At 69.6% G+C, this 230,686-nt stretch carries 182 protein-coding genes, 1 tRNA gene and 23 pseudogenes (2 of these 206 running past the window's edge); 107 read left to right on the plus strand and 99 right to left on the minus strand.

The window, feature by feature from the left end; translation table 11 throughout:
* Window positions 1–119 carry the final stretch of a cupin domain-containing protein gene (locus LNW71_RS33280; protein WP_250971577.1) on the plus strand. The gene continues 388 nt to the left of window position 1, outside the view, so the window shows 119 of its 507 coding nt (coding positions 389–507); its start codon lies beyond the left edge, outside the window; it ends in the stop codon at window positions 117–119.
* A gap of 130 nt (window positions 120–249) precedes the next feature.
* On the opposite strand, the gene LNW71_RS33285 is transcribed toward LNW71_RS33280, so the two are convergent.
* The 5 genes from LNW71_RS33285 to LNW71_RS33305 form a co-directional block, all read right to left on the minus strand.
* A complete protein-coding gene (locus LNW71_RS33285; protein ID WP_250971578.1) occupies window positions 250–1,185 on the minus strand; it encodes a GNAT family N-acetyltransferase in 936 nt (311 codons plus the stop codon).
* A gap of 201 nt (window positions 1,186–1,386) precedes the next feature.
* Entirely contained in the window at window positions 1,387–3,681 is a 2,295-nt protein-coding gene (locus LNW71_RS33290; protein WP_250971579.1) for a hypothetical protein, read from the minus strand.
* 3 nt (window positions 3,682–3,684) lie between these two features.
* Window positions 3,685–3,757 (minus strand) — tRNA-Pro (locus LNW71_RS33295).
* Window positions 3,758–3,803: 46 nt separating this feature from the next.
* The gene (locus LNW71_RS33300) at window positions 3,804–4,073 is read right to left on the minus strand and encodes a hypothetical protein (RefSeq protein ID WP_250971580.1); all 270 of its coding nucleotides are present in this window, start codon (window positions 4,071–4,073) and stop codon (window positions 3,804–3,806) included.
* Window positions 4,074–4,236: 163 nt separating this feature from the next.
* Window positions 4,237–4,992 (minus strand): dienelactone hydrolase family protein, encoded by a 756-nt coding sequence (locus LNW71_RS33305; protein WP_250971581.1) that lies wholly within the window; start codon window positions 4,990–4,992, stop codon window positions 4,237–4,239.
* Window positions 4,993–5,318: 326 nt separating this feature from the next.
* Between LNW71_RS33305 and LNW71_RS33310 the strand changes: the two genes are divergently transcribed.
* From LNW71_RS33310 to LNW71_RS33320, 3 genes are all read left to right on the plus strand, one after another.
* Complete coding sequence (locus LNW71_RS33310; protein WP_250971582.1) at window positions 5,319–5,948, plus strand: TetR/AcrR family transcriptional regulator; 630 nt, start codon at window positions 5,319–5,321, stop codon at window positions 5,946–5,948.
* A gap of 266 nt (window positions 5,949–6,214) precedes the next feature.
* A complete protein-coding gene (locus tag LNW71_RS33315; protein WP_250971583.1) occupies window positions 6,215–8,629 on the plus strand; it encodes a SpoIIE family protein phosphatase in 2,415 nt (804 codons plus the stop codon).
* 244 nt (window positions 8,630–8,873) lie between these two features.
* Window positions 8,874–10,127, plus strand: coding sequence for a PQQ-binding-like beta-propeller repeat protein (locus tag LNW71_RS33320; RefSeq protein ID WP_250971584.1), 1,254 nt, complete (start codon window positions 8,874–8,876; stop codon window positions 10,125–10,127).
* 152 nt (window positions 10,128–10,279) lie between these two features.
* On the opposite strand, the pseudogene LNW71_RS33325 reads toward LNW71_RS33320, so the two are convergent.
* Window positions 10,280–10,943 (minus strand): annotated as a pseudogene (locus LNW71_RS33325) (TetR/AcrR family transcriptional regulator).
* A 177-nt stretch (window positions 10,944–11,120) separates the two neighbouring features.
* Between LNW71_RS33325 and LNW71_RS33330 the strand changes: the two are divergent.
* Window positions 11,121–12,239, plus strand: a complete 1,119-nt coding sequence (locus LNW71_RS33330; RefSeq protein WP_250971585.1) for a serine hydrolase domain-containing protein — start codon at window positions 11,121–11,123, stop codon at window positions 12,237–12,239.
* Between the two features lie 123 nt (window positions 12,240–12,362).
* Here LNW71_RS33330 and LNW71_RS33335 read toward each other — a convergent pair whose 3' ends face one another.
* The 5 genes from LNW71_RS33335 to LNW71_RS33355 form a co-directional block, all read right to left on the minus strand.
* On the minus strand, window positions 12,363–13,232 hold the full coding sequence (locus LNW71_RS33335) for an alpha/beta fold hydrolase (protein WP_250971586.1): 870 nt from the start codon (window positions 13,230–13,232) through the stop codon (window positions 12,363–12,365).
* Window positions 13,229–13,822 carry a TetR/AcrR family transcriptional regulator gene (locus tag LNW71_RS33340; protein WP_250971587.1) on the minus strand — a complete coding sequence of 198 codons (594 nt, stop codon included), beginning with the start codon at window positions 13,820–13,822 and terminating at the stop codon, window positions 13,229–13,231. The genes LNW71_RS33335 and LNW71_RS33340 overlap by 4 nt, the downstream gene beginning before the upstream one ends.
* Window positions 13,823–13,995: 173 nt before the next feature.
* Window positions 13,996–15,228 carry a hypothetical protein gene (locus LNW71_RS33345; protein WP_250971588.1) on the minus strand — a complete coding sequence of 411 codons (1,233 nt, stop codon included), beginning with the start codon at window positions 15,226–15,228 and terminating at the stop codon, window positions 13,996–13,998.
* Complete coding sequence (locus tag LNW71_RS33350; protein ID WP_250971589.1) at window positions 15,216–15,458, minus strand: hypothetical protein; 243 nt, start codon at window positions 15,456–15,458, stop codon at window positions 15,216–15,218. Before LNW71_RS33350 ends, LNW71_RS33345 begins: the two co-directional genes overlap by 13 nt.
* A 123-nt stretch (window positions 15,459–15,581) precedes the next feature.
* Window positions 15,582–16,097 (minus strand): ankyrin repeat domain-containing protein, encoded by a 516-nt coding sequence (locus LNW71_RS33355; RefSeq protein ID WP_250971590.1) that lies wholly within the window; start codon window positions 16,095–16,097, stop codon window positions 15,582–15,584.
* A 261-nt stretch (window positions 16,098–16,358) separates the two neighbouring features.
* Between LNW71_RS33355 and asnB the strand changes: the two genes are divergently transcribed.
* Together asnB and LNW71_RS33365 are read left to right on the plus strand one after the other, a co-directional pair.
* Entirely contained in the window at window positions 16,359–18,182 is a 1,824-nt protein-coding gene (gene asnB, locus LNW71_RS33360) for an asparagine synthase (glutamine-hydrolyzing) (RefSeq protein ID WP_250971591.1), read from the plus strand.
* A gap of 71 nt (window positions 18,183–18,253) precedes the next feature.
* Entirely contained in the window at window positions 18,254–19,474 is a 1,221-nt protein-coding gene (locus LNW71_RS33365; protein ID WP_250971592.1) for an acetyl-CoA C-acyltransferase, read from the plus strand.
* Between the two features lie 394 nt (window positions 19,475–19,868).
* Here the strand turns inward: LNW71_RS33365 and LNW71_RS33370 are convergent, their stop codons facing one another.
* On the minus strand, window positions 19,869–21,398 hold the full coding sequence (locus LNW71_RS33370; RefSeq protein WP_250971593.1) for an FG-GAP repeat protein: 1,530 nt from the start codon (window positions 21,396–21,398) through the stop codon (window positions 19,869–19,871).
* A 175-nt stretch (window positions 21,399–21,573) separates the two neighbouring features.
* On the opposite strand from LNW71_RS33370, the gene LNW71_RS33375 reads away from it, so the two are divergent.
* The gene (locus LNW71_RS33375) at window positions 21,574–22,059 is read left to right on the plus strand and encodes a hypothetical protein (RefSeq protein WP_250971594.1); all 486 of its coding nucleotides are present in this window, start codon (window positions 21,574–21,576) and stop codon (window positions 22,057–22,059) included.
* Here the strand turns inward: LNW71_RS33375 and LNW71_RS33380 are convergent.
* Together LNW71_RS33380 and LNW71_RS33385 are read right to left on the minus strand one after the other, a co-directional pair.
* Window positions 22,045–22,224, minus strand: a complete 180-nt coding sequence (locus tag LNW71_RS33380) for a hypothetical protein (RefSeq protein ID WP_250971595.1) — start codon at window positions 22,222–22,224, stop codon at window positions 22,045–22,047. The two genes, LNW71_RS33375 and LNW71_RS33380, sit on opposite strands and share 15 nt — an antisense overlap.
* A gap of 318 nt (window positions 22,225–22,542) precedes the next feature.
* Complete coding sequence (locus LNW71_RS33385; protein ID WP_250971596.1) at window positions 22,543–24,450, minus strand: RICIN domain-containing protein; 1,908 nt, start codon at window positions 24,448–24,450, stop codon at window positions 22,543–22,545.
* A gap of 259 nt (window positions 24,451–24,709) precedes the next feature.
* Here LNW71_RS33385 and LNW71_RS33390 point away from each other — a divergent pair, with 259 nt between their 5' ends.
* Window positions 24,710–25,369: a TetR/AcrR family transcriptional regulator gene (locus LNW71_RS33390; protein WP_308294543.1), complete on the plus strand. Its 660-nt coding sequence runs from the start codon at window positions 24,710–24,712 to the stop codon at window positions 25,367–25,369.
* A gap of 163 nt (window positions 25,370–25,532) precedes the next feature.
* Here the strand turns inward: LNW71_RS33390 and LNW71_RS33395 are convergent, their stop codons facing one another.
* The 8 genes and pseudogenes from LNW71_RS33395 to yhfZ form a co-directional block, all read right to left on the minus strand.
* Complete coding sequence (locus LNW71_RS33395; RefSeq protein ID WP_250971597.1) at window positions 25,533–26,774, minus strand: phosphopentomutase; 1,242 nt, start codon at window positions 26,772–26,774, stop codon at window positions 25,533–25,535.
* A 10-nt stretch (window positions 26,775–26,784) separates the two neighbouring features.
* The gene (locus tag LNW71_RS33400) at window positions 26,785–27,948 is read right to left on the minus strand and encodes an alanine racemase (RefSeq protein ID WP_250971598.1); all 1,164 of its coding nucleotides are present in this window, start codon (window positions 27,946–27,948) and stop codon (window positions 26,785–26,787) included.
* A gap of 2 nt (window positions 27,949–27,950) precedes the next feature.
* Window positions 27,951–29,065 (minus strand): annotated as a pseudogene (locus tag LNW71_RS33405) (aminotransferase class V-fold PLP-dependent enzyme).
* A gap of 1 nt (window position 29,066) precedes the next feature.
* A complete protein-coding gene (locus LNW71_RS33410; RefSeq protein WP_250971599.1) occupies window positions 29,067–30,023 on the minus strand; it encodes a phosphotriesterase in 957 nt (318 codons plus the stop codon).
* Window positions 30,024–30,073: 50 nt separating this feature from the next.
* Complete coding sequence (locus LNW71_RS33415; RefSeq protein WP_250971600.1) at window positions 30,074–31,408, minus strand: YhfT family protein; 1,335 nt, start codon at window positions 31,406–31,408, stop codon at window positions 30,074–30,076.
* Between the two features lie 42 nt (window positions 31,409–31,450).
* Window positions 31,451–31,807 (minus strand): DUF2620 domain-containing protein, encoded by a 357-nt coding sequence (locus tag LNW71_RS33420; RefSeq protein WP_250971601.1) that lies wholly within the window; start codon window positions 31,805–31,807, stop codon window positions 31,451–31,453.
* A 72-nt stretch (window positions 31,808–31,879) separates the two neighbouring features.
* Window positions 31,880–32,266, minus strand: a complete 387-nt coding sequence (locus LNW71_RS33425; RefSeq protein ID WP_250971602.1) for a PRD domain-containing protein — start codon at window positions 32,264–32,266, stop codon at window positions 31,880–31,882.
* Between the two features lie 98 nt (window positions 32,267–32,364).
* On the minus strand, window positions 32,365–33,303 hold the full coding sequence (gene yhfZ, locus LNW71_RS33430; protein WP_250971603.1) for a GntR family transcriptional regulator YhfZ: 939 nt from the start codon (window positions 33,301–33,303) through the stop codon (window positions 32,365–32,367).
* Window positions 33,304–33,493: 190 nt separating this feature from the next.
* On the opposite strand from yhfZ, the gene LNW71_RS33435 reads away from it, so the two are divergent.
* Window positions 33,494–34,048, plus strand: a complete 555-nt coding sequence (locus LNW71_RS33435; RefSeq protein WP_250971604.1) for a DUF4262 domain-containing protein — start codon at window positions 33,494–33,496, stop codon at window positions 34,046–34,048.
* Window positions 34,049–34,437: 389 nt separating this feature from the next.
* On the opposite strand, the gene LNW71_RS33440 is transcribed toward LNW71_RS33435, so the two are convergent.
* Window positions 34,438–35,364, minus strand: a complete 927-nt coding sequence (locus tag LNW71_RS33440; protein ID WP_374119487.1) for an RNA polymerase sigma-70 factor — start codon at window positions 35,362–35,364, stop codon at window positions 34,438–34,440.
* 197 nt (window positions 35,365–35,561) lie between these two features.
* Between LNW71_RS33440 and LNW71_RS33445 the strand changes: the two genes are divergently transcribed.
* Window positions 35,562–36,047: a carboxymuconolactone decarboxylase family protein gene (locus LNW71_RS33445; protein WP_250971605.1), complete on the plus strand. Its 486-nt coding sequence runs from the start codon at window positions 35,562–35,564 to the stop codon at window positions 36,045–36,047.
* A 126-nt stretch (window positions 36,048–36,173) separates the two neighbouring features.
* Here LNW71_RS33445 and LNW71_RS33450 read toward each other — a convergent pair whose 3' ends face one another.
* Together LNW71_RS33450 and LNW71_RS33455 are read right to left on the minus strand one after the other, a co-directional pair.
* Complete coding sequence (locus LNW71_RS33450) at window positions 36,174–37,430, minus strand: phosphatase PAP2 family protein (RefSeq protein ID WP_250971606.1); 1,257 nt, start codon at window positions 37,428–37,430, stop codon at window positions 36,174–36,176.
* Window positions 37,431–37,792: 362 nt separating this feature from the next.
* Window positions 37,793–38,503 (minus strand): TetR/AcrR family transcriptional regulator, encoded by a 711-nt coding sequence (locus tag LNW71_RS33455; RefSeq protein ID WP_250971607.1) that lies wholly within the window; start codon window positions 38,501–38,503, stop codon window positions 37,793–37,795.
* 262 nt (window positions 38,504–38,765) lie between these two features.
* Here LNW71_RS33455 and LNW71_RS33460 point away from each other — a divergent pair, with 262 nt between their 5' ends.
* Window positions 38,766–41,009: an MMPL family transporter gene (locus LNW71_RS33460; protein ID WP_250971608.1), complete on the plus strand. Its 2,244-nt coding sequence runs from the start codon at window positions 38,766–38,768 to the stop codon at window positions 41,007–41,009.
* Between the two features lie 194 nt (window positions 41,010–41,203).
* Here LNW71_RS33460 and LNW71_RS33465 read toward each other — a convergent pair whose 3' ends face one another.
* A complete protein-coding gene (locus tag LNW71_RS33465; RefSeq protein ID WP_250971609.1) occupies window positions 41,204–41,617 on the minus strand; it encodes a DUF4190 domain-containing protein in 414 nt (137 codons plus the stop codon).
* Between the two features lie 906 nt (window positions 41,618–42,523).
* The gene (locus LNW71_RS33470; protein WP_250971610.1) at window positions 42,524–43,132 is read right to left on the minus strand and encodes a TetR/AcrR family transcriptional regulator; all 609 of its coding nucleotides are present in this window, start codon (window positions 43,130–43,132) and stop codon (window positions 42,524–42,526) included.
* 84 nt (window positions 43,133–43,216) lie between these two features.
* Between LNW71_RS33470 and LNW71_RS33475 the strand changes: the two genes are divergently transcribed.
* Window positions 43,217–43,627: a DUF4345 domain-containing protein gene (locus LNW71_RS33475; protein WP_250971611.1), complete on the plus strand. Its 411-nt coding sequence runs from the start codon at window positions 43,217–43,219 to the stop codon at window positions 43,625–43,627.
* Window positions 43,628–43,707: 80 nt separating this feature from the next.
* Here the strand turns inward: LNW71_RS33475 and LNW71_RS33480 are convergent, their stop codons facing one another.
* A complete protein-coding gene (locus LNW71_RS33480) occupies window positions 43,708–44,277 on the minus strand; it encodes a TetR/AcrR family transcriptional regulator (protein WP_250971612.1) in 570 nt (189 codons plus the stop codon).
* A gap of 103 nt (window positions 44,278–44,380) precedes the next feature.
* On the opposite strand from LNW71_RS33480, the gene LNW71_RS33485 reads away from it, so the two are divergent.
* Window positions 44,381–45,292, plus strand: coding sequence for an alpha/beta fold hydrolase (locus LNW71_RS33485; RefSeq protein ID WP_250971613.1), 912 nt, complete (start codon window positions 44,381–44,383; stop codon window positions 45,290–45,292).
* 90 nt (window positions 45,293–45,382) lie between these two features.
* Here the strand turns inward: LNW71_RS33485 and LNW71_RS33490 are convergent, their stop codons facing one another.
* Window positions 45,383–46,582: a serine hydrolase domain-containing protein gene (locus LNW71_RS33490; RefSeq protein WP_250971614.1), complete on the minus strand. Its 1,200-nt coding sequence runs from the start codon at window positions 46,580–46,582 to the stop codon at window positions 45,383–45,385.
* 173 nt (window positions 46,583–46,755) lie between these two features.
* Window positions 46,756–47,693: pseudogene (locus LNW71_RS33495) on the minus strand (GlxA family transcriptional regulator).
* Window positions 47,694–47,900: 207 nt separating this feature from the next.
* On the opposite strand from LNW71_RS33495, the gene LNW71_RS33500 reads away from it, so the two are divergent.
* The 4 genes from LNW71_RS33500 (at window position 47,901) to LNW71_RS33515 (ending at window position 49,829) form a co-directional block, all read left to right on the plus strand.
* Entirely contained in the window at window positions 47,901–48,590 is a 690-nt protein-coding gene (locus LNW71_RS33500) for a DJ-1/PfpI family protein (protein ID WP_250971615.1), read from the plus strand.
* 92 nt (window positions 48,591–48,682) lie between these two features.
* Window positions 48,683–49,003, plus strand: a complete 321-nt coding sequence (locus LNW71_RS33505; RefSeq protein WP_250971616.1) for a hypothetical protein — start codon at window positions 48,683–48,685, stop codon at window positions 49,001–49,003.
* A gap of 2 nt (window positions 49,004–49,005) precedes the next feature.
* Window positions 49,006–49,473: a hypothetical protein gene (locus tag LNW71_RS33510; protein WP_250971617.1), complete on the plus strand. Its 468-nt coding sequence runs from the start codon at window positions 49,006–49,008 to the stop codon at window positions 49,471–49,473.
* Between the two features lie 2 nt (window positions 49,474–49,475).
* Entirely contained in the window at window positions 49,476–49,829 is a 354-nt protein-coding gene (locus tag LNW71_RS33515; RefSeq protein ID WP_250971618.1) for a hypothetical protein, read from the plus strand.
* Here the strand turns inward: LNW71_RS33515 and LNW71_RS33520 are convergent.
* Window positions 49,811–50,407 (minus strand): dihydrofolate reductase family protein, encoded by a 597-nt coding sequence (locus LNW71_RS33520; RefSeq protein ID WP_250971619.1) that lies wholly within the window; start codon window positions 50,405–50,407, stop codon window positions 49,811–49,813. The genes LNW71_RS33515 and LNW71_RS33520 overlap by 19 nt on opposite strands.
* A 207-nt stretch (window positions 50,408–50,614) precedes the next feature.
* Window positions 50,615–50,758, minus strand: a pseudogene (locus LNW71_RS33525) (transposase); the annotation flags it as partial.
* Between the two features lie 58 nt (window positions 50,759–50,816).
* Here LNW71_RS33525 and LNW71_RS33530 point away from each other — a divergent pair.
* On the plus strand, window positions 50,817–51,080 hold the full coding sequence (locus LNW71_RS33530; RefSeq protein ID WP_374119545.1) for a zinc ribbon domain-containing protein: 264 nt from the start codon (window positions 50,817–50,819) through the stop codon (window positions 51,078–51,080).
* A gap of 55 nt (window positions 51,081–51,135) precedes the next feature.
* Here LNW71_RS33530 and LNW71_RS33535 read toward each other — a convergent pair whose 3' ends face one another.
* Complete coding sequence (locus LNW71_RS33535) at window positions 51,136–52,647, minus strand: FG-GAP-like repeat-containing protein (RefSeq protein WP_250971620.1); 1,512 nt, start codon at window positions 52,645–52,647, stop codon at window positions 51,136–51,138.
* Between the two features lie 439 nt (window positions 52,648–53,086).
* On the opposite strand from LNW71_RS33535, the gene LNW71_RS33540 reads away from it, so the two are divergent.
* Together LNW71_RS33540 and LNW71_RS33545 are read left to right on the plus strand one after the other, a co-directional pair.
* On the plus strand, window positions 53,087–53,563 hold the full coding sequence (locus tag LNW71_RS33540; RefSeq protein WP_250971621.1) for a hypothetical protein: 477 nt from the start codon (window positions 53,087–53,089) through the stop codon (window positions 53,561–53,563).
* A 182-nt stretch (window positions 53,564–53,745) separates the two neighbouring features.
* Window positions 53,746–54,258, plus strand: a complete 513-nt coding sequence (locus LNW71_RS33545; RefSeq protein WP_250971622.1) for a protein phosphatase — start codon at window positions 53,746–53,748, stop codon at window positions 54,256–54,258.
* A 94-nt stretch (window positions 54,259–54,352) separates the two neighbouring features.
* Here LNW71_RS33545 and LNW71_RS33550 read toward each other — a convergent pair whose 3' ends face one another.
* Window positions 54,353–55,378: a helix-turn-helix transcriptional regulator gene (locus LNW71_RS33550; RefSeq protein WP_250971623.1), complete on the minus strand. Its 1,026-nt coding sequence runs from the start codon at window positions 55,376–55,378 to the stop codon at window positions 54,353–54,355.
* A 148-nt stretch (window positions 55,379–55,526) separates the two neighbouring features.
* Here LNW71_RS33550 and LNW71_RS33555 point away from each other — a divergent pair, with 148 nt between their 5' ends.
* From LNW71_RS33555 to LNW71_RS33570, 4 genes are all read left to right on the plus strand, one after another.
* Window positions 55,527–56,441 (plus strand): SDR family NAD(P)-dependent oxidoreductase, encoded by a 915-nt coding sequence (locus LNW71_RS33555; RefSeq protein ID WP_250971624.1) that lies wholly within the window; start codon window positions 55,527–55,529, stop codon window positions 56,439–56,441.
* A 235-nt stretch (window positions 56,442–56,676) separates the two neighbouring features.
* The gene (locus LNW71_RS33560) at window positions 56,677–57,339 is read left to right on the plus strand and encodes a metalloregulator ArsR/SmtB family transcription factor (RefSeq protein ID WP_250971625.1); all 663 of its coding nucleotides are present in this window, start codon (window positions 56,677–56,679) and stop codon (window positions 57,337–57,339) included.
* 48 nt (window positions 57,340–57,387) lie between these two features.
* Window positions 57,388–57,906, plus strand: a complete 519-nt coding sequence (locus tag LNW71_RS33565; RefSeq protein ID WP_250971626.1) for a DUF3291 domain-containing protein — start codon at window positions 57,388–57,390, stop codon at window positions 57,904–57,906.
* A gap of 484 nt (window positions 57,907–58,390) precedes the next feature.
* Window positions 58,391–59,188 carry a helix-turn-helix transcriptional regulator gene (locus LNW71_RS33570; protein ID WP_250971627.1) on the plus strand — a complete coding sequence of 266 codons (798 nt, stop codon included), beginning with the start codon at window positions 58,391–58,393 and terminating at the stop codon, window positions 59,186–59,188.
* A 2-nt stretch (window positions 59,189–59,190) separates the two neighbouring features.
* On the opposite strand, the gene LNW71_RS33575 is transcribed toward LNW71_RS33570, so the two are convergent.
* The gene (locus LNW71_RS33575; protein ID WP_250971628.1) at window positions 59,191–60,462 is read right to left on the minus strand and encodes an alpha-L-fucosidase; all 1,272 of its coding nucleotides are present in this window, start codon (window positions 60,460–60,462) and stop codon (window positions 59,191–59,193) included.
* Between the two features lie 100 nt (window positions 60,463–60,562).
* Between LNW71_RS33575 and LNW71_RS33580 the strand changes: the two are divergent.
* Together LNW71_RS33580 and LNW71_RS33585 are read left to right on the plus strand one after the other, a co-directional pair.
* A pseudogene (locus tag LNW71_RS33580) lies at window positions 60,563–60,757 on the plus strand (GNAT family N-acetyltransferase); the annotation flags it as partial.
* A gap of 110 nt (window positions 60,758–60,867) precedes the next feature.
* The gene (locus tag LNW71_RS33585; protein ID WP_250971629.1) at window positions 60,868–61,128 is read left to right on the plus strand and encodes a hypothetical protein; all 261 of its coding nucleotides are present in this window, start codon (window positions 60,868–60,870) and stop codon (window positions 61,126–61,128) included.
* A 580-nt stretch (window positions 61,129–61,708) separates the two neighbouring features.
* Here LNW71_RS33585 and LNW71_RS33590 read toward each other — a convergent pair.
* From LNW71_RS33590 to LNW71_RS33605, 4 genes and pseudogenes are all read right to left on the minus strand, one after another.
* Complete coding sequence (locus tag LNW71_RS33590) at window positions 61,709–62,005, minus strand: HIT family protein (RefSeq protein ID WP_250971630.1); 297 nt, start codon at window positions 62,003–62,005, stop codon at window positions 61,709–61,711.
* A 273-nt stretch (window positions 62,006–62,278) separates the two neighbouring features.
* Window positions 62,279–62,506 (minus strand): annotated as a pseudogene (locus LNW71_RS33595) (helix-turn-helix domain-containing protein); the annotation flags it as partial.
* Window positions 62,507–62,522: 16 nt separating this feature from the next.
* Window positions 62,523–63,050, minus strand: a pseudogene (locus LNW71_RS33600) (alpha/beta fold hydrolase); the annotation flags it as partial.
* 74 nt (window positions 63,051–63,124) lie between these two features.
* A pseudogene (locus LNW71_RS33605) lies at window positions 63,125–63,258 on the minus strand (type III effector protein); the annotation flags it as partial.
* Between the two features lie 840 nt (window positions 63,259–64,098).
* Here LNW71_RS33605 and LNW71_RS33610 point away from each other — a divergent pair.
* From LNW71_RS33610 to LNW71_RS33625, 4 genes are read left to right on the plus strand one after another with little or no spacing between them, the layout of a single operon-like run.
* Window positions 64,099–65,238, plus strand: coding sequence for a polyprenyl synthetase family protein (locus LNW71_RS33610; protein WP_374119488.1), 1,140 nt, complete (start codon window positions 64,099–64,101; stop codon window positions 65,236–65,238).
* Window positions 65,235–66,758: a phytoene desaturase gene (locus LNW71_RS33615; RefSeq protein ID WP_250971631.1), complete on the plus strand. Its 1,524-nt coding sequence runs from the start codon at window positions 65,235–65,237 to the stop codon at window positions 66,756–66,758. Before LNW71_RS33610 ends, LNW71_RS33615 begins: the two co-directional genes overlap by 4 nt.
* Complete coding sequence (locus tag LNW71_RS33620) at window positions 66,755–67,792, plus strand: phytoene/squalene synthase family protein (RefSeq protein ID WP_250971632.1); 1,038 nt, start codon at window positions 66,755–66,757, stop codon at window positions 67,790–67,792. Before LNW71_RS33615 ends, LNW71_RS33620 begins: the two co-directional genes overlap by 4 nt.
* A complete protein-coding gene (locus tag LNW71_RS33625; protein WP_250971633.1) occupies window positions 67,789–68,805 on the plus strand; it encodes a DUF5914 domain-containing protein in 1,017 nt (338 codons plus the stop codon). Before LNW71_RS33620 ends, LNW71_RS33625 begins: the two co-directional genes overlap by 4 nt.
* 53 nt (window positions 68,806–68,858) lie before the next feature.
* On the opposite strand, the gene LNW71_RS33630 is transcribed toward LNW71_RS33625, so the two are convergent.
* From LNW71_RS33630 to LNW71_RS33640, 3 genes are read right to left on the minus strand one after another with little or no spacing between them, the layout of a single operon-like run.
* Window positions 68,859–70,358 carry an FAD-dependent oxidoreductase gene (locus LNW71_RS33630; RefSeq protein ID WP_250971634.1) on the minus strand — a complete coding sequence of 500 codons (1,500 nt, stop codon included), beginning with the start codon at window positions 70,356–70,358 and terminating at the stop codon, window positions 68,859–68,861.
* 56 nt (window positions 70,359–70,414) lie between these two features.
* Window positions 70,415–71,143 carry a class I SAM-dependent methyltransferase gene (locus LNW71_RS33635; protein ID WP_250971635.1) on the minus strand — a complete coding sequence of 243 codons (729 nt, stop codon included), beginning with the start codon at window positions 71,141–71,143 and terminating at the stop codon, window positions 70,415–70,417.
* Entirely contained in the window at window positions 71,140–72,399 is a 1,260-nt protein-coding gene (locus tag LNW71_RS33640; RefSeq protein WP_250971636.1) for a lycopene cyclase family protein, read from the minus strand. Before LNW71_RS33640 ends, LNW71_RS33635 begins: the two co-directional genes overlap by 4 nt.
* A 446-nt stretch (window positions 72,400–72,845) precedes the next feature.
* On the opposite strand from LNW71_RS33640, the gene LNW71_RS33645 reads away from it, so the two are divergent.
* The 4 genes from LNW71_RS33645 (at window position 72,846) to LNW71_RS33660 (ending at window position 75,968) form a co-directional block, all read left to right on the plus strand.
* Window positions 72,846–73,280, plus strand: a complete 435-nt coding sequence (locus tag LNW71_RS33645; protein WP_250971637.1) for a hypothetical protein — start codon at window positions 72,846–72,848, stop codon at window positions 73,278–73,280.
* A 59-nt stretch (window positions 73,281–73,339) separates the two neighbouring features.
* The gene (locus tag LNW71_RS33650; RefSeq protein WP_250972244.1) at window positions 73,340–74,221 is read left to right on the plus strand and encodes a SigB/SigF/SigG family RNA polymerase sigma factor; all 882 of its coding nucleotides are present in this window, start codon (window positions 73,340–73,342) and stop codon (window positions 74,219–74,221) included.
* Window positions 74,222–74,514: 293 nt separating this feature from the next.
* Window positions 74,515–75,234, plus strand: coding sequence for an ANTAR domain-containing protein (locus LNW71_RS33655; RefSeq protein WP_250971638.1), 720 nt, complete (start codon window positions 74,515–74,517; stop codon window positions 75,232–75,234).
* A complete protein-coding gene (locus tag LNW71_RS33660; RefSeq protein ID WP_250971639.1) occupies window positions 75,231–75,968 on the plus strand; it encodes a GAF and ANTAR domain-containing protein in 738 nt (245 codons plus the stop codon). Before LNW71_RS33655 ends, LNW71_RS33660 begins: the two co-directional genes overlap by 4 nt.
* Here the strand turns inward: LNW71_RS33660 and LNW71_RS33665 are convergent.
* The 3 genes and pseudogenes from LNW71_RS33665 to LNW71_RS33675 form a co-directional block, all read right to left on the minus strand.
* Window positions 75,925–76,209 (minus strand): annotated as a pseudogene (locus LNW71_RS33665) (hypothetical protein); the annotation flags it as partial. The gene LNW71_RS33660 and the pseudogene LNW71_RS33665 sit on opposite strands and share 44 nt — an antisense overlap.
* 139 nt (window positions 76,210–76,348) lie before the next feature.
* Window positions 76,349–76,516, minus strand: coding sequence for a hypothetical protein (locus LNW71_RS33670; RefSeq protein ID WP_250971640.1), 168 nt, complete (start codon window positions 76,514–76,516; stop codon window positions 76,349–76,351).
* 36 nt (window positions 76,517–76,552) lie between these two features.
* A complete protein-coding gene (locus LNW71_RS33675) occupies window positions 76,553–76,909 on the minus strand; it encodes a PRC-barrel domain-containing protein (RefSeq protein ID WP_250971641.1) in 357 nt (118 codons plus the stop codon).
* 281 nt (window positions 76,910–77,190) lie between these two features.
* Here LNW71_RS33675 and LNW71_RS33680 point away from each other — a divergent pair, with 281 nt between their 5' ends.
* A complete protein-coding gene (locus LNW71_RS33680) occupies window positions 77,191–78,039 on the plus strand; it encodes a hypothetical protein (RefSeq protein ID WP_250971642.1) in 849 nt (282 codons plus the stop codon).
* Between the two features lie 548 nt (window positions 78,040–78,587).
* Here the strand turns inward: LNW71_RS33680 and LNW71_RS33685 are convergent.
* Window positions 78,588–79,187 carry a GPP34 family phosphoprotein gene (locus tag LNW71_RS33685; RefSeq protein ID WP_250971643.1) on the minus strand — a complete coding sequence of 200 codons (600 nt, stop codon included), beginning with the start codon at window positions 79,185–79,187 and terminating at the stop codon, window positions 78,588–78,590.
* 497 nt (window positions 79,188–79,684) lie between these two features.
* On the opposite strand from LNW71_RS33685, the gene LNW71_RS33690 reads away from it, so the two are divergent.
* Window positions 79,685–80,044, plus strand: coding sequence for a hypothetical protein (locus LNW71_RS33690; protein ID WP_250971644.1), 360 nt, complete (start codon window positions 79,685–79,687; stop codon window positions 80,042–80,044).
* Window positions 80,045–80,367: 323 nt separating this feature from the next.
* Window positions 80,368–80,951, plus strand: a pseudogene (locus LNW71_RS33695) (flavodoxin family protein).
* Window positions 80,952–81,300: 349 nt separating this feature from the next.
* Here the strand turns inward: LNW71_RS33695 and tnpA are convergent.
* Window positions 81,301–81,727 (minus strand): annotated as a pseudogene (tnpA, locus tag LNW71_RS33700) (IS200/IS605 family transposase).
* A 23-nt stretch (window positions 81,728–81,750) separates the two neighbouring features.
* On the opposite strand from tnpA, the gene LNW71_RS33705 reads away from it, so the two are divergent.
* The gene (locus LNW71_RS33705; protein WP_250971645.1) at window positions 81,751–82,908 is read left to right on the plus strand and encodes a transposase; all 1,158 of its coding nucleotides are present in this window, start codon (window positions 81,751–81,753) and stop codon (window positions 82,906–82,908) included.
* Between the two features lie 253 nt (window positions 82,909–83,161).
* On the opposite strand, the gene LNW71_RS33710 is transcribed toward LNW71_RS33705, so the two are convergent.
* Both LNW71_RS33710 and LNW71_RS33715 read right to left on the minus strand, forming a co-directional pair.
* Window positions 83,162–83,806, minus strand: coding sequence for a LysE family translocator (locus LNW71_RS33710; RefSeq protein ID WP_250971646.1), 645 nt, complete (start codon window positions 83,804–83,806; stop codon window positions 83,162–83,164).
* A gap of 147 nt (window positions 83,807–83,953) precedes the next feature.
* Entirely contained in the window at window positions 83,954–84,103 is a 150-nt protein-coding gene (locus LNW71_RS33715) for a hypothetical protein (protein ID WP_250971647.1), read from the minus strand.
* 62 nt (window positions 84,104–84,165) lie between these two features.
* Between LNW71_RS33715 and LNW71_RS33720 the strand changes: the two genes are divergently transcribed.
* Window positions 84,166–84,783 (plus strand): dihydrofolate reductase family protein, encoded by a 618-nt coding sequence (locus LNW71_RS33720; protein WP_250971648.1) that lies wholly within the window; start codon window positions 84,166–84,168, stop codon window positions 84,781–84,783.
* A 55-nt stretch (window positions 84,784–84,838) separates the two neighbouring features.
* On the opposite strand, the gene LNW71_RS33725 is transcribed toward LNW71_RS33720, so the two are convergent.
* From LNW71_RS33725 to LNW71_RS33750, 6 genes and pseudogenes are all read right to left on the minus strand, one after another.
* Window positions 84,839–85,102, minus strand: a complete 264-nt coding sequence (locus LNW71_RS33725) for an MFS transporter (protein ID WP_250971649.1) — start codon at window positions 85,100–85,102, stop codon at window positions 84,839–84,841.
* Window positions 85,103–85,814: 712 nt separating this feature from the next.
* A complete protein-coding gene (locus tag LNW71_RS33730; RefSeq protein WP_250971650.1) occupies window positions 85,815–88,334 on the minus strand; it encodes a glycoside hydrolase family 2 protein in 2,520 nt (839 codons plus the stop codon).
* 68 nt (window positions 88,335–88,402) lie between these two features.
* Window positions 88,403–89,278, minus strand: a complete 876-nt coding sequence (locus LNW71_RS33735) for a carbohydrate ABC transporter permease (RefSeq protein WP_250971651.1) — start codon at window positions 89,276–89,278, stop codon at window positions 88,403–88,405.
* Window positions 89,275–90,246: a carbohydrate ABC transporter permease gene (locus tag LNW71_RS33740; protein WP_250971652.1), complete on the minus strand. Its 972-nt coding sequence runs from the start codon at window positions 90,244–90,246 to the stop codon at window positions 89,275–89,277. The genes LNW71_RS33735 and LNW71_RS33740 overlap by 4 nt, the downstream gene beginning before the upstream one ends.
* A 124-nt stretch (window positions 90,247–90,370) precedes the next feature.
* Window positions 90,371–91,686, minus strand: a pseudogene (locus tag LNW71_RS33745) (ABC transporter substrate-binding protein).
* Window positions 91,687–92,065: 379 nt separating this feature from the next.
* Window positions 92,066–93,394, minus strand: coding sequence for a ricin-type beta-trefoil lectin domain protein (locus LNW71_RS33750; RefSeq protein ID WP_250971653.1), 1,329 nt, complete (start codon window positions 93,392–93,394; stop codon window positions 92,066–92,068).
* 631 nt (window positions 93,395–94,025) lie between these two features.
* Here LNW71_RS33750 and LNW71_RS33755 point away from each other — a divergent pair.
* Both LNW71_RS33755 and LNW71_RS33760 read left to right on the plus strand, forming a co-directional pair.
* Window positions 94,026–95,441: a glycosyl hydrolase gene (locus LNW71_RS33755; protein ID WP_250971654.1), complete on the plus strand. Its 1,416-nt coding sequence runs from the start codon at window positions 94,026–94,028 to the stop codon at window positions 95,439–95,441.
* Between the two features lie 43 nt (window positions 95,442–95,484).
* Window positions 95,485–96,933, plus strand: a complete 1,449-nt coding sequence (locus LNW71_RS33760; RefSeq protein ID WP_250971655.1) for a glycosyl hydrolase — start codon at window positions 95,485–95,487, stop codon at window positions 96,931–96,933.
* A 231-nt stretch (window positions 96,934–97,164) separates the two neighbouring features.
* Here the strand turns inward: LNW71_RS33760 and LNW71_RS33765 are convergent.
* Window positions 97,165–98,052 (minus strand): annotated as a pseudogene (locus LNW71_RS33765) (ROK family protein); the annotation flags it as partial.
* Between the two features lie 695 nt (window positions 98,053–98,747).
* Between LNW71_RS33765 and LNW71_RS33770 the strand changes: the two are divergent.
* From LNW71_RS33770 to LNW71_RS33785, 4 genes are all read left to right on the plus strand, one after another.
* On the plus strand, window positions 98,748–99,383 hold the full coding sequence (locus LNW71_RS33770) for a hypothetical protein (RefSeq protein ID WP_250971656.1): 636 nt from the start codon (window positions 98,748–98,750) through the stop codon (window positions 99,381–99,383).
* Window positions 99,307–99,660, plus strand: coding sequence for a glycoside hydrolase family 30 beta sandwich domain-containing protein (locus LNW71_RS33775; RefSeq protein WP_250971657.1), 354 nt, complete (start codon window positions 99,307–99,309; stop codon window positions 99,658–99,660). Before LNW71_RS33770 ends, LNW71_RS33775 begins: the two co-directional genes overlap by 77 nt.
* 501 nt (window positions 99,661–100,161) lie before the next feature.
* A complete protein-coding gene (locus LNW71_RS33780) occupies window positions 100,162–101,223 on the plus strand; it encodes a LacI family DNA-binding transcriptional regulator (RefSeq protein WP_250971658.1) in 1,062 nt (353 codons plus the stop codon).
* A 116-nt stretch (window positions 101,224–101,339) separates the two neighbouring features.
* Window positions 101,340–101,516, plus strand: a complete 177-nt coding sequence (locus LNW71_RS33785) for a hypothetical protein (protein WP_250971659.1) — start codon at window positions 101,340–101,342, stop codon at window positions 101,514–101,516.
* 13 nt (window positions 101,517–101,529) lie between these two features.
* On the opposite strand, the gene LNW71_RS33790 is transcribed toward LNW71_RS33785, so the two are convergent.
* A complete protein-coding gene (locus LNW71_RS33790; protein WP_250971660.1) occupies window positions 101,530–101,901 on the minus strand; it encodes a cupin domain-containing protein in 372 nt (123 codons plus the stop codon).
* A gap of 111 nt (window positions 101,902–102,012) precedes the next feature.
* Between LNW71_RS33790 and LNW71_RS33795 the strand changes: the two genes are divergently transcribed.
* Window positions 102,013–102,825: an AraC family transcriptional regulator gene (locus LNW71_RS33795; RefSeq protein ID WP_250971661.1), complete on the plus strand. Its 813-nt coding sequence runs from the start codon at window positions 102,013–102,015 to the stop codon at window positions 102,823–102,825.
* 133 nt (window positions 102,826–102,958) lie between these two features.
* On the plus strand, window positions 102,959–103,342 hold the full coding sequence (locus LNW71_RS33800) for a VOC family protein (RefSeq protein WP_250971662.1): 384 nt from the start codon (window positions 102,959–102,961) through the stop codon (window positions 103,340–103,342).
* Between the two features lie 103 nt (window positions 103,343–103,445).
* On the opposite strand, the gene LNW71_RS33805 is transcribed toward LNW71_RS33800, so the two are convergent.
* From LNW71_RS33805 to LNW71_RS33825, 5 genes and pseudogenes are all read right to left on the minus strand, one after another.
* Entirely contained in the window at window positions 103,446–104,246 is an 801-nt protein-coding gene (locus LNW71_RS33805; RefSeq protein WP_250971663.1) for a class I SAM-dependent methyltransferase, read from the minus strand.
* A 94-nt stretch (window positions 104,247–104,340) separates the two neighbouring features.
* Window positions 104,341–104,832, minus strand: a complete 492-nt coding sequence (locus LNW71_RS33810; protein WP_250971664.1) for an AMP-binding protein — start codon at window positions 104,830–104,832, stop codon at window positions 104,341–104,343.
* The gene (locus LNW71_RS33815; protein ID WP_250971665.1) at window positions 104,772–105,716 is read right to left on the minus strand and encodes an AMP-binding protein; all 945 of its coding nucleotides are present in this window, start codon (window positions 105,714–105,716) and stop codon (window positions 104,772–104,774) included. The genes LNW71_RS33810 and LNW71_RS33815 overlap by 61 nt, the downstream gene beginning before the upstream one ends.
* 516 nt (window positions 105,717–106,232) lie before the next feature.
* On the minus strand, window positions 106,233–107,198 hold the full coding sequence (locus LNW71_RS33820; RefSeq protein ID WP_250971666.1) for an ATP-dependent DNA ligase: 966 nt from the start codon (window positions 107,196–107,198) through the stop codon (window positions 106,233–106,235).
* Between the two features lie 16 nt (window positions 107,199–107,214).
* Window positions 107,215–108,122: pseudogene (locus tag LNW71_RS33825) on the minus strand (Ku protein).
* A gap of 547 nt (window positions 108,123–108,669) precedes the next feature.
* Between LNW71_RS33825 and LNW71_RS33830 the strand changes: the two are divergent.
* The 5 genes and pseudogenes from LNW71_RS33830 to LNW71_RS33850 all read left to right on the plus strand — a co-directional run bounded on the left by LNW71_RS33830 (window position 108,670) and on the right by LNW71_RS33850 (window position 112,830).
* On the plus strand, window positions 108,670–109,248 hold the full coding sequence (locus tag LNW71_RS33830; protein WP_250971667.1) for a dihydrofolate reductase family protein: 579 nt from the start codon (window positions 108,670–108,672) through the stop codon (window positions 109,246–109,248).
* A gap of 160 nt (window positions 109,249–109,408) precedes the next feature.
* A pseudogene (locus LNW71_RS33835) lies at window positions 109,409–110,079 on the plus strand (HEAT repeat domain-containing protein).
* Between the two features lie 3 nt (window positions 110,080–110,082).
* Window positions 110,083–111,086, plus strand: a pseudogene (locus tag LNW71_RS33840) (MerR family transcriptional regulator).
* 287 nt (window positions 111,087–111,373) lie between these two features.
* Window positions 111,374–111,823 (plus strand): universal stress protein, encoded by a 450-nt coding sequence (locus tag LNW71_RS33845; RefSeq protein WP_250971668.1) that lies wholly within the window; start codon window positions 111,374–111,376, stop codon window positions 111,821–111,823.
* Entirely contained in the window at window positions 111,820–112,830 is a 1,011-nt protein-coding gene (locus tag LNW71_RS33850; protein ID WP_374119489.1) for an adenylate cyclase regulatory domain-containing protein, read from the plus strand. Before LNW71_RS33845 ends, LNW71_RS33850 begins: the two co-directional genes overlap by 4 nt.
* A gap of 387 nt (window positions 112,831–113,217) precedes the next feature.
* Here LNW71_RS33850 and LNW71_RS33855 read toward each other — a convergent pair whose 3' ends face one another.
* Window positions 113,218–114,438, minus strand: a complete 1,221-nt coding sequence (locus tag LNW71_RS33855; RefSeq protein WP_250971669.1) for an erythromycin esterase family protein — start codon at window positions 114,436–114,438, stop codon at window positions 113,218–113,220.
* Between the two features lie 58 nt (window positions 114,439–114,496).
* Here LNW71_RS33855 and LNW71_RS33860 point away from each other — a divergent pair, with 58 nt between their 5' ends.
* The 4 genes from LNW71_RS33860 to LNW71_RS33875 all read left to right on the plus strand — a co-directional run bounded on the left by LNW71_RS33860 (window position 114,497) and on the right by LNW71_RS33875 (window position 117,588).
* A complete protein-coding gene (locus LNW71_RS33860; RefSeq protein WP_250971670.1) occupies window positions 114,497–115,246 on the plus strand; it encodes a TioE family transcriptional regulator in 750 nt (249 codons plus the stop codon).
* A 142-nt stretch (window positions 115,247–115,388) separates the two neighbouring features.
* Window positions 115,389–116,294 carry an NADP-dependent oxidoreductase gene (locus LNW71_RS33865; RefSeq protein ID WP_250971671.1) on the plus strand — a complete coding sequence of 302 codons (906 nt, stop codon included), beginning with the start codon at window positions 115,389–115,391 and terminating at the stop codon, window positions 116,292–116,294.
* Window positions 116,295–116,650: 356 nt separating this feature from the next.
* Window positions 116,651–117,136: a polyketide cyclase gene (locus tag LNW71_RS33870; protein ID WP_250971672.1), complete on the plus strand. Its 486-nt coding sequence runs from the start codon at window positions 116,651–116,653 to the stop codon at window positions 117,134–117,136.
* A gap of 56 nt (window positions 117,137–117,192) precedes the next feature.
* On the plus strand, window positions 117,193–117,588 hold the full coding sequence (locus tag LNW71_RS33875) for a DUF6221 family protein (protein WP_250971673.1): 396 nt from the start codon (window positions 117,193–117,195) through the stop codon (window positions 117,586–117,588).
* A gap of 153 nt (window positions 117,589–117,741) precedes the next feature.
* Here the strand turns inward: LNW71_RS33875 and LNW71_RS33880 are convergent, their stop codons facing one another.
* From LNW71_RS33880 to LNW71_RS33890, 3 genes are all read right to left on the minus strand, one after another.
* Window positions 117,742–118,302 carry a DUF4383 domain-containing protein gene (locus LNW71_RS33880; protein WP_250971674.1) on the minus strand — a complete coding sequence of 187 codons (561 nt, stop codon included), beginning with the start codon at window positions 118,300–118,302 and terminating at the stop codon, window positions 117,742–117,744.
* Between the two features lie 125 nt (window positions 118,303–118,427).
* Window positions 118,428–118,673: a hypothetical protein gene (locus LNW71_RS33885; protein WP_250971675.1), complete on the minus strand. Its 246-nt coding sequence runs from the start codon at window positions 118,671–118,673 to the stop codon at window positions 118,428–118,430.
* Between the two features lie 442 nt (window positions 118,674–119,115).
* Complete coding sequence (locus LNW71_RS33890; RefSeq protein WP_250971676.1) at window positions 119,116–119,478, minus strand: DoxX family protein; 363 nt, start codon at window positions 119,476–119,478, stop codon at window positions 119,116–119,118.
* A 351-nt stretch (window positions 119,479–119,829) separates the two neighbouring features.
* Here LNW71_RS33890 and LNW71_RS33895 point away from each other — a divergent pair, with 351 nt between their 5' ends.
* Window positions 119,830–120,705 carry a LysR family transcriptional regulator gene (locus tag LNW71_RS33895; protein ID WP_250971677.1) on the plus strand — a complete coding sequence of 292 codons (876 nt, stop codon included), beginning with the start codon at window positions 119,830–119,832 and terminating at the stop codon, window positions 120,703–120,705.
* Window positions 120,706–120,808: 103 nt separating this feature from the next.
* Here the strand turns inward: LNW71_RS33895 and thpR are convergent, their stop codons facing one another.
* On the minus strand, window positions 120,809–121,405 hold the full coding sequence (gene thpR, locus LNW71_RS33900; RefSeq protein ID WP_250971678.1) for an RNA 2',3'-cyclic phosphodiesterase: 597 nt from the start codon (window positions 121,403–121,405) through the stop codon (window positions 120,809–120,811).
* Window positions 121,406–121,551: 146 nt separating this feature from the next.
* Between thpR and LNW71_RS33905 the strand changes: the two genes are divergently transcribed.
* Entirely contained in the window at window positions 121,552–122,082 is a 531-nt protein-coding gene (locus tag LNW71_RS33905) for a hypothetical protein (RefSeq protein WP_308294545.1), read from the plus strand.
* Between the two features lie 532 nt (window positions 122,083–122,614).
* Complete coding sequence (locus tag LNW71_RS33910) at window positions 122,615–123,055, plus strand: VOC family protein (protein ID WP_250971679.1); 441 nt, start codon at window positions 122,615–122,617, stop codon at window positions 123,053–123,055.
* A gap of 802 nt (window positions 123,056–123,857) precedes the next feature.
* On the opposite strand, the gene LNW71_RS33915 is transcribed toward LNW71_RS33910, so the two are convergent.
* On the minus strand, window positions 123,858–124,520 hold the full coding sequence (locus LNW71_RS33915) for a LysE family translocator (protein ID WP_250971680.1): 663 nt from the start codon (window positions 124,518–124,520) through the stop codon (window positions 123,858–123,860).
* 761 nt (window positions 124,521–125,281) lie between these two features.
* Between LNW71_RS33915 and LNW71_RS37115 the strand changes: the two genes are divergently transcribed.
* A complete protein-coding gene (locus LNW71_RS37115; RefSeq protein ID WP_374119490.1) occupies window positions 125,282–125,599 on the plus strand; it encodes a S1 RNA-binding domain-containing protein in 318 nt (105 codons plus the stop codon).
* A gap of 266 nt (window positions 125,600–125,865) precedes the next feature.
* Here the strand turns inward: LNW71_RS37115 and LNW71_RS33920 are convergent, their stop codons facing one another.
* On the minus strand, window positions 125,866–126,777 hold the full coding sequence (locus LNW71_RS33920; RefSeq protein WP_250971681.1) for a barstar family protein: 912 nt from the start codon (window positions 126,775–126,777) through the stop codon (window positions 125,866–125,868).
* 547 nt (window positions 126,778–127,324) lie between these two features.
* Here LNW71_RS33920 and LNW71_RS33925 point away from each other — a divergent pair.
* On the plus strand, window positions 127,325–127,525 hold the full coding sequence (locus LNW71_RS33925; RefSeq protein ID WP_250971682.1) for a hypothetical protein: 201 nt from the start codon (window positions 127,325–127,327) through the stop codon (window positions 127,523–127,525).
* Between the two features lie 277 nt (window positions 127,526–127,802).
* On the opposite strand, the pseudogene LNW71_RS33930 reads toward LNW71_RS33925, so the two are convergent.
* The 3 genes and pseudogenes from LNW71_RS33930 to LNW71_RS33940 form a co-directional block, all read right to left on the minus strand.
* A pseudogene (locus LNW71_RS33930) lies at window positions 127,803–128,191 on the minus strand (SRPBCC family protein).
* Window positions 128,192–128,587: 396 nt separating this feature from the next.
* Window positions 128,588–128,947 carry a hypothetical protein gene (locus LNW71_RS33935; RefSeq protein ID WP_250971683.1) on the minus strand — a complete coding sequence of 120 codons (360 nt, stop codon included), beginning with the start codon at window positions 128,945–128,947 and terminating at the stop codon, window positions 128,588–128,590.
* A 187-nt stretch (window positions 128,948–129,134) separates the two neighbouring features.
* Window positions 129,135–130,067, minus strand: a complete 933-nt coding sequence (locus LNW71_RS33940) for an aminoglycoside phosphotransferase family protein (RefSeq protein ID WP_250971684.1) — start codon at window positions 130,065–130,067, stop codon at window positions 129,135–129,137.
* Window positions 130,068–130,360: 293 nt separating this feature from the next.
* Here LNW71_RS33940 and LNW71_RS33945 point away from each other — a divergent pair.
* The 6 genes and pseudogenes from LNW71_RS33945 to LNW71_RS33985 all read left to right on the plus strand — a co-directional run bounded on the left by LNW71_RS33945 (window position 130,361) and on the right by LNW71_RS33985 (window position 157,531).
* Window positions 130,361–131,295 (plus strand): annotated as a pseudogene (locus LNW71_RS33945) (LysR family transcriptional regulator).
* 923 nt (window positions 131,296–132,218) lie between these two features.
* Window positions 132,219–132,437: an MbtH family protein gene (locus LNW71_RS33950; protein ID WP_250971685.1), complete on the plus strand. Its 219-nt coding sequence runs from the start codon at window positions 132,219–132,221 to the stop codon at window positions 132,435–132,437.
* Window positions 132,438–132,841: 404 nt separating this feature from the next.
* Window positions 132,842–147,403: pseudogene (locus LNW71_RS33955) on the plus strand (amino acid adenylation domain-containing protein).
* Window positions 147,400–154,976: pseudogene (locus LNW71_RS37120) on the plus strand (amino acid adenylation domain-containing protein). Before LNW71_RS33955 ends, LNW71_RS37120 begins: the two co-directional pseudogenes overlap by 4 nt.
* A 424-nt stretch (window positions 154,977–155,400) precedes the next feature.
* Window positions 155,401–156,789: a GAF domain-containing SpoIIE family protein phosphatase gene (locus LNW71_RS33980; RefSeq protein ID WP_250971688.1), complete on the plus strand. Its 1,389-nt coding sequence runs from the start codon at window positions 155,401–155,403 to the stop codon at window positions 156,787–156,789.
* Window positions 156,790–156,919: 130 nt separating this feature from the next.
* A complete protein-coding gene (locus LNW71_RS33985) occupies window positions 156,920–157,531 on the plus strand; it encodes a DUF6328 family protein (protein ID WP_250971689.1) in 612 nt (203 codons plus the stop codon).
* Window positions 157,532–157,688: 157 nt separating this feature from the next.
* Here LNW71_RS33985 and LNW71_RS33990 read toward each other — a convergent pair whose 3' ends face one another.
* Window positions 157,689–158,594 (minus strand): NAD-dependent protein deacetylase, encoded by a 906-nt coding sequence (locus LNW71_RS33990; protein WP_250971690.1) that lies wholly within the window; start codon window positions 158,592–158,594, stop codon window positions 157,689–157,691.
* 238 nt (window positions 158,595–158,832) lie between these two features.
* Here LNW71_RS33990 and LNW71_RS33995 point away from each other — a divergent pair, with 238 nt between their 5' ends.
* From LNW71_RS33995 to LNW71_RS34010, 4 genes are all read left to right on the plus strand, one after another.
* Window positions 158,833–159,192: an STAS domain-containing protein gene (locus LNW71_RS33995; protein ID WP_250971691.1), complete on the plus strand. Its 360-nt coding sequence runs from the start codon at window positions 158,833–158,835 to the stop codon at window positions 159,190–159,192.
* A gap of 31 nt (window positions 159,193–159,223) precedes the next feature.
* Window positions 159,224–159,733: an ATP-binding protein gene (locus tag LNW71_RS34000; RefSeq protein WP_250971692.1), complete on the plus strand. Its 510-nt coding sequence runs from the start codon at window positions 159,224–159,226 to the stop codon at window positions 159,731–159,733.
* 281 nt (window positions 159,734–160,014) lie between these two features.
* Window positions 160,015–160,884 (plus strand): RNA polymerase sigma factor SigF, encoded by an 870-nt coding sequence (locus tag LNW71_RS34005; RefSeq protein ID WP_250971693.1) that lies wholly within the window; start codon window positions 160,015–160,017, stop codon window positions 160,882–160,884.
* 285 nt (window positions 160,885–161,169) lie between these two features.
* Complete coding sequence (locus LNW71_RS34010; RefSeq protein WP_250972246.1) at window positions 161,170–161,325, plus strand: DUF6131 family protein; 156 nt, start codon at window positions 161,170–161,172, stop codon at window positions 161,323–161,325.
* Window positions 161,326–161,616: 291 nt separating this feature from the next.
* Here LNW71_RS34010 and LNW71_RS34015 read toward each other — a convergent pair whose 3' ends face one another.
* The 4 genes and pseudogenes from LNW71_RS34015 to LNW71_RS34025 form a co-directional block, all read right to left on the minus strand.
* A complete protein-coding gene (locus LNW71_RS34015; RefSeq protein WP_250971694.1) occupies window positions 161,617–162,486 on the minus strand; it encodes an SDR family oxidoreductase in 870 nt (289 codons plus the stop codon).
* Window positions 162,487–162,515: 29 nt separating this feature from the next.
* Window positions 162,516–162,863: a hypothetical protein gene (locus LNW71_RS37125; RefSeq protein ID WP_374119548.1), complete on the minus strand. Its 348-nt coding sequence runs from the start codon at window positions 162,861–162,863 to the stop codon at window positions 162,516–162,518.
* 326 nt (window positions 162,864–163,189) lie between these two features.
* A pseudogene (locus LNW71_RS37130) lies at window positions 163,190–164,143 on the minus strand (phytoene desaturase family protein); the annotation flags it as partial.
* Between the two features lie 33 nt (window positions 164,144–164,176).
* Window positions 164,177–164,656, minus strand: coding sequence for an SRPBCC family protein (locus tag LNW71_RS34025; RefSeq protein ID WP_250971695.1), 480 nt, complete (start codon window positions 164,654–164,656; stop codon window positions 164,177–164,179).
* A 530-nt stretch (window positions 164,657–165,186) separates the two neighbouring features.
* Here LNW71_RS34025 and LNW71_RS34030 point away from each other — a divergent pair.
* Together LNW71_RS34030 and LNW71_RS34035 are read left to right on the plus strand one after the other, a co-directional pair.
* Window positions 165,187–166,371 carry a zinc-dependent alcohol dehydrogenase gene (locus LNW71_RS34030; RefSeq protein ID WP_250971696.1) on the plus strand — a complete coding sequence of 395 codons (1,185 nt, stop codon included), beginning with the start codon at window positions 165,187–165,189 and terminating at the stop codon, window positions 166,369–166,371.
* Window positions 166,372–166,647: 276 nt separating this feature from the next.
* Window positions 166,648–168,381, plus strand: a complete 1,734-nt coding sequence (locus tag LNW71_RS34035; protein ID WP_250971697.1) for an FAD-dependent monooxygenase — start codon at window positions 166,648–166,650, stop codon at window positions 168,379–168,381.
* Window positions 168,382–168,412: 31 nt separating this feature from the next.
* Here the strand turns inward: LNW71_RS34035 and LNW71_RS34040 are convergent, their stop codons facing one another.
* Window positions 168,413–169,108 carry a ScbR family autoregulator-binding transcription factor gene (locus LNW71_RS34040; RefSeq protein ID WP_250971698.1) on the minus strand — a complete coding sequence of 232 codons (696 nt, stop codon included), beginning with the start codon at window positions 169,106–169,108 and terminating at the stop codon, window positions 168,413–168,415.
* 300 nt (window positions 169,109–169,408) lie between these two features.
* Between LNW71_RS34040 and LNW71_RS34045 the strand changes: the two genes are divergently transcribed.
* Window positions 169,409–170,266: an SDR family oxidoreductase gene (locus LNW71_RS34045; protein WP_250971699.1), complete on the plus strand. Its 858-nt coding sequence runs from the start codon at window positions 169,409–169,411 to the stop codon at window positions 170,264–170,266.
* A gap of 25 nt (window positions 170,267–170,291) precedes the next feature.
* On the opposite strand, the gene LNW71_RS34050 is transcribed toward LNW71_RS34045, so the two are convergent.
* Window positions 170,292–170,645, minus strand: coding sequence for an AfsA-related hotdog domain-containing protein (locus LNW71_RS34050; protein WP_250971700.1), 354 nt, complete (start codon window positions 170,643–170,645; stop codon window positions 170,292–170,294).
* Window positions 170,588–171,289 (minus strand): ScbA/BarX family gamma-butyrolactone biosynthesis protein, encoded by a 702-nt coding sequence (locus tag LNW71_RS34055; RefSeq protein WP_250971701.1) that lies wholly within the window; start codon window positions 171,287–171,289, stop codon window positions 170,588–170,590. Before LNW71_RS34055 ends, LNW71_RS34050 begins: the two co-directional genes overlap by 58 nt.
* An 872-nt stretch (window positions 171,290–172,161) precedes the next feature.
* Between LNW71_RS34055 and LNW71_RS34060 the strand changes: the two genes are divergently transcribed.
* Both LNW71_RS34060 and LNW71_RS34065 read left to right on the plus strand, forming a co-directional pair.
* Window positions 172,162–172,809 carry a ScbR family autoregulator-binding transcription factor gene (locus LNW71_RS34060; protein WP_250971702.1) on the plus strand — a complete coding sequence of 216 codons (648 nt, stop codon included), beginning with the start codon at window positions 172,162–172,164 and terminating at the stop codon, window positions 172,807–172,809.
* Between the two features lie 675 nt (window positions 172,810–173,484).
* Window positions 173,485–174,300 (plus strand): ScbR family autoregulator-binding transcription factor, encoded by an 816-nt coding sequence (locus tag LNW71_RS34065; RefSeq protein WP_250971703.1) that lies wholly within the window; start codon window positions 173,485–173,487, stop codon window positions 174,298–174,300.
* 448 nt (window positions 174,301–174,748) lie between these two features.
* Here the strand turns inward: LNW71_RS34065 and LNW71_RS34070 are convergent, their stop codons facing one another.
* Window positions 174,749–175,726 (minus strand): aldo/keto reductase, encoded by a 978-nt coding sequence (locus LNW71_RS34070; protein WP_250971704.1) that lies wholly within the window; start codon window positions 175,724–175,726, stop codon window positions 174,749–174,751.
* Window positions 175,727–176,138: 412 nt separating this feature from the next.
* Window positions 176,139–177,008: a helix-turn-helix transcriptional regulator gene (locus tag LNW71_RS34075; protein ID WP_250971705.1), complete on the minus strand. Its 870-nt coding sequence runs from the start codon at window positions 177,006–177,008 to the stop codon at window positions 176,139–176,141.
* Between the two features lie 160 nt (window positions 177,009–177,168).
* Here LNW71_RS34075 and LNW71_RS34080 point away from each other — a divergent pair, with 160 nt between their 5' ends.
* The 6 genes from LNW71_RS34080 (at window position 177,169) to LNW71_RS34105 (ending at window position 181,471) form a co-directional block, all read left to right on the plus strand.
* Complete coding sequence (locus tag LNW71_RS34080; RefSeq protein WP_250971706.1) at window positions 177,169–177,507, plus strand: carboxymuconolactone decarboxylase family protein; 339 nt, start codon at window positions 177,169–177,171, stop codon at window positions 177,505–177,507.
* Between the two features lie 35 nt (window positions 177,508–177,542).
* Window positions 177,543–178,385 carry an SDR family oxidoreductase gene (locus tag LNW71_RS34085; protein WP_250971707.1) on the plus strand — a complete coding sequence of 281 codons (843 nt, stop codon included), beginning with the start codon at window positions 177,543–177,545 and terminating at the stop codon, window positions 178,383–178,385.
* 33 nt (window positions 178,386–178,418) lie between these two features.
* Entirely contained in the window at window positions 178,419–178,841 is a 423-nt protein-coding gene (locus LNW71_RS34090) for a cupin domain-containing protein (RefSeq protein ID WP_250971708.1), read from the plus strand.
* A 147-nt stretch (window positions 178,842–178,988) separates the two neighbouring features.
* Window positions 178,989–179,333, plus strand: a complete 345-nt coding sequence (locus LNW71_RS34095) for an alcohol dehydrogenase catalytic domain-containing protein (protein ID WP_250972247.1) — start codon at window positions 178,989–178,991, stop codon at window positions 179,331–179,333.
* A gap of 303 nt (window positions 179,334–179,636) precedes the next feature.
* Complete coding sequence (locus LNW71_RS34100; RefSeq protein ID WP_250971709.1) at window positions 179,637–180,452, plus strand: RNA polymerase sigma factor SigF; 816 nt, start codon at window positions 179,637–179,639, stop codon at window positions 180,450–180,452.
* Window positions 180,453–180,616: 164 nt separating this feature from the next.
* Window positions 180,617–181,471 carry a VOC family protein gene (locus LNW71_RS34105; protein ID WP_374119491.1) on the plus strand — a complete coding sequence of 285 codons (855 nt, stop codon included), beginning with the start codon at window positions 180,617–180,619 and terminating at the stop codon, window positions 181,469–181,471.
* A gap of 97 nt (window positions 181,472–181,568) precedes the next feature.
* On the opposite strand, the gene LNW71_RS34110 is transcribed toward LNW71_RS34105, so the two are convergent.
* Window positions 181,569–182,423: an alpha/beta fold hydrolase gene (locus tag LNW71_RS34110; protein WP_250971710.1), complete on the minus strand. Its 855-nt coding sequence runs from the start codon at window positions 182,421–182,423 to the stop codon at window positions 181,569–181,571.
* 250 nt (window positions 182,424–182,673) lie between these two features.
* On the opposite strand from LNW71_RS34110, the gene LNW71_RS34115 reads away from it, so the two are divergent.
* Window positions 182,674–183,348, plus strand: coding sequence for an AIM24 family protein (locus LNW71_RS34115; RefSeq protein WP_250971711.1), 675 nt, complete (start codon window positions 182,674–182,676; stop codon window positions 183,346–183,348).
* Window positions 183,349–183,717: 369 nt separating this feature from the next.
* On the opposite strand, the gene LNW71_RS34120 is transcribed toward LNW71_RS34115, so the two are convergent.
* Window positions 183,718–185,271 carry a glycosyltransferase family 39 protein gene (locus tag LNW71_RS34120; protein WP_250971712.1) on the minus strand — a complete coding sequence of 518 codons (1,554 nt, stop codon included), beginning with the start codon at window positions 185,269–185,271 and terminating at the stop codon, window positions 183,718–183,720.
* A 1,001-nt stretch (window positions 185,272–186,272) separates the two neighbouring features.
* On the opposite strand from LNW71_RS34120, the gene LNW71_RS34125 reads away from it, so the two are divergent.
* Both LNW71_RS34125 and LNW71_RS34130 read left to right on the plus strand, forming a co-directional pair.
* The gene (locus LNW71_RS34125; RefSeq protein ID WP_250971713.1) at window positions 186,273–189,095 is read left to right on the plus strand and encodes a PQQ-dependent sugar dehydrogenase; all 2,823 of its coding nucleotides are present in this window, start codon (window positions 186,273–186,275) and stop codon (window positions 189,093–189,095) included.
* Complete coding sequence (locus tag LNW71_RS34130) at window positions 189,092–190,870, plus strand: ThuA domain-containing protein (protein WP_250971714.1); 1,779 nt, start codon at window positions 189,092–189,094, stop codon at window positions 190,868–190,870. The genes LNW71_RS34125 and LNW71_RS34130 overlap by 4 nt, the downstream gene beginning before the upstream one ends.
* 613 nt (window positions 190,871–191,483) lie before the next feature.
* Here the strand turns inward: LNW71_RS34130 and LNW71_RS34135 are convergent.
* Window positions 191,484–192,089 carry a hypothetical protein gene (locus tag LNW71_RS34135; protein WP_250971715.1) on the minus strand — a complete coding sequence of 202 codons (606 nt, stop codon included), beginning with the start codon at window positions 192,087–192,089 and terminating at the stop codon, window positions 191,484–191,486.
* 726 nt (window positions 192,090–192,815) lie between these two features.
* Window positions 192,816–194,087 carry an MFS transporter gene (locus tag LNW71_RS34140; protein ID WP_250971716.1) on the minus strand — a complete coding sequence of 424 codons (1,272 nt, stop codon included), beginning with the start codon at window positions 194,085–194,087 and terminating at the stop codon, window positions 192,816–192,818.
* Window positions 194,088–194,210: 123 nt separating this feature from the next.
* On the opposite strand from LNW71_RS34140, the gene LNW71_RS34145 reads away from it, so the two are divergent.
* Window positions 194,211–194,816: an ABATE domain-containing protein gene (locus tag LNW71_RS34145; protein ID WP_250971717.1), complete on the plus strand. Its 606-nt coding sequence runs from the start codon at window positions 194,211–194,213 to the stop codon at window positions 194,814–194,816.
* 210 nt (window positions 194,817–195,026) lie between these two features.
* Here the strand turns inward: LNW71_RS34145 and LNW71_RS34150 are convergent, their stop codons facing one another.
* A complete protein-coding gene (locus LNW71_RS34150) occupies window positions 195,027–195,875 on the minus strand; it encodes a helix-turn-helix transcriptional regulator (RefSeq protein ID WP_250971718.1) in 849 nt (282 codons plus the stop codon).
* 138 nt (window positions 195,876–196,013) lie between these two features.
* On the opposite strand from LNW71_RS34150, the gene LNW71_RS34155 reads away from it, so the two are divergent.
* The gene (locus LNW71_RS34155; protein ID WP_250971719.1) at window positions 196,014–196,793 is read left to right on the plus strand and encodes an NAD(P)H-dependent oxidoreductase; all 780 of its coding nucleotides are present in this window, start codon (window positions 196,014–196,016) and stop codon (window positions 196,791–196,793) included.
* 236 nt (window positions 196,794–197,029) lie between these two features.
* On the opposite strand, the gene LNW71_RS34160 is transcribed toward LNW71_RS34155, so the two are convergent.
* Window positions 197,030–197,509, minus strand: a complete 480-nt coding sequence (locus LNW71_RS34160; RefSeq protein WP_250972248.1) for a diadenosine tetraphosphate hydrolase — start codon at window positions 197,507–197,509, stop codon at window positions 197,030–197,032.
* 148 nt (window positions 197,510–197,657) lie between these two features.
* Window positions 197,658–198,341 (minus strand): ScbR family autoregulator-binding transcription factor, encoded by a 684-nt coding sequence (locus tag LNW71_RS34165; RefSeq protein ID WP_250971720.1) that lies wholly within the window; start codon window positions 198,339–198,341, stop codon window positions 197,658–197,660.
* A 141-nt stretch (window positions 198,342–198,482) separates the two neighbouring features.
* Between LNW71_RS34165 and LNW71_RS34170 the strand changes: the two genes are divergently transcribed.
* The 3 genes from LNW71_RS34170 to LNW71_RS34180 all read left to right on the plus strand — a co-directional run bounded on the left by LNW71_RS34170 (window position 198,483) and on the right by LNW71_RS34180 (window position 201,906).
* Window positions 198,483–199,607: a ScbA/BarX family gamma-butyrolactone biosynthesis protein gene (locus tag LNW71_RS34170; protein ID WP_250971721.1), complete on the plus strand. Its 1,125-nt coding sequence runs from the start codon at window positions 198,483–198,485 to the stop codon at window positions 199,605–199,607.
* Between the two features lie 491 nt (window positions 199,608–200,098).
* A complete protein-coding gene (locus tag LNW71_RS34175; protein ID WP_250971722.1) occupies window positions 200,099–201,235 on the plus strand; it encodes an acyl-CoA dehydrogenase family protein in 1,137 nt (378 codons plus the stop codon).
* A complete protein-coding gene (locus LNW71_RS34180; protein WP_250971723.1) occupies window positions 201,232–201,906 on the plus strand; it encodes an HAD-IB family hydrolase in 675 nt (224 codons plus the stop codon). The genes LNW71_RS34175 and LNW71_RS34180 overlap by 4 nt, the downstream gene beginning before the upstream one ends.
* On the opposite strand, the gene LNW71_RS34185 is transcribed toward LNW71_RS34180, so the two are convergent.
* A complete protein-coding gene (locus LNW71_RS34185; protein ID WP_374119492.1) occupies window positions 201,890–202,558 on the minus strand; it encodes a TetR family transcriptional regulator in 669 nt (222 codons plus the stop codon). The two genes, LNW71_RS34180 and LNW71_RS34185, sit on opposite strands and share 17 nt — an antisense overlap.
* Before the next feature lie 773 nt (window positions 202,559–203,331).
* On the opposite strand from LNW71_RS34185, the pseudogene LNW71_RS34190 reads away from it, so the two are divergent.
* From LNW71_RS34190 to LNW71_RS34245, 12 genes and pseudogenes are all read left to right on the plus strand, one after another.
* Window positions 203,332–204,251: pseudogene (locus LNW71_RS34190) on the plus strand (LLM class flavin-dependent oxidoreductase).
* 294 nt (window positions 204,252–204,545) lie between these two features.
* On the plus strand, window positions 204,546–205,712 hold the full coding sequence (locus tag LNW71_RS34195) for a transposase (RefSeq protein WP_250971725.1): 1,167 nt from the start codon (window positions 204,546–204,548) through the stop codon (window positions 205,710–205,712).
* Between the two features lie 62 nt (window positions 205,713–205,774).
* Window positions 205,775–206,905, plus strand: a complete 1,131-nt coding sequence (locus tag LNW71_RS34200; protein ID WP_250971726.1) for a ParB/RepB/Spo0J family partition protein — start codon at window positions 205,775–205,777, stop codon at window positions 206,903–206,905.
* A gap of 15 nt (window positions 206,906–206,920) precedes the next feature.
* Complete coding sequence (gene lxmK, locus LNW71_RS34205) at window positions 206,921–208,075, plus strand: class V lanthionine synthetase subunit LxmK (protein WP_250971727.1); 1,155 nt, start codon at window positions 206,921–206,923, stop codon at window positions 208,073–208,075.
* On the plus strand, window positions 208,072–209,028 hold the full coding sequence (locus LNW71_RS34210; RefSeq protein ID WP_250971728.1) for a T3SS effector HopA1 family protein: 957 nt from the start codon (window positions 208,072–208,074) through the stop codon (window positions 209,026–209,028). Before lxmK ends, LNW71_RS34210 begins: the two co-directional genes overlap by 4 nt.
* Window positions 209,029–209,215: 187 nt before the next feature.
* Entirely contained in the window at window positions 209,216–209,362 is a 147-nt protein-coding gene (locus tag LNW71_RS34215) for a hypothetical protein (protein WP_250971729.1), read from the plus strand.
* A 441-nt stretch (window positions 209,363–209,803) separates the two neighbouring features.
* Window positions 209,804–211,003 (plus strand): acyl-CoA dehydrogenase family protein, encoded by a 1,200-nt coding sequence (locus LNW71_RS36635; RefSeq protein ID WP_250971730.1) that lies wholly within the window; start codon window positions 209,804–209,806, stop codon window positions 211,001–211,003.
* A 92-nt stretch (window positions 211,004–211,095) separates the two neighbouring features.
* On the plus strand, window positions 211,096–212,184 hold the full coding sequence (locus LNW71_RS34225; RefSeq protein WP_250971731.1) for an alcohol dehydrogenase catalytic domain-containing protein: 1,089 nt from the start codon (window positions 211,096–211,098) through the stop codon (window positions 212,182–212,184).
* Window positions 212,185–212,550: 366 nt separating this feature from the next.
* Window positions 212,551–214,089, plus strand: coding sequence for a trehalose-6-phosphate synthase (locus tag LNW71_RS34230; protein WP_250971732.1), 1,539 nt, complete (start codon window positions 212,551–212,553; stop codon window positions 214,087–214,089).
* Window positions 214,086–215,012, plus strand: a complete 927-nt coding sequence (gene galU / locus LNW71_RS34235; RefSeq protein WP_250971733.1) for a UTP--glucose-1-phosphate uridylyltransferase GalU — start codon at window positions 214,086–214,088, stop codon at window positions 215,010–215,012. The genes LNW71_RS34230 and galU overlap by 4 nt, the downstream gene beginning before the upstream one ends.
* A gap of 89 nt (window positions 215,013–215,101) precedes the next feature.
* Window positions 215,102–215,605, plus strand: a complete 504-nt coding sequence (locus tag LNW71_RS34240; RefSeq protein WP_250971734.1) for a flavin reductase family protein — start codon at window positions 215,102–215,104, stop codon at window positions 215,603–215,605.
* Between the two features lie 74 nt (window positions 215,606–215,679).
* Window positions 215,680–216,639, plus strand: a complete 960-nt coding sequence (locus tag LNW71_RS34245; RefSeq protein WP_250971735.1) for a Gfo/Idh/MocA family oxidoreductase — start codon at window positions 215,680–215,682, stop codon at window positions 216,637–216,639.
* A gap of 89 nt (window positions 216,640–216,728) precedes the next feature.
* On the opposite strand, the gene LNW71_RS37135 is transcribed toward LNW71_RS34245, so the two are convergent.
* Window positions 216,729–217,202, minus strand: a complete 474-nt coding sequence (locus LNW71_RS37135; protein ID WP_374119493.1) for a MarR family winged helix-turn-helix transcriptional regulator — start codon at window positions 217,200–217,202, stop codon at window positions 216,729–216,731.
* Window positions 217,117–217,539: an ArsR/SmtB family transcription factor gene (locus LNW71_RS34250; RefSeq protein ID WP_374119494.1), complete on the minus strand. Its 423-nt coding sequence runs from the start codon at window positions 217,537–217,539 to the stop codon at window positions 217,117–217,119. The genes LNW71_RS37135 and LNW71_RS34250 overlap by 86 nt, the downstream gene beginning before the upstream one ends.
* 199 nt (window positions 217,540–217,738) lie before the next feature.
* Between LNW71_RS34250 and LNW71_RS34255 the strand changes: the two genes are divergently transcribed.
* Together LNW71_RS34255 and LNW71_RS34260 are read left to right on the plus strand one after the other, a co-directional pair.
* Window positions 217,739–219,208 (plus strand): MFS transporter, encoded by a 1,470-nt coding sequence (locus LNW71_RS34255; RefSeq protein WP_250971736.1) that lies wholly within the window; start codon window positions 217,739–217,741, stop codon window positions 219,206–219,208.
* Between the two features lie 367 nt (window positions 219,209–219,575).
* Window positions 219,576–221,158, plus strand: a pseudogene (locus LNW71_RS34260) (glycoside hydrolase family 43 protein).
* 442 nt (window positions 221,159–221,600) lie between these two features.
* On the opposite strand, the gene LNW71_RS34265 reads toward LNW71_RS34260, so the two are convergent.
* The gene (locus LNW71_RS34265) at window positions 221,601–222,113 is read right to left on the minus strand and encodes a DUF402 domain-containing protein (RefSeq protein ID WP_250971737.1); all 513 of its coding nucleotides are present in this window, start codon (window positions 222,111–222,113) and stop codon (window positions 221,601–221,603) included.
* Between the two features lie 533 nt (window positions 222,114–222,646).
* On the opposite strand from LNW71_RS34265, the gene LNW71_RS34270 reads away from it, so the two are divergent.
* The gene (locus LNW71_RS34270; RefSeq protein WP_250971738.1) at window positions 222,647–222,991 is read left to right on the plus strand and encodes a hypothetical protein; all 345 of its coding nucleotides are present in this window, start codon (window positions 222,647–222,649) and stop codon (window positions 222,989–222,991) included.
* 930 nt (window positions 222,992–223,921) lie between these two features.
* Here the strand turns inward: LNW71_RS34270 and LNW71_RS34275 are convergent.
* From LNW71_RS34275 to LNW71_RS34295, 5 genes are all read right to left on the minus strand, one after another.
* Window positions 223,922–225,388: an amino acid permease gene (locus LNW71_RS34275; protein ID WP_250972249.1), complete on the minus strand. Its 1,467-nt coding sequence runs from the start codon at window positions 225,386–225,388 to the stop codon at window positions 223,922–223,924.
* Window positions 225,389–225,917: 529 nt separating this feature from the next.
* The gene (locus LNW71_RS34280; protein ID WP_250972250.1) at window positions 225,918–227,129 is read right to left on the minus strand and encodes an epoxide hydrolase family protein; all 1,212 of its coding nucleotides are present in this window, start codon (window positions 227,127–227,129) and stop codon (window positions 225,918–225,920) included.
* A gap of 160 nt (window positions 227,130–227,289) precedes the next feature.
* Window positions 227,290–228,081: an SDR family oxidoreductase gene (locus LNW71_RS34285; protein ID WP_250971739.1), complete on the minus strand. Its 792-nt coding sequence runs from the start codon at window positions 228,079–228,081 to the stop codon at window positions 227,290–227,292.
* A complete protein-coding gene (locus LNW71_RS34290; RefSeq protein ID WP_250971740.1) occupies window positions 228,078–228,665 on the minus strand; it encodes an SgcJ/EcaC family oxidoreductase in 588 nt (195 codons plus the stop codon). Before LNW71_RS34290 ends, LNW71_RS34285 begins: the two co-directional genes overlap by 4 nt.
* Before the next feature lie 160 nt (window positions 228,666–228,825).
* Entirely contained in the window at window positions 228,826–229,275 is a 450-nt protein-coding gene (locus LNW71_RS34295) for an SgcJ/EcaC family oxidoreductase (RefSeq protein WP_250971741.1), read from the minus strand.
* 90 nt (window positions 229,276–229,365) lie between these two features.
* On the opposite strand from LNW71_RS34295, the gene LNW71_RS34300 reads away from it, so the two are divergent.
* Complete coding sequence (locus LNW71_RS34300; protein WP_250971742.1) at window positions 229,366–230,442, plus strand: MarR family transcriptional regulator; 1,077 nt, start codon at window positions 229,366–229,368, stop codon at window positions 230,440–230,442.
* On the opposite strand, the gene LNW71_RS34305 is transcribed toward LNW71_RS34300, so the two are convergent.
* Window positions 230,408–230,686, minus strand: partial view of a class I SAM-dependent methyltransferase gene (locus LNW71_RS34305; RefSeq protein WP_250972251.1) — the 3' end only. The gene runs 426 nt beyond the window's last position; 279 of the gene's 705 nt are visible here — the last part of the coding sequence; its start codon lies off the right edge, out of view — the gene reads right to left on this strand; it ends in the stop codon at window positions 230,408–230,410. The genes LNW71_RS34300 and LNW71_RS34305 overlap by 35 nt on opposite strands.

A 230,686-nucleotide genomic window follows, 5' to 3' on the forward strand; every position in this document is an offset into this window, starting at 1 on the left:
ACCGGGAGGAGAACCCCGATCCCACCCAGGAGGCCGTGGTCGTCATCGCCCGCAGCACCCAGGAGGCGATCGTCGTCAACCTCCCCCGGCTGTACGCCCTTCCGGCCGACGGATCCTGACCGTTTCACCGGCGGGCGGGGCTGACTGCGACATGCGCCCTCACCCGCCCCGTCGCCGAACCGTCCGACGCTCCCGCCCAGCGGCGGAGCGGCCATGAAGCCGCCCTCCGCGCACGGGAACGACCCGTTCTCAGCCCGCGGTTCCGAACCTGATGAGTGGCGCGTCCCGCGTGCACTCCCGGAACCCGACGCTGTAGTACAGCCCGCGCGCCTGGGGATGCCCCGGTGCACCCAGGCAGGCGACCGTCGTCTGAACGGCCCCGGCCGCACGCGCCAGACGCATCCCGTGCAGAAGCATTGCCCTTCCCAGCCCCAGACGGCGGTAGTCCGGATGCGTCCCGACCGGCTCGAACTCGGCTGTCCTGTTCGCTTCGTCGAGCCACATGATCGTCGAGGATGCCATCGTCCCGTCCGGCGCCTCCACAAGGACGTGCAGGTCGCCTCGGTACGTCGCCGTCCGCCGGACGCCCTCGTAGCTCTCGGCCGTGTAGGCCGAGGGAGCCCAGGCGTCCAGATGGGCCTGGACCGCGGCCTCCGGCCCGGCCTCATCCGCGGTGCGGAAGCGGAACCCGTCCGGCAGTAGCGGCTGTTCCAGGTGAGTGAGGTCCCGCTCGTTGAGCTGGGTCCAGGACCCGTCGTCGCCCAGCGAGGCGGAGTCGGTCTCGTAGCCGTGCGCCGCCCATCGCTTCAGGGCGAACAGATCGGCGGCACTCGGCATCACCGTACGGTCGACGCCCGCCGCCGCACCGTCGTACCAGTCGATCACCTCGTCGACCAGTCCGGCGTGGTCAGGGTGGACCTGGTACACCAGAGAGGCGCTCGTGACGTCCTTCACCGATCCGTCGTTCCGCGTCTCCTGACGCGGAAGTACCGCCCAGCCCCACGCCACCAGCCGGCCGCCGGAGAACCACAGCCGACGTGGTCGGCTCACGCCGTCGCGGGCATGCCCCTTGCCCCAGTTCCAGGCCAGCTCGCCAAACGTGGCGTCGCCGTTCACCAGGTCCGCACGGATGGCCGTGAGACGCTGCGCCAGACCTTGCATGAGCTGTAGGTCCGCGGCGGTCACACGCTCGAGTTTCGGCATAGTGCCCCACGGTGCCAGGGCCCCGCGAAGCCGTCGAACCATTTCCGGGCGAAGGCCGTCGTCGTGGAGGCGGACAGGGAGGTGGAGGCGGAGGCGGAGGTGGAGTCGGTGGAGGGTGGGGGAGACCTGCGTCGCCGACCACGCCGGCCGGCACCGTTCGGTGTGGCGGCGGGAAGGGACCCGTCAGGCCCGCGGGTCCGGGCGGAGCCAGTGCGCTTCGGTGGTCCAGCCGACGAGACGCCGCCCCCCGCCCGTGTCCGGAGTGCCGCCGGCTGCGGCCTGGCGCAGCCCGGTCAGCGCAGGGGCGAGGCGCGCCGCGACATGACCGGGACAGCGAGCCGTCTCCTCGTCCAGCCGGGCTATCACCCGGGCCTGCGCCGCGGGATCGCAGAGCGACAGGTGGAACACCATCTGGCGCCACGCGTACGCCGCGTCCTTGATCGTGGACAGGGGCCGTGGGTTGTTGTGTATGCGGGCCGTGGCCAGGCACACCGTGGCGAAGCACTGCCGGGCCAGTTCGTCCCAGCCGGGCCGAGGGGTGATGGCGACCCGACTGACCAGGGTGGCCAGATTGTGGGTGGTGAGGATCTGGGACTGCTCGATGACCTTGCCGTTGGCGGCCACCGACCCGCTCCCGCCGCCGGACTCACCGGCCCGCTCGGCGCACAGCTTCGCGAATCCGGGTGAGGTGCGTGCCCGGTAGGCGCGGGTCAGCGACTCGCTGGCCTCGGTGATCGCAAGGTTGCGGATCGCTGCGTAGTCGATGCCGTAGTAGCGCTCGTAAAGTGTGCCGCCGAGCAACTCGGCGGCGACCCGTGCCGCCGCGAGGAACTTCGGTGTGAAGGTGCCCATGAAGATGTCCGCGGCCAGCTCCTCGACGAGGGGTGCCCCGGCCTCGGCCTGTCGAGCGAGGACGCTGAGCTCACGGACCAGCGGGTTGGGCAGGAGGGTGCCGGGGAACGCCTGCACGGCCAGTTCGCCGAGTTGACGCAGCGCGATGCGCGCAGGCTCCTGCTCCTGGTGGCCGACGCGGTGTTCAGCCACCGCACGTACCCAGGGAAGTTCCTCGACCCGCACCTGCTGAGCCAGGTTGAGCAGGAGCAGCGAGCGGCGGGCGCGGAACGCCCGGTAGTTCGCGGCCATCAGAGTGCGCAGGGCCTCATCCCGATACGCCTGCGCACTGGTGGCGGCTACCAACTGCGGTACCAGTTCGGCGAGAACCTCGGCCGAAGGCACCGCGCCACGTTCCACGAGCGTGGCGAGCGGAGCGCTCAGTGCGGCTTCCACGACGTGGCGCACGGCGGCCGGGACCGCCGCCCCCACAGGCAGCCCGGCCGCCGCGGCCTCGCGGGCCGAGACGCCCGCAGTCAGCGGGCCCACCTCGGCCACGCCGGTCTCCTGCGGAAGTCCGGACAGGCGGTGCAGCACCAGTTGGGCGAACGCGTGGTGTGAGGGCTGGGCCGCCTGTGCCGCTTGCCGGTCGCGCAGCGCGCTGTGCCGCAGCGATCCTGGACGGCCGCGCCGGCGGACCATGGATTCGACCGCGAGCCGCAGCAGCCCGAGCCGGCGCGCGTCCAGTGGCCGGCCGGCGAGGGTCTCCTCAAGGGCGCCGCGCAGGATGCCCAGGTTCCCCTTCGGGTCGCGGTGCTTGGTGCAACGGGTGTGGGTGGCTGCGAGGTCCCGGTACCGGCGCAGGAGCACCTCCCCTCGCTCCTGCCGGACGTCGTCGGGCACCTGGCCCAGTACGCCGCTGTCGGCCGCCTCCAGCCAGTGGGCCAGCAACTCGTCGCCGAACGGCTGCCAGACGGTGAGAGCCTCGCGCTGGGTCTCCACCGCGGAGTTGGGCTGCCGACGGGACAGGGAAGCGCCGGCGTCGCCGACCGTGCGCCGGTGGATCGCCCGGACGTCGGGCGCAGGAAGATCGGACGAGCGCGGCATGAAGCGCAGCCGGTCGGCCCAGGGCTCCAGGGTGGCCACGAGTTCCAGCGCACCGGCCGTGTCCCCGGCCCGAACCAGCCACGCCACAGTCAGCAGGGCGGCTTCCTCAGGCACGACGATCTCGTAACGGCCGCTGTCGAGCAGCGCGTACAGCCGCTCCAGGCCCGGTTCGGTGAGGCAGTACGCGAACAGCGCGCGACGCTCGGCGGCCACCCCCGCCAGGGACGCCGCCTCCCGCTCGTACCGCTGGAGCGGACCCTCGGCGCTTGCTGCGGAGGTGGCGAAACCGCCCCGTACGACTTCCGGTGTCACCCATGCGGGCAGCCCCGCCACGGGGGTTCGTGATCCGACGGCCAGGCGGCCGTCGGCTATTCCGTGGAGCACGGCACGCCAGCGGGCGGCGCGGCTCGCGGCACGGGCCCGGGTGTCGGCCTCGCCGTGGGTGAGTGAGGTCAGGAAGGCCTGGGTCAGCATGGCCTGCGGATAGCTCGCGGACTCGCCTGACCCGAAGGGAAGCTGCTGCTCAGCGTCGTCTTTCATAAGCCGACGTGGCAGGTTCCGCCCCTGCGCCCTCCGGGTCCCGAGCCCGGCGCTCTGGCTACTGAGCTACACGTCGATGGAAAGCGATCCTAGGTACCTGCCTGGAGCCCGTACAAGCGCATTTACGAGGGGCGGGGAGTGGAGTGCCGCTCGGGCGGAGGCCAGGGGGTGCGGGCCGGCAGCAGCGGCACGATGTCGTACTGGTAGCAGGGCGTCGTGAAGCACTGCTTGGGCGACGGGACGCAGGCAGAGCCGAGAGGCACGACCACGTCGGCGCACGGCCCGGCCGGCGAACCGGCCGAAGCTTCCGCGCCGTATGACGGGCCGGTCAGGGCGAGAGGCAGCGCGGCGAACGCGGCCGCCATTCCCAGGTGCAGCAGTTTATTGGTCACGAACAACAGCAGTAGCCGCCCCGAGCCTCCGAGGGGAGCTCGAAGCGGCCCAAGTCACCCGCTCGGGCAGAGGAATTCACCGCAGGGGTGATCCCTCCATGGCGGCTGTTGCCTTGTCGTCCGGTGGGCGGACACCGCAGTGGTGCCTCTGCGAGCCGGAGCCTCAGCTGTGGGACAAGGTGCGGCCCAGGAGCGGGAGCAGCCGGTCCCAGTGATGCTGAAGTGCGGAGGGGTTGAAGGCCTCGGTGTCGGACATGGTGAAGCCGTGGACGGTGCCGGGGTAGACCTCGGAGGTGTAGCCGACACCGGTGGCGTCCAGGGCCTGGTTGAGCTCGCTGATGGCCTCGGGCGTCATGTCGTTCTCGGCGTGGCCGAGGTGGACCTGTGCGGTGATTGCCGGGATGAGGCGGTGCGGGCTCTCGGGCGCGTCGGTGACCAGTGAGCCGGGGTGGAACGCGGCGACCGCCGCCACCTGATCGGGGTGGTCCGCTGCGGTGCGCATGGCAAGGACGCCGCCCATGCAGTAGCCCATCGCGGCTACCGGGCCGGTGCCGACCTCTGGCTGGGTGGTGAGGAAACGGAGGTAGGCGTCGGCGTCGCGCCGGGCGCGTTCGGCGGTGTGTGCCTCGTACAAGGGCAGCAACTGGGCGAAGACCGCGGGGCGGATCTCCGCGGTGATGTGTTCGGGAAGCTCGATCACCGGCGCCGGGCCGTGCCGGTAGTAGAGGTTGGGCACGAGTACGTAGTACCCGTGCCCGGCCAGTTCCCGGGCCATCTCCTTGAGCACGGGCCGCAGCCCGAAGATGTCCGTGTACAGCAGTACACCCGGGTGCCGTTCACCGCGGTCGGGGAAGGCGGCGAAGGCGTCGGCCTGGCCGTCCGCCGTGGGGATCTGCAGTGTCTTGGTCTTGGTGGGCAAGTTCTGCCTTCCTCGGGCTGGTGCCAGGACGCAGCCTCTATCAGGGGTTTCTGCCAGGGGGAGGTCGATCGAGTCCGGTCCGACGGAGACCCGGGACCATTCGACAACCGGGACGGACCGCAACGCCGACGATCGGACCCCGCGTGGGAGTCTGTCGGCCGGCTCGTCCGGACAGGCGACCAGGCGGTTCGTCGGGTTCGCCATGTTGAGGTGTCGAGGTGACACGTAAAGTACAACGTGTATGGCAATGAATGCAATGAGCATTGCACTCTTCCTTCATATGGGTACCTTGACCAGGGCAGCAGCGGCAGAGAAGGACATCACCCATGAGGCAGGGCATGGCGGAGAAGCGGGAGGCCATCGTGGTGGGCGCCCGCAAGGTGTTCGGGCGTGACGGCTATACGCGCACGAGTGTCGAATCGATCGCCAAGGAAGCCGTGGTCTCCACCCGCACGATCTATAACCACTTCCCCGGGGGCAAGGCCCAGCTCTTCCGGGCCGTGGTGGTCGAGGGCTCGGAGCCGGTTGTCGAGGCGCGTCTCGACGCGATCGACCGAAGGCTGCACAAGGTGACCGCGGCCGACCTGGAGCAGGACCTCGTCGATTTCGTACGGGCCTGGGTCGCCCCGCTGCGCCGGTTCGCCGACCACTTCGCGGTCGTCCGCCAGATGCGGGTGGAGATTGCCCATGTCCCGGAGGAATTCCTCACGGCCTGGCGGCAGAGCGGACCGCAGCGGGCGTCGGACGCGGTGGCCGAGCGGTTCGCCCGGCTGGCAGCTGACGGGCTGCTCGCGACCGACGATCCGGCGCTGGCAGCGCGGCACTTGCTGCTGCTCACGGTGACCGAGATCGACGAGGTGAGCTTCCACGGAGCGGTGTCGCTCTCGGAGGCAGCCGAGATCGCGATCATCGAATCGGGTGTACGGGCCTTCCTGCGGGGATACGCGCCGCGCTGATCGCCCTTTGCGCGGGGTGCGTGCCGGACGTCGGTGTCCCACTCCCCGGCGGCCGTGGCACCTGTCGACGTCCGCACGTCCCCGCATGTCTGCGCGTCCCCGCACGCCGCAGCGCGGCCACGCCCGCTCCCGTCCTGCCGAAAGGCGGCCGGGCATCCCCTGGAGTTCAATGAGGGGGAGAGCCGGCACGGGAGCGCGCCCTGCACAGGCCCGTCGGGCGATGACTGCTGCGCCGCCGTCGGCCCGACCCCAGGAGTGATCATCGAGTGAGTGGAAGCGACCGGACTCCGGGCGCCGTCCCCGAGGGACCGGAGGACGCCGCCGTGGTCGTGGTCGACCACTCGGGCACGGTGCTGGGGTGCACCGCCGATGCGGCGGCCCTGATCGGGACGGCCGCGGAGGAGCTGAAGGGCGCGGACGTCGGCGAGCTGTTCACGGACGCGCCGGACTGGCAGGAGCTTCGGGAGCGGGTACCGGAGACCTCCTTCGTATCCGTGCAGGCCGACCTGCAGCGCCGGTCGGCGCAGCCGTTGGCCGTGCGGCTCGATCTGCTGCCGGTGAGGGCCGCCGCCGAGCCGCGCTTCCTGCTGCGGCTGATGCCGGCGAACGTCGCGGACCGGCGGGACGAGGACGAGGCGCTGTTGCGGGCGATGTTCAACCAGAGCGGAGTGGGGATCGCCATCCACGACACGGACCTGCGGCTCACCCGGGTCAACCCGTTCCCCGCCGACCCAGGGGCGCCACCGGCGGCGGAACGGTCCGCGGCCGAGGACCGGGAGGCGAGCCCCCTGGGATCGCGGCTGGGCGCCCTGCTCGTCATCGAGGACGGCGCCCACATCGAGGCCCGGCTCCGCCAGGTGGTGGAGACCGGCGAACCGCTGATCGACGTCGTGTGCCGTGCCAGGCTCGCCCGGAGCCCTGAGCGCGAGCGGACCGTCTCCCTGGCCGCCCTGCCGCTGCGCGGTCGCGACGGAACAGTGCACGGCGTCGCCGTCACCTTCACCGACGTGACGGAGCAGGAGAGCTCGCGGCGCCGCTCCGTGCTGGTCGCAGCCGCGGCGTCCGGGCTCGGCCGCTCGCTCGATGTCCGGCGCAATGCGGAGACGCTGATGGATCTGGTGGACCTGACCGAGACGACGCTGGTGGGGGAGGAGCCCACCGATTTCGCCGTCGGTACGCCGCTGCTGCGGGTCGCCGTGGCCGACCGGGAGGGCGGCTGGCCATCCGAGTTGTATCCCCTGGACTCGATGATCCGGGTCCAGGACACCGAGAGCGAGCTGCTGCGTACGGGGTCGGCGCGCATCGCCCGTGACCTCACCGAGCTCCGGGGCCGGATCGGGGACGACGAGCGGCGCAGCCGGCTTCTGCTGCCTGCGGACGCCGCCTCGTTCATGGTGCTGCCCCTGCACGCCCGGGGCCGGGTGCTGGGCGTGGTCGCCCTGTGGCGGACGGCCGGCCGCGCCCCTTTCGACGAGCAGGACGTCGCACTGGCCGAGGACATCGGTTCCCGTGCGGGCCTGGCCATCGCCAACGCCCGGCGCTACACGCGCGAGCGCCGCACGGCGGAGGCGCTTCAGCGCAGCCTGCTGCCCCAGCCGGCGCTTGACGTGACCGGCGCCGAGACGGCCGGCATCTATGTTCCCGGACGAACGGTCGCCGGCACCGGCGGAAGCTGGTTCGACGTCATCACCCTGTCCTCCACCCGGGTGGCCTTCGTCGTCGGCACTGTCGTCGGCCACGGACTCGATGCCGCCGCGGCGATGGGCCGCCTGCAGACCGCCGTACGCACACTCGCCGACCTGGACCCCGCCCCGGACGAACTGCTGACCCATCTCGACGACCTGGTCATGCAGCTCGCGCACCGGCAGCAGCCCGGCGCGACGAACGGCACCGTACGGGGTGCCACCTGTATCTACGCGGTCCACGATCCGGTGACCGGCCGCTGTTCGATGGCGAGCGCGGGGCACCCGCCGCCGCTGCTGGCCCGTGCGGACGGGAGCGCCGCCGACATCGTGAAGCTCACGGCAGGTGCGGCCCTGGGGTCCGGGGGTGCGCCTTTCGAGCCGGTGGAACTTGAGCCGGCGCCGGGCGATCTGTTCGTTTTCGCGGCGGGATCGCTGGCCGACGGAAGCGCGCAGGGGCTGGTCGCCGGACACCTCGCGCGGGAGGCAGGTGCGAGGGCCCACGGGCCGGAGTCCGCGCAGGAGTTGGGGCAGCGCATCCTCGCCCCCTTCCTCGCGCAGCCGCCCGATGACGATGCGGCTCTGCTGGTCGCCCGGGTGCGGCCTTCGCCGGAGGACTCGGTGGCCGCCTGGGAGTATCCGGCCGACGTCGAGCGGGTGGCCGATGCCCGGGAGGAAGCGGCCGCGCAGTTGACCCGGTGGGGGCTGGACGAGCTGGTGTTCACCACGGAACTGATCGTCAGTGAACTCGTCACCAACGCCATGCGCTACGCGGGCGGCCCGGTGCTTCTCCGGCTCATCAGGGACCAGCGGCTGATCTGTGAGGTATCCGATCCCAGCCAGACACAGCCGCATCTGCGCAGGGCCCGCCTGACCGACGAGGGCGGCCGCGGGCTGTACCTCGTCGCCCAGCTCACCCACCGCTGGGGCAGCCGCTACACGGCCTCGGGCAAGACGATCTGGACCGAACAGCTCATCGATGGCCCGGAGTCGGAGTGACGGGACTCCTGTATGTCGACACGGCGCCCGTGCCGGCCGGTGTCGCCTGCACCGACAGGGCGCGCCGCATGCCGCCCTTCCCGCCGGGACGGCGAAACGCTCCTCCAAGTACTGCACGCCCCACCCCAGTTGCCAGGTCCGAGCTCTCGCCGCGACTCACGTGTTCGGCATGCATGTGGAGTTCCTGTGGGGTAGTGGGTCGTAGTCATCCGGACCGGGTGACGTCCGACCAGGGGGTATCTCGTTGAGTACGACAACACGTCTCACGCGTAAGAGACTTGGGGTTGCCTGCATCGCAGCCGTCACGCTGCTGACCTTCACCGGTTCGACACAGGCGGCGGCTCCGGCGCCGGTGCGGACCGCCTCCGCGGCCCAGCCCACGGACGCGACGCTCGGCTACCGCGCCGATGGCCGGGCGGACAGCCTCGTCATAGGCGCGACAGCGGCCCCGCCGTACAAGAAGCTGTGGTCAAGGGACTTCGGGACCGTGGTCTCGGCGCCGGTCGCGGTCGGTGACAAGGTGTACGCCGTCGTCAACGCGGACGACGGCACCGAGGGCGGACCGCGGATGATGCTCGTCGGGGTCCAGGCGTCCACCGGCAAGGACCTGTGGCCGGCCGTCTCCCTGGAGCAGAACGAGCCCCAGGCCGGGGTCTCGTACGGAGGCGGCCTGCTCTACACGCAGACGGCGCGCGGCACGATCGCCGCGTGGGATCCGGCCACCGGAAAGCGGAAGTGGTCGGTATCCATCGGCTCGGCGTCCATGCAGTACCCGCCCGTCTGGTACGGCGGCCTGCTCTACCTCCAGGACGGCAGGGGCACGGCGCTGGCGCTGCGCGCGGACACCGGCGCCCAGGTGTGGACGGCATCCCTCTCGGAGTACTCCTGGGCCCCGACCGTCGTCGACGCGACCGGGGTATGGGTCGGTTTCGACAGCATCGCCTGGCACCACCTCGACCTCAGGACCGGTGCCGAACTGCACCGCTTCGAGGTACCCAACGTCTCGGGCGCCTACGGCAACCCGGTCGTGCTGGGCGCCGGCGCGGCCTGGATGCGCAGCAGCGACAGCGACGACGAGACGGTCACGGCCTACGACCAGAAGACCGGCAAGGCCGTGCGAAAGCTGCCCGCGGACGCGACTCCGGCCTTCGGTCCGGGGCGCGTCTATGTCGCGTACCGCGGCAAGGTCAGGGCTCTCAGCACCAGTACGTACAAGGCCTCCTGGACCTACACCAGTTCCGTACAGGCGGCCACCGTACGCCTGGTGGCCAATGGCTATGTGTACGTGGACGACGCCGACGGACGCCTCGTCGTGCTCGACCAGACGACCGGCAAGGTCGCGTGGTCGTACCGGCTTTCCCCCACGCCGCCCCCCACGTCGAACATCGTCGCCGAGGACGACTCGCGCGGTTTCGTCGTCCCTGGCATCGCCACGTCCAAGGCCCGGCTGTTCGTGCCCGGCGCCGAAGGCACCCTGATCGCCTTCGGCAAGGGATAGGACGGTGCGCTTCGGCGGCCGGCGCAGCATTGTCGTGACCGCGCTCCGCCGGCCGCCGCGGCGATGCGAATCCGAAGCCGACCAGGCGGCCAGTCCACTTGCTCAGGGATGGAGTGGCGGCCTGGCGGCTTCGGTCATCCACGCGTAGCCGTCTAGCGCGGGCCGACCTCGGCCTCGGCCTCGATGTGGGCAAGTTGGGCGGCGAGGATCTCTTCGAACGCGGTGCGGCGGTCCGCCCCGAGGGGCGGACGTCCCGGGCGAAGTGGGCCAGGGCCGGGAAGCGTTCGGGGTCGGCGCCGAGTACCGCGACGCGGAAGAGCTCTATGCCCTGTTCATGCTCTGCGGGGGTGACGGTGCTGACCCCGGCCTCGGAGGCGATCAACGCGGCGATGAGGACCGCGATCCGGTGGTAGCGCGCCGGGATCTCCTCGTCGGGCAGTCCCGAGGCGCGCAGGGCCTGCAGCACCTCTTCCATGATCAGCCGCGAGCCGGTGCCGCTTGACGCGTAGCGTCCCCAGATCGAGGCGAGCTGGGGCTGCCGGCCGAAGGCCTCTCTCACGCACAGGGCCAGGCCCATGATGCGCTGCTTCCAGTCGCCCTCGGGCGGTAGTCGTCCATGGCGGCCAGCAGGATCCGGTCGGCGACCGCGCGCAGCAGTTCGGTCTTGCTGCGGAAATGCCGGTAGAGACTGGAGGAGTCGGTCCCGAGCGCCGCGGCGAGCTTGCGCACACTGAACGAATCGGCGTCGCCCGTGCGCAGCAGCTCTGCCGCCGCATCAAGGATCTCCTCGGTCGACCAGCGCCTTCTGCCTGTCATCTCACCCCTGTCTTCCGACTCATTCTAACTTATGCACTTGGTGTTGCACGCACCGCGTGCATAATGGAGGCATGGGCATGCCGAAGGGTCCCGGCAACAGACGGGCCGGCGTGCCGCTCCTGCCCCGTTACCCGGGTCGGCGACCGACGCCCCGGGGGATACGAAAGGACGCCTGTCGTGAGAAACCCACTGGATCCCACGAAGCTGCACGCCGCCATCGAGAACGTCCACCGCGCCGGTGTGCCGGGCCTGTTCGCCGAGGTGCGGGACGGCGACCAGGTCTGGCGCGGCGCCGCAGGCGTCGCCGATGTGGCCACCGACCGCCCCGTCACCGCCGATATGCGCCACCGCATCGGCAGCGTCACCAAGACCTTCACCGCCGCTGCGGTGATGCAGCAGGTGGAGAGTGGCCGGATCGACCTCGACGCGCCGATAGCCAAGTACCTTCCGGAGCTGGTGCCCGGGGAACGCGGTGACGCGATCACGGTCCGGATGCTGATCAACCACACCAGCGGCCTCGCGGAGTACCTCCCCTACGCGTATCCCTCCCTCAGGGCGTTCCCCGTCCTCGCGGACACCGGGCCGCAGAGCCTGGACGACCACCGCTTCACACGGTTCCACCCCACCGAACTGATCGAAATGGGCGTCACCGCCCCTGCCTTCGCTGCCCCGGGCGGTACTCCGGGGCTGTACTCCAACACCAACTACCTGCTCCTCGGCCAACTCCTGGAACAGGTGACCGGCACCACGCCCGAGCGGTGCATCACCCAGAACGTCATCGAGCGCGCCGGGCTCCGGGACACCGGATTCCCCGCCGACCCGTACGTCCACGGGCCGCACTCGCAGATCTACGAGGCGTGGTTCGGGATGATCGACCCGCCACGCGACTACAGCGTCTACGACATGTCGTGGGTGGGGCCGGCAGCCTCGCTGATCTCGACCGTCGCCGATCTCAACCGCTTCTTCGGCAGGCTGGTCGCCGGTGAGATCGTCAGCCCGTCGTCGCTGGCGCAGATGCAACGAACCGTGCAGGTCGTCTCCCAAGAGGGAAGGACGATCGACTACGGCCTCGGCCTGCACCCGATGGAAGCTCCCGGGCAGGACACCTTCTGGGGCCACGGCGGCACGGTCTGGGGCGGCGGAACACTTTCCATGATCCGTGCCGACGGCGGGCGGCAGATGTCCGTCGCGGTGAACCTGCAGAGGTGGAACAGGCTCGACCCCTCGGGCAGGCCGCAGCCCCATCCCATCGACGCCGCGCTTGCGGCTCTCTATCAGGTGGCGATGTACGGCTGACCGGGTCGCAGGGAGCCGCCTGCATCAGGTCAGGCAGCCGGCCCGTCCTCGGCACCCCTGCGTCGACGCGGCCAACCGGGCCGGCAGGGACGCGCGTTCGCGAGGGGTCTCGGGGCCAAGGACTCAGCAGGGCTCAGGGGACTCGCGGGATGTCGCACGGACACGGAATGCCCTGCGAAGGTGCTCTGCGAACTCGGCGGGATGCGTGGTCAGGCCGATATGGCCGCCGGGGAAGTGCAGGAGCTCCGTGCCGAGCCGCTCGGCGACAAGAGCCGCCGGACGGTAGGCCAGCTCACCACGTGAGTCCTGGCCGCAGGCGAGCACGAGCCGGTCCGACAGCACCTCCAGCCGATCGAGGTCCGGGGCGTAGGACATGAAGCTCGGAACAACACTGCCGACGAAGTACGGCAGGTTGGCCATCGTCCGCTCGATCCGTGCCACCGCCTGCGGCGGCAGCTTCAACTCGCCCTTGGGCTCGGTGGCGTCGCCGCCCTTCTGCAGCCCGGCGGCGAAGACAGCCATCGCCGGCCTGAGCCCTTGGGTGCGCAGTGTCTCCTGCACACACGCGAGGAATGCGCGATGGTCGGAGGCGTCGGGCAGGACCATTACCGCCGGAGGCTCGTGTGCCACGACGCGTCGCATGCGTTCGGGATGGGTGGTGAGCAGATGCAGTGCAGCGATCGCGCCCGAACTGGCGCCGAACACCCGGGCGGGCTCACCGGGCGACAGCAGTTCCAGCAGTCGGAACGCGTCGTCGGCGTGTTCGGCCACGCTCTGTTCTGCCTCGGGGTCGTCCAGCACGCTTCGGGACATCCCGCGCGGATCGTAGGCGGCGACCGTGTATTCGGCGGCAAGGACGTCGGCGACGTCGTCGAAGGAGGCCGCGCCGCCCGTTCCGCCGGGGATCAGCAGCAGGAGCGGGCCGTGGCCGCGTACTTCGTAGTGCAGAGTTGCGCCGCTCACGCGAAGGCTGCCGATGGTCGGGGCGGTCATGCGGAGTCTCCTTCTCGGGACGCAGGCCAGTGCTCCAGGAGGGTGTGCAAGGCGTCGAGCGCGCGGACCCAGGAACGTTGCGGCGAACGCTGGTGGGCGAACCCGCCCGCGGCCTCCAAGGCGACGAACCCGTGGAACGTGCTGCGCAGCAGCCGGACCGCGTCGGTCAGGTCCGGCTCGGCCAGTCCGTAGCCGCGCAACATGCCGTAGGTCAGCTCGACCGCGCGCCGCGGTCCGGGTGCCTTCGCGGCCAGCTCCGGGTCGATCCGGATCGGGGTCTGGGTCGCCATGTAGCGGCCCGGATGCTCATGGGCGTACTCCCGCCAGGCGTCGGCAAAGGCGACGAGCGCGTCCCTGCCCGACCGCCCGGCGGTCGCCTCCGCGATGCGGATGGTCTTCTCGTCCGCAGCCAGCAACGCGATCCGGCCACGCAGATCCTCGAGACCGCGCACGTGCGTGTAGAGGCTCGCATCCTTCACACCGAGCTGCCGTGCCACCTGCGACATGGTCACCTGATCGAGCCCCACTTCGTCCGCCAGCTCGGCCCCCACGGCCGTCACCCGCTCCGCTGTCAGCCCTGCCCTCGCCATGCGTCCTCCGTAAGTACCTAGGACCCCTAGGTTTATCCTAGGGGTCCTAGGTACGGCAAACGGGAGGTAGCTCTGCGAAATGGCGGCGGGTATCGCCGAACGGCTCTCCACCGGGCGCCATGCCGCTACGACGAGCGGTGGAATCGGGAACGCCGGGCTGGCTGGACGGCCAATCAATCCTCGTCCTCGTCCAGTTCCGCGTTCTCCAGGTCTCTGACGCACTCCTCGGCGACCGCCGCGGCGAAGTTCGGGCAGGTCCACGCTTCCCTGCTGTGTGGTTCCCCGGCCGGTGAGAACTCCTCCGGGGCGTAGAAATGCGGCAGGCCGGAGCCGAAGTCCGCGTACTGCAACGTCGGGTGCTCGTCCTCGTGCGCGCACTCCAGGGGCCGGGGTGCGGCGGCGACGGCACGCATCGTGGCCAGGACACCGCGGACCACCGACGGCGGCGGGTCCGGGTACGAGATCTTCATCGCCTGGCAGGCGGTGAGCAGCAACACCGGACGCCCCCGCTCATCGGCCTGCTCGTACCGGCGGGCGGCCCACAGGCCCAGATCGTAGGCGTACTGCTCGTTCCAGCTCTTGTAGTCGAGTCGCTCCACGATCCTCTCGATCTCGAGCCGGCCGTCCGCGCGCAGATATTCGGCGTCGGCGTGGGAGGTGTCCCGAGCCCCGAAGAGCTCCTCGCGCCGCTCGCGCAGCACCCTCAGGGACTCCTCCGCAATCTCTGTCATGAAGACCGGGCACAGAACGCTCTCCAACGGGGGTGTGCGTCCAGCCCGTTGGTCCCGTGCGTAGACGGCCCGCCCTCCGGAGCTGCTCAGTACGACCCCGAGCTCCGCAGCGTCCGGACCGCTGTCGGGCAGCGTCGCATGCCGCTCATGTCCGCAGGACGCGTCGGCGTAGTGCGGAAGGGTCCTCTCCAGTGCGTCGACCAGGTCGTCGAGAACCGACTTGGCCCGGACCATGCCTGACACGGCGTACCAGGTGACCGCCCTGACGATCAGAAGGTGTCCGGCGCGGTCCTCGGGATCGGCGGTGGACAGATTCCATGCCTGGGAGGAGATCTCCTCGTCGATGTCGGTCCACGGTTTCGGGTATCCGTGCAGCAGCGCCGCGAGGGTGTCTATGGTGTTCGTCGCCTCCACCGGCAGCCGCGGTGGAACATCCCTGACCGATCCCGGTTCGACGATGTCCATCGCGATCCGGGCGAATCCGGCAGCATTGTGCGGGCAGCGCCACTCGCTCCGGGCCCGGTCATCCTCACCGTCCGCCGCGTCGTCGGCGAGCAGGGACAACTGTTCGGTGAGGTAGGTGTCGTCCGCGCCGTCATGGCTCGCGTACGGATGGGATTCGTGATCGCACGGCCGCTCGCGCAGCGCCGTGTCGGCGGCCTTCAGAGCTGCCATGGCCTTCGGCGTGACACCCTCGCCCGGCAGCCAGGTGAGGTAGGGGCCATCACGACCAGCCCGAGCGTCCACACGGGAGCCGACGCCCCGCCTGGGTCCGCGGCGAGTCGGGTGGCGCAGTCGAGAACCGCCTGGTCGTACTCGTCGTTGTGGGAGTCCTGGTAGTCCTCCCGGATCTCGTCCCAGGAGTCGGCGAGTTCATCAAGGCGTGTGGTGTCGATGTCCGTCATGATCCTTACGACGCGAGCGGGGCCGCCGGGAGTTCCGCCGGGCCGGGGCTGTCCTGACCTCCTGCCGGTACCCGCTCCTGTGCCGCCGCCGAGCTGTACTCGGACCTGGTCGGCGAGCTCGCGCTACGGTCGGAGCCTGGCCGTCAGGGTGGCACCGCGGCTGAGCAGCCGGCGCACCATCCGGTCCTGTCCGAACCCGGCGGCCCAGTCGACGGCGGACTTGTGCTTCATCACCGCGTCGACATCCGCGCCGCGGTCCAGCAACAGATCCACGGTCTCCGGGTACCCGGCGTTCCCCGCCGTGGCTGCCAGCACCAGCGGCACGAAGCCCATCCTGCCCTGTGCGCCGGTTCGGGCGCCGGCATCGAGCAGAGCCCCCACGACCGCGGTGTGGCCTCGGATGGCCGCCAGGCACAGCGGTGTCGACTCCTTGTACTCACCCGCCCGTTGCTCCGGATCTGCTCCCGCGTCAACGAGCAGGCGAACAACACCGGCATGCCCCTGACCCGCTGCCACATCCAGCGCCGTACGTCCGCGGCTGTCCGGCGCGTCCACCGCGGCACCCCGCTCCAACTGCCGCGCCACCGAGGTCACGTCGCCGGCGGCCGCCGCTCGCACCAGTTGATCTGCCACGTCCATACCCCGATCATTCCCTCTCCTGCACCGCCGGGCGTCGGTCGTCCCACTTCGATGGCTCGATGGAGACGGGCATCCGTTCGGGCGGTTCACTGTGAGAGGGGGTGACCAGGGCGCGTCTTGATCGTTTCCGTGGTGGTGGCCGGCGTACCGGGTCCGGCACCGGGCCTGCACCCGTCGCGCGCGGTATCCGCGGTGCGAGGGAGGGCTCCTGGATCCGGATCGTGCGACACGCCCCGCGCCGGGGCGCGGGGAGGTTCAACGATGTGCGGGCTGGTCGGCTATGCCGGTTTCACAGGACATGTGCCCAAGGACACCGAAGGCACTTCGCTCAAGGAGATGACCGAGACCCTGGCGTGCCGAGGACCGGACGCCGCTGCCATGTGGGCCGAGGGGGCGGCGGGACTGGGACACACCCGGCTGGCCATCGTGGATCTGGCCGGCGGCCGGCAGCCCATGGTCCTGGCTCGCGGCGAGCGCACAGTGCTCGCGGTCGCCTTCGCCGGCGAGGTCTACAACCACGCCCGCCTGCGGTCAGAACTCATCTCCCGCGGGCACCGGTTCACCACCCGGAGCGACAGCGAGGTCGTGCTCCACGCGATCGATGCCTGGGGCGAGGGAGCGCCCGCACGGCTGGAGGGAATGTTCGCCTACGCCGCGTGGGAGCCGGGACCGCGGCGGCTGACGCTGGCGCGGGACCGGTTCGGGATCAAGCCCATGTGTTACGCGCGAATTGGCGACGCGGTGGTGTTCGGCTCCGAGCCCAAGGCGGTGTTGGCGCACCCGGCGGTGACCGAGCGGCTGGACCTGGACGGTTTGCGGGAGCTGCTGTTGTCCGCCCATCCGATGATCAAGACACCCGGACGCAGTGCGTTCGCCGGACTGGAGGAGGTCGCTCCCGGCACCGTCGTCACCATGACGCCCGAGGGCGCGTGCGCACGTCGTTACTGGTCGCTGGGCCCGGCCGAGCACAGCGATGATCTGCCCACCACGGTGGCACGGGTACGGCAGCTGTTGGAGGAGGCTGTCACCGGGCAACTGGCAGCCGACGTGCCGGTGAGCGTCCTGTTGTCCGGCGGTCTGGACTCAAGCGCGATCGCCGCAGTGGCCCGCCCCGCGGCAGGGACGCTGCACACCCTGTCGGTGGACCTCGGCAATCAGGCATCCGACCGCGACGCCATGGGGCGTGACCCGGACGGTCCCTACGCCGAGCTGATGGTGCGCCACCTGGCCAGCTCACACCGCCAGGTCCAACTGGACGTCGATCTGCTCGCCGACCCGGCCCGGCGCGCCCGGGTCGGCTACTTGCGCGACGGGCTCACGCTCGGGGACTTCGATACCTCGCTGCTCCAGCTCTACAGTGCGGTCCGCGAGGACTTCCCGGTCACCCTGGCCGGGGACGGGGCGGATGAACTCTTCGGCGGCTACCGCTGGTTCACTCCCCGGGTCGCGGCAGCAGAATCCTTTCCCTGGGACAGTGTGCTGGATCGCGCAGACCTGACCCAGCTGCTCGACCCGTCCCTGGCCGCCGCCCTGGACCTGCCGGCACACCGAGCCGACCTCCACCAGGCAGCCTGCACCGAGATCGAGCACCCACCCGGCATCACCCCGGCAGAGACCGCGCTGCGCCGCGACAGCTATCTCAACCTGACCCGGTTCCTTCCCTGCCTGCTGGATCGCGCCGACCGCCTCAGCATGGGCGTCGGCCTGGAGGTCAGGGTGCCCTTCCTGGACCATCACCTGGTCGAGTACGTCTTCAACACCCCCTGGGACATGAAGACCTTCGACGGCCGCGAGAAGAGCCTGTTGCGCGCGGCCGTCACCGACCTGCTCCCCGAACCGGTCCTGACCCGCCGCAAGAGCCCCTATCCCATGATTCGCGATCCCGCCTACCGCGCGGCCCTCACCGCACAGGTCAGCCGCGTTGTGACCGAGGCCGGACCCGCCACCGACCTCCTGAACGTTGCCGTCGTACGCAGCCTGCTGCTGGAACCCACCGGCACGGATCGCTTCCCCCGCGAGGGACTGGAACTCGTCCTGGACCTGGACCAATGGCTGCGCACTCACCGCCCCACCCTCCACCTCTGAGTGCCCGCGACACCGCCCCACTTCCCGTTTCCCGCTGATTCCCCGTCGCCGAGACCACACAGGACGCCGCCATGCAGCACGCCGTGATCACCTCAGCCGTTCGCAGCCCCATCGGACGCGCCCACAAGGGCGTACTGGCCACCATGCGCCCCGACGACCTGCTCGCCCGCACCGTGGCGGAAGCCCTGGCCCGCACCCCCGGCCTGATGCCCGGGCACGTGGACGACCTGGTCGTGGGTTGCGCCCTGCCCGGTGGTGAACAGGGTTTCAACATCGCCCGGATCGCCGCCGTCCTGCTCGGCTGGGACCACGTACCCGGAGTGACCGTCAACCGCTTCTGCACCTCCTCTCTGCAAGCGATCCGCATCGCCGCGCAAGCCGTACGCTGCGGAGACGCCGATGTCGTCATCGCGGCCGGAGTCGAGTCGCAGTCCCGTCTCACCCACGGCAGTTCCGATACCTGGCCCGACACCGAGAACCCCGCCTTCCGCACCGCCGGCCGGCGCACGGTCCGGCGCTCACAGGCCAACGCGGGCCCCTGGAGCGACCCACGGGAACAGGGTGGCCACCCCGACCCCTACATCCCGGTGGGACTGGCCGCCGAGAACACCGCCGATCTGTACGGCATCACTCGCAGCGACATGGATGCCTACGCAGCGCGGTCCCATCAACTCACCCAGACTGCCCTCGACCAAGGCTTCCACTTCGGTGACATCGTCCCGATCAAGACCCCGGACGGCACCACCGCCACCGCTGACGACTGCCCGCGCACCGGCGTTACCCAGCAAACCCTGTCCGCCCTACCGCCACGGTTCCGCCCCGACGGCAGGGTCACCGCGGGCAACAGTGCCCCGCTGTCCGACGGGGCGGCCGCAGTCATCGTCATGTCCGAGACCTATGCTCAAAGCCACGGCTACACTCCTCTCGCCCGAATCCTGGCCACCGCCGTCAGCGCGGGCACTCCCGAGACCGAGGGCCCCGTCCCCGTCGGCGCGACCCGCACCGTCCTGAGCAGAGCCGGCCTGTCCCTGACGGACGTCGGCACCATCGCCGGCAACGAACCATTCGCCGCCCAGATCCTGGCCTACTGCACCGAACTCGGTCTGGATCCCGAGCGCATGAACCCGCACGGCGGCTCGATCGCCATCGGCGAGCCCTACGGCGCGGCCGGAGCCCGACTGACCACCACCGCCCTTGCCACCCTGCGCCACGACGACCTCTGCACAGCCCTGGTCAGCGTCGTCGCCGCAGGTGGCCAGGGCATGGCCCTCCTCCTGGAACGCACCTCGTAGCCCACCACCCCGGGACATCGACACCGCGCCTGCGGTCATTTCGGCCGGGCTCTGTGGATCGGCTGCGATGCCACCGGTACGGCGCCGGATCTCGGGCTGCCGCTCCGGCCGGCGTGTGGTCGGTACCCCGGGGTGCGCGATCTGCAGCGCTCGTCCGGGCAAGTTCAGCACTGATCAGGGAACGGGCGCCGGTGAACCGACTGCCCGGACGCTCACGAATCCCCCTGCGACTGAGGCCCACGCTGCTGAGGCCGGCTCCCGGCCCGTTCTTGTACAGCCGCGGCCCCCGCGAGGCCGGCGCCGGGAGTATCCGCGCCGCCGAGCGCGAGCCCCCGGCGACCGGCCGGACGGCAACGGAGCCGCCCGGCGGATCGCCGCAATCCATGCGGCGTCGTCAGCGCAGGAAGCTGCCGAACAGCGCCTTGGAGACCGGCCCCCCGACATCGCCGGGACCGAAGGCCGTCGAGCGTGTCGCGGTCAGGCCCTTGCCGGTGCCGTTCAGGGTCCACACCGCTCCGGCCGAGGCGTTCTCCCCAGTCGAGGAGACGGCGAGGTCGAGGTGGCCGTCGCCGTTGACGTCGAGGAGCGCGCAGGCCGCCCCGAACTTGTCGCCCTTCTCGGCCACACCCGGGACGCCGGAGGTGTTCTGCTGCATCACCTGGCTGCCCTCGCCCGTGACACCTGACGCGGTGCCGTGAAGCAGTGCGAACGAACCGGCATCGGTCAGCCCACCGAAGTCCTCGCCCCTGATGCCGAGTGCGATCTCCGCCCGGCCGTCTCCGGTCACGTCGGCGACCGAGACGCACGAGCCGACGTGGTCGCCCTCCTCCTGGGCACCGTAGAACCCGGGCAGGGTCTGGTCGAAGGTGCTCACGCGGCCGGTGGAGGGGCCGGAGGCCGACCCGTAGAGGACGGTGACCTTGCCGGTGTCGTCGTCGCTGCCTATCACCACGTCGCCGTAGCCGTCGCCGTCCACGTCGCCGATGTCGGTGGCCCCGTCGCCGCCCACGGAGCCGATGTCGCCGAGTGTGGCGGACACCCTGAAGCCATGCGCGCCGCCGAGCAGCACGTGGTTGCCCCAGACCCCGTCGCCCTCATAGGCCCAGACGGCGATGTCGTCGTGCCGGTCGCCGTTCACGTCGCCGACGGACTCGGCAGTGGTGGGCCCGCTCAGGGAGTGCGGACCGTCCACGCACGAGTCGTCGGTCGCGCAGCCCGCGTCGTCGTCGTTGTAGCCCCACCATTCGGACCTGTCCAGGAAGTCGAGCACCGCGGCCGGCTTGCCCGCGCGCGAGACCGGACCCTTCCACAGGTTCGCCGCCTGCTGCACGGGGTCGTCGCCTTCGACCTTCGCGTCACCGAACAGCGCCAGGTCCGCCTTGCCGTCCCCGTCGAAGTCGCCCACTTGCGGGGTCTGCCCGTAGCCGGCGACCGCGGTGCCGCCGGTCAGCCCCGAGGAGGACCCCCAGACGACGACGCTGCCCGCAGACGCAGGAGTGGAGCCGATCACGAGGTCGCTGTATCCGTCGCCGTCGAGGTCGCCCTTGCTGAAGGTGCTCCCGAACCGCTGCTTCGCGGCGGCAGACCCGGGCACTCCGCTCGTCGAGCGGCTCACGACCTTCCGGTTCGCGGGATCGAGTCCCTTCGCCGAGCCGTACGTCACCGCCACGTAGCCCGCCTGCCCCTTGCCGGACACAGTCGCGCCGGGTGCCGCAGTGACGAGGTCCGCATAGCCGTCGCCGTTGAAGTCCTCCGCCGACGCCGCTCGGCCCGCGGCCGCGTGGGCCTCCCCGGGAGTGAGCGACACGATGGTCAGACCGGCCGACACCAGCAGCGCGGCGGCAAGCGGCGCGGCCGCGCGTGCTCCGTGTGCTGCGCCGGCTCGTCGAACACCGCGGGTGTCAGGGCGTCGCATCCATGGCATGAAGTCTTCCTTCGGTCGTCTTTGCACGTCCATGTCGTAGGACGGGGTGACGACGAAGATGGTTGTACCGAGAAGGAATTGGCTCCTTCATGCAGTGAAGCCGTGGCCCTCTGCCAGGTGCGCCGGTACGTAGCAGGGCGCGGGGGGAGCCGGACGTGCCCGTAGGCTCGCGGCCATGGATCACGTCGACGCGAACCCCGAACGACTGGCCGGTACGTGGGACATCGTGTGCTCGTCGTTCCCCATGTGGCGAGGGGGAAGGCGCACCGACGCCACGTTCACGTACACCCCACTGCCCGGCGGGAGTTCGGGTGCACCCCGGATGCGGGACGAGGTCGCGTACCTGGTGGGCGGCCGGACGCGCCGCATCTCAGGTACGGACACCCGGCTGACCTCCCGCCCCGGAACGGTCTACCGCTGGCGGGGCAAGGGGCTGCTCGCGGTACTGACGAGCGTGTGGGAGGTGCGGGAGACCGGTGAGGACGATGCATGGGTCGTCATCGTCTTCAGCCGGTCCCTGCTCACGCCCTCCGGCGTCGACGTCGTCGTCCGTGCCGACCGCATCGGAGATCAGGCCGTGATGGCACAGGCGCTGGCGGCTGCCGGCCGGTACGACGCCGAGGCCCTCCCGCTCCCGGACCGCGGATCAGCGTCTGCGTGACCGGCCGCGACCCCAGCCGTCACCTATCCCGGCCACGTGCAGTGCCAGGGCCGTCAGGCCGAGCAGCATCACGTTCACTGAGGAGAAGGTGTCGTTGGTCGTGATGTCGGCGGCGTTGAGCAGGAATGCGATGAAGAAGAGGACGGCTGCGACAATTCCCAGCATGGGTGGAACTCCTTCTTGAGTAGGTGCAGCCCGTGTGCCCGCGTTCCCCCTGCTCATACTTCGGCGTGGCCGACCAAAAGGAGAGCGGGCCGACCGCGCGCGAACCCGGCCGGTGTCGTCGAGGGCGCAGCGTCCTCGCTTCCTCGCTCACCGCCTGTCCGACACGCGGCAACGGGAGCGGATTCCTGCAATGGCCCTCCCACGTTCTGTCCGAACGACGTCCGCCGGCCCGCGGTCCGAGGCCTGCAGCCGTGGGGGCCCGGTCCGACGGACCGGGCCCCCACACGATCCGCTACGGAAACGGATCGGTCGACCGCGTCAGTGACTCAGGGTGAACGCCTGAGCCGGGGACCCGTTGCATGCCTGCTGGGACAGCCTGGCCCCGTTCGCAGTGGAGGAACCGTCCACGGCCAGGCACTTACCGCTGTTGCGGGCGGTGAAACGGTACTGGCCGGCCGAGCCGACAGGTTCCGCCTTCCACTGCTGGTTCGTGCCGCTCACGTAGGTCCACAGATGGACCTTGGCCCCGGCAGCGGTGGCACCGGGCCCGCCGTCGACATCCCAGACCTTGGCGTTGTGCAGGTTGACGACCTGGTAGTTGCCGTCACCGGTAGGCCTGAACTGCCAGCTCTGGTTGGCTCCTGTGCCGCAGGCCCACTGCTGGAGGGCGGTGCCGTCGGCGGTGCCCCAGTCGGCGGCGTCGAGGCATGCGCCGCTGTTGCTGTTCCTGACCTGGTACCAGGTGCTCGGGTCGATGGAACCCTCGACGGGCGGCTCGGTGGTTCCGCCGTCGGTGCCGCTCCACACCAACGTGGCGACCGCACCGGCGGGCAGGGTGTAGACGAGGGACTTGCCGTTGTCGGTCAGGGAGAACCGCTGGGAGCCCGTGGCGGTGTTGACGACGTAGGCGGCGCGGCTGCCGTCGGGGTTCTGGAAGGCCACGTTCTCGACCCCTCCGTTGCCCTGGCTGGTCGAGCCGATGCGGGTGGCGCCGGGCTTGATGAACTTCGTTACGTGGCCGAGGACGTAGTACTCGGCGTTGCGCGTGACGTTGCCGTTCGCGATGTCGACGATGCCGTTGCAGCGATCGGTGCAGCCGCCCTGGTGCGGGCCACCGTTCTGGTCGAGCGCGAGGTTCCAGTTCACGACGGTCTCGCCGCCGTTGCGCATGTTCTGCACGACGAGGTTCTCCGCGTGCCACCGGAGGGTGTCGGCGAAGGTGGTGGCCCGGTCGGCGCTCTCCGTGCCGGAGCACTCGGTGAAGAAGACACGCTTGCCGGCGTTGATGACCTGCTGCTCCGCGGCGGGGGTCCCGCCGTAGCAGTGGAAGGCCGCGCCGATCACCCGGTTGATGCCCGGAGTGCCGTTGAAGACCTCGATCGGGTAGTTGGGATGGTCCCAGTTGTGGTCGAAGGCCAGGAGGTTCGTGGGCAGGCCGGCCGAGGTGAGGGTGCGGTCGAGCACCTTGAAGAAGTCGGCCTGCTGCGACGACGTCATGGTCATCGACGGGTAACTCGCGGCGAACTCCGGCTCGTTCTGCGCAGTCAGGTCGGTCAGCGTGATGCCCTGCTGCCCGTACGCCTTGATCGCGTTGACCAGGTAGTCGGCGTACGCCTGGTAGTTCTCGGGTTTGAGACTGCCGCCGTTGAGGGCGTTGTTGGTCTTCATCCAGGCGGGCGGAGACCAGGGGGAGCCCATGAAGCGGATGGCGGAGTTGATCGCGGTGGCCTGCTTCAGCACCGGGATGATCTCGGCCTTGTCCCGGTCGATGGAGAAGGACCCGGGGGTGTCCTCGTAGGTGTACAGGTCGCTGTTGGCGTTGAAGTCGCTGCTGCCGAGCGGCTGGCGCAGGTAGTTGAGCCCGATGCCGTCGCCGCCGGTGGAGAACAGCGACTTCATCAGCTCGGTGCGCTTGTCCTGCGCGAGGCCCTGGATGAGGTGCGCGGAGGCGCCGGTCACCGAAGCGCCCGCCCCGGTGAACCGCTGGCCCTTGCTGCTGCCGTCGATGCGTATGTCTACGGACTGCGGTGAGCCGGTGAACGGGACGGTGCCCTCGGACGACAGCTTCTTGCTCCCGTCCGGGGTGGTGAGCCATACCTGGGCCGTGGGGTCGGCGGCCTGGGCGGCCGTGCCGGTGCCGACGAGGCCCAGAGCGGCGACGGCCAGCGCGAGTGCGGCGCCCGCTGCGCGCGCGGCTCGTGGGCGGAGGGGATGCGGATAGGACATGTGCGGCTCTCCTTCGGTCGTACCTGACGGGTGGTGCGGCCGGTCTCCGTTGTGGTCGGGGTCCCGGACACGACGTGACCGATGGCTCACCTGAAGGCCATGAGGGCGCTGTTCCTTGAATGACGGCGATATAAAAGCACACTCACTAAGTGGTTAGTAAGTACTTGGTCCCAGTTTCCTTGCACGCTGGGGCCCGCCACCTGATCAGCGGGTGTGAGCTCAGGAATGGGCTCGGTTGCGGTCGGTCTAAGCTGTGCCGGTGAGTAACCAGTCAGCGGGCCGGCCGGCGCGTCCCGCCAAGCCCCGTACGCCGCGCAGCCCTGAAGCGCAGCAGCGGCAGCGGGACATTCTGCACATCGCGATGGACACCTTCGGCGCCCGCGGCTACAACAACGCTTCCCTCGCCGAAATCGCGGACCGGGCCGGTCTGACGCAGGCGGGCGTCCTGCACTACTTCCGTTCCAAGGCGCTCCTGCTCACCAGCGTTCTCGAACTCCGCGATCAGACGGACATCGAACAGCTGGGACCCGACCGTCCCCGTGGCCTGGAGTTCCTGCGCCACCTGATCGACACCGCGCTGCGCAACGCCGAGCGCGAAGGCATCGTCCGGCTCTACGCCGTGCTGTCGGCCGAGTCCGTCACCGAGAACCATCCGGCACAGGACTATTTCCGCGAGCGCTACAGCGGACTGCGGTCCTTCGTGACCGATGCCCTGCGCGAGGCGTGCGACCTTCCTGCCGAGGCTGCGGACAAGGCCGAGAACGCGGCCAACGCCATCATTGCGGTGATGGACGGTTTGCAGGTGCAGTGGCTGCTGGCGCCGGATTCGGTGGACATGGCGGCATCGACCGAGTTCGTGGTCACTTCCCTGCTGACAGCGCTCGCGCCCGAGAAGTTCGGCCCGCCCGCCGGAACCTGATCGCCGTCACCCGCACCGCCCTTGGCCCATGGGCCGGGAAGACAGGCGCACGGCGGCGGGATGGAAAGCCACGTCACCCGCGGGACAAGGCTGATGAAGCACGCGGCGGAACCGGTACCACGCAGGCGTCGGACCAACAGATCACCGGCGGGCGGACGCCGACTCAGGCCGCGCGTCGACCGGTGTGCAGCGGGGAACCGCCTGCCAGTTCCTCCGGGTCAAGTGCCAGCGACAGCGCCGCGGTGGCGCCGACGTCGGCCAGGCTGTGCGCGTCCGGCAGCAGCTCCACCCCGTCCGCACCGGGGCGGTGGATCAGCACCGGCACGTACTCACGGGTGTGGTTCGCGTGGCCGATCGTGGGGTCGTTGCCGTGGTCACCGGTGACGATCAGCCGGTCGCCGGGGTCTGCGAGCAGCGCCACGAGCCCGGCGAGCCCGGCATCCACCTGCTCCAGCAACTGCCCGTACCGACCGGTGTCCTGCTGGTGCCCCGCCAGGTCCGTCTCCTGGACGTTCGCGACCACGAGCGCATCGCCCTCGGCGCGCACCGCGTCCAGGGTGTGTGCCAGGACGTCGGCGGTGGCCACGGCCGGGTGCCGGATCGCGGCCTCGCACACCAGGATGTCGGCGGCCTTGCCCACCAGGGTGACCGGGATGCCGGCCCGTGCCGCCAGCTCGGGAAGCTGGCGGGTGTGGTCCAGCGGTGCGCCCAGGTGCTGCACCTGAAGGCCGCCGTTGCGGTAGAAGCCCGTTGCCGGGGTGTCCAGTCCGACCGTCCCCCCGTCGCCGGAACGGACGAAGGCGGGGAGCGGACCATCCGCATGACCGCCCACGGCGATGACGCGGGCGACCGGAGCTACGGCGCGCACGGTACGGGCGATGGCGAGGATCCCGCCGGGCCCGTCGAAGGAGACGTCGTCGAGGCGGCCCGAGGCATTCCAGTTGATCCCGGGGTCGGCCTCCAGGTTGTCGTGGACCAGGACCGTGCCGTCGACGACGAGCAGCGCCTTTCCGTCCAGCGGTTCGACCCGGTGGCCGGCGGCGGTGAGCGCGTCGGCCACCTCGTCGAGGTGGTCGCCGAGCCGCGCCACCGTCACCCGGCTGAAGTCCGCGCCCATCATGGTCTGGTGGCCCGCGAAGGTGTCCGCGCCCGGATAGCCGAGCGCGGCCCTGCCCGCGGCCACGGGCAGATGGGTACGGCGTGCAAGATCCGGATGCGGGTGCACCAGCCCGAGCCCGAGTGCCCCGAGCACCGGCAGGCGCAACGGCCGCCCGAATGCGGCGCGGCTGTGGTCGAGGACGTGTCCACAGGTGTCGGCGGTGAGGTCGCCCGGCCGCAGGGCGCCCGCGTCGGGCATGGCGCCGACGCCGAATCCGTCGATGACGACGATGACGGTCTTGGCCATGGAGTGCTCCTTAGAGGGCTCGGCCCTGGGCGTCGTACAGCCCGTTCAGCCGCGGGGTGCCGGAGGCGAGTCCGGACACGACCGCGACGGTCGAGCGGGTGACGAAGATCTGGGTGCGGAAGGCAAGCAGCGCGGTGTCCCCGATGCGGACGTCCGCCGCGGTGGTGGGGGCGTCGAGCAGCCGGTAGTAGTCGATGTTCTCCGCGGGTGCGTGCTGCACACCCAGGCGGGTGCCGGTACGGGGCAGGAGGGCGCTGCGGATGTGGGAGCGGGCGTAGAAGCCGCCGCCGTATATCGCCGGGCGGCCGTCGTCGAGGGTGTGTGCCACCTCGCTGACGTAGACGTAGGCGGGCTGCTCCGGCTGGGCCGGATCGAGGGCGTGCAGGGGGGTGGTGCCGGTGAGGGCGTGGCCCGGCTCGCCATGGGTGGCCCCGAGTTCGGCGAGCAGCGGGAGGGAGGCCATCGACGTGGCGCTCGGGGCGCTGAGCTTGAGGTCGTGGTGCCCCCGCGAGGCCAGCAGCTCTCGGGCCTTCAGCGCCAGGGCGAAGTTGGGCGTGGCGGCCGGCATGCCCGACGCCGGGTCGCACAGGACGCAGGGGAAGGCGGTGACGCCCGCGATCCGGACCCCGTCCAGTCCCTCGACGCCCTCGGCGAAGGCGTCCAGCCGATCCAGTGGGACTCCACCCTCCTGCCCGGGGTAGACGTCGCCGTCGGCGCCCGCGAGGCGGATCAGTACGTCCTGGACGAAGCCCAGTTCGCGTGCCGCTTCGGAGACGGCGCGGGCGTTGGCCAGGTCGAAGACGGTGACGGTCTCCGGACGCCAGGCCAGCATCTCGGGCAGTACGCGCCGGGGGATCTGGACGAGATGGCCGAGGTTGCCGGGCTCAGCTCCGGCGGTGTGCAGGGTGCGGGCCTCCGCGGGGTCGATGGCGGCGGAGCGCGGGATGTGCCGGGCGATGGCCCGGATCAGTTCGGGGTTGCGGCCGAGCTGCTTGACGACGAACCAGAGGCTGATGCCGAGGCGTTCGGCCTCCGCCGCCAGCAGCGCCGCGTTGGCCTCGACGGCATCCAGGTCCATGACGTAGGTGTCGGGCGGGATCTCGCCGTTCCGGTGCAGTGCTGCCGCGGCATCGACGAGCCCGGGATTGCGGGTGAGCACGGTGTCGAGGAACACGGTCAGTCGTCCTTCGGGTCGTCCAGGGCGGCGAGCGAGCGGCGCAGGATGTCGATGACGAGGTCCGCGCCCGCCCGCATCGGGTTGATGCGCACGGTCCAGTCGGCCAGTTCGGGGGAGTCGTCGAGGGCGGAGCTGGACATCCGGTAGAACAGCGGGGCGATCTCGTAGCGGGAGTTGGAGCCGACGGGGTAGGGGGCGGCGCCGAAGCGGGCGGCGACGGAGGGCAGCTCCGTGGCGACGGGCCGCTGCAGCTGGACCAGCAGGCAGCGGTCCTGGGCGTTGGCGATGCGTACCTCGGCCACACCGTCCACCTCACCGGCCGCCAGCCGCTCCGCGACCTCGGCACCCACCCGCGACTGCAGGGACCACATCACCGGGACGTGGGTGAGGGCACGCAGGGCGTCGAGTGCCTGATGGCCCTGGACCTGCCCGCCGCCGGAGTAGTTGTCGCGGCGGATCTGCGTGACCAGGTCGCCGGCACCGACGACGAGGCCGACGCCCTCGGGTCCGTGCAGTTTGAAGAGGGAGAAGCAGGAGGCGTCGGCGCCCAGTTCCACCCCGGCGGCCGGAGTACGCATGACGGCGTAGTTGTCGTCGACGATCGTGCGGACCCCGGCCGTCCGGCAGGCGGCGAGTACCTCGGCCGGATCGTAGGAGTCCGCGAGCCGTTGCCGGGTGTGCTGGACGTACGCCCACCGGAACTGCCCGGTTGCCAGGGCCTCGCGCAGCGCCGAGGAGTCGTTGAAGTCGACCTCGACGGTCCGTACGCCGATGCCTCTGAGCGTGACCTCGGTGGTGCGGTAGACCGGAGCCCGGTGGATGAGCAGCGGGTCGCCCGCCCGGACGGCCGCGTTGAGGGCGGCCCGGATGGCGCCGGTGCCCGCGCCCTGCACGAAGGCGGCGTCCTCGGCCCGAAGAAGTCCGCGAGCACGGCCTCGACGCGGGCGGTGGTGCGGGGCCGGCCGAGACCGGGGACGACTCCCGCGTCGGACGAGAAGAGCTGCTGTCCCTCGAAGTGCGCGGCGGTGGCCTCCAGCAGCCGGAACTGCTTCGCGACGGCGTCGTCCAGACCGACGGTCGCCAGCGGGAAGGTGGGGGGAAGTACGGGGCTCATGTCAGTTCTCCTCCACGCTCGCGCCGGTCAGGAAGCAGAGCGGGTTGCGGCGGGTCAGCAGGTCGATCAGGTCGTCGTCGGCGCCCGCCGCCCGGAGCTGGGGCAGGAAGCTCCGGAAGAGGTGCCCGTAGCCCTGGCCGCCTTCACTCCCGAGGTATCCGTGGCGGGAGATGTCGCAGCTGAGCAGCACCCGGTCGGCGTGGCCGGCCTCCAGCAGGGCGAGCAGCAGCCGCAGCCGGTTCCGGTCGCTCTGGTACGACGACTTGCCCACGGTGTCGAAGGCGACGTACGCCCCGCGCGCCGCGAGCTCCCGGTGGATACCGGGGTCGTCGAGCAGGTCCTGGTGGCCGATGCTGACGCGGTGGGCGGGCAGCCCCTCACCGGTGAGCAGGTCCAGCTGGGCGAGGCCGCCCCGGCCGAGCTGCGCGTGTGTGGCAAGGGAGAGGCCGGTGGCCAGTGCGGCCCGGGCACCGGCCCGCAGCACCTTGGCCTCGGGAGCCGTCGGCAGGTCGCCGTGGCTGCCGATCTCACCGAGGACGCCGGGCCGGATGCCGGTCGAGCCGATGCCGTCCTCGATCTCGCGGACCAGGACCGCGGTGAGCTGCTCCACGTCACCGGTCTCGATCTCCGGGGTGTGGAAGGGCTCGTAGTACCAGCCGGTCGCGGCGACGACGGCGACCCGTGCGTCCCGGGCGATCCTCGCCAGCGCGCGGACGTCGCGTCCCATGCCCCGGCAGGTCAGCTCGACGACGAGGCAGAGCCCGAACTCCTCACGCAGCGCGGCCAGCTCGGCGGTGACGGCCGCGGCGTGGCGCCCGGGGTCGAGAACGGCCGCGCCGTCGCCCAGCCGGTCCAGGTCCAGGACGAGGTGCTCGTGGGCGAGGGCAGGGCCGCGTACCGAAGAGACCGCGAGTTCTCCGGTGACGGTGCGCAGGGCCTGCGGTGCGGGATGGTTCATCGTGGGGGTTCCTTCTTCGCGTACGGGCTCGGTGCGATCCGCGTCGGGTGTCAGCCCTTGACCGGGGTGAACAGGTCGAGCCAGTACAGGACGTTGAGCAGAATGCCGCCGACGATCACGGCTGCGGGGGCGGCGGCCATCTTCACGACAGGCCGGCCCATCGCCTCGTTCAGCAGGTAGAGCCCGCCGACGACGAGGATGCCGAGTCCGCCGCCCATGGCGTTGGCGGCCATCAGCGATCCGAAGAGGATCGCGAGCTGGAGGGTGTCGCCGATGGCGCTGCGCAGGTGCTCCGAGGAGTCCCGGACGCTGGGCAGCTTGCCGAGGAGCCGGCCGATCCAGGAGAGGGCCAGCACCTCGGCGGCGAACACGATCGCCCCGACGACGGCCGCCAGGAACGGGTTCGGCATCAGGTAGCCGATGGGGTACACCAGCGTGAACCCGGCGATACCGTACGCGCCGGAGGCCAGCGCGGTGGTCGCGATCAGCGGGATGAAGCCGAACACCCGGTAGAAGTCGACCTGGGCGGCCTCGGAGTACTGCCCCTTGGCGATAAGGAAGCTCGTGGCCTCACCGCCGCCGAATATGTGCATCTGCGCAAGCACGCACACCCCGGCCCCGAGCACCATGAACAGCGGCAGGTACTTGCGCAGACGGGCCGCGCTGGCGCTGAACAGGGACGCCATCGGGTCGTCCTCCAGCACGATCTCCTCGACGCCCGCCGCCCGGTCGGCCCGGCGCTGCCGGACGTCCTTGGAGACGGCCAGCCCGATGAGCATCAGCACACCTACGGCCATGGCCAGTGCTCCGGCGAACATGTTCGGCCACAGCTTCATGGTCATGACGACGAGGGCCAGTTCGAGGACGCCCGCGACACCGCCCCACTTGCGGCCGAACTGCTTGGTGATGGCGAGCACCGGGAACAGCGAGAAGAGGAACAGGATCGGCGTCGACATCTGCTGCATCGCGGTCAGGAAGTCGACCGGCAGGTCATGGGCGACGTTGTTCGCGCCGTTCAGACCGAAGACGACCACCGCGCCCCAGGCGGCGCCGAGGATCGGCGCGAGCCACTTCTTCGGCGCCAGCATCCCGAGGATGTCCGTGGGCAGGAAGACCAGCCACGGGTTCAGCACCCCGGTGGACAGGGCCATCGGGGCACCCAGCCCGAAGATGAATCCGGCGGAGAGGCCGAAGGAGACAGCAGTCGTCGCGCTGCGGGTGGTGCGCCCCTGGATGAAGTCCAGCATGAAGGGACGTACCCCGTCGTTGAAGACGGCCAGGGCCATGTGCGAGATGTAGGCCGTCAGCGCACAGAGGGCTATCACGGTCAGTTGCTGGGCCAGCGTGAAGTCAAGGCTGGTACCGGCGGCGAGTGTGGTGCTCACGAGTCACTCCTTCGTGCCCGGGATGATGAGAGGGGGCTGTGATCAGCCGCGGGCGGCGATGGCGCGCGCCATGAGGGGAGCGACGGCGTCGATCTGGTCCATCGAGAAGCCGAAGACCTTCTTGCCGTCGGCGAGCAGGGCGGCGATCTGCTCCTCGGTCGGAACGCTCCGTCCGAAGGTGTGGCAGGCGGCGCTGCCCATGAGGCCGACGAGCACGCCCAGCGAGGCGCCGGCGCCGGTGTGGCAGGTGCCCAGGTAGTAGTCGGCCTGGCCGACCCGGAGCTTCATCGCGGCGTCCATGTCGCTGGAGGCGACGACGTCGAGGGAGTCGATGCCGAGCTGGCGGATGGCCGCGGTGACCTCGGCCTTGCCGACTCCACCGGTGAGGATCTTCGTCATGGCTGTTCTTCTCTTCTCTCTGTGTGGTTCGGGTACGGGCACCGGAGACGCGGAGCCGCCCCTCGTGTCCGGTCAGGACGTGGGGGCTGCGGGGGACTGCTGGGCCAGTACGGCCAGGTGCATGCCGAGGAAGTTGACCTCGGACTCGGGGAGCGCGGCGCCCAGCTCCCGTTCGGCGCGGGCCGAGACGGCGCGGGCACGGGCGACGGCGTCGGGATGTCCGGCCAGCTCCGCGGCGACCTGGTCGTCGGTGAGGAACTGCTCGATCGGCTCGCCGTCCAGGATCCGGCCGAGTGCCATCATCAGATGGCTGGTCAGCATGCCTGCCGTCGCCTCGGTGACCGTGCGGCCCTCGGACTCGAGAGAGGTCAGCTCGGCGGTGACGAAGTCGGCCACCTCGGGCCTGACCTGACCGCCTTCGCGGAAGAGCTCAATCCGCAGTGCGAGCTGGTCGTCCATGGTGATCCTCCTATAATCAACAGTAACCAGGATTCTGTATTTTGATGACGGCCGACACCCGGAGAATGTGAGATCCCGGTCACCGGAGCCGCCCGCGGTCAGTACGACGGGACGCGCTCCCCTCGCAGCACTTCGCTCTGCAGCCGGGTCACCAGCGACAGATCCAGCGAGTCGCGGACCGCGGCAAGCGCCTTCGCCCCGTCGGTCCGGCCGATCACCGCGGCGGTGGAGTTACGGAGAGCCAGCTCGCGGGTGACTTCGTCGCCGAGGGGGAGCACGTCGACCCCGACCCCGATCCGGTCCTGTGCCTCGTCAAGATTCCATACGGTCGCGTCGACCTCGTTCCGGGCGAACAGGTCCCGCAGCTGCATGTACGAGGCCTCCCGCCACTCGACGTCCTCGCGGCCTGCGAACACCCGCTCCACGAGCATCCGGAGATCCTCCGAGGCGTGGTCCACCGCCACCCGCAGCCCCGGGGCCGCCAGGTCGACGCCGTGCCGCACCAGCATGCCGTGCGCGCCGACGTAGGTGGCGGGACCGAGGTCGGCCACCAGCTCCACGGGGTGCTCGGCGATCAGCTGGTCGGCTGCGAACCGTGACAGGACGACCAGGTCGACCTTGCCCTCCAGTAGTGCGGCGGTCCGGGCTCCGGCACCACGCATGAACGTGATCGCGAACGGCGCGCCCGCCTCCTCGAAGGCGCCACGCAGTCCGGTCGCCAGGCCCTCGTACCGCCGCGAGTAGGGGAGCGGCATCGCGGCGAGCAGCGTCCCGAGGCCGGACAGGCGCCACAGGATGGTGCGGTCCGAGTGGACGAGGAACGTGCCGAGGTGGCCGCGCGCGGTGGTGGAGATCGCCCCGGACTCCTCCAGCAGCTGGAGGGCCGCCTGTACGGTGCCGTTTCCGCAGCTCAGCTCCTCCGCGAAGTCCCGCACACGGGGCAGGCGGGTGTCCGGCTCGTGATGCAGGAGCAGGACGGCGAGCTGCCGCGCGGCGAGGCCGTTACGGGTGAGGAAGCGGTCGTCGAAATCGTTCACGAATCAAACAGTAACCAGGATTCTGGATACTGACAAGAACCTCATCTGGGCTTCCGCGACTCTCGCAGAATCTGTCGGAGGGGTCTTGCGGACATGTCCACGCTGCCCAGCACGCGCTGCCTGAGCGGGGCTGCTGATGTGCATCGATTGGCCGGACAGCGTGTCAGGGAAGGACGGTACTGTCGCCGTCATGTCCAACGACCCTCCTCCTTGCCGCTGCGTGATCTGCCATGACTACGGCGACCGGGACGAGGACGATCGCACGAGCCGGCGGACAGTCGAGCAGGTACGGACATACGGCTGGAGCGTCGTGATGGTGCCGGCGGACGACGAAGGGCCCGCCTTCGCGTACACGATCGGGCTCTGGCACACGCACAGCGTGCCTGAGCTTGCCATGTTCGGGCTTGACGTTCAGCTGATGCAGGAACTGCTCAATGCCGTCGGGCACAGGGCCGTGGCAGGAACCTCACTGGAGAGCGGCCAGGAGCACCACGACATCATCGAGAAGTCACCTCTGGTCCTCAAGAGCGCCGATCTCCGCTGGTACCGGCCGTTCTTCGGGCAGGCGATCTCCTTCTACCGGCGGCCCCCGTTCCCCGTCCTGCAGTTGGTGTGGCCCGATGCGGAGGGCCGCTTCCTGTGGCAGCCGGGGACTGACGCGCGCTACCGGCGGTCCCAGCCCCAGCTTTGGCTGCAGCCTGCCCAGCATCCGGAAGGAGTCTGGGCCGACCTTGCGGCAGGCTGACGGCGTCGGGAGTCAGCGGAAGGCCGGCGCAGGTGAGTGGAGCAAGTGCCGCTCGCGGAGGAGAGCGAAGGGGCCCCGGCCGCCCCTCTGTCGACGGAGCGGCCTGACCCGATCGTCGTGTCGGGGCCTGATGCGTGCTTGGTGAGGAACTAAGGGCTGTCCCGTAATCCCTGGTGGATCAGCGCGCGGCGTCAGATGCGGTGCATCGCAAGGCGGAGGGACGTCCGCATACTGGATGTATTCGGGCGTTCCGACAACGCGGCGAGAGTGGGGCCTCCCCTGCTCGAGCGCAGCCGAGAGCTTGGGGAAGTAGCTGTCGTCGTGCGCCCGCCAGGGATTGCGGGACAGCCCTTAGCCGGCAGCCCGTCCCGCGGAATCCTCGCAGCGGGTCAGCGGCCCACCGCTGTCTCGCGGTTGACGCGGGACAGCTTCTCGGGGTTGCGCACGGCGTAGAGCCCCGTGACGAGGCCGCCGTCGATGCGTACCGCCATGACGGTGTCGATCTCGCCGTCCATCCGGAGGAGGAGCGCCGGGTACCCGTTGACCTGCGCCGGCTGGAGCACCATCTCGGTGTCGATCCTGCCCAGCACGCCGACCACCCTGTCGGCGCCCACGATCGGAGCCGTAGCGGCCTGCACGACACCGCCGCCGTCGGTCAGCAGGACGATGTCCGGGGCGATCATGTCGAGCAGTCGCTGCAGATCACCCGTCGCGATCGCCCGCCGGAAGGCCTCAAGCGCCTGGCGGGTCTCGGTCTGGGAGACGACGGCACGGGGCCGGCGCGCTCCGACGTGAGCGCGCGCCCGGTGCGCGATCTGGCGGACGGCGGCCGGGGTCTTCTCGACGGCTTCCGCGATCTCGTCGTAGGAGAGAGCGAATACCTCGCGCAGAACGAACACCGCTCGTTCGGTCGGCGCGAGAGTCTCCAGGACCAGCAGCATCGCCATCGAGAGACTGTCGGCGAGCTCGACGTCCTCGGCCACGTCGGGCGCGGTCAGCAACGGCTCGGGAAGCCAGGGGCCGACGTAGGACTCCTTGCGCCGGCGGAGCGTGCGCAGGCGGGTCAGCGCCTGGCGTGTGGTGATGCGGACCAGGTAGGCGCGCTGCTCCCGTACCGTGCCGAGGTCGACGCCTGCCCAGCGCAGCCAGGTCTCCTGCAGGACGTCCTCGGCATCGGCTGCCGAGCCGAGCATCTCGTAGGCGACGGTGAACAGCAGGTTGCGGTGGGCGACGAACGCCTCGGTGGCGGAGTCCAGCCGCCTGTCCCCAGGAAGGGGATCGGACGTGTCGGCCGTTGGCTCGCTGTACTTGTTCACTCCCGGCTCCCGCCTGTTCGTTCTTGACCGTGTCACGCACAGGACGCCGCTGCGCACCTTCTTGTGACGTTCAGGTGCAGTGGCCTACGTCACATTGCCGTGCTGTCACAGGGTGCGTACGGCCGGCATCTGGTGTTCGTCAGGATGCCGCGCAGACGATCCGCACGGCACGCAGCACCATCAGTGAGGACACAGTCATGGAACCCCGCATCAACCTGTTCGCCAATGAGGTCGGAACCAGGATCGGCAAGCGGATTTATGCCGTCAGCCAGGTGATCCAGGAGTCGCCGCTGCCCAAGGACACCCAGGAGCTCGTGCAGCTGCGGGCGAGTCAGATCAACGGCTGCGGCTTCTGTGCCGACATCCACGCCAAGGACGCCTCGGCTGCCGGCGAATCCTGGACCCGGCTGAACCTGGTCGCCGCCTGGCGCCATTCCACCGTGTTCAGCGAGGCCGAGCGGGCCGCCCTGGCGCTGACCGAGGAGGGCACCCGCATCGCCGACGCCCACCACGGTGTGTCCGACGAGACCTGGGCGCTGGTGCGCAAGCACTTCGACGAGACCCAGACCATCGCGCTGGTCTCCCTGATCGCGATGATCAACGCGACCAATCGGCTCGGCGTGATCCTGAACAACCAAGGCGGTTCGTACGAGCCGGGTGCCCTTGCCGACGTCGCGAGCTGACCGCCGATCGTCCTGCGCCCCGGCCCAGGGCATTCGGCCCAGGGCCGGGGAGGGCGGGGAAACCGTCCTCGCCGAAAAGCGGAAGTCGACCGAGCGCCGTGCTCAGCGGCCCCGATTCAGCTTGGCTCACACCATTTCGGGTTCCGGTTGCCGCGCCGGGGTCGCTTTTGGTTCCCACAGCTCGGTGGTCCGTACGTAGCCGTGGACCACAGACGTCATTGCCAGAATGATGAGTGGTCCGAACACCCATGGGTGGTTGGCCATCTCCATCGGCAGATAGCGATAGGAGACCAGGAGTGCGGTGAAGACGACTGCGCCATAGGCGACCAGCTGGATTCCCGACCGGTCCCAACCGCGAGCGAGTGAGCGCAGAGCCACCTCGATCGTCAATGTGAACACCACCCCGGCAACGATGTCCGCGCCGTAGTGGTAGCCGAATCCCAGCGTCGCGGCGAGAGTCGCGAGCAGCCAGAAGGTGCCTGCGTATCGCAGGACCCGGGGGCCCTTGCGCGAATGGATGAAGATCGCTGTGGCCCATGCGGTGTGCAGGCTGGGCATGCAGTTGCGCGGGGTGATCGCGTCGAATGACATGTGGTGCGGGACGCTGACGGGAGCCGACGTGTTCGGCCACAGATTGGCCACCGCCCAGGGTCCGCCGTCGGCGCCGTAGGCGAAGACCGGTCCGACCACCGGGAAGATCATGTAGATGGCGGGCCCGAGCAGGCCGATGACCAGGAAGGTGCGCACCAGGTGATGGCCCGGGAAGCGGCGTTCGACTGCCACGTGACGCAGCTGGTACATCGCGACGACGACTGCGGCCACCGGAAGCAGGGTGTAGACGGAGTCAAGGATGTGGGCCCCGACAGGGCCTGTGGCCGTGACGATCCGGCCGACCAGCCACGACGGGTTGCCCAGTGCGTGATCGGCGGTCGCCACGTACTGGTCGAGAACGATCGGGCGCGTCTTCGACGTGATGAGCAGCCAGGTGTCACCGGTCTTGCGGCCGGCCACCAGTAGCAGGCCCAGCCCGACACCCTTCAGCAGCAGAACGCGTTCCCGGCCTGTGCGACGGGTGACAGCGATGACCGCACAACCCAGAATTACCCACAACGCGCCATTACCGAATGGGTGGCCTTCGGTCACCGGGGCGTCGGCGACCCATCGCACCAGGAGAATAACGGCGTCGATGGCAATCGCCGTACCGGCCGCGATGAGCCGTTGCCGCCAGGTGAGCACCACCATCGTCAGGGCCATGCTGGCGTACAGCAGGAAGCCCGACTGGGGTGCGAATACCACCTCTTGCGCCTGGGCGACGATCGGCCCCGGCAGGCCGTAGTGGCGCGCGGCCATCTCCAGCGCGATGAGGAATCCGAGGGTCACCACACCCGCCGCGGCCCACAGTATCGTCCGCGTCCGACGCCAAGTGGCGAAAGAAACTCTGTGGTCTATTCGCGAAAACACCCGCGATACGATAGGTATCAATTGTCTGGCCGATTTGTTAGGGATTATTCGAATAGGTCGCTCTTCATGCCGGATGTACGGGTATCCGGTGAAGGGTGGGTAATTAGTCTCCGGTCGTCAGTTCGATCATCTTATCGGAGCGGTGCAGGCGGGTTCGCTGGGCACGAGCGACGCGCGGGGCAGTGGGTCCCGGCCCGACGGTCCCGAGCTGCGCCACTGGGTCATTGCACCTGCGCCCGGCCGGAGTTCAGTGCGTTCTCCGACGCCGACAGCGGTTTGTGTGCTCACGTGCGCGAGAGCCGGCGCTGGGTCTCCTCGAGCAAGTTCCGCATTGCCGTGCGGAAGAGCTCGGCCTGGTGGTCACCGAGGAAGGAGGTGTGGCCGAACACCTCCAGGACGACGAGGCCGTGCAGATGTCCCCACGCGCTCATCAGCAGAGCGGTCGCGGGGGGCGGGAGGTTCCCCAGACCGTAATGCGGCAGCTGTTCCAGGTAGGCGCGGAGCGCGGGCGACAGCGCGGGGGCGTCGGCTGCGGCAAGTTGCGCCGTGGTGAACCCGTCGAACATCTCGCGTTCGAAGATCGAGCTCATTCGCCGTGTCGCCTGGGTGGTAGGACCGTCGGCGGGGGCTGCGTAGTCGCGCAACGGCGTCCCGTAGAGGAGCTGGAAGCGCTCGGGGTGGGCGATGGCCCATCGGCGGTAGCCCTCGGCCGCGACCACCAGGCGCGGCAGGGACGCATCGTGGGCCGGGGCGTCCACGGCATCCTGCACGGCATCGGCCAGGTCGTCGTACGCCTTGGTGACCAGCGCCGTGACGAGTGTGTCCCGGCTCGGGAAGTAGTGGTAGAGCGCCTGCACGGTCATTCCGAGGCTCCGGGCGACCGCTCGCAGGGACAGGGCCGCGGGTCCGTGTTCGGTGATGTGGCGCTCGGCGGCGTCCAGGATCTCCTGGGTGGCGGCGGCCCGTCGTCGCTGGCGCAGGGAGGGCTGGGTCAATGCGTGTTCCTCTGCGGTAAGCGGCCACCGCACGACGGTCGCCGCTGTGGCACAGCGCCGGAATCGGCAGGCTGCCAGGAAAATCTAACACTGCCAAATTACCCGCCGCTTCACTAACGTCGCTCGCGGCGACGAAGAGTGCGAATCCGCATCTCCTTCTGACGGGGCGAAGAGACTCCGCGGTGCGTGGCACCGGCCCCTGGTGATCAACTCCGGCCGTTTCGCGCCGTTTTCGCCGTATGGACACCAAAGGAGAAAATGCGTGTTTGAACGCATAGCCGAACTGACGATTCGTCGGCCCCGGCTGGTACTCGTCGTCGCCGTCGTGGCGGTGGCCCTCATGGGCGCCTTGGGCGCCGGTGCGTTCGGCAAGTTGCTAGGAGGCGGCTACGACGATCCGGCCTCCCAGTCCAGCCGTGCCGGGGAGGTCATCGACGAGAAGTTCGGCGGGGAGACGAACCTGATACTGCTGGTCCGCGCCGGGCGGGGCAGCATCGACGATCCGGCCGCGGAGAAGTCCGGCCGGGCCCTGGTGGCCGACCTCGAGCGAGAGCGCAACCTGGACAACGTGATCTCGTACTGGGACACGGACAGCCCCGCCCTCCGCTCGAAGGACGGCAGCCAAGCCATGGTGCTCGCCCATGTGAAGGGTGACGACACCGAGCGGGACAAGCACGCCAAGAGCGTCATGGACACCTACACCGGATCGTACGAGGGAGCACTCACGGTCCGCGCAGGCGGTGGTGCCGCCGTGACCAGCGAGATGGGCACGCAGTCGGGCGAGGATCTCGTCCTGGCCGAGGCCATCGCCATACCGCTGACCCTCGTGCTGCTCCTGATCGTCTTCGGCAGTCTGGTCGCGGCCCTGCTGCCCCTGGTGATCGGAATCATCGCCATCGCGGGTACGTTCGCGGAGCTCTACGTCCTCGGCAGTGTCACCGACGTCTCCGTCTTCGCGATCAACCTCACCACGGCGCTGGGCCTCGGCCTCGGCATCGACTACGCCCTGCTGATGATCAGCCGGTTCCGGGAACAGCTCGCGACCGGCGCGAGCGTGGACGACGCCGTCCGGCGGACGATGAGCACCGCGGGCCGTACGGTGGCGTTCTCCGCCGCGACGGTGGCGGCCGCACTCGCGGCACTGCTGGTGTTCCCGCAGTACTTCCTGCGCTCGTTCGGCTACGCCGGGGTCGGTGTCGTCGCCATCGCGGCCTTCAGCACCCTGTTCGTCATGCCGGCCCTGTTCGTCGTGCTGGGGCACCGGGTCAACAGCGGGCGGCTGCCGTGGGCGAACCCGGGACGCTCCGGCAGCCGGGCACCCGTGTGGGGACGCCTGGCGGGCACGGTCATGCGGCGCCCCGCGCTCACCGCGCTGCCCGTACTGGCGGTCCTGCTCGTTGCGGCGAGCCCACTCCTTGGCATCACCTTCGGCACACCGGACGAACGGGTGCTGCCGGAGGGCGCCGCGAGTCGCCAGGTCTCGTCGGTGCTGCAGGCGGACTTCAACGGCAACGACGACGCGGCACTCCACATCGTCATCGACGAATCCGTGCGTGAGGCCCCACTGGCGTCGTACGCGGTCCAACTGTCCGGCCTCAAGGGCGTGGTCCGCGTCGAGACCAGTACAGGAACCTACGCGGACGAAAGGTCCACGGCAGCCGGCCCGGGCAACCGCGCGCTCGGCCGCCCCGACGCGCAGCGGATCAACGTGGTGAGCACTCTGGCGCCGAAGTCGGACCAGGCGCAGCGCCTGGTCGCACAGGTGAGAGCCGTCACCCCACCCACCGGATCGCACCCCCTGGTGGGCGGAGCCGACGCCGAACTGGTCGACTCCAAGGACTCCGTCGGTGGCCGGCTCCCGGTCGCGGTGGTCCTGGTGGCACTGACCACCTTCCTCCTGCTCTTCCTGTTCACCGGCAGCATCGTGCAGCCGCTGCGGGCGCTGGTGCTCAACGTGATCAGTCTGGGAGCCACCCTCGGCGTGATGACCTGGATCTTCCAGGACGGCAACCTCTCCTCGCTGCTCGGTTTCACGGAGCAGCCGATGGATGTGTCCATGACTGTGCTGATGTTCTGCATCGCCTTCGGCCTCTCCATGGACTACGAGGTGTTCGTCACCAGCCGCATCAAGGAACTCCACGACCTGGGCGAGGACAACGAGTCGGCCGTGACCAACGGCCTCGGGCACACCGGGCGCATCGTCAGCGCGGCGGCCTGTCTCCTCGCGGTGAGCTTCTTCGCGTTCGGGACGGCCAAGCTCAGCTTCATGCAGATGTTCGGCCTGGGCAGCGGCCTCGCCATCCTCATCGACGCCGTCGCCGTACGCGGTGTCCTCGTGCCCGCCGCGATGCGGCTGCTCGGCCGGTCCGCCTGGTACGCGCCCGGTTTCCTGCGGCGGATCCACGGGCGGTTCGGCCTCAGCGAGGGTGGCCCGGCGACCGGGCCCGCGACCGATCCGGAGCCCGAAGCCGCGTCGCCGTACGTGAAGAACTCGACGCGAGTCTGACCCCGCGCGAACGTGACGCACCGAGTGCCCGCCCCCACCGGACAGTTGGGGGGCGGGCACTCGGTGCGTCACGGTAGTCGGCGGCCCACGCATCCGGTCCGCTGCCGCCGGTCGGCCACGCCCGGCAGCGGAGTCGATCTGAAGTCTGCTGCGCGAAGAGGCCGAGATCCGGCCGGAGGCCGGACCTCAATGGATCAGTTGTCGGTGTCCTGCTTGAAGTCCCGGGAACACTGGTCCTTCTCGCTCTGCGAACTGGCGTGCTTGATGCAGTCGTTGAAGTCCTTGAACTCGTCGGAGTTGAGGATGGATGCCCCTATCGCAATGATCACGACCGAGCCGATCAGCCCGAGCGCTCCGAGCACCGCACCGACGATCGAAATCGTCCGGTGCGGAGCCCTGCCTCCGCGTGCCCGGCGCGCACCGATGATTCCGAGGACGACTGCGAGCAGGCCGAGCAGGATCCCGCCAAAAACCGTCCAGAAAAGCAGAATGGCCACGATTCCGAGGACGAGCGCGGCGACTGCGAGTCCGTTGGACTGCCTCGCACCGCTGCCCGGTTGGGGCTGGTTGTAGTCGCTGGGCGTGCCCGAGTGTTGGGGAAGAGACACGGCATTCCTCTCATCCTGCTTCGGTGCAGACGAGTTGTCGGCACGTCACTTGTGCCCGTCCAACGGTCACGAATGCCTGTGCCGCCCGCGTATTCGAGGCCGCTGAAGCCTTTACGGGAGCGGAACGTGGAAACGCCTTGCGGGCCGCTTGCCCAAACATCGGACCCGGCGTCGCGGAAGGTGGTCGTCCGGAAACACGCGCCGGTGGACATGCGAAGGGCAGCGTCGAGAATCAACGACAGCGACAAGGGAGGGCGTCGGCATGACGATGCCGGCTGCTGGTGGCAGCCCTGTTGGATTCCGTCCCACCCGGCACGCACGACCTGGCTCCCTCACCCGCGGGTCCTCGGCCGCAGAGGACCGCCGTACGGTCCGGGAGAACAAGCTGGCGGGGGCGCGTCAGACACGCCCCCGCCAGGGAGGTGAGGGGTGGTTCCACGCACCCTCACCCGTTGATTCGGAGCGGAGCGGGAGCCGGATTGGTCCAGGACGGCGCCGGATCTGCCGCACTCTCTTCGAGTCTCACTCCCTTCGAGGGGAAGCGGCCGGATGCGTCGCGCTCCTTCGTGCATCCAGCGCTCCCGGGCCAAGGGCTGTCCACACGGCGTGACATCAGGACTGCCGATCGGTGCGGGCCATGCCGGCGCAAAGTTCTTCGAGGTTTTCGTTAGATCTTCGCAACGGGGGCATTGGGATCTCACGGCACCTGGGGTGCCGCCCGTCCACGACACAAGGAGATTCCCGTGTACATAGGCCTCGGTACCGTTGTACTGATCATCGTCGTCGTTGCTGTCGTCCTGATGCTTCGCCGTCGCTGACCCCACTGCCGCCCCCGCGGCGCCGGCCCGGTGAGGCGTCCCGGGCCGGGGTGGCCGGTCACGACCGGCGGTCACCCGAGCTCGAATGTCAGCGTGGCCAGTCCGGGGCCGGGTCCTCGTCAAGAAGGGGGCGGATGGCACCCAGCACCGCCCCGATGCACACATCGCGCAGTTCGGCGCGGGTGCAGGTCTCGTTCGTGAGCCAGTCCACGCAGAGCGCCTGGACGAACACCAACCAGCTTTTCAGCACGCCCGACACGGCCTCCCGGGTCCCGTCGTCGGCGAGAGCGAGCACGCCGAGCAGCCGTTCACGCAAGGCGTCGAGCTCATCTGCGATGATCGTCTGCACCAGACGGTCGCCGGTCAGTACCCGGTTCGCCGCCAGAACGGTGTTGCGATTCTCCGCGAAGTAGTGGATATGCGCGTCCAGCCCCTCGGTCAGCTGCTCGACCAGGGTGTCTCCGGGCGCGAGCCGGGTCTTGGCGAGCAGTTGCTCGGCCACCTGCCCGTAAAGGGCGGCGAACAGGTCGCGTTTGCCCGGGAAGTGCCGGTAGAGCAGCGCCCGGGAGACCCCTGCGCGCGCGGCGACGTCCTCCATCAGTACCTCGTCGTACGGGACGGCGGCGAAGAGCTGCGCTGCAACGGCGAGGAGCTGCGCGCGGCGTTCGGCGGGGCTGAGTCGCTGGCGAGGAGGCACCTCCGCATGTTACTTGACACACGTCTACTACTTGGCCCTACCCTAGTTGACGCACGTCTACTAGGGGTGGAGTGGTGGTCGGTCATGTCGAAACGCAAGGTTCTGCGCGGTCTCGTACTGGCGATGGGGTACGCCTGCGTGGCGATCGGGCTCTTCCACGTACTGGGCGGGAACTCCGCAATCCCCGGCGCGAGCTCCGCCGGGCCGACGGTCGACAGCCTGGGCCGGTTCTTCGGTGCGATCTTCGCCGGTTACGGTCTTGCCTGGCTCTGGGCGGCCCGGCAGTCGCCGATCCCCGCGACCGCGGTGCGGTGGCTGGCCGCGGTCTTTCTGCTCGGCGCGCTCGGCCGGGTGCTCTCGCTCGCCGTGCACGGGTGGCCGCACTGGTTCCAGGTGGTGTTGGGCATCGTCGAACTCGTACTGTCGCCGCTGTTCTTCTGGCTGGCGAGTGCCGAGGAGGAGGTGCCCGAGGCTGTACAGCCCCGCAATTCGTAAGGGGTGTGCAGGCCTCGGCGTCCTCGCGACCACGGCCCCATGTCCCGGCGCGGATCGGCGTTCTCCGCCGGGGGCTGACGCTATTCCTTGCGACGGCATCCGGTGAGGAGGGTGGCGACCATGTGCTTGGCGTCGGCCTGGTCGTAGTCGGTGCCCGTGATGCAGAGGTTTCCGATGGCGCGCATGAGCGTGTAGGCCGTGATGCCGGGGCTGAGTTCGTCGTCGGCGTCGCAGGCGTCGAGCAGCGTGGCGCAGGCCGGGACAAGGGTGTCGAGCATGAGACTGTGGAGGTTCTCCAGTCCTGCGTCACCGGACCCCAGTGCGGCCCCGAGGCCGTGCTTGGTCACCAGGAACTCCACGAACGCGTCCACCCAACGGGACAGCGCGGTGAACGGCGAGGCCGATTCCGCCAGGAGCTGGGGTGCGAGGGCGGCGCACGTGTCGATCTGGTGCCGGTAGACGGCGGTGACGAGGTCCGCCCGGGTCGGGAAGTTCCGGTAGATCGTGCCGACGCCGACGCCCGCGCGTTCGGCGATGTCGCGGATAGGGGCTTGGACGCCCTGATCCACGAAGATCGACGCCGCGGCCGCCAGCACGCCGCTGCGGGTGCGTTGCGCCTGTGCTTGGCGTACTCCGACCACTTCTGGCACGAGACCCTCCTCTTGCTCGCGGAACAACGTTCCGCTAAATTGGCGGAACGACGCTCCGCCAAAGTATGGCAGAGCGGCCCCGTGCAGAAAGTGCAGGTCCCCCATGTCTTCCCACCACCTCGGCCGGCGGATCGTCGCGGTCAAGCCCGTCACCGTTCCCGCGCCCGGTCGCGGCGTCGACCTGCAGGTGAAGGTCACTGCCCCGCTGTCGGGCCAGAACCTGCCCGTCATCGTCTTCTCCCACGGCAACGCATGGTCCCTGGACGGATACGAACCGCTCGTCGACCGGTGGGCCGCAGCCGGGTTCGTCGTCGTGCAGCCCACTCACCTGGACTCCCGCCGCAACGGTCTCGGGTGGGACGACCCGCGCTTCGCCACCATCTGGCGCGTCCGGATCGCCGACCTCCACGCGGTGCTCGACGGCCTCGACGAGATCCTCATCCAAGCCGGCGGCCTGGAGGCCCGCGTCGACCGTGAGCGCATCGCGGTCGTCGGCCACTCATGGGGCGCCCAGGCCGCCGGCACGCTCCTCGGCGCGCGCGTGCTCGACGCCGACGGCACGCCCGGAGAAGACTTCTCCCACGCCGCGGTCTCGGCCGGCGCACTGATCGCCGCGGCCGGAACCGGTGACACCCTCACCCCGTTCGCCGTCGAACATCTGCCGTTCATGAGGCCGGACTTCTCCACCATGACCACCCCGGCCCTGGTCATCGCGGGCGGCAAGGACCGGTCCCAGCTCTCCACCCGGGGGCCGGAGTGGTTCACCGACGCCTACCACCTCGGCCCTGCCCCGAAGAGCCTGCTCACCATCGCCGACGGTGAGCACACCCTAGGCGGCCTCGCCGGCGAGATGGTCGCCGAGACCACCGACGAGGCCCCTGACCGCGTCGCCCTCGTCGCCGACGCGATCTCCGCCTACCTCCTCGACGCCTTCAAGCTCGACGACGCCGGGTGGACCGGCCTCAACGACGCCGCCGAGGCCGGCGACGCTACGTGGAGCATCTCGAGCAAGTGAACCCGCCCGGACCGCACGGACGTCCCTGCGCCTTGCGATGTACCGCATCCGGCGCCACGCGTTGCTCCACCAGGGATCGCGGGACAGCCCTCAGCGCGGGGCGACGCCGCCGTCGTAGACGTTGTCCGGGGTGACCACCTTGGTGACCGCCCTGGCGAGCACGGTGGACGGCTCCTGGCCCCCGCGGCTGATGTCCGTATTGATCATGATGACCATGGTGGCCTTCTGCGAGGGCAGGTACACGGTCACGGTCTCGAACCCCGGCAGGGAACCGTTGTGTCCGATCCAGCCGCCGGTCTCGAAGATGCCCAGGCCGTAGCCGGTGCCGGGGAACCCCGTCGGCAGCGTCCTGAGCCGCTGTGCCTGAGTCCTGGGGCTGAGCAGTTGTCCGGTGGCGACGTTCTTGGCCCAGCGGCGCAGGTCGTGCAGATCCGAGATCATCGCACCGGCGGCCCATCCCCAGCTGGGATTCCAGTCCGTGGCGTCCTCGACCTTGCCGCTCAGAGTCTGGTCGGTGTAGCCGTGCGGGTGCGGCTCGGGGAACCGGGGACCCAGCGGGAACAGCGTGTGGCGCAGGCCGGACGGGCGGAGGACCCGACTGCGGATGAACTCGTCGAGCCTCATGCCGCTGACCTTCTCGACCACCAGCCCCAGCAGGATCAGGTTGGAGTTGCTGTACTCGAACTCTGCGCCCGGTGCAAAGGTGTTCTTGTGCTTCATGCCGTACGCGAGCAGTTGCCGCGGGGTGAAGTAGCGATGCGGATTGCTCAGCAGATCGTGAGTGAAGTCCGCGTCGGAGGTGTACGGGAACAGGCCGCTGCGCATCTCCGCGAGGTGACGGAGTGTGATCCGGTTGCCGTTGCGCACGCCGGGGACGTAGGCGGAGATCGGGTCGTCCAGCCTGATCCGATGGGCATCGACGAGTTCGAGCAGAGCGGTGACCGTGAAGGTCTTGGTCTCGCTGCCGATCCGGAAGTTGACGTCGGCGGCCATCGGCTCGCGGGTGGCGGTGTTGGCGACGCCGGTCGCGCGTACGTAGCTCCCCTTCCCGGGCATCCACAGTCCGACGACGACGCCGGGAATGCCGGCCTGCTTACGGACGTCCTCGATGGTCTTGTCCAAGCGGGCCTTCACCTCGGGGTCGAGGCTGCCGGACGGGCGGATGCCGCTGTCGTGCCGGTCGACGCCCGCGGCATGGACAGCCGGCGCGGGAGCCACAGCCATCGGGGCCAGCACGGACGCCACGAGCAGCGCTGCGGCGAACAGACGTCGGGTGGGGGCGCGTCGCATGTCGGGCACCTCTTCCAGGTCGGGGAGCGGACGGCAACATCACCATCCGGAATCCGGGCGGAGTGCCCCGTCCGAACGCCGCTGCGGCGAGTCCACTCGTTCGGAGCCGCAGGCGAGGCCTGATGCCGTCAATGCTGTCGGTTCCCGCCGCGAGGGGGAGAGCGGTGCGGCAGTCAGCTGAAGGTGCGCCGGTAGGTGTGCGGGCTGACACCGGTCGTGCGTTTGAAGCGGTCGCGGAAGGCGGTGGGTGAGCCGAAGCCGACCTGGGTGCCGATGCGTTCGACGGAGTGCCGCGTGGTCTCCAGGAGGTGCTGGGCCTGGCGGATGCGCGCGCGATGGAGCCACTGGAGCGGAGTGGTGCCGGTCTGTTCGCGGAAACGCCGGATCAGGGTCCGGGTGCTGGTTCCCGCCCGGGCGGCGATGTCGACGAGCGCGAGGTCGCGACCCAGGTTTTCCTGCAGCCAGTCGAGCAACGGATCCAGCGTGGCGCCCTGAGGGGTGGGTGCGTAGTCGTGGACGATGAACTGCGCCTGCCCGCCCTCGCGTTCCAGGGGCATGACGGACAGCCGGGCGGCGTCCGCGGCGACCGCCGAACCGTAGTCGCGGCGGATCATGTGCAGGCACAGATCCAGGCCGGCGGCGGCGCCCGCCGACGTGAGGATTTGGCCGTTGTCGACGTACAGGACATCGGGGTCGACCTCGATGTCCGGATAGGTGGCAGCCAGCAGGTCGGCCGCGATCCAGTGGGTGGTGGCACGCAGGCCGTCGAGGAGCCCGGTGGCGGCCAGGGGGAAAGTGCCCGAGCAGATGGAAGCGATACGCGTGCCGTACTCGGCGGCCGTCCGCAGCGCATCGCGGACTGCGGGGGCGAGTGGGGCCAGGGGCGCGTCGGTGCCGGGAACGATGATCGTGTCGGCATCCTTGAGCCCTCCAGCCCCCAGGGCGCGCGCAGGGTGAACGCACCCGCGTCGACCTCCGGCTTCTCCGCACACACGCGGAGCTGGTAGCCGGAGCGGCCGTCCGGGAGGCGGGTGCGGGTGAAGACCTCGATCGGAGTGGACAGGTCGAACGGGATCACCCGGTCCAGTGCCAGTACCGCGACGGTGTGCATGGCCCGAAGATACCTGCCCGCCGATCCGCGATCGGCATCCAGATCCCCCTGATGTTCCCTGTTCAGCCAGGTCAAAGGCTCTTTCTCCGGGCATGGCGCTAATCCGTTGGAAGGTGTCACTAATGCCACTGGGGCACGAGGCGGAAGCCGGTTAGCGTCACAGCGAACCCGGCGCAGACCGGACCCGCCACCGCGAAGGAACCGCGCATGCACGCCCAGATCGTCCTGTTCGACGGCGTCGACCCGCTCGACGTCATCGCCCCTTACGAGGTGCTGTACGCCGGCGGCACCGTCTCCGGCGGCGCATTGACCGTGGAACTGGTCTCTGCCGAAGGACCGCGCGAGGTGGTCAGTGGCACGGGGGGCCTGGTGCTGCGCGCCACGGGCGCCCTGGACCCCGGTCGCGCGGGACTGGTTCTCGTGCCCGGCGCGTCCGGCCGTGTGGGCGCGCCCGGCGAGGTCCCTGACCATGACGCGGGGGAGGGGGAGTGGCAGCAGGACGAGTTCATCCCCGTCCTGCTGGGCCGCACCCTGAACACCGAGCTGCCCAGGCTGCTGAAGGCCGCGATGGACAACCCGCAGGTGACGGTCGGCGGTGTGTGCGGCGGCTCGCTCGTGCTGGCCATGGCCGGTCTGCTGGAGGGCCGCCATGCCACCACCCACCACCTGGGCCTGGACATGCTCGATGCCACCGGCGTCCACGCGGTGAGCGCCCGCGTCGTCGATGACGGCGACCTCGTCACCGGCGCCGGTGTCACCTCCGGCCTCGACCTGAGCCTGTACCTGCTGGAGCGCGAGGTGGGGCCCCGGATCGCCCAAGCCGTCGAGGAGTTGTTCGCTCACGAACGCCGCGGCACGGTCTGGCGCCCGAAGGGCCCGGTGCCCGTGGGCGTCTGAGCGCACGTCGTCCCCCGCACACCCAGCCGGCACATCCGGCCCGTGCCGCGCCCCGCCGCCCGCCCGCACCACCGTGAGGAAACCGCGCCAGCATGTCCGTTGAAGGCACCTGGGACCTGTCCATCGCCACCCCCATCGGCACGATCAAGGCCGTCGTCGAACTCCTACGCCAGGACGGTGTCCTGATCGGCCTCGCCCACGGGGCGGGTGAAGAAGTCCCACTGAGAGATGTCGTCCTCGACGGCGACCGGCTCGCCTGGAAGCAGACCGTCACCAAGCCCCTGCGACTGAACCTGGCCTTCGAAGTGACTGCCGCCGCCGACACCATGACCGGTACTTCCAGGGCCGGACGGCTCCCCGCATCCAAGGTCAGCGGTCGACGCCGTGCCGACCGAGCGGGTACGGAGCACTGACCATGACGAAGATGTTTCTCTCCCTGCACGTCCTGGCCGCAGTTCTGGCGATCGGGCCGGTCACCGTCGCCGCGAGCATGTTTCCCGGAGCGCTGCGCCGCACCGACGGGGACCACGCCGACCGCGACGCGCTGGTGACCCTGCGGACACTGCACCGCATCTGCCGGGTGTACGCGGCCATCGGCATCGCGGTTCCCGTCTTCGGGTTCGCCACTGCCGCCGGTCTCGGAGTCCTCGGAAACGGCTGGCTGATCACTTCGATCCTGCTGACCGCCGCAGCCGCCGCCAATCTGGCGCTGCTCATCCTGCCCGCCCAGGACGACGCCCTGGCTGCGGCCGGGACGACCGGCTCCGCCGCCGGCTCCATCTATGCCGGCCGCCTCGCGATGCTCACCGGCGTCTTCAACCTGCTGTGGGCCACGGTCACCGTCCTGATGATCATCCGCCCCGGTTCGACCACAGGAGCCTGACCGTGCACCTTCGCCCTTTGCGTATCGCGGCTCAGGTGGAGCTCATCTCGTTGGTCGCCATGCTGACGAACCTGGCCACCGTGCACCTGAACGCCGTCTCCTCCTTGTTGGGACCCACGCACGGCTGCGCCTATCTGTTCGTCGTGGCCGCGACCTGGCGCCTCCAGCCGGCCAGGGCCGCCGTCAGGGCCGTTGCCACCGTCCCCGGTGTCGGCGGCCTCCTGGCACTCCGCCGACTCTCCACTCCCGGCAGCACCCAGCAGTCCGGCGATGCCACGTACCGCCCCGACACGGGCGGCGAGGGCGCCGATCACGCCCAGACCGCCGGAGCACGAGGTCAGCGGACCACCTCATAGCGGAGGTAGGTCACACCGGGCGCGGGCACGACCTCCAGCAGGCTCAACCGGATGTGCTCGGGAAGCTCGTGGAAGTAGGGGCGGCCGGAGCCGAGCAGTACGGGCACCTGGTGCAGGATCAGCTCGTCGACGAGTCCCGCCTGCAGGGCTTCGGTCACCAGGACGCCTCCCATGAGGGCGATGTCCTTGCCCCCGGCGGCTTCGCGGGCGGCCGCGACGGCGTCCGCCGGCCCGGTCGTGATCAGCCGCTGCCGCCCTGCGATCCGCGGCGCCGGCCGGTGGCTGAGGACGAACAGCGGCGCCGTCGGGTGCGGGGCCCCGTCGTCGCCGAAACGGTCGGAGTCCTCATACGTGTTACGGCCGACGATGCTCGCACCGACACGACCGGCGACGGCGTCGAAGAACCGGGCACTGGGCTCGGAGAGCGTGAAGCTGTCGAACACCTGACTGGGGACGTCACCGTCGAAGTACCAGTCGAAGAGGCCGCCGCCGTCGCCGAGCCCGCGGCCCGGACCAGGGTCGCGACCGGTGATGTAGCCGTCGACCGAGACGGACAGAGCGCTGAACACCTTGCTCATCACCGGACTCCCTCCGAGATTCGTCCAATCCGGCGCAGGCGCCAGTGGGCCAGGACCAAGGCCACCAGGACCCGTTTCTGACTATGAGTCGACGACCGCGGACGATTCCTCGACCAACACGGCGTACTCGCCCGCGCATTCGCCGTCAGGCGCGTAGGTGAGGAGGAAACCTCGCTCGCCGCCCCACGGGCTCGCTCCAGCCCCTGTCCGACTGCTGCGCGAGGATACGCCCTTGAGGGAGTTGACCAGCTTGGACAGGGCGACCTTGGGTGGGAAGTTCACGAGCAGGTGGACATGGCTGTTCTCGCCGTTGAACTCGACCAGCTCGCATTGGAAGTCGGCGCGCACCGCCACCTTCGCGAAGGTGGACCGGTTCTTCCCGTCCTCGCAGCTCTGCTCCGCCTGCGGGGTGAAGGACGGACCCAAGCCGTTGGCCGTCCGTGAGTGGATCTGCGGGAACTGCGGGACCGTCCACGACCGCGACATCAACGCCGCACTCAATATCAGGACCGAAGGACGCAAGGTCGCCGCCGGACAGGCGGAGACCGTAAACGGCCGTGGAGCGCAGGTAAGCCCGGTACTCGTACCGGCATCGCGCGACGAAGCAGCAACCCACCCGAAGCAGCCCACCGCCCCCGCGCGGTGGGAGCAGACGGGAATCCCCGGCCTTTAGGCCGGGGAGGAAGTCAATGATCCCCGATGAATTCCCAGATCCCTGGAGGCCTCCGCTACTCGTCGACCGCCGCCCCGAACCGTGCGTCGGTGACCGGTGCCCCGAGGCGCGCCCCGTCGTACGTCCAGGTGCCCTTGGCGACCAGCCCGGAGGAGGACGCGGGGACGACCCACACGAAACCGTCGTTGCTGTTCTCGCCCGGCGCCGTCGCCAGCAGGCCGAAGAGGCCGTTCTTGTCGGCGTCGATCAGTCGGACCTGACCGCCCCAGCGGTCCGAGGTTTCTGCCACGCCGGGGATGTCGGCGAGTTGCTGGTCGAAGCTCTTCGCCCCCACGTGGGTGAAGCCGGTCGGATCGCCGCGCAGCACCCACACCGCGCCCGCGTCGGACACGCTGCCGATGTCCTCGCCGGGTGCGCCGATGGCGAGGTCCGGGTGGCCGTCGCCGTCGGTGTCCCCGGCCGACAGCTCGGCGCCCCACTGGTCGCCCGCCTCCGCGACGCCCGGGATGCCGTCGGAGTCCTGGGTCCAGTGCTGCACCGGCTCCGGCTCCAGGCCGGACAGGTCGCCGCGGCCCAGGTAGAGGGTGATCCCGCCGCCCGGCGGCGAGCCCATGCCTGTGTCGCCGATGACGAGGTCGTCCTGCCCGGTGCCGTCCCAGTCACCGGAGACGATGGCCGGGCCGCCGGGGAACGTGCCGCCGTCGCCGAGGCCGTCGACGTCCGGCGCGCCGTGCAGCACGTGTACCGACCCGACGCCCGGCTGGTCGCCGTTGGTGACGCCTGAGATGGCCAGGTCGGCCCAGGAGTCCTCGTTGTAGTTGCCGTGGCTGAGACTGCGGAACTCGAAGCCGGTGTCCCGCGGCGAGAGGTCTCGCGCCCGCACCGTGCGGTCCGACAATTGCAGCTGCTGCGGCTCCTTCACTGTCCCGCCCGGCGGGGTGGTGAAGAACAGCAGGGCGTCGTCCTCCAGGACCGCGATCGAGTCACGCGGGTTGGCGTCCGGATCCGCCGGGTCCGGGGCGAAGTACCGGGCCGCTTCGATCGCCCGGCCGAAGTTCGCGCCGGCCCGCAGCTGGTCGGAGTTCTCCAGCCAGGTGCTGTCGGCACCGTGCAGTCCGGTCGCGGAGCCCCAGAAGACGGTGGCGCCGCCGGCGTCGGACAGTCCGGCCAGGTCCTCTCCGGGGATACCGACAATGACGTCGTCGTAGCCGTCGTCGTCCAGGTCTCCGGAGGCCACCGACTGCCCGAAGCCGTCACCGGACTCGGCACCGCCCGGGACGCCCGAGGTGTTCTGGTGAAGGACGCTCTTCTTGGTGGTGCTGAGACCGCTTGACGAGCTGTACTGCACGGTGACGTAGCCGGCGCCCGTGGCACCGCTCACCGTGGCGCCGGGAGCGCCGATCAGCACGTCGTCGAAACCGTTGCCGTCGAAGTCGCAGTTGCGCTGCTGCCAGCCGATGGACGGAAAGGGAACGGTGGCCTGTGCAGCGGGGGCCGCGAACGCGGCGCCGCCACAGAGGGAGAGTAGTGCCGCGGCCGCGAGGGCCGCGCTTCTGATGTGACGCACAGGAGAACCTCCTTGGTCTCCGGGGCTGCCTACGCCGTCCTGCTCAGCCGCGGTGGATCGTGCGTGGGAGTGGTTGACGGAGATGCGGGGCCGGCCGCACGGCCGTTTCCCAGCGAGAGGCCGAAGCAGAGACCGGGTGCAGATGCCCGGGAACGCCGGTCAGCGCCGCCACGCCCACTGCAGGCCGGGCCCGGAATCGTGTGCGGCCTCCCTGGTGGGTAGTGAGTGCGGTGAGGGCGACGTACGTACTGCACTCACCGAGAAGACATCCGGAGTTCGCCGAAGGTTGTACGCCTCGCCCGGTGGCCCTCGTGATCGGCCGGCCCGGCCCATGGCGGCGCGCCGGTGCATCCGCCGAAGTACGTCGGAGATGAGGGGCGTTGGGGAAGCCACCGCAGGATCATCAGCGGAGTCTTCAGGAGATCGACACCGTGCAACGATGGCCATCATGTCTGGTCAAGTCTGGGTGTCACTCATATCGTTGGGCGGCGTCGCGCTTGGTGGCGCACTGTCCTTCCTCGTCCAGTTCTCGACCCAGCGGTCGGCTGAGCGGACGGAGCAGCGGAGGCATCAGACCGAACTGTCGGAGGCTCGGCGTGCGGAGCGGCTTGCGCTGCTGGAGCGGTTCGTCGAGCTGGGGGCCGAGGCTGAGCGGGCAGCCTTCAGCCAGCCGCAGGAGTGGGACGACACGACCCCTTGGTTCCTCACCACCCGAGACTCGATGCACAGACTCTGGGTCGCGGAACGGCTGATCCGCGTCCAGTTCCCGCTGCCCGTGTACGACGCGGCACGCAAGTACTTCCTCGACCTCAACCGGGTCGTCTGGGAAGGCTTGCCCGACGGTGAGAGCGTGCGCGACTACCTGGAGGACAACAGAATGGCCTTTCTCGACGCGGCCCGAGTGGTTATGGGATAGCCCGCTGCGGGCCTCCACCGTTGGTTACGGGATGGTCGTAAGTCCTCTCGGCGGAGCGGTATATGGCGGGTGAAGCCAACGCTGAGATTCCCTAGGAAGCTATGCTCGTCCGGAGCCTCGCTCTTCCTGGTGTGGGCAGCGCATTCTCCCTTGGGAAAGGGAATCCCTCGGGAAAGGGAGAAGTGAAGACACGCCAGAAGGACCGCGACGCTGCCGGGCCCGACGAGCCCTGGAGCGAGATCAGACCAGGGCTATGGATGGGCGGACACTTCTGGACCGACCACACCGGTGAAGTCCGGTCGGCGGTCGCCGGCGGTGAGTTCGACCTGGTCATCAGCCTGTTCACCCGTGCGGGCCACGGTCCGCATCCGGCAGTCCAGCACCTGATCACCGAGTTGCCGGACGGCCCGCTCACCGCGGACGAGATTCAATCCGTCCACCTGTTGGCCCACACCACCGCACACGCCCTGCGGGACAGCCGCACCGTGCTCGTTCGCTGCCATTCCGGCTACAACCGCTCGGGGCTGGTCATCGCGCAGACCCTCATCGAGATGGGCTACGAACCTGCCGCTGCCATCAGCCTCATACGGCAAAAGCGGTCCCCTCGAGCACTCAACAATGGCACCTTCGAGCGTTACCTCACGACGGGGCTTCAGGTGGCCCTTCTGCTGAACGGACTCGACACCCTCGGCTGAGCCATCCGCGCGAGAGGTGTGGCGGGCAAGATGCTGAGATGTCACCGCATTAGAGGTCTTGGACCAGGTCTTATGGCTGCGGCTGGGTGTATTGCTATTCTGCCCGCCGTTCAATCAAGATTCGGTCGAGCTCCGGAGAGCCAGGGCTGATGTGTTCTCGCATCCTTCGAGATTCAGCAGGTCGAGTGGGTGCTCTGACCGTCACCGATAGCGGCCATCGCGCCGGCGCTGAGGAGCGCCCAGAAGGCATGGCGGACCCGCCCAGCAGCCGCCGGTCAGGGGAGCGCGGTCGCGGTACGGCCACCTGTGGCGCGAAGCTGCTTCCCGTAGCCGCCGTGTAGGTGACCATGCGCAGGTTCGCGCCGGGGACGATGAGGACGTCGCAGTCGAGCAGGATGTCGCCGATCTCCGGATGGCGGATCGTCTTGCGGTCCGTCGTGTGCTGGGTGGCGGCCGTCTGTGTGGCCCAGTGACGGGCGAAGGCATCGGACACATCTCGCAGTTCCTGCACGAGACGATCGAGCTGGGCGTCCGCGGGATAGCGGGACACGGCGTCCTTGAGGTCGGCGACGATCGACTCCGCGAAGGCGTCCTGTCCGCGCTCGGATCGCACGGGAAGCATCGAGGCGTGTGCGGCGCCGTTGCCGAAGAGTGCACGGGCGAGGTTGCGTTCCGCGGTCGGCAGGGCGGCGGGGTCGCCGTGCAGGGCGCTCCACATGGTGTTCCACCGCACCAGGGTCCAGTCGGCGGTGAACACCCCGATCGGTACGTCGCCCAGGCGGGCGGCGAGCCGTTGGATGCCCGGGGGCACATGGGTGCTGATCGTCCCGTCCTGGGGCGGAAGGAGCCCGGCGCTTCGGTACAGCTGGTCGCGCTCGGCGCGGGAGAGCTGAAGGGCACGGGCGAGGGCGCCGACGACCTGGGCCGAAGGGTTCTTCGCGCGTCCCTGCTCCAGGCGCAGGACGTAGTCGACGGAGAGCCCGGCCAGCTGCGCCAGCTCCTCGCGGCGCAGTCCCGGGGCGCGACGGCCGTCCGTCGTCGTGAAGCCGGCGTCGACCGGGGACAGCCGGTCGCGCCAGGCGCGCAGGAGCGCGGCGAAATCGGAGCGGGAGGAAGCCATGGGTACATTCTCGCCGCTCGGCGCCGCATCAGCCTGGGTACTGCCGGTCCTAGTGACGGGGACGGCACTGGTTGACGGTCGCGCCACCGGCGAACGTGGAGATGCGCCTGAGCCGGGCGCCATCGGTTGACCAGTTGAGGAGCCATCCATGAAGCACACCATCGTGATGACGGGCGCGAGCCGCGGCATCGGCCGCGTCGCCGCGGAACACATCCTGCGCCGCTCTCCGGACGCGCACCTCCTGGTCGTGGCCCGTGGCTCCTCCGGCGCGCAGCTCGCTGCGGAGCTCGACGCAGGCGGACACACGGTCTCGCACGTCCTGGCGGACCTTGGATCCCTGGCCGACGTCCGCTCGGCCGCCGGCGAGACCTGTGACCGCCTTGACCGCGGTGACCTGCCGCCGCTGCGCGCCTTCGTGGGCAATGCGGGCACCCAGTACACGAACGCGCTGACCGAGGGGCCCGACGGGTTCGAGGCGACCTTCGCCGTCAACGTGCTCGCCAACCACCTGTTCGTCCGACTGCTCCAGGACCGCTTCACCGCTCCTGCCCGGATCGTGATCACCGCCAGCGACACCCACTTCGGCGACTTCAAGCACAACATGGGCATGGTCCCCGGCCCGGCCTGGAAGTCCCCGGGCGTCCTTGTCCGCACAGGCGCCTTCCGCGAGCCGGACACCGCGGCCGGCGGGCGCACCGCGTACTCGACGAGCAAGCTGGCCGTGATCCACCTGGTTCACGAGTACGCGCGCCGACTGCCGGCCGGGATCGACGCCGTCGCCTACAACCCGGGGTTCGTCCCCGGCACCGGCCTCGCCCGCAACGCAGGACCCTTCTCCCGGTTCGCGATGCGCCGCATCATGCCGGTGATGACCCTCACCCCGTTCGCTACCAGCCGCAGTGCCGCGGGCCGCTGCCTCGCCGACGTCGTCCTCGGCGCGACCCACGCGCCGACCGGTTCCTACGTGGACCGTAGCCGTGCGGACCGCTCGTCGCGGGAGTCCTACGACCCGCAGCGCGAAGGCGAGCTCTGGGAGGCCGCCGAGCGGTTCACTGCGGCGTAGCGGCCCGGGTGGACACGTTCCCGGGGCGACGTGGCGGGCGGCTCAACCCGGTAGACGGTAGACGGGGCAGCGGCCGAACGGCCCGGCCGGAAACAGTGAAGCGCGCCCCTGATGATCAAGGTTGTCGAAGTCATGGATCACGGACAGGAGGCGCGTCCGCGTGTCATCCGCCCTGCTCCGGTGGATGCGCTTGCCGCTCCTCTGGATCAATCGCTGTTAGTTATAGAATTGTCTCGTGAGCAGTAGCGAGGATTCCGCCCTTGAGGCGTTGGTCGTACTGGGTGACCCGGTGCGGCGCGGACTGTATCGGCACGTGACCGGGACGCCGGGGGAGGTGGGACGGGACGCGGCGGCTGAGGCTGCCGGGGTCTCCCGTTCGCTGGCTGCGTTCCACCTGGACAAGCTGGTCGAGGCAGGGCTGCTCGAGGTGTCCTTCCGGCGGCTCTCGGGGCGCAGCGGTCCGGGGGCGGGGCGGCCCTCGAAGATGTACCGGCGGGCCGAGGGTGAGCACGCGGTGTCGGTGCCGCCCCGTTCGTACGACACGGCGAGCAGGCTGCTCGCAGAGGTGGTGGAGCGGGCCGGGCTGGACGGGGAACTCCAGGCAGCGGCGAGGGTGGCGGGGGAGGCTGAGGGTGGGGCTTCGGGTGACGAGGCCGATCCGGTCGAGGTGTTGCGGGCGCGCGGTTACGAGCCGTTCTGGGACGGCGGGACGCTGCGGCTCAACAACTGCCCGTTCCATGCGCTGGCGGACCAGTTCCCTGCCCTGGTGTGCGGGATGAACCTGGCCGGGATCGAGGGTCTGCTCGCCGGGCTGCCGGGCGGCGAGGAGTGGAGCGCGGCGATGGATCCGCTCCCGCAGGGGTGCTGTGTCGCTCTCGGAACTGCCGAGGAGATCTAAAAAAGTATTCGTTGACTTTAGAAGGTTCACCCGGGCATGCTTGGCTCCGTGAACGACTTCCAGCTGGCCCAGGTCAATATCGGACGAATCCTCGCCCCGCTCGACAGTCCCCAACTTGCCGACTTCGTCGCGCATTTGCCGGAGATCAATGCCGCTGCCGATGGAGCTCCCGGCTTCGTGTGGCGCATGGTCGACGACGGCGGAGCCGACTCGACGGGGCTGCGCCCCAAGAACGACGACGACCTGTTCCTGATCAACTGCTCGGTCTGGGAATCGGTCGAAGTGTTGCGGGAGTACACCTACCGCAGTGAGCACCTCAAGGTGCTGGCTCGCCGCCGGGAATGGTTCGAGCGGCTCGCCGACTTCCACCACGCGCTGTGGTGGGTACCCGCCGGGCATCGCCCGAGCGTTGACGAGGCGATGGACCGCATCGCCCTGATCCGTGAAAACGGTGAAGGACCCGAGGCGTTCACCTTCCGGAAACCGCACCCGCCGCCCGCCGGCTCGCGGGCGAACGACGCGATCGGCGACCTCACCTCCACGGCCGCGCCGGTACCGAATCCCTGAGGCCGGGACACAACCACGGCCCGCAGCGCCTACCCACGTCCGCCTTCGGTGGACCGGGAAGTGCCCCGGCGCTCCGGCAGGGCGGGCCGTCCTCGGCCGGGGCGGTGTGGTGTGGTGGGTGCGAGTCCTGGTCGCCGTCTGCGCGGCGGAGGCCCCCCAGGCGGCGACCGGGCAGACGGCCACTCACGCGTAAAACCGGCGGCGCCGCCTTCGCGCCTGGACCGCAACGCCGCGCCGCAGGTGCCTATCTGTCACTACGGCTACGACTGGCTGACCCGCAGGAACGACGCACGGCGGGTCAGTCGGGACTCAACCCGGTGTCTCAGGTGCATGTTTGTCAGGGGGCGGGGAGCAGGTGGAACGCCCCCCATCGCTCGTACGGTTCACCCAGGCCGACCGCAGCTCCTTCCGGGCCTCCGGCGCCTGGAGCGCAACGTGCGTCGCTCCGGGAAGGGGGCCTCTCCAGCACTGGTAGATTTTCATGGTGAGTACGACCGAGCCGAACGGCCTCCACGTCCAGCTCCGTCTGGACCTGCCGCCCCGGGTGGCGAACCTGGGCGTCGGAGTGCACGGGACCAACGGCCTGCGCGACGTCTTCCGGCTTCCGGACCTGTGGCAGCTGCACCTGTACCGGTACGCCGCCGAGCTGACCGTCGACGGTGTGGTGCATACGATCCGGCCCGGCCGGGTGAGCCTCGTGCGGCCCGGCGCGGCCGTCGAGTTCCGCTACGGCGGACGGTCCGAGCACCTCTACGTGCACTTCGCGCTCCCGGAGTCCGGCAACCCGTTGACCGTTCCGGTGATGCAGGACGCAGGCGCCGAGACGCCGGTCCTTTCCGACCTGCTGCAGCAGGCCGTCGCGGCAGCCCCGCGCAGCCCCGCCCGGGCGGCGGCCGAGGTGTGGGCCGCGTTGTGGCGGGTCGCCGGCCTGGCTACGCCCGCGGGCCGGACGGGGGAGCGCGTGCACGCCGCGGCCGCCGCGGCCGTCGCGCACATCGAGGCGCATCTGGCGGGACCGCTGACCGTGCCCGAGGTGGCGGCGGCCGCCGGGATCTCGCACAACCACCTCATCCGGCTGTTCCGGGCCGAAACCGGTGGCACGGTGGTGGCCTACATCCGCCGGCGCAGGATGGAGCGGGCCCGGCATCTGCTCCGGGAGTCGACGCTGTCGATCCCCGCCGTGGCGGCACTGGTCGGCATCGGCGATCTGCAGGCCTTCAACAAGGCATGCCGACGCGAACTGGGCGGGTCCCCCCGCGCGATCCGCGGCGGCAGCAGCTGACCTCAGTCGCGGCCCGTACCCCGGTAGAGGTCGAGCTCACCGTCGAGTTCCACAGCGAGAACGGTCGCGTACGCGTCGATGTCGGTGCCCACCGGCGCGTCGATCCAGGTGACTCCGGGCACCTCGCCGAGGCCGCCGATGACCTGGTGGGGCAGCTCGGTGCCCGAACCGACCACGCTGACTCGCTTGACCGGCGTCCGCAGGCCGCGCAGCCCGATGGTTTCGCGCGGGGCGTCGAAGCAGATCAGATACAGGGTGCGGCGGTCGGCGGACAGCGTGCTCGGACCGTAGTGGTGGCCGGCGGGCAGTCCGGCCACCGTTCCGTACACGGCGCCGCAGTGCTTGTCGATCCAGCCACCAAGACCCTCGAGGCGCTCGATCTGGGCGGCCGGGATGGTGCCGTCCTCCTTCGGCCCCACGTCGAGCAGCAGATTGCCGCCCATGCCGATGGTCTCCGCGAAGTAGCGCACCAGCTGGCCGACCGACTTCTGATTGTCGTCCTGGTGCTGGTAGCCCCACGAGTCGTTGACCGTCAGGCACAGCTCCCACGGCCCGTCGGGAGCCCGGAGCGGTACGCCCTGTTCGGGGGTGGCGTAGTCGCCGTAGCTCAGCATGCGTGCGTTGAGGACCGTGTCGGGGTTGCCGGCGAGGATCTCCTCGGCCAGCTCCCGCATCTTCCACTGGTCCTCGCTGCGCTCCCATTCGCCGTCGAACCACAGCAGGTCGGGACGGAAGCGCGCGACTAGCTCGCCGACCTGGGCGTTGCGGTACGAGAGGTAGCGCCCCCAGGCCTCGGGGTCCTCGACCCCGTCCTTCGGTGTCACATAGCGGTTGGTACGCACGTCGTCGTTCGGCGCGTCGGGGTGCACCACGCTCGCGTAGTCGGGGTGGTTCCAGTCCGAGTGCGAGTAGTACAGGCCCACCTTGAGGCCCTGCTCCCGCAGCGCGTCCGCGTAGCCGGCTATCAGGTCACGCCCGGCCGGGGTGTGCTTCACGACGTTCAGATCGCCCTGCCCGGTGTCCCACAGCGCCACCCCGTCATGGTGCCGGGCGGTGAGCACCGCGTACTTCGCACCGGCCTTCGCGAACACCGTGGCCCACGCCGCCGGGTCGTAGTTCGAGGCGGTGAAACCGTCGAGCTGCTTCATGTACTGCATGTGCGGGACCTTGCCCGTGTAGAAGGACCAGGACTCGGGAACGCCGTCGACGGCGTAGATCCCGTAGTGGATGAAGATGCCCAACTTGGCATCGGAGAACCAGGGCTGCATCGGCATGTGCTCACGCTAGGCAGGGAGCGGGGTCCGGCGAGTGGGGCGTAGTCACCACTGGTGGTTCGTTTTCACCCTGTGGCCGGCTCGGTGCGAGGCCTCGAAGGGTGAACCGATCGGCATGGCGTACGGCCACCCGCTCGGGCCCGACACGGTGTGGTGGGACGAACTGACCGAGCCCGTGTCCGATGAGATGCGGCGCGAGGACGGGCAGCGCACCTTCGGGCTCATGGAACTCGCGGTACGCGGACCGTGGCGGGGACATGGGGTGGCCCGGCGTCTGCATGAGGAGCTGCTCGATCTGCGTGGAAACGACTCCGTGGACGTGGGGTGCGAAGCTGGCGTCGCGGTCGGCGGAGCCTGATCGGGACGGCACTGTTTTGAGCCCGTTCCCGGGGGCAACCGGCTGTCATGGAGACAACCGAAGGCGCCGGAGAGCTGATCGAGACCCAGGGTGAAGAGCACCACGTGGTGCTCAGTGCCGACACGAACGGTGACGGGAAGCCGGACGTATGGATGACCGACACCACGGGTGACGGGAAGGCCGATCTCTACCAGTTCGACACCACAGGTGACGGGGAGGTCGACGTGACCATGGTGGAGCGCGCTGAGGAGCCGGGCGCCGACCGGCTCGTGGTCGAGGGCGACGGCGGACACCCCCAGCAGGCATGACCCACACGGCACCTCCGGCCCGCTGAGCCGACGGACACTGCCGACGCCGCTCCGGATCACCATCAGATCGAGGCCGGGCGGACAGAGCGACGGAAGCACCTGCAGACAGGGGCTTCCGTCGCTCAGCCATGCCGGCGACTCCCGCATCGGCACTACGGCGGCATGAGGGCTACCTCGGGGAGCAGCCGTGCGCGCGGCCTTGAGGGCGTCGAGCGCGGGGGGTTCAGTTCACCCGGACCGCATCCACGACGGTCCGGTCGACGGTGCTGCCTGCCGCGAGGCCGGCATGATGCCCACCTCATGGTCGACGATCATCAGCATCAGCGGCAGCCTGTGCATGGCACGGGCCTCCTCACCCGCGGCGATGTGGCCGCGATCCGCGCGAGGCCGCCCACCTGCTCGATGGCGAGGCGGTGTCACACCGTCCCGTACCGCATCCGATGCCGCGCGCTGATCCACCAGGGGTTACGGGACGCCCTCTAGCAGGCAACTTCCCCGCTGTCGGCCAGTGCCGCGCGCAGGCGGTCACCTGTCGCGGCAGCCTCCTCGTCCGTGAGTGACAGCACGCCGTTCTCGGTCATCAACGCGTGGAACTGCTGCTGCCGGTACGGGTGCCCGCGGGTAGGCCGGCGATATGCCAGTGAAGATGTGAATTCCCTTGCTGACTACCGAGGGACAGGAGGTAGGTACGCTCGGGTTTCATCACCGCTTCCACCGCCACTGCCACCTTCCGGACCACCGACATCAGCCGCAGGTAGGCGAGTTCGTCCAGATCGCGCACGGCGTGCTCGATGTGGGCCTTGGGTGCAACGAGGACCTTGCCCGGCACGGTCGGGTATCGGTCGAGGAAGGCGACGTGCTCCTCGTCCTCGTACACCGTGACATGGGCGGAGTCAGGTGCACCCGCCACGAACTCACACACAAAGCATGGACCGCTACGCACTCTGGCCTCGTACGCCGCGAGGTCATGGGACCGTCGCTCCGGTGACATCCTGTCTCCACTCTTCCGGCCGACCTCAACATGGGCCGGGGTTGCCGTTGTTGCCTGCAGGTGTGGAGTCAGCCTCAGGAGACGCCACACCTGGCGGTGCCTATTTGTGAGCACCGGGTAATGGTCCACAGCCTCCGTCTCCTCGTCGCACGCACGGCGCCGTGCCGGTGATGAAGTCGGCCACGCGACGTCGTCGATCGCGAGCCACGGTACGACGGCCACAGCGGCGGGCGTGAGCCCGGCGAACGCCCGGACCTCGCGGTGGAGGTGGGGCTGGTCGGCATAGCCGCTCTCGGCCGCGACGCCGGCCGCGGGGTGGCCCGCCGCGAGCAGGTGGGCGGCGTGATCGAACCGCACCAGCCGGGCGACGCGCTTGGGTGAGATGCCGCGTGATGCCTCGTACCCCGGCGATCAGGTCGTCCGGGACGGCCACCGGACGGGCGGTCGTTGCCCTGATCCCGCTGCGGATCGACGCGTCCGGACGCACCGACCAGAGATTCGGGCCGAACGGTGGGCCCAACAGGACCCGAAGGATGGCCGGCTGCGGAAGAAGCGCGTCGAGACCCGGTCCGGTGCTGACCAGCGCGAGCGACCTCACCAGGTCGGGGCACTCTTCCGCAAGTGCGGTGGCGGCATAGCCGCCACTGGAGTGCCCGACCGCCGTGACATACCGAAGCCCGAGGTCGTCGAGCAACGCCGCCACCCGGCGCGCCTGCGCTGACACGTCGTACGACGGCGCGGGCGGGGACTGGCCGCAGCCGGGAAGATCGACCCGGATGACATGGTGGTGGCCGGCGAGCGCCGGGATCATCGGTGCCCAGGAGGCGGCTGGAGCCCCCGATCCGTGGATGAGCAACAGCGGCGGCCCCTGCCTCGGGCCGTCCTGGACCACGTGCATCCCGTGCGAGAGCTCAACGTCGTAATGACTCATGCCGGGAATGGTGCAGGGGTGGCCGACCGGCAGTCTTGTACGAAAGTCGTCCCGGACTCGACGACCGACGGACCCACGCGTTGTTCGCCGGTGGAGCCTGGGGCGCCGGGTCGAACGCGCAGATAGCGCCGCTCCGCAGCCTGGCGGCTGGCGACGCCCAGGGGGTGATGTCGGCCCAGCTGCTGCCGGCAGTACGGGCCGCTTCGAGCCTGGGGTGTCTGGGCTGGCGTACAGGCGTGGCCGCGTCGGCTACCAGAGCTACGGAACCTTGTCCTCCCAGCGGCGGGTGACCTCAGGACTTGTCCTCGGCGCACCCTGTCCCGCGGTGGTGCGCGGGTCCGGTTCGGGTGTTCTCGGAGCCGCGCTGCGCGCTCCGCTCAGTCGGCTTCCGGCCGGAGTGCGAGGCCGTGGCGCCTCGCTCTGTCCGCTCGGGGGCGGCCGCCTTCATCTCGTCATCCTTCACGGGCCCTGTCGCACCGGCGGTCTTCGCCCAGCCCCGGCTCGACCTGCCCTTGTCCTGGACGTCTCCCGACCGGCGTCGGCCCACATGCGGTGGTACGGGCTTGCCCTCGGTGTCGAGGTCAGCCGGCTGAATCAGGCTCAGAGCGTGTGCCCGTCGAACCGCGGAGCCCCGAGCGGTGCAGGGTCGGTCCGGACGCAGGCGCGGGTGCGCGGTCCGCAGCAGGTAGCGGGTCGGGCAGTCAACCGGACGGTCCAGTGATCGCAATGGATGGCGTGTTGCCGTCCCGGTCAGGCGCTTACCGGCCGCGCGCCGTGATCTTCTCGGACCAATCGGCCTTTCGTCTCATTGCGACGTTGCGCAGCAGCGCCTCCGAAGGGCACGCAGGTACGGAGAGGAGGGTCGGGGATGCCCCGGACACCGCGATCGGAGGAGGTTGCGATGTTGCGCAAGCGGGCCGAGGAACAGTCGCTCCCTCGTGCCGAGTCAGCGTCAGGAGAGGTCACCACGATCGGGGCTGCGCTGTCCGCAGGGCCCCCGGAGCGACTCCGCAGTCCTGCAGGGCAGCCGGGGGACTGTGTCCGGTCGGTGGACGAGGATGTGCCCGGAGCCGTCCTGTACAAGGCACGGGCCGTGCTGCGCGAAAGGATGGACCAGGCGCAGTCGATCGACGCGGTCTTCTCCCGGGACGTTGCCGAGCGGGTCGCCGATTTCACCGTGGGCGGTGGCAAACGCGTGCGCCCCCAGTTTCTGTGGTGGGGCATGCGTGCATGCGGGGCGGCCACGCAAGCGGCGGACGTCGATGCGGCGCTGCGCCTCGGGGTGGCCCTGGAACTCATCCAGACCTGTGCGTTGGTCCACGACGACGTGATGGACGGCTCACCGCTGCGCCGAGGTAACCCCGCCGTGCACGTCGACTTCGCGAGGAATTCTGGCCCTGTCTCCGGCTCGGTGCTGAGTGAATCGTTCGGCAGGTCCGCTGCCGTGCTGGTCGGAGACCTCGCCCTTGTCTGGGCCGACGACACCGTCGCGGAGACGACGATGGCCCCGGCCACCCTGCAGCGGGTACGGAGTGTATGGCGAGCGATGAGAACCGAAATGGTGGCCGGGCAGTATCTCGACCTGCACGGTCAGATCACCGGATCACGCTCCGCAGCCCGTGCCCTGCGAACCGCGTATCTGAAAAGCGCTCTGTACTCGGTCGCACGTCCGTTGACGCTGGGAGCCGCGCTGGCGAGCGCTGCGCAGGACACTACCCGTGCGCTGTCCTCGGCCGGCCGCTGTGCAGGCCTCGCCTTCCAGCTCCGTGATGACCTCCTCGGAGTCTTCGGCGACCCGGCGGTGACCGGTAAGCCGTCGGGGGGTGACATCAGGGAGGGGAAGCCGACCTACCTGATGGCCGTGGCCCGGTCACGAGCGGGCGCAGGGGGACACGGGACCGTCAGGGCCCTTCTCGATGCGGCAGTGGGTCGCACCGACCTCTCCGACGAAGCCCTGGCGAAGGTGCGCCAAGTGCTCGTGGACACCGGAGCGCGCGCCGAGGTGGAGAACCGTGCTGACCGGCTGATGCAGGATGCCGCCCGCCATCTGGCCGAGGCTGCCGTCGAGCCGTATGCCGGGCGCCGACTGCTCGGGCTGCTGAGTGACGTCGCCGGAGCGTGCTCGATGCCCTCGGCGTCCGCGGAACCCTTCGAGAGTGCCGCAGCTGAAGGAGGCACCACCGCGTGATGACCGTGAAGGGATCCGTTGACCACGTGGTGGTGGTCGGCGCCGGCCTGGCCGGCCTGTCCGCCACCCTGCACCTGCTCGGCGCGGGGCGCCGCGTCACGGTGGTGGAACGAGATCCCCGGCCCGGCGGGAGGGCCGGGCTGCTGGAGCGGGGCGGCTACCGGATGGACACCGGGCCGACCGTCCTGACCATGCCCGATCTGGTCGAGGAGGCCTTCGCCGCCGTCGGCCACAGCCTGTCCGGCCGGTTGGAGCTGATGCCTCTGCACCCCGCCTACCGGGCGCGGTTCGCCGATGGGACGCAATTGGACGTCCATACCGAGGCGGCGGCGATGGAAGCGGCGGTCGAGCGGTTCGCGGGCGCAAGGGAAGCGGTCGGCTACCGCAGACTTCGGGCCTGGCTGACGCACCTCTACGCCGTACAGATGCGCCGGTTCATCGATACGAACTTCGATTCCCCGCTCCGGCTCCTGCACCCCGACCTGGCCCGGCTCGCCGCCCTCGGAGGCTTCGGACGACTCGACGCGCGCGTCGGACACTTCATCAAGGACGAGCGGCTGCGCCGCGTCTTCACCTTCCAGGCCCTGTATGCCGGTGTACCCCCGGCCCGCGCGCTCGCCGCCTACGCAGTCATCGCCTACATGGACACCATCGCGGGGGTCTACTTCCCGCGGGGAGGCATGCACGCCCTGCCGAAGGCGATGGCGGACTCGGCCACCGAGGCAGGCGCCGAATTCCGCTACGGACACACCGTCACCCGTTTGGAGCGTTCCGGAGAACACATCACCGCCGTCGTCACCGATCAGCAGCGCATCCCCTGCGACGCGGTCGTCCTGACCCCGGACCTGCCGGTCAGCTACCGACTCCTCGGCCGCAGCCCACGCCGACCGCTTGCGCTGCGCCACTCGCCGTCCGCGGTGATCCTGCACGCGGGCACCGACCGCACCTGGCCCGGCCTCGCCCACCACACCATCTCCTTCGGCGCGGCCTGGAAAGAGACCTTCCGCGAACTCACTCACGGATCACTGATGTCGGATCCGTCCCTGCTCATCACCCGTCCCACCGCCACAGACCCGGACCTCGCACCGACCGGCAAGCACCTCCACTACATTCTGGCGCCCTGTCCGAACACCGAGGTCGGGCCCGCCACCCGTGAGTGGCGGCAACTGGCACCGCGCTATCGCGACGCCCTGCTCACCACGCTCGAACAGCGCGGAATGGCCGGGCTCGGCTCCGCGATCGAGGAGGAGGGACTGGTCACTCCTGCCGACTGGACCGCTCAGGGGCACGCGGCCGGCACACCCTTCTCCGTCGCCCACACCTTTTCCCAGACCGGGCCCTTCCGCCCGCGCAACCTCGTGCACGGCACGGACAACGCCGTGCTCGCCGGCTGCGGCACCACCCCGGGCGTCGGCGTGCCGACCGTACTCATCTCGGGAAAACTGGCCGCACAGAGAATCACCGGCCCACGCGTCAGACGCCGCTTTCCGCGCACCGTATCGAAAGGCAGCCTTGTATGAGCGCCCGTGAACTCGACGCGGCAGGCATCCAAGAGCCCGCCCTGCGCGCCGCATACAGGACGTGCCGTCGGCTCAACGCGCGGCACGGCAAGACGTACTTCCTCGCGACCCGGCTGCTCCCGGTCGAACGGCGCCCGGCTGTCCATGCCCTGTACGGTTTCGCCCGGTGGGCAGATGACATCGTGGACGATCTCGCCAGCGGTGCCACTGCTGAAGAACGCACCCGCGCGCTGCGGGGTCTTCAGGAACGCCTCGACGAGGGGCTGCGCCGGGGAACCTCCGCGGAGCCGGTCATCCGCGCGCTTGCCCACACAGGCGCGGTCTACGGCATCGACCACCGGTTCTTCGCCTCCTTCATGGCTTCCATGCGCAGCGACCTGACGGTGACCGGATACGCCTCCTACGAGGAACTGGGCCGCTACATGTACGGATCGGCCGCCGTGATCGGCCTGCAGATGCTGCCCGTGCTGGGGACCGTCGGTCCCCTGGAGGAGGCGGCACCGTACGCGGCCGCCCTCGGCATCGCCTTCCAGCTCTCCAACTTCCTGCGGGACGTGGGGGAGGACCTCGACCGAGGCCGGCTCTACCTGCCGGCCGATCTGCTTGCCGCGCATGGAGTGGACCGGGACTACCTCGAGTGGAGCAGGGCGACCGGACGGCGCGATGTCCGCATCACCCGCGTGCTCTGCGCAGCAGCCGCCCACAACCGCGGTGTCTACCGCGACGCGCTGCCCGGCCTTGCCCTGCTCGCACCCGTCTCCCGGCCCTGCATCCGCACGGCATTTGTCCTCTACAGCGGCATCCTCGACGCGATCGAGGAAGACGGCTACGCCGTCCTGCACCGGCGGGCGGTGGTCCCTCGCGTGCGCCGGGCGGCCGTCGCCCTCGACGGACTGGTACGAGCCCTGGCCGCCAGAGCCCTGGCCCCCCGCGCCGGAACGGGAAGCGTCCGCAACCCCCCGGACGGCGCCGCCACGACCCCTGCGTCGGCGCCTGGCGCTCTGGCCCCACCGGTTCGCGAGGAGGTGGCATGACCGGCGACGGCCGAACCGGACGGGACCGGATCCCCCTGCGGCTGCGCCGCGCTCCTGTCCCGTGGGAGAGGCAACCGCCGACGTGGCGCGACGCCAAGCCCAGCCTCATCGCCGACGCCCTGAAACGCGCGCTGGGACGCCCGTCCGGCAATTGGTACGTCCTGGGGGCGTCCCGTGCCGTCACGTCGGAGCGGTCACTCGGACGTACCGTCGCAGGCAGCGAAGTGGTGGCCTGGCGCGATGCCTCGGGCCGATTGCGTGCAGGTCCGGGCGCGTGTCCGCACCTCGGTGCACCCTTGCGCGTCAGCCCCGTCCGGTGCGGCACCCTGGTCTGCCATTGGCACGGACTGGCCTTGAACGGTGAGCCGTTCGCCGGGTGGGAGCCTTACCCGGCCTTCGACGACGGGGTCCTTGCCTGGGTGCGTCTCGACCACGTCGGCGGCGAGACACCGCTGGAGCGGCCGGTCGTCCCGCCACGCCCCCGAGTGCGGGACGCCGTCGACTCCGTTTACGAGGGCGTCGGCGTATGCGAGCCGGAGGACGTGGTGGCGAATCGGCTTGACCCGTGGCACGGCGCGTGGTTCCACCCGTACTCGTTCGTCGACCTGACGGTGACCGGCACGCCCTACGGTGAGGGAGACGGGAAGCAGGACGGATTCGCCGTCGACGTGTCCTTCAGGCTCGCGGGCCGCCTGGTGGTTCCGGTACGTGCGCTCTTCACCGCGCCGGAACCACGTACCGTCGTCATGCACATCACGGAGGGCGAGGGCCAGGGGTCCGTGGTCGAGTCCCATGCGACGCCGCTGGGACAGGACCGCACGGGCAGGCCCCGGACCGCGGTGACGGAGGCGCTCCTGGCCGTCTCCGACCGCCGCGGTTTCGCCGTCGCCCGCGCGGCCGCCCCGCTGCTGCGCCCCCTCATGAGGGCCTCCGCGGGCCGGCTGTGGCGGGACGATCTCGCGTACGCGGAGCGGCGCTGGGAACTGCGCAGCAGCGGCCGTTTCCCGGGCTGAACCGGTTTCCGCCCGGCTCAGGGCCGACGGACCCGGATTCGCTGTCGTGCTCCTCAGCGTGTGCCCAGCGCGGCCAGCCCACGCAGCACCGCCGAGCGCCCGGCGGGCGGCACCGTCCACAGCGTCTGACCGCGCACCCCCCACCTCTCCAACAGCGCGTTGGCCGCGAGGAATCCGCTCGTCGTGGCCCTTTCCATCAGTGCCACCGGAAGCTCGGTGCGGACCAGGTCCCCCGCCACCGTCACGGTGGGATCGGGCGTGCGGACCGTGGGCCGGTTCCGGTAACCGCCGACCGGGAAAAGGGGGCAGTCCGCGCGCCACTCGTGACGTACGTCCACGATCCGGGCGCTTCGCGTCTCCGGATAGACCCGATGAAGCTTCTCGACTGCCGCCGCCTGCACTGCGGTGCGGTCCGCGTCCGGCGCGACTGCGTAGGCGTGCAGTTCGAGCACCGACCCCCGGTGACGGCGCGCCCAACGGGCTGCCTCGCCCTCCCAGCGGTCCAGCACACTGACGTTGTCCAGCGGGGGGTAGCCGCTGGTGCCGAGGAAACCGGGACGGTCGCGCGCCACAGGTCGGTCCAGCCAAAGGCGCGTCACGAGGAAAGGCGGCGTGGTCCTGAGGCCGTCCACCTTCGCGCGCCATGCTGTGTCGCCCAGTCCTGGCGAGGCTGCGACGACATTCCGGAGCCCTTCGGTGTCCAGGGCCAGGACCAGTGCGTCATGGCGCCTCGGCCGGCCGCCGGCGGTGACTTCGTGCCCACCGCCCGCTACGGGTGTCACGCTCTCCACCGAGAATCCCGTGCGCACCTGCGCGCCGTGGCCCTCCAGATAGCTCTGCAACGGGTCCCACAGTGCTTGCGGGAACGGCTCGTCCGGCACGTCGAAGAGGAGTCCCTCACTGGAGCCAAGGAAGTAGATGTGAAACATCAGCACCAGTTCCGCAGCCGACAGTTCTCGCGGATCGGCGAAGAAGCTTCGCGAGAACACCTCGAAGGCCAGATGGTGGGCGGCCTCCGGGAACCGGATGCGCAGAAGGAAGTCATGCGCACTCACCCCGTCCAGTTGCTCGTACAGGCCGGGCACACGCACGTCCAGGAGCGGCAGCGCGGCCCGCGGCCTCATCCGGAGCATGTCACGCCAGCCGAAGGTGGGACTGAGCGCCACGAAACCCATGACGCTGAAGGGAGGAGTGCGCGGCACCCGGGCGAAGCTGTCGTGCAGACCGGAGCTGTGCCGCAGCGGATAGTCGGGAAGCCCGGTCAGCATGCGCAGTCCTGGGTCGACCCGGCGCAACAAGCCGCGCAGATTGTAGTACTGACGGAAGAAGGCGTGAAAGCCACGGCTCATGGTGACCGTGGTGCCGTCGGCGAGCTCGGTGGGCCAGCCCGTAAGCCGCCCGCCGAGGCCCGGCTCACGCTCGTACAGCGTCACCTGCGCACCGCGTTCGGCCAGCACCGTGGCCGCGGAGAGTCCGGCGATGCCACCGCCGATCACGGCCACCGAGGGCGCGTCCCCGGTGAAGTGGTCACGGCCGCCGGGTCCGTGGAGCACTGCGGCCCTTCGGTCCCGGCCCCGACGGTAGCCGTCGGTGCCGGATCCCGCGTACCTCACGCCTGCCCCCGCACGGCGCCCGGTGCCTGAGCGACGAACGTGTGGGTGATACCCGTCTGCCAGCCGGGCAGCGGCAGGACCCGCACGTGCCCGAACCCACCGCGCCGCACCCGGTCGGCGAAATCGGCGGCCGTGTCGAACTCCAGCACGCTGCGGCGCAGGTGACGGTAGAGGACCGCGTCACCGGTGAGCCGCCCGGCCGGTTCCACCACCGCGCCGCAGACCGCCGACCACACCGCCCGGTGCACACGGCGGGAGCCGAGCGTGTATTCGTGGACGGCCAGCCGCCCGGCCGGGACCAGCAGCTCACGGACCACGCCGAGAACCTGATCCGGATCGCTGACATTGCGGAAGAGGTACGCAGCGAACGCGGCGTCGAAGCGGCCGTGGACCTGCGACGGATCCATGGCCTCCACCGGTGCGTGCACGAAGGTGACGCTCGACGGCCAGCGCTTGGCCGTGGCACGCTCCAGCATGCCCGCGGACGCGTCCACGGCGACGATCTCCGCATCCGGTGCCGCTGCCAGGAGCGCGGTGGTGGACGCCCCCGTTCCGCAGCCGAGATCCAGCAGACGCAGGCCCCGGCCGCCGTCCGCAAGTCCGAGTCTGCGCGCCGAGCGCCTCAGGTCGCGACGGTAGCCGGGATTGACCGCGGTGAGCCGGTCGTAGGCGAGGGAGCCGTGGTCGAACGCGGCGGACAGGTCGTCGTCGCGCAGCAGGGTCATGAATCGCTCGTTTCCTGATCAGGAGCCGTCGGGGGAGGGGAGGTGTGGAGGCGAGGAGGAAGTTCTCCCGCGGGCGCCTGCCGCCTCGGCCTGAAGGGGAGTTCGGCGACCGTGCGAAGCATCGGGAAAGTCGGTGTGCACAGTCCGACGAGGACGTCCTCGTACCTGCGTGAAGTGCCGTCCAGGAAACGCAGCAGGCGCTCCCCCGGGACCGTGCGGAAGAGGCCGGAGAAGAACTCCGCGCCGTCGACCCGGCCGCTGTCCAGCGCCCGCAGCATCACGGCGTCCATGACGCGCTGCCACGCACCGTAGGCCGGTGCCACCCGTAGCCGGCCGCCGCCGCGTACCTGCGCGGCGATGGCCCGGCTCTGGCGCTGGACGGCGGCGAATGTGTAGCCGGTGGACGGACGGGTCGCCCCTCCCGCCGTTCCGATGCGGAACACCGACCGGCCGGCCCGCACCGGGAAGCGACCGTCGGTCATCGGAATGACGCCCCGCTCCACGGCCGTCACCCGATGGGCCCCGATGCCCCACACCGCCCCGGTGTAATGACGCAGGGCCCGCTCGTAGCCCTCCGCCTTCAGGACGGTCCGGGAGAACTCCGTGTACTCGACCAGGGCCTTGCGCGGACCCAGCGGGAGCACGTAGCCGAACGACAGGCCGTGCGGTGGCTGCGGAGTGCGGAAGTCCATCAGATCCGCCGTAGCGGGGTCGAACACCGGCCGGTCGGTCTCGACGAACCAGCCCGTGAAGTGCTGCAGCAGTGTGGTGCGCGCCGCCGGCAGCCGGGAGGGCGGCCGCGAATCGAAGACGTACCTCCCGTGCAGCAGGGCCCGCTCGCCCCGGGCGTCGCGGGCGACGACCCGGCCGCCGCCCCCGGGTGCGTCCCCGACCCCGGTCACCGTCGCCTCCACCCGGCGAAAGCCCGGAGCCCTCGACAGCCGCCGCTGGACCAGCGACTCGAAGACGTCCGAGCGGAGCATCTTGTAGCAGAACGGATCGGGGCGCATCACGGTCTCCACACCGTCAGGGCCCGTGACCCGCAACCGCTCCCAGGACGCGGACAGCACGTCGTCGTACGCACCGCCGGCGGGCTCCCAGAAGCACCACGTGCGAGGCGGCGGGCTCGATGGCCCCGGCGGAGCTTCGACGAGGACGACCGACACGGGGATGCCATCCGTCGGTGCGCACAGCTCGTGGGCCAGGGTCAGCCCAGCAGCCCCTGCGCCCACGATGACGACGTCCGGCTGAGGCACGGGGCACCTTTCTGCCGTGCAGGTGTCGGTACAGCTGTCCGGCGGTCCCGGAGAGCCGCCGCTCGCCTGAGGGTGATACTTCCGCAGAGGACGACCCCGCGGATGCGTGCGACGCGCGGACGGCGCGGAATTGTGCGCAGCCACCCGCGCGCCCCGGCGGGGAGTTCCTGACAGGCCCGGCCGGACAGAGCGAGGTCAGGTGCCTGATCCGCATCGTTTTTCGGACCCCGGCCCGGTACCCGGAGATCACTCCTGACCGCGGCCGATGTGCGGAGGTAGCCGTCCGGCGCGTCCAGGGTCTACGCTGCGGAACGCGCCCCTGCCCCCGGCGGTCCCTGACCGTACGGCCGAAACAGGTGAACATCGTGGCGCACAACACGCCTGATCACGTTCCCCGGAGTGCTGCCCTGACAGGTGCACGGACCAGTTTGCCGGATGTCGGGCGGGTGCGTGCGAGTACGGCGCTGGCTGTCTACGACCATCATGGTGATGCGCTGTTCTCCCTGGCGCTGCTGCTCTGCCGGGATGTCGACCGAGCCGTCGAGGCGGTGGTCGCGACCGTGACGCAGGCCTGCGCGACAGCCTCCGACCCGATGCCGGACACGAAGCGTCAGAGCCTCGCAGCAGACCTGTGGCGCAGGTACGCCGCGGATCCTTGCGCACAGCCCTCGCAGCCGGATCCGGCGCTGCGCTCCGAGCCGTACTCCGACGGGCCGTCCGGCGATCAGGATCAGGCACTGCTGGGGCTGGTCCTCTTCGGCTGCCACACCTACGGGCAGGCGGCCGCACTCGTCGGGGTGTCAGCTCCCTCGACAGCCGTGCACCTGCGCTCCGTTCTTCGTCGAGCCGCCGGCGACGTGCCCGCCGACCGGAGAGTTTGAAGCAGGGCAACCGCGAAACTCAGCGCGAAGGAAACGACATGACGGATCCGATGAAGTCCATGGAAGGGTCCCTGCCGACGAAACCCGCTCAACTGCCTCCGCAAGTAATCCACTTCACCGACGAACTGCCCTGGGTCGAGGACGCTCAGAAGGTGGCGCCGAGAGACGCGCGTGCGCTGTCCAGGCTGTTCTTCGCCCAGTTGCAGGTGCTGGACGAGGGGTCGCCCGAGTACCAGTACGTCCGCAACACCCTGATCGAGATGAACGTCACCCTGGTGCGCTTCGTCGCGAGCCGCTTCCGCGGCAGGGGCGGCGGCGACCTAGAGGACATCATCCAGGTCGGAACGATAGGGCTGATAAAAGCGATCGACCGGTTCGACCTCTCGCGCCAGGTCGAATTCACCAGCTTCGCCGTCCCCAGCATTCTCGGGGAGATCAAGCGGTACTTCCGCAACACCTCGTGGGCCGTCCACGTGCCCCGACGGCTCCAAGAACTGCGGGTCAGTCTGGCGCAGGCCAGGGAGGAGCTCGCCGGCGCTCTCGAACGCCTGCCCACGGTGAAGGAGCTCGCCGCACAGCTTGAGCTGAGCGAGGAAGAGATCATCGAGGGGCTCACAGCCGCCAACGGCTACGCCGCCGGATCTCTCGACGCCCCCACCGACAACCCGGGTGCCCGACACGTCAGTGACCGCAGCCACTCCTACGCGGACATCCTCGGCCGCTGCGATCCCGCACTGTCGCTTGTCGAGGACTTCCTGGCCCTCGCGCCCCTGCTGGCCGGCCTGCACGCGCGCGAGCGCCGTATCGTCCAGCTCCGCTTCGGCCAGGAAATGACTCAGTCGCAGATCGGTGCCGAGCTCGGGATCTCGCAGATGCACGTCTCGCGCCTGCTCACACGCGTCCTCACACAGCTCCGCGACGGCATGCTCACCGACCAATAGGCGAGTTGCCCGCTGTGGCCTTGGGGGGCCGCGGCGGGCAGCGAAGCACACGGCAGCGCCGTGGCACCTCGAATGCCACGGCGCTGCCACGGGTCCCGGGCCGCAGGCTTCACGCCGAGTCGCTCAGCCCGGCCGGCCCCTGACCGCCATGCCCTGCCGGAAGGAAGCGTCATGCTGCTCGGCCTGACCGGTGCCGCAGCCGCTCTTCCCGGCAGCTGGACCACGAGGAAGCGGCACGACGAGGGTCGGCCTCCTGCTCAGCCGGTACGCTGGGAAACGAAAGGTGGCGGCCGGTGCTCAGCCCCGAGATGACCGAGATCCTGCGGGCCCTGCACAGGGATGCCGGAGCAGGTCTCCACGAGGGCTGTGTGTCGGTCCTCGGGATGGATCACCTCGTGGTGTCCCTGGCCGTCGAAGGCCAGATCACCGAACAGCTCTGGTCCTCCGACGAAACCGGCGCATCCTTCGAGGACCTCCAGTTCACTCTGGGTGAAGGCCCTGGGCCGGACGCCTTGCGTACCGGCCACGCGGCGCTGGAGCATGACGTGACCGGTGCGAGCGTGGAGAGGTGGCCCGCCCTCATCCCGGCGATGGCTCATCTGCCGGTCCAGGCCGTGTTCTGCCTCCCGCTGGCCCTCGGCGGCATCACGGTCGGCGTTCTCACTGCGCTCCGCGCCTCCCCGGGTCACATGAGCGGCCAGGAAATGGACGACGCCGTCGGCCTCGCCGCGGCGCTGACCCTGCAGTTCCTCGGCGGGGCGGGCACCCGGCTCGACGCATGGGTGGACGAGCAGCCGGATGGCGAACTGCACCGTGCCGTCGTCCATCAGGCCACCGGCATGCTCAGCGTCCAGCTCGAACTCCCGCTCGGTAAGGCGCTGCTCCGGCTGCGCGCCTACGCCTACAGCCACGACCGGTCCATCATCCATGCCGCTGAGGACGTCGTCTCCCGGCGTCTGAGACTGGACGACGACAGTCCCGAACCCGAATCACCCAAGGAGACGAGGGGATGACACCCATGTCCCGCGAGCAGCAAGTATCCAGTGTCTTCGTGCAGGTCGCGGATTCCCTGATCGATGACTTCGACCTCATCGAGTTCCTCGAGGAGCTGTGCGCCCACTGCGTCAGCCTGCTCGACGTCTCCGCAGCAGGCATCCTCCTCGCCAATGAGAAGGGGCTTCTGCAGACGGTCGCCGCGTCCGACGAGAACACCCACCTGCTGGAGCTCTTCGCCATCCAGCACGACCAAGGCCCCTGCCTGGACTGCTACCGCACGCGTGACGCACGTTCCAACATCGACCTGAACGATCCCGTGGCCAACGGTGACTGGCCCGCCTTCGCCGACCGGGCGCGCAAGAGCGGCTTCCAGACCAGCCACGTCTTCCCGCTCCGTCTCCGTGACCGCGCTGTCGGGGCGTTGAACCTCTTCCACACCAGCCGGCAGTCGCTGAGTCCTCAGGACGCCTCACTCGCCCAGGCCCTCGCGGACGTCGCCACCATCGCCCTGCTGCAGCAACGCGACATCGGGCAGGAGCAGTTGGAGAAAAGCCAACTACAACGCGCCCTGTCAAGCCGCATCATCATCGAACAGGCCAAAGGCATCCTCGCCGAACGCTGGACCGTCAACACCGACACGGCATACAACGCCCTGCGCACGTACGCCCGAGGTCGCCATCTGCGGATCTCCGACTGCGCGCGCCAGATCATCGACCAGACCCTCGACACGGGCCGGATTCCCCACCCCTAGCTTCCGGGCGACCGAAGAGCAGCGCGTATCCGGACGGGAGCCGGGCGAGGACGCGGTCCAGGAGGCCGGGGCCGGACAGGTGGCCGACGGCGGCGAGGGCGGCTCCGGTGTCCGCCTTCGCCGCCGGGCGACACTCGGCCCTGACGGTGAGCATGTTCCGCTCGACATCGACATCGACATCGATCGCGTCCCTGGCGACGCCCGGCAGGTAGAGGGCGATCACGTATGCCAATGCGCTTCGTGCGCCACCGTTGCAGCATGTCATCCAAACGATGACAAGCGAAGCGTCACCCAAGAGGTGACGTCCCCGGGAGGGTGCATGAACGGATCCCACCCCTACCCAGGCGCCGCCTCCTCCTTCTTCTTCGCCCCAGAGCGCGTCACCGGAGGATGTGCCTGCGGCGGCGGCCCAGGCGCAGGCCGAGGAGTATCAAGTCGGCGACCAGAACCACGACACCGATGACCAACAGGTAGAACAGGCCCTTCGCCACCGCACCGATGATGCCGAGCACGAGGGCCACAACGAGCAGCAGGAGGAAGAGAACCATGGGTGTCACCTCACGTTGCGGGACGTGGTGGGGGCATCAGCGGCGGGCAAGCCGACGTTCGCCGCCCGCACCCGTTCGGTAGGCGAGTTCGTAGTGCGCGAAGACCGTCTTCTCGTCCTCCGCGAGCAGTTCACCGTCCATGCCGATCGAGGGGGCTTCCTTGACCTGCTTCTTGTCGTAGTCGACCTTCAGGTAGCCGGGACCGACCGTCGCGTCGCGCAGCGGCACGAACACCAGCCGGTGCCGGGTCGGCAGGCCGACCGTCACCGTCGCGAACGCGGGCTGGTCCGTGGCCGTGTCGACGTAGACCGCTTCCAGAACGCCGATTTTGTGACCCTCGTGGTCGACCACGTCGTGGCCTCGCCATTCCCTGATGTCTTGCGCCTCGAACACGAAGCCCCCTCTGTCGCAGGTCAGCTGAAGACCGCTGTCGCCTTCCTCTCGTTCCTCCCTCCTTACCTGCCTACGCAGCGTCACACCCTGCAAGAGCTGACAACTTGCAGGCAGGACGGCGGCCGAACTTCACACGGCGCGCAATGCCTCAGCGGCAACTTGCGGAACCAGGCCACCGCCGCGTGGCGTGGCGCACATGCCGGGCGTAGCGTCGAGTGGGGGCGAAATGCGGCACGTGGGGCTAACGCGTGCACCGATCCGACTTGCCGGGAGGTCGCGGCATGGTACGGGGTATCCGCAACATCATTGGACTCATTCTGGCAGTCCTCGGCGCTGCCGCGGCGCTCTGGGCACCTTTCCGCAGTTGGTACAGCGGCCGGCTCGGACACGACTTCAGGGTCTGGGAACTCTTCACGGGAGCCGGTGTGACGAACTCGGGCGCGGGACTGTTCGCGTCCATGTTCCTGCCCCTCCTCGTGGGTGCGGTCCTCACTCTTCTCGGCGTGGTGTTCCGCTCTCGGCTGCTGGTCTTCCTCGCCGGAATCATCACCCTCGGGTTCGCCATTCTGTGGATGGTCCGGCAGGGGCAGGCACAGGGCGGCCTGACGGTCACAGGAGACAGCAACGGGCTCGGCAGCGGAGTGGGACTTGCCCTGCTCGGCGGTCTCCTCATGCTGATCGGGTCGGCCGTCATGGGCGGACGAGAGAGCCGGGCCGTGCGCAAGGAGCGTCACGGGCAACAACAGCAGGAGCGCGACGCGGTACCTGACGAGGACCGGGATCACCGCGGCGCCGAGACCGACCGTCCGTACGGCATGGCTGCCCGAGAGCAGGACCGCCCAGCGGACTCCGCCGGCCGAAACAGCGCCTCGGACATGCGGCGCGCCGCCGAGACCCGTACCGCTCAACAAACCGCACCAGGAGGCGGTATGCCACAACGGTTTGTACGGGAGCCGCAGCGGCAGGCACCTCGCGGCCGGCCGGTCCCGGCCAGGGAGACGGACGTCGGCAACCGCGGGGACGGGGACTCTGACCGTACGCAGTACGAGCAGAGTGACGAGGCCGGCTCCCACACGTCGGACGAAGACCGCGGGAGCCGCGGGCGCATGCACCGCGGTGACCAGCCCTGAGCGCAGTGCCGGGCCGAGACCACCTCCGCTCCGGGTCAGTACCGACCTGGGCGTCTGGACGGCGCTGTCCGAGGGCTGTCACCTCAGTGAACGCATAGCCACCGCGTGGTTGCGGGGTTTGGGCGCCAACCGGCGGGCACCGGCGGAGGTCCTGGTCACGCGGTGTCACCGAGCCTGCGGATCCGCCGCAGCGTCGCCCGCGCCCGGCACCCTTCCTCAGCGAACAGAGCGCTGAGGAAGGGCTCGCCTCGGCCACCGCGTCCGCCCTGTCGAGCTCGACAGGTCCTCGTCACGGGTGTCTGGGCCTTTACCCAGACACTCCGTCCCCTGCCGGCAAACACGCCACCCTCGTCACCTCGAAGAGGGCTTCGGCATCCCTTCGTCGCAGAGCACAGCCACGACGGCTGCGCCCACACGAACTTCCACCGTGGTCGCGTCCTGGCGCCCGCAGCCCGTCGCTGGCCGCGCCGCGCATCCGCCGCCCGATGACCGGGTGACCCCGTACCCTCGCCGTCGGCGTTGACCGCGCCCCGGAACCCGGACTCGGCTCACGGCCCGCGCCAGAGGTTGGCGAAGGCCGCGTTCTCGATGGACCGCCTCTGACGTACGGCCTCCAGCTCCATCACCGCGTCGTGGACAATGGCCACCACGGTCGTCACCGCCTCGTCATCGAGGCCGGGCTCGTCCTCGGATTGCTCGCCGTCGATGCCCACGACCGAGGCGAGAGCGACCAGGACGGGTTCCTGCTCCGACCAACGGTCGGCTGCCCGGCGGCGCGCGGGCGTATCGACCGGTTCCACGCGTTCCGAGCCGAAGGACAACCGGCCGCTTCGCGCTCGCGTCAGCTCACCGTCCTCCTCCAGCGCGGCCTGGTACGCGGCCGACAGGTCTCGGCCCCGGCGCCACAGCCAGTCCTCGATCCGCTCGTGGGGTGTCTCCCGGGCGAGGTTTTTCGCCGCCTCGTCCAACAGCCGGTCGTCCAGCGCCGGCGCTCCACCCGGCACGACGCGGTCGCCGTCCACTGCGACCGCCTCCGCACCGATGAGATCGATCAGCTCGGCTCCGGCAAGTGCGAGCGACAGGTCGCCCTGCCCCACGGAATGCTTCGGGTCCATGGCGATGATGAACAGGTCTTTCGCCGTGGTCATGTACGGCTCCCCTCGGAGACATCGACAATGGTGCGTCCCTGCCGACCTGGCCCGCGTCAGAGGCCGACCAGGCGTCGGGGCGACTGTCACGATCAGTATCGCTCCCGTTCGCGCGGCCGAAGCCTGTTCAAGAGGTGGGAGTTTCTGCCGACGGCGCGTCGGAGGCGGTGGCTCTCGCTGACGGAATCCCGGAAGCCCGGGGAGGCTTCACCCGCCTGGCCGCCTGGCCGCCTGGCCGCCTGGCCTCCTGGCCACCTGGCGACTGACGACGACCGCTGGGGGCGCCCCCACGGCGTGTCGCCGTGCTCGCACCTGGGCTTGCCGCCAAGCAAGGCGAACTCGACGAGCGGCTCGGGGAGCTGGATGCGGCAGGGCCGCGTTCCGGGAACTGAACCGGGCGCTCCATCGGGCAGGCGGTGTGCGACTCAATGGCCCAACCATGGTGGGTGAGCTGGGGAGGGACGTTACCTCGCCCCTCCCCAGCCGTTATGCCGTTCATGATCACTCGACGCTTGACCACCGCGCTGGGCGCCTTCGCTGCGACCGCCCTCTTCGCACTCGCCGTGCCCACCTCCACCGCCCATGCCGCCGAGTGCGGGGTCCGCTCCGACGGCAGGCTGTACTGCAGCAACGTGGTGGGGGCGAAGGGTTACGCGGACCGCTCCTACCGCTCGGCCACCCGTGGCACGCTCACCACCGGGTTCAACTGGTTTGCGTGCTGGGGCCACGGCGATCCTCACCAGGGTCAGAACGACATCTGGTACTGGACGCAGCTCGACAACGGCCAGTGGGGCAACGTACCCGCCGTCTCCGTGGGCACCGGGGTGGACCCGGCCCCAGGCCTTCGCGAGTGCTGAAGCCGTAGCGTGATTCCGGGCGCGGCAGTGGGCCCGAGCAGCCGACTGCCGCGCCCGGGACCGGCCAACTGCCGCGCCCGGTCGCGTAGCTCGACCGGCCAGTGCCTGAACGATCAGGGTTGGACGGTCGGGGTTGCATGTCTTTGCCGACAGGCAGCAGGAGCTTCTGAACGAACGGTGACTGGTTCCCGGCGGGTCGGCGCGGCTCCGCTCCGCCGTCGGAATATCGGTAGGCGGACGGCGGTTGGAGGCGCAGAACGCATCCGCCAACCGGGGCGTCGGCAGATGCCGACAAGCGCCCCGGACTGACCCTGGAGCACACCATGGCCCGTTCGTTCCTCTTTCTGCTGAGCAGCGCCCGAACGGATGGCAACACCGAACTCCTGGCCCGTGCGGCGGCGGAGCAACTGCCCGGCGACACCGACCAGCGATGGCTGGACCTGACGCAGCTTCGCCTGCCGGACTACCGTGACTCACGTCATGCGCCGGATGAATGGCCGGGGGACGAGAGCGACGAAGCACTGCTCCTGGAAGCCACAGCTGGTGCGACCGATGTCGTGATCGTCTCGCCGCTCTACTGGTACTCGGTGTCGTCCTATGCGAAGCGCTATCTCGACTACTGGTCGAAGTGGCTGTCCAGCCCCGACCCGGCTTCAAGGCGAAGATGGCCGGCCGCACCCTGTGGGGCGTGACCACCATGGCGCACCGTGAGGAGATCGTTGCCGAGCCGCTGGTCCTGACTCTGCATCACACAGCGGCTTACATGGGAATGCGATTCGGCGGTGTACTGCTCGGCAACGGGTCCCAGCCGGGCCAGGTACTGACCGACGAAAGAGCCACCGTCCGGGCCAAGACGTTCTTCGCCCAAGAGGCACCGCTCGCGCGCTTTCCCTACGACGAGGAGTGACCGGCCGGCGGAAATGCACAGTGTTCCGTCCAGGCCGGTACTCGACGGCAGCTGAGTGAAGCCGTGTCGGCTCCGATGGCTCGGCGCCGAGGGACGCGGGTGGTGGCCACGGTGAGAAGTGCTGGGCCAGGGGTCGGCGAGACAGGACCGGGCGAACCACGGTGGTCGTGGTCTCCTGGGCGATCACGCCGCCAACGCCGAGGCTCTGGTGCCATCGCAGACGGGGCCAGAGCCTCGGCGGTGTTTCGGCATTGATCTAGCGCGGAACCCCGGGCGTTCACGCCCGGGAGGAAGCGCTTCTTAGCGCTGCTCTGACCCGCGCGGGTGCATGGGTCTGCGCTGTTGGGCCTCAGCTGGGATGTTTCTGGTTCTCGATGTACTCCGTGATGGCGGCGAGCGGGGCGCCCCCGCAGGAGGCGGCGAAGTAGGACGGCGACCAGAAGTGCTCACCCCACAGGTACTTACGGATGTGGCCGGGGAACTCCTGCCGCAGGCGCCGGGCGGAGACACCCTTGAGGGAGCCGATGAGTCGGGAGATGGCGACCTTGGGCGGGTAGTGCACGAGCAGGTGGACGTGATCGCGTTCGCCGTTGAACTCCCGCAGCTCCGCGCCGAAGTCGGTGCACACGTCGCGCATGACCTCTTCGCAGCGCTCAAGGATCTCGTCGGTGAAGGGGCCGCGCCGGTTCTTGGGGGTGAAGAGCAAGTGCGTGGAGGGTGTGGATGACGCTTCGGCCCCTGCGGATATCGGGGTTTGGCTCCCAGCGCGGTGACATAGAGCAATGTTACGATCACTCCCGTGAAGATCGTGACGCAGGTCAAACTCCTGCCGGACACCGTGCAGGTATCCGTGCTTGAGCGCACCCTGCGCACGGTCAACGACGCCGCGAACTGGGTGTCGGAGGTGGCGTTCGAGCACGGCGTGCCGCGTGAGTACGAGCTGCGCAAACACACCTACGCCGAACTCAAAGCCCGTGGGCTGGGAGCACAGGCCGCGCAACACGTCATCAAGAAGGTGCGCGACTCGTACGCCACGCTCAAGGCCAACATCCGTGCCGGGAATCTCGGCACGGAAGGCTCCAAGCGGCGCCGTAAGGCTGAGTCCAAGCCGGTCACGTTCCGGCCCCAGGCCGCGCAGCCGTATGACGACCGGTGTTTGAGCTGGCAGTACGACCAGCAGACCGTGTCCATCTGGACCGTCGACGGCCGGGTCAAAACCGTCTCATTCGCGTGCTCCCCGGACGCGCTCAAGATGCTCCAGGCGCAGCGGCAGGGCGAATCCGACCTGATCGAGCGCGACGGCGTGTTCTACCTCGTCGCCACCTGTGACGTACCCGAGGCCGAACAGTACGAGCCGGACGGCTTCATCGGCGTGGACCTCGGGATCGAGAACATCGCCACCGCCTCCACCGGCTACCTCGCCACCGGGCGGGGGCTCAACCGGTACCGCAAGCGACAGCTTGCCCTGCGTGCCAAGCTCCAGAAGAAGCGCACCAAGAGTGCCAAGCGGCGGCTCAAGGCCCGTGCCCGCAAAGAGGCGCGGCACGCCGCTAACCAGAACCACATCATCTCCAAGACGATCGTGACCGAGGCTGAACGCACCGGACGCGGCCTGTCCCTCGAAGAACTCAAGGGCATTCGCAACCGGGTACGGCTCCGCAAGCCCCAACGGGTCGCACTCCACTCCTGGGCATTCGCTCAGCTCGGAGACTTCATCGTCTACAAGGCCAAGTGGGCCGGGGTGCCCCTGGTCTTCGTTGATCCCGCGTACACGTCGCAGACGTGCGCCGAGTGCGGTCACGTCGACAAGCGAAACCGTGTCGACCAGGGGCTTTTCATCTGCCGGGGGTGCGGGGTCGTTGCCCACGCCGACCGGAATGCTTCCCACAACATCGCCATCCGTGGCGAGAACGTGTGGAATGCGGGGCGTGAGTCACGCGTCCCTGCCACCCCATAACCGGGGTGTCTGGACGGAGGAGTCCACCCCAGCAGCCAGCTGGGCACTACCTCCAAGCCCGGTCCTTCAGGGCCGGGTCAAGTTGACTGCCGGCGCTGAACCACCGGCCGACACGCGCCGCCTGCTCTGGCACCGGCGGGACGGCACGGCGTACGCAGAACTCGCGGGCCCTCTCGGCGTCGGGACAAGCACGGTCAGCCGATGCACCGTCGAGGCAGGTGTCTGTTCGCGGCGGTGGCGCGGGCCGCCTGGTTCAGGCGGAGGCGGGAGTGCGGGACAGGGCGGTGCGCAGCGCGAAGGCGCCGAGCAGGCCGCCTGCCGTGAGCCGTTGGGCGGTCATGGCGCGGGGCCGGGCGGCCAGAAACCCCGACACCCGCGCCGCGCACAGCATGATCAGAGCGTTCACCGAGATCCCCACGACGATCTGCACGCCACCGAGCTGGAGCAGCTGTCCCCAGGCCGGGCCTGCCTGCGGGTCCAGGAACTGGGGCAGCAGGGCGGCGTACATAAGAGCGATCTTGGGGTTGAGCAGGTTGGTCAGCAGCCCCATCGAGAACAGGCGCGCGTCGGAGACCGGAGGCAGGTCCTGGGCCGGGTCGAAGGGCGAGCGGCCACCGGGCTTGAGCATGCCCCAGGCGAGGTAGGCCAGATAGGCGGCCCCGCCAAGCTTGACCACCGTGAATGCCACCGGTACGGCGGCGAACAACGCGGACAGGCCCGCAGCCGCGGCCAGGAGATAGCACACGAATCCCACGGCGGTCCCACTGAGGCTGACCAGCCCTGCCCTGCGGCCCTGCGTGATCGCGCGGGAGGCGAGGTGGATCATGTTCGGTCCCGGCGTCAGCGCCATGCCCAGTTCGACCAGTGCCACGCCTCCGACTGCGGTCAGAGTGATCACCGGTCAACCTCCAGGTCGTTCGCGTACCGGATACGGAATGGGTCACCCGGCTGCAATGGACGGGTGCGACGCACGAGCAGCGCCTGCTCCGCCCGCTGCAGTTTACGGCCCACAACCAACGTGAACCTCCGATTCAGGTCGCCAGCGTCAGTCCGACGAACCACGGCTGGGCGGCCCCGAGAAGAAGGCCGGGGAGTGGACCGTTGGCGTCGCGTGCCTGCCGTGCGGCTCGTCGCAGTACGGACGCGGCTCGTCGGCGGGCCACAGGAGCGGCCCGCCGACGGAGCTGTCGTGCACGGTCGCCGCCCCCGGTGCGGCAATATCAGGGTGAATGCGCAAGGAACTCGAAGGAGAAACCTGTGGGCACGGTGATCATGCACAACGTGGTGTCGTTGGACGGCTTCATCGCCGACGAGAACGACGCTGTCGGGCCGCTGCACGATTGGTACTTCAGCGGGGACACCCCGATCATCGAAGGCGCCGATCAGCAGTACGACCATTCCGGAGCCGGCACCGGATTCAAGGTCTCACGCGCATCCGCGGAGTACGTGCGGCCGATGTGGGAGGCGATCGGCGTGATCGTGATGGGTCGCAGGCTGTTCGATCTGGTGGATGGCTGGGAGGGCCGGCCGCCCGCGGGTGACCACGTGGTCGTGGTGTCGCACCGGCCCAAGCCCGAGGGCTGGCACCCCGAGGCTTCGTACCACTTCGTCGATGACGTGCGGGCCGCGGTCGACAAGGCCCAGGAGCTCGCCGGGGAGCGAACAGTCGCTGTGAACGCCGGCGAGGTGGGCGCTCAGATTCTCGCGGCGGGCCTCGTGGACGAGGTGGCGATGGACATGGTGCCGGTGGTGTTCGGTTCGGGAAAGCGCTTCTTCGGCGACATCGAGGGTCAGCATCTGCTGGAGGACGCCCACGTGGTCATCCAGGGCGACCGGGTGCTGCACCTGAAGTTCAGAGTTCGGCGCAGGAGCTGACCGGGGTACGTTGTCGCGCCCCGGCCGATGTCGGGGGAGTCCGCGTGAGTCCGCGTCACCTCCTGCCTGACAGTGCAGGCCCCTCGGTGACGGCCGACGTCTGATCCTGTGTGCGGGCGGGCACCGGGACGACGCGGACTGCGAGGGCGCCGACGGCGGCCGCGAGCAGGAAACCCCAGGCGTACCCGGCGGCCGTGATGAGGCCGCCCAGCAACGGCGGTGTGAGCGAGGCCGCCAGGTTCTGGCCGGTGTTCTGGATGCCCATGGCGCGGCCCGACCACGAGCGGCCCGCGAGCTCCGCGGTCGCGGTGATTCTCATCGGCAGCTCCTGCTGGCTCACGAGACAGTTGTAAGTGCAGGTCGGTGCGGTGGTGGAGTTCCGGAGCCAGACGTTTGAAGGACGGTGACGGGACTGACGACCGGGCCGGGTGGCCGCAGTTCTCAGGGGCCGCCGCCAGTAGTGCCGCAGTACACGCAAGTGCAGTCCGCAGTACCGGTGGTCCCTCGGTAAAGGCGTAAGGCTGCAGGCGCGCTTACCGGGATGTTCGGCAGTGGGGTTCCAAGCCGGAGCAGATGCACGACGGGCAACGGGGCTGGCTGCCGAAGAGGGGTGACGCTGTGGGAGGTCGCCAGCAGGAAGGGCTGAGGGCTGCATCAGCAGCTCTGAGTTCCCACCAGTAGTTGATTCAGAGAGAAGAACGGAGGAGTTGAGGCGCCATCAGGATCGACCGGGACGGAAGCCTTGAGCCCGGGTACCGCAGGACATCGATAGGCAGGTGGTCTCCGGTCACGCAATTTGCGATCCCCGTACCCCGCCCGCATCCTGGGCGGCCAAGCGGACACAGAAGGCCGACGCGGCAACGGGGTCGGCAGATGGTGTGGCAGTTCCTTCGGGGCCCTGGTGCCGTACGGCACCAGGGCCCCTCCAGGTGCTCCACCCCCGGCAACGAGGCGGGCGAGGCCCGTTTCGTCAAGGCGGTGCCGTCACCCCCCCTGGGCTCCGAGGGCGGACACCGCGCCCGCGGCCGCGCTCACCCCAGCGAGTCTCCGGCGGAGCCCAGTGCGGCGGCGCCATTGACGCACCGCAGAGCCGCGGACAGGTGCTCAGGCGTTCCGCCGCCCCAGCCGTGGACGGACACCTCCACGCTCTCTCCGGGGAGCAGTGTCACAAGCCCCCGGTCCGCGTACGCGTCAGGGCTCAGGCGGTCGGCCTGGAGCAGGAGGTCGCGCACCAGGGTGTGCGCCGTGAGGGTGACACGGGTGATGTCCGCCTGGGTGGTGACCTGGGTGGTGAACTTCGCGGCCGGATAGTCGAAGAGGCGGTCGGGCACGGCGAAGTGCAGCGCGCGTAGCCGGTCGGCGTCGGCGACGACGAACTCACGGCTGGGGTCGCCCCATGCCGTGATGTCGTCCGGCAGGGGGATCAGGGCCACTTCGCGCGGCCCGACCGTGACGGGTTCGTGGTGTTCGGCGCGTACGCCGCCGTCGGCGTCCATGCGGCGGACAGCGGCCTGGCACGTCCATGTGGTACCGCTCTGGTTCACCGCGGCCAGAACCAGCTGTCCCTCGCGTTGCTGGATGGTCAGCAGCCGGTCGGCGTAGAGACGCTTGAGTTCGTGGTAGAGCGGCTTCTCGCGCTCGTCGCCGTCGATGGCCGCCCAACTGGTCACCGGCCAGCAGTCGTTGAGCTGCCACAGGATGGTGCCCGCGCACACGGGCCAGTGCGAGCGCCAGTGCTCGACACCCGTGGCGATGGCGCGTGCCTGATTGACCTGCGTCAGGTAGTGCCAGGTGTCGAAGTCCTGGGGCGCATCGAAATGGGTGCGGAGCCCCCGGTCGAGCTTGCCGTTGCCGTCCTCGGCCTTCTGGTGGTGGAGCATGGCCGGCGAGTCCGGGGTCAGCGGCTCATCGGTGATGGACCGCCGCACCGTGGCGTACGCGGGCGGCGCCTGCCAGCCGAATTCGGCGACGAAGCGCGGAACGTCGTCCCGGTACGCCGTGTAGTCGATGCGGTTCCAGACCTCCCAGGAGTGGGTCGTGCCGTGGTCCGGGTCGTTGGGGTGCAGGTCGCGGGAGCCGGACCAGGGGCTGCCCGCCCAGTAGGGCCGTGTGGGGTCGGTGTGCGTCACGACGCGCGGCAGCATGTCCAGGTAGTAGCCCTCGCCCCAGGTCCTGCCGTCGAGCTCCGGCTCCCAGTCCCAGTCGCGGAACCCCCACAGGTTCTCGTTGTTGCCGTTCCAGAGGATCAGCGAAGGGTGCGCCATCAGCCGCACCACGTTCTCGCGCGCTTCGGCCTCTACCTCCGAGCGCAGCGGCTCCTCCTCGGGATAGGCCGCGCAGGCGAACAGGAAGTCCTGCCAGACCAGCAGCCCCAGCTCGTCACAGGCGTCGTAGAACGCCTCGTCCTCGTAGATGCCGCCGCCCCAGACCCGCACCAGATCCACGCCGGCCGCGGCAGCCTGTTCGAGCCGGCGGCGGTAGCGGGGGGCGTCCACCCGGGTGATCAGCGCGTCGTCCGGGATCCAGTTGACGCCCCGTACGAACAGTCGCTCGCCGTTGATGACCAGGGTGTATCCGGATCCTGCGGTGTCGGCCGTGGTGTCGAGTTCGACGGTACGAAAGCCGATGCGGCGCTCCCACGTGTCCAGCGGCTCGGGGGCGGCGGACGTGGCGGACTCGCTGGCGTGGGTGGTGTCGGTGAGCGTGACGGTGCAGGCGTACAGCAGCTGTTCGCCGTAGCCGCGCGGCCACCACAACTCGGCATCGGCGACGTCGAGTTCGACGTCGGCGGTGGTGGCTCCCGCGGGCAGGTCCACATGCGCCCGGACACCGGCGACCTCGACGGCGACCCGCAGGGCGCGCCGGGCTCCGGCCGTGGTGCGCTCCACCTCCGCATGGACCAGGACGCGTCCCGTCCCGTCGGCGCCCACGGTGACCTCGGGGCGTACCTCCGCGAGCCGTGCGGTCGACCAGCGCTCAAGGCGGGCCTCTCGCCAGATGCCCGCTGTCACGAGGGTCGGGCCCCAGTCCCAGCCGAACGAACTCGCCATCTTGCGTACGAAGTTGAAGGGCTCCGGATACGCGTTTGGGCGCGGGCCCAGCTCGGCCCGGACGGCCTCCGCCTCGTGGTAGGCCGAGGTGAACGTGACCTCCAGGGGCAGCTCGGGCCCCTCCGCCAGTGCGTCGGTGACGTCGAAGCGGTAGGAGCGGTGCATGTTACGGGTCCTGCCGAGCGAGGCGTCACCCAGCCGCACCTCCGCGACCGTGTCGAGCCCGTCGAAGACCAGATCGGTGCGCTCGTGACCGCCGGCCGAGGGCAGAAGCGTGCGGTAGGTCCAGTCCGCGCGGCCGACCCAGGCCACCTCCGTCTCGTTCCGGTCCACGAAGGGGTCCGGGATCAGCCCGGCGGCCAGCAGGTCCGTGTGAACGCATCCCGGAACGGTGGCGGGGACATCGCCGCGCAACAGAGCCTGTGGCGCCTGGGCGGGGAGGTGCCGGGTGGGGTTCAGGCTCATGGTCCAGCCCCGGGTGAGAGGGGTGGTGACCTTCATGCGTTCTCCTTGGACCCGGAAGGGGCTCGTCGGTACGGACAGGTGCTGCGGCCAACGCCTGCGGTGGGTCATTTGGTGGCGCCTGAGGCGAAGCCGTTGTAGATGAAGCGCTGCAGGGCGAGGAAGACGGCGAGGCTGGGGACGATGACCAGGGCCGCGCCTGCGGAGATGACCTCCCAATGAGCGCCGTAGGGGCCCTTGAAGCGGAAGAGGGAGGTGGAGATCGTGCCGAGGTCGTCGCTGGGCATGTAGAGGAAGGGGATGTAGAAGTCGTTGTAGATCGCCACGCCCTTGACGATCACCACGGTGGCGATGGCCGGCTTGAGCAGCGGCACGATGATGCGCCAGTAGATGGTCAGGGAGTTCGCGCCGTCCAGGCGTGCCGCCTCGTCGAGCGATACCGGGATGGACCGGATGAACTGAAGGAAGATGTAGATGGACACGATGTCGGTGCCCATGTACAGCAGGACGGGCGCCCATCGGGTGTCCATCACGCCCAGTTCGTTGACGATCTGGTACGTGGCCACCTGCGTGGTGACGCTGGGGATGAGCGAGGCGACAAGGAACAGCGCCAGGACCAGCCGCTTGAAGCGGAAGTGGAAGCGGTCGATGGCGTAGGCGGTCATCGACCCGATCAGGACTGTGCCGAGTACGGAGAAGACCAGGATGAATGTGGTGTTGCCCAGGGCGCGCAGCATGTGGCCGTCGGTGAAGGCGACCGTGTAGTTGTGGAAGTTCAGCCAGTTGTTCGGCAGTGCCAGGGCGCTGTTCTGTCCCATCTCCTGGCTGGTCCGCAACGAGGTGAGCAGGACGGCGAGGAGCGGAACGAGGACCACGGCGCTGGCCGCCACCAGCGAGAGGTACTTGAGGAGGACCGCCAGCCGGCTGCGCAGGGGAGTGGCCCGGGCGCGGGAGGTCCCGGCAGGTCCGGTGATCGTGGTCATGCCTGTTCCACCCTCTCGTCCGGGAACAGCCTGCGCTGCAGCCAGGTCACCAGGAACACGAAGGCGAGCAGCACGAGCGCGGCAGCCGAGGCGAGCCCGGTCTTGTTGAAGTTGAAGGCGAGCTTGATGGTCTGGATGACGAACGTCTCGCTGTTGTTCGCGCCGCCGGTCATGATGAACGGGATCTCGAACACCGACAGTGCGCCGGAGACGGCCAGGATCACGCTCAACGAGATGATCGGCCGGATGCTCGGCGCGATGATGTGGCGGAACTGCTGCCACTTGCTCGCGCCGTCCAGCGCCGCCGCCTCGTACAGCTGTGGCGGGATCGACTGGATGGCACCGATGAACAGCACCATGTTGAGCCCCATGAAGCGCCAGACGGAGACGCCGGCGAGCGAGGTGTTGACCAGGTCCGGGTCACCGAGCCACAGGTGGGGCCCGGCGCCGAACCAGTTCAGCACCGTGTCCAGGGTGCCGCCGGGCTGGAAGAAGTACAGGAAGACGAACCCGATCGCCACACCGTTGATGAGGTAGGGGAAGAACAGGATCCCCTTGAACAGGTTCCGCAGCCGCGTGCTGAAGCTGAGGACGGTGGCGAAGTAGAGGGCCGCGCAGATCTGAACCGCGGAGGCAGCCAGATAGAAGAGGCTGACCCAGAACACCTGGAACAGCTGCGGCCTGCTGAACAGGTTCGTGTAGTTGTCCAGCCCGACGAAGTTCCGGGTGGGACTGATGCCGTCCCAGTCCGTGAAGCTGTAGCTGAGCAGGTCCGCCATGGGCAGGCCGGTGAACGTCACCAGCAGGGCCAGGGGAGCCAGCAGATACAGCCACGGGGTGAACCATCGGTTGCCGCGGCGGCCTCTGCGGCGGCGGCGCGGTCCGGTGCTGTCCGTGGAAGCCGTGGGCCTGTCCGGCGGCAGCGCGGGGGCGCGACGGGTGCGGCTCGCGATCCGCGGAGTGCTCATGCGGTCCTTCTTCCTGTCGCCGCTCGGGCGTAGCGGCAGGGTCGGTTTTCGGGGCGGGCCCCGCCCGGGAGGGAGGCGACGTGTCCCGGGCGGAGCCCCTGGAAGAGGGGCGGCGGTACGAAGGTCAGCCGATCGTTCCCTGGGCGTCCGACCACTTCTGGTTGAGGTCCTTGAAGACTCCGGCCAGGTCGCCGCCGCCCGTGCCGCGGGCCACATCGACGATGTGCTGCGGGTAGTCCTGGGCGTTCAGCCCGACCTCGGACGCCTTGTCGATCTCGTCGACCTGCGCGGTCCTGTCGTAGTCGAGGTGGATGAACTTGACGCCCTGGTCCTGGAACGGCTTGAGGATGGCGGGCAGCGGCTCGGCCTTGACCGCGGAGATCGACAGCGCCGCCTGTGCATCACCGGACTTGTTGATGTACCAGTCCAGCCAGGCCCGTGCGGCGGCCTTGTTCGGGGAGTGCGCGCTGACGGCGTACTGGTAGTCGGGGCGTACCACGGAGCAGAAGTGGCCGTCCTTCTGCGCAGGGAAGGGCATGAACCCGATGTCCTCGGGTTCTTGCCGGCCTTCTTCGCTGCGTCCCGCATCTGCACCACGGCCCAGGAGCCCAGCCACATGGTGGCGACCTTGCCGGTCCCGATCAGGGTCTTGGAGTTCTCCCAATTGGTGGTGGTCGGGTCCGTCTCGGCGAGCTTGTCGTGCACGATGTCGTGCAGCAGCGTGTCGGTGGTGTGCAGGTCCGTACCCGGCGCCCACGGCTCCTTGGTCCCGGCCAGCTTGTCGTTGGCGGCCGGGTCGCAGCTGGGTGAACCCAGGGCGTTGCCCCAGTTCGTGAGCGGCCAGCCGTCGTGGTAATTCGTGTAGTACGGCGTCGCGTCGGTCTTCGCCTTGACGGCCTTGAGGCCGGAGAGGAACTCCTGCGGAGTGGTGGGCCAGTCGGTTATCCCGGCCTGCTTCCACACGGCCTTGTTGTACACGAACCCGTTGGCGGTTCCGATGTTGGCGACGCCGTACACCTTGTCGCTGACGGTCGCCCGCTCGGTGAAGTCGTAGGTCTTGGACAGTTCACCCGCGCTGCCGAGCGAGGCGAAGAACGTCGGGTACTGCTTGAGCGGGACGGAGTTGGGGATCGACAGGACATCCCCGTAGTTCTTGCTGTTCAGGCGGATCTTGACGTCACCCTCGTAGTCGGTGAGGCCCTGGAACTTGACCTTGACCTTCGGGTAGACCTTGTTGAACTTCTCGGCGTACCGCTTCAGCGTGCCGTCCTGCACCTGGTCGGTTCGGTTGGTCAGGACCGTGATGCTGCCCGAGACCTTGGTGGGGTCGCCGGGTGCTGTCGCCGCATCCGACGACGAGCCGCTGCCGGATCCGCCGCCGCACGCCGTCAGCGTGAGGGCGAGCACAACTCCCGTTCCCGTTATGGCTGTTCTGCGCATGCCGGTCCTACTCCCTTGCACTCGAGGGGAAACGCCGCACTGCATGCCACGCAGCGACGGACGTCTCGTCGTCGGGCGAAGCGGCTTGATGGCTGCTTAACGTAGAGGGAACACGGAGCCGTGTCCATAGAACGGTCTAGTTACGTAGAAGACCGTGTGCGTAAGCAGTCTGCGGATGAGGAACCGTTGGTCTTACTGAACGATTGATGGGGGCATTTCGGGCAGGATGGCCGGGGGGCGTCCCCTGTGGGGACGTACCGCCCGGGGCTCGGGCAGCTGCTCGAAGGGCGCTCCGGCACGGCTGCGCCGGGCATGCCGACGTGCGCCGGCCGACGGCTGCTGTACCCCGTCGGCCGGCGCACGGTTGTGTTCCAGCGCGTCAGCGGGCTGGCGGCGGCATGGGGTGCTTCTTGAAGAACTCCCACATCAGGGCATTGGCGCTGATCTCGTGGGTGACGGTCCCGTTGCCGTTGTCGTGCGGGGTGTCCGGCCAGGTGTGGCCGCCGTCGGACACCGTGTACAGCTCGACATCGGCGCCGTCGCGGCAGTTGGCGTAGACGGTCCTGCGGACGTGAGTGGTGGTCTGCTCGCTGGTCGGCCCCGCGGTGCAGCCGTTCAGGGCGGCCCAACGCTGCTGCGCCACCGGTACGGAGTAGCGCCAGGCGTTGTTGTCACCCCCGCCGTCGTACGGATTGGTCGCGTCCTGCTGACCGTGGAAGGCGATCACCGGGACGGCGCGGGACGGGGCGCATGAGGCGGGGTCGGGCCGATCGGCACCGGAAGGGTCCGGCCGGCCGGACCTGATCCCGGCCACCGGTGCGATGGCGGCGATCCTGTCGGGCAGCATGCAGCCCAGGGCCGAGGTCATGCGCCCGCCGCCGGAGTAGCCGGTCGCGTAGATCCTCGTGGGGTCGAGGCAGGCGCTGACCGTGAGGGTGTCGATGACCTGGCGGATGAAGCCGACATCGTCACGCGTGCCGCTCGGCGTGACGTAGGGGACGTGCCAGATGTAGCCACTGCCGCTGGGGACCACGCCCGTGGGAGCCACCACGACGAATCCGTTCGAGTCCGCCGCGGTCGCCATGGCGCTGTAGGTCAGCTGTCCCTGCCCGGTGGACTGGCTGCCGTGGAGGTTCACGACCATGGGCAGGCGGGTGCCTGCCGGGCGGTCAGGGATGTGCACCAGGACCTGATAGGTCTTTCCCGCATAGGAGACCGGCGTGTTGTACTGGCCGCTGTCCAGGCCTGCGGCGCATGAGTCCGGGGGAGTGGTGCCGCCGTCGGGGAGGTGCCAGGTCTGCCAGGGGTTGGTGTTGCGGTCCCAGATCTGCAGACGGGTCCCGTTCACGGTGCTACCACCAGGGACGTCGAGATACCGGCCGGACTGCGGGTTCTTCAGATGCCCGTCCGCCTCCGCACTCCACTGCTGGGCCCCGGAACCATTGCAGTCCCACAACTGCGACTTCGTCCCGTTCACCGTCCCCTGCCCGGTCACGTCCAAGCACTTCCCCAACGCCCGGACCGTGCCGTCCGCACCCACCGTCCACTTCTGCGCACTGCCACCGTTGCAGTCCCACAACTGCACCGCAGTACCGTTCACCGTCCCCGCACCCGCCACATCCACACACTTACCACCCACCCCCGAAACCGCACCGGTGGCCTGACTGGCGGCGGATGCGGTGGGGACGACGCCGAGGGCGACCACCACTGCCGCGAGGGCGGTGCCTGCGGCAGCAGTGGTCGCACGGCGTCGGCCGGCTGGTCGTGGGGGTCGAGACCTTCTCAGGAGTAACAGTCCGGCGAGCATGGGTCACCTTTCGGGGGGCGGGCAGGGGGAGCGGCCGCCACAGTAGACCCGGCAACCATGCCTGTCCATATACCGTTGCAGTAGTTCTGGTGGCAGCGGCACTTCCCTGAAGATGCCGGCCGACTGCTCCGCTTCGACGCCCCTCACACGTGCGTGATCTGTCTCATCTACCTCTGGATCAGGTTGATTTGGCGTCGGCGGGTGTGTCCGACTGGTGCTGCTGCCGGATGTGACCGCCCGCCGGGATGCGCTGACGGACGAGCGCTCGTACCGGTCATTCCGGATGAATCCGCGACAGTAACTCGCACGTTTTATGTCGTGGCCGTCCAATCCATTGACACCGCCCTGGTCCAGTCCTAGCTTCCAGGCGTCGATTCGTCCTGTTGGCCGCAGCGCGCGACATCGATGTCACCCCGGCGCAGCCGACCCTCCCGTCGCCCTGTGCGCCGTACCCCCACTGACATTCATGAGAGGGACCTCCCCTGTGAGTCCGAGACGGAAGACATTCACGCGCAGGAGCACGGCCGCACTGGTGGCCGGCTCGGTTGCCGCCCTTGCTTGGCTGGCCGCGCCTACTTCGCACGCAGTCACCTCGCCCTCCCCGGAAGCGGCCGCGGCAGCTTCCACACCCGACGCAGTCGTCGACTATCTCCACGGGATCAGCGGCAACCATGTCGTCAGCGGAGTCCACAACAAGGAGCCGTTGAACAACCCCTCGCAGTACACCGCGCAGGCTCACACCCTGACCGGTAAATGGCCGGGGGTGTGGGGCGGCGAGCTGGGCTTCCGGTCGGACGACATCGCCAACAGGCAGACGCTGATCAACCAGGCGAAGACCGAGTGGAACAACGGCTCACTGGTGAGCCTGACCTGGCACATGTGCAAACCGAACGTGACCAGCTGCGAGTTCGACGGCGGTGTCAACGGCAGCAGCCTCTCCGACTCGGAGTGGCAGCAGCTCATCACTGACGGCAGCGCGCTGAACAGCGCCTACAAGTCCAAGCTCGACACCGCCGTGCCGTACTTCCAACAGCTCAAGGACGCCGGCATCCCGGTGCTGTTCAGGCCGCTGCACGAGATGAACGAGGGGTGGGCGTGGTGGGGCGGCCGGTCCGGTGCCAACGGCAGCGCCCGGCTGTTCCAGATCACCCACGACTACCTGGAGTCCAAGGGCCTCGACAACATCGTCTGGGTGTGGAACGTCAAGGACACCGACGCCAACAACGGCTCCGCGGGGGTCGCGGGCTTCTATCCGGGCGACAACTACGCCGACGTCGCCAGCCTTGACCCCTGGGTGCACAGCTGGCCGGGCAGCAACTGGTACCAGGCCCTGCTGGACGTCGCCCACGGCAAACCCATCTCGCTGGCGGAGGTCGGGGCCGTGCCCACTCCCGCCCAGCTGGCCTCCCAGCCCCAGTGGACCTGGTTCATGATCTGGTCCGAGTACCTCACCTCGGCCAACTCCTCCTCGCGACTGCAGACCACGTTCAACGATGCGCGGGTGCTGAGTCAGGGGCAGTTGACGATCCCGGGTGGTGGTCCGACGGATCCGCCTGCGGGCTCCGGTTCGGGTGCGGTTTCGGGGGTGGGTGGTAAGTGTGTGGATGTGGCGGGTGCGGGGACGGTGAACGGTACTGCGGTGCAGTTGTGGGACTGCAACGGTGGCAGTGCGCAGAAGTGGACGGTGGGTGCGGACGGCACGGTCCGGGCGTTGGGGAAGTGCTTGGACGTGACCGGGCAGGGGACGGTGAACGGGACGAAGTCGCAGTTGTGGGACTGCAATGGTTCCGGGGCTCAGCAGTGGAGTGCGGAGGCGGACGGGCATCTGAAGAACCCGCAGTCCGGCCGGTATCTCGACGTCCCTGGTGGTAGCACCGTGAACGGGACCCGTCTGCAGATCTGGGACCGCAACACCAACCCCTGGCAGACCTGGCACCTCCCCACCTGAACAGGCCCCGCAGAATCCTCCCCCGCACAAGAGAGGCACAGCCATGTCCACACGCTCCCGAACACGCGCACTGCTCGCAAGCACGGCGGCCGCGTCGTTCGCCACGCTCGCCCTGGCCACCAGCGGTGCGGCCTCCGCAGCCCCTCCCGCCCCAGCCGGTGTCACCCGGGCGGACGAGATCGCCTACCTCAAGGGCCTGACCGGCAACCACGTGCTCTCCGGCCAGCAGGGCGGCGCCAACAGCGACCCGGCCTACTGGACCCAGAAGGTCCGCGACATCACGGGCAAGTACCCGGGGATCTGGAACGGCGACTTCGGGTTCAGTCAGAACGACATCGACAACCGGCAGAAGGTCATCGACCAGGCGAAGACCGAGTGGAACAACGGCAGCCTGCCCGGACTGATGATGCACGCCTGCAGGCCCGACGTCGCCACCTGCGCCTTCGAAGGCGGCGCGGACCCGGTGAAGGGCAGCAAGCTCTCGGACTCCGAATGGCAGCAGGTGATCACCGACGGCGCCGCGCTCAACACCGCCTACAAGCACAAGCTCGACCAGTTCGTCCCCTACTTCCAGCAGCTCAAGGACGCCGGCATCCCGGTGCTGTTCCGGCCGCTGCACGAACTCAACGAGGGGTGGGCCTGGTGGGGCGGCCGGTCCGGTGCCAACGGCAGCGCCCGGCTGTTCCAGATCACCCACGACTACCTGGAGTCCAAGGGCCTCGACAACATCATCTGGGTGTGGGCTCCCAAGGACGTGCAGGGCGGTGCGGGCCAGGCCGCCGGATACTACCCCGGTGACGCCTACGTCGACGTGGTCGGCCTGGATGTGTGGTGGGGCAAGTTCCCCTCCACCGACTGGTACAACGCCCTGTCCGACATCGCCGGCGCCAAGCCCATGGCCCTGGCCGAGGTCGGCAGCGTCCCCCAGCCCGCGCAGCTGACCGCCCAGCCCAAATGGGTGTACTGGAACGTGTGGCTGGACTACCTGACCAACGCCTCCTACAACACGAACGCCTCGGTCCAGGCTGGATACTACGATGCGCGGGTGCTGAGTCAGGGGCAGTTGACGATCCCGGATGGTGGTCCGACGGATCCGCCTGCGGGCTCCGGTTCGGGTGCGGTTTCGGGGGTGGGTGGTAAGTGTGTGGATGTGGCGGGTGCGGGGACGGTGAACGGTACTGCGGTGCAGTTGTGGGACTGCAACGGTGGCAGTGCGCAGAAGTGGACGGTGGGTGCGGACGGCACGGTCCGGGCGTTGGGGAAGTGCTTGGACGTGACCGGGCAGGGGACGGTGAACGGGACGAAGGTGCAGTTGTGGGACTGCAATGGTTCCGGGGCCCAGCAGTGGAGTGCGGAGGCGGACGGGCATCTGAAGAACCCGCAGTCCGGCCGGTATCTCGACGTCCCCGGTGGTAGCACCGTGAACGGGACCCGTCTGCAGATCTGGGACCGCAACACCAACCCCTGGCAGACCTGGCACCTCCCCACCTGAACCGGTCCTCCCCGCCTCAGGGCCGTCCGTGTACGCCGGACGGCCCTGAGGCCTGGCCGCGCCTGACGGGGCACCATGGCGCCCTGGGCGACGGACGGGCTGAGGCGCAAGTGGTCCGGTCACCCCACAGCGGCGTTCCGCCCGCCGGCGTGGTGACCGGGATCCGTGGGTGAGGATCGGCAGCAAATCAGCCGACGCCGACGGGTTCCAGATCGGCGGCCAGGAACGCCGCCCCACCAGCCCGGCATCGGCCCGCAGGGCCGCTTGCTCGATCCGCACTCCCGACGCGAAAGGCAGCACGGCATACGCGGCAAGGTGACGGCGCAGCGGCGGGAACAGGACATCGTGTGCCTCGCCCACACCGCCCCCGATGACGGCCACTTCGATCTCGACCAGCGTGGCCACAGCCGCGACGGCCGCCGCCAGGGCGCGGGCCGCGGCGTCGAAGGCGGTCAGGGCAGCCGCGTCGCCCGCGCGGGCGTCGGCCGCCAGCCCCGGACCGTCGGCCCGCCCGGAGGGCTGCCACCCCTGACCCAGCGCGCGCCGGATCAGGGACGGGCCGCTCGCCAACTGCTCGACGCAGCCGCGGGAGCCGCAGGCGCAGGGGTCTCCCATCAGGTCCACGGTCACGTGGCCCAGATGGCCGGCGTTCCCGGTGGGGCCGGTACGCACGGCTCCGTCCATCACCAGGCCGGCACCCACTCCCGTGGAGACCACCATGCACAACGCGTCCCTGCACCCTCGGGCGGCACCGATCCGGTGCTCCGCCGCCGTCATCGCGACCGCGTCACCGCAGAGGGCCACCGGCAGCCCGGTAGCCGCCGGCAGAGCGCGCACCTGGTCGACTATCGGGAAGCCGCGCCACCCGGGGATGTTGACCGGACTGACCATCCCGCGGCCGATGTCCACGGGGCCGGCGCTGGCGATTCCCAGCGCACTCACCTGGTGCCACTCCGGAAGCACGGCAAGCTCCTCCAGGACGTCCGCGACAGCGCGGAAGACCCGGTGCGCCGGGGCCTGCCCCGGGGTGAGGCGCTGCGCCCGGTGGAGCACCCTGCCCTTCCTGTCCAGGACCGCCCCGGCGATCTTGGTGCCGCCGATGTCCAGAGCGGCCAGCAGTCCCTCGCGCCCCTGTCCGACGGGGCGGGCGACACCTCAGGGGCACGTGTGACCATGGCTGTTCTCCGTTTGAGTCAGGGGCCGGAACCGATGGCGCGGCGGCGTGTTGCGGGGTTTGCACAGAGTGCGCCGCCTGGAGAGAACCACTTCGCGGGGGCGGCGACGGCGGAAAACCAGGCTGAGTGTACTGCATCGTTTTATGTCGCGGGAGGCTTCGTTGTGAAGTGCTGTGAAGTCGCATCCGTGAGGTGGAACGGCAGTCAACAGTAGGTATACATAGGCTATTTAGCATGCATATTCCTACCGCTGCACGAGGTGGCCAGGAGAGGCTGCAGCCGACGAGTCCCACATCGATGGATCGGGCTCGATGCGGAATTACTGGACCGTTTTATAGACGTGGAACCCTTCTCGCGCTACGTTGAACTCGCTTGCCATGCACGAGAGTTGGCTGATCCCGGCTCGCCTGCAGCTCGCGCCTGCTCGGTGGCGTCCGAAGCGGCAGGTGTGCGTCAACGCGTTCTTCCGCACTGGCGCTTGACGAGGGTGCTTGGCGCCCGGCCCATGAGCATCCGTACGCATGCGTCGGAGGCGACGCCACTGCCTCGGCGCTCATCGCACGCGGCGCGGCCGCCCTGGCAGCTCGGCGCCGCAGACCGCAGGCGCAGACCCCGTATCGCCCGTCTCAAGAGAGCATCATGATTTTCAGATCGTTCACCGGCCGGTCCGGCACCACCGTCCACGTCGACCCCGCGCTCACGTTCCAGAAGCTCACCGGTTTCGGCGCCTCCCTCACCGACTCCTCGGCGGCCGTGCTCTACCGACTGGACGAGAAGCAACGCGACGCGCTGCTGGGGGAGTTGTTCAGCCCGCAAGACGGCAACGGCTTGAGCATGCTGCGCCAGCCCATCGGTGCGTCGGACTTCGCCACCTCCCTCTACAGCTTCGACGACGTTCCGGCGGGCAGGACCGACTACGGCCTCAGGCACTTCAGCGTCGCCCACGACACCAAGCAGATCCTGCCGCTGTTGCGGCAGGCCAGGGCTCTCAATCCCCGGCTGAAGGTCATCGCCAGCCCGTGGAGCCCGCCGGCCTGGATGAAGACCGGCGGCTCGATGATCGACGGCAAGCTCATCGACGACCCGCGGATCTACGATGCCTACGCCCGGTACCTGGTGAAGTTCGTCCAGGCCTACGCGGCACACGGCGTGCCGGTCGACTACCTCACCGTGCAGAACGAGCCGCAGGCCCAGTTGCGTGCCGACTACCCGGGCACGGACCTGCCCGTCGCGCAGCAGGCCGCGGTCATCGAGCGGCTCGGCCCGTACGGGTGACGTCACCTACACCGACAACTACTACACCCTGGCGCACTTCTCCCGCTTCACCCGCCCCGGGGCCACCCGCATCGCGGCGAGCGTGGCCGCGGCCGAGGGTGACACCGCGCCCGTGCAGGCGTCGGCCTTCACGAATCCCGACGGCAGCACCGCCCTCGTCCTCCACAACCCCAGTACGACGGTCGCGCACACCACGACCATCAGCGCGCCCGGCGTCCACGTGACCACCAAGGTCGCGCCCGACTCGACCGTCACCTACACCTGGGCCCGTCCCTGACGGATGTAGGCAGGCGGGCAGGGTGTGAGGCCCCGTGCGCTTGCCGGGTGCCGATCGCTGCCGCTCATCTCGTCGGGCGGCCACGACCGCACCCGGCAGGTCCCTGCGGGCAGCGCCACCGCTACCGGCGCGTGGGGACGGCCCGGCGTGCGTTACCTCGGCATCCCCCGGCGTCACCTCTCGGCATCGCCTGGCCGGCGGCCGGAGGGGGTATCCGTCGGGCGCGGCATGCTCTCCGGGGAGCGGCGTGGCGTGTCCTGTCGAGATAGAACGTTCGAGTAAATCAGCGGTTCAGCGAACCCGCGGGCCGCTTCCCGGCTGACCCGTCGCTCTCGTGCCCGGCAACGGCTGACAGCTCGCTTCCCATGGCAGGCAGGGGAAAAGCGTCTACTATGAGGCGGCTCGGTGCCTCGTGGCGGAGCAGGCTAACCTCGCTGTCCACGCTACTGGCACGCTCAAGCATCGCAGGCCCTCCGGGTCGGGCATGCGAGGACAACACGCATGAAGGCGGACACTTTGGTGGGTCGGACGGCATCTCCCTCAGGAAGCGGGCGCAAGACCACGATCAGGGACGTCGCCCAGCGGGCCGGCGTTTCGCCGTCAGCGGTGACCCTCGCCATGCACGGCAAGCCAGGCGTCTCGTCGACCACCAAGGAGCGGATCCTGCAGGCCGCGCGGGACCTCGGCTGGAGCCCGAACCAGGCAGCACAGTCCCTGAAGGGGCAGGCCCTGCATTCAGTGGGCCTCGCGATCGCCCGGCCTGCCCGGATGCTGGGGCTCGAACCGTTCTACATGGAGTTCATCTCCGGCATAGAGAGTGTGCTGACGCAGCACTCCTGCTCGCTGCTCCTGCGCCTGGTGGAACCGGACGAGGAGATCGAGGTCCATCGCGACTGGTGGCAGGGCAATCGGGCCAGCGGCAGCATCCTCGTCGACCTGCGCGTGGACGACCCGCGCATCGCCGCGTTGTCGGCCATCTCGCTGCCCGCCGTCGCGGTCGGACACCCTTCGCTGGCCGGCCCCTTCACCGCTGTGTGGACCGATGACGCAGCCGCCGTGGTGGAGGCCGTGCGCTACCTCGCAGCTCTCGGGCACCGGACGATCGGGCGGGTCAGCGGCCCGGCCGAACTGGGCCACAGCATGATCCGAACCAAGGCGTTCACGGACACGGCGCAGGAGCTCGGGCTGCAGGCGCGCACCGTGGTGGCCGATTTCTCCGCCGACCAGGGGAGCAGAGCGTGCCGCACCTTGCTGCTGTCGGCCGAGCGCCCCACCGCGATCATCTTCGACAACGACCTGATGGCCGTCACCGCTCTGGGGGTTGCCGCGGAGTTCGGGCTGTCCGTACCCCATGATCTGTCCCTGCTGGCCTGGGACGACTCCCAGCTGTGCCAGCTCACCCGTCCGACGCTGTCCGCGATGCAGCACGACGTCTTCTCCTTCGGAGCGGACGTGACCGAGACGCTCTTCGACGTCATGCTGGGCCGGGAGGCCTCCTCGCATGCGGCGCAGGTCCCCAGACTCGTGCCGCGGGCGTCCACCGCGCCCCCACCCCGGTCGTGACGGACCGGCCGGCGGCAGCGAACTCGCAGGGCGGGCATCACCCTCTCCGAGTCCCCAGGGCCCAGCGTTGTGCCGGCCGCTCGACATCATGCCGGCGGCGGGGACTCACGCCGGCCATGGAACAGGCCAGACTCGTCTTCGCCGCGCCTGTCGCTTCCGCCAGCCGGCAGTTGTTGCCCTCCGGCGGCGGAGTACACCCCGACGTGCTGGCCGCCCAGCGTAGCGAGCGCACCCGCATCCGCAGCGCGAAAGACATCCGGCGGGGCGGACGCCGCAGCGCCGAGGCGGCCTGACGCCGCTCCTGCGCTAGTTGAGGGCCTCCGCCACCCTGGTCATCGGCCCTCCTGCGTTACCGGTGTTGATCGTTCCTGCCGGTTCGAACAGCAGGATCGCGGTCTCTTCGTCCGCCACTGGGCAGTGTTCGACACCGCGGGGAACCACGAACAACTCACCTGGTCCCAGCACCACATCGTGCTCCCTGAGCTGGATGGTGAGCCGTCCGCTGATGACCAGGAACAGTTCGTCGGTGTTCTCGTGGCTGTGCCAGACGAACTCCCCCTTCAGCTTCGCCAGCTTCACCTCGTAGTCGTTGAGTTCTGCCACCTTCTTCTGCGTCCACAGCTCGCTGAACTGCGCGAGTTTGTCAGCGATGTTGACGGCAACAGGAAACGTGGACATGCGGCGTTCCTTCCTCGGGGCCAGTAGCTCCGGAGGCTTCGGCCTCCCGCTGTCCGGCTGGTGCCACGAGCCTGCCGCCCTCGGGCCGTGCTGGTCTTGTACGTTCCTGGCATGACCGCAGAACGCCCCCGTACGACCATCAGCGCCTGGCGGCCGTCGGTTCCGGGAATCGCAGAGGTCTTCCACGCGCACTTCACCGACCACGCGTATCCGGCCCACACTCACGACACGTGGGACCTGATGATCCTCGATGACGGTGCGGTCGACTTCGCACTCGACCGCCGCCGCCATGGAGCGACCGGTGCGGCGAGCGTCCTCCTGCTGCCTCCGGGCGTCCCCCACGACGGCCGGACGGTCACAGCCTCAGGCTTCCGCAAGCGCGTTCTCTACCTCGACGACTCGGTGCTTCCGCAGAGACTGGCCGACGGCGCGGTGGACGGCCCGGTCCTCGATGACGAGGTGCTGCGCGATCGGATCCACCGGCTGCACGTTTCCCTCGGCCACAGGGGAGACGAGTTCGAAGCCGAGTCCCGCCTCTCCTTCATCCGCGAACGGCTCCACTTCCACCTCGACGGGCTCCAGCCCCGCACGCCGAGCCGCGAGGCGAACCGACTGGCGGCAGGGCTGCGAGAACTACTGGACTCCCGGATAGCCGTCGGCATATCGCTGCACGAGGCTGCCGCCGCTCTGCATGCTCACCCCACCCACCTGATCCGCTGCTTCAAACAGACCTACGGCCTGCCACCGCACACCTACCTCACAGGCAAACGCATCGACCAAGCGCGCAAGCTCCTGCTCGACGGCCTTCGACCGGCCCAGGTCGCTACTACCGTCGGATTTCACGACCAAGCCCACCTGAATCGCCACTTCACACGCCACGTGGGCACCACGCCCGGACGCTACGCGGACACTCACCAACTCTGAGGCAGCAGCGGATGCCCCGACCCATCCGCCCGGCCCAGAAGCCCCGGACACGATCTCCGCCTTGCGGTGCACCGCATCTGACGCCGCGCGCTGATCCACCAGGGATTACGGGACAGCCCTTAGCCTCGGGACCATGGGACTTGAATGGGAACAGCTCGTCGTCGACGCCGTCGACCCGGTTGCCCTGGGCCGATGGTGGCGCGAGGCGCTGGGCTGGATCGTTGTGAACGACTCGCCCGAGGAGTACGAGATCAGGCCGGAGCCCGCCCGGCTGCCCGGCCTGCTCTTCGGGCCCGCTCCAAAGGGAAAGACCGTCAAGAACCGCCTCCATCTGGACTTCCGTCCCGACGACCGGGATGCGGAGGTCGAGCGCTTGCTGTCCCTCGGCGCCCGCCACGCGGACGTCGGGCAGCGGGGGGACGAGCCGTGGGTGGTGCTTGCGGACCCTGAGGGGAATGAGTTCTGCGTGCTGGGGGAGCGGTCTCGGAACAGCGGTGAGGCAGCTTCATTCGGATGAGAGGTTCTGAACACGCACCGGCTGGCGTAAACCCTCGCTGCCGTCGACCGCGATGATTCGGCGGGGCCGTTCGTCGAGGCTGCCATCCGAGCGACGAGGTGTACTACGGCTCGTAGCGCCGCCGCGCGAGATGGACCGTGAGGTCGGCGACGATTTCGACCGTCTCAGGCAGAACCTTCATGATCTGCCTCAATGCCTGCTCCCGCTCCGTGGCGGGCAGCACCAGGTAGGCCGAGATGGTCGAGAGCTGGCCGACGTAGTCGCGAGCGCTCATCGCCAAGCGACGTTCGATCTGACGCTGTTGAACGCCGGTGAACCATTCAGACCGTTGGAGTTCCGTGCCCGGCCACTGCATGTCGTGCTCCGGCGGTGTCCCGTCCGGGGACGGAACGTCGTCGTTCTCCAAGAACGGTGCACGTGCTGTACGAACCGCCGTGGCCACGGCCGGGTCTGCCAGCTGCATCGGCCCTCCGAACGAGGCGAACACGCCGCCTGGCTCCAGCAGTGCGGCCATGCGCGTCCACCGGCCCTCCGGGCTCGTCCAGTGCAGCGCAGCCGCCGCATAGACCAGTCCGTACCTCTCGCCCGGTCGCAGGTCGTCGAACGCCGCCTGCACGGTCCTGACACTGGTCGGCACGTGCTTGCGCAGTTCGGCGAGCATGGCTCCGTCAGGCTCGGTCGCGGTGACCGCGACGCCCCTTTCAGCGAACAGGCGGGTTGCCTTGCCGGTCCCGGAGCCGATCTCCAGGGCAGTCCGGACCGGCTGACCCGCGTACGCCGTCACCATGTCGAAGAGCTCCGCGGGATACCCCGGCCGGAAATGTTCGTATGCTTCCGCCACCGCTCCGAAGCTCAGCGCTCGACCAGACATGACGAGCATCCTGACACGATCTGCGTCGTCCATGCATGGTCTTTACGCCTGACCTGGCCGGCCGAGCGAGGCTACTGGATGAGCCGGTGCTGCGGCCGTGGGCATGCGGTGTCGGCCGGCACCCACGCTACGTGGGTTCCGGCGGAGCAGTGCTTCCAGTTGTGAGGCAGCCGGTCACCACCAGGTTGCCGTCCGGGGTGTGGCGCGCGAGCCTGCCGGTGCGGAGGTAGCCGTCGGGCGTGAAGGAGAGCACGTTGTGGCGGGGCGCCCGGTAGTAGCCGCGCAAGGTGTACGGGCCGCGGGCGAGGAGCTCGCCGGGTTGTCCGTCGGGCACATCCTCGCCGGTGATGTCGACAATGCGGACCTCGTCGTCGGGTGAGAGAGGCCGTCCCTGCGTGGTGAGCACGGTCTCGTCCGGATCGGCCGGCCTGGTGAGAATGAGCGGCCCCTCACCCGTACCGAATACCTGCTGCAGGCGGCAGCCCAGGTGGGTGCCCATGCGTTCGGCGGTCGCCCGGTGCAGGCGCCCGCCGCCGATCTGCGTGAGACGCAGAGAGCTCAAGTCGGCCTGGACCGTGGAAAGTGCGTCCAGCCAGAGCTGAGCGACGGTGGGTACCACCGAGGTGATGGTGACGCGCTCCTGCGCGATGGCCTGAAGGCACTCGACGGCCCCGTGCCCTCGACCAGGACGACGGTCCCGCCGACGGAGAGGGTGCCGACGACGCCGGGGGCGCCGAAGGCGAGGTTGCTCCCGGCCGGCAGAGTGGCGAGGTACACGTCGTTCTCCTTCGAGTCCACCAACTCGGCAGCGGCCCGCGCCTGGTAGGCGTAGTCGTTGTGGGTGCGCGGAATCAGGTTCGGCGCCTCGTCGGGGCCGTCCGGGAGCAGGAGGAACGCGACCTGGTCCGCGCTCTGCGCAGCCGCCGGCCCGGGCGGGGCGTCGACGGAGCCCAGTGGGAAGTAGTGGCAGCCCGACGAGTCACTCATGAGCCCGCCGTACGGGGACGAGGTGCCCGGCGCCTCGTAGCTGAACACCCGCCGCAGGAAGGGCCATCGGGCCGCGATGTCCGCGGCCATCGCTGTGTGGTCGAAGCCCTGGGAGGTGGCGGGACCGACGTAGCCGACAGCCTGGGTGACACGCACGAGGTGGGTCACCTGGGAAACGCGGTGCGAGACCGGGCAGAGCACGGGGACCGCTCCCAGGCGCATCAGCGCGAACACGGTGATGACGAACTCGGGAACGTTCGGCAGTTGGACGACGACCCGTTGCCGGGGCCGGAGCCCGCGCAGCCTGAATCCGGCTGCCATGCGCTCCACACGTCGGTTCAGGCCCGCGTACGTGGTGCGGGTGCCGCCGTGCACGAGCGCGGTCCGCGTTCCGTACTGCAGGGCCCAGCCGCGCAACAGGTTGTCCAGCGTGTTGCCTTGCCAGTGCCCGGCCGCCCAGTAGCGGTCGACGAACTCCTCCGGCCAGGGAGTGCAGCCGTCGAGTATGGAAGCCATCGGATTCCTCCTGTCTGAGTTCCCGAACCGCAGGCCGTGCGAGTCGTGTCATCGCGACGGGGCGGACGGCGGTGAACTCGACGACTGCGGCTCGGCTTCCACCCCCGCCGAGGTTGAGTTCGGTAGCCTCGGCCACCAGGCCGCCCATGTGCTCCATCAGGTGCGCGCCACCACGCGAACCCCTCTCGCCATCGGGGCGCGAACCCGCCGTTCTGACCTTGGCAACCCAATCCGTCAACCCCGCCGGTACGCAACGCTCCTTTCGAACCAAAGGCGCTGGATTCCCTCAGCGAAATGACCAACGCGCGCCGCTGAGCAGCGAGAGAAGGGCGGGACAGGGTCAGACTCGGCCGTGCGCCGTGGCGTTCTTCGTGGCGCCACCGGTTCGTTGCGGCATTCTCGATGTGCGGACCCACGTTGCCCGGCTTGTGCGAGGAGCGAGTGCTCTCGGCCGCGCGAGATCCCGATCAACTGGGCAACCGGTCGAGCAGCCGCACATCCTGGCCGCCTTGTGGATCAGGCGATGTCGTCGGGGGCGAGGTCCGGGCGCAGCCGGTGCCAGGAAGGCTGGCGCAGCAGGCCGGCGCGGGTTCTGGTCGTGTACCGGACTTCGCCGACCAGGCGTGGCAGCACCCAGCGTGCGCCGGCCACCGGCGGTGCCGTGCCGAACGGACACTCGGCACTCGCGGCGATCTGGAGCAGTTCCGCGAGCGTGGCGCGTTCGCGCTGGGTCCACCCGGTGCCGACGCTGCCCGCGTACCGCAGCGCGCCCTCGTGGCGTTCGCCGACCAGCAGCGCGCCGGGCAGACCGGTGAGCCGGCCGTGGCCGGGCACCCATCCACCGACGATCACGTCAGCGACGAGAATATTTCGGATCTTGATCCACGCGGGGGAGCGGACACCTGGTTCGTACACCGAGGTGAGCCTCTTCAGGATGATGCCTTCCACGCCGGCGGTCCGGGTCGTCTCCAGCGCCTGGGCGGCGTGGCCGACGACGGCCGCGGGCGTCGACCAGGACCTCCCGGAAGCCCCGCCGAGGCCCAGACCCTCCAGAATGGTCCGGCGCTCGGCGTACGGCAGCTTGATCAGGCTGCTCCCGTCGAGGTGGACGACGTCGAAGAGCACCAGATGCGCGGGCACGATCTCGGACATCCGAGCAGCCTTCGCCGGAGACCCGACGAGCCCCATCCGGGACTGCAGCCGCTCGAAGTCACTGCGTCCCTGGCCGTCGAGAGCGACGATCTCACCGTCCAGGACCGCGGGGCGGCCGAGTGCGTCGCCGAGGGCTGAGAGTTCCGGATAGGCGGCGGTGATGTCCGCACCGGAACGGGAGCGCAGGACCACCTTCCCGTCGCCCGGCAGGTAGACGATCGCCCGCTGGCCGTCCTGCTTGGCCTCTGCGCCCCACTGGTCTTCGGTGGCGGGAGGAGGCAGCCGGCCGGGCGTGGCGAGCATGGGGGCGATTCTGGGCAGGCTCACCATGGCTGTGCCCGCCCGGTCAGGACGCGCTGCGCTTCCGGGCCGATGATTTCTTGGCCGTGGTCTTCTTCTTCGCCGCGGTCTTCTTGGCTGTGCTCTTCTTCCGGGGCGAATCTCGTGCACGGTCGCGTCCTCCCCCTGCTCGCCGCGGCCTTCCTTCGCCGCTGCGACGGAGGCGTTCAGTGCCGCCATCAGGTCCATGACCTTCCCGGAGTCCTTGTCTCCGCCTTCGGCCGGCGCGGGTGCTGTCTTGCCCTCGGACTTTGCCTCGATGAGCTCTTCCAGGGCGTCGCGGTAGTGGTCCCGCAGGCCGGAGATGTCGTCCGCGGCCATGGTGTCGGTGAGCTGGACCGCCCGCTCGATCTCGTCGTCGTCCAGATCGATCGCCTTGGGCGCGAGAGACTCCGGGCTGCGGATCTCGTCGGGCCAGTGCATGACGTGCAGCAGGATGGCACCCTCGCGTACGCGCAGTAGGCCGAGGCGCTCACGGCCGTGCCAGGCGAATTTGGCGACCGCGACCTTGTCGGAGCGTTCCAGCGCCCTGCGGAGCAAGGTGTAGGGCTTCGCGGCGACCTGTCCGTCGATTCCCAGGTAGTAGCTCTCGCCGATCCGGACGGGGTCGATGCTCCCGGCCTCGACGAACGCGACGATCTCGATCGCCTTCGCGGTCGGGAGCGGCATCCCGTCGAGCTCGTCATCCGTGACCGTGACGACGTCGTCCTTGGACACCTCGTAGCCCTTGCCGATCTCCTCCTGCGGCACGACCTCGTCGTCGATGGAGCAGACCTTGCGCGTACGGACTCTGCCCATGTCCGGCAGATGTACCTGCCGGAACCGGATCGAGTGGTCCTCCGTCGCGCTAATGATCTTGATGGGGATGCTGACCAGGCCAAAACTGATGGCCCCGGTCCACAAGGGTCGCGGCATACCTGCCTCCAGATCCCCTGGCGGGTGCGGGCCTATGTCGGTTCTCGAAATCGCGCTGTGTTCTCCGTACCAGCTGCATTATTTCAGCACTGTCCGAGGCGTCGCCATCTCAACGCCACCGAGGGCCTCATGCCTGGTGCCAGGCTGGATACGCATTCGGCCTGGATACGCATTCGCCAGTTTCCACACCCCAGCAGGGCCGCGTTCCCGGGGCCTGTCGCCAACGCATTGTCCGTCGATGTCCTGAGCCCAGCGACTCCGTGGCGAACGTATGGCCCGGGGCCGGGGGTGAGCGCAGACTGAGCTGATGAGGAGTGCTCCACCCGGGTGGATCGGCGCGCCACGCTCTTCTCCCCGCTCGCCCTGTCGCCATCACGCCGACCATGCTGATCACCCTCCCCTGCACCTTTTCGTGGGCCAGTCCTTGGGGCGGCATGCGGGGAGGAATTCGGAGTGGCCGGGCTCCAGGAGTCCTGCGGCGATGACTTTCGCCGTGATTTCCAGTCTCAATCCACACACGGGATCGACCGCACTTGAGGAGAGCGTCATGTCTGCCACCTACACATTCGATGTCTTTTCCAGCCTCGACGGCTTCGGCGCCGCCGGTGGCGACTGGACCGGCTACTGGGGCAAGCAAGGCCCCGAGCTCCTCGCCCACCGACTCGCCCTGTACGCCGAGGCGCAGCGGATGGTCTTCGGGGCCAATACGTATCGGCTCTTCGCGCAGATGCTGGCGTCGAGCACCGAGGATTCCGACGTTCGGGACCCGTGGGTGACAAGGATGAGGAGCCTGCCGACAACGGTGGTGTCGACCACCCTGGAGGAACCTCTCGACTGGCCGGATGCCGAAGTCGTGAGTGGCGACGCCGTCGACGTCATCGCCCGGCTCAAGGAGGAGTCCGAGGTACCGCTGCGCTCGCACGGCAGCCTGTCGATGAACCGGGCGCTGATGGCCGCCGGTCTGGTCGACCGCGTCCAGGTGACGCTCTACCCCGTGATCACCGGTGAGACCGGACTGGACCCGATCTTCCGGGGTGCGGCGGACTTCGACCTCGAACTGATCGAGAGCCGGACGCTCGACGGCCACATCCAGGAGCTCAGTTACCGGCCCACCCTGCACGCCTGAGCCGCTCCGAGCGCTGCAGTGGTGAGTCGGGTTCGAGCACGGCGTTCCGAGCGCGGCGCGCCGCTCGGGACGCGGCGGATGACCGGGGCCTGCGCAGCGGGCGCTGTTTGACCTTGACACGGTGGCAGGGTCTTCACTCCTTCCCGAGGAGGTGGTCTCGTTGACGATCACGCAACAGGACCCGGATGCGATTCGAGTACTCCAGGGCTTGGAGGACGTTCGTTCGACCGTACGGCTGCGGGCTGCTCTGGCGGTCGGCACAACGCCTGATCCGCACTTCGTGGACAAGCTCATCGAGCGATGCGCGATCGAGCCCGAGTTCTTCGTCCGCGACATGCTGACCTGGGCGCTCACCCGTCATCCGGTGTCCGTGACGCTTCCCGCGCTGCTCCGCGAAGTCCGCTCGCAGCGTGCGCAGGCACGGAGTCAGGCGTTGCACACGTTGTCCAAGATCGGTGACCGGCAGGCGTGGCCGGCCATCACGCAGCCCCTTCTTTCCGACGCCGACGACGAGGTGGCGCGCAGCGCATGGCGGGCCGCGGTCGTGCTGGTGCCGGAAGGTGAGGAGTCCGCGTTGTCCATGGCACTGGCGACGCAGCTGGGGCGCGGTGGGCGGGAGACGCAGCTGAGCCTCAGCCGGGCGCTCACGGGGCTGGGCGAAGTGATCGTGCCGGCTCTTCATGCTGCGACCACCGGCCCTGACCCCGCGTGCGTGCACACGCTCTCGCCACGGAACGACTGCTGCGAGATCCGGACGCCGGATTCGAGGCCGCGATCGAGGAGGCGAAGCGCGTCGTGGCCCTCGGCCACTCCGGGCACGAGGGACCATAGGGCGTGTTGATCGGTGAGGTGGCGCGACGGTCCGGGGTCAGTGCACGCATGCTCCGGCACTACGAGTCGCTGGGTCTGGTGCGTCCTTCGGGTCGTACCGGATCCGGCTATCGGGAGTACTCCGCGAAGGACATCCGGCGGATCTTCCACATCGAGAGCCTGCGGTCGCTGGGTCTGTCGCTGCGTGAGATCGGGCGGGCACTCGACGATCCCGACTTCACCCCTCGGTGCTCGTCGGCGATCTCGTGCGTCAGACGCGCGAACGCATCGAGGCGGAGACCGAGCTGCTCACGCGGCTGCACCGGATCGATGCGGCAGGCCCCGCCGCCTGGGAGGACGTCCTCCAGGTCGTTTCGCTCCTGCAGGCGTTGGGATCGAAGAACGCCGACGCGCGCCAGCGTGCGGCCCTTTCCTCGGTCGACGAGGTTCCGGTGCCGGTGGAGGCCTTGGTCGAGGCGGCTCTGAGTGAGACGGAGCCGAACGTCGCCGGGGCGCTCAGATGGGCGCTGGCGCGATCGGGCGGTGGCGGCCCCGCCCTGCTTGCGGAGGGCCTCGACTCGCCGGTGGCCGCGGTACGTGAACGCGCCGTTCAGTCCCTCGCCGGCATTCCCGGTGGTGAGGTGACCGCGTACCTGCGGGACGCACTGGCGAACCCCGACGTCGTGGTCCGCAGCCACGCGGCTCTGGTGCTCGGGACACGTGGTGTCGCCGATGCGCTCCCGACGCTGATCGACATGATCGTGGAGGGAAGGAACGACACCGATGCCGCCGATGCGCTGAGCGTGCTGGCGAGCGACACCGTGACAGCGGACCGGATTGCGACCGGGCTGGTCGACCGCCTCGCCCACGACACTGCTGAAGCGGCTGGACGTGGACGGCTGACCCAGGCGCTGGCGGGCATTCCGGGGGCGAGGGCGTCACAGGCCCTCGTGGAACTGTCGCAAGACGGGGACCGCGCCGTTGCCCTGACTGCGGCGTACCTCCTTCAGCTGCGCGACGTACGGTGAGGGCTGAGCCGATGAGCCCACTGACCCGCAGGGTTCGACCCGGCCGGTGGCTGGCTTGCTGTTGAGCGTCCGGGATCCCTCGAGGTCGAGGACGTAGCGCCCGACGCGGTGCCGCGGCGGTAGCGGAACCTGTGTGCGTTGACGGCCCGGCCGCCACGGGAACGGTCCGGGCTCGGCGGCTCCGCGTCATAGCGGCACCCGTGTCCCATGTCCTGCCCCTTGCCCGGCGGGCCGACTGGCCTCTACCTTACTCCGAAGTAAGTTTACTCTGGGGTAAGGAGCTTGTCGTGGTGGCTTACCGGACTGTCATGGTCGGCACGGACGGCTCTGAGTCGTCCTTGGCAGCGGTCGAGGGGGCGGCCCGGCTCGCCTCCGTCTGCGGGGCCGAACTCGTGATCGCCTGTGCGTATGTGCCGATGCATGGACCCGAACTCGCTCTGGCACAGGACCAATTAGGAGCCGAGGCCTATCAGGTGGTGGGCTCGGCGCCCGCCGAGGACACCCTGCGTACCGCCAGGGACCGAGCCCGCGCGCAGGGGGCGGTGGATGTGCGGTCGGTCGCCGTGCAGGACGAACCGGTCGCCGCACTCGTGCGGACCGCCCGGGAGTGCTCGGCCGATCTCCTGGTCGTCGGGAATCGGGGGCTGCGCTCGATCGCCGGACGCATCCTCGGCTCCGTACCTGCGGACATCGCGCGAAAGGCGGGCCTCGACGTGCTCATCGTGCACACCACATGAGTGCGAGAGGGCCGGCGGAGGAACCGGTGCCCCCGGCCGGCATCGACGAACTGAGACGGGCCATCGAGGAGGTGCTGCTCGGTGGCGGCCGCATCTGGACCAGAGGGGACATCGCCGAGCGGTCCGGGGTGAGGTCCGAGCGCACCGTGCAGATCTGGCGCGCGCTCGGGTTCCCGGTGGTCGACGACGAAGCAAGGGTGTTCACCGACGCCGATGTCGACGCGCTGCGGGCGGGGGAGCGGCTCATCGAAGCCGGTCTCATCACCGAGGAGAGCGAGACGATGATGGTGCGCGCCCTGGGACACCATCTGTCCCGGCTGGCCGAATGGCAGGCGCACACCCTCTGGTCCTGGTTGAACCGTCACCCGGGCATCCCTGTGGACGAAGGGGAGCTGACGGACCGGGCCGCGGCGCTGCTGCCGGAGATGGAGCTGCTGCAGCGGCATGTGTGGCGTCGGCATCTTGCGGCGTACCTCGGACGGGCGCTCGCCGAGGCGGAGGAGAACGTGCCCGTCGGCACTGGGCCAGGGCCAGGGCCGGGGGACGGCGAGCGGGGAGACCCGGCGGTAGACGGGTCGGCGTTGCCTGCCGAGGGCGCTGACGTCCGTGACCGCGCGGTCGGCTTCACCGACATGGTCGGCTACACGCGGATGACCCGCGGACTGGACAGCGGCGAACTCGTGCGGGTACTCGACCGGTTCGAGAGCCTGACCGGAGATGTGGTCGCCGAGGGGCGCGGGCGGGTGGTGAAGACCATCGGTGACGAGGTGCTCTTCGTGTGCGAGTCGGCTCCCGCCGCCGCCGACATCGCCCTGGAACTGACCGCCCGCGCCGAAAGGGAACAGGAGCTGCCGCAGGTGCGGACCGGGCTTGCCCATGGCGCGGTCCTCAGCCGCTTCGGTGACGTCTACGGGGCAGCGGTGAACATCGCGGCCCGTCTCACCGCGGTTGCCCGCCCGACACCGTGCTGGTCAACACGGCCTTCGCCGGCGAGCTGGCGGGCATGACCGCATACGAACTCAAGGTGCTCCGCCCGGTATCGGTGCGTGGGTACAGCAGGCTGCGCCCGGTGCTGCTGCGGCCGATTCGGCCGGTGAGGTGGTCTCGTAGCGGTGGGCGTAGCGGGTGACGCGGGGGATCTGACGGATTCCGGTGATTCCGGCGGGAGTTGACCGTGCGCAGCTGCCGCAGCTGCCGCACCTGCCGCCGGGCGGGTGCGGCACGGTACGGCACTCGACCTGACCTGCAGCACCAGACCCGCAACCCATCACTTCAACAGAAAGGGAGGGCCGGCCACCGGATACGAAAGGGCTCTAGGGTCGTTCGTTTGGGTCAGGCCGGATCAGGGTGCGGCGCCAGGGCACGCGAGCCCGGCATGTTCCAAACGAGAGGCCCTAGCTCCGTCGGACGTCCTTGACGAACACAAGGGCGTCGGCGGCGGCCAGGTGGGCCGGGTCGAACGGCGAGTAGCCGAACCAGGGGGAGGTACGGGGCGCGGGCCGGGTGTCGCCGAGAGCGGTGGCCAGTCGCCCGGCGTCGATGACGCCGCACTCCTGCGTGAGCGCGTACAGAAGTCCTTCGAGGGTGTCCGGCGGCGGCGTGCCCACACCGTGGTGTCCGATCGTGCCAAGGGCTGTGGCCACGAAGGCGTACTCCTTCCCGAGCTGCGCGCTCACCAGGGCACCGGCACTCCACCACTCCAGCGGCGGCATCCCGTCCATCCGCATCGTGCTCTTCTCCCGCTGGAGATGGGAGTTGTGGGCGTGGACGAGCGCCGGGCCCCGAACGGCGAGTGCCAGGAGGTTGTGCGCCATCATCTGGTCCCGCACGCCCACCAGCCGGGCCATGCGAGCCGGTGAGGCATCGGCCATCCAGTGGTGGTAGCGCAGCAGTCCGGTCGCGGTGCGCCCGTACAGGCAGGCCCGGTCCCATTCGCCCCGCGAGGTCGTCGTGATCAGGTACGGCGTCTGCGCGTCGAGCAGTGCAACGAGATCGTCGGCGAGCAGCCGCAGCCTTCCGGCCTCGGCCGACTGCCCGACGGACTGGGCCGGGTCCATCATCGCGGCAGGGTCGGTCCACTGTTCGTCGGCGCCGAGCAGCCGGTCGAGGGTTTCTCCCGTGCACGGGAGCAGGTCCGTGTCCACCCGGAGCGAGAGGTAGGCGTGGAGTGCGGTGAGGGCCTGCCGGGGGCTCGCGGCGGCATGGATCTCCAGCGGCCCGTCGAAGCCGGTGAAGCGGAGTCGCTCGGACGCGGGCCTGCCGTCGTTCTCGGCGCGGACGTTGTAGGCGCGCATCCGGCACACGAGCTCGCGGTTGGCGCCGGAGGCGCCCCAGCCGTGGCTGAACCCGCGTTCCATGACGTCGTCGAGAGCGCCCACGCCCGAGGTGACGTAGTCGTCCACGAGCAGGCCCATCATGCAGTCGCTCTCGATCGCGATCGTGCGGTAACCCTCCTGCTCGACGAGCTGCTGGAAGAGCTCGTTGCGCAGATCGAGCAGAGTGTCCTCGCCGTGGGTGGGCTCGCCCAAGGCGAGCAGCCGAGGCCGGGCCGGCAGCAGGCTCATCACAGCTGCAGCCTCCACCGGTTGGGCGGTGTCCTTGATGTCAATGACCATGCGTTCAACGCTATCGTTGAAGCGCCGGTTGAAACTTTCACGCGATATCGTCAGGCCAATGCGGCAAAACCTTAAAAGCGGTATGCGACTCAGGCCAGTTGATCTGGCTCGTCGGCACGGTCTGTCCACGCAGGCGGTCAGGAATTACGAGGAGGCAGGCATCCTCCCGGCCGCCGGTCGCACACCCCACGGCTACCGCACCTATACCGAGCTGCACGCGGCAGCCCTGCGCGCGTTCCTCGCCCTGGTGCCCGGTCACGGCCACCGGACAGCGACGTCGATCATGCGAGCCGTGAACGACGAAGAGGCCGAGGAAGCGTTCCGGCTCGTCGACGAGAGCCACGCCCAGCTCCTCGACGACCGGCGTACCCTCCAGGCCGTGGAGAGCGCCCTCCGTGCCCTGGAGACCGGCGCGGTGACCGACCCGCTTGCGGGGGCCGAGCCGGCTGCGGTTTCCGGGCCCGGGGAGATGTTCATCGGAACGCTGGCGGGGAAGCTCGGAATCCGGCCCGCGACGCTGCGCACATGGGAGCGCGCCGGGCTGGTGCGCCCACGCCGCGACCCGCGGACCGGGTACCGCGTGTACGACCAGGCCGACGTACGCGACACCCGGCTGACTCACCAGCTCAGGCGGGGCGGCTACCTGCTCGGACAGATCGCCCCGCTGATCGCTCAAGTGCGGGCGGCCGGCGGGCTGGAGCCACTGGAGGCCGCACTGTGCGACTGGCGCGGCCGACTGTCCACGCGCGGGCGGGCGATGCTGAACGGGGCCGCCGAGCTGGAGGCCTATCTGCGCGAGCGCGGATGAGGCGCGGTCGTTGGCCGGGCCGACACGTCACGAGGACTCCGGCTTACGTACGGTGTCGGCAGCGAACAGCGCTTGCACCGTCGAAGTCCGCACTGACCAACGAGCAGCAAGCGCGACGCCTGGGTCGAGATCGGAGCGAATGATGAAAGCAGCCCGTTTCAGCCGGTTCGGCGGTCCGGAGGTCCTTGAGATCGTGGATCTCCCGGACCCGCACCCCGGGCCCGGCGAGATCAGGATTGCGGTGCGTGCGGCCGGCCTCAACCCCAGTGACTGGAAGAAGCGCGCGGGTCTGATGGACGAGGAGCTCCCGCAGACCATGGGCCACGAGGCGGCGGGCGTCGTCGACGAACTCGGCGAGGGTGTCGCAGACGTGGCCGTCGGCGACCGCGTGTTCGGCTTCTCCGTCGAGGGGGCGGCTCAGGCCGAGCTGGCGGTCCTCTCCTACTATGCGCCGATCCCGCCGTCGCTGGACTTCCCCGGCGCTGCCGCGCTGCCGGCCGCCATCGAGACGGCGACGCGCGCACTGGACCAGCTCGGCGTCGGGAGCGGCCGCACGCTGCTCGTCAACGGAGCCTCCGGCAGCGTCGGCAGCGCCGCGGTCCAGCTCGCCGTGGTGCGCCGCGCGCGCGTGATCGGCACCGCAGGCCCGGCAAACCACGAGTACCTTCGCTCGCTGGGGGCCGTGCCCGTCGCGTACGGCGAAGGTCTCGTCGAGCGCGTCCGCGCACTTGCACCCGACGGCGTCGACCTGGCGCTCGACGTCGCCGGGAGCGGGGTGCTGCCCGAACTCATCGACCTCGCGAACGGCGCGGAGCACGTCGTGACGCTCGCCGACTTCGCCGGCGCTAAGGAGCACGGCGTGGTGTTCAGCCGCGGGGACGCCGGCCGCGCGGTCCACGTGCTCGGCGAGATCGGCGCGCTGATCGAGGCCGGCCGCTTCTCGCTCCCGGTCGCGCGGACCTTTCCGCTCGCCGACGTCGCGGAGGCGCATCGCATCGCCGAGGAGGGCGGCGTACGCGGGAAGCTCGTGCTGCTGGTCGGCGAATGAGCCCGCGGAGACCGAGTGCGATCCTGTTGGCCGGTCATCAGGCGATCTCACCTGGCATGAGAACGCGGGATTGCGGGCAGGGCCCCGCGCCCTGCCCTGCCCAGGCGGTGGCGCTCTGAGGGCGGCAGCCGAGACGAGGAGCAACCGGGCACTGAGTACGGGGAACTGGGGGCGGACGTTTCTCCGTGACCAGGCCTCCGGCCCTGGAGGCTCTACTCCTCCCGACCTGCCACGGGTGGCGCGTGTGCGGATTTCCGCGCACACCACCGATGAGTTCCGCTTCGCCACGTCGTCTACATGTGAGGAACGTCCCGGGTCCGTGAGAGGGCCGAGAAGATGAGAGGGAGTGTGCCACCGTGGTCCAGGACAGCGTGAGCGCCACCATGACTGTCGCCGTGCCTGCCGCGAGAGTGTTCGCTGTACTGGCTGACCCGACGATCCATGCAGTGATCGATGGCACCGGCTGGGTTCAGGAAGCTGTCGACCGGGCACCGCTGACCGCGGTGGGGCAGATCTTCCGGATGGACATGTATCACCCCAACCATCCGGACGGTGACTACCAGGTGGCCAACCAGGTCCAGGTGCTCGACCCGCCGCATGCCATCAGCTGGCTGACAGGGCAGGAGAAGGATGACGGTCACCTGGAGTTCGGCGGCTGGTTCTGGCGTTACGACCTCGCGCCGCTGAGCCCCTCCGAAACCGCGGTCACACTCACCTACGACTGGTCGGCGGTGCCGCGGTCGATCCGGGACTATCTCGACTTCCCGCCGTTCGGCCCTGATCACCTCACCAACTCGCTTCACCACTTGGCCGGGCTTGCTGCCGGGAAGTCGCGGGCCTGACACACGGCGGTCAGGCCGTATTTTGGTGCTGCCCAGGAGAGCATCGAGAATGCCCCATGAAGGATGACCTGGTCACGTTCCTCAAGGCGCGCCTGGACGAGGAAGCCGAGCTGGCGCGGCGCTGTGACGGTGACGGATGCGGCGGGTGGTCCGCGCGCGGGCAGACGGTCGACTTCTGTCAGTCAGATCTCTCAGGATTCCACCCCACGGTCGCCCTGCATGTCGCTCTGCACGACCCGGCTCGCGTACTGCGTGAGGTCGCGGCGAAGCGACGCGTTTTGGCCCGTCACGCCCTCAGCCCGGCAGCGGGCGACCCTGAACTGCCGTGGGACGATCGCGATGACTGCCAGTTCGATGGCGACCCCTGGCCATGCGACGATCTGCTCGACCTCGCCTCGCCCTACGTCGATCACCCTGACTTCCCCAGCGAGGCTGGAACGGCACGAGCCTGAAGCGGCACGCCCTTGGGGCGGCACGACTGCGGCCGCCTGCGCCCGCTCCCTGACTTGGTGCCATTGCTGCTACTGCCGCGACCTCTCGTCCTCCGCCGTTCGGGGGTGCATCTCCCAGAAACAGCCACAGCCCTCGGGGCAGCCTCCAGCGGATCATCCCCGAGGCAGGGTGGGCGTCTCCGGGGCCGCGGGTGCTGGGCTGAGTCGCTGCTGTGACGCCGCCGTGCTCGTGCGGCGGGATTCGTCGGCTGATCGGCTCGGGTGGCGGCGCTGCCAGTAGGGGTTGTCGTGCGAGAGCTTGCTGGAGACGCGGCCGTACATGCCGAAGGTCAGAATGACGAGGCCCATGACGAAGCTGAAGATGACATTGGTCATCCCGAAGTCCAGGATGTTCGCCGACCGGTCAAGAACGAAGATGTGGGCGAAGCCGCTGAGCAGGAAGAGAGCGCCAACGGTCATGTTCAGCGAGGATGCGAAGTTCCCACCGACGAGCGCCCCACCGATCAAGGCAAGGCCTACGACGAGAGAAATGACGCTGAGGGTGGTATTCGTGGCCATTCCGGCGATGCGATCGCCGTTGGTACTGAAGGGCGTCAGCGCGTCCGCGAAACCGAGGCTGGCGAACAGGATCAGCACCAAGCCGCAGAAGGCGGCGCCGCAACGGTAGACGAGGGCCAAGCGGTGATCGACGGGAAGTTCTTCGCTCAGTTTCACAAGCCGTCTCCTTCGAGCCTAGATGTGCCCTCGCCGCGATCGATCGAAGGAAGCAGAGGGCGGACGATTCCCAGGATCACGGACCCATTTCCTACTCCTGCTGCTGCGACGGACGGCTGCAGGCGTCACTCGTGCTGGCGGGCTGAGGAGAAGGAGAGGTCCCTCCTCTCGTAGTTGGCGAGAGCCAGTCCCAGGCCGAAGAACGTGGGCGCCCACTCTCCGACGAAGATGCCCCAGCGATCGGCCCGCTCCATGTTCTCCTGCTTGTTGGAGGCCACCCACGAGATCATGGACAGCCCGATAGAGCCGAATGCGGCCAGATATGCGTGCTCGCTCTTGACTCCAGCCTCGTGCAACTTTTCGACGATCATGTCGTGATCTCCCTGCCTGTTGTTTGAAGAAGACACTCCCCTCGCATTGCGGAATGAATCTTCTCCGTGAGATGTCTGCTCTGGGGGAGTCTGTTCTACGAGGATCTCACGCTCTATTCGGGCCTCAAGTCGCATCGTTTCTGCATCGATGCAGCCATTCAGTCGCACGGTCACAAGGGTGGCAGAGCCCGGAGCGGAATGGGGCGACCCAGCGATCATGCGGGCGCGGTCGGCCTTTACGCATGTATGCACGGCGCCATGTCACTTATCGGAACACTGACCTGCTTGTGTGGTGGTTCGGCTTGTTCACGAGTAGCGGCAGCAGGATGGTGCGTCACCGAACAGCACACGGACAGCGGCGTGTTCGATGGTCATGAGGAATGCAGCTGCCATGGGCTGGCCGGGGCCCGCAGTCGAAATCACCGGTCGCAGCTGGGCTCGGTCACAGCGAGGTGATGGCCAGCCAGATGACCACTGACGCGGTGGCGATGAGCCCGACGTTGAGCGTGATCTGACGGTCTTCACCCGTCAGGTGGATGGCGATCGCACCGATCTGCAGGAGCACGAAACCGATGGCCGCGGCCAGGGCCAACCCGGGGGCGATGCCGGTCAGGGGTGGCAGGATCAGCCCGGCCGCGCCGAGTATCTCGACCGTCCCCAGCGCCCTCACGGCGGGCAGAGGTATGCGATCGACCCAGGCCATCATCGGGCGGAGTTGATCTCGGCTACGGAAGACCTTCAATGCACCTGCGTAAAGGTACAAGAGGGCGAGCAGTCCGGCGACGATCCAATACGCGATGTTCATGATTTCCGTTCACGGTCACCGGTTGCGGGTGACCCGTCGATTCCCAGGGCTGCTTCTGGAGAAGGCCGAACCATGGTCTGAGTGATGTGGAAGTGGAAAGGTGGAAGCGCCCCGTCCGTGCTGGTCAGGGGAGGACGGCCGGGCGGTGTCACCCCGCCGGCTTCAGGTGAGGTCGGTGGCCCGCTCGGTTGCGTAGCGGATCATCGCGTCGGCGCCGGCCTGTGGCGTGAGCGGCCGGCCGCCGGCGATCACGAGGGGTCGGCCTGTGGAGCGCCGCTTTTCGCTTCTTCGGTCATGCTCCGATTGCACCGTCAGGGCCCGTGACTGTCCAAGACCCATTCCGCAGCGCCGATGCCGTTTGGGTATCGTTGCAGCGTGGAGCTACGTACCTTGCGCTACTTCGTGGCGGTCGCCGAGGAACTCCACTTCGGCCGGGCCGCCACTCGACTGCACATGAGCCAGCCGCCGCTGAGCCGGGCGATCAAGCAGCTCGAGACCGAGGTCGGTGCCCTGCTGTTCGCCCGCTCACCTGTGGCCGTCACTCTCACCGCTGTGGGCGCAGTGCTGCTCGATGAGGCACGTGCCCTGCTCGATCACGCCGACCGGGTCCGCGTACGCGTGAGCGCGGCGGCCGGCGTCGCGACCATCACCGTCGGCATTCTGGGCGACAGCACTGACCCGGGAGCGACCAGGCTGGCAGCCGCTTACCGTCGAAGCCACCCCGGCATCGAGATCCGCATCCGCGACACCGACCTGACCGACCCGACCTGCGGGCTGCGCGCCGGACTGGTCGACATCGCCCTGACTCGGGCGCCTTTCGACGAGACCACCCTGACGGTTCGTGAGCTGCGCACCGATCCGGTGGGCGTGGTCCTGCGCGCCGACGATCCGCTGGCCCGCCGCGGCCAGCTGCAGCTGGGCGACCTGGAAGACCGCCGCTGGTTTCAGTTCCCGCAGGGAACCGACCCGATCTGGCAGTCGTACTGGAACGGCGGCGTGCCGCGCGAGGGCCCAGTAGTGCGCGTCGTTCAGGAATGTCTGCAGGCCGTGCTGTGGAACGGCACGGTCGGCCTGGCCCCGCTCGGGCACGACCTTCCCGCCGAGCTGGCCGTGGTGCCGCTGATCGACATGCCGCCGAGCCGAGTGGTGGCGGTATGGAACGAGGGTGACGCCAACCCGTTGATCCGGTCGTTCGTCGAGATCGCGACAGCCGCGTACCGTCACTGAGCGGCAGGACCGACTCCGAGAGATCGCGGCAAGTCGGGATCGAGGGTTACGACTGCCACCGCATGGGCCTACGGCTAAGGCTCCGTGGACGCGGCCGCCGCTTTCACAGTTCGGTGCCGTTCCCGTTGCCGAGGGGCCAAGCCGTGATGTCGCGGTAGCGGATCGGTTCGCGGCCGCGGCCGGCGTTGCTGCCGACCAGGTGCAGACGTTCGGCAGGCCACGGGCGACCGGCGAACTCGGCGAAGCCCGAGGCGATTTCCGTGGCCGAGGTTCTATCGCCCCGCCGGGCACGGGCCAATGTCAGGTGTGGGCGCAGGGGCCGGTCCTCGAGGGCGACGCCGCAGCTCTTGACTGCGCTACGCACGTCGGAGGCGAGCGCGTGCAATTCGTCGAGGTCTCCGTCGATTCCGCTCCAGAGCACCCGCTCGTCGAAGGTTCCGCTGCCGCGCAGTGCCAGGTGGGGTGGTGGGTGGGCTGCTGCAAGGGATGCGAGCGGCGGGCGCAGGAGCGGAACGGTCTCGGCCGGCAGCTCGCCGAGGAATGCCAGAGTGATGTGCCAGTCCTGAATGCGGTTCCACCGCATGTGGTCGTGCGTGCCATAGGCAGGGCGCAGCACCCGGGCGAGCTCTTCTTTCGCTCGGTCGGGTGGGGCGAGGGCGATGAACACGCGAACGGTCGCGGGCTGAGTCTGTTCGTTCACACCTACTTCGTACCTCATGGTTGGGGTGGCAACTCCTCGCCGCCGTCCTCCGAGCCTGGCCTGCCCGAGTCGCAGGCGGGGAGGGGTGCCGACTGGGGGGGGGGGGGGGGGGCTGACGTGCCGTTCCCAGGCGCCGGATTCTGTGGATGGCATCTGATCAGGAAGTACCAACCAGTTACGGGCGACTGAGTGCTCCGGTGAAGTCAGTGAGCACCGGCCGGGACCGCCCGGCCGAATGCCACCCTTTGTCGGTGGTCTGCGGCATGATGATCGCTGTGGACACCGAGAGATTGATAGGCATCTGGCAGCGGCTCCTCGCCGACCCTCACAAGTCGTGGGTGCTGTTCGGGAATGGCACTTGCGTGGTGCTGACCGCTCCGGATGGAGACCTGACTGAACAGGCCACCGAAATCCTGGCGGAGTTCGGTCCGGCGCATGCCGGCACTCCGGCAGGCGACTTTGGGGTGATTGACCTCAAAGACGCCGAGGGGTGGGTCGTTACCGGTCATCACATCGACGTCCTCACCTTTGTCGCACCTGATGAGCCTGACGATCAGTCGGAGATGGCTGTCGGGGTGCTCGGACGTTCCAAACGTGATCGGGACGGCACCGAGCTTCATGTCGTCCACGTCGAGGACAGGCGAGGCTCATCGGAGCCGGTGCAGGGACCCGCATAGGCATCAGGCTTTACCCGCGTGTGCTCGCTGAAGGCGTGCCGGCTTCGGGTTCCCCATGCCCCGGCGACTTTGAGCCCCGCCTGCTGGAATTCATCGGCACTGAGCTCGCGAAATCCGGAAGGCTCCGGCGCCGAGCCAACGGAGCTCGAAAGACGATCATGGTCGGGTCTTCGTCGGGTCTTCTTGAGGCGTCCCCAGCAGATCAGGCTTCAGGCCGGGGCGCGGGCAAAGAGGCGACGCCGGCGAGTGGGTGAATCTCGGGAAGCCGCAAGCTCAAGCGCGGGCTGCGAAGGGTCGAGGAAGCATTGAACGGCGGGGAGGGCACCCTGCGGCTGATCGTCTTCGCGGGCTCGGCAGCCTGCGCCGCACTCACCCTCCATGGTGGCCTGGCTCGCGCCGCTGGATAGCGCTGAGCCAATCTTCAGAATTTCGGACTTCGGCGAGTATGCGGATGTCGAGAACGTGCCGCCGGCTCCGTCCCAGGGGCATGAGCGGCCACGACCGGCCGCACGAGCAAGAAGGAGAAAGCGGCATGGCGATTCAACGGATGGACAACGTCGGCATCGTCGTCGAGGACATGGATGCCGCCATCGAGTTCTTCGTGGAACTCGGCATGGAGCTGGAGGGCAGGGCGGAGGTCAAGGGCCTCTTCGCCGACCAGTGCACCGGACTCGACGGCGTCCACTGTGACATCGCGATGGTCCGGACCCCGGACGGTCACAGCCGGCTCGAGCTGTCGAAGTACCGCACCCCCGCGGCGATCAGCGTCGGCCCGCGCAACCAGCCGCACAACATTCTGGGCACGCACCGCGTCATGTTCGCAGTCGACGACATCGAGGACACCGTTGCCCGCCTGCGCCCGCACGGCGCCGAAGTCATCGGCGAGATCGCCCGGTTCGAGGACAGCTACCTGCTCTGTTATGTCCGCGGCCCGGAGGGCATCATCGTCGGACTGGCCGAGCAGCTGGGCTGAGAAGGAAACCGAACCATGCGGCGCCACCCGTTGGCGTGGCGTCGCCATGATCACGGCAGACCGTCGAGGCGGTGGCGAATCGGTATGGCCACACAGCGGCCATACCCGGCGATCGTTCGGTACTGATTTCCTGTTTCCGTAGGTCGCGAACCGCGCGCGGGAGGGCCCGCAGCGGGTCGGCCGACGGACGTCCGTCGGCCTTCGACCACGAGGACTAGAAGGCCCGGCACGCCGTCGAATGCGCCTTCAACCGCTTGAAGAGGAACCGCGCGGTCGCGACCCGGTACGAGAAGCTCGTCGTCCGCTACCAGGTCAGCTTAGCCATTGCTGCCAACGGCGAATGCCTCTGACCACGATCCCCTGCCGACAAGACCCCGGGGGCTGAGTGACACCGCCGTCTACCCCGCTTCGGCGACTCGCTCGCAGCATTTCCTCCACAATGCGCTTTGCGTCAGGGCGAAGAGACGCAAGCAGATTCTCAGGACATCCGCCGTCCCGGGCCAGGATCCGGCCCAAGGACTCCGCAGCCGAGTCAACTACAAGCTCGTCCTCGACCGGCGAACTGGCCACATCTACGAGTGCCTTCACCACGTGCTCACCCGAGTACGCCTCAAGATCCATCGCGGCATCGTCGCGCTCGTCGATCCGAGCAGCCCTGTCCAGCAAAACCGAAATCAACCCCGCCGGCTGTGGCACAACCACGCTTCCCTCCCCATGGAATTCTGCCACCAGCATCCGCATGTCAGGCTGGGGACGCGGCTGGCGGGCCCTTCGGGCGTCAGACCGCCATAAGAACCGATGTCTAAACCGCCTCGGCAGCCGTGCCGACGCCCAGAGCCACCAGCACGCCGGCCGCGGTTCGCTCCAGGGCGGTGTTCACTCGTGGGCGACGCAGCCAAGTCAGCATCCCGGCCGCGAACACCGCCACCAGCGTCAGCCAGAGGGCGGCGATCACGGCGTCGATAAGGCCGAGGGCCAGAGTCGCGGAGAGCGTCGAGTCACCGTTGGGCAGGAACTGCGGGACCACAGCCACAAAGAAGATGCCTACCTTGGGGTTCAGCAGGCAGCTCAGCAGTCCCTGGCGAAAGGCCTGCCGACTGTTGGGGACAGGGGCGGCGGCAGGGACGGGTACGGTTCCGGCCGGTCCTCCGGGAACCTCGGGCCCGCCCCCAGCGCCCCGGCGGTGGACCCACAGGCTCTGGATTCCGAGGAAGATCAGATACGCAGCGCCCGCCAGGCGGATCGCAGTGAACGCCACGTCCCATCGCTGCAGGACCGCTGCCAAGCCGACGGCGGCGGTCAGCGCCCAGGCGAGCGAGCCTGTCGCCGCACCAAACGCGGTCGCCATGCCCGTGAAGCGGCCGCCACGCATGCAGTTCCGCAGCACCAGGAGCGTGTCCGGCCCCGGGGTCATTGTCACCAGCAAGGCGAAGACCGAAAAGCTGACGAGGGCAGCAGTCGTCACGGCAGGCTCCTGTTCTAGCGGTAACGAGCGGGACGAGGCTCCAGAGCCGGACCCAACAGTTCAGAGCTGCCCAAGATACGCCGGACATGTCGTGCACAATTGTCTGCACCAACTTCACTCGTTGATCAGCCTGCAGACCGATGCAACGAACGAGGAGGAGTTCTGTGGAACTGCGGCATGAGCTGATGAGGGCCGGGCCGAACTGCCCCGGGCAGGTGCTGTGCTACCCGCCCGGGGGGTTCACCCGCCGTACATCGTGGTCAACGCGAGCGACGACGAGATCGAGGCGGCGACTGCGTACCTGCGGGATTTGGCGCTGAATGACTGCAGCCCCTAACAGTGGGATGCGGCCGTGTGCCGCAGGCCGTGCAGCTTCTTGGACTGGGCGAGCGTCGAGACGCTGCGGCACTCCGGCGTCGGGTCCGGGCCGGGAACGCCGCCGCCTCCAGGAGATCCACGCCAGCCTCGTCGACCGCCTCCAGGAGGCGAAGGGCCAGGGCTGGCTCGGCGAGGTCGCCGCCATCGAGACCACCATGGCCGCTGCGGCCCAGAAACTCGAGGCCATGCGCGACCGGGCAGCCCAGCCGTCCACCGTCCACCTTGGCATGCCTGACCTCCGCCGAAATGCCGGACGCCGCAGCGCCGAGTCCCTGGAGTGAGTATCGGCTCGTTTCTCGCCAGCCGGAGACATGTCGGCGGCTCATGGAGGGTGATCCGGCAGGATGCCCGGGGGCAGATGCGTTTCCGCCGGAGACTGAGCGGTGGCGACCTCACCGCATAGGGTCGAGAGCGAGATCGAACCCGAGCCGATCGAGACTCTGCACGCCTTCCTCAACTCTGTTCACTCAGGCACGGCCAGGACGGCAACGGTCGCCGGCTTCGAGGGCCATGACGTCGTCGTGGACCTGGAAGGAGAAACGGGAACGCATCATGCGGCAGGCCGGATCGTTCGACACGAGGTTTCATGGCGCCGCGCTGAGGACCCTGCCGAGATTGTCGCCAGGGGCCCAAGAATCGAGGTCGAGGTGATAGGAGTCGACTGGCGGAGGGAACTTGTCCTGTTGTCGGCGAAGGCGTGAGAGGACCAGGCACTTCGTGCCTTCCTCGTCGGCATCCGAAATGGTGAGATCTTGACCGGGACGGTGGCGGACGTCCGCAACTTCGGCGTCTTCGTGAAGCTCGACGGTGAGCCCGCCGACAACATCACCGGCTGCAACGGCACCGGGTTCATCCGAGTCCCAACGCCGAGCCAAGCGCCCATTCGTCGACCTAGGCATCCCACGCGCCGCCGTCCGCGTGAGTCCCAATGACGCCTCCCGGACCGATGCCTAGCGGCAACGAGCTGTCACCGAAGGATGACGCTCACACCCCGTTCCTCGAAGATCTCCAGGAGCAGGTCGAACAGCGCAAGCTCGCGCTCGCCGGCGGGCACGAGCTCTGCCAACCGCGTCCGAGCCTCGGCCGAGAAGTCCCAGTGCAGGGTGAACGGAGTGGTGGCGCCCCAGCCGCCTCTCAGACAGTCGTCCAGAGCATCGAGGTTCCAGCCGAAGTATCCGCCGGGTCCGTTGATGGCCTCACCGATCGCGCAATAGAAGGTGTCCCTGTCAACGATGTGTCGGCCGTCCAAGGTGAACACCTGGCCTGCAGGCGCATCGGGCTCTCCCTGGCACTGGTGCTCCCGGGACAACAGGGCAACCGACAGCCACGCGTGTCGGTCCTCGGGTGCAAGTTCGTGCCACATTCCGGTGTGGTTAAGGTGACCAGTGCGGACCAGCTCCCACGGTCGTACCGCTCCGGGCAGTGCGTTCTCGCACCAGAGCGTGACCGTGAGGTCGACGAGGCCGGCGCAGCTGGCGGAGGGCTTGACGTCGATGACGGTGAGCTCGTTGACAAAGTAGGAACCCATAGTGGCACCGTCACGGTCAAGGACCTCGAACCAGGCGTTCCCTGCCACGGCACGACGACTGCCGACGTGATCAACGCACCTCCGTAGGCCACCCTGCGGGCGGCAACCCGCAAGGCGCACTCGGCGCGCTCCCGCCTCATCCGGCAGCGGCGTGAACAACCCCTCGGCCTCGTGAGCGAAGCCCCAGAAGTCGCTGTCGTCCCCGTCCGAGCTCAGCGCGTACTTCTGCCCCTCGCCAAGCCGCCCTGATGTCCCCATCGCACCCCCAGAGAGAGCGCTGATCTTACCGACGCCGGGGACCTTCCCGGCGGTCGCCGGGTCCATCATCACCCCTGCCCCCATCTCATCCATCTCGGAGGCCCAAGGGCTGGTGGTCTCCGCCCGGGTCAGCCGTATCACTGAAGCCTTGAGCAGCAGAAAGCCGACACCGCACGCTCCGAAGATTATTTGAAGTTCCTCGTTGGCGGGCGTGAGAGTGGGGTGCCAGCGAGAGCAGCCCCCGGTAGATGGGCCGGCGCGCGAGTTTGTCCGGGGGCTGTGAGGGCGCCCGGCCTTGTGGGCTGTCCGGCCGTCCGGCATGATCGCCAGCATGAGCATGATGAGCAGCCGAAAGGGCTATGCCGCGTAGACGACCCGGGGCACTTCGTGCCGAAAGTCCGGTCCCGCCCGTCTGGAGTCCCCTGACTGCTCGAATTCCTGGGCTGTCCGAGCGCACGTGCGCAGAGATCCAGCGCACCGAGCGCGAGCACGATGACTCCTGGGCAGGGCTGTGGGACGGTCTGTGGGACGGGGCGGTGGAAGCCGCGCTCAGGCAATACCGGGACTTCCTGCGGCAGCCCGGCCGATACCTGGACCTGTGCTTCCCAGCTTCCCCCATCCGGAGTCCGCCCTTGTCGACGTGGGGAATTCGCGGGACATCCTGCAAGAAGCGCTGTGTTCGCTGCCGCAGCCGTCCCGCGCCGAACTCCGGCGCGTGGTGGCGGGTCTGGACGCAGAGCTGCGCCGCCGGACCCTGCCCGACCCTCACGCCTACCGGCGTCTGCCATGGCACGGCGAATGGTGGCACCGGCGCCTCTACGACGGTGTGTTCCAGTGGTGAGCCGCTGCAGCCCTCACCCCTTCTCGCCTCAGCTCTGATGGGGCAGAGCCGAGTCGACCCGGTCAGACCTCTGGGAGGACCGGGCTGGCCGGTCCCACCCGGGACCGCAGTCGTTCGAAGGTGGAGCGGCCCTGGATGCCGAGGGCGAGGCCCCACCTCCCCAGGTCGGTCCCCCTGGCGTGGTCCCCGGCAACGCGGTGATCGCAGAGACCGTTTCCCGACGGGCTCGGGGCACACCGTCAACCGCAGTCGCTCCGGAGAGCGGACCCAGCAGACTTCAGGCTGCGTGGCGTTGGAGCGCCGCGGGCATGCTGGTCGTGATTTCGTCGCCCAGTCGCTCGAATTCACGTCGCAGGAAGGGATCGGCCAGTCGTGCGAGCCCGTGGAACCGGATGGTCGCCCGGTATGTGATGACGGTGGATTCCCGTCGGCGCGGAAGCTCAGGTCGTCGCGCGAGGTGGCGGTCTTGTTCTCGCCCACGAACACCAGGTGGTCGTCGGTCATGGTGACCAGCCGGTAAGTCAGTTCCGTACGGCGGCCGCGGAACTCGGAAACGTTGTGCCACTGTGCGCCCTCGGTGACAGGCCCACCGTCCGTGCGGGTGCACTCCTGCGTTCCGGGGTCCCAATCGACCGCATGGGAGAAGTCCGCCAGATAGCGCACCACCTCGGCCAGTGGGCGCTGGACCGTGACCTGTCGTTCCACATGAACCACGACTGCTTCTTCCCTTGAACTCTCGCGTAGGCGAACGGTGGGGCTGATCATCATGTACCCGCGGGCGCACATTTGCCTGGCGAACCGCGTGTGCCTGCTGATGTTCGATGCAGGTGGACGGGGTGTGGCGCGTGCGGGTGGATGCAGCCACGATCCGAAGGGTCCAGTGGCCGCGAAGCCGCTTGCGGTCCCGGCCCGATTCCCTAGGGCTTCAGTCAGTGGCTACCAGGGGTTATCCAGGAAGAGGGGCTGTCCAGGACGGCTCCGCCTCCGATGCAGTGATCCCGCCAGCCACGCCGGGATCGTCCCACCCGGGCCGGAGCGTCCCGCCTGCAAGCCCGCTCCGCCTCAGCGGAACTCGTGGATCACCTGGATCTCGCCGACAAGGTGGGCGTTGAAGTCGTCCAGCTCCTCGGCCGGAACCCAGAGCTCGAGGATCGTCTGCCCGCCGACCTGCTGGATGGGATACCGGCTCAAGAACTCCGACTCGACCTCGAAACGAGTGACGAAGCCGGCGCCATCGTGCTTCACGTTCCAGTCCCGCGCGATCCTGACCGCGTAGTCCTCGTTGAGGACCGGGTAGAAGATCGGCTGCTCTGACAGCCGGGGCGGCCAGGCACGCCAGTTCAGCTCCCGAACCAGATCCAGCTCCTTGGGACCGGTGGGGCGCCACAGGGTCGTCGTTGCTTGCCGGCTGGTCATCTGCATCGCTCTCTGAACGTAGGCCGCCGATACGGCAGGTCGGGAAACGGACGATACCGGCACCGCGAACTCGGCAGCTACGCGGTTTCCGCACCCTGGCCGGCTCCATGTCCAGCGGCTACGGGACAGCCTTTGGCTTGTCCAGTCCGATTCGGCCGGCAGAAAGCCGCAGCAGCTCCAGGGAGTTCACGTCCTATGCGTCCTCTGTGAGCAGCTCTGCCAGGCTGTCTGCGAAGGCGGTGAGCCAGTTCAGCCGCGTTCCTCGGCGTGCAATCGGGGTTCCGTGGCGGCGGCCCCAGAACGCGGCCTGGACAGCGTGGAACTGGGCCCAGCGCCGAGCCCGTTCGCGATCTACTTCCGCGGCCTCGGCGAAGACGTCCAGGTTTCGATGCACAGCCTTGCGTACGTCGACCGCTTCGATGAGTGTCAGCGCACGCGACTTGAGCAACGTTCCGCTGTCGTAAGCGGGGTCTCCCGCGTAGCCCTTGGGATCGACGGCGAGCCAGGACTCGCGGTCGGCGCGCAGAATGTTACTGGGGTGCAGGTCCCCATGGATCAAGATGTCCGGCTGGACGCGACCCAGTTCGCGCACGGTCGCCACGGCGGCGTCCACCACGCGAGGCGACAAGGCGTGAGTCAGTTCCCCGGCATCCTTGCGGAGCTGCTCCTCCCAGGCGTCGGCCTGCTCCCGCAGCCTGGGCAGGTGAGGCGGCGCGGGGATGGCCAGTCGGCGATTGATCCGTCCGGCCACCGTCGCCACCTCATCTTCGTCTTCGACCTCCGCCAGGGTGGACGCCTGTACCCGCTCAAGCAGCATCGCGAAACGCTCGTCGTCGCGCTCGTGCAGCAGGACGGCTCCGCGCCCGCCCCACGCGACGAACGCGTCCGGCTCATGAATGTTGCCGGGATGGGGAAACGACACCTTCACCACAGCGGTCGTCGCGTCGCGCCGTCGCACCGGGACGACGACCCCGACACCGCCGTGCACGACCTCGCCGTCCAGCCGGCATGCCCAGCGCCCCAGGAGGTTCTCCACGAGTTCGGGCAGTTCGGCGAGCCATGCCGTTCCGGGCGCTCCTTCACGCTCGACAGTGCTGCGCGCGAACACCTCAGGCACCTCGATCATTCGGGGCAGCCTACGCTCCGGCCCTCACCCGGGCCCCTCACGCGGACCGCCGCCCCGACCGTCCTCGAGCAGACCTCCCAGAACGCGAGCAGACCTCCCAGAACGCGCCCGCTCCTCATTGCCGAGCCGGCACCTCGCCTGCCGAGTACGTACAACCGACCCGCGAGAGAAGTAGGGAAGCGAGCACCACGGCTCAGTGCTCCTACGCATCGCATTCTCCGAAACGCGCGCCGAGACGCGCACCGTGGCAGCACCTGCCCACAACCAAAAGTTGTGCCCATAAGGTGTTGCCCATGGACTTCGACGCCGTCCGGACCTTCGCCGCCGCCGCCGACGCGGGGCAGTTCCAGGAGGCCGCCGCGGAGCTGGGGGTCACCCAGCAGGCCGTCTCCAAGCGCATTGCCGCACTGGAGCGCACCCTCGGAGTGCAGCTGTTCACCCGCACCCCGCGCGGCGCCGAGCTCACCATCGACGGGCAGGCCTTCCTGCCCCATGCGCGCGAGCTGCTGCGCGTCGCCGAGCGCGCGGTCGCGTCCGTACGTCCCGGCCGCCGCCCGCTCCGCGTCGACATGATCGCCTCGCGCGGGGCGGCTGCGGGCCTGCTGCGAGGCTTCCACCGCGCGCACCCCGAGATCGACCTCGACATCGTGATGCTGTTCGAGATCGAGACGGCCGTCGCCGCCATCCGGTCCGGTGCGATCGACGCGTCCTTCCGCGCTGTCGCCGTCCCCGGCCGGCCCCTTCCCGATGACGTCGAAGCCGTCCGGGTGCTCGACGAACCGCTCCAGCTTCTCACCGGGCCCGCCCACGCGCTGGCGGGCGCCCGGTCGGTGACCGTCGCTCAGCTTGCCGGGCACCGGATCTGGATGCCCGGCATCGTCCCCGGTACCGAGTGGGCGGCGTTCTACGACGACCTCGTGGCCGAATTCGGCCTCACCATCGAGGCGACGGGCCCCAACTTCGGCTCCGACGCGCTGCTCGACACCATCGCCGACACCCCTGCCCTGTCCACGTTCATGGGCGAGCACACCCGCCTCGTCTGGCCTGCCGACCACGGTCTGCGCCGCATCCCCGTGACCGACCCGACGCCCGTATACCCGCACTCGCTCCTCTGGCGTCGTGACAACCCCATCCGGCGCTGGCAGCCCTCCGCGCCTATCTCGCAGGCACCGCGGCCGACCAGGTGGCCGACGGGACCTGGACGCCTGGCTGGGTGATCTCGCGCTGAGCACTGCCGGGCGCCGCGCCAGCGGTTCCTTCGGCCGTGCCTGAGCCTGCGCGCCCACTTGGCGGGGGCCGCCATCGGGAATTCGGCGACGTCGGGCAGTCAAGAGAGCGGCCTGCGCCTTGCGGGGCGCTCGTCTCAGAGGTCGAAAGGCCTGCCGGCCGACCGCTGCACTGCTGCGCCGCTGTCCAACAGCGCTGACCGCTGTCCCGCTGCGCCGCTGTCCAACAGCGCTGTCCCGCTGTCCCGCTGTCCCGCTGTCCAACAGCGGGGTGCGGGTGGCGAGCCGGTGTGGAACCTCCGGTGCGGCCGACAGGTGTGCGCCCGAGCACCACCGCCTGGCAGCCGAGGGGAGGCCGCTCGGCCGCGTAGGCGATCGCTTCGTATACGGCGCAGCCGGCGTGGTCGGCATCAAGCCGGGCGACGGGCACCTGATCCGCCTGGCCGGGCGGGGCGCGCACCCGGCGCACGGGAGCGCGTTGTGATCTGTGTGTGTCGGTGAGTCTGCGGGCGCGCGCTGGCGGCTATCCGAATTTGATCGGTCCGTAATCAGTGATACTCGCACAATAGGGACACGGAGTGGCCGAATATTTCCGTTGAGGGCTGGTTGGCATATGTCTCGGGCGAGTCTCTGTCCGTGTTGGCTGATTGAGTACTCGTAAGTAATGGGCTGAATTTGCGTCTTTGGCCGTCGGGGGTCATCTATTGTGATTGTCGTGAGCGGGCGAAGTCGGGGAACCCCGGCTCGCTCACCGGCGTAAGGCCGGTATCTCGAGGCGTAACGGATCTCCGCCATGTGTGGCCGAGATCGCATCGCGAGGGGGCGGACGGCTCGGCGGTGGCTGCATGGAATTGAACGACGCAGCAGGCTGGAAATAACTGGTGAACATGCCGTGGAAAGTGCGAGAACGAGTGGGGGGACGGTCGTGACCAATCCTTTCGATGACGAGTCGGGACGGTTCGTGACGCTGGTGAATGGCGAGGGTCAGTACTCGCTGTGGCCGGCGCACATCGATATCCCGGGTGGCTGGCGCACTGGTGGACCGGAGGGGTCGCGTCAGGAGTGTCTGGATGCGATCGAGGTCGCGTGGAGCGACATGCGGCCCACCAGCCTGGTACGGGCGATGGAGGCCGACGCCGGATAGGGCGGCCTCCGCGCCGTCGAGCGCGTCGGGTGCCGCTACTGGGGCGGGCAGGTTCCGACCCTCCTGCCTGATCAACTCTGCTCCCATCCGAGCAGAATCGATCAAGCAGGAGGGGTAATCGGTCGTGCCTCGTCTGTAAGTGCTCGCATCGCGCCGCGTATGGCTTTCATGAATCATCGGTGGACGGTCTCGTGGCTCGTCCTTGATTACGTGAAGACAGTGGAGTGCCTTGCCGGGTGCCTGAGCCGGTAAGGCCGCTGTCAGTGCCTGATTTCATGGGTCCGGCGATGATCCTCTTCGCTTTCCCTGGCCCGTCGTAGGTGAGGGACGCCACACCGGCATGGCCGGTTTCGTCCTGCCTTCTTCGTCCCCCCAAAAACGTCTCCCCAAAGGTGTGGCTCGGCATGCGCGAAAACGGCTCCGTTCCCTCACGTACGGCTCCCGACGAGTCCTTCGGGATTACTGCGGCTCAGCAAGGTGTCTGGTACGGGCAACTGGTGGATCCGGACAGTCCGAAATACAACATCGGGGAATGCTTCGAGATCCGTGGCGACCTCGACGAGGTGTTATTGGCCGCAGCACTGGACCGGGCCTACGCGCTGTGCGACAGCCTCAACGCCGAGTTCGTCGCCGACGGAGACACCGTCCGCCAGCACGTCGTCCGGCGCCCTCCGGCCGGGAACAGCCGGCTCCATGTGGTCGATCTGACCGACGCCGACGACCCCGTCGAGGAGGCTGAGCGTTACCTGGCCGCCGACATGGCGGCCGTCGACAGGCTCGACGCCCCGCACCACCACTTCGCGTTGCTGCGTCTCGGCCGCCGACTGCACTACTGGTACGTGCGCTTCCACCACATAGCCGTCGACGGCCTCGGCGGCGCCGTCTTTGCCCGCACCGTGGCCGACCTATACGGGCGTGCCGTACGAGGCGAGGACCTTGCCGAAGCCGAGCTGCCCGCCGCGCCCCTGCGCGACCTCGTCGCCGACGAGGCGGCCTACCGCGACTCGGACCGCTACGAGGCCGACCGCGCCTACTGGACCGGCAGGTTCGCGGACCTGGCTGCCGAGCGCACCGCGCACACGGCCGGTGCCGACCGCACCGCGCACACGGCCGCCGCCGGGAGCGAGCCGGAGGCGCACGGTGGCAGGGCCCTCATCCGTCGGCGCACCGATGCTCCCGCACCAGGGGCCCTCGACGGGCCGGACGTCCGGCTGCACAACGGGGAGACGCTTCCGGTCGCCGTCCTCGACAGCCTGCGCCGACTGGCCGCCGCCAACCGCACCACCTGGAGCGCCGTCCTCGTCAGCGCGGTCGCCGCTTACGTCGCCCGGGTCACCGGAACGCAGGACGTCACCGTGGGCCTCGCCTCCAACGGCCGGCACGGCGGACTGCGGCACATCGTCGGCATGACCGCCAACATCCTGCCGCTGCGCGTGACCGTCACCCCCGACATGACAGTCGGCACCCTCGTCCGCGCCGTCGCCGCCGAGATGCGTGGCGCCCTGCGCCACCGCCGCTTCTCCCGTGAACAACTCGCCCGTGAACTGAACATGACCGACGACGCGGCCCGGCTCACCGGCGTCGTCGTCAACATCATGGGCTACGACTACGACCTCGACTTCGCCGGCAGCCCCGGCGCCTCCCGCGTGCTGTCTATCGGCCCCGTCGACGACCTTTCGCTCTTCGTCTCGGAACGGGCCGAGGGCAAAGGGCCGTTGATCGGGTTCGACGCCAACCCGGAGCTGTACCGCCCGAGGACGTGCGGCTGCACCAGGATGCCGTCGTCTCCTTCCTGTCGGCGCTGGTCGACGCGGACGCCGACATTCCCCTGCGCGACCTGCCGTTCCTGGACGAGACCACCGCCAAGGCCCTGCACGCGCAGGGGCGCGGCACCGCCCTGCCGGCCGAGGCCCTCGACCTGAGCCTGCCGGAGGCCTTCCGGGCGCAGGCGCGCCGGACCCCGGACGCCCCGGCGGCGGTGGACGGCGCCGTCACGCTCTCGTACCGGGAGTTGGCGCGGACCGCGGACGACCTCGCAGGCGCATTGGCCGGCTGGGGCGTCGGGCGGAGGACGGTGTCGGCGTCCTGGTGGGCCGCTCGGCGGCCGTGCTGTCCGCCACGCTCGGCGCCGTGGGCGCGGGAGCGGCGTATGTGCCGATGGACGCTGCCTGGCCGGCCGAACGGCTCGGCCGCGTCGTGGCGGCCGCGCGCGTGCGTGCCCTGGTGGCCGACGAGGCCGCCGCCGCTCAGCCCTGGGTGCGGGAGATCGCCGCCGGCCTGCCGCTGATCGTCATCGACGCCCTCGGCGGTGTCCTGCGCGGCGCCCCGGCACGGCCGGGTCCCCTGCCCGGGTGACGTGCGGCGACCGGCTCGCGTACGTGATGTTCACTTCCGGCTCCACCGGCCTGCCCAAGGGCGTCGGTGTGACCCATGCCGACGTCCTCGCGCTGGCCGCCGACAGCACCTGGACGGACGGCGTGTCGGATGCGGTGCTGATGCACTCCGCCTACGTCTTCGACGCCTCCACCTTCGAGATCTGGGTGCCGCTGCTGAACGGCGGGCGCGTGGTCGTCGCACCCGGCGGCGTGCTGGAGGCACGCGTCCTGCACGAGACGGTGGCCCGGCACGGTCTGACCGCGCTGTTCCTCACGACGGCGCTGTTGAACGTGATGGCCGAGGCGGATCCCACGGCGTTCGCCGGGCTGCGCATGGTCGCCGCGGGCGGTGAGGCCGCGACCCCGGACCTGATGCAGCGGGTCGCCGCCGCGGCTCCCGCCACGCTCGTCCTGCACGTGTACGGCCCCACGGAGACCACGACCTTCGCCGCCCGCCATCCCGTAGCTGCCGGCACCGCGGGCGTCCCGCCCATCGGCCGGGCCCTCGACGGTATGGGCCTGTACGTGCTGGACGACTCCCTCGGCATGGTGCCGCCTGGCGTCGTGGGGGAGCTGTACGTGAGCGGCCACGGCGTCGCCCGCGGCTACCAGCGCAGTGCGGCGCTGACCGCCACCCGATTCGTCGCCGACCCGTACGACGCAGGCGGCGGTCGAATGTACCGCACCGGCGACCTCGTGCGCTGGACCGCGCGAGGCGACATCGAGTACGTCGGGCGCGCGGACGGCCAGATCAAACTCCGCGGGTTCCGCATCGAACCCGCCGAGACCGAGAACGTCCTGCTCACCGACCCGGATGTGCACGGTGCCTGCGTGGTGGTCCGCGAGGACGTACCCGGCGACCGACGACTGGTCGCCTACGTCGTGCCCGCCCCCGGCGCCCGCCCGGACGGCCCCGCCCTGGCCCGCAGGGTCGGGCGCGCCCTGCCCGCGTACATGGTGCCCTCCGCCTTCGTGACACTCGACGCGCTGCCCCTGAACCCAACGGCAAGCTCGATCGCCGTGCCCTGCCCGCCCCCGCGCTGCCGCCACCACCGGCCGCGCGCCGCGGACCGCGTACGAGGAGGTTCTGGCCGGCCTGTTCGCGGACGTCCTGGGGATGACCGGGATCGGGATCGACGACAACTTCTTCTCCCTGGGCGGCCACTCGCTCCTCGCCACCCGTCTCACCGGCCGGGTGCGGACGGCCCTGGGCGTCGAACTCGGCCTGGGCACGCTGTTCGACCACCCCACGGTCGCCTCCCTGGCCGCGGCCCTGGACACCACCGCGGCGGCCCGGCCCGCCCTCTGCCCGCAGCCGCGGCCGGAAGCGGTCCCGCTGTCCTTCGCGCAGCAGCGCCTCTGGTTCCTCAACCGGGTGGAGGGCCCCGGCGACACCTACAACGTCCCGCTCGTCCTCGAACTCGACGGCCCCCTCGACACGGACGCCCTGCGCGGTGCCCTGGCGGACGTGGTCGCCCGCCACGAGAGCCTGCGCACCGTCTTCGCCGAACACGACGGGATCGCCCGCCAGGTGGTCCTCGGTGCCGACTCCGCCGCCTCGCTCGTCCCTCTCGTCGTCGAACAGCCACCGGCCGAGCGGAGCGCCGACGGCTGGACCGAGGAAAGGCTGCGCCGCCTGACCACCGAGCCCTTCGACCTCGCGCACGACACCGCCGTCCGCGCGCATCTGCTCAGCCTGGGCCCGGCGCGCCACGTCCTGGTCCTCGTGCTCCACCATGTCGTCGCCGACGGCTGGTCTCTCGCCCCGCTCAGCCGTGATCTCGCCACCGCCTACCGTGCCAGGGGCGAGGGCACGGGCTCGCCCGACTGGGCCCCGCTGCGCGTGCAGTACGCCGACTACGCCCTCTGGCAGCGCCGGTTGCTCGGCGACGACGCCGACCCGGACAGCCTGGCCGCGCGCCAGCTGGCTTTCTGGAAGGAGGCGCTGCACGGCGCCCCCGACCTGCTGGACCTGCCCCTCGACCGGCCCCGCCCCGCCGTGTCCAGCCACCGGGGCGACGCCGTCCCCTTCGCGTTGCCCGCCCCGCGCACGCCGCGCTCACCCGGCTCGCCCGTGCCGCCGGCTGCACCCCCTTCATGGTGCTCCAGGCCGCGCTCGCCGTGACACTCCAGGCACACGGCGCGGGCTCCGACATCCCGCTGGGCGCCGCCGTGGCCGGACGCACCGACGAGGCCCTCGACGACCTGGTCGGGTTCTTCGTCAACACCGTCGTGCTGCGCGCGGACCTGTCGGGCGATCCGACGTTCCGCGAACTGCTCGACAGGGTCAAAGCGTTCGACATCGCGGCTCTCAGCCACGGCGACATCCCGTTCGAGCGGATAGTGGAAGCTCTCAACCCTGAGCGTTCCGGCGACCACCACCCCCTCTTCCAGACCATGCTGGTTCTGCAGAACCAGGAGCGGGCGGGGCTCGATCTGCCGGGTGTCGCTGTCCGCGACCTGTCCCGGCACCGCGGGGGCAGCAAGTTCGACCTGACGTTCTCCCTCACCGAGCTCACCGAGCTCACCGAGCTCACCGAAGACACCGATGTCACCGGACCTGTCGCAGACACCAGATCCGCCGAGGTCACCAGACCCGCCGGACCCGCAGTACCGGCCGACCCGCCGGAGAGCGCTGCCGCAGACACCGCGCCCGGCGCCGGAGGCATCGGCGGGTACCTGGAATACGCGACCGACCTCTTCGACGCCGCCACCGCCCACGCCCTGTGCGCGCGTTTCGCCCGTGTCCTCACCCTCGCCGTGACCGAGCCGGGCCGAGCCATCAGTGACCTGGACCCGCTCGCCCGGGGGAGCGGGACCGGCTCCTGATCCAGGGACGCGGCGAGGAGCGGCCCCTGCCCTCCCGTACCGTCCCCGAAGCGGTACGGGAGTGGGCCGCGCGCACACCGCACGCCGTAGCCGTGCGCGACGCGCACACGAGCCTCACCTACGCCGAACTCGACGCCCGCGCCGACACGCTCGTCCACCTCCTGCGCGAGCGCGGCGCGGGCCGTGAGGGCAGGGTGGCCATCGCCGCGCCGCCGTCCGTGGACACCGTCGTTGCCATGCTGGCCGTACTGCGGGCCGGTGCCGCCTATCTGCCCGTCGACCCGCAGTACCCGCCCGCCCGCATCCGGCACATGCTCGACGACGCCCGACCCGTCCTGCTGCTCACCACCACGGACGTCCACCCGTCACTGCCCGTCAGCGACGTACCGTGGCTCGCCCTCGACGACCGGGAGGCCCGGTCCACGGGCCACAGCAGGACCCTCCCGGCCGCACCCCGCGCGGCGGACCCCGCGTACGTCATCTACACCTCCGGCTCGACCGGCCGCCCCAAGGGTGTGGTCGTGCCGCACAGCGCCCTGGCCAATCACATGGCCTGGATGGCGCGGCACCTGGCGATCACCCCGCAGGACCGGGTCCTCGCCCGCACCTCCTCCAGCTTCGACGCCTCCGTGTGGGAACTGTGGCTCCCGCTGATGAACGGCGCCGAGGTCTGTGTGCTGCCGCACGGCGCCAACACGGAACCCCGCACCCTGGTCTCCTGGATGAGCCGGTTCGGCGTCACCGTCGCCCAGTTCGTGCCCTCCCACCTGACCCTCGTCCTCACCGAGGCGGCGCACGCCGCGCCGCTGCCCGGCCTGCGCGCCGTGCTGTGCGGCGGCGAGCCGCTGCCGCGCGCCCTCGCCGACGACGTCGCCGAGCTGTGGCGGGCCGAGGCGCACAACCTCTACGGGCCGACCGAGGCGGCCATCGACGCGACCGCCCACCGCGTGGCCGGCCAGGAGAGCAGCGGACAGCCGGACGGCACGCCGTACGAGACCGTGCCGATCGGCCGCCCCGTCGACACCATGCGCGCCTATGTCCTGGACGGCCGGCTGCGTCCCGTGCCACCCGGTGTCACCGGTGAGCTGTACCTGTCCGGTCCCAACCTCGCCCGCGGATACCTGGACCGCCCGGGCCTGACCGCCGCACGGTTCGTCGCCGACCCGTTCGACGGCACGGGCGCCCGGATGTACCGGACGGGCGACCTCGTGCGGTGGAACCGGCAGGGCCTGCTCGACTACGTGGCACGCGCCGACGACCAGGTCAAACTCCGCGGCTTCCGGATCGAGCTGGGCGAGGTCGAGGCCGCACTCCTGGTACGCCCCGGAGTCACCGGCGCCTGCGCCGTGATCCGTGAGGACAAGGCCGGCGGGCGCCTCCTCGTCGCCTACGCCGTCACCGCGGACCCGTCCCTGCGCCCCGTCACCCTGCGCGACGCCCTCGCCGAGAGCCTGCCGCACTACATGGTGCCCGGCGCCGTGGTCGTCCTGGACGACCTTCCGCTCCTGCCCAACGGCAAGGTGGACAGGCGCGCCCTGCCGGAGCCCGCGCCCGGCTCCGACGCCACCGACGGAGTGGGTCAGCACACCCTCCAGGAGGGCCTGCTCGCCGGCATCTTCGCCGACGTCCTGCAGCGGCCCCTGGTGAACCCGCACGACAGCTTCTTCGACCTCGGCGGGCACTCCCTCCTCGCCATGCGGGTCGTGAGCCGCGTCCGCGCCGTGCTCGGCGCCGAGATCGCCGTCCGCACCCTCTTCGAGCACCCGACCGTCGCCGGCCTGGCCCGCGTCCTGGACCTGCAGGGCCGCGCCCACCCCCCGGTGGTGCCCGCCGGGCAGCGGCCCGATCCGCTGCCGCTGTCCTTCGCCCAGCAGCGCCTGTGGTTCCTCAACCGGCTCGAAGGCCCCAGCTCCGCCTACAACATCCCGCTCGTCCTCGAACTCGACGGCGCCCTGGACACCGATGCCCTGCGCGCCGCCCTGCGTGACGTCGTGGAGCGGCACGAGGCGCTGCGCACCCTGTTCCCCGCACGCGACGGCGTGCCTCATCAGCTGGTTCTTCCGGCCGGGGCGGTCACCCCTCGCCTGCCTGTCGTGAGCACAGCGCCCGCGGACCTGGAGGCAGCCGTCCTGGCCGCCGTGCGGGAGCCGTTCGACGTGATCACGGACCCGCCGCTGCGCGCCCTGCTGCTGCGCTCCGCGCCCGGCCACCACGTCCTGGTGCTCGTCCTGCACCACATCGCGGGCGACGGCTGGTCCCTCGCCCCGCTCACGCGCCACCTAGGCGACGCCTACCGCACCAGGCTCGCGGGCCGGGAGCCCGAGCCGGCGGCCGGCACCCCGCTCCAGTACGCCGACTACACCCTCTGGCAGCAGGCCGCCCTGGGCGACGGCGTCGCACCGCAGAGTGTTCTGCGCCGGCAGCTCGACCACTGGCACACCGCCCTCGCGGGGCTGCCCGGGCTGATCGATCTGCCACTGGACCGGCCGCGCCCGGTCTCCACCGACCCGAGGGGAGCCGTCCACACCTTCGACGTACCGTCCCTCTGTACGCCCAACTCCTGCGCCTGGCACGTGAGTCGGGCAGCAGCCTGTTCATGGTGCTCCAGGCGGCGGTGGCCACCTTGCTGCACCGTCACGGCGGGGGCGACGACATCCCGCTCGGCTCGCCCGTCGCCGGCCGCACGGACGAGGCGCTGGAGGACCTGGTCGGGTTCTTCGTCAACACGCTCGTCCTGCGCACGGACCTGTCCGGCAACCCGACCTTCCGGGAACTCCTGCTGCGCGTAAGGGAGTTCGACCTGGGCGCATACGCGCACCAGGACGTTCCCTTCGAGCGTCTCGTCGAGAGCGTCAACCCGGTCCGGGCACGCAACCACCATCCGCTGTTCCAGACCATGCTGGTCCTCCAGAACCAGGAGACCGCCCGCCCCGACCTGCCCGGCCTCACCGTCGAGGACCGGCTCGTCCACAACGGCCTGAGCAAGTTCGACCTCACCTTCGCCTTCAACGAGGAGGGGGGCGAGGCAGGCCTCACCGCCGGGATCGAGTACGCCACCGCCCTCTTCGACCGGTCCACCGTCGAAGCACTCGCGGACCGCCTGGTCCGGCTCCTGGAGCAGGTGGCCGCCGAGCCCGCCTGCCCGTCGCGAGCTACGACCTCATGACGCGGGACGAGCACGCCCGCGTCACCCACTGGGGAACCGGCCGCGGTCTGCCCGCCTCCGGCGACGCCACCCTGCCGGCCCTCTTCGCGGCCCAAGCGCACCGCACACCGGACGCGGTGGCCGTGACCGACGGCGGCACCACCCTCACGTACGCCGAACTCGACCGGATCTCCACCGACCTCTCCCGCGCACTGGCGGGCCTCGGCGTCGGCCCGGAAACCGGGATCGGCGTGCTGCTCACCCGGTCGCCGGCCGTCGTGTCGGTGTCGCTCGGCGCGGTACGCGCGGCAGGCGCCTACGTCCCGCTGGACGCGCGGTGGCCCGGGGAGCGGCTCGAACAGGTCGCCGGGGTGGCGGACGTGCGCGTCCTCGTCGTCGACGAGGACGCCTGCACCTCCCAGTGGGTGACCGAAACGGCCCGGCGGGTACCGGTCGTGGTCGTGGACCGGCTCGGCCGGATCCTGCGGGGCGCGCCCGAGCAGCAGGGCAGCCCAGCCGCCGTGCCGGGCGCCGGGGCCCTCGCCTACGTGATGTTTACCTCCGGCTCCACCGGCCTGCCCAAGGGCGTGGGTGTCACACACGCCGACGTGGTGGCCCTGACGGCCGACTCCGCCTGGCAGGGCGGCGCCGCCGACGCGGTGCTGATGCACTCGGCGTACGTCTTCGACGCCTCCACGTTCGAGATCTGGGCCCCGCTCCTGCACGGCGGCAGAGTCGTCGTCGCACCGGACGGCGTGCTGGAGGCCGGCGTCCTCGACGATGCCGTCCACGAGCACGGTGTGAGTGCGGTCTTCCTGACGACGGCACTGTTCAACGTGATCGCCGAGACCGATCCGGGCGCCTTCGCCGGCCTCCGGCTCGTCTGCGCGGGCGGTGAACTGGCCTCCCCGGACGCGATGCAGCGAGTGGCCGGCACCGCGCCGGGCGTGCGCGTCCTGCATGTGTACGGACCCACCGAGACGACCACCTTCGCCACCCGCTACGACGTGGCGGCCGACCTGCCGTCGGGCCCGCCGCCCATCGGACGGGCCCTGGACGGCATGCGCCTGTATGTCCTCGACGGCTCCCTGGGCCCCGTCCCGCCGGGGGTGGTGGGCGAGCTCTACCTCGCCGGACGCGGCGTGGCACGCGGGTACACGGGGCTGCCCGGCCTGACCGCCGCACGCTTCGTGGCCGACCCGTTCGACGCGGCGGGCGGGCGCATGTACCGCACCGGCGACCTCGTCCGGTGGACCGGTGACGGGCAGATCGCCTACGTCGCCCGCGCCGACAACCAGGTGAAGCTGCGCGGCTACCGCATCGAACTCGGTGAGATCGAAGGCGTGCTGGCCTGCTGCGAAGGTGTCGCCGACTCCTTCGCCGTCGTCCGCGAGGACACCCCCGGCGACCGGCGGCTCGTCGCGTACGTGGTGCCCGCGAACGGCGCACGCCCGAGTCCGCCGACCTCGCACGGGCCGTCGGCCGGTCCCTGCCCGCCTACATGGTGCCCGCCGCGTTCGTACTGATCGAGGCGCTTCCGCTGACCCTCAACGGCAAGGTGGACCCGCGCGCCCTGCCGGAGCCCGCGCACCAGCTCCCGGTCCGTGGACGCGCCGCCCGCACCGCGCGTGAGGAGATCCTCTGCGCACTCTTCGCCGACGTGCTCGGCCTCGACGAGGCCGGCGCGGACGACGACTTCTTCGCCCTGGGCGGCCATTCCCTGCTCGCCACCCGGCTCGCCGCGCGCATCCGTACCGCGCTCGCCGTGGAGGTCCAGGTCAAGGCAGTCTTCGAGCACCCCACGCCCGCCGCGCTCGCCGCCACACTGGACGGCGCGGACGAGGCCAGGGCGCCGCTGGAGCGGGCCCGGCGCCGGCCCGATCCGCTGCCGCTGTCCTTCGCCAGCAGCGCCTGTGGTTCCTCAACCGGCTCGAAGGGCCAAGCGCCACGTACAACGTGCCGATGGTGCTCCGCCTGGACGGCCCGCTCGACGCGGACGCCCTGCAGTGCGCCCTCGCGGACGTCGTCGAACGCCACGAGAGCCTGCGCACCGTCTTCCCCGAGGCCGACGGCGTGGCGCGCCAGCTGGTCCTGGACGCCGGCGCCGCCGACCTCGACCTGACGCCTCGCGACACCGACCCCGCCCGCCTCGACGAGGCCCTGACCGCCGAGGTGGCGCACACCTTCGACGTGAGCGCCGAACTGCCCGTGCGGGCCAGGCTGCTGCGGCTCGGCACCGAGACCCATGTCCTCGTCCTGCTCGTCCACCACATCGCGGGCGACGGCTGGTCCCTCGCCCCGCTCGCCCGCGACCTCGGCGAGGCCTACCGGGCGCGTACCGAGGGCGAGGAACCCGCCTGGACGCAGCTGGGCGTCCAGTACGCCGACTACACCCTGTGGCAGCGCGCCCTGCTCGGCGCCGAGGACGACCCCACCAGCCAGGCCGCCCGTCAGCTGGACTTCTGGCGCACCGCACTCGCCGGCGCCCCCGACCTGCTCGCTCTGCCGTGCGACAGGCCGCGCCCCGCCGTCACGGCCTACCGGGGCGACGCGTTCGCGTTCCCGGTCGACGCGGACACCCACCGGGCACTCGCGGATCTCGCCCGGGCCCGCGGATGCAGCCTGTTCATGGTGCTCCAGGCGGCCCTGTCGGTGCTCCTGTCCCGGCACGGCGCCGGTGAGGACATCCCGCTCGGCACGGCCGTCGCCGGACGCACCGATGAGGCCCTCGACGATCTGGTGGGCTTCTTCGTCAACACCCTCGTCCTGCGCACCGACCTGAGCGGAGACCCCACCTTCGCCGAAGTCATCGACCGGGTGCGGGAGTTCGACCTGGCCGCCTACGCCCACCAGGACGTGCCGTTCGAGCGGCTGGTGGACGCCCTCAGCCCGGTCCGGGCGCAGAACCACCACCCGCTGTTCCAGACCATGCTCGTCCTCCAGAACCAGGCGGACACCACCGTAGGCCTGCGCGGTCTCACGGTGACGGAACAGCCGGTGCGCACCGGCATCAGCAAATTTGACCTGACCTTCACCTTCAACGAGACCCGGGACGGCGCGGGCCGGCCTGCCGGCCTCGACGGAGTGCTGGAGTTCTCCACCGAACTGTTCGCCCACACCACCGCGCACGCCCTGGCCACCCGCCTCACCCGCCTGCTCGGCTCGCTCGCCGCCGACCCCGGCCGTCGCGTCCACTCGGTCGGCCTCCTGGACGCGGCGGAGCAGGAGAGCCTGGAGCGGGCCGCACACGGCCCGGTCCGGCCCGTGGCGGCGCGCACGGCGCCCGAGGCGTTCCGCGCGCAGTCGGCCAGAACCCCCGAGGCGATCGCTGTCCGGGACGGCTCGCACCGGCTCACCTTCGGTGAACTGGACCGTCTCTCGGACGACTTGGCCCACCACCTGCACGAGCGGGGCATCGGACGCGGCGACCTCGTCGCCCTCGCCCTGGAAGGCACCGCCGACCAGGTCGTCGCGATGCTGGCGGTGGTCAAGGCAGGGGCCGCCTACCTGCCGGTCGACCTCGAATACCCCGAGGCCCGGATCACCTACATGCTCGACGACGCCCGCCCGGCGCTGCTCCTCACCCACGGCACCGCCCGCGCCGCGCGGTACGTCCCGTCCGTGCCCTGCCTCGCACTCGACGACCGGGCCGCCTGGTCCACCGGGCGCACGGCACCGCCCACCGCCGCGCCGGACCCGCGCGACGCCGCTTACGTCATCTACACCTCGGGCTCGACCGGCCGTCCCAAGGGCGTCGTCGTCACCCACGCGTCCCTGGTCAACCACATGGAGTGGATGGCGGGCCACCTCGGCCTCACCGACGAGGACCGGGTCCTGGCACGCACGTCGCCGAGCTTCGACGCCTCGGTGTGGGAGACCTGGCTGCCGCTGCTGCACGGCGGCTCCACCTGCCCCGTGCCGCCCGCCGCCAACCACGACCCCGCCGGGCTGCTGGCCCGCATGCGCGAAGCGGGCGCGACGATCGTGCAGTTCGTGCCCTCGCACCTCTCGCTGATCCTCACCGAGACCGGCCCCGACGAGGCGCCCGCGACCCTGCGCGCCGTCCTGTGCGGCGGCGAACCCTGCCCCGGGCGCTGGCCTCGCGCGCCGGCCGGGACTGGCGGGTCGAGGTGCACAACCTGTACGGACCCACCGAGACGACGATCGACGCCACCGCCCACCACCACCGCCGCGCGGAGGCGGACGCCGGCGCGGGGGACGGCGGAGTGCCGCTCGGCCGCCCCGTCGACAACACCCGCGCCTACGTCCTGGACGCCGGGCTCCGGCCGGTGCCGCCGGGAGTCACCGGCGAGCTCCACATCGCGGGCGACGGCCTTGCCCGCGGCTACCTCGGGCGCCCCGTCCTGACCGCATCGCGGTTCGTCGCCGATCCGTACGGGCCCGCCGGCAGCCGCATGTACCGCACCGGCGACCTCGTCCGGCGGGATGCCGACGGCCTGCTCACCTACGTCTCCCGCGCCGACGACCAGGTGAAGCTGCACGGCTTCCGCATCGAACTCGGCGAGATCGAGGCCGCTCTCAGCGCGCTCGACGGCATCGCCGCCGCCTGCGCGGTCGTCCGGGAGGACCGGCCGGGGGAGCGGAGACTGGTCGCCTACACCGTCCCCGACAGGCGCAGCGGCGCCGCGACCCCGACCGACAGCGAACTGCGCACCCGGCTGACATCGGCCCTGCCGCCGTACATGGTGCCCGCCGTCTTCGTCGCCCTCGACGCCCTGCCGCTCCTGCCCAACGGCAAGACCGACCGCAGCGCCCTGCCCGTGCCGGCACGCCCTGCCGCCACCCGGCCGGGCGGTCAGCCGCGCACCGCGCAGGAACGCGTCCTGTGCGACGTGTTCGCCTCCGTCCTGCACAGCCCGGCCGTCCGCACCGACGACGACTTCTTCGCGCTCGGCGGCGACAGCATCCTCTCCATCCAGCTCGTCAGCCGCGTCCGCGAGGCCGGCCTCGGAGTCACCCCCCGCGACGTCTTCGTCCACCGCACCCCCGAGGCCATCGCGGCCGTCGCCACCGCACTCGGCCAGGACGCCGCCGCACCGGCCGAACAGGGCACCGGCGAGATGCCGCCGACGCCCATCGCCGCCTGGCTCCTGGAGCGGCCCGGCACCACGGACGGCTACAACCAGTCCGGGGTGCTGCGCACGCCCGCGGGCGCCGGGGAGGACGCTCTCGTCGCAGCCCTCCAACTCCTCATCGACCACCACGACATGCTCCGTCTGCGAGTCACCCGCCCGGCCGGGGGTGAGCCCGTCCTCGAAGCCCTGCCACCCGGCGCCGTGCAGGCCCGCCGCCGCTTCACCCGCGTCGACATCGCCGGCCTCGACGCGGAAGCCGCCCGCGCAGCCGTCACCGAGGCGGGCGAGCAGGTGCGCAGCCGTCTGCGGCCCGCGCACGGGGAAGTGGTCGAGGCCGTCTGGTGCGATGCCGGACCGCACGCCCGCGGGCGGCTGCTGCTCGTCGTGCACCACCTGGCCGTCGACGCGGTCTCCTGGCGCATCCTCGCCGCCGACCTGGCCCGGGCATGGCAGACGGTCACCGAAGCCGCGGCCGGCGGCGAGCGCCCCGCCGCGACCCCGGCGTTGCCCGCCGCCACGACTCCCTACCGAGCCTGGGCGCACCTGCTCGCGTCCCAGGCGCGCGGCGCCGCGCGGGAGGCCGAACTCCCCAGGTGGCAGAGCGTGCTGAGCACCCCGGACCCGCAACTGGGATACCGGCCGCTCGACCCCCACCTCGACACGGCCGACGGGACGCGCACCCTGGTCACGCACCTGCCCGCCACCTGGGCGAAGTCCCTGCTCACCACTGTCCCCGGCGCGTTCCACGCCGGAGTGGACGACGTCCTGCTCACCGGCCTCGCCCTGGCCGTCTGCTCCTGGCGGACGGACCGGGCCGCCCGCCTCGGCGAGCCCCGGCCGGAAGGCAGCGCCGTCCTCCTCGACCTGGAGGGCCACGGCCGCGAACAGATCGCCGAACACCTCGACCTGTCCCGTACGGTCGGCTGGTTCACCAGCCTCTACCCCGTCCGGCTCGACCCCGGACCCCTCGACGGCCGCGACCCCGGACGCTTCGACGCCGCACTCGTCGAACGCGCCGTCAAACGCGTCAAGGAACAGCTGCGGACCGTGCCCGACCACGGCGTCGGCTACGGAATGCTGCGCCACCTCAACCCGGTGACCCGGCCCCGGCTGGCCACCGCGGCAGAACCCCAGATCGGCTTCAACTACCTCGGCCGGTACGCCGCTTCGCAGGGGCCGTCCGACAGCGGCGGCGCCGACTGGGACGTCCTGCTGGACGGCGGCGGGCCGCGCAGTCAGGACCCGGACATGCCCGTGCACCACGTCATCGACATCAACGCGCACACCGAGGACCTGCCGGACGGTCCGCGCCTGGTGACCCGCTGGACCTGGCCCAGTGACCTCCTCAAGGAGGAGGACGTGGGAGCCCTGTCCGACGCGTTCATCCGCGCGCTGCGCGCCCTCGCGGAACACGCCGAACGACCCGACGCGGGCGGCTACACGCCGTCCGACCTTCCCCTGGTCTCGCTCAACCAGGCACAGATCGACCGACTGCAGAACAAGTGGGGTGGCCGCAAGTGACCGGGTTCCAACTAGAGGACGTACTGCCGCTGACGCCGCTTCAGGCCGGCATGCACTTCCACGCCCTGTACGACTCCCACGCCGTGGACGTCTACACCGCGCAGTTCGTCTTCGACCTCGAAGGCCCGTCGGCGTCCCCGCGCTGCGCGCCGCCATCGGCAGCCTGCTGCGCCGGCACGCCAACCTGCGGGTCGGTTTCCTCCACGAGGATCTGGACGAGCCCGTGCAGGCGGTCGCCGCCGAGGTTCCCGTGCCGCTGGAGGAACTGGACCTGACAGGTACGGACGGCACGGGCACGACGGAGCAACGCCTCACCGAGTTCCTCGCCGCCGACCGCACCCGACGCTTCGACCTGACCACCCCGCCGCTGATGCGGTTCACCCTGGTGCGCACCGCGCCGCAGCGCCACCGCCTGGTCATGACGAGCCACCACATCCTGTTCGACGGCTGGTCGGTGCCCCTCCTGGTGCGGGAACTGTTCGAGCTCTACGCGACCGGGGGTGACGACAGCGCCCTGCCGCGCGTCACCCCTTACCGCGCCTACCTCCAGTGGCTGGCGCAGCAGGACCGCGGCGCCGCTCTGGACGCCTGGTCCACCGCCCTGGCCGGAGTCGAGGCCCCACCCTGCTCGCCGGGCCCGGCGGCAGCGGGGCGCCGGCCTCCGGCGAACTGCCCGAAACGCTCGTCCTCGACCTGGACGCGGCCACGACGCACCGGCTGCGTGAGACGGCCCGCACCCACCGGCTCACCCTCAACACCCTTGTCCAGGGCGCCTGGGGGCTTGTGCTCGGACACCTCACCGGACGCCCCGACGTCGTGTTCGGCGCCACCGTGTCCGGACGCCCGCCGGAGATCCCCGGCATCGAGTCGATGGTCGGCCTGTTCATCAACACCCTGCCGGTACGGCTGCGCCCGACCCCCGGCGAGACCCTGGCGCAGCTCCTGACCAGGCTCCAGGAGGAACAGGGCCGTCTCCTCGGCAGCCAGCACGTGGGCCTCACCGAGATACGCGGCGTCACGGGCCTCGATGAACTCTTCGACACCCTGACCGTCTTCGAGAACTACCCGATGGACGACGAGGCGCTGCGCACCGCGCAGCAGGGGCTGCCCGGCCTCGCCGTCACCGGGTTCAGCGGCACGGACGCGGCCCACTACCCCCTCACCCTGACCATCGCGCCGGGTGACGCACTGAAGATCACCTTCGGATACCGGGCCGCCGTCCTGCACCGTGACGAGGTGGCAGGGACGGTCGCCCGCATGCGCCGCCTGCTGACGGTGATGACACAGGGCCTCGACCGCCGCGCCGACGCCGTTCCCGTCCTCCTGGAAGGCGAGCGTGAGACGCTGCTCGCCCTGGGGGCCGGCGCCGAACCACTCCGCGACACAGGAGGGGTGAGCATCGCGGACGCCGTGGCCGAGCGTGCCGCCCGGCATCCGGACGCGGTGGCCGTGTCCGGCGCGGGCGAGCAACTGACCTACCGCCAGCTCAGTGACCTCTCGGACGGTCTCGCCCGCGCCCTGACCGGGGTCGGAACCGGTGACGAGGACGGCGTCGGCATCCTGGTCGCCCGTTCGACCGCCACGGTCACCTCCTCCCTGGCCGTCCTGCGCGCAGGTGCCGCCTACGTGCCGCTCGACCCGCGCTGGCCCGTCGAACGTCTCAACCGCGTCGCCGAGGTCGCCGCGCTGCGGGTCCTGATCGTCGACGAGGCGGCCCGCACCCACGACTGGGTGCGCCAACTCGGCCCGGACGTGACCGTGCTGACCGTCGACGCCGCAGGCCGCGTCCGGCACGGAGGCCCGACAGCCCGGGGGCCCTTCCGGCGCTCACGGGCGGCAACCGGCTCGCGTACGTGATGTTCACCTCCGGCTCCACCGGACTGCCCAAGGGCGTCGGCGTCACCCATGCCGACGTGACAGCTCTCGCATCCGACCGGAACTGGGGCGACGGCGCGGCCGACGCCGTCCTGCTGCACTCGGCGTACGTCTTCGACGCCTCCACCTTCGAGATCTGGGCCCCGCTCCTCAACGGCGGCCGCGTCGTCGTGACGCCCGAGGGCACGCTCCAGCCCGCCGTGCTCCGTGACCTCGTCGCCCGGCACGGCGTGACGGCGGCGTTCCTCACGACGGCCCTGTTCAACGTGCTGGCCGAGACAGACACGGACGCCCTCGGCCTGCTGCGTCTGGTCGCCACCGGCGGCGAGGCCGCCGCGCCCGGCGTCCTGCAGCGCCTCGCCGCCGCCCACCCGGACACCGTCGTCCTGCACGTCTACGGGCCGACCGAGACCACCACCTTCGCCACCGTCCACCGCGTCCGCCCCGACGACTCTCCCGGCGGCGCAGCCCCGATCGGCCGACCGCTCGACGGCGGGCACGCCTACGTCCTGGACGCGGCGATGCGGCCCGTGCCGCTCGGCGCCGAGGGGGAGTTGTACGTCGCGGGCGCCGGGGTCGCGCGTGGCTACCTCGGGCGGCCCGGCCTCACCGCCACCCGGTTCGTCGCCGACCCGTTCGCCGGCACCGGGGCGCGGATGTACCGCACCGGCGACCTGGTGCGCTGGGGCCACGACGGCACCCTGCGCTACGTCGCCCGGGCGGACCAGCAGATCAAACTGCGCGGCCACCGCATCGAACCCGCCGAGATCGAGACCGTGCTCCGCGCCGACCCGTCCGTGGCCGCCGCCTGCGTACTGGTCCGCGAGGACCTGCCGGGCGACCGGACCCTCACCGCCTACGTCGTCCCCGCCCCCGGACACACCCCGGACCCCGGTCCGCTCGCCGCGTACGTCGGACTCCACCTGCCCGCCTACATGGTGCCCGCCGTCATCCAGCCGCTCGACGCGCTGCCCCTGACCCCCAACGGCAAGCTCGACAGGGCCGCCCTGCCCGCACCCGCCACCCCGGGAACGGCGGGCCGGAGGCCGCGCAGTGCGCTTGAGGAGATCCTCGCCGGGCTGTTCGCCGACGTGCTCGGCGTGCCACGCGTCGGCATCGACGACAGCTTCTTCGCCCTGGGCGGCCACTCGCTGCTGGCCACCCGGCTCGTGGGCCGGGTGCGCACCGCCCTGGACACCGAGACCGAGATCCGCACCCTCTTCGAGAACCCGACCGTCGCCACGCTCGCCGCGGCCCTGGAGAACGAGGACCGGCCCGGCCGCCCCGCTCTCGTCCCGCAGGAACGCCCTGGCGCCCTCCCGCTGTCGTACGCCCAGCAGCGCCTGTGGTTCCTCCACCGGCTCGAAGGCCCCTCCGCCACCTACAACATCCCCTTCGCCGTACGCATCGAGGGACCGCTCGACACCGAGGCCCTGCGCCTGGCCCTCGGCGACGTCGTCGGCCGGCACGCAGCCCTGCGCACCGTCTACCCCGAGCGCGACCACGGGCCGAACCAGCACATCACCGCCGTGGACGACGTCCGCCTCCCGTTCGCGCTGGAAGCCGTCGACGAGGACAAGGCCGCCGACCGGATCAGAGCGGCCACGGCCGAACCCATCGACATCGAGCACCGCCTTCCGCTGCGGGCGACCTTGATGCGCCTGGCGGACGACGCCCACGTCCTGGTGCTCGTGATCCATCACATCGCCGCCGACGGTTCGTCCCTGGCGCCGCTCGCGAATGACCTTGGCGCCGCTTACCGGGCCCGTGTGCGCGGGGTGGAGCCCGCGCTGACCGCACCGCCCGTGGACTACGCCGACCACACCCTGTGGCAGCGCCGCCTGCTCGGTGACGAGCACGACCCCGAGAGTGTCGTGTCCCGACAACTCGCTTACTGGAAGGGTGCGTTGAGCGGCCTTCCGGAACTCGTCGAGCTGCCGTGGGACCGATCGCGTCCCGCAGTGCCCCGGCACACCGGAGCCACCTACGGCTTCACCGTCGACGCCACCACCTCGCGGCGGGTCGCCGACCTCGCCCGCAGCAGCGGGTGCAGCGTCTTCATGGTGCTCCAGGCCGCCCTGTCGACCGTGCTGTCCCGGCACGGCGCCGGCGACGACATCCCGCTGGGCACCGCCGTCGCCGGACGCACCGACGAGGCGGCCTCGGAACTCGTCGGCCTCTTCGTGAACACCCTCGTGCTGCGCACGGACCTGACGGGCGACCCCACCTTCCGTGAACTGCTCGCCCGGGTGAGGGAGTTCGACCTTTCCGCATACGCGCACCAGGACGTCCCCTTCGAGCGCCTGGTGGAGCTGCTCAACCCCGCGCGCTCGCAGAGCCACCATCCGCTCTTCCAGACCATGCTCATCCTGCAGAACCACGCCCCCGCCGCAGGCATCGACCTGCCAGGCCTCACGGTCAGCGGTGTGCCGGTCGACGCCGGAGTCAGCAAGTTCGACCTGTCGTTCACCTTCACCGAGACGTACGACGACAACGGCGCCCCAGCGGCATGCGGGCCGCCGTCGACTACGCCACGGAACTCTTCGACGCGGCGACCGTCCGCGCCCTCGCCGACCGGCTGGTCCTGCTTCTCGGCTCCGTCACCGCGGACCCGGACCGCCCACTGCACACGTACGACGTGCTCACACCCGCCGAACGCACCCGCCTCGCGACCTGGGGGACCGGGCCCGTCGAGGCGCTGCCCGAGTCGACGGTTCCGGCACTCTTCGCGCAGTGGGTACGACGCACCCCCAAGGCCCCGGCGGTCCGCGACGCGGACACCACCCTCACCTACGGCGAACTCGACGCCCTCGCCGACGGCCTCGCCCAGCACCTTGCCGCACACGGCATCGGCCCCGAGGACCGGGTGGCCGTCGCCCTGCCCCGCACGCACCACCTCGTCGTGGCCCTGCTCGCCGTCCTCAAGACCGGGGCGGCATATGTGCCCCTCGACCCGGACTACCCGGCCCAGCGCCTTTCCTACATGCTCGAAGACGCCAGGCCGCGCCTGCTCCTCACCACCGCGGCCATTCACCGCCGCCTCCCCGAGGCCGGCCTACCGCACCTGTACGCCGACGAGCTCGGGAACAGCGAACGGACGGCCGCGCACACCGCAACCCGCACCGGCAACGCGCCGTCACCGGACCCGGCACACCCGGCCTACGTCATCTACACGTCGGGTTCCACCGGCCGCCCGAAGGGTGTCGTGGTGACCCACCGCGGTGTCGGTGCCATGGCCAGGACCCAGAGCGAACGGCTGCGCGTCACCCCGGGCAGCCGCGTGCTGCACATGGCGTCCGTCAGCTTCGACGCCGCGTTCTGGGAACTGTGCATGGGACTGCTCGCCGGTGCCTGCCTGGAGATCGACGAACGCGACGCCCTGCTGCCCGGTCCCACCCTCGCCGCCCTGGTCCGCGAGCGGGGTATCACCCACCTCACCCTGCCACCCGCCGCACTCGCGGTGATGCCCCCCGGCTCGCTGCCCGCCGGCACCACGATGGTCCTCGCCGGCGAGGCCTGCCCGCCGGCCCTGGTGCACACCTGGGCGCGCGACCGGTTCCTCGTCAACGCGTACGGCCCGACCGAGACCACGGTGTGCGCCACCATGAGTGCCTTCCAGCACCCGGACGGGCCGCTCGCCCCCGACCGGACGGTGTCCATCGGCGTCCCCGTGAACGGCACCCGGGTCCATGTCCTGGACGACCGGCTGGCACCCGTGCCGCCCGGCGTCGTGGGCGAGCTGTACGTGTCCGGGGACGGAGTCGCCCGCGGGTACCACGGCCGGGCCGCACTGACCGCGTCCCGCTTCCTGGCCGACCCGTTCGACCACGCCGGCGGCCGCATGTACCGCACCGGCGATCTGGTGCGCTGGACGAGGGACGGGGAACTCGTCTACGTCTCCCGAGTCGACGACCAGGTCAAACTCCGCGGGTTCCGCATCGAACTCGGGGAGATCGAGGCCGCGCTCACCGCGCTGCCCGGCGTGGCCGCGGCCTGCGCCGCCGTCCGCGAGGACCGGCCCGGCGACCGGCGCCTAGTCGCGTACACCGTTCCCGCGGAAGGCGCGCCGGCCCTGGACGAGCCGGAGGTACGCACCCGCCTTGCCGCGACCCTGCCCGACCACATGGTCCCCGCCGCCCACGTCAGCCTCGGAGCCCTGCCCCTCACCCCCAACGGCAAGACCGACCGGCGCGCGCTGCCCGCGCCCCACCGCGCCGCACCGGCAGGGGGCCGTGCGCCCCGGACCGCGCGCGAGCGCGCCCTGTGCGAGGTGTTCGCGGAGACGCTCGGTGTGCCCGAGGTGGGCGTCACGGACGACTTCTTCCACCTGGGCGGCCACTCGCTGCTCGCCGTGACCCTGGCCCGACGCATCGAGGAACGCTGCGGCCGACGCCCCTCACTGCGGGCCCTGTTCGCGGCGCCCACCGTCGAGGGCGTCGACCGGCTGCTGGGGCGTGCGGCGGGGGAGGAGCGCCCGGCGGACGATGCCACCCCGGACCTGGCTGCTGAGGTCCGGCTGGCACCGGACATCACAGGGACGGGCCGGGACGCCGCGGCAGTCGTGCCGGTGCCCGTACGCAGAGCCCTGCGCCCTTCCCCCAGGCCCCTGCTGACCGGCGCCTCCGGCTTCCTCGGCGCCTTCCTGCTGCGCGACCTCATCGAGAGGACCGACGGCCCTGTCGACTGCCTCGTACGGGCCGAGGACGACCACCGAGCGGCGCACCGGCTGCGGACCAACCTGGAGCGCTACGGCCTGTGGCGCCCCCGGTACGAGGACCTGATCCGCCCCGTCCCGGGCGACCTCGCCGCCCCGGGCCTCGGTCTGTCACCGGGGGACCGCACGGCCCTCGTCCGCCGCCTCGGCCCGGTCCTGCACAACGGCGCGCGGGTCAACTTCGCCGCCGCGTTCGGAGACCTGCGCGGCCCCAACGTTGCCGGCACCGAGGAGCTGCTGCGTCTGCTCGCCGACTCGGCCTCACCCGGGATGCACTACGTCTCGACGACAGGCGTGTACGCACCGGCACCCGGCCCCGACCCCGTCACCATCACCGAGTCGACCCCGACGGGCCCGGCAGCCGCCCTGCCCGACGGGTACGCACAGAGCAAGTGGGTCGCCGAGGGGCTCGTCGCACTCGCCCGTGAACGAGGCCTGCCGGTGACCGTCCACCGGCCCGGACGTATCAGCGGCGACACCACCACCGGCGCCTGCCAGGACCGCGACCTCTTGTGGCAGCTCGTCAAGGGCTGCCTCCAGGCGGGCGCGCTACCGGACCTGCCGTACGGGTCGACGGACTGGGTGCCGGTCGACTACGTCAGCGCCGCGGTCGTGGCGCTCTCCGTGTCCGCCCCGACCGGTGCGCAGACGTACCACCTCACCAACCCGGACGCTCCGGGCCTGGACCGGGTCTTCGAGGCGGCCTCCCGACTCGGCCACGTGCTGCCGACCGTTCCCGCGGCGCAGTGGCAGGCCCGCGTCGCGGCGCAGCCCGACAACGCCGCGCAGCTGTTCCTCGGTGGCGAGGGGCAGACCGGGCCCGAGGTGACGGACCTGCGCCGCTTCGACTCCCGGCGGACAGCGGCCGCGGCAGCAGCCGTGGGCGTTCACCAGCCGCTGCTGACCGACGAGATCCTGAACCGCTATCTGACGTACTTCCACGGAACAGGCTTCCTGCCCACCCCGGGGGTGCCGGCCACGTAGGAGTCGGCAGAGCGCCGAGAACGCGGCCCCGGCTCCGCGTCATCCCTCCGCAGTCCGATCCCGCGCCACGGACGGACTCCCGGAGGCTCCCGAGTGAGTCGTACGAGCACGCGGGCACTGACGCCCGCCGGTGTCCGCCCCGCCGTGCCCGTGTGGTTCACCCGGGCACGGCGGTCTTTCCTTTCCAGGCAGGGCTGCGTCGAGCAGGAGTTTCGCGGCACCCGTCGCCCGTGGGTGCGGAGCGCGTATGCCACGGCTCCCGCCGCTCGGGGCACCCCGGGGGGCAAGCACGGCCGACCGGTGGTTGAAGGGCGGAGGAGCCGCGGTCCCTCTCCCGACATGCCTGGCCGGGCGCCGTGTTGCAGAATGCGAAGGCGGTGTCCCTGGAGTCGGCAGTCACGCGCAACGGAGACGAGGAGCCGGGATGCGCTCGGAACGCGATGACCGGCATGCCCGGGAACCGGCTGACGGGCCGGGGTCCGGACGGGAGACGGACGACACGGACCGTGAGATCGACGCGGAGGTGCAGCACGCCCTGGACCGCCTCACACTGCTCATCAACGTGACGGAGGCCCTGGCCAGCACCCTCGACGTGGACACGGGGCTCCGTCGGCTCTGTCGTACGCTCGTTCCCGGCCTGGCGGACTGGTGCGCGGTCGACCTGCTGGACGAACACGGAGAGCTGCACCGCATCGTCGTCGAACACCGTGAGGCCGAGGGGACGTCACCCGGTCTGTACGAGGGGCTCCTGCCGCCGGCCAAGGGCTCCGCCGCAGCCGGGGCGCGTGCCCTTCTGGGCGTCGGCCCCGTACTGCTCACCGACTTCGCCGCGCCCCCTGATCCCCATGACCCCCTGCACGCCCGTGAGCAGGAACTCTTCGAGCGGCTGAGCGCCGATACGGCCGTGGTGGCCCCGCTCAGGGCACGGCGACAGGTGTTCGGCGTGCTCACCCTGGCACGTACACGTCGTGAGGCCGCCCTGACCGAGGACAGCCTTCCGCTCGTCGAGGACCTCGCCCACCGGGTGGCCCTGGCCATCGACAACGCGCGCCTGCACGCCGAGGCACAGCGCACGGCGGAGCGGCTGCAACGCTCCCTGCTGCCCGAACTTCCCGACGACGGGCCGCTCGAACTGGCCGCCCGGTACCAGCCCGCGGTGGCCAACGCCCGCGTGGGCGGCGACTGGTACGACGCCTTCGTGCTGCCGGACGGCGCGATGACACTGATCATCGGCGACATCGCAGGGCACGACCTGCGGGCCGCGGTCATGATGAGCCAGACGCGCAACATGCTCCGGGGCATCGCCTGCGACCGTAAGGAACCGCCCGGCAAGATCCTTGCGCGACTGGACGCGGCGCATCAGATTCTGTATCCCCATCAGACGCTGACCTGTATCTACGCCTTGGTCGAGCGACTCGGCGCCGACGAGCCGTGGCAGCTGCACTACGCGGTGGCCGGGCATCCGGCCCCGCTGCTGGTGACGCAGGAAGGGGAGACCCGTTTTCTCACCGGGGGCCGGAGCATGCTGCTCGGAATGGACCCCGACGGGCACCGGCCCGCCGACATCGAGAGTCTTCCGCCCGATTCCACCGTGCTCCTGTACACGGACGGTCTCGTCGAACGCCGGGACGAAGGGCTGGACCGTGGTCTGGCCCGGCTCCGGCAGCACGCGGCGGCCCTGGCGCGCGAGCCGTTGGCCACGTTCTGCGACGAACTCCTGAGCGGACTCGTGGACGACGGCACCGACGATGTCGCCATGATCGCCGTAAGGGTCGCCCCGCCCCACACCGGACCCGCGGTGGCCACCCCGTGACCTCCCCCCGCTGAACCGTCCGCGCGTTCCGGATACCCCCCGTGACGTCGCTCGTTGCGGCATGCGCGCGAGGGCGCGTGGCGTAAGCGAGTGCGATGAGGGCACATGGGTGGCAATGAGAGGAGGCGTCATGAAGTCACTGGACTCCGCGCCCTTGGACAGCGACGGCGGCAGACCGCAGGCAGCCGGCCCGATCGTGCCCCGGCCGGACCGCGTGAACCGGGAGAGTGAGCCCCGGGCGGACGGCGAGAGCGACAGGAGCCCGACGGGGTCGTCCGAGGAGGACCCCAGGGAGCGGGTCAACCGCCGGTGGAACGAGATCCTTCAGGAGACGCGGGTCGCGCAGACCGGCATTCAGATCCTCTTCGGCTTCCTGCTCAGCGTCGCCTTCACCCAGAGATTTGAACGCCTGGGCGACTTCGACCACCGCGTCTACGTGGTCACCGTGGTTCTCGGAGCTTCCGCCATCGGGGCGCTCATAGCGCCCGTCGCGCTGCACCGATTCCTCGCCGGGTCCCAGATGAAGGACGAAGTGGTCGCCGTGGCGGGCCGGTTCATGGTGTGCGGCATGGTGCTGCTCGCCCTGACCATCGGGTGCACGCTCCTGCTCCTGCTGCACACCGTACTCACCGACACGCTGGCGGAGGTACTCGTCGGTGCGGTCATGGCGTGGTTCGCCGCGGCCTGGTTCCTCCTCCCGTTCGTCCTCAAGGCCCGCTCGGCCCGCCGCGACGGCGACTGACCCTAGGCGCGGGCGGCGCGGGCGCGGTCACCGCACCGGGCGGGGAGCCCTGCTCAGAGCGTCGTTCACGGCGGACAGAGCCGCAGGCAGTGCGGGCAGCCCGGCGACACGGAGCCGGGCCCCTTGACCGCCTGGACCTGGGTGGCCGGGACAGCCCTTAGCCAGGTCCCGCCGTCTCGTCGTCGAGGGGGATGCCCAGTCGGCCGGCCACGGTGGTCAGAGCTGATCCGAGGGGCAGTGCGATCCGGGTGACGGCGTGCCGGTCGCCCCGGGTCGGGTCCCGGTTGACGATCAGCACCGGCTTTCCGGCCTGGGCCGCCTGGCGAACGAACCGGAGCCCGGACATCACCGTCAGCGAGGAACCCAGGACCAGCAGGAAGTCCGCCGCACGGACCAGCTCGCGGCAGTGCTCGACCCGCTGCGGGGGCACGGCTTCGCCGAAGAACACCACGTCCGGTTTGAGGACCCCGCCGCAGACGGTGCAGGACACCACGCGGAAGTCCCCGACCTGTGCGTCGGTGAGGTCGGCGTCTCCGTCCGGGTTGATCGCGGCGGCAACAGGTCCGAAGCCCGCATTCGCCTCCTCCAGCCGCCGGGCGAGTTCTCGGCGCGGGCTGAAGGAACCGCAGGACAGGCACACCACCCGGTCCAGGCTCCCGTGGAGGTCCACGACATCCTCGCTGCCGGCGGCCTGATGCAGGCCGTCGACGTTCTGGGTGATCACGCCGGAGAGCAGGCCGTGTCGCCCGAACGCTGCCACGGCCCGGTGCCCGGCGTTGGGACGGGCCCGGCCGAAGGTGCGCCATCCGAGGTGACTGCGCGCCCAGTACCGCCGCCGGGCCTGGGCACCGCCGGTGAAGTCCTGGTAGGTCATCGGCGTGTGCCGGCTCAGGCTGCCGCCCTCGCCCCGGTAGTCGGGGATGCCCGACTCCGTGGAGATGCCCGCCCCGCTGAGCACCAGCACACTGCCGCTGCTCAGCGCGTCGACGACCGGCGCCGGATCCGTGGTGCCCGGCGGCAGGTCCTCCGTCGGGGCCCAGCTCAGAGTGGGACGCATACGCATGCCCCCAGGGTACGGAACCGGCTGCCGCTGCCACATCACACCGTCGACGGCGCCGCTTCATGTCGGCACAGGGGGCGGACCGGGTACCTCACACATGCGACTCGGCGCGCACGCCGTCGCACGTCAGGCGGGCTCGACCCTGGCGCGGCGACCCGCTCGCAGAACGCTCCGGGCCGTCGTGGGCGGAGGGTGGAGTGGGCCTTGATTCCTGTGCGCAGACTTGTGTGAAGATACCCGGATGATGTCGCACGAGAGCTCGGTGGTGGCCGAGACAATCGCCGGTGCCCTGCTGGTGCGTGTCCGCGGGGTGCAGGACGGGGACAGTGCGGACCTGCCCCTCCTGCGGGAGATCCTGAAGAGGGCTGCCCAGTCCGACGAAGCGGGGCGCACGGTGCTCGACCTGTCCGCTACCGGATTCGTCGACTCCACCTTCCTGCATGTCCTTCTCAATGTCCGGCCTGTCTACGAAAAAGCAGGAAAAACCCTCGTGCTGGCCGGTCCGCTACCCACACAGGTACGGCGGCTGTTCGAGGTCACGGGCACCATGGGCGCATTCACACACGCCGAGACCGTGGATGCGGCCGTGCAGGGTGAATAGCATGCCGAGTGCCCCAACTACGGTTTCCGAAATGGCTGGTGTGTGGTGTGCGGCAAGCGTGCGAGGGCAGGCGAACTACGCAATGACTGACAACAGCGTGGCTCCTGACAGTGGTGTGACCCCCGGCGCGGCCCCGGCGAACACTCCACCTGGCGCGCGCCTGGCCCTGCCGGCCACGGCGGCCGAGGCCCGAAGCCGGGTGGAGGCGCTGGTCATCACGCGGTTCCGCGAGCTGAAGGCCGTAGAGGTCGACGAGGTGAGGCTGGCCGACGTGCTGCTCGTGACATCGGAACTGGTCACCAACGCGATTCGGCACGGCGGCGGCCTGACCGGTTTCGCCGCCGCCCTCACGGACGACGGGCTTCTCCTGGATGTCGCTGATGCCAGCACGCAACTGCCGGTGGTGACAGATCCCGCGGACCGGGGACGGGGCCTGGTAGGCGGGTTCGGCTGGCCCTTGATCTGCCGCCTGGCCCGACATGTCGCTGTGACTCCGCGCCCGGACGGCAAGCAGATCACGGCACTCCTCCCGCTGGTCTGACAGTCCCCACGGGAGGGCCGTCCCGCCGACACCGCTGCCGCCGGCCCAGCTGGAGAAACAGCACAACCCACGGGCGGGGCCCGGCCGAACGGCTGCCCGCCCCACCTGCCCCTGGTGTCGACTCCGTCCCAAGGGGCTCGCTTCCTCGGGCCTTCGCCGCGTCAGAAAGCAGAAACTTCAACGTTCTTGTCCATGAGTGGGTGTGGGGGCCGAAGACCCGGGTACGCGCCGTTTCGCGCGTACGGAACCGTAGGGACTGTCGGACGAAGGGAACGATCACCATGTCCATATCCGCGTCAGTGCAGGCACCGGGTACGACGGCCGGCGCGGAGGCGCTCCCGGAGATCGACGATCCGCAACTGATCGCGCCGAAGGACGCCCGCGCGATCAGCAAGGTGTTCTTCGACCGGTTGCAGACCCTGGAAGAGGGCACCGCGGAGTACCAGTACGCACGCAACACGTTGATCGAGATGAACCTGTCGCTGGTGCACTTCGCCGCCAAGCGCTACCGCAACCGCGGCGACGGCCAGATGGAAGACATCATCCAGGTCGGCACCATCGGACTGATCAAGGCCATCGACCGGTTCGAGCTCACCCGCGAAGTCGAGTTCACCTCCTTCGCGATTCCCTACATCGTCGGCGAGATCAAGCGGTTCTTCCGCGACACCACCTGGTCCGTCCACGTCCCGCGCCGGCTGCAGGAACTGCGGGTCACTCTCGCCAAGGCGAAGGAAGTACTCGCCACCGAGCTGGACCGCGATGCCACGGTCGCCGAACTGGCCGCGCACCTCGACATCAGCGAGGAAGAAGTCGTCGAGGGGCTCATAGCCTCCAACGGCTACACCGCCGGCTCCCTCGACCTGCCCGTCGGCGGCTCCGAGAACGACAACCCCGGCACGGGTGGGCGCACGCACGCCGACGTCACGGGCGACTTCGACCCCGCTATGGAACTGGTCGAGAACCTCCACGCCCTGGCCCCCCTGATGGACGCGCTGGACGAGCGTGAGCGCTCCATCATCCAGATGCGTTTCGGCCAGGAGATGACCCAGTCCCAGATCGGTGAACATCTGGGTGTGTCGCAGATGCACGTCTCACGCCTGATCAGCCGCATCATCGCCAAGCTCCGCGACGGCATGCTCACTCAGGACTGACCGGGACCGGCCTCCACGGGCACACCTCGTGGGCCGGTCTCCGGAGAGTGTTGGCGGGGACCGCTGACAGGGCTGTGCCGGCAACCTGTTCGTATGGTCGAGGTCACCGCCGATCTCGCATTTCCTCGTATCCGTCAGGTCGGCGGTGCTGGCGGTGATCGGAATACCCAGTACGCGAACGAGGACATGAGGGCGTGAGATTCGCTTGGATTTGTTCAAGAAATCCGCCCGGTGCGGTCAGCGTCTAAGCTGGTCGTGGATTGTCAAGCGAAAATGGAGGACACCATGCTCGTCCTCGGCATCATTCTGCTCGTCGTAGGCTTCGTGGCGGGAATTTCGATCCTGTGGACCATCGGGATCGTTCTGCTCGTCATCGGGGCCGCCCTCTGGATTCTGGGAGCAGCCGGTCACGCCGTCGGTGGCCGCCGACACTACTGGTAGTCGTCGTGCCGTCCGGAATGCAGGGAGACCGAACCTCCGTAATACACGGAGACCGAATTCGGGCATGAGGAGGCGCATGCTCACGCCCAGGCGGCGACCGGATATCGGGCGCGGCCGCATGGACCGCAGGCGGACAGCCTGCGGGAAACCGCACGTGTGAAAGCGCTGACGGTGGCACGCGGAAACCACCGAAAGGCAGGGCTGCGGCAAATCCGAACTCCCGCGCGCATGCGTATGGCCCGGCATCGATGCCGGGCCATACGCATGCGCGCGACGGAGTGGCGCGCTCAGTCACACGTCCCGGTTGGTGGTTGCGGCCCGGCCACCCGCTCCCAGGAGGCCCGTCGCGGAGAACTCCGAGCGCATCAGTTCCTGCCGGGAGAACCGGGTGACCAGTCCCGGCAGGAGTGCGCGTACCGCCTGCACGCCCTGCAGCCACCTGGGGACGTAGACCGTCGGCGCACGACGTTCGACAGCGCCCACCAGCGCTCCGGCCACGTGCGCGACCGGGTAGACCTTCCGGGCCGGAGGGGGCATCTTCGCCCGCAGACGGCGCAGCACCTCATGCTGGTCGGCGTCGTGGATCATGTCGGTGTCGGTCCAGTTCAGGTAGGCCGTTCCCACGCCGACACCCCGGGGGGAGACCTCGGCGCGTAGGGATTGGGCGAAGGACTCGACCCCGGCCTTCGAGGCGCAGTAGGCGCTCATCAACGGTGCCGCGCCGATCGACGCCAGGGAGGCGATCTGCAGGTAGTAGCCGTGTGTTTCGAGCAGGTCGGGCAGGAAGGCCCGCGCGGTGACGGCGCTTCCCACGAGGTTGACCTCGATCACGCGACGCCAGGTGTCGGGGTCGGATTCGACGAACGGTCCGCCTTCGGCGACCCCCGCGTTTGCCACCACGATGGACGCGCGGCCGAGTCGGCCACGGATCGCCTCAGCGGCCTCCGCCATCGCGGCATCGTCCGTCACATCCACGTGCCAGTGGTGCGACGGGGTGGGAAGACCGGCGGCTACCGCTGCCAGCGCCTCCTCCTCCAGCCCGAGCAGTGCCACATGGGCTCCCCGTTCGGCCAGCCTGCGGGCGACTGCCTCTCCCACTCCTCGGGCGGCGCCGGTCACCACAGCGGTACGGCCTCGCAGAACGTGCTGGTCAGCACTCAACGGAACTCCTCGACGTGGATTGTCCGGCATCAGGCGGTCGGGCCGCTGCCGTCGCGTCCGCGACGGGCCAGCAGCCGCTGGGCGGCGGTCAGCGCGGCAGCGGTGCCCCGGGTGGAACGGATCGCGGCCCGGGCGGCATTGGCACCCGGTGCACCGTGCACCCCGCCGCCCGGATGCGCGGATGCCGAAGCCAGGTACAGGCTCTTCACCGGGGTTTCGGGCCGGCCCGTGCCCGGCACCGGCCGGAACACCAACTGCTGGTGCAGCGAGGCCGTGCCGCCGTTGATCGCACCGTTGTAGAGATTGTCGTCCGCCGCCTCGAACGAGGGGGCGCCAGGATCCGCCGGGCTCGCACAAGACTGCGGAAACCGGGGCATAGCGCTCCACCTGCTGTTCCACGCGATCTGCCATCCGTTCGCGCTCGGCGGTGCCCCACCCACCGGACAGACCGTCCGGACCGGCGTCCGCCTTCACCTTGTGGGGCACATGCGTGTAGGCCCAAGCCGACTCGGTGCCCCGCGGAGAACGTGTCGCGTCCGCGGTGCTCATCTGCCCCAGCAGGAGGAACGGGCGGTCCGGCACGAGACCGCGGGCGATCTGGGACGCGCAGCGCGTCAGCTCGTCGACACCCTCTGCCAGGTGAACGGTGCCGGCCGCGGAAGCCGCCGGGCTGGTCCACGGGATCGGCCCGCTCAGCGCCCAGTCGACCTTGAACGTGGCGTAGTCCCACTGGAACCGCCGCATGTCGTCGAGGAGCCGGGACGGCAGATGTTCCGGGGGACGAGCGCCCCGTAGAGGCTGGGGCGGACACATCGGCCAGCACCGCACGTCGGGCGGGTACCGCATCCCCGGACGCGGTACGCACACCCATGGCACGCCCCTGCCGTACGACGACCTCGGTCACGCGCTGCCCGCACCGCACGCGGCCCCCGCGCGCCTGCAGCCGCCGCACCAGTGCCGAGGTGAGAGCACCGGCGCCCCCGACCGGAACGGGAAAGCCGTGAAACTGCCCCAGCATCGACATCAGCCAGCCGAAACCGCCACTGCCGGCGGCCTCAGGAGCCAGATCCGCGTGAAGGGCGTTGCCCGCCAGCAAAAGGCGCCCGCCCTCGCCGGTGAACTCCTCCTCACCGAGCCTGCGCACCGGCAGCACAAGGCTGCGGGCCAGTCTCAGCCCGCCTGCCGCCCGGAGCCGTGCTGTCAGTCTGCCCGTGGCGAGGACGGGCGGGAAGGGCGAGAAGAGAGCATTGACGATGTCGTCGCCCAGACGGTCCCAGATGCGGCACAGGGCCAGCCAGCTCCGACCGTCGCCGGGTGCGAACACATCAAGCCCTGCGGCGGTCACGGACCGGTTTCGGTCCAGTACGGCACAACTGCCGTCGAGCAGCGGGTGCGCGAGGACATGGGGCGCGTGACTCCAGCGGAGCCCCTCCCGGCCCAGATCCAGCCCTGACAGCACCGGAGAGGCGGCAGCCAGGGGGTAGAACGAGCTGAACACGTCATTGACGTACTCGGGATGGACCTCCCGGTCACTGCGGACCGCGCCCCCCGGTTCGTCCTGCGCCTCCAGGACCTCCACCGTCCATCCGGCGTCGGCGAGCACATTAGCGGCGACCAGGCCATTGGGACCGCTTCCGATGACTACCGCGTCGATCATGGCTTCGCCCTCCGCCCGAGAAGGAACCCGGGACTATTCGGCCGGCCTGACGGCACGCGTTCCGGCGTCCGGATGTCCGGCCGTCACGCGTTCGACCAGCCGGGCGAGTCGCGCCAGCATGGTGCGGTGACGGATCTGGAGTACCGAATCGAGGAGGGTGTTGTGGAGTGTGGCGCCCAGGCCCCGCAAGGGATGCTCGTCGACGATCACCAGGGTCGCGTCACCCCAGGCGCGGATGTCGAAGGCGATGCGGGCCGAGCCCCATGGGCCGCCTTCGGCCTCCAGCTCCAGCGTCCGCGGTTTGTCGATACGCCGGACGACCGTGTGCCCGGTGAACTCCTTGGGCCCCATGCGAAGGGTGTAGGTGATCGACGAGCCGACCTCGGGCCAGTCGCCTTGCTCCCGGCGGGACCGAGAGGTCCCCACCACCCACTCGCCGTACAGGGTCTCGTCCTCCAGCACGGCCCACACAGCGGTCGGCGGACGGTCGATGAGGTGATGCCGGACGGCCATAGTTCTCCTCGGATCGTCGACCGCGCCGGCGCTGCTGCGCCGGATCTCGTGACCGAGGCTCCGGCTGGCGCCGATGCCCTTCTGTCGTCTCCTCCACGAGCCTCGTGCCGCCGGTTGCGAGATCCACTCCGGCCGGCCACGCGGGGGCACTGCAACGGACTCGCCGTCCGCACCTGCAATTCTGCCCCCTGTCCTGCGGTTCTGCCTGGCGCGTCAGTCCCCGCCACACATTGCGCTCCTTCATGCGCAGGGCGGCGCCGGGGAGAACCGGACGCAGGACCCAGTCATCTCCCTTCTGGCCGCAGAGTATGAAGTGGTCCACACTCGATGGAGAGAGCGGACAGCGCCGAGCGGCGCCTCCTGGCAAATGGAGATGCGAGCCGCAAGGCCGTCCGGTACTTGGCCTCGGCTCTCCGTCTCGCAAGGAGCGCCCTGCGGCCTCCGCACTCACTCGCTCAACACGTGAGATGCGGCCACCGAGTCACTGAGTTGCTGAGTCACCGACGCGGAGCGTAAGGGAGTGGAGAACCGTGCGCGCATTGACCTATCAGGGGAAGCGGGACGTGCGGGTGGAGACCGTTCCGGACCCGCGGATCGAGGATCCGGCGGACGTCATCGTCAAGATCACCTCCACCGGTATCTGCGGGTCGGACCTGCACCTGTACGAGGTGCTGGGGCCGTACCTGGACCCCGGCGACATCCTCGGGCACGAACCGATGGGTGTCGTGGAGGAGGTCGGGCCGGAGGTGACCGCTCTTCGCCCCGGGGACCGGGTGGTGGTGCCCTTCAACGTGTCGTGCGGCCACTGCTTCATGTGCGCCCGGGGACTCCACTCCCAGTGCGAGAAGACCCAGGTGCGCGAGTACGGCACGGGGGCGTCCCTGTTCGGGTACACCAAGCTCTACGGACAGGTGCCCGGCGGCCAGGCGGAGTACCTGCGGGTTCCCTTCGGGAACGATCTGCCGGTCAAGGTTCCGTACGGGCCGCCGGACGACCGGTTCGTGTATCTGTCGGACGTACTGCCCACGGCCTGGCAGGCCGTTGAGTACGCGGACGTCCCGCCCGGCGGCAGCGTCACCGTTCTGGGTCTCGGCCCCATCGGCGCCATGGCCGCACGGATCGCGCTCCACCGTGGCGCCGGACTCGTCGTGGGCGTGGACCTTGTCCCCGAACGCCTCGCCCGAGCGAGCGCGTACGGCGCCACCTGTCTCGACCTGCGCCGCTGCGGCAAGGAGTTGGCCGACGCCGTTCGCGACCTCACCGACGGGCGCGGTACGGACGCGGTCATCGACGCAGTCGGTATGGAGGCCCATGGGGCGCCGGTCGCCAAGGCGGCCCACGCGGCCGTCGGTCTGCTGCCGGACGCTGTCGCAAGGCGTCTGATGGAGACAGCGGGAATCGACCGCCTCACGGCTCTCCACACAGCGATCGACCTGGTGCGCAGGGGCGGCACGATCTCCGTCTCAGGCGTGTACGGCGGATCGGCCGACCCGATGCCGCTGCTCACCATGTTCGACAAGCAGATCCAACTCCGTATGGGGCAGGCCAACGTGAGGCGCTGGATCGACGAGCTGCTGCCGCTGCTGCACGAGGACGACCCGCTCGGTGTGGACACCTTCGCCACCCACCATCTTCCGCTAGAAGAAGGGCCCCGGGCGTACGAGACGTTCCAGAAGAAGGCGGACGGCATGATCAAGACCCTGCTCGTCCCCTGAGAAACCCCGTAAACAGACTGCGCTGTTGGCTTTCCGGGTGTCCTGGTTGCTGGTTGTCCGCGGTTTTGTCTGGTTTGTTGTTCGGCGTGTGCGGGTGTGGTGGGGCTTGTTGTCCGGTGTGATGCCGAAGAGCGTTGCAAAGAACCGTCCAACCGGTATATTTTTTGGAGAACGGGTCTCTGTGTGGGGCGGGGTTCCCGCATGGTCGAGGGGGAGGCTGGGACTGATGGGTGGGTTGCATGCGCAGGTGTTGGTTGTGGGGGCGGGCCGGTAGGGATGCTGCTTGCGGCGGAGTTGGCCGCGGGTGGTGTGGACACGGTGGTGGTGGAGCCGGGATTGGCGGCTTCGCGGAGGCCGAAGGCGACGACGTTGCACGCGCGGGCGGTGCAGTGTCTGGCGAGGCGTGGCTACGTCTTTCCGCCGGCATCGGGGGCAAGCCCGGTGCGCGGGTCGATGCCCGCAGGGCCCGGACCCGGAACGGTGCCGGGGTGGGGTGCCGGGTCGTCCGAGGGCATGGCTTCGGTATCCGGGTCCGGGGCTGTCGAGGGGCGGGCGATGCCGTTTCACTTCGCGGGGATCGGCGGGTTGTCGATCAGCGCGCCTGACGGGGAGCCGGTCCCGATTCTGAAGATGCCTCAGATCGAGCTCGAGAGACTCTTCGAGGGGCGTGCGCGCTCGGCCGGTGTGCGGGTGTTGCGTGGGTGTCGGATGACCGGGCTGGCCCAGGACGGGACCGGTGTGCGGGTGAGTGTGGCCGGCCCGCGGGGTGGCCGTGAGGTGTGGTGCGTCGGGTATGTGGTGGGGGCGGACGGGGCGCGCAGCACGGTCCGTGAGGTTTCGGGGATCGGTTCGGACGTCGGTGCGCCGAAAGTGTCCGCGACGATGGGCGCGGTGCGTGTTGCGGAGGGTGCGGAGGTGGAAGTGGGGTGGCACCGGACTCCGCGGGGGTGGCTGGTGGCGAAGCGTGGATCGCAGGGCCGTACCGTGCTGCAGACGCTTGTGTGGGGGGATTCGTCTGCCGACCGCCGTCTGCCGCTGACAGTGGACGAGTTCAGCCAGGAGGTGTCCAGGGTTGCGGGACGGGACATTGCGTTGAGCGACGGCCGGTGGCTGAGCCGGTTCAGCGATTTCACCCGGCTCGCCCGCACGTACCGGGCGGGACGCGTGTTCCTGGCCGGGGACGCCGCGCACGTTCATTTCCCGGTCGGTGGGCAGGGGTTGAGTACGGGCGTGCTGGACGCGCTGAACCTGGGCTGGAAGCTCGCCCTGGTGGTGCGGGGCGCGGCAGATGACGAGCTGCTCGACACCTATGGTGCCGAGCGACGGCCGGCTGCTGAGCGGGTCATCCACAACACGCGTGCGCAGGTCGCGTTGATGCGTCCGGGGGCCGAGGTGGATTCGTTGCGGGCGTTGGTCGCGGAGCTCGTGGAGTCGGACGGCGGCAACGACTTCCTGGCCGGGATGATCAGCGCCCAGGACACTGTGCTCCCGGCAGGCGTCCGTGGGCGTTCCTCGTGGGAGGGAAGGTTCCTGGACAGCGTCGACCTGGTCACGGGCGAGGGTCCGTCGGATGTGATCGGCGTGCTGGGGAGTGGCGTTGAGCCGGTTCTGCTGCTTCTCGGCGACGGGACGGAGCACTATGCCCAGACGGCGCAGGCGTGGGCACGGTCGTTGCGGGTGGTGCGTTGCCGGCCGGTGCGCGCCGTGGGGTGTGCGGCGCTGCTGGTACGTCCTGACGGGTATGTGTGCTGGGCGTCGGACGGGGGCGCGCCCCTGGCCGAGGCGTTGCCGGCGCTGTTCGGCGCCGGCGGCGCGAGGGGTGACGCGAAGGTGGACGCGGGCACCGACGGGGGCGTGGACGCCGGCGCAGGCGCGGAGGCAGGTTCCGACCCGGGCGAGGACACTGACGGGAGCGCCGGCGTGCATGCCGACCCGGACGCGGGCGGGGGTTCGGTGGTGGGGGGTGCGGCTTCGGCGTCCGGGTTGTTGCCGTTGGAGACGGTGGTCTGAGGGCGGTGCGCCAGGAATTGCGGGACGGCCCTCAGGCCGTGCGGGCGGGAGTTCGGGTGCGGGGCGCGGGGGTGGGTACTTGCGGTGCCTGTGGTGCGGTGAGCTCGTTGAAGACGCGGGCACCCCGGCTGAGGGTGAGGTCAACGGAGGCGAGCACGGAGGCGAGTACGACGTTGGGGAGCAGGTGACGCAGCAGGGAGCCGACGCGTTCGGCGAGGTCCTCGTAGCTGGTGAGGGCCTGCGACATCGCCTGGACGCCGGCGAAGCTTCCCACCAGGACGTCGGAGGTCTCCTGCGGCTGGATGTGGGGGAGGAGTTCTCCCTGGGCCTGAGCCTTTTCGAGGAGGGTCCTCAGCACTTCGCCCCAATTGCGGAACGGGCCGCTGCGGTCGAGGTCGTGAGCCTGCTGGTCTAGGGAGAGCCGCACTCCGGCGCGGACCATCGGGTCGGTCTGCAGGCGGTGGGCGTGCAGCAGGATGGCGTCGACGATCTCCTGTGTCTTGCAGGGGCGGTCGGGAACGGTGAGGTGCTGGTCCTGTTCACTGAGTACGCCCTGGGCCAGCTCTTCCTTGGACTGGAAGTGGAAGTACAGAGCCCCCTTGGTGACATGGGCCTCGCTGAGGATTTCGGTGATGGTGGCTGCCTGATATCCGCAATTCTCGAACACTTTGGCCGCTGCCGACAGGATCGTCTGGCGTGTACGGATGGCTCGGTCCTGCTTCGCCACTCTCGCCTCCTCCACCTACATGGTTGATGTGTCAATGGAAAATCGTGCATGAAAAAAACCGGCTAGTTTGTATCTTACAGCGATCGTTGCCCCGAGCGAATGGGGGTACGTCATGATCGATCCAGACGGCTACGGGCTGTCCCGCCGGGGATTGCGGGACAGCCCGCAGGCGGGCGTTCCGGCCCGAGGGGGCGGCCGGCGCTGTGGACTGCGGCGTTGTGGTCCGCGGGGCTGCGGCGTGTGGGGTTGTGATGGGTCTTGCGAAGTTGCCCGGCGGGTTCGGGCGGTGGGGAGTGCGGCGTGATTCTGGTGACCGGTGCGACTGGGACGGTGGGGCAGGAGGTGGTCCGCTGTTTCCCGGTGGGCGTGCCGTTGCGTCTGATGACGCGGAATCCGGCGGGGGTTGGCGCGGTGCGGCCAGGGGCGGAGGTAGTGGCGGGGGACTACGGCGATCCTGAGTCGCTGGCTGTGGCGCTCGAGGGGGTACGCAAGGTCTTTCTCGTCACGGGCCGGGTGGGTGGCGATGAGGATGAGGCTTTCCTCCGGGCCGCGCGGGCGGCGGGGGTGCGTCATGTGGTGAAGCTGTCGGCGGCTTCGGTCGCCGACGCGCGGGCCGATGACCTGGTTACCCGTTGGCAGCGCGTCAGTGAGGGGTTGCTGCGGGCGTCAGGGATGGAGTGGACGCTGCTGCGGCCCCGTTCGTTCATGTCGAACTGTCTGTCGTGGGCGGGGCCGGTGCGCGCGGAGGGTGTGGTGCGGGCCTTGTACGGGTCGTCGTTGAACGCGTGCATCGATCCGCGTGACATCGCGGAGGTGGCAGTACGGGTGCTGACGGGAGAGGGACACCGGGGCATGGCGTACACGTTGACGGGGCCCGAGGCGATCAGCGCGGTGCAGCAGACCCGGGTGCTGGGCCAGGTGCTCGGAGTGCCGCTGCGGTTCGAGGAGCTGACGCCGGCACAGGCGCGTGCAGCACTGCTGCGGCGCTATCCGGCGGAGTTGGTGCAGGCGTTGCTGAGCAGTGCGGGGCGGCAGCGCGAGGGGGCAAAGGCGGGTGTGGGCAGCGGTGTTCTTGACGTGACGGGCCGGCCTGCCCGGTCGTTCGGCGAATGGGCCGCGGATCATGCCGAAGCCTTCGCCCCTGTGGTGGTGTCCTGAGGGGCGAAGGCGCGGGCGGGGCGGTTCAGCGCTGGGGTGGCAGTGCTGTCACCTTGGAGGTGAACACCGCGTTCCCGTCCTGGTGGCCGGTGACCAGGACGGACTGTTCGCCGGCCGTGGCGGCGGGCAGGGGTTGTGCCTCGATGATGCAGGCGGCGTCGAGCTCGACGTACCGGTGGAACTCGCTGGCGATGGCGGTGGGCAGCATCGCGGAGTTGTCGAGGGCGGCTGCCGCTGCCTGCCGGGCCGCTTCCAGGAGCACCATGCCCGGAACGTGGTCGACGGGGTGGTCGAACAGGACGTGGTGGCGGGTGTCGGCCCTCAGCTGCCAGCAGTTGGCCCGGCCGGTGGGGGAGAGCACCACGTCGGTCGGTGACATACGTCCGACGCTCTGGGGCGAGGCGGGAGCGGTGAGCGGGAGCAGAGAGGGGCTCTGGGGGTGCAGCGGTTCCCCCTGAGTCTTCGGTAGACCGCCGGTGTGGTGCAGGTGTAGGCGCCGCTTCCGTGCACGGCCGGCTGCCCGTCACGGTGGATCACTGCCTCGTAGCGCAGTGCGGCCAGGGCGCTGCCGCGCCGTTTCACCTCGGTGCAGGTGACGTGGATGTCGAGGGCGGCCGGCGCTTCGCCGATGAGGACGCGGTCGGGTTCGACCGCGAACTGGAGCTCCCACATCAGGAACTGATGGCCGAACGGGACATCGAACTCCGCGTGCGCGAGGAGCGATCCCACCTGACGGATCGTTTCGGCTGCCAGCAGCGGATCGTGGTGTGCGCCGATGGGACTGAAGAAGCTGTGTCCGCGGGGCCACTGCGCCGCCACCCTGAAGTGGGTGTCGTCCTCACGCTTCCAGTCGGTGAGCATCACCTCGGCCACGGCCGCCCGGTGCACGAACTCCTTGGGCACCGTGGTCGTCAGCGACGGAAAGCGGAACAGCGGGGGCGCGGCCGGCGGAGCTGTCCGGGCGTCCTGCATGGATATGGCGTTCGTGAGCGGGTGAGCAGGCTGGGTCGTTGCCGCAGTCATCTTTCCCCCAAAACGACAGTGACGAAATCTCGTTGAACCCCTCGCGGGACACCCAAAGATACATACCACCCGGTTTAATTTCTACCGTTCCCTCACACTAGCTGGAACCGGCACCGCGAGTACCGATTTCCCCGCGATACGGCTTTCGTTCCCCCTGTTCGGCGCCCGGGCGCCACTCGCGTAGACGCCGCTCGAACCTGCGGCTGGAGGGTGTGGCGAGCGGAGCGGGCCGTCGTGGGTGGATCGCGCTGTGAGGCGGCCGAGGGGGTGCGGGTCAAGCGCGGCCGGTGGGCGGGGGGTGAACTCAGGGCTTTGCTCTCGCCCTCGCGGGGAACCGGGCCGGCTCGCGACGGCGGGCGGGAGGTGCAGGACCGCCCAGTCGTGCAGCAGGGCGGAGAGCGGGTGTTGAGGGGCGCTATGCAGCTCGCGACAGCGCGACGGGCGGGGGAGGCGTCGCAGGTGGGGCAGACCGCAGGGCAGAAAACCGCGATGGTGGTTTGTTAGTCTGGACTGCTGCGGGGAGGTGGCATCGAGAAGGGCTGGAAGCCGGGTGGCTGTGGCGGTCCCGGGTGGGGCTGCCTCGCGGGGCTCGGGGGCGGCGTGTCGGGGGTCCCGGCCTGCGAGTTGGGGGCGCTGGGAAAAGCCTGGTCGCGCAGCAGAGGCCAGGGCGGCGCGTCCGCTGTGCGCCGACGGGTGCAATCCTGCGGGGAGCGGCGGAGTGCCGTGTTCCGTTCGCCGCACCGGGCGGTGAGTGTGCCGGCCCGGCATCGCAGGGCCGGCCGCTCCGCCCCGGCGGTCCGGGAACGACGAGGTGCGATGGGAGCGCTCCGTCGGGGGCCTTGCCGCTGAGTCGCGTATTCAGGAGACATGTGATGGTCAAGCAGGACCGTGCGGCGCGCACGCGCCGGTCGTTGATCCATGCAGCCGCCGAGGTGTTCGCGCGGGAGGGCTTCGCACCCGCTTCGCTCGCCACGATCAGCCGCCGGGCCGGGGTGAGCAACGGCGCGCTGCACTTCCACTTTGAGAACAAGAGGGCGCTGGCCCAGGCCGTCGAGGACGAAGCGGCGCAGACCGTACGCCGGATCACCGAGGAGGGGGCGGTCGGGCCGGGTGGCGCCCTGCAGGCGCTCGTGGACACCACGCATGCGCTGATGCGCGCCCTGGCCGACGACATCGTGGTCCGGGCCGGCTTCGGCCTGGGCGGTGACGCCGCCCGGGGGCAGGAGTTCTGGCTCCGGCGGGAGTGGCAGCGATGGATCGAGGACATGCTGCGGTGCGCTGAGGCGGAGGGCCGACTGGCCGAAGGGGTGTCCCCGCATGACGCCTCGCCCGCCATCGTGGCGGTGACCGTGGGCCTGGAGGTGCTCGGCGGTGACGACCGCGGATGGCTGTCCGGGGAGACGGTCGCCGGATTCTGGGATCTGGTGCTGCCGGGGCTGGCGAGTCGACGGGAGCCGGTGCCGGTCAGTTCGCCCCGGCCGGGTGGCACCCCCGCGCGGTGGTCCCGTCCGCTCGGATAACAGTCTGATCATGCTGTTTTGAAGGCACCGCAAGGCGCGGGATGTTGCCGAATTCCGGCCGATCCCCTCCCGCCGGCCTTGGCGCCTAAGGTCCCGTCGTGTGGGGGATTGGTGAATAGCCCAGTTCAGGCGCCGAGGGCGATGTCGGACGTGAGTCAAACAAAACAGTACGCACGGTTTGGTATTGACAAACCGTGCGTCCTGTTTTCTACTCAAGGTGCTTCGGAGTGGCTCACGACTCATTCACGGACAGGGGGAGGCGGCGTGGGTATCGACGTACCGGGCGGGCCGGCCATCCGTGAGAACGGGCTCGCGGCGACGCCGACAGCGGCCGAGCCGCCACCAGTTCCGGCCTTGCCGGCTCAGCGCGCCGATCAGGTCACGCCCGTGCACACCCGGAGGTTGAGCGCGCCGTACAGCCGCTGGTGTTCGTACGAAAACACGCAAGACCGGTTCATGCCGCCGCTGCACCGTTCCGGGCGCCGCAGCAAGGAGTCGGGCGTCTGTCAGGGGCTGCGCCCCCTTCGCGTGGGCGAGTTGGATGTCGAGCGGTCTGCCGGACCTCGGCGGCCGCGGCGGTCAGTTCTCATGTCCGAACCCGCAGTGCCGGATGGATGGCGCCCCGTCGGCGGTGTCCGTGTCGGCCGGGTTGGTTGAAGGAGAAGGGGGCTCAAGATGCAGGCCAGGTCGCAGCGGACTCGCCAGAGGCTGGTCCACGCGGGCGCGGAGATGTTCAACCTGTACGGCTACGCCCATGCCACGCTGGAGCAGATCGCGGGGGTCGCGGGCATGACGAAGGGGGCACTGTACTTTCATTTCGCCTCCAAGGACGGCCTTGCCGAGGCGGTGCAGGAGCAGGGCCGCGCCATGTTGCGGGAGTTCGTCGGGGAACACCAGGAGGCCGGTGTACCGCCGGTGCAGGTGCTCATCGACATGACGCACTGGCTGGCCCGGATGCTCCAGGACGACCTGGTGATCAGGGCGAGCTTCCGGATCACCAACGAGTGCACCGGCCGGGAGTCCCCGGGCGCCGACTTCCATGAGGTGTGGATCAGCGAGGTGCTGCGGCTCCTGGGGCAGGCCCGCGAGGCGGGTGCGCTGCAGGATCGCGGGGCGGAAAACGGGCCCGAGACACTGCTGTCCGCGATGGTGTGCGGTATCGGAGTACTTGCGGGAACCGCTGTGCGCTTCCCGCGACTCAGCGACCAGGTGCCGGCGTTGTGGGCGCCCCTGCTGACGGCGCTGGTACCGCCGGGCGACATCGCGCGCTACCGCACCCATCCACCGGCCGTTGCCGAAAACGCCCGACCGCCGGCCGCCACCGCCGAGACCGTCAGGCCGCCGGCCACCACCGCCGAGACCGTCCGGCTGTCAGCCACCATCGCCAAGAGCGTGAGGGTGCCGGCCGCCGTCACCGGGGGCGTCAGGGCTGCGGCCGTAGCTGCCGGGAGCCCCGGCCGGGCAACGCGTGTCCTGACACCGGAGCACTGACCGCACCAGAGCGCGCCCGCGCTGCGCTGCCTTGGGGCAGCGCCCCTCCAAGTGCCCGCGCGTCCTGCCTCAGGTACGCGGGCCGTCGGCTGGTCAGCGGTGGCCTCGGTGCGCCGCTGAAATGGTCCGAAAAGGTCTGAGGGACGCCGCGTTGGCGTGCGCCAGGCCAACGCTTGGGCCCGGAGTCAGCGTCTCAGCATGGCGGGGTGGATGACCGAGCACGCCCCGCCATACGTGGCCGCTCCCTGTGGTGTGCAGGCGTGGCAACGACCTCCGCCGCCTGTGGGCATGCAAGTGCCCACAGGCGGCGGGGCTTTGGTGCGCCGGACGAGGCCGCCCAGGTGAGCCCGTGCTGGTCTGTGCGCGTACGCCTGTGCGCCCGCCGCCGTCGGCATGCGAGGGAACGGGCACTCGCGGGTTGGGTCATCGACAGGGTGGCGACGCGTGATCAGCGTTCGAGCATCTGTGCCTGGGCCTCGGTGTGGGTGTCGCCGGCGGCCGGCGGCAGGCTGCTGAGCCTGTCCAGCTGCTCACCGGTCAGCGTCACGGCATCGGCGGCGGAGTTCTCCTCGACGCGGCTGACCCGCTTGGTGCCGGGGATCGGTGCGATGTCGTCGCCCTGGGCGAGCAGCCAGGCGAGGGCGACCTGCGCGGGCGTGGCGCCGACCTCTGAGGCCAGGGCCTGCACATCGTCGGCGATTGCGAGGTTGCGCTGGAAGTTCTCGCCGGTGAAGCGCGGGTTGTCACGCCGGAAATCGGATGCGTCGAACTGGTCGGTGGATCGGAGAGTGCCCGTCAGGAAGCCGCGGCCCAACGGGGAGAACGGCACCAGGCCGATGTTCAGCTCCCGCAGCACGGGCAGGACGCGCTCCTCGATCCCCCGGGTCCACAGGGAGTACTCCGACTGCACCGCGGTGACCGGCTGTACGGCGTGGGCGCGGCGGATCGAGTCCGGACCGGCCTCCGAGAGGCCGAAGGCGCGCACCTTGCCCTCGGCGATCAGCTCGGCGACCGCCCCGGCCGTCTCCTCGATCGGCACGGCCGGATCCACCCTGTGCTGGTAGTACAGGTCGATGTGATCGGTGCCCAGTCGGGTGAGGGAACCCTCGACGGCGGTGCGGATGTTGGCCGGGCCGGAGTCCAGATTCCAGGCGCCGTCGCCGGCGTGGGAGACCATGCCGAACTTCGTGGCCAGGACCACCTTCTCCCGGCGCCCCTTCAGAGCCTTCCCGACCAGTTCCTCGTTTGTGTAGGGGCCGTAGATCTCGGCGGTGTCGATGAGTGTGACGCCCAGGTCCAGCGCCCGGTGCACGGTCCTGACCGACTCCGCGTCGTCCGTGCCGGAGCCGGTGTAGCCGTGGGACATACCCATCGCGCCGAGGCCGATCCGGGAAACCTCGAGGTCACGCAGGTTGATGTAGCGCATTTCGTCCTCTCCGCAGCGTGGCTTACCCGGCACCTCACTCTCGCCCGGTCCGGCAGGTCGGGCCTGCTGCGGCGCGGTCGGGCGACCGGGGTGCCGGCGTCTGTCTCCTGCACCTTCGCCCGGATCGCGCCGATGCGGCAGTGCGGGCTCTTCAGGAGCCATCGGGGCTTCCTCGCCCCGCGCCCCAGGTGCTCGTCGGGCCAGACTGGAGTCAAGCATCCGAGAGCGCGCAAAGCGAGGGCGCCGAGCTGGGCCGCTGTCTGCGCGCCCCCCCGCACGCGGACCGCCCCGGCACCCCTGACCACGACGCCCTGCTGCTGCTCGGCATGAGCGCGCCTCAACCGACGCAACGCCCCGCGTCGGCGCCGAGAGCCACCGGGCAGCAGTCCGGCGGCGAATGACCACCGGATGCTTATTCGGCGGGCTCAGCGGTGGCCCGGTGCCGGCCGGCCGCCCAGGAGGCGAGGATGCGCAGGCCGTCGTGGGTGGGCGTGCCCACCTCGGCCGTCCATACGACGAGCTGCTGATCCGGGTCGGTGCTGGCGGTCAGAGTGTCCCAGTCCAGGGAGAGCTCGCCGGCGACCGGGTGGTTGAGGACCTTCGTCCCCACGCTGAGCGTGGCGACGTGATGCGCGGCCCACCACTGACGGAAGTCCTCGTCCTGGACGGACAGTTCGCCGACCAGAGCGGTCAGACGGGGATCGTTCGGATACTTCGCCGCCTGCATGCGCAATTGTGCGACCGCGGTGCGGGCGACGCCTTTCCAGTCGGCGTACAGGTTACGCATCGCCGGGTCGGTGAAAAGAATGCGTACGTAATTGCGGTGCTTCTCCGGAACAGCGGCGAAGTCGGTGACGAGGGCCGCTGCGAGGGGATTCCACGCGATGACGTCCATCCGGCGGCCCATCACGACGGCGGGCGTGGAAGTGAGGTCGTCCAGGACCCTGCGCAGCTGCGGCTGTACCCTCTGCCGGGCCCTGCGGCGCGGCTTCGCGGTCTCCTTGCCGGCCAGGCTGAACAGGTAGCGCCGCTGGTCGTCATCCAGCTGCAGGGCCTGTGCCACCGCCTCCAGTACCGGTGCCGAGGCGGGTAGTCGGCCCTGCTCCAGGCGGGTGTAGTAGTCCGTGGAGATCGCCGCGAGCTGGGCGATCTCTTCCCGGCGCAGCCCGGCGACTCGGCGTGGGCCCGCGCTGTCGGGCAGGCCCACGGCGCGGGGACTCAGCTCGGCGCGGCGGGCCTTGAGGAACTCGCCCAGCTCGTTCAGGTGCGGTGTTGGACTCATGCCCCCAGTGTGGCAGCGGAAGTGCCGGCCGTGAGGGGGAAGGATTCTTCCCAGGATGTTTCTTCCCAGGAAAAAACTCTCCTCTGCACGGACACATGCATGAGTGCGAACCTGGAATTACGCCGGAAAGGGCGACGGGGAAACGGAAGGAAAGAGCATCGTGCCGGAAAAGCAATCCGCAGCGCAGCAGGCCATCGGCGACGTCGCGCCCAAGCTGGCCGACCTCACCGACCAGGTGCTGTTCGGCGACGTCTGGGAACGCGAAGGGCTCTCTCCGCGGGATCGCAGCCTGGTCACCGTAGCCGCGCTGATCGCCCTCTACCGCTCCGACCAGCTCGGCTTCCACCTCAAGCTGGCTCTGGAGAACGGGCTGGCCGAGGAAGAGCTGAGCGAGGCCATCACCCATCTGGCCTTCTACGCGGGCTGGCCCAACGCCATGGGAGCCGCCGCCCAGCTGAAGGCCGTCCTGGCGTCCGCCGACGCCCCCCAGGATCACTGACACCCCATTCTCTTCACGCAGGAGCTCCACTTCTCATGAGCAAGGTCATCCTCATCACCGGTGCGGGGCGCGGCCTGGGCACCGATATCGCCCGCCAGGCCCTGGCCGCCGGCCACCAGGTCGTAGCCACCGGCCGCCGCCCCGAAAGCGTGCTCGAGGCCCTCGGCGGTGAGCAGAGAGATCTGCTGGTCGCTGCCCTGGACATCACGAGTGCCGACGCCGCCCAGGTGGCCGTCGATGCCGCCGTGACCCGGTTCGGCCGCATCGACGTGCTGATCAACAACGCCGCCACCTTCCAGGCCGGCTACTTCGAGGAGATCTCCGACGCGCAGATGCGGGCCCAGATCGAGACGAACCTGTTCGGCCCGATGAACATCACCCGTGCCGTCCTGCCCGTCATGCGTGCCCGGCGCCGCGGGCACGTCGTCACGATCTCCTCGATCGCCGGGCTGGTCGGCCAGGAGTTCTGCGTCGCCTACGCCGCTTCCAAGTTCGGCGTCGAAGGCTGGATGGAGTCCTTGCGCCACGACGTCGAGCCCTACGGCATCCGCACCACCATCGTCGAGCCCGGCTTCTTCCGCACCGAGCTGCTGGTGGACGCTTCCACCAGCTGGGCGGAGCTCTCGATCGACGACTACGCCGAGCGCACCAGGACCACCAAGGCGATGTGGCAGTCGATGAACGGTCAGCAGGCCGGCGACCCGGCCAAGCTCGCCGACGCCCTGTTGAAGGTCACCGACCTGGACGAGCCGCCGCTGCGCTTCGTCGCGGGCGACGACGCCATCCCCACGGCCCAGGCCAAGGGCCAGGAGATCACGGCGCAGGCCACCGCCTCCCGCACCCTGGGCAGCGCCCTCGCCCACACCGACGCCGTCTGAACCGGCCACCTCGAACGCACCAAGGAGCACGTCATGGAATTCGTCAAGCCGCACCCCACCGGCAAGGGACCCGCAGACTGGTTCAACGGAGACGTCTGGTCCGACGTCATCCACGCCGGCCAGGAACCTTCACGCATCCGCGCCAACATGGTGCGCTTCGCCCCCGGTGCCCGTACCGCCTGGCACCACCACGCCGTCGGCCAGACCCTGCATGTCGTCGCCGGGACCGCCCTGATCGGCACCCGGGACGGCACCGTCTACGCCGCTCAGCCCGGTGAAACCGTCACCTGCCCGCCCGGCGAGGAGCACTGGCACGGTGCCACCGAGGACCGCTTCATGCAGCACCTCGCACTGTGGGACGGCACCGCCCCGGACGACGACCGTCCGGAGACCACCTGGCTGGAGCACGTCACCGACGCCCAGTACCAGGCGCCCCGCGCCCACAGCAGCCGCTGACTCACACCGCGCCCACGCGAAGGAGCCACCCGGCAAGGACCGCGACGACGACCGCCCTCTTCGGCGGCACCGGACCCCACTGGGGCCCTCCGCCAGGTCCTCCTCCCCGAGCCGGACCCCGGCCAGATCGTGGTGCGCGCGCACGCGGTGGCGCTGAACAACGCCGACGCTGCGATCCTTGCCGCTGCCGACCCCACCGCCGGCGGCAGCGGCGAGGAATACCAGGCCGGCTACGAATTCGCCGGTGACGTCACGGCGGTCGGCGACGGCGTCGACACCACCACCGTGGGCCGTCGCGTGATGGGCACGAGTCCGGCGAGCTTCGCCCACTACGTACTGGCCGACCACCGGCACACCCTGCCCGCCCCACCCGAGTTGGCGCGTGCGCCACGATGCAGGTCATGCTCAGCGCATCGAGCGGGAGAGCTGAGGAAGCGGCCTCACCGGTCTCATCCCTTGACCACAGCAGCAGATGACTGTGCCCCCTGCTGAATCGGCCATCCCGGCAGGGGCACAGCATGTCCCGGCTCTCCATCCGTCGCCGGCAGCCCTGACAGGAGCTGCCGCACGGTCCCTCTTGCGTCCGTCGCGCGCACAGCCGCCAGTTGGCCTTCGCCGCGTATGGGTGAAGCACCACGAAGACTTCATCTCCACACCGGAATGAAGTGGGTGGCTCCGGGTAGTGGCTGCTTCGCGCATGCGCGCACCTCACGTGTCGTCAGAGGGAAAGGGAAAGATCGCGATGTCGACCTCCGCATTCATGCAGGCGCCGACTACCGAGGCCGCCCGGCGCCGATGCTCCCGGAAATCGCCGACCCGCAGAAGATCGCACCGAAGGACGCCCGAGCGATCAGCAAGCTGTTCTTCGACCGGTTGCAGAGTCTCGAAGAGGGCACCGCGGACTACCAGTACGCGCGCAACACCCTGATCGAGATGAACCTGAGCCTGGTGCACTTCGTGGCTGCCCGGTACCGCAACCGCGGCAGCGGTGAGATGGAAGACATCGTGCAGGTGGGCACCATCGGTCTGATCAAGGCCATCGACCGCTTCGAGCTCTCCCGCGAAGTCGAGTTCACCTCCTTCGCGATCCCCTACATCAGCGGCGAGATCAAGCGGTTCTTCCGCGACACCACGTGGTCCGTCCATGTTCCCAGGCGCCTTCAGGAGCTCCGGGTCACCCTGGCCAAGGCGAAGGAGGACTTCGCCACGGCCCTGGGCCGGGAGGCCACGGTCGCCGAACTGGCCGAACATCTGGCGATCAGCGAAGAGGAGGTGACCGAGGGTCTCATCGCCTCCAACGGCTACACCGCGGACTCCCTCGACGTGCCCGTCGACACAGCCGAGAGCGGCGCAGGCGGAGCACCGCGATCCCACGCCGACCTCACCGGCGGCTGCGATCCCGGAATGGAACTGGTCGAGAACCTCCACTCCCTCGCCCCCCTCATGGCAACCCTGGACGAGCGGGAGCTCGCCATCGTGCAGATGCGCTTCGGGCAGGAGATGACACAGGCCCAGATCGGCGAACACCTCGGTCTGTCCCAGATGCACGTCTCACGCCTGCTCAGCCGCATCCTCACCCGCCTCCGCGAAGGCATCCTGACCGAGGACTGACCCGCACCCGCCCGCGCCGAACCCCCCCCCCGGTTTCCCGGCGCGGCAAGCGGACGGCGTGGGCGGGTCGGTGGCCCTCGCGAGATAGGTTCAGTGAGTTGGGTGCGGCAGGGCGGACGAGCGTCTCCCTGCCCGCACACGGTCGAGGTCGATGGAGGAACGCGGTGTCTGTGTCTGGTGCGGAGCAGGTGGTGCCGGTTGCGGGCATGCCGTGCTGGGTCAACCTCATGGTCGGTGACCTGGCCAACGCACGGGCCTTCTACTCGGCGGTGCTCGGCTGGGAGTTCCGCAGGAGTTCCCTGGGCAATCAGTTCGTCGTCGCGTCGGCCGGTGGCCTGCCGGTGGCGGGCATCGGCGAACGCCGGCCCGGACTTGCTCCGGCCTCGGTCTGGACGCCGTACTTCGCGGTGCGCGATGCCGATGTGACAGCGGCCCGGATCCAGGAGCGAGGTGCCACCCTCGCGGTGGGCCCCATCCCTCTGGGGCGTGGGCGCGCCGGGCTGGCCGCCGACCCTGACGGGGCGGCTTTCGGCTTCTGGGAAGGCCCGGCCCTGGCCTGGGAGCCGGGCGAAGGAGGAGGCGCCCCGGCCCGGCTCGATCTGCAGACCCGTGACGCGTTCGACGCGGCGAAGTTCTACGGGGAGGTCTTCGGCTGGGCCACCGAAGAGGGCACCGACGTCGCATACCGGGATCACCACGTCGTCGTCGAGCGGGACACACATCCAGTCCTCTCCCTGCGCGGTGGCGGAGCACAGAATTCCGAGCAGGCACAGCTGCGCCCGCGGTGGCTGGTGAACTTCCCCGTAGCCGATGTCGATCGCGCCGTCGCCGCCGCGATCGGTGCCGGAGGCACCAGGCCTCAGCCGTCAGCCACCGCGTGGGCACCGAAGGGTTCTCCCGAACCCTGCAGGACCCGGACGGCGGTCTGTTCACCCTCAGCCACCGAAGCAGCTGAGACGCGCCAGTGCCGGCCCCTCAGCGGGCGATTGAGGTCTCTGGGCCGGTGCGCGGGCCGCTGACGGGCGCAGCGAGGGCAGTCGCGTGCCGACTGCCTCTCGCTGATGATGGGGTGTTGGTGATCTGACCGGTCCGGTAGGGAGGCCCCCGGTCCAGCCGTCAGGTCAGAAAGTCGTTGACGGCTTCCAGCCAGGCACCAGGCTGATCGATGTGAGCCATGTGCCCTGCCTCTTCGAGGATCACGGCGCGTGCGGAGGGAATCAGGCCCGCTGTCTCGTCGGCCAGGGATGCGGGAAAGATCATGTCCTGCCGACCGTGAAGCAGGAGCAGGGGCAGGCCGAGGGATGCCAGCCGCTGAGCCGCGTCGGCAGGCCGGGGGTCGGGGAGCATCCCGGCCTTCCAGGGGCGCAGCCACTCACCGGAGAATTGGATGCCGGCCAGGCGGTCCAGATAGTCCGGCAGCACTTGCGCCCGCCAGACGTTTGTCGACGCCGAGGCGACGGCGGCGGCGCGGGTGAGTTCTGCCCCGGACAAGGCCGGGTCGGACCACACGACGTTCTCCGCAGCAAGTCGCTCGGTGCGTTCGTGCCAGCCCTCGAAGGCGTTCCCCGGTACTGGAAGGACGCTGCTCGACGCGATGACCAGACGACGTACCCGCTCGGGAAATTCCAGTGCGAACCGTTGGGCGATGAGCCCACCGTAGGAGAACCCGAGAACGTCGGCCTGCGCGGAGTCCAGAGCGTCCAGGACGACCGCGAGATCGCCGGTAGCCGCAGCGGGCGTGTACTGCTCGCTTGCCAGACCACGAGTCGAACGGCCGCAACCGCGTAGATCGGGGAGCACGATCCTGCGGCGGCCGGCCAAGCGATCGAGCGGCTCCCGCAAGTAGGTGTGATCCCAGTCAGGACCCCCATGGATCACGAGCAGTGTGCGCTCGCTGGGGCCCGCACTCTGCGTGACAAAGAGTTCCACGACGGGCTCGGTGGACACGGGGACGGTGCTCATGCTGAACATGGCTTCAGTTTCCCAAGCTCCTCCTCGGCGTCCAACGTTCGTACTCCCGGCTTGGTGCCAAGGCTCGTAGAGCGACTGGGACTTGGGTCGATCAGACGGGCTGCCTACCCGGCGGTCCTTTCCGGAATCGTCCCGTTACGGCATGGGGCCTGCCCCTCTGCTGCACTGTGAGGCAGGGTGCGGAACGTCCGGAAAAGCGGAGTTCGGTCCTCCGTGACTGGGCGGGTGGGGAGGGGGCATTCGCAGCACCATGCAGCGAAATCTTTTCGATCCCGAGAACATCATCCAGCCGGCGCAGGCCCCGGGCCTGACGCAGGAGAACCCGATGGCGGTGCGGTACGCGGTCAAGGGCGACGCGTACGCCCGCCAGGGCACCATGGTCGCCTGGCGCGGCTCCCTGGAGTTCGAGCGGCACGGTCAGGGTGTGGGCAACTTCCTCAAGCGCGCCGTCACGGGGGAAGGCCTGGCCCTCATGAATGTCACCGGCGAGGGTGAGGCGTGGTTCGCCTCGGACGCGGCGCACTGCTTCCTGGTCGACGTGGACGAGAACAACGGCCTCACGGTCAACGGCAAGAACGTCCTGTGCTTCGATGCCTCGCTGAGCTACGACATCACCACGGTGAAGGGCGCCGGAATGGCCGGTGGCGGCCTCTTCAACTGCACGTTCACCGGCACCGGCCGGCTTGCGCTGACCAGTGCGGGCATCCCGCTCGTGCTGCCGGTCTCCCCGGACGCACCGCTCTTCGTGGACACCGATGCGGTGGTCGCGTGGAGCCCGCAGCTGAGCACGTCGCTGCATCGCTCGCAGGGCATCGGCTCCATGCTGAAGGGTGGCTCCGGCGAAGCGGTGCAGCTGAAGCTGGAGGGGCAGGGTCTCGCCGTGGTCAACCCCGGGGAGCCCAAGCCCACGCAACAGACGGCCTGAACCGGGTACGGCAAGTGGCGGGAGATGCCCCAGGTGGCATCTCCCGCGCCCCGGCCCACAGGTCCCGTCGGTTGCTCCGCGCACCGCTCGAAGACGACGCCAGCCGTCGTACGGGTGGCTTCGTAAGTGACGGGCTTTGATTCCATCGGTAGGTCAGTTCTGACTCCACCTGGTGTCTGGGGCCCCGATTCTGTGGGTGAGATTTGACTCCACGTGGCGGCCCCGCTGAGTGTGTGCCCTGTTCACGTATCAGCTACGACGAACGGACATGGACCGCCGGACAATGCTCGGGGTCGGACCGGCGCAAGGGCCAGTGGCGCAGCGATGAGGACGCTTCATGCTGTCCGGCCCCTTCCGCGGGCGGGAGCGTCACGCGTAGTGGCGCAGTTCGGGCCACATCTCGCCCCAGGGACGGCGGGGGCCTGTACAGACGTAAACGCGGCCGCCCCATTCGACGTTGTGCACGCCGTCGGGATTGGAGAGGGCGGCGGCTACGTGGACGTGCCGGAAGTACCCGCGCAGATGGGCGGCGTACTCGGGGGCGTGGTCGGGGCCGGGGGCGACGGCCACCACCGTCGTGGCGTGCGGGTTGCCCGGGCCCCACCACCAGTCGGTGTTGTGGGCGCTCACGGCGGTGGGCAGCCCGGTACCGCGGCCGAGTTCGTTGATGGCGCCGGCCTCGCCGTAGTCCGCCGCGAAGATCACCGCATTCGCCCGCTGCTCGGGTGGGAGACCGTTCCATGCTTGCCGCACCGTGCTGACCAGTTCGGGCCAGCCCAGGGATTCCCCCGAATTGGAGCTGATGCCGTACGTCCAGGCCACGTCGGAGGGCGGCAGCACCGGCAGTACGATCACGGCGAGCAGGGTGGCCGAGGCGGCCGTTCCGATCATCAGGCCGCGCAGCCGGGCCGGGCGGGAGTGCAGCCACCCGTCGAGCGCCACTGCCCCGGCCGCCAGCAGGCACACGTACAGTCCGCCCAGGTAGTACACCTGCGCTCCGGTCGTCACGGCGAACAGCACGAACAGCACGGCGTACGCGGTCACCAGGCACCGCCACAGCGGCCGGCCGGACCGCCACAGGAACCGCAGGCCCGCCACCCACAACGTCGTCATTGCCAGACAGGACATGCCGAGCTGCCCCACGATCCAGGAGAGGATGTTCCCCGGGCCTCCGTTCTCCCCGTTCAACTCCCGCGTCATCTCGAACATCGCCCACCCGTGCCGTGCCTGCCACCACAGATCGGGCAGCACGAGCAGCACGGCTATCACCGCGCCCGCGAGCAGTCGGCGATCGGCCACGGTCCGGCGGGCCGGGCCGAGCAGCACGGCGGCCAGCAGCACGATCCCAAAAATAGCCGCGAGGTGGTTGAACTCCGCGCCGATGCCGACCAGCGCGCCCGCAGCAAGCCACCACCGCGTATCGCCGGTTCGGCCGATCCGTACGACCACGAGCGCGATCGCCGCCCACGCCAGCACTTCGTACGACGTGGTGTTGGCGACGTGCGCGCCGCCCAACAGCACGGGCATGGTGGCGGTCGCGACTGCCGCGAGCAAGTGCGCCCGCCGCGCGCCGCCGAACTCCCGCGCGGTCAAACCGCCCACGACCACCGTGCCCGCGGCGGCCAGCGCCGGCCACAGCCGCAGGCCCGCCTCCGAGACACCGAACAGCGACAGCGAGACCCGGGCCAGCAGCGGCGCCAGCGCCGGCTGGTCCACATAGCTCGCCTGGAGGTGCCGGGCGCAGTCGAGGAAGTAAAGCTCGTCGATGTGGAAGCCGTAGCGCGAGGACAGCACCATCAGCACGGCCAGGACCACCCCCGCGACGGCGAACACCCGCCGGTCCAGCGGGGCGATCCGCCCGTCGGCCTCCCCAGCCCCGTCCGCACGCCGCCCCACGGCCGCCGTGCCTGTCGCGTCCGTCATGCCCGCCCCCTGGCTCATCGGCCTGTCGGCCGAGTCGTCCGCGCGGCCGGAGCGGCCCGGCGTGCACAGTTCCCGGGCCGCTCGTACCTTACGCACCCGGTCCGCGAGCGGTGAAGCGTCCCCGACCAGGCTGCGACGCGCCGGCCGGTGTTGCATGACTTCGAACAGCGGATCCGCTGCCAGGACCCGCAGGATCCGAAGTGGCCGCTGGGGTCCGTGTTCCTCGAACTGACTCTCCGCGCCCTGGCCCCTGCCCAACGAACCGCACTCCCAGCGGCAGGACGTGCGGCTTCCCCGATGACTTCATCGGCTTTCCGGCCGGAAGGACGCCGACGCGCCCGCTCCGCTGGACGGTGCCGTCTTCGTCAGCCTGCGGCGACCCGGGGACGGCCTCCTGCTCGGCGCGGGCGCGGGTGGCTGCAAGGAGGGTAGGAGCCGGTGCCCGGACGCAGCGGCTTCATACGCTTCCGACCACCACACTTGCCGACGCACCCTCGTGCGCCAGGCCGAGCGATGCACTGCCCGGCAGAACCCGCGTGCCGACCTGCCCGCCCGCGGCGGCGGGGAAGTGAGCCAGGTCGAAACGAACGGTTCCCCAGTTCGTGCGGGTGCCCGGTGCCGACCTCGACGCGCCGGCGCCCGCCGAAGGCGACCGGCGGTCGCCGTTGCACCGAGGCGGCAGGGTGATGCAGGGCGGTGACCCGGCAGGTGGGGGCTCGCGCGGCTCCTGCCCGGAGCCGCAGCGCGCCGAACTCGCCCTCGTCGTAACGGAGTCGGGGGCACTCGGCTGGACACGGCCACTTTGTCCCCCCACAGATAAAAGTTCTAGCCTGATGCGTCAAAGGGGTTTCTGGTTCATGAAAAAGCCATTACCTTCCTGATCTGTACCGGACTGCAAGGACACGTTCGCCCACCCTCCTTCCCAGGGCGCCCGTGTCCCCCGGCGCGACGGCGCGCGCCTGTGCGAGACCCCCAGCCCCGTTGACCCACGGAGGATGCGCGTGCACAGGAGACTCACCCGGCCCCTCGCGGCGCTTGCCAGCACCCTGCTCGCTGCCGCGGGCGCCCTCACCGCCCAGCAGAGCACGGCCGAAGCGGCCCCCGCAGCACCCGAGTTCCAGCAGGTCACCCTCGCCAAGGGGGTGGCCGAGACCGGCGAGCCGATGACGCTCACCGTCCTGCCCGACCGGTCCGTCCTGCACACCTCACGGGACGGCACACTGCGCCTCACCGACGCGGCCGGCACCACCAAGGTGGCCGGCAAACTGGACGTCTACTCGCACGACGAGGAAGGCCTCCAGGGCGTCGGCGTCGACCCCGCCTTCACCACCAACCGCTTCGTCTACCTCTACTACGCCCCGAAGCTCTCCACTCCCTCCGGAGACGCCCCCGCGGACGGCTCGGCCGCCGACTTCGCCCCCTTCAACGGCGTCAACCGGCTTTCCCGATTCGTCCTGAAGACGGACGGCACCCTGGACACGGCCAGCGAGAAGAAGGTCCTGGACGTCCCCGCGAGCCGGGGGCTGTGCTGCCACGTCGGCGGCGACATCGACTTCGACGCCCAGGGCAACCTGTACCTCTCCACGGGCGACGACAGCAATCCCTTCGCCTCCGACGGCTACAACCCGATCGACGAGCGGCCCACCCGCAACCCCGCGTACGACGCCCAGCGTTCGGCCGGGAACACCAACGACCTGCGCGGCAAGGTGCTCCGGATCAAGGTCAACGCCGACGGAAGCTACTCCGTGCCGACGGGCAACCTGTTCGCCCCCGGCACCGCGAAGACCCGGCCCGAGATCTACGCCATGGGCTTCCGCAACCCCTTCCGGATGACCGTCGACAAGCCCACCGGCACGGTCTACCTGGGTGACTACGGCCCCGACGCGGGCACCGCGAGTGCTACCCGCGGGCCCGCCGGGCAGGTTGAGTTCAACCGGATCACCAAGGCCGGCAACTACGGCTGGCCCTACTGCACCGGCAAGAACAACGCCTACGTCGACTACAACTTCGCCACCTCGACGTCCGGCGCCGCCTTCTCCTGTTCGGCGCCCAAGAACACCTCGCCGAACAACACCGGCCTGATCGACCTCCCCGCGGCCCAGCCCGCCTGGATCCCGTACGACGGCGGTTCGGTCCCGGAGTTCGGCAGCGGCTCGGAGTCTCCCATGGGCGGTCCGGTCTACCACTACGACGCGGCCTCGACCTCCGAGGTCAAGTTCCCCGAGAGCTTCGACGGAGACTTCTTCGCGGGCGAGTTCGGCCGCAAGTGGATCAAGCGCATCGAGCAGGCCGGCGACGGCACGGTGCAGTCCATCAACGCCTTCCCCTGGCAGGGCACCCAGATCATGGACATGGCCTTCGGCCCGGACGGTGCGCTGTACGTGCTCGACTACGGCACCGGCTACTTCAACGGGGACGAGAACAGCGCGGTCTACCGCATCGAGAACGTCAGCGGCGGACGGTCCCCGCTCGCCCAGGCCTCGGCCGACCGCACCTCGGGCAAATCCCCGTTGGCCGTGCAGTTCTCCTCGGCGGGAACCACCGACCCCGACGGTGATCCGCTGACCTACGCCTGGAAGTTCGGTGACGGCGGTACCTCCACCGCGGCGAGCCCGGCGCACACCTACACCGCCAACGGTCAGTACACCGCCGAGCTGACCGTCTCCGACGGCACAGGCCGGCAGGCGACCGCCTCCGTACTCGTGACCGTGGGCAACACCGCGCCCACCGTGAAGCTGGAACTGCCCCTCGACGGCCGGATCATCGACCCGGGCGCGGCGGTGCCGTTCAAGGTGACCGTCACCGACCCGGAGGACGGCACCATCGACTGCTCGAAGGTCAAGGTCACCTTCATCATCGGCCACGACAGCCACGGCCACCCGCAGACCTCGGCGACCGGCTGTTCCGGCACCGTGCAGACCATCGCCGACGGCGAGCACGACCCGAACGCCAACATCTTCGGCGTCTGGGACGCCGAATACACCGACAAGGGGGCAGCCGGGCAGCCCGCCCTGACCACCCACGACGAGCACATCAGCCAGCCCAGCCACCGCCAGGCCGAGCACTACGGAGGCTCCGCCGGGGTGACGGTCGTCAGCCACACCGCGGCCCACGGAGGCAAGACGGTGGGCAACATCGAGAACGGTGACTGGATCTCCTTCAAGCCCTACGCCCTCGACAACGCCACCAAGCTGACCGCCCGCGTCTCCTCCGCCGGCGCCGGCGGCACGATCGAGGTACGGGCGGGCTCGCCCACCGGCACTCTGCTCGGGTCCGTGGCCGTCCCCGTCACCGGTGACTGGGAGACGTTCCAGGACGTCTCCGCGAACCTGACCAGCCGCCCGGCCGGCACCACCACGCTCCACCTCGTCTTCAAGGGCGGCAGCGGAGCCCTCTTCGACGTGGACGAGTTCCAGATCGCCACCTCCGGTGCGACGGGTCCGCGTGAGGGTGCGATCACCGGTATCGGTGGCAAGTGTGTGGACGTGGCCGGTGCCGCGTCGGCGGACGGGACGCAGATCCAGTTGTACACGTGCAATCAGACGGCTGCCCAGAAGTGGACGGTCGGTACGGACAGCACGTTGCGGGCTCTCGGCAAGTGCATGGACATCAGTGGTGGAGGTTCGGCCGACGGGACGAAGGTGCAGCTCTGGGGTTGCAACGGTTCCGGGGCGCAGCTGTGGGCCCCGCAGTCCGACGGGACGCTGAAGAACCCGCAGTCCGGCAAGTGCCTCGACGCCGAGGGTGTCTCCTCCGCGGACCGCACCAAGCTCCATCTGTGGGCCTGCGGCACCGGTGCCAACCAGAAGTGGATCCTGCCATGAGCCGAAGAACGGTCCGCCCCCTCGGGCGCCTCGCACGCTGGGCCGCCTGCGGTCTGCTCGGCGTCGCCGCCCTGCCCGCGACGGTCGCGACGGCCGCCCCCGAGCGCGCCGCACCCCTCCTGACATCCGCACCGGCGAAGGCGGCGGCCGCCGACCCCGCGTACGACGTACTGGTCTTCTCCAAGACCGCCGGTTTCCGCCACTCCTCCATCGACGAAGGCATCACCGCCCTGCGCGAGCTGGGCGCGGCGAACAACTTCACTGTCACGGCGACCGAGGACGCCGCCGCCTTCAGTCCGTCGAACCTCGCCGGGTACGAGGCCGTCGTCTTCCTCTCCACCACCGGTGACGTCCTCAACGCCGCCCAGCAGACCGCCTTCGAGGGATACATGGCAGCCGGCGGCGGCTACGTGGGTGTCCACGCGGCGGCCGACACCGAGTACGACTGGAGCTGGTACGCGGGCCTGGCCGGCGCCCTGTTCCAGTCCCACCCGGCCATCCAGCCCGCCACGGTCAAGGTGGAGGACCGCGCTCACGACGCCACCGCCCACCTCGGCACCACCTGGCAGCGCACCGACGAGTGGTACAACTACCGCACCAACCCGCGCACTTCCGCCCACGTCCTGGCCTCGCTCGACGAGTCCAGCTACAGCGGCGGCAGCATGAGCGGCGACCACCCCATCGCCTGGTGCAAGGACTACGCCGGCGGGCGGGCCTTCTACACCGGCGGCGGCCACACCGAGGAGTCCTACACCGACCCCGCCTTCCGCCGGCATCTGCTCGGCGGTATCCGGTGGGCGGCCGAGCTGACCGAGGCCGACTGCCGTCCGGAGACCGGCTACACCACCCTCTACGGGACCTCGGGCACCACCGGCTGGAAGCAGGCCGGCCCGGGCTCGTTCGCCGAATCCGACGCCACCCTGACCTCCCGCGGCGGCCTCGGCCTCCTCTGGTACCAGGCCAAGGAGTACACGTCGTACTCCCTGAAACTCGACTGGCGGCAGGCCGGCGACGACAACTCGGGTGTCTTCGTGGGCTTCCCCGCCTCCGACGACCCCTGGTCGGCCGTCGACAACGGGTACGAGATCCAGATCGACGCCACCGACACCCCCGACCGCACCACCGGCTCCGTCTACGGCTTCAAGTCCGCCGACCTCACCGCCCGTGACGCGGCGCTGAACCCGCCGGGGGAGTGGAACACCTACGAGATCCGGGTCGAGGGCGAGCGCCTGCAGGTCTTCCTCAACGGCCGCCGGATCAACGACTTCACCAACACCGACCCCGTCCGCAGCCTCCAGCAGGGCCGCATCGGCCTGCAGAACCACGGCGACGGCGACGACGTGTCCTTCCGGAACGTCCGGATCAAGGAACTCGGCGGCACGACCGGTCCTCGGGAGGGTGCCATCACCGGTATCGGCGGCAAGTGCGTCGACGTGGCCGGTGCCGCGTCGGCGGACGGGACGCAGATCCAGTTGTACACGTGCAATCAGACGGCTGCCCAGAAGTGGGCGGTCGGTACGGACAGCACTCTGCGCTCGCTGGGCAAGTGCATGGACGTCAATGGTGGTGGTACGGCGAACGGCACCAAGGTCCAGCTCTGGGGCTGCAACGGTTCCGGAGCCCAGACATGGGCTCCGCAGGCCGACGGCACGCTGAAGAACCCGCAGTCCGGCAAGTGCCTCGACGCCGAGGGTGTCTCCTCCGCCGACCGCACCAAGCTCCACCTGTGGACCTGCGGTACCGGAGCCAACCAGAAATGGGTCCTCCCCGGCTGAGTGACCGCTCGACACCGTCATCGGCGCGGAGGGCGCCGATGACGTGGCCGGCCGCTCCAACGGGCCGGTGACGGCGGCAGGGCGCGACGCCGAAGCGCCCTGCCGCCGTTCCTCGTAACCGCCCCCGCGCCGGACGCTCCGCACCCTCTCGCCCGCGCGTACGGGCGGCACCCGGCCGGTACGAGTGCTCGGGGGACAGGGGGCCGCGGGCACCCGGCACGGTTCGGATCGCACCTGACGTACGAGACGCGGGACCCAGGGCGAAGCTCCGCTGTGTGTCGACGGCCGCAACGGCGTTCGATCGAGGACCGGGCATGCATGTCTGGCAGGGCAACGCCTGGCAGGGCAACTGAACCGTTGAAGCATCCGAGGAGTACTTCGTCTACGACATCGTGGTGGACGACATCGGTGACGCGGCTGCCGGCCGGCAGTTCCGCGGGGCTGGCATCAGGTGGTCCGAGCCGCGAAGCTCTCCACTCACCCGCGCCGCAACACTCTCCCGTTACGACTGCCGGCAGGCCCCGTCAAACGGCACCGACATCAGCCTCGCGCCTCATGGGCAACGGCATGCGGCCTACCGCCGTGCCTTGTGCAAGTGAGTCTGCCGTCGTTCCTACTGGGCGGACTTGGCAGGCTCATCGGGGGAAGTGGCGGTGGCAGGGGTGTAGTACACGGAGCGGCCTTGCTTGGCGCGCTCCAGGAGACCGCGGGCGACCCCCTGTTCCAGGGCGTTGCGCACCACCGGCGCCTGCACGCTGCGCTCCGGGTGGTCGTGGGTCAGTGCTGCGGAGACCTCGGCGGCAGACTTGGGCTCGCTCTGCGCGGACAGGTAACTGGTGGCCAGCTCGACCCAGGTTGCCTCGCCCACCGCCTTGGCCGGAGCGGCCTTCTCGGTGGGAGCCTTGCCGGCAGCCTTCGAAGTCTTGGCCTTGGGTGCCGCCTTGCCCTGACCTGCCGTGCTCTTCCCGCGACGCGCCGCGGGAACCGAAGCCTTCTTCCCGGCCTTGGCCTTTTCCGTGGCAGGCTCGCCGGCACCGACGAGGACATCCTGCATCTTCACCAGGACCTGCTCGCTCACCTCGAGCTGGAGCAGCTCATCCTGCAGCCGGGTCAGTTCGGTACGTACCCGCTCCTGCTCGCTCTTGTTGGCCGTAAGGTCTTCTGTGACCTTCCGCGCATAACTTGCGGTGACTCCCGCGGTTGCAGCAACTTCAGACATGAGGCCCTGTCTTTCGGAGTGTGAGTGGGGGCGATTTTCCCTCATGCTACGTATACCGTGGCGCGGCGGATTGCCAGGAGTCACTTCACCACCTCATGCACACACTCCGCCGGGCCCGAACGGACAAGGCCCGCCTCCTGGGTGGCTCGCAGGCCAACGGGAGTGTTGCGTCACATCTTTCGGTTCGCCGAGGCCATCCGCCTGGCGCGGCGGGCACATATATTCGTGTGCAGCACGTGACGGCTCGCGCGATGGATGCGGGGCTCATGAGTTCTTGGTGAGTCATCCGGGGGCCGGGAGGACACGCGCCCATGCCTGCCGAGTGGGTCGTGCCCGTGCCTGCGAGGAAGTTCGAGCAGGGTGCCAAGGGGGCCGCGGCACCGGCGGTCAGCGATGCCGTCCACGCGTACGACGGTTTGGCGGGGGCGATGGATTCATGTGCCACAGCCTGCAATTGGACGGACTGCCGGTCCTTCACTGCGAGCAGTGAAGGGCCGGACCGCAGCGCTCGGGGCGCAGCTCCACCGTTCAGGTGCGCGCCGCACCACCGGATGCGTTGTGCGGAGTGTCGGCACACCGTGTTGCAGACTTCCGCCTTGTGCGGCGGTGCGGTGAACCGCAGGAGAGGGCAGAGGTCTGCGCTGACGACACTTTCGGGTACGTGGACCACCTAAGACGGTGTCCTGCATGGCGCTGCTGTGTGCGTGGGTGCCTCGTTCGGATACCTCAGCGGCCGGCGGGGACGCCGTCCTTGCCTTCTGATGCCGAGGTCCCTGTCGCCGCGACCGGAGCGGTTGTCGTGATCGGCCGGCTTCTCACGGCATGGCGGAGCACGGCCAGCCCGGCGAGGATCGCGACCAGGGCGCACACACCGGTCCAGCCGAGGGTGGAGTAGGCGCGGACGCCGAGCCACGAGCCGGCGCTGCCGCCCAGGAACGCGCAGGTCATGTAGGCGGTGTTGAGGCGTGCGCGGGCCTCGGGGCGCAGAGCGAAGATGCGGGCCTGGTTGGCCACCTGGCTCGACTGCATGGCCACATCGAGCAGCAGCATACCCGCGCCCAGACCGACGAGGCCGGCGGCGCCGCCCAGGCTTCCGGTCAGCAGGAGTGCCCCGGCCGCGACGGCGCCGGTCATGCAGACGAGGTTCACGGCGTCGGGGCCGTTGCGGTCCGTGCGCCTGCCGGCGATCGGGGTGGCGAACATGCTGGCCGCTCCCACAAGGGCGATGAGGCCGACCGCGGGGGTGCCCAGGCCGTAGTGCGGGCCGGTCACGAACAGCGCGAGCGCTGTCCAGGCGGCACTGAACGCGGCGAACACGAGCACCTGGTACTGGCATGAGCGGCGCAGCAACGGTTCGGCGCGCAGCAAATGTACGGAGGCCGCCAGGAGGGCCGGGTACGGCTGGTCGGTGCTCGGAGTGGTGCGGGGCAGGGCGGCCGCCATCGCGAGAGCGAGGACCAGTGCCAGGGCGGCGGCCACCAGATAGGGCGCGCGCCAGCCGAGCCACTCGCCCAGTGTGCCGGAGAACGTGCGGGCCAGGAGGATGCCGCCGATCAGGCCGGAGAGCAGAGTGCCGGTCACCGCGCCCCGGCGCTCGGGCGCGGTCAGTCCGACAGCCATGGGGATGAGGATCTGCGGCACCACGGTGGTCAGGCCGACGAGTGCGCTTGCGAGGGCCAGGACGGTGAGCGAGGTAGCTGTCCCGGCCAGTACGAGTCCTGCACAGGTGAGGAGCAGCAGGGTGGTGACGAGGCTGCGGTGCCGCAACCGGTCACCGAGCGGGACCAGCAGGAAGATGCCTGCGGCGTAACCGAGTTGGGCGCAGGTGACGACGAGGGCGGCGGATGCGGAGGTCACACCCAGGTCGTGCGCGATCAGCGGGCTGATCGCCTGGGGGAAGTAGATGTTGGCCACCGCGATGCCGCAGGCGAGAGAGAGGAGCAGGATCAGCGGCTGGCTCAGGGCCGGAGGGGCGGAAGATTCGGGACTGGCGGACATGATGCACACCTCGGCCGTGAAGGGGACGGAGAAGGAGACGAGTGGCGGACCACTCCGGCAGAACCGGTTTAACAGGTTCCGTCAACGTACCAGTTAAACCGGTTCCCCAGTAGAGTGACTTTCATGGCTCTGATTCCCGAACCGGCGACTCCTCGCTTCCGCAGCGGTGCTGGTCGGCTATGCCTCGACTTCATGCGCACCCTGCGGCTGCGAGGCATGGACGGCGCCAACGAAGAACTGGTCACCGCCCATGACTTGGCCGACTGGGTCGCGCAGTTGGGGCCGTTTCCCGCTGATGTCGTCATCCCGGCTCCGACGCAGGCAGTGCTCGGCGAGGCGCGGGCACTACGGGAAGCGGTTCACGGGCTGCTGACGGCGGCTCGTGGCGAAGGCGGCCCTGCCACCTGCCCCCAGGCCGACCGGGAACTGTTGAACGCGGCCGCCGCAGGCGCTCCTCCGGCCCCGCTGCTCGACGACGACGGCGGGGTGGTCTGGACGGCCGAGGATCTGGTCGGCACAGTCCTGGCGGACATCGCACGCGATGCCATCACGCTGGCCACGTCCCCCGCCATGGCACGGGTACGTGCCTGCTCCGGGCCTCACTGCGCCGCCTGGTTCCTTGACACGTCCCGTCCCGGCAACCGGCGTTGGTGCTCCATGGAGACGTGCGGGAACAAGTCCAAGAAGAGCACCTGGCGCACCAGGCATGTGACGACGGCCGGCGCCTGACCACAGTCACCGGATGACCTCAGCAGCCCCCGGCGGACGTGGCGATGGTCGGCTGCCGCAAGGACTTGCTCCCAGCGGCGGGATCGTTGACCGGGGTGAGCCGCCGGGCTGAAGAACGGCCCGGCCGAGGTCGAGGACGGGTGTCGTGGCACGTGCGTCAGGTGGGTCGCCGGCCGAGGTACGCCGGCAAGGAACCTGGGCGTTCTCGGATTACTCGCGAACCTGGGCGTTCACTGCGGGATGCGCGTCGCCGCTGTCCGAGTCCAGGCCCGCGAGCAGGCGCAGTCCGTCCTCGGCGGGACTGCCGGAGGCCGCGGACAGCACCAGGAGCTCCATGCCTGATTCTTCCGGTAGCGCGAAGTTCTCCTGGTGCAGGTCCAGGAGTCCGACCAGCGGGTGCCTGTACGCCTTGCGCCCATGCGAGCGGGCGCGCACGTCCGCACGGGCCCAGAGGCGGCGGAATCGCTCGCTGCCCATCGCCAGCTCGCCGATGAGCGAGGCCAGGCGCGGGTCGTCGGGGTACTTCCCGGCGGCCAGGCGCAGATGCCCGACCACGTCGAGGGTGCATGTCTCCCAGTCCGCGTAGAGCCCGCGCTCATCCTCCTCGAGGAAGATGTGCCGGGCGGTGTTCAGACCCGGTATCGGCCGGCTGAAGAGGAGCCTGGCGAGCCTGTTCCCCGCGAGCACGTCCAAGCGGTGGTCCATGATCAGCGCGGGCGCGTCGGCGACCAGGTCGAGGACGCGCAGCAGCTCCGGCCGTACCCGCCCGCCCGGCGCCTTCGCACGGCGGCGGCGCTGCCGGGAGAGCCGGTCAAGGTGCCCGCGTTCGGTCTCGTCGAGGCCGAGGACGCGGGCGAGTGCGTCGAGGACCTGCTCGGAAGGCTGAGTCGCGCGGCCCTGCTCCAGGCGTACGTAGTAGTCGACGCTGACTCCGGACAGGTGTGCGACCTCTTCGCGGCGCAGTCCTTCGACCCGGCGGCGGCTGTCGGTGGGGATGCCGACGGCTGCCGGGTCGACTCGGGAGCGCCGGGTCCGTAGGAAGCCCGCAAGATCGTCCATGCCCCCAGTATGACCACGACACCGCCAGTGAAGGTGGCCCTGCCGATACCAGGAAGTCCCGTCCGACGGAAGAGGCGCCCCTGAACACCGGGCGCTGCGTCGCCCAGGATCGAAGGCATCCGATCCGAAGGAGTTCCCATGAAGACGCTGATCGTCCACGCCCACCCGGAGCCGAAGTCGCTCAACAGCTCACTGAAGGACCTCGCGGTGTCCACCCTGGAGGGCGCCGGGCACGAGGTGCGGGTGAGTGATCTGTACGCGATGAACTGGAAGGCGATGGTGGACGCCGCGGACTACGGCTCCCACGCCTCAAGTCCGTTGAAGGTCGCCCTGGACTCGGGCCGCGCCTTCGACGCGGGGACGCTCACCCCGGACGTCCTCGCCGAGCAGGAGAAGTTGCTGTGGGCCGACACGATCATCTTCCAGTTCCCGCTGTGGTGGTACTCCATGCCCGCGATCCTCAAGGGCTGGGTGGACCGGGTGTTCACCTATCGCTTCGCGTACGGCGTCGGCGAACACAGCGACACCAAGTACGGCGAGCGCTTCGGTGAAGGAACCCTCGCAGGCAGGAGGGCCATGCTGTCGGTGACAGCCGGCGGCCCGGAGTCGCATTACACCGCTCGCGGCATCAACGGCCCCATCGACGATCTGCTGTTCCCGATCCACCACGGCATCCTCTACTACCCCGGCATCGAGGTGCTGCCGCCGTTCGTGCTGTACGGCACCGACCGGATGTCCGGCGAGGAGTACCCGCTCGTCGCCAAGGCCTGGGAGCAGCGCCTGCTCACTCTGGAATCGACCGAGCCGATCGCGTTCCGGCGGCAGAACTACGGTGACTACGAGATCCCCTCGCTGCACCTGAAGGAGGGCCTGGAGCCCGCGGGCCGCACGGGCTTCGGGCTGCACGTGCGCGGCTGACAGCCGGCGGCGGACCGGACGGGCTGGGACGCGAACCCGAGGAGCAGCCGGAGGGGCCGTGGCGGTGGTGAGGGTGAACACCACCGCCGGGGACGGCCACCCCGGGTATTCCTCTCTGTCCCATCTGTGACGGAGCGTTCACGGCCGCCCACCCCGACATCACCAATCGCGCTCGGAGGAGCCCTCGTACGGCGACTTCAGTGAAACTCTGCTGACCGTCGGCAGGCCCGCCACCGTCAGAGTCTCGAGCGCAACTTGTCCAGTTCGCTGCCGATCGCCTCCCGCAGCACATCATGCTGCGGACCGAGCCTGACCTGCTCGTCACTCCATCGCTCACGCGGATAGAGCCACACCGGACCACCCACCACATCGGCCGGTTCCCAATCGAACCGCGGCCACACATGCGCATGCAGGAACGGATCCGTGTTCCCCAGGATCTCAAGATTCACCCGTCGGAAAGCCGGATCCAGCCGCGAGCAGGCTCGTTCAACCGCTTCACCGAGCTGGTCCATGTCGGACAGGAACGACAGCCGCTTCGCTTTCGGCAGGTCGGACAGCCGCTGCACATCTGGTTCATCCACGAGAAGAACCGAGTACCCCGGCAGGAACTGAACGTCCCCGATCACCGCGAACCCCGACGTCAACCGCCGTAAGACGGTGGGGTTCTCACCCCGCAACGCAGTCCCGATCCGGTCCGTCTGCCAATCACCAGTCACGGCAAGAACCTGCCTGTCAGTGATCAAGTACCGCTCCTCGCTCCCTACCCTACTCACGAAGTGCAAGGACCAAGTAGCTGGGAGAGGAGCAGCCCAGCCGTTTCAAAGATCCCCACGGGAACTCGCGGGACGCCGCACAGGTCCCGGCTCAGTCTGCACGGCGGTGTTGTCGGGCGGAGGGACAGGTCTGCAGTGCGTCGCGGCAGGAGGGGAGTACCGCCTCGATCACTTCCAGGGTGCGGTCGGCGATGTCACTGCGATTGTGCAGGACCCAGGAGATGTGCTGGGTGCCGAAAAATGCCGAGACGATCACGCGTGCGAGGGCCCTCGGCGGGGCGGCGTGCTGCAACTCGCCCTGTTCGTCAGCCATCTCGAGCCACGCACACACCATGCGCGTGTAGTTCTGGAAAGGTACGGGCAGATCGATTCCGATCAGCGCACGTTCGATCTGGAGCCTCGCACCGGCCTGCATCACGGTGTCGTCCCGCAGTGCGAGGGCTGTGCGGGTCAGGAGCTCGGCCACGGACGCCAGCGGGGAGAGTCCGAGGTCCTCCACAGTCTGCGCTATGGCAGGCAGGCGTTCGTAGAACTCGGAAGTGACAGCGTGCGCGAGAGCTTCCTTGTTCGTGTAGTGGAAGTACACCGCCCCCTTGGTCATGCCGGCGAGCTGGGCCACGTCCAGGATCGTCACGGAGGGGTACCCCTTGTCCGCGAACAGCTGGGAGGCGGCGCGGAGGATGCCCTCCCGCGTCCGGATGGCACGTTCCTGCTTGAGCTCCTTGCCGGCGGCGGAAGCCGCCCTGTTGCTCAAGCCCTCTGCTGCGCCGTTCATTGATGGTCTCCAGACTCAGTCGTGATTTTCGCCGCACACAAAGGAGTTGTCCATGAAATAAACCTTCGCGAAGGTAGATTCATGCACAAGGGGCGGCCCGTACGAGGTTGTCCCAGATGCTTGACGGGGGGAGATGGTGACATGCAGAACTTCCGGGGGAGCGCCGGAGCGGCGGGGCGCGATGCCGCGGCTCGGCAGGAGCACGGCTTGACGTTTCAGCGAACCATTCCGCGGCACATGGTGCACCGTGCGGCGGTGGCGGAGGTCTTCGTGACCGACGCGGTGTCGCTGGGCGAAGACCGCTTCCTGGTAGGAGCGCAGTGGCCCCGCGACCACGCGCTGTACCACCCGGACGCGGAGGGGCGCAGCGATCCGCTGCTGGTGGCCGAGACGATCCGTCAGGCCCTTGTGTACCTTGCGCACTGGTACTACAGGGTGCCGCTGACCCATCACTTCGTCGGCCGCGACATCGACTTCGAGGTCACGGACATCGATGCCCTGCGCATCGGCCCGCAGCCACTCCCGGTGGTTCTGGACGCGCGTTGGGTCTGGGTGGACAACAGGCCGCCGCAGCGATACGGGATGCGGCTGGAAGTCGGGCTGAGCGTCGGAGGCAGGGAGTGCGGCCGGGGCAGCCTGCAGGTGATCGCCGTCGACGACCGCAGGTACGAGTTGCTGCGCCGCCGCGCGGGCGGTTCCCCCGCGGCTGGTACCCCGGCCTCCGCCGGAGAGGTGGCCAGGCAGATGCGCGGCAGTCTGGACCCTTCCCTGGTGGGTCGGTTGCGCAGTAAGGACAGTTTCATCGTCCCTGGTGCGTCGCCCGGGCAGTGGCAGCTGAGAGTGGATCCCGATCACGCGATCCTGTTCGACCACCCGACGGACCACGTGCCGTTGATGGTGATACTCGAAGGGATCCGTCAGCTCGGCCATCTGCTGGTCAGCGGACACAGGGGTGAGTCCGGCGGGTTGCGGGTTCTGCCGGTCCTGACGTCCGTAGCCACCGACTGCCAAGCGTTCGCCGAACTTGACGAGCCCATTCATCTGGTCGTCCACAATGAAGGGCGCACGACGGAGACGGCGAACGCCCCGCGAGTGCCTGCGCAGTCTCGACGGACGTGCCGGTCCCTGCCGGAGGGCCCGGACAGTCGCCGCCTGCGCATCGAAGCCGTCCAGGGCGGCAGGCCGGTCGCTGTCACGGACAGTGGCTGGATCGCGCGCGATCTTGAACCAGCAGGGCAGGACGAGGCGTTGGCCGACCACGGTTGATGAACCGCAGCGCTGCCGCTCGGGCGGGAAGTGCCGGTATCGCAGTACAAGGGCCTTCCTCGTCCACAGATGTCGTTGAAGGAGTGACGGTATGAGCCATATACATACCTGGGAGAAGGTATTTAAGCAACGTTCTCGTACGTGCTGTTGACCGCCCGCACCTCCAGCACTCCGTCCCCGGCCGTTGAGCGGCCGAGGACGGCCGCGGCGGCCCCGCCACCGGCGGCGCGGCTCCTCCACGGCCGAGGCCTGCCCGGGCGGATACCCGTGCCACTGCCAGGAGCACCGAACCGGCCCACCGGCCCGGACCAGCGAGCCCACCCACCCGCAACGACCAGCGCCCCGCCCCCTTTTGCTGCCCCGGCGCACCCGCCACCCACCGAAGGAGTGACCGCATGGCAACGCCTGCCGTCTCAGCCGGCTTCCTTGATGCGCGCACACCGGCACCACCCACACCACCGGCCCCACCGTCATCCGGCTTCCGGCAGGAAGTGCTGCTTCACGCGGCCGCCGTCGCAGGCCGCGCCGCGGGCCGGGCCCACAGGGAACGCCGGCTGTCCGCCACGGCCGTGGCCGCGCTGGACGAGGCCGGCTTCGCACGCCATTTCGTCCCCCATCGATGGGGCGGCCGGGAAGGCTCGTTCAGCGATGTCTTCACCGCGGCAGCCACCGTTGCGCAGGGCTGCACGTCGGCGGCGTGGTGCGCGGTCCTGTGGGCGGCGCACGGAAGGTTCGCCTCGTTCCTGCCTCATGCGGCGCAGACGGAGATCTGGGGCACATCGCCCGATGCGCGCATAGCCGCTGCCCTCGCGCCGACGGGCAGTGCGCGGGCAGCCGGCGACGGATGGGTGCTTGAGGGGGAGTGGTCGCCGGTCAGCGGTGTGAATCACGCCGACTGGGTGCTGCTGGCCGCGCGGATGGACGAAGCCCTCGCCGCCTCACGGACCGGCATGTTCGCGGTTCCCCGCGGGGTCGTGGAAGTCCGGGACACCTGGAACAGCGCGGGCATGCGCGGTACGGGCAGCCACACCGTGGTGGTCCGCGACACGTTCGTACCCGAGCACCGCGTCGTGGACCTGCACCGCGTGCTGGCGGGAGAGGGGCCGGCCGGCGGCGCCCGGTGCCGTACCGCACCGGCCCACCTGGCAGGCGGGCTCATGTTCGCCGCCCCGGCACTGGGAGCGGCCCGCGCCGCGCTGAAGGACTGGACGGCGTGGGCCGTCCAGGACGGCGAGGGCGGGGCGAGGCCGTTGAACAGCCTGGGTATCCCGGAGCTTCTCGCCCAGGCGTCCGCGGACATCGACGCCGTCGAACTGCTCTTCAACCAGGCGGCAGAACGTGCCGACACCGCGGACGTCGACAGCGCCCTCGTGGCCCTCAACCGGCGTGATGCCGCCGTTGGTGCCGCTCGGCTGGCCGGCGCGGTCGACTCCCTCCTCCAGCCGGGCGCAGCGCGATCGGGCGACGTGGACGGCGCCCTGCAACAGCGCCGACGCGACGTTCTGACGATCGCTTCGCACGGGGCCCTGCGCCTGGGGCCGGCCGCCACGGCGTACGCGCTGGCCCTCACCCCGCAGGACGCGGCGGATCCGGAGGCCGGGGCGGAGCGCGAAAGGACCGCCCGGTGAGGGCCGCGCCGAACAGGCTGGTGTTCAGCGACGTCGACGAAACGCTGATCACGGGCAAGAGCATGATGGACTTTCTGGACTTCTACTTCATCCGGCGGCACGGGACCACGGGCAGCCTGCACGCCGCACGCACGCGCCAGCACCTGGCCGCAATGCTGTCGTCCGGCGCCCCGAGGGCGGAGCGCAACCGCACCTATTACCAGGCGTGGAAGGGCGAGCGGGCCGCGGAAGTGGCGCAGTGGGGAACTCGCTGGCTGGGGGACAGGCGGCATGAGAAGGGCTTCTACATCGAACGTATCCGGGCCGAGCTCATGCGGCACCGCGCCGACGGTGCCGTACTCGCACTGGTGTCGGGATCGTTTCCCGCAGTACTGGACCCGATTGCCGCAGACATCGGCGCGAAGCACCTGCTGTGCACCCGCCCCGAGGTGCGTGCGGGCATCCTCAGCGGGCGGATCATCGGAAGCCCTGTGATCGCCGAAGGTAAACGGGTGGCCGTGCGAGGCCTGTTGAGACGCCATCCGCACATCGACCCGGCCGACTGCCACGGGTACGGCGATCACATCTCCGACCTGCCGATGCTGACGGAAGTGGGGCACGCCACGGTTGTCGGAGGAGATGCGCGGCTCCTCGCAGCCCTGCCCGGGGCGCGCATCATTCACGTGCGGTGACCGGCGGCCCTTCGCATCCGGTTCGCGCAGGTCCCTGAGCGGGCGTGGCGCCGAAGTCCTCTCCGCCGGGGTCCGGGGGCGCGGACCCCGGCACCAGGTGCCAGATGGCCGACATCTCGGCGGGGCACGTATCGGGTTCGCATTGCGCGGTCGTGTAGTAGACGCCGCAGATCAGGGTGAGCAAGAGGCTGCTCAGCGCTTCCGGGGTCCGGGTGGGACACACCTCGCCACGCTCCTGCGCCTGGCGGACCAGACCGGGGAGCGCCCGGGTCAGCTCCTCGACCACCGGGGGGAGCCGCTGCTCAGCGCGCGCGTTCTCCGCCGTCAGGTGGAAGCCGGCCCTGAAACGGAGGTCTGTCCGCAGCCGGGTCACGAGGGCGACGACGAGGTCGGACAGGACCCCTTCCGCTGCCGGACCGGCCGTCTCCGCCCCGTGGAGCAGCTCACGCCAGGTCTGCTCGAAGGGCGCCGTCAGGGCGGTTGCCAGCGCCTCCTTGGACGGGAAGTGAGCGTAGAGAGCCCCCTTGGTCATGCTGGCCTGCGTGGCGACCCGCTGGAGGTTGGCGCCAGTGTACCCGTGACGCACGAACTCCTTTGCTGCTGCGTCCAGCAACAACGTGTGCGTTCGGCGTGCTCTGTCTTGCTTGACCACGACGTCCCTTCGAGGTCTCTGCCGATCTAAACCGTCGTTGGGGAATCTTTTCCCGTGGCCCGCCCGGTCACAAGCGAGCGGGAGGACAGTTGGCCTGTTTAACACCACCGTTGTTACGGCCAGTCCTCCTGCCGGAAACCGGGGGCCGACGTCTCAAAGTCGTACGGGGAAACTCATGGCCGTCCCCCACCCGCGCTACCGTCCACCGACGACGAGGGCACGCCACGCGCCCTGGGTACGAGCCGCAGGTTCATGCTGCCGGGCCGGAGATCACTCACTCGGGCCGGGCAGCACTCGCTCGTGCCCACACACGTACCGAGCCGGCCCCGCACCCGCCACGGGCGTGGCCACGGGACCCCGGCGCTGCCCCGGGGGCGCGCCGAGCCGCACGAGAGGAACGCCAGCCATGGCCCAGCTGCCGCCGCCGCATGCCCATCCGGCTGGGCTCACCACAGCGCCGCGCGCCTCGGGCCCACCGGAGTCGTCACCTCCCGCGCCCGTGCCGCCCGCCCGGCCGCCCGCACCCATCACGCCCGCCCACGCCCCAGGCTGAGCCCGCCCACGCTGAGCCCGCACGCGCCCCGACGACCGGACCCCGCGCACCCGGCGCCGGAAGGACCCGCCGGCCCCGCTGGTGCCCCGTGGCGGCGTCCACGCCACTGCATCAGCTCCCGCGCCAAGTGCACCCACGACCCGAGGAGGGGTCTTCGATGCCTGAACGGCAGCAAGCGCTCTCGGTCTTCCACCCCGCTCCACCGCACGCACTCGACGCGATGACCGCCTTCGGCACGTTCGCCCGCCGGCGGGGCGTGCGACGGCTGTGGATCGGACAGTCCCTGCACATCGAGTCGCAGCTCGCCCTGGCGGGCCTCGCCGCCCGGCTACCCGGGCTTGCGCTGGGCACCGCCGTAGCCCTCGCACCACTGCGCCACCCCTACCAGGCGGCGGTCGAGGCGCGCAGTCTCGGCGTCCTCTCCGGCGGGTCGTACGTGGCGGGCTACGGGCCCGGCGCGCTGGATCTCCAGCAGAGGCTGCTGGTGGCACCCTACGAACGGCCGCTGCGCGCCATGGGGAGTACGTCTCCGTGATGCGGCGTCTCCTCGACGGCGAAGCCGTCGACCACCAGGGGGAGTACCACACCACTCGCTACGCGCTTCCGCCGATGCCAGGCGCCGGCGCGGTGGAAGTGAGCCTGGGCGTGCTGCGTCCCGGCATGGCCCGGACAGCCGGCCAGGTGGCTGATGTCGCGATCACCTGGCTCGCACCGTACTGGTACATAGCCAAGGCCCTGGTGCCCGCGATGGAACGCGGCGCATCCGACCGGGGCAGGCCGACCCCGAGGATCGCGAGCGTCGTACACGCGGCTGTGAGCAGGCCCGGACGGCGAACGGACGAGGCTGCGTACGCCGCAGTGGGCCCGCACCTGCGCTCCCCTCACTACTGCGACATGCTGCGGCAGGCCGGCGTCGTCGTCGACCCGGCGGATCCGCGCAGGGGAGCGGCGGCACTCGTGGACAGCGGCGTCTTCGTCACGGGCACGCCCGGCGAAATCGCCGACGGGCTGCGGCAGTACCGCGAGCACGGCGTCGACGAGGTGATCGTCAACGTGTCAGGCGTGCTGCTGGCCGAGGGAGCACGGGCCGCGCTGAGCGATCTGGACGCCATCATCGGCGCATACGGAGGCGCTTGCTGAACACCGCCTGCAGGCGTCCTGAGTGCCCCGCCCGCTCCGCCGCCCCACGCCTGCGCCAGGAGGCGGCGCGCAGATTCGCTCCTCCGTGCAACCTTCGCGCCAGGGGGTGAAACCCCCTGGCCAGAAAGGGAATTGGACAAGTAGCTCGCGGTCTGCAGAAAACTGACCTTTGAGAAGGTATTTTATCGACGGGTTGATCGGAGATCGCACCAGTGGGTGTGAGCGGCACAAGGGGGAGTGACCCAGATGCTGACAGACCACACGCAACGGACGCCGACGCGGAGTCCGGACGCCATGCCGGCGTTCGTGGACGACGTCTTCGCCTCGTTGCAGCGCGTGGACCAACGCCGTTGGGCGCAGGCCTATCTCAACGGGCTGCTGAACGTGCCGGGCAGGAAGACCCTGCAGAGCCTCGCCAGGGCCGGAGCGCACAGCGCGGCCTCCGCGCACGGTCTGCAGCAGTTCATCAACTCGAGTCCGTGGGACTGGTCGGCCGTCCGGCAGGCCCTGGTGAACACGGTGGCGGCGCACGCCCGGCCGCGCGCCTGGAGCGTGGCGGAGGTGACCATCCCCAAGCGGGGCGAGCATTCGGTGGGAGTCCACAGACGGTTCGACCGGGATGCCGGCCGGATCATCAACTGCCAGCAGGCGATGGGGTTGTTCATGGTCACCGACCTCTGCACCACTCCGGTGGACTGGCACATCCTGCTCGACGGGACATGGCGCGGTGACGTGGACCGCCGGCGTCGCGTCCGCATCCCCGACTCCGCCACCGCCGCACCCGCACGGACCCACCTGCTGCGCTTCGCCGCCGGTGTCTCGGCCCATCCGCGGCTGCGGGGGATTCCCTGGGTGATCGATCTGCGCCAGGCGGCGGATGCGGCCCTCGTCACCGCCGACCTGACCCGCCGCCACCAGGACTTCGTCTGTGAAGTGAATTCGAACCAGCCCGTCATGGCGGCTCATACCGGACTGCGCATGATCACCGCGGCCGACTTCGTGGCACGCAGACAGGCGCGGCAGGCGCATTTGCTGGCCGCGCCGGATTCCACCGGCTCCATGGCGCCCCTCCTGCTGCACTCGGGCCTGGTGCGGCTTCCGGGCACGGGCGGCCCCGATGATGCTGACGGATTTCCCCGCCACCGGCTGTTCGTTCGCCCCGGCTCCGGGACGAACAAGGCGGCGAGGTACTGGATCACCAACATGGCCGACCGCCGTGTCGAGGAGGTCATGGCCCTCGGCCGGAGCATGCGAACCATCGAGGCAACCGTTGCCGAACTGGAGTCCGATTTCGGCATCCTTGATTTCGAGGGACGCTCCTTCCCTGGCTGGCACCATCACATGACCATGGCCTCCGCCGCCTACGCGTTCAGCCGCCTGTACCCGCAGCGGGCACGGCGAGACCGGGACCGTTGCCCTCCGCCGCACGAAGGATCCCCGCCCATGAGGCTCATCTCCTGATCCGATGGCCCGTCAGGACAGAACCCGCGGAGAGGGAAGCCAAGGACGAGAGGGGACAGGACGTGGCGGACCGCCCTGAGCGCGGTGGTTTCGCGAGTGCGGTGCAGGGCGGCCAGGAACCGACGCACTTACGCGCACCGGATGCCGCCGTCCGCATGGTGAGCATCTCCGACCTGGTGACCGCCGACTCGCCGCGCAGCGAGAGCGAGAGCATCGAACACGCACGGGTCCTGGCGGAGTCGGGGACCGAACTGCCGCCAGTCATCGTCCACGCATCGACCATGCGTCTCATCGACGGCGCGCACCGGGTGAGAGCCGCCCTGATCCGGGGCGAGAGCGAGGTCGCCGCCCGGTTCTTCGACGGCTCCGAGCGCGACGCCTTCGCCCTCGCCGTCGCGGCCAACGTCCAGCACGGCCTGCCTCTCACGCGCAAGGAGCGTACGGACGCCGCCGCGCGCGTATTCGCCTCCCACCCGCACTGGTCCGACCGGGCCGTCGCCTCCGTGACGGGGCTCTCCGCCCACACGATCGGCCGGATCCGCAGGCGTGCAACCGTCCAGGGCGAGCAGTTGCACGACCGCGTCGGCCTCGACGGCCGGCTGCGGCCTCTCAACAGCGCCGAAAACAGACTGCTTGCCGCCGAATACCTCACCACGCATCCTCAGGCTTCCCTGAGAGAGGTCGCCGCGGCATCCGGACTGTCACCGGGCACGGTCCGGGACGTCCGAAGACGCCTCCAGTGCAACGAGGACCCGGTGCCTCCCGCGCAACGCCGAGCCATCACCGCCAGGGCTGCCGCCCCGAAAACCGCACCCACCAGCCCGGCGGCACCCGCGCCCACCGGCCCGGCAGCCCCCGCACCCAGCAGTCCGGCAGCCTCTGCGCCGGCCACTGCCGGCGCCCCTGCCGAGCCGCCCCGCGCCGAGGAACAGCCCGACGCCCGAACAACTCCCCGCACCCAGGTCCAGGCCGCCACCCCGCTGTCCGCACTGCGGCGAGACCCGTCACTCCGGCACAGCGAGACCGGACGGCTGCTCCTGCGTCTGCTCGACAACCGGCTGCTGTCCGAGGCGCACGGAGACGAACTCATCGAAGGTCTCCCGCCGCACAGCCTCGGCAACGTCGCCGCCGCAGCCCGTGAGTGTGCCCGGCTCTGGGCGGAGTTCAGCAACCGACTCGACCGCCGGAAGTGAAGGACGTACCGCCTCATGAACACCGCGAACATCCTGGGCCCCGCTGCACGCCAGGAGCTCCTCCCGGCAGACCTGTCGCAGACGCCACAGGTGAACGCCCTGCTGTCCGCCCTCGGTCTGGGACATCTCGACCCCCTGGACCTTGTCTCCTTCCCGGGCCGCAACAAGAACTGGGCCGGGACCACCAGCCGCGACCGGAGGGTCTTCGTCAAGCAACTGGAAGGCAGCGAAGGACCCGCACGGCTGGAGCGGGCCGTGCGGTACGAGCGCACACAGGCGGCGCACGACGGGATGCGGGTGCTGAGCCCGCCCTGCCTCGGCTGGGACGAGTCCGCTCGCCTCATGGTCTTCGAACTCCTCACTGAGGCGGAGTCCGGCAGTGACCGTGCGGGCCGCCCCGACGGCTTCGGTCCCGACTGGTGCCGACGGGCCGGACAGCTCATCGCCGCCACCCACCAGCTCCCGCCACCGGCTTGCGCACGTGCGGAGTCGGCGGCAGCCTTTATGCCCCTCGACCATGTACAGGCCCTCCCGCTCGACACCTTCGCCAATGCCAGCCGGGCCGAACTCGAGGCCTGGGCACTCCTCCAACGCGACGACGAAGTCATCGAGGCCCTGGAGCGGCTGAACGCCTCCTCCCTCCGTGCCGACCGGCGGCCGGTGCATGCGGATCTGCGCCTCGACCAGTTCCTCGTCTCCCGCGGAGAGCTGTACCTGTCGGACTGGGAGGAGTTCCGCCTGGCCGACCCGGCCAGGGACATCGGCAGCTTCACCGGCGAGTGGCTCCACCGCGCCGTTCTTGCCGCGGCGCCGGACGACGCCGGCACCGGACTGACCCACCCCCAGGCCGTGGCCCGGATAACGGCTGAGATCCAGCGGATCCGCCCGCGGATCAGCGCCTTCTGGAACGGCTACCTCGAAGCTCACGGCCGCCGGGCGAACGCGGACCGGGCCGGTCGCGATGACACCGGGCCACCGCCCCACGGGGACGGCCTCGAAATCCGGGCGACCGCCTTCGCGGGCTGGCATCTGTACGACCGGCTCCTGGCCGGTGCCTCGCACAGCCCACGACTTGGAGCCATGAGCCGTGCGGCAGCGGGGATCGGCCGCCGTATCGTGCTCTCCGCCGAACGTTTCACCGCAGCTGTCGGGCTGGGTGAGGCCCGGTGAACACCACCGACGAGGCATCCGCGGGCCTCGCCCCGAGGGTCGGGGACATCATCGAAGGCATCGAGCTCGCCGGCGATGCGACCCGCGCACGTCTGCCCGGCCGGGAACTCACCGCCGGATCACCGCGCGACATGCACGCCCAGCTCGCATCGGCGATCTACGAGTGCTTCCACGCGGGGTTTCCCGCCCCGCCGAAACCGGCCCTCACCCTGCGGGACGCCGCTCTCGAGTCCGCGTTCACCGCGGCCGTTCCCCACCGGCACACCCCGCTGACCGTCCCGGTGGTCCGCGCCGGGGACTCGCCGGAGATCGTGGTGGAGATCAGCGGCGTACGTGTGCGGATCCCCAGATCGCTGGCAGGTTCCGCCGCCGGCCCGGTATGTGCGGGACAGTCCGTCTCGCTGACCTGGCCGGCCGTCAATCCTGCTGTGTCGCCCGGCTACTTCTTCGTCACCGGCTCCCGGGGCGCCCCGCAGGCAGGGCCACTTGTACGTCTCTATCTCCACGTAGGGGCTCCCTCACAGGCGCCGGGCCTCCTCGCCGACATGCTGGACCGCCTGGAGTCGACGGGCATCCCCTACCGGGCCAAAGCGGGCTCCGTGCCCCGCCACTACCCCCGGCAGGACGCCATGGTGGTCTATCTCGGTCACGGCGCCGGCACGGCCGTCGACGAGATCGCCACGGCCCTGCGGGGTCACCCCGCCCTCCTTCCGGGCACGTCGGCCTTCGCCAGGCGGCTGGCCCCGGGCCTCGCCACCGCTTCCGAGCCCGTCGACCCTCGGCCGGGCATGCGCGGGATGAGTTTCGGCGAACACCGGGCCAACGTTCTCGCCGGCGCGCTCGTCGAACACGCCTTGGCGCCCCACGAGGTCCCGGATCGGCACGCATGGGTCGCCCAGAGGTACACCGAGGCGCGCATCGATCCCCGGTCGCCGGCCGACAACCTCGCCTGATCCACGGCCCTTACACCTTTCCGGCGGGGCATGCCTTTTGCGTGCCGCCGGTCACGGAATCTCAAGATCAAAGGTGTGCAAGTCCGAACTCGGGAGCTGGCCCGCCGGCCCGGTCCTTGTTATAAAAGTTCCAGGTTCCAGCAGGGACCGCACCACTCCCAATTGTCGTTCAGAGAAAGGCTTTTCCATGGATAAGGACCTCAGCGAGCTGGCTTCCGGTTTCGACGCCTACACCGACGTGGACGAGCTCGCGGCGGCCATGGAGGCATCCTCGGTCGCGAAGAGCCCGGGCTTCTCGATCACCCCGACATTCAGCCTTACCGGCAACCACTGACAACTGCCCGGCCCGCCCGCCGGGCCGAGGGAAGAGCCTGGGGACCTTCGGGTCCCCAGGCTCTTTCGCTGTCTCCACCCCGATGCGGACCGTGCAATTCCCTTCCTACCTGGCCATGTTGTGCTTGCAGGGATTCGCCGCCTCCGTCAGGATGGATATCAAGCGGACGGCAGCCGGAAAGGGCGCCTCCGCCCCGGCGGGCGAGAACCCTTCGCCCGACCCGGGACAACTTCGGGGCCCGCACGGAGTCCTTCTGTCCCGGAGGCGAATCCGAGAGGCGCATCGTTGCGCCCAGGAAATCGCCCACTTCCGCGCGTCAATGTCGACGCGCTCCCACGCTCTGACAGCCCCACGCGCCGCCATGCCTGACGGTGCATCTGTTTCCGTGCGCACGAATTGTCCAGTCATTGGTTCGATCTGTGTGAATGTGGAGTGAGTGACGTGAATGCAATCAGCGCCGAGGGCGGGTTCCCCACCCATTCGCCGACGCCCGGGACCGAGGACTGGCTGGCCAGGGTCGAGAAGATCGCGCCGGTCATCGAGGAGGCCCGGGAACAGGCCGATCACGACCGAGTGACCTCCCGTGCGGTCTTCGAGGCACTGCGCGACGCGGGTATCCCCCGGATGTGGGTCGCCGAGGAGTTCGGGGGAGAGCGGGCCAGTATCGAGACGGGATCCGCCGTCATCCAGGCCCTGGCCTGCCTCGATGCCTCGGTGGCCTGGCAGATGGGGGTGCAGGGTGCCATCGGCCGCCTCTCGGACTATCTCCCTGAGGCCACATCCGCGCAGCTGTTCCGGGACCACGACGGGCTGGTGGTGGGCGGGGTCAATCCCGCCGGCCACGCCGAGGAAGTACCGGGCGGCTACCGGCTCAACGGCGAATGGGCGTTCGCCAGCGGATCCGCCCACGCGGACTGGCTGGTCTGCGCCGCCTTCGTCACCGAGAACGGCGAAGTCCGGCGGACGCCCCGGGGCCCGGAAACGCGCATGCTCTTCGTGCCGCGGGCGGATGCCGAAATCCGCGACACCTGGTACACCGTCGGACTGCGCGGAACAGGCAGCAACCACTTCACGGTGAACGACGTGCACGTCCCGGAGGAATTCACGGTCAACGGGGCGGACATGCTGCGTCCGCCGGCCGCACGGAGCTCGCGCGCCTACCCCATCGGCTACTACGACTTCGGTCCCTTCACCTCCGCGTCGACGGCTCTCGGAATCGCGCAGGACGCGATCGATTCCTTCAAGGATCTCGCCGCGAAGAAGACACCGACCGGTGCGACCGGCACGCTCGCCAAGAGTCATGTCGTCCAGGAGAAGCTGGCCCGCGCGGAAATCGAGCTCTACACCGCACGTCTGCTCCTCAAGGACACCGCCCGCCAGGTGACGGCACTCGGCGAGACGGGCGGCGATTCACTGACTTCCCTCGTTCGTGTCACCGCCGCCACGGTCGCGGAAAAGGCCGCGGCCACGGTCGATTCCATGTACAGCCTCGCCGGCGCCAGTTCTGTCTACGCGACAAGCCGGCTCGAGCGGTGTTTCCGTGATGTTCACTCGGCGGTCAAACACATCACGCTGTCACCGACCCACTTCGAAATGGTCGGCCAGTACCTGCTCGGCGGAGGGCTCCAGATGCGGCGGTGACAAATACCACGCCGTATCGGTATCGACTCCGCGCCCCGGAGCACGAAGAACGCACAGCCACCCACTTCGCAGAACACAGAGACGAGGCAGCAATGGAAACGATGAAGGCCGTACAGCTCCTGGCCCCGCGCAAGACGGTCCTGTCGGACCTTCCCGTTCCCGAGACACCCGCCGACGGCCTGCTCATGAAGACCCGTTGCGTGTCGATCTGCTCCACCGACATCTCCTTCTACGAAGGACACCTCTTCCCCTCCGAGTACCCGGTCGTCCTGGGCCACGAGTACCTGGGGGAGGTTGTCGACATCGGCCGCGAGTTCGACACCTCGGGCGTCGACCTGAAGATCGGTGACCGCGTCGTCTACTGGGGCCAGACCGACTTCGGCGGCTTCGCCGAGTACCGCACCGTCCGTCCGATCTTCTCCGGCCAGGTCAAGGAGGACATCTTCGAGGCGGACCGCAACTTCTACGACGACAAGCGCGCGGCCGCGGTGAAGATACCCGACGAACTCAGCGACCTGGAGGCGTCCTTCATCGAACCGGTCACCGGCGCCCTGCGCTCGGTACTCTCCAACCCGCCGAAGGTCGGCGACAAGGTGCTGATCCTGGGGACCGGCCCCATCGGCGTCATCGCCGGCAGCGTCATCAAGCGCCTGCTCGCCCCGAACATGGTGGTGTCCGTCGACACCAACCCGGCGCGCAACGAGTTCGCCGAGCAGCAGTTCTCCAACAAGGCCTACCTGCCCGACGAGCTGATCGAGAGCGTCGACGAGAGCACCTTCGACTACGTCTTCGACGCCCTGCCGACGGTGAAGGTCGCCGACGAGAGCAAGGACCCGCGCCGGGTGGCCATGCGCAAGCTGAAGGCCGGCGGCCGCTACGTCCTGTACGGCGCCTCGCAGGAGATGCAGAAGTTCGACACCTGGCTGATGCTCGCCAAGGGCATCAACATCATCTCTGCACCCTTCGACGTGAATCACTTCCCGATGCACAAGAGCGCCAACGTCATCGCCTCCGCGATGCAGATGCTGCTCACGGGAATCGTCGACGGCAAGGCACTGCTCTCGACCGTCCACAAGTTCGACGACTACGACGGTCTGGTGGACATCTTCGAGAACTACCGGTTCACCACCGACCTCAAGACCATTGTCGACTTCCGCCGCCCGGACGCGGGCGGGAACTAGGGCCTCCCGTCCGGACCATGCGGGCTCGGCGGGTCTGGCGCCGCACCATCGCGGCGTTGTTGTCGGTCGCCGACGCTCCGGGCGGGCTCCTTCCTCCGCCGTGCGAATCACAGCACCGGACCCCGCTCCCTGACCCGGCCTGCTCCAGCCGAAGGACCCTGCCCCGCCCCCGCGGCGCGAACTTCGCTCCCACGGTGCGGACTTCGAGGACACGGCCCGGATCATGACGCGCTCCAGGCGCTGTCCGTCCCACCGCTCACCGGGGGCGGGCAGCCCCCCGGGCCGGCTTCAGGCCGGCCCTCCCCGGGCGGACGGCGTTGCGTCGTGCGCCACGACTGAAGCACTCTCCTGAAAGAGGCCCTTCGGATGGAAGAGAAGGACGAACACGCCGCACCGGCGAACGGGGCAGGACTCGTCGTGGTGGCCAACCGGCTGCCAGTGAGCCTGGAGAGCGCCCCCGACGGGACCCGGCGCTGGCGCCACAGCCCCGGCGGCCTCGTCAGCGCACTGGAACCCTTCCTCCGTACGCAACAGGGAGCATGGGTCGGCTGGCCCGGTGCGGCCGGGCAGGACATGCCCCCTCCGCAGGACGAGGGCCTGCGCCTGCACCCCGTCGACTTGTCCGCCGACGAGGTCGGCGGCTTCTACGAAGGCTTCTCCAACGGCACACTCTGGCCGCTGTACCACGACGTAGTCATGCCTCCCGAATACCATCGCACCTGGTGGGAGGCCTACGTACGGGTCAACCGGAAGTTCGCCCGGGCCGCCGCCGACGTGAGCGCCCCCGGCGCCACGGTCTGGGTCCAGGACTACCAGCTCCAGCTCGTGCCGGCGATGCTGCGCGAACTCCGCCCTGACCTGCGGATCGGCTTCTTCCTGCACATCCCGTTCCCGCCGGTCGAACTGTTCATGCAGCTGCCGTGGCGTGCCGAGATCATCCAAGGGCTGCTGGGTGCCGATCTCATCGGTTTCCACAGGCCGGGCGGCGCGCAGAACTTCCAGTGGCTCGCCGGCCGTCTCGCCGGCCGGGAGAGCGCTCGCACGGTGAGCGGGACGGGGGGCGCCCCCGGAGAGATACGCGTCGGCGACCGGACCGTGAAGGTGGGTGCGTTCCCCATCTCCATCGACGCAGGGGAACTGGACCAGCTCGCGAGGCGGCCTGCCATCCGGCGGATGGCTGAGCAGATCCGTGCGGACCTGGGGCATCCCAAGAAGATCATTCTCGGGGTCGACCGGCTCGACTACACCAAGGGCATCGACGTCCGGCTCCGCGCCCTGCACGAGATGCTGGCGGAGGGGCGGATCGAACCGCGCGAGGTCGCCATGGTGCAGATCGCCACGCCCAGCCGCGAGCGGGTCGAGCACTACGTACGGATGCGCGAGGACATCGAGCGCACCGTCGGCCGGATCAACGGCGAGTTCGGCCGCGTCGGCTCCCCGGTCGTGCACTACCTGCACACCTCCGTCGGCCGTGAGGAACTCGCCGCCTTCTACAGCGCGGCCGACGTCATGCTCGTCACGCCCCTGCGCGACGGCATGAACCTGGTCTGCAAGGAGTACGTCGCCTGCCGCCACGACCTGGGCGGGGCACTCGTCCTCAGTGAATTCGCCGGCGCGGCGGCCGAACTCACCAGCGCGTTCCTGGTCAACCCCCACCACCTGGAGGAGGTCAAGACCACCCTGCACCAGGCCCTGAACGTCCCGGCCGACGAGGCCCGGCGACGAATGACCGTCCTGCGTGAACAAGTGCTCACGCACGACGTCGACCACTGGGCTCGTTCCTTCCTCACCGCGCTGAACGCCGGACCGGCCTTCAGCCACCTTCCCAGCCGGCCGCCGTCCCCGGGAGACTCCACCCCGGACCCGGCCGCGCCGACGCTGCGTACCGATTGGGTCCTGACATGAAGCAGACGCCCTCTCCCGCCCGTGCGGTGACCAAGGCGGTCATCCCCGCGGCGGGGCTGGGAACCCGGTTCCTGCCTGCCACGAAGGCCACTCCGAAGGAGATGCTGCCCGTCGTCGACAAGCCTGCGATTCAGTACGTGGTCGAGGAGGCGGCGGCGGCCGGTCTCTCCGACATCCTGATGATCACGGGCCGCAACAAGCGACCGCTCGAGGACCACTTCGACCGCAACTTCGAGCTGGAGCAGGCCCTTCTGGCAAAAGGCGACCATGAACGGCTCGCCAGGGTCCAGGAGTCCAGCAGCCTGGCCAGCCTGCACTACGTCCGTCAGGGTGATCCACGCGGGCTCGGCCACGCCGTCCTGTGTGCCGCCCCGCACGTGGGGGACCAGCCCTTCGCTGTGCTGCTCGGCGACGACCTGATCGATCCGCGCGATCCGCTGTTGTCGCGGATGGTCGAGGTCCAGGGACGTGAAGGCGGCAGTGTCGTGGCCCTGATGGAGGTCGAGCCGTCCCAGATCCACCTGTACGGCTGCGCGGCGGTGCGCGGCACGGCGGATTCCGATGTGGTGAAGGTGACGGGCCTGGTCGAGAAGCCGGACCCGGGCGATGCGCCGAGCAACTACGCGGTCATCGGCCGCTACGTACTGGACCCGGCCGTCTTCGGGGTACTGCGGCAGACCGGGCCGGGCCGGGGCGGAGAGATCCAGCTCACCGATGCGCTGCAGAAGCTCGCCACGGACGAGGAGACCGGCGGCACGGTGCACGGAGTGGTCTTCAAGGGCCGCCGCTACGACACGGGCGACCGGGGTGACTACCTGCGTGCCATCGTGCAACTGGCCTGCGAGCGCGAAGACCTCGGGCCCCAGTTCCTCGCCTGGCTCAGCCGCCATGTCGCCGAGACAGCACCGACGGGGATGGCGTAGCAGCACCACACGGTCGGCGAAGAGGACGCACCTTCGAGCCGCCGCCTGCCGTACAGACGAACCCGACCCTTGAGAACGGAAGGACAGCCATGTCCGTCGACGCCACAGCCTTCGCCCAGGCCATGTCCCGGGTGCCGGGGCCCGTCACCATCGCCACCGCGGTCGACTCCGCCGGCAGGCGCTGGGGTTTCACCGGCAGCTCTTTCAGCTCACTCTCCCTGGACCCGCCCCTGGTGCTGATATGTCTCGACAAGAAGGCCAGTACGCATCAGGCGTTCACCACCGCGGACCGCTTCTTGATCAACATCCTCGCGCTGGAGCAGCCCGACGTCGCCATGCGGTTCGCACGGTCCGGCGTCGACAGGTTCGACGCGGGTGACATGGTGCCCTGTGAGTTCGGGCTGCCAGGACTCAAGGACGCGGCGGCGCGCGTTGCGTGCCGGATGCACGTCGTCCTGGACGGTGGGGACCACAGCATCCTCGTCGGCCGGGTGGAGGAGACGCACGTGTCCGGGGACCGGATCCCGCTGGTGTACAGCGACCGCGCCTTCGCCCGACCCGTCGCGGACGTCCAGATGGCGGGCGCCCGCTGACCGGACCGCCTGCCCATCCCCGCCGCCGGCCCGCGCCAAGGCCTTCCCCCTTCCGGAGAGCACGCCGCCGACTCATGAAGAACATCCGTATCGCGGTCCTCGGCACGAGCCATGTCCACCTGCCCGACCATCTCGCGGTCATCGAACAGGATCCGGAGGCGGAGCTCGTCGCTCTTCACCATGAGCCCGGCTCCCGCAGTGACGTGCTCCTCGAAGGGCTGCCCTTCGTGTCCACCGTCGAACAGGCGCTGCAACGCGCCGACATGGCGGTCATCGCCTCGACCACCGCGGAGCACGCGCGCCTCCTGGCGCAGACGGCCGCAGCCGGTGTGCCCGCGCTCGTGGAGAAGCCGCTCGGCACCACAGCGGCGGCCACCACGGCGCTCACGCCGCTGCTGGGCGCCGGACCCACCACCACCGCCATGTTCCTGCGCTGCGCGCCGGCACTGCGCCGGGTGCGTGAGGTTCTGACCCGGGGTGAACTGGGCCCGGTGGCGCACGTGCACGCCGCATTCACCCACCCGGGCTTCCTGGACGGTGTGTTCAGCGGCGCCGCCGAGTGGATGCTGAGCGAGGAACGTGGCGGTACAGGAGGCTTCGGGGATCTGGGCATCCATCTCGTGGACCTGCTGCGCTGGCTCGCACCCGGGAGGAAGCTCTCGGTACGGGGGGCCGCGCTCACCCGCCGTCCGGACTGTGCGGTCGACACGGGCGGACTGGCACTCCTGACCTGGGGCGAGGCCCCCGTATCACTCCATGCGGGATGGACCTCCCGCCCCGGCGGGTTCCTGCTGCGCATCGAGGGCGAGGCCGCAACGGTGGAAGTGGGCGCGGGCGGAACAGAGCTGACGATGTCGGCGGACGGTCCCGGCCGCCGCGAGAGACATCCCCCCATCCGCGCGGGCGCGGCACTCGAAGCCTTCCTCGGTGACCTGAGGGGGCACACCCTGTGGGAGGCTCCCACGGCGGCGGACATCGAGGAGACCGGGAGAGTCCTCGACGCCGTACACGCGGCTGCCGCCCGGCCGGCGTAGCGGATCCGGCAGCAGCCCACGCGGCATCTTCACCCGCCTTCGAATCGGCGTAGCGGACACGACGAGCGCCGAGGACGGAGCCCCTGCCGTCACCCGGCCGCTGCGCCGGGCGGAGCTCCTGCGTGCCGCACCGCCAGCACCGACCGGGCCAGGGCGGGCCGGCGCCCGGCTCCGTCCAGCCCTGCTTCCAAGGCCGCGGATGCCAAGGGGCGCAGCCACTCCATCAAAACGCGCCCAGTCGGCGTGAGTACCGGGCAGATGCGTCGACGGTCCGTCGACGCAAGCGTGAGCATCACGAGTTTCCGACCCTCCAGGCGGCTCACGAGCCTGGTGGCGGCGCTGGGACCGAGTCCCACAGCGGCAGCGAGATGCTGCATGTCCGGAACGCTCTCACCGTGTCGGTGTTCGAGCGTGAGGAGCAGGGTGTACTCACGGCTGCTCAGGCCGCTCCGCTGCAGTGCCCCGGCCAGCTCCGACTCAAGGCGCGTGTGCAGGGTGGCGATGGTTCGCCATTGCCTCTCCTCCGACGATGCGGACAGGACCTGAGCGTCTTCCGCGGGCACGGTTACGCAGGCCTGGCGGCCTTGTCGGACTCCTCGTCGAGCCGGGCCCCACGAGGATGGCGTCGAGCAGACCCGGGTAGCGGGAGTCGAGGTCCTCGCGTCGCAGCGACAGCAAGTTCTCCCTGCCTGCGGGCCGCTGGCTGATGACACCGCTGTCGCGCAGGACGCGCCAGTGGTGGGTCATGGTCGATTTCGACACGCCGTCCAGGATGCTCCCGCAGTTGTGCTCTTCCCCGTCGTTCAGTACGCGGACAACGGTCAGCCGCATGGGGTGCCCCAGTGCGGAGAGGACGGCCTCGATCCGGATCTGATCGCGCTCGGGGTGTCGGGAGATCATTGTTCAACTGTACCGCGACAGTCGTCGAATGTGACCCTCTGGCCAAAGCGTCGCCCTGGACCCGGTGTGCACGGAGCGCGACTTGCCAAAGTCGTGCTGGAGATGCGGTCGGCGTTGCAGACGCTACGATTGTACGTAAGCATACGGACAGTCGTACTCGCCGGGCTGCTGCCCATGACCGAAGAGGGGCTGACCTCTCATGTCCGCTTCACCCACGCTGCCGACAGGCGCAAACGCCTCAAGGCCGCAACGCCTGGGCTGGAGTCTGGCGCTCCTGGCCTTGGCGCAGCTGATCTTCTCCCTGGACCTGAACATCGTCTTCGTCGCGCTGCCCGACATCGGCTCGGACCTCGGATTCCCGGGACAGACCCAGCAGCTCGTCGTCAGCGCCTACGTCGTCTTCGCGGGCGGTTTCCTGCTGCTGGGCGGCCGCGCCGCCGACCTCCTCGGCCGCCGCCGGATGTTCGTCCTGGCCCTGACCATCTACGCCGTCTCCTCCCTGGCCGGCGGCCTGGCACAGAGCCCGGAAGTCATCATCGCCGCGCGCGCCGTGCAGGGCATCGGCGGAGCGCTGTTGCTGCCCTCGACGCTCTCGCTGATCAACACGCTGTTCGAGGAGGGCCCCAAGCGCAACAAGGCCCTCGCGGTCTGGGGCGGCGCCGGAGCCAGCGGCCTGACCGTGGGCGCACTCCTCGGCGGCATCCTCACCGAAAGCCTCGGCTGGCCGGCCGTCTTCTATGTGAACGTCCCGCTGGCCGGCGCCGTGGCCCTGGCCGCGCTCGCCGTCATCCCGCGCGACGTGCCGCGCACCGAGAAGCGCAAGTTCGACCTGCCGGGCGCGCTGACCGCCACCGGTGGCTCCACCCTCCTGGTCTTCGCCCTGGTCGAGGGCCCCGAAATGGGGTGGACCTCCGCCACCGTGATCGCGGCCTTCGCCGTCGCCGCGGCCCTCCTCGCCACCTTCGCCGCCGTCGAAGCGCGCACCAAGGACCCGCTCATGCCCTTCCGCCTCTTCCGGAACCGCAACCTGAGCGTCGGCATCACGGTGACCTTCCTCTACATGGCCACCTTCGGCACACTGCCCTACTTCCTGACGGTCCTGATGCAGACCGTGCACGGCTACAGCGCCCTGCAGACCGGCCTGGCGTTCCTCGTCCCGTCCGTGGCCATCGCCACCGGCACCCAGCTCGGCGAGCGACTGACCACCCGCCTGGGCACCCGCACCACCCTGACCGCCGGTTTCGCCATCGGCGCCGTCGGCACCGCTGTGCTCGCACTTGGCTTCGACACCGACGCCACCTACCTGACGGCACTGCCGGGCCTGGTCCTCTCCGGCATCGGCCAGGGCATCGTCTGGACCGCCATGTGGATCGCCGCCTCCACCGGAGTGGCCCCCAACGAGCAGGGCATCGCCAACGGCATGGCCTCCACGACCCTCAACATCGGCAACGCCATCGGCCTCGCCGTCCTGACCGTCATCGCCGACATCGGAACCGGTGGCAAAGCGGGCGAGGCCCTGACCAAGGCCACCGCGGACGGGGAGTTCCTCGTCGTCCTGCTGACCGCGGCAGGCATGGTCGTGGGCCTCCTCATCACACTCGGCCTGCCACGCAAGGCGCCCGCACCCACCCCGACCACCGCAGAGGACACCGTCCTCTCGGTGCGGTGAGCAGCTGACAAGGAGCCGTGCCGGTCGTTCCCCCGCACGGCACGGCTCCACTGCCGCTCGCCACTGCTGCTCCCCGGGCATTCATGCCTCGGGGAGCAGCCTTTTGTGCGGCCCTTCACCACGCGCCGGCCGGCCGGTCCAGTAGGCGTGTGGGCCGTCGATGCCGCATGTGGGCAGGTTCGTGCGCGCACACGGCGCCGAAGACGGCGTGATCTGGTGTTCGTCATGCTGCAACCCGGCGCCTTGCAGAGGCCGTTGACATGGTATGGCGCCCTGCCTACGGTGTCACCGGTGGCGTTACATCGTTGTAATGCCATCGGTGTCTCCTCCTCACGGAACCCGCACTTCCTGCCCCAAGGAGCCGACCATGCGCGCCACCCCCGTCCCCGCCCCCATCCCAAGCCGCACAAGAGCCCTACGCCGCGTCGCGACACTGTCGGCCGCCCTGCTCGCCGTCCTCTACGCCTTGTTGCCTGCATCGGCCACCGCTTCGACGAGCGCGACCGGGTCGGCGAGTGCGACTGGGCTGGCGAGCACCGTCGGGTCGACGAGCACCACCGCGTCGACGAGCGCGACCGGGTCGGCGAGTGCCGCCGCTCCGGCAGCACGAGCCGCGGCGGCAGGCGGATTCCGCAATCCCCTGAACTCAGGGCCCGACCCCTTCATGACGCACTGGAACGGCTTCTACTACCTGACCACCACGCAAGGTGACAGCATCCGGATGTGGCGTGCGTCCTCACTCGGCGCTCTGGCCGCCGCCGACCCCGTGACCGTGTGGACGGACACCGACGCCTCGCGCAACCGCAACATCTGGGCCCCGAGTTCTACCGTTTCGGTGACCGCTGGTACCTCTACTACACCGCTGACGACGGCGTGGACGACCATCACCGCCTTCACGTCCTCGAGTCGGACGGCGACGACCCAGCCGGCCCGTACCACTACAAGGCGAAGCTCGCCCCTCCCAACCACGCCAATGACTTCGCGATCGACGCCGGCATCCTGCAGCACAACGGACGCCTCTACCTGGCGTACAGCGGCATCAACCAGTACCAGCACAACGGACTCAACATCGCCCCGATGTCGAACCCGTACACCGTCTCGGGCAACGCGGTGGCCATCGACGCGGCCGGTGGCTGCCCAGAGGTGAGGGAGGGGCCGGAGTTCCTCTATCGCAACGGCCGTACGTGGATGACCTACTCCACCTGCGACACCGGCAAGCCCGACTACCAGATCTGGATGAAGTCCCTGCCCGCGACCGCCGACCCGCTGGTGCCCGGCAACTGGACCCAGCACCCCGGGCCGGTCTTCTCGCGTGCCGACGACCGCGGTGTGTTCGGTCCGGGCCACCACGCCTTCTTCCGCTCACCCGACGGCGCCGAGGACTGGATCGTCTACCACGCCAAGACGACCTCGGTGAACACGTACTCCGACCGCACCACCCGGGCGCAGCGGTTCACCTGGAAGGCCGACGGCAGCCCCGACTTCGGCCGCCCCCTCGCGCTCGGCGCCACCCAGGACCTGCCCTCAGGCGATCCCGGATCGGGCAACTACTGGATCAACGACGACGGCCGGTCCAGCGGAGACGGAACCATCACGTACACGGGCACCTGGAACTCGGGAACCGGGTGCGCCACCCAGTGCTTCTGGGGCGACGACCACTGGAGCGACCAGGCGGGCAACACCGCCGTCCTCACCTTCACCGGGACGCGCATCGCCCTGTTGTCCGTGAGAGACACCGGCAACGGCATCGCTGCCCTCAGCATCGACGGCGGCCCCGAACAACGCGTCGACTTCCACGGCGCCATCCGCACCGGCGAGACACGCCAGTACCTCAGCCCCCGGTTGTCGAACGGTCGGCACACGCTGCGCGTCCGGGTCACCGGCGAGCACAACGCCCAGTCGACCGGCTCGTACGTCAGTGTGGACCGCGCGGAGATCTACACAAACTGAGGCGGCGGGGCCCCTGGTTCGGGGAATCGCCGCTGCGTTCGGGTTGGCTGGCCGGCAGGCCGCGGGCAGCCAACCAGGCAGCTGACGATGCAGGGCGTCCACCCCTGCGCCTCTGCCGCGTTTGCGCGGCGGTGTGCCGAGATGATCTCGCCCGCCTCCAGCGATCCGTAGTCTTTGGAGGAGCCTGGAAGTCCAGCAGGGTCCACTGCCCCGACTGCCCGGCCGCTGCGTCGGGCACCTCGACACGCCGCACCCTCGTGACCTGCAACGGCACACCGTTCACCTCGCCCCCGGTTCGAAGACTCTCTCCGACAAGCACACCCATCAGCACGCCGGCCTCCTCGCATCGATGTCACGACGTTAGCGAGGAGGCCCTGCTGTCTGGAAGCCATCGACCGTACAGGCCCCAGCAGGCATCAACTCTCGCTCGACCGACACACTCTTACGTGACAGCCCTCAGCCAGGAACGGAAGTGGCTGTTGAAAGGCTCTGCACCCGTGCGTAGCGCTGACTGAAGCCATTCGGCAGATGCGGCCGCCTGCGCGATGACATCGGGCGGGTAGGAGTAGCGGACTTGGTGCTCGGCGAATTCGTCCTGGTCGTCGACGAAGATGTCGCCCCCTGCACGTACACGGCAGACATCGAGGTCCAGGTCGACCATGGTGACCTCGCCGGGGTTCGGCCATCGAGACGGAGTGGTGACGTCGCAGTACGTGTCCAACCGCTGCGGATCGTCCAGGAACAACGCAGTCCACCAGGCATCGCGGGGGATGAGCTTGACCCGGGCCTCTTTCGATTCGTACACGGGCCCCGCGTCGCCCTTGCTGTGGACTGTGCCGGCCGGCATGCCGAGCCAGACACCGTGGTCGTCCTCGCCGAGGCGAAACATGGTGCAGTGCCAGTGCAGGCTTCCGTCGTACTTGCGGGCAGAGAACAGCACCTCAGAGGGATCCATCTCTGGACGCTACCGCGCAGGGCGTTCGGCGAACTCGTCCTCGTTCTGGGAGTCGTCGCGAAGAGACCGCATGACGTGGAGATCGAGGTCCACCGTGCGCAGGACGGTCTTGTCAGCGTTCTTCTCCGCCTCTTGCTCACGTCGCTGTACATCTCCGGGCCCGAATCCATACAGAACGTGGCCGTACACCACTCACCGCGCGGGACCAATCTCATGTACGCGATCCGGCCCTGACAGTGGCCGACCACACGGCGTGATCGTCGTTGCCAAGCCGGTCAGCTTTCCCTTGCGCGCTCAAGTTGCCGTCGCACTTCTGGCCTCCGGTTATCGATCAGCGGGGAGGCGCTCTCGGCGATCACGAAGATGCAAAGGCGACCCCGCCAACCAGGATCGATCCCGGAATCGGGGGCATCAACTAAGTTGTTCTTTCACTTGCCGTGTCTGCTCCGCCCTTCAGATGGAGCATGCTGTACTGATGGGCCGTCCGGCTTGGTTCATGAAGGCGGCGTGCGACAGAGCGCTACGGAGCGAGCATGTGGGACGGCCCTTTTTACCGAGTCAGGCGTGACGGATACGAGATCTGCTTCGTGCCCGGCGCGGGAGAAGACCTTGATGAGGTCTGCAATGTGGACATGTGGGTCATCCGTGATGACGGCGATCGCTGGTCCGGCACCGTGTTCACTCTCGACGAGGTGCACCGAATCATGGACCGTCAACAGCAGGCAGGCCAACCAGAAGGCGACTACTGGTGGTGCTGGGACGGCCTCATCGTCCGTGACGCGGGTGTGGCGTCGATGGTCAAGGTCATCGATGGGCTTGTCACCGCAGGCGAACACGAGACTGTCTTTCGACACGTGGGTCCCGAAGAGGACTTTTGATCTTGTTGCCTCTGGCCGTACCGATTGATGCCCCGAACATGGTCGCTCGTACTGGGATTCCGAAAACGTGAAACGTGGCTCCACCTGATCCTGCATTCCGACGAAGAGGCACTTGTCCAGCGCGAAGGCAACGGGGGACGAGCTTGCTGAATCACGACGTCCGGCGGTAAGTGATCTCGGGGCCGTCGCACTCTGGGAGGACCTCTTCGACTCCCTGACCTCACGGGGAGACGCACGATGCGGTCAGGCCAGGGGTTCAGCGACGACTCGGGTCCCGGTAGCCGTCACGATCCGTTGTGGAAGCTCCGTTGCTCGTCGTTTATCAGGTCCCAGAAGGCTCGTAGCCGACGTGGCCGGCGCACTTCTCAACGAGCCGGGGCTGCTGCTGATGGACGAGCTGCGGAGTGGCTGTGCGACTTGCCGCGGCAGGGACCTCGGGTGGAGGCGAAACCGGTACCGAACGTGAAGCAAGGGCGTCCGATCTTGGGCACTTCAGGCCGGACACCCTTCAGAGCGCTCAGCCAGTGCCGAACCAGGGCCGATACGGCGCCTTCATGTCGTCCCCCGGTCCTACTGTTCCGGCCTGATGGCGAGCAGGGAGACACCTGCCCTCAGAGAGAAGTGCCTGCTTGCCCGCAGGCTCTTACCGGATCGGGGTTCCTGGAAGCTCCTAGAAGTAGTGCTTACGCCCACCGACCTTGCGCTCGCTGGTGCCGAGGAGCCACAGGGCAGCGCCGATCGCCACAAGCGCACCACCGGTGGTCGTGAGCACCCAGGCGCCGACGAGCAAGCCGACAATGATCGGACGCCTCGATCGGCATGGGGCTGGGAGACGATGAACTGGGCGCCTGGCCTGGGAGCGCTTAAGCCAGGCGCCCTTCGGTCCTGTAGAACGGCATCGAGCCCGTATGCGTACCCGGCCCCGGTCTGTTACTTGACCAGCGGGGAGCTCTCCGTTTCGGAGTTCTGCGCCACCCTGCGGCGGACGCCGAACCAGCCGGCGACCAGCATGACGGCGATCACCGGCACGAGCAGCAGGGTCTTGCGCCCGATGTCCGGGTCGTTGCCCATCATGCACAGCACGCCCGTCAGGAAGACGATCGTGACGATCTCCGTGACCGGGCTCCAAGGCAGGCGGAAGTGTGGACGGGCGACCAGACCGGCGCGGGCGCGGCGGACGAAGACGAGGTGACAGAGCATGATGATCACCCACGTGCTGATGACGCCCAGAGAGGCGACGTTCAGTACGATTTCAAATGCTTTGCCCGGAACCAGGTAGTTCAGGCCGACGCCGAGCACGCAGACGGCGCAGGTCAGCAGGATGCCGCCGTAGGGGACCTGGCTGCGGCTCATCACGCGGGTGAACCGGGGTGCGGAACCCGCCATCGCCATGGACCGGAGGATGCGCCCGGTGGAGTACAGGCCGGAGTTCAGCGACGACATCGCCGCGGTGAGTACGACCAGGTTCATGACGTCGTCGGCCGCCGGGACCCCGACCTTGGACAGGACGGTGACGAACGGGCTCTCGTCCCCCGAGTAGAGCGAGCCGGGGAGCAGCAGGGCCAGCAGGAGGACCGAACCGACGTAGAACAGCGCGACCCGCCACATGATCGAGTTCACCGCTCGCGGCACGACCTTCTCCGGCTCGGCGGTCTCACCGGCGGCGACGCCGACCAGCTCCAGAGCCGCGTACGCGAAGATCACGCCCTGCATGACGAGGACCACGGGCATCACGCCGTGCGGGAGGATCCCGCCATGGTCGGTGATCATGCTCACGCCTGGTGTGTGGCCGCCCACATCGTGCCGAGTGGCCAGGAGGAAGATGCCGATGAGCATGAAGCCGACGAGTGTGGCGACCTTGATGATGGAGAACCAGAACTCCATCTCGCCGAAGACCTTCACCGAGATGAGGTTCACGGCCAGCACCACCGCGAGGGCGGCAAGGGCGAGCACCCATTGCGGGATGCTCGTGAACAGGCTCCAGTAATGGGTGTACAGCGCGATCGCGGTGATGTCGGCGATACCGGTCGTCGACCAGTTCAGGAAGTACATCCACCCAGCGACGTAGGCTCCCTTCTCCCCGAGAAACTCGCGCGCGTACGAAACGAAGGAGCCTGAAGAGGGCCGGTGGAGCACGAGCTCGCCGAGTGCCCGGACGACGAAGAAGGCGAAGACGCCGCAGACGAGGTAGGCGATCGCGAGCGCCGGACCGGCGTCGCGCAGGCGTCCTCCGGCGCCCAGGAAGAGGCCGGTGCCGATCGCACCGCCGATGGCGATCATGTTCACGTGTCGGGCTTTGAGGCCCTTGCTGTAATCGGCGTCGCCCGCGTCTGCGGGCGTCCCTGTCGCCTCTTGGTGTGCTGCATCCTGCGCCGTGTCGACGGCAATTTCACTCACGGGTGGTTCCACTTTCTGGTGCGCCCGGGCAGAAGCGCACCCGGGTTGTCCGTGCCTTGACAGGGCCCGCACCACCCCAGCGGCACAGACCGAGGCAGCGCCTTCCCGGTCAGTACGGCTGTATGCGATGGCCTGCGTCACACGGTGCGACTCCACACATGATCCGTCGCAGGCATTCACAAGGTGGCCATGTGCGCTGCGGCGCCGGATCAGCGTCGCCCCTGTCGCCCCTGTGCAGCGGCGTGTGCCCGCCAGCATCGAGAGAGTGCGTCGTCAGATGCCCTTCGGGCCGAGGATGCCGCAGCCTCCAGGAGTACAACACTGTCCTGGTCGCTGTGGCCCAGTCCGGCGGTCTCCGCGTACCCTGCTCGCGGACCAGCTGAAGAAGCGGAGTCGGAGGTCGGCACCGACGGGAAGTGTGCGCGCCGGCGCTCCAGGAATCCGAACCGCGGCAACAAACTGAAGCAGGTTCCCTTCCTTGGTAACGAGAGGTGCCCTGGTGCCTGACGACGACTCTGGATTCCCGTAGCTACCCGTGGCCGCGCCGTCGGAGGTCACGCAAGGTTCGGAAGAACGCCCTCACGTCGCCTACCAGCAGGTCGGGCTGCTCCATGGCCGCGAAGTGGCCGCCCCGGTCGTAACTCGTCCATTGCACGATGTTGTTCGTCCGCTCCGCGATGTGCCGGAGAGGGATGAAGTTGTCCTCCGGGAAGTCCGCCAGCGCGGTGGGCGTCGTCGAGGGCTCGGGATACGGCGCCGAGTAGTCGGCATGCGCGCGCTCGTAGTAGATGCGGCCGGACGATCCGGCCGTTCCGGTCAGCCAGTACAGCATCACGTTGGTGAGCATCTGGTCGCGGTCGACGGCATCTTCCGGAAGGTCTTGCGAGTCGGTCCACTCTTTGAACTTCTCGACGATCCAAGCCAGTTGGCCCACAGGTGAGTCGGTGAGGCCGTAGGCCAGGGTCTGTGGCCGGGTGGACTGGATGTCGGCGTAGCCCTGGCGGTCACGGCTCCAATTCCGCATGCGTTCCCAGGAGGCGAGGGTGCGCCGACGCTCGGCAGGGTCCAATGCGTTCAGTTCGTCCGCACTGGGCTCCTGTGTCGCGCCTGAGCTCGGCAGCAGGTTCAGGTGTACACCGATGACCTGGTTGGGCCGGATGCGGCCGAGTTCGCGGGAGATGCCCGCCCCCCAGTCGCCACCCTGCACTCCGTACCGCTCGTAACCGAGGCGCTCCATCAGCACGGCCAACGCGGCGGCGACCCGCTTGAACTCCCAGCCTCTGTCCGTTGTGGGCCCTGACAGTCCGAACCCCGGAATGCTCGGCAGCACCAGGTGGAATGCGTCGGCAGGGTCACCGCCGTGGGCTCGCGGGTCGGTGAGCGGGCCGGCGATCTCGGTGAACTCCACGATCGAACCCGGCCAGCCGTGCGTCATGATCAACGGCGTCGCATCCGGCTCCGGCGAACGGATATGGGCGAAGTGAACATTCGCCCCGTCGATCGTGGTGGTGAACTGCGGCCACTGGTTCAACCGGGCTTCCGCCGCACGCCAGTCGTACTCGTGCCGCCAGTACCTCACGAGCTCCTTGAGGTAGTCCCGCGGAATGCCGTAGGTCCAACCCGCTCCGGGTAGTTCGTCCGGCCAGCGAGTGCGGTCGAGGCGCTCATGGAGATCCTCCAGCTCGGCCTGGTGGATGTCGATACGGAATGGGTTGATGCTCTCGTCAGGCAACGTCGTCACGCCCACAACCCTGAAGTGTCCCCGGCAACTCGGCAAGCCAATTCTCCCTGGCGAACTGGCTGTTCCGGGGAGTGTGAAGTGGCCGCGGACAGAGGGCTCGGCGCTTCGGGGCCGGGTCGCCGGTGGCAGGGGCCGTTACTCGGGTGCTTCTTGGGGTTTGTCATGTTGGTTCCCCGTTCGGCACGCAGGCTTGAGGGCTGGAGGTGCGTCCGCCGCCGAGCAGGGCCAGGAGCGTTCTGCGTGGCAGGGCGCGCGTTGCCGCGGTGAAGAGCGCGTTCTTCTTTCCGCAGATGACGGTGGGCCGCCGGCGGCGGCGAAGGGCGGCCAAGGCCACCGTCACGACCTGTTCGGGGGTTTGCACCAGGCCGGCGGGGGCGCCTTCGCCGGTGTGCGGCTGGGACCTCGTGGCGGTCATGCCGGGGCAGAGCCCCATCACGTACACACCCCGCTTCTTCTGCTCGAACCACAGCGACTCCGAGAGTGAGGTCACGAACGCCTTGGTCGCGCTGTAAACGCTCAGGTTCGGCATGGGGGCGAAGGCCAGGGTCGAGGACACGTTCACCAGCGAATCACCCGCCCGCGCCCCGGAGAGGAAGGCGTGGGTCAGGGTGGTCAGTGCGTCGCAGTTCAGTCGCATCACGGAGGTTGCGGCCTCCAGCGGGACGTCGGCGAAGGGGCCGGGGGCAGCTGTGCCTGCGTTGTTGACCAGCAGGTCGAAGCGGTTCACCGCCAGCTCGTGCACGACGCGCCGCAGACCCGCCTCCGCGGCCAGGTCCGCAGTGAGTGCGTGGTGGCCGGGGCCAAGTTCGTCCAGGAGTGCGTTCAGACGTACCTCGTTGCGGGCCACTACGGTGACTGTGTAGCCGGCTGCGGCGAGCCGGCGGGCGAAGGCCCGCCCGATGCCCTCGCTTCCGCCGGTCACCAAAGCCCTGGGCAGCGCGGGGCCGTTCATTGCTCGGCCTGCGGCTTGGTGTCGGGGGAGAAGATGAACGAGATTCGCTCCATCACGGACTGGCGCTGGGTGTTGTGGAAGGCGGCGATACGCCACTGCCCGTCGGTCTCACGTACGAGGGTGTACGTCTGGACCTTGGACAAGTCGTCCGGCTTGTCCCCGGTGTAGGTGTCGCCTCGGCTGGTGACCACAGCGGTTTCTGGGGAGAGGAAGCGGATGCCGAGGTAGGAGTCGGCCAGCTTGCTGCCCTCGAGGAAACCGTCGAACAGGGCCTGGTGGGCAACCGTGATGTCCTTCCTGCCCTCGTAGTGGGTGCCGACGAAGGTGGTGTAGGTGGCGTTCTCCGTGAAGTGACGACCGTAGGCGTCGGCGTCGTTCCGGTCCCAGGCGGCGGTCAGGGAAGCCAGCGCCCCGCAGATCGAGGCGTGGTCCTTCTCCGCTGCCGTCTGCGTCTGCGTGGCGGCGGCGGCCGGTGGGATGTCGGTGCAGGGGGCCCCGGTGCGATGGACATCGGAAGTGGCGTCGAGCCATAGGTACCCGCCACCGCCTATCAGAGCGAGGGTCAGTGCCGAGATGCCCAGCACGCGCTTGAGGCGGCGCCGGCGGGGCCGGGGGAGGGGCGGCTGCGCGGAGGGCAAGTCGGCTGTGGTCGTAGGCGCGGGTCTTTGGTCGGTCGTCATGGGGTCGCTCAGGCTTTCCGCGGTCGGCGCCGCTTCTTCAGGTGGGGTGGGTCGAGGTGCTGTGTCATCGCTGGGCGGCGGGTACCAGGCCGGGGGCCGTCTTGAAGGAGATCGCCTCCAGCAGCGGCTTGCGTTTGGTGTTGTGGAAGGCGGCGACACGCCATTGCCCGTCCGCCTCGCGTACCACGGTGTAGGTCTGGATCTTGGAGAGGCGCTTCGGCCGGCGGCCCTTGTAGGTGTCGCCTCGGCTGGTGACCACGGCCGTGTCCGGCCCGTAGAAGCGGACCTCCAGAACCTCGTCGGCGAGCCGGCTCCCCTTGAGGTACTTCGCGAACAGCGTGCGGTGGCTCTCCACGATGTCGGCGCGGCCCCGGTAGTAGGTGCCGACGAAGGTGATGTACGTGGCATCCGCGGTGAACCGCGCGCCGTACGCCTCCGCGTCATGACGCCCCCAGGCGTCGATCAGCGAGGCGATCACCGCCCTGACCGCGGTCGCATCCGGCTGTGTGGTCATCACGCCTCCAGGTGACTACAATGAAGCAGTATCTGCTTGAAAGCATTATCTGCATGCGTGCAGATAAAACGTTAAGGGGTATCGCGACCAATGGCAAGCCCGGAGCCCGCCGAACCGCACGTGATCTTCCGGCAGTACATCGACGCGGTGGGGCTGCACGCACTGGCCGGCGCGGAAGCCGCAGGGCTGCAGACCACCGAGTGGTACGCGCTGAGCGTGATCACCCTCGCGGGCCGCATCACCTCAGGTGACCTGTCAGCCCGCACCGGCCTGACCACCGGCGCCACCACGCGCCTGATCGACCGGCTCGAACGCGCCGGATATGTCCGCCGCACCACCGACCCGGCCGACCGGCGACGCGTCATGGTCGAAGCAACAGCCGGTGCCTTCCCGGACATCGAGGAGGTGCTCGCCCCCGCTCGCCGGCGCATCGCCGAGGTCCTTGACCACTACACCCCCGAGCAGCGCGCACTCCTCTTCGACTACTTCTCCCGATCGGCCCCCGCCTACCGGGCGGCCACCGAGGAGATCCGCGCCGCTGCGGACCGGCACCGCCGCCCCGGCAGGAAGACCGGCACACCGCCCCCGCCACCCGGTAGCCCTGACGCCGGGCTCCGAGACCGCCGGCAGGCCCTTCGCCGCAGACCGGCAGGCCGGTGGCGTCGCCCGGGATCCCGACCGGCAAGCAGAGCGCCTCGCGGGGTGTGGCCACGATCGGGATGGGCCCGACCTCCCATCCCGGGAATGTATGCGGGCCGGGACGGTCATCTCGTAGACGGATGGCCCCCGGCCGTCTACGCTGCCGGACTTCCGTCGGAGGCACCCCATGGGCCGCAGTGCTCATCGCTGGGGGAGCCGGGTTCGTCGGCTCGTACCTCGTCGAGCGCATCCTGCAAGGCGACGGCATCGCCCAGGCGGCCGACCTCGACGCACTCAACTGCGCAGGACCACGCCAGGACTATGCGGGGCCTCAAATGCGATACCTGCAAGCAGCGCACCGCCGTTGAGCGGTGCACCGATGACTTGAAGCGGTGGCGAGGTATCACCAGTCGCTGCGAGAGGATCGCAACCGTCTGTCCGGCCGGACTCCACATGGCAGGCGGCGTCCTCTGGTCAGCCCATTGGCGTACGGCTACTCAGCTTGTGCCACTGGCCGTTCGGCGATGACGAGCAGGTGTCCGGCCATGCCGTGAACGGATGGATCGCCTGCAGTCGCGTAGGCGACATCGAGTAGTCGCTGATAGGCGTCAGGGTCTCGTTCGGCCAGAGCGGCGACTTCGGGTTGGGCCCAGGCCAGGATCCCTTGGGATGCGAGCACACGCCGCACACGAAAGCCGTGCTCGTCGAAGAGCGGTGTCACTTCGTCGGGACGGATGAGGTACCCGCCGGTGAAGCGTCCACGCCGGGGGTC

Origin of the sequence: Streptomyces sp. RKAG290 (assembly GCF_023701695.1) — a bacterium.
In the GTDB taxonomy this organism is placed as follows: Bacteria; Actinomycetota; Actinomycetes; order Streptomycetales; family Streptomycetaceae; genus Streptomyces.

Bases quoted from the DNA above. Each gene is read 5' to 3' on its own strand.
- LNW71_RS33290 (WP_250971579.1), bottom strand. From the start codon at position 3,681: ATGAAAGACGACGCTGAGCAGCAGCTTCCCTTCGGGTCAGGCGAGTCC.
- LNW71_RS33310 (WP_250971582.1), top strand. From the start codon at position 5,319: ATGAGGCAGGGCATGGCGGAGAAGCGGGAGGCCATCGTGGTGGGCGCC.
- LNW71_RS33335 (WP_250971586.1), bottom strand. From the start codon at position 13,232: ATGACCGCCCCGACCATCGGCAGCCTTCGCGTGAGCGGCGCAACTCTG.
- LNW71_RS33340 (WP_250971587.1), bottom strand. From the start codon at position 13,822: ATGGCGAGGGCAGGGCTGACAGCGGAGCGGGTGACGGCCGTGGGGGCC.
- LNW71_RS33345 (WP_250971588.1), bottom strand. From the start codon at position 15,228: ATGGCAGCTCTGAAGGCCGCCGACACGGCGCTGCGCGAGCGGCCGTGC.
- LNW71_RS33350 (WP_250971589.1), bottom strand. From the start codon at position 15,458: ATGACGGACATCGACACCACACGCCTTGATGAACTCGCCGACTCCTGG.
- LNW71_RS33355 (WP_250971590.1), bottom strand. From the start codon at position 16,097: ATGGACGTGGCAGATCAACTGGTGCGAGCGGCGGCCGCCGGCGACGTG.
- asnB (WP_250971591.1), top strand. From the start codon at position 16,359: ATGTGCGGGCTGGTCGGCTATGCCGGTTTCACAGGACATGTGCCCAAG.
- LNW71_RS33365 (WP_250971592.1), top strand. From the start codon at position 18,254: ATGCAGCACGCCGTGATCACCTCAGCCGTTCGCAGCCCCATCGGACGC.
- LNW71_RS33370 (WP_250971593.1), bottom strand. From the start codon at position 21,398: ATGCCATGGATGCGACGCCCTGACACCCGCGGTGTTCGACGAGCCGGC.
- LNW71_RS33375 (WP_250971594.1), top strand. From the start codon at position 21,574: ATGGATCACGTCGACGCGAACCCCGAACGACTGGCCGGTACGTGGGAC.
- LNW71_RS33380 (WP_250971595.1), bottom strand. From the start codon at position 22,224: ATGCTGGGAATTGTCGCAGCCGTCCTCTTCTTCATCGCATTCCTGCTC.
- LNW71_RS33385 (WP_250971596.1), bottom strand. From the start codon at position 24,450: ATGTCCTATCCGCATCCCCTCCGCCCACGAGCCGCGCGCGCAGCGGGC.
- LNW71_RS33395 (WP_250971597.1), bottom strand. From the start codon at position 26,774: ATGGCCAAGACCGTCATCGTCGTCATCGACGGATTCGGCGTCGGCGCC.
- LNW71_RS33410 (WP_250971599.1), bottom strand. From the start codon at position 30,023: ATGAACCATCCCGCACCGCAGGCCCTGCGCACCGTCACCGGAGAACTC.
- LNW71_RS33420 (WP_250971601.1), bottom strand. From the start codon at position 31,807: ATGACGAAGATCCTCACCGGTGGAGTCGGCAAGGCCGAGGTCACCGCG.
- LNW71_RS33425 (WP_250971602.1), bottom strand. From the start codon at position 32,266: ATGGACGACCAGCTCGCACTGCGGATTGAGCTCTTCCGCGAAGGCGGT.
- LNW71_RS33435 (WP_250971604.1), top strand. From the start codon at position 33,494: ATGTCCAACGACCCTCCTCCTTGCCGCTGCGTGATCTGCCATGACTAC.
- LNW71_RS33445 (WP_250971605.1), top strand. From the start codon at position 35,562: ATGGAACCCCGCATCAACCTGTTCGCCAATGAGGTCGGAACCAGGATC.
- LNW71_RS33475 (WP_250971611.1), top strand. From the start codon at position 43,217: ATGTCGAAACGCAAGGTTCTGCGCGGTCTCGTACTGGCGATGGGGTAC.
- LNW71_RS33485 (WP_250971613.1), top strand. From the start codon at position 44,381: ATGTCTTCCCACCACCTCGGCCGGCGGATCGTCGCGGTCAAGCCCGTC.
- LNW71_RS33490 (WP_250971614.1), bottom strand. From the start codon at position 46,582: ATGCGACGCGCCCCCACCCGACGTCTGTTCGCCGCAGCGCTGCTCGTG.
- LNW71_RS33500 (WP_250971615.1), top strand. From the start codon at position 47,901: ATGCACGCCCAGATCGTCCTGTTCGACGGCGTCGACCCGCTCGACGTC.
- LNW71_RS33505 (WP_250971616.1), top strand. From the start codon at position 48,683: ATGTCCGTTGAAGGCACCTGGGACCTGTCCATCGCCACCCCCATCGGC.
- LNW71_RS33510 (WP_250971617.1), top strand. From the start codon at position 49,006: ATGACGAAGATGTTTCTCTCCCTGCACGTCCTGGCCGCAGTTCTGGCG.
- LNW71_RS33520 (WP_250971619.1), bottom strand. From the start codon at position 50,407: ATGAGCAAGGTGTTCAGCGCTCTGTCCGTCTCGGTCGACGGCTACATC.
- LNW71_RS33540 (WP_250971621.1), top strand. From the start codon at position 53,087: ATGGCCATCATGTCTGGTCAAGTCTGGGTGTCACTCATATCGTTGGGC.
- LNW71_RS33550 (WP_250971623.1), bottom strand. From the start codon at position 55,378: ATGGCTTCCTCCCGCTCCGATTTCGCCGCGCTCCTGCGCGCCTGGCGC.
- LNW71_RS33555 (WP_250971624.1), top strand. From the start codon at position 55,527: ATGAAGCACACCATCGTGATGACGGGCGCGAGCCGCGGCATCGGCCGC.
- LNW71_RS33575 (WP_250971628.1), bottom strand. From the start codon at position 60,462: ATGCCGATGCAGCCCTGGTTCTCCGATGCCAAGTTGGGCATCTTCATC.
- LNW71_RS33585 (WP_250971629.1), top strand. From the start codon at position 60,868: ATGGAGACAACCGAAGGCGCCGGAGAGCTGATCGAGACCCAGGGTGAA.
- LNW71_RS33620 (WP_250971632.1), top strand. From the start codon at position 66,755: ATGAGCGCCCGTGAACTCGACGCGGCAGGCATCCAAGAGCCCGCCCTG.
- LNW71_RS33625 (WP_250971633.1), top strand. From the start codon at position 67,789: ATGACCGGCGACGGCCGAACCGGACGGGACCGGATCCCCCTGCGGCTG.
- LNW71_RS33635 (WP_250971635.1), bottom strand. From the start codon at position 71,143: ATGACCCTGCTGCGCGACGACGACCTGTCCGCCGCGTTCGACCACGGC.
- LNW71_RS33650 (WP_250972244.1), top strand. From the start codon at position 73,340: ATGGAAGGGTCCCTGCCGACGAAACCCGCTCAACTGCCTCCGCAAGTA.
- LNW71_RS33660 (WP_250971639.1), top strand. From the start codon at position 75,231: ATGACACCCATGTCCCGCGAGCAGCAAGTATCCAGTGTCTTCGTGCAG.
- LNW71_RS33670 (WP_250971640.1), bottom strand. From the start codon at position 76,516: ATGGTTCTCTTCCTCCTGCTGCTCGTTGTGGCCCTCGTGCTCGGCATC.
- LNW71_RS33680 (WP_250971642.1), top strand. From the start codon at position 77,191: ATGGTACGGGGTATCCGCAACATCATTGGACTCATTCTGGCAGTCCTC.
- LNW71_RS33685 (WP_250971643.1), bottom strand. From the start codon at position 79,187: ATGACCACGGCGAAAGACCTGTTCATCATCGCCATGGACCCGAAGCAT.
- LNW71_RS33690 (WP_250971644.1), top strand. From the start codon at position 79,685: ATGATCACTCGACGCTTGACCACCGCGCTGGGCGCCTTCGCTGCGACC.
- LNW71_RS33725 (WP_250971649.1), bottom strand. From the start codon at position 85,102: ATGAGAATCACCGCGACCGCGGAGCTCGCGGGCCGCTCGTGGTCGGGC.
- LNW71_RS33730 (WP_250971650.1), bottom strand. From the start codon at position 88,334: ATGAAGGTCACCACCCCTCTCACCCGGGGCTGGACCATGAGCCTGAAC.
- LNW71_RS33735 (WP_250971651.1), bottom strand. From the start codon at position 89,278: ATGACCACGATCACCGGACCTGCCGGGACCTCCCGCGCCCGGGCCACT.
- LNW71_RS33740 (WP_250971652.1), bottom strand. From the start codon at position 90,246: ATGAGCACTCCGCGGATCGCGAGCCGCACCCGTCGCGCCCCCGCGCTG.
- LNW71_RS33760 (WP_250971655.1), top strand. From the start codon at position 95,485: ATGTCCACACGCTCCCGAACACGCGCACTGCTCGCAAGCACGGCGGCC.
- LNW71_RS33770 (WP_250971656.1), top strand. From the start codon at position 98,748: ATGATTTTCAGATCGTTCACCGGCCGGTCCGGCACCACCGTCCACGTC.
- LNW71_RS33780 (WP_250971658.1), top strand. From the start codon at position 100,162: ATGAAGGCGGACACTTTGGTGGGTCGGACGGCATCTCCCTCAGGAAGC.
- LNW71_RS33785 (WP_250971659.1), top strand. From the start codon at position 101,340: ATGGAACAGGCCAGACTCGTCTTCGCCGCGCCTGTCGCTTCCGCCAGC.
- LNW71_RS33790 (WP_250971660.1), bottom strand. From the start codon at position 101,901: ATGTCCACGTTTCCTGTTGCCGTCAACATCGCTGACAAACTCGCGCAG.
- LNW71_RS33795 (WP_250971661.1), top strand. From the start codon at position 102,013: ATGACCGCAGAACGCCCCCGTACGACCATCAGCGCCTGGCGGCCGTCG.
- LNW71_RS33800 (WP_250971662.1), top strand. From the start codon at position 102,959: ATGGGACTTGAATGGGAACAGCTCGTCGTCGACGCCGTCGACCCGGTT.
- LNW71_RS33805 (WP_250971663.1), bottom strand. From the start codon at position 104,246: ATGGACGACGCAGATCGTGTCAGGATGCTCGTCATGTCTGGTCGAGCG.
- LNW71_RS33815 (WP_250971665.1), bottom strand. From the start codon at position 105,716: ATGGCTTCCATACTCGACGGCTGCACTCCCTGGCCGGAGGAGTTCGTC.
- LNW71_RS33820 (WP_250971666.1), bottom strand. From the start codon at position 107,198: ATGGTGAGCCTGCCCAGAATCGCCCCCATGCTCGCCACGCCCGGCCGG.
- LNW71_RS33830 (WP_250971667.1), top strand. From the start codon at position 108,670: ATGTCTGCCACCTACACATTCGATGTCTTTTCCAGCCTCGACGGCTTC.
- LNW71_RS33850 (WP_374119489.1), top strand. From the start codon at position 111,820: ATGAGTGCGAGAGGGCCGGCGGAGGAACCGGTGCCCCCGGCCGGCATC.
- LNW71_RS33855 (WP_250971669.1), bottom strand. From the start codon at position 114,438: ATGGTCATTGACATCAAGGACACCGCCCAACCGGTGGAGGCTGCAGCT.
- LNW71_RS33860 (WP_250971670.1), top strand. From the start codon at position 114,497: ATGCGGCAAAACCTTAAAAGCGGTATGCGACTCAGGCCAGTTGATCTG.
- LNW71_RS33865 (WP_250971671.1), top strand. From the start codon at position 115,389: ATGAAAGCAGCCCGTTTCAGCCGGTTCGGCGGTCCGGAGGTCCTTGAG.
- LNW71_RS33875 (WP_250971673.1), top strand. From the start codon at position 117,193: ATGAAGGATGACCTGGTCACGTTCCTCAAGGCGCGCCTGGACGAGGAA.
- LNW71_RS33885 (WP_250971675.1), bottom strand. From the start codon at position 118,673: ATGATCGTCGAAAAGTTGCACGAGGCTGGAGTCAAGAGCGAGCACGCA.
- LNW71_RS33890 (WP_250971676.1), bottom strand. From the start codon at position 119,478: ATGAACATCGCGTATTGGATCGTCGCCGGACTGCTCGCCCTCTTGTAC.
- LNW71_RS33895 (WP_250971677.1), top strand. From the start codon at position 119,830: ATGCCGTTTGGGTATCGTTGCAGCGTGGAGCTACGTACCTTGCGCTAC.
- LNW71_RS33905 (WP_308294545.1), top strand. From the start codon at position 121,552: ATGGCATCTGATCAGGAAGTACCAACCAGTTACGGGCGACTGAGTGCT.
- LNW71_RS33910 (WP_250971679.1), top strand. From the start codon at position 122,615: ATGGCGATTCAACGGATGGACAACGTCGGCATCGTCGTCGAGGACATG.
- LNW71_RS33920 (WP_250971681.1), bottom strand. From the start codon at position 126,777: ATGGATGAGATGGGGGCAGGGGTGATGATGGACCCGGCGACCGCCGGG.
- LNW71_RS33935 (WP_250971683.1), bottom strand. From the start codon at position 128,947: ATGCAGATGACCAGCCGGCAAGCAACGACGACCCTGTGGCGCCCCACC.
- LNW71_RS33940 (WP_250971684.1), bottom strand. From the start codon at position 130,067: ATGATCGAGGTGCCTGAGGTGTTCGCGCGCAGCACTGTCGAGCGTGAA.
- LNW71_RS33980 (WP_250971688.1), top strand. From the start codon at position 155,401: ATGCGCTCGGAACGCGATGACCGGCATGCCCGGGAACCGGCTGACGGG.
- LNW71_RS33985 (WP_250971689.1), top strand. From the start codon at position 156,920: ATGAAGTCACTGGACTCCGCGCCCTTGGACAGCGACGGCGGCAGACCG.
- LNW71_RS33990 (WP_250971690.1), bottom strand. From the start codon at position 158,594: ATGCGTATGCGTCCCACTCTGAGCTGGGCCCCGACGGAGGACCTGCCG.
- LNW71_RS33995 (WP_250971691.1), top strand. From the start codon at position 158,833: ATGATGTCGCACGAGAGCTCGGTGGTGGCCGAGACAATCGCCGGTGCC.
- LNW71_RS34000 (WP_250971692.1), top strand. From the start codon at position 159,224: ATGGCTGGTGTGTGGTGTGCGGCAAGCGTGCGAGGGCAGGCGAACTAC.
- LNW71_RS34005 (WP_250971693.1), top strand. From the start codon at position 160,015: ATGTCCATATCCGCGTCAGTGCAGGCACCGGGTACGACGGCCGGCGCG.
- LNW71_RS34010 (WP_250972246.1), top strand. From the start codon at position 161,170: ATGCTCGTCCTCGGCATCATTCTGCTCGTCGTAGGCTTCGTGGCGGGA.
- LNW71_RS37125 (WP_374119548.1), bottom strand. From the start codon at position 162,863: ATGCCCCGGTTTCCGCAGTCTTGTGCGAGCCCGGCGGATCCTGGCGCC.
- LNW71_RS34025 (WP_250971695.1), bottom strand. From the start codon at position 164,656: ATGGCCGTCCGGCATCACCTCATCGACCGTCCGCCGACCGCTGTGTGG.
- LNW71_RS34035 (WP_250971697.1), top strand. From the start codon at position 166,648: ATGCTGCTTGCGGCGGAGTTGGCCGCGGGTGGTGTGGACACGGTGGTG.
- LNW71_RS34050 (WP_250971700.1), bottom strand. From the start codon at position 170,645: ATGTCACCGACCGACGTGGTGCTCTCCCCCACCGGCCGGGCCAACTGC.
- LNW71_RS34055 (WP_250971701.1), bottom strand. From the start codon at position 171,289: ATGACTGCGGCAACGACCCAGCCTGCTCACCCGCTCACGAACGCCATA.
- LNW71_RS34060 (WP_250971702.1), top strand. From the start codon at position 172,162: ATGGTCAAGCAGGACCGTGCGGCGCGCACGCGCCGGTCGTTGATCCAT.
- LNW71_RS34065 (WP_250971703.1), top strand. From the start codon at position 173,485: ATGCAGGCCAGGTCGCAGCGGACTCGCCAGAGGCTGGTCCACGCGGGC.
- LNW71_RS34070 (WP_250971704.1), bottom strand. From the start codon at position 175,726: ATGCGCTACATCAACCTGCGTGACCTCGAGGTTTCCCGGATCGGCCTC.
- LNW71_RS34075 (WP_250971705.1), bottom strand. From the start codon at position 177,008: ATGAGTCCAACACCGCACCTGAACGAGCTGGGCGAGTTCCTCAAGGCC.
- LNW71_RS34085 (WP_250971707.1), top strand. From the start codon at position 177,543: ATGAGCAAGGTCATCCTCATCACCGGTGCGGGGCGCGGCCTGGGCACC.
- LNW71_RS34090 (WP_250971708.1), top strand. From the start codon at position 178,419: ATGGAATTCGTCAAGCCGCACCCCACCGGCAAGGGACCCGCAGACTGG.
- LNW71_RS34100 (WP_250971709.1), top strand. From the start codon at position 179,637: ATGCTCCCGGAAATCGCCGACCCGCAGAAGATCGCACCGAAGGACGCC.
- LNW71_RS34110 (WP_250971710.1), bottom strand. From the start codon at position 182,423: ATGTTCAGCATGAGCACCGTCCCCGTGTCCACCGAGCCCGTCGTGGAA.
- LNW71_RS34115 (WP_250971711.1), top strand. From the start codon at position 182,674: ATGCAGCGAAATCTTTTCGATCCCGAGAACATCATCCAGCCGGCGCAG.
- LNW71_RS34120 (WP_250971712.1), bottom strand. From the start codon at position 185,271: ATGACGGACGCGACAGGCACGGCGGCCGTGGGGCGGCGTGCGGACGGG.
- LNW71_RS34130 (WP_250971714.1), top strand. From the start codon at position 189,092: ATGAGCCGAAGAACGGTCCGCCCCCTCGGGCGCCTCGCACGCTGGGCC.
- LNW71_RS34135 (WP_250971715.1), bottom strand. From the start codon at position 192,089: ATGTCTGAAGTTGCTGCAACCGCGGGAGTCACCGCAAGTTATGCGCGG.
- LNW71_RS34140 (WP_250971716.1), bottom strand. From the start codon at position 194,087: ATGTCCGCCAGTCCCGAATCTTCCGCCCCTCCGGCCCTGAGCCAGCCG.
- LNW71_RS34145 (WP_250971717.1), top strand. From the start codon at position 194,211: ATGGCTCTGATTCCCGAACCGGCGACTCCTCGCTTCCGCAGCGGTGCT.
- LNW71_RS34150 (WP_250971718.1), bottom strand. From the start codon at position 195,875: ATGGACGATCTTGCGGGCTTCCTACGGACCCGGCGCTCCCGAGTCGAC.
- LNW71_RS34155 (WP_250971719.1), top strand. From the start codon at position 196,014: ATGAAGACGCTGATCGTCCACGCCCACCCGGAGCCGAAGTCGCTCAAC.
- LNW71_RS34165 (WP_250971720.1), bottom strand. From the start codon at position 198,341: ATGAACGGCGCAGCAGAGGGCTTGAGCAACAGGGCGGCTTCCGCCGCC.
- LNW71_RS34170 (WP_250971721.1), top strand. From the start codon at position 198,483: ATGCAGAACTTCCGGGGGAGCGCCGGAGCGGCGGGGCGCGATGCCGCG.
- LNW71_RS34195 (WP_250971725.1), top strand. From the start codon at position 204,546: ATGCCGGCGTTCGTGGACGACGTCTTCGCCTCGTTGCAGCGCGTGGAC.
- lxmK (WP_250971727.1), top strand. From the start codon at position 206,921: ATGAACACCGCGAACATCCTGGGCCCCGCTGCACGCCAGGAGCTCCTC.
- LNW71_RS34215 (WP_250971729.1), top strand. From the start codon at position 209,216: ATGGATAAGGACCTCAGCGAGCTGGCTTCCGGTTTCGACGCCTACACC.
- LNW71_RS34225 (WP_250971731.1), top strand. From the start codon at position 211,096: ATGGAAACGATGAAGGCCGTACAGCTCCTGGCCCCGCGCAAGACGGTC.
- LNW71_RS34230 (WP_250971732.1), top strand. From the start codon at position 212,551: ATGGAAGAGAAGGACGAACACGCCGCACCGGCGAACGGGGCAGGACTC.
- galU (WP_250971733.1), top strand. From the start codon at position 214,086: ATGAAGCAGACGCCCTCTCCCGCCCGTGCGGTGACCAAGGCGGTCATC.
- LNW71_RS34240 (WP_250971734.1), top strand. From the start codon at position 215,102: ATGTCCGTCGACGCCACAGCCTTCGCCCAGGCCATGTCCCGGGTGCCG.
- LNW71_RS34245 (WP_250971735.1), top strand. From the start codon at position 215,680: ATGAAGAACATCCGTATCGCGGTCCTCGGCACGAGCCATGTCCACCTG.
- LNW71_RS34250 (WP_374119494.1), bottom strand. From the start codon at position 217,539: ATGATCTCCCGACACCCCGAGCGCGATCAGATCCGGATCGAGGCCGTC.
- LNW71_RS34255 (WP_250971736.1), top strand. From the start codon at position 217,739: ATGTCCGCTTCACCCACGCTGCCGACAGGCGCAAACGCCTCAAGGCCG.
- LNW71_RS34265 (WP_250971737.1), bottom strand. From the start codon at position 222,113: ATGGATCCCTCTGAGGTGCTGTTCTCTGCCCGCAAGTACGACGGAAGC.
- LNW71_RS34270 (WP_250971738.1), top strand. From the start codon at position 222,647: ATGTGGGACGGCCCTTTTTACCGAGTCAGGCGTGACGGATACGAGATC.
- LNW71_RS34285 (WP_250971739.1), bottom strand. From the start codon at position 228,081: ATGAACGGCCCCGCGCTGCCCAGGGCTTTGGTGACCGGCGGAAGCGAG.
- LNW71_RS34295 (WP_250971741.1), bottom strand. From the start codon at position 229,275: ATGACCACACAGCCGGATGCGACCGCGGTCAGGGCGGTGATCGCCTCG.
- LNW71_RS34300 (WP_250971742.1), top strand. From the start codon at position 229,366: ATGGCAAGCCCGGAGCCCGCCGAACCGCACGTGATCTTCCGGCAGTAC.